Raw genomic sequence first — 184629 nt, 5'->3', positions numbered from 1 at the left:
CGAAATCCTACTAGCGTTGATATACAGACGTTGATCCATCGAATGAACCAAACCGCCCACATATCTCTTCAGATACTAATCATGTCAAATAGCCAAGAGGCAAAAACTGACCAAGTGCGCCGTAACTCTCTGGCGCCCGCAGCCTGTATTGTCTCTAATTTTTTATGCGTCGCGTTGCCTTGCTGTTTCCAGTGTGGCCCGTTTGGCGCCCCGGTGAGCATCACTGCGTCGCCGGTGAGGGGGGTTTTAGGGCTAGCGGTCGGAGTGCGCAAGCGGTTTTTTCAGAAATACGACGTTTTTTTGAAATTTTCACGAAACACTAATGAAAACAATAGTTTACAGAATATGATTTTTCAGATTTTCGATATTTCTTTGAAATTGAAGCTGCGAATTACCGTTAAATATCGCCAAAGAACGGCTTATCCACAGACTCGCCCCCTCATTGCATACATTATTGGGCTGAATCAGCTCGGAATCGGCTTCGCGAGTCGGGGATTCTGGCGGAATCATGAGCCAACGTGACTCGCGTGACTCGTTTAAACCAGCCGCACACGTTTTAGAGGGGGGATTCTCATAGCAAGCAGCAACACGACAATCGCTAGATAGATGAGCGGTTCAAGTTGCCACCCCTTTACGAGAATAACATAGTGGATCGCCCCTGCGAGAACTGCACCGTATGTGAGTTTGTGAAGTTTACGCCAGTTGGCCGCCCCGAGTTTTCGCAACGACAGGTTATTTGAAGTTAAAGCCAGCGGAATCATCAGAAGCAGTCCGAACATTCCGATCGTTATGTACCACCGTTTCACGAGGTCTTTGAGAATCTGCTGCATAAGGAGCTGCATATCCAAGAACAACCAGACACCAAGGTGCATAACCACATAGGCAAACGCCAATAACCCTATAGCGCGGCGAAACTTGATGAGGTTAAGCCCGAACGCATTTCTAAGCGGTGTGATCGCCAGACCAGCGATTAGAAGCTGCAGCGCGATTTCGCCAAGCTCGTGTTCCAGCGTTTTGACAGGATCGATACCGAGCTGCCCGTTAAAGAGTTGTAGGGTCAACGCGGCCACAGGAACCATGCCCAGCACATATAGAATCCAAGCGGGAATTTTTCGTGTCGCGCTGTTTAGCGATTGTACGAGAGATGTCACGTGTTTGTCCTGTCCGGAATAAGTGGCGGTTTCGCTTTAATAGAACTTCGCCAGATCCATCCCCTTATAGAGTCCGGCCACCTCTTTTTCGTACCCGTTGAACATCAGCGTTGGCTGACGCTTTGCAATCAGTCCACCAATCTTGCGTTCGCTCGCTTGGCTCCACCTCGGATGGTCAACGTTCGGGTTCACATTACTATAGAAGCCGTACTCACTTGGTTGCAGCATATTCCAACTGCTTTCTGGCTGCTTGCTTGTAAGAGAAATGCGAACGATCGACTTGATGGATTTGAAACCATACTTCCACGGAACAACAAGTCGGATCGGTGCGCCGTTCTGATTTGGCAACGTGTCGCCATAGAGGCCTGTCGCCAGAATTGTTAGCGGGTTCATTGCCTCATCCAGCCGCAGACCTTCCCGATACGGCCAAGGAATAGTGCGCCGCTTTTGACCAATCATTTCGGACGGACGCTCCAGCGTTTCAAACGCCACATACTTTGCCCCTGATTTAACGCCCACTCTCTTAAGGAGCGTACTCAGTTCGAAACCGACCCATGGGATGACCATCGCCCATGCCTCGACACACCGGAAACGATAGATACGCTCTTCCATGGTGACACCCTTAGTAATGTCAGCAAGATCATAAGTGCCGGGCCGGTCAACCATCCCGTCAATCTTGATAGACCAAGGATCAGTTGTGAGTGCGCCAGCGTATTTGGCCGGATCGTCTTTGCCCGTCCCGAATTCATAAAAGTTGTTGTACTTTGTGATGTCTTCAAAGCTGTTGGGTTTTTCGCTTGTGGAGTAACGGCTTTTTACAGTCGCGATTTTGCCCAGCGCGGGTGTACTCGCAATAAGCCCCGCCGCACCGACGCCTGCCATAAGTTGACGGCGGTTCAGAAAGTCGGCTTTCGGCGTAACATCAGACCATTTCAGGTCGGTTTTGAATGTCTTGGACATAACAGTCTCCTTTGTCTTGGCCACAATCGTTCAATCCGCCGCATCCGCAAAGCGTAAGTTGCAGATTTCACGCAAATGTTGGACCTGCGTGAATAACGCCGTGAATTCTGTGAAGTCTGAAACATTTTTGGGCGTTAGCTGAATCTCAACGCCTTTCCTTTTTGATGAAGCCCGAGGCCAGACAGGTCTTTTAAGGAGTAAAAATATGAAGAGTATTGCTTGCGCCCTCACAGCGGCGCTTTCGGTTTTCGCGTCTGCGGCCTTCGGAGCAAACGCAGATGACAAAATTCAGGGGCTTCTATCCAACGAGCTTGCGGGCTGGGTAAAGTCACCGGTCGTTATCGCCGCGATCAAGAAACAAAACGCCAATCACGATGGAATCTCTCAATCAAAGATCGACGCACTTGATTCACAATGGCGCGCGGAAATCGGTTCTGCAGATACACCGTTGCAAACCGAGGTTCTGGGAAATCCAGTCTCGGCCCACCTGAAGGACAAGCAGTCAGCCGCAAACGGATTGGTCAGCGAAGTCTTTGTCATGGATAGTTACGGTCTGAATGTCGGGCAATCTGCCGTTACTTCAGATTATTGGCAAGGCGACGAAGCTAAGTTCCAAGAGAGCTTTGGCACCGGCACTGGTGGTGTACACATTGGCGATGTTGAGCTGGATGAAAGCACGGGCGATTATGTTGTTCAGGTTTCAATGACCATTAGCGACCCGGAGTCCGGCTCTCCGATTGGTGCGGTAACCTATGCCATCAACATGGGTGTTCTGGAATAAAGCCACTGCCGCCCGCGCGTCTTTAGGCCTCGCGCGGGCCGCTCGCTTGATTAGGGAAAATCTCGTTCATACGTCTGCTGGATCCATCAGGCATGACAAGCCGAACATGATGCCGTCGAATCTTACGGGGCTCCGATACGCCAACCGAATGCGCAATCGTTTCCACCTCTTTGATGATTCCTTTCGCGTATTGTGCGACTTTCTTATACTTATCTTCCGGTACCAGCCCGCGCTGTAGATGTGGATCGTGTGTGGTTATGCCGGTTGGGCAAGTGTTCTTGTTGCATTTTAACGCTTGAATACACCCGAGGCTAAACATGAACCCCCGCGCGGATGTTACAAAATCCGCACCCGCCGCCAGCGCCCATGCGACATCGCCGGGGTTAACAAGCTTACCACTCGCAATAATGCGAATCCTGTCTTTCAGTCCGAACTCATCTCGAAGCGCAGAAATTTTGGGCAATGCCTCTCTGATCGGCATCCCGACCAAGTCAATAAGAGGCATCGGTGCAGCTCCCGTCCCGCCCTCTCCGCCATCGATGGTTATGAAATCCGGCGCACAATCTGCTCCACGCTCGGCGATCAAGGCAAAAAGATCGCGCAAAGGTTCTGTTGAACCAACAACCGTTTTAAAACCAACCGGCTTGCCGGTAACTTCGCGTATGTGGCAAATCAAATCGAGCAATTGTTGCCAGTCGTCAACGCCTCTGATCCGGTTTGGCGAGATGCTTGCCTTGCCTGCTGGGATTCCCCTGATCTCGGCAATTTCAGCACTTACCTTCTCTGCTGGAAGTATACCGCCTTTTCCGGGCTTGGCCCCTTGCGCGAGTTTAAGTTCAAACATCTTGACCTCTGGGATGGCCGCAACATTTTGCAACCGCTCCTCTGAAAGCCGCCCGTTCTCGTCGCAGACGCCATAGTTCGCCGTGCCGATCTGAAAAACGACATCCGGCTTGCCCTCAAGATGATAAGGAGAAAGACCGCCCTCTCCTGTGTTAATCCAAATTCCGGCCTCCCTAGCGCCAAGCGACAAAGCCCGAACAGCAGGTTTGCTCAGCGCGCCATAACTCATACCCGAAATATTGAATATGGATTTTGCAACATAGGGTGCCCGCGCTCCGGGCCCAATGGTCATCGGATCTGTGCTTGCGAATTGATCATCCAGAGGTGGAAACGCCGCGTTCACAAAGATCGGAGTGCCCGGTACCGCGAGATTTCTTGTACTGCCAAACGCAACGGTATTGCTTGAGCCTTTAGCGGCGCGCGACACCCAATCTCGCTGTGCTCGGTTAAAAGGGAGTTCTTCGCGATCCATAGCAAAGAAATACTGTCGGAAGAATTCGCCCAACGTCGTGAAAAGCTTCCGAAACCGCCCGATCACAGGATAATTTCTGCGAACTGCATCTTCGGTCTGCGTCCTGTCGATGACAAACATAATTGCCGCGGCCAAGACGGCGAGTCCCAAGAGCCAAACAAACATTAGCGCCAAAATCTCGAGCGCTTGCCCTGCCCACCCCATGAATCTCATGCAATTTCCTCCTGAATTCGTGTCAGCTTGGCCAAGGCATGCGGGGCAAGCAAGTCATTTCAAACAAAAAAGGCCGCCTCGATTAATGAGGCGGCCTAATGAGCTTAGTGAACGACAGCGTCTTGCGGCGGTTGTCTGTTGGAGGTCGAGAGCCGATCCCCAACAAGAAGCCCGTCTGCTCCAGCCGTAACCGGAATGGTGTCGCCATCCATCACGTCACCAGCCAAGAGCATTTCGGCAAGCTGATCTTGCAACGCACGCTGGATAACGCGCTTCAGCGGCCGTGCGCCAAAGACAGGGTCATACCCCTCGTCTGCCAGCCACTTGCGGGCACCATCATCAAGATCAAGCGTAATACCACGACGCGCCAAACGTTTGTCGAGCAATCCAAGTTGGATATCGACAATGCCGTCCATGTCATCGCGCGAGAGCCGATCAAAGATGATCGTTTCATCAAGCCGGTTGAGGAATTCGGGGCGGAAGTGTGCCCGCACCGCATCCATCACATCACGCTTGGCTTCGGACGCATCCGCGCCTTCCGGCAACATGCTCAATGCCTGCGCACCAAGGTTGGATGTCAGGATAATCAGCGTTTGCTTGAAGTCCACAGTCCGTCCCTGACCATCAGTCAGCACACCGTCATCCAGAACCTGAAGCAACACGTTGAACACATCGGGATGCGCCTTTTCGACTTCGTCAAACAGCACAACTTGATATGGTCTACGCCGTACAGCTTCGGTCAGAACACCGCCTTCGTCATAACCGACATAGCCGGGAGGGGCACCGATCAAACGCGCAACCGCGTGTTTCTCCATGAATTCCGACATATCAATACGCACCATTGCGCTGTCGTCATCAAAGAGGAAATCGGCAACCGCCTTGGTCAGCTCGGTTTTACCGACACCAGTTGGCCCAAGGAACAAGAAGCTACCGAGCGGACGATTCTCATCGTTCAACCCAGCGCGCGCACGACGAACAGCATTCGAAACCGCCTGAACAGCACCACGCTGCCCGATCACACGTCGGCCAAGCTCTTCTTCCATACGAAGCAGTTTCTCACGCTCGCCTTCAAGCATCTTGCTTGTCGGAATACCGGTCCAGCGCTCAACCACACTTGCGATTTGCTCTGGGCGGACGGCCTCGGCGACCATTGCCTCGCTTTCACTCGCTTCAGCCTCAGCCAAGCGCTTTTCAAGCTCTGGAATCACGCCATAAGAAAGCTCACCGGCCTTCGCCAGATTGCCATCACGTTTGGCGATATCCAATTCGGCACGCGCACGATCAAGATGCTCCTTGAGGTCTCGCGCGTTGGCGAGCTTATCGCGCTCTGCTTGCCATGTAGCCGTCATCGCAGCGGATTTCTCCTGAAGTTCGGAAAGTTCAACTTCCAACTTTTCAAGCCGATCCTTGCTGGCCTTGTCATCCTCAAGACGAAGCGCTTCGGCCTCGATCTGTTTCTGAAGAATTTCGCGGTCAAGCGTATCAAGCTCTTCGGGTTTACTGTCGACTTCCATGCGCAAACGGCTGGCGGCCTCGTCCATCAGGTCAATTGCCTTATCCGGCAAGAACCGATCCGTGATGTAGCGATGGCTCAACGTTGCCGCTGCGACAAGCGCGCTGTCGGTAATGCGAACACCGTGGTGAAGCTCGTACTTCTCTTTAATACCGCGCAGGATCGAGATTGTATCTTGCTCTGTTGGCTCCTCAACCATCACTGGTTGGAACCGACGGGCAAGCGCCGCATCTTTTTCGACATGCTTACGGTACTCATCAAGCGTTGTTGCGCCAACACAGTGCAGCTCACCCCGTGCAAGTGCGGGTTTAAGCAAGTTGCTCGCGTCCATCGCGCCATCGGATTTGCCCGCGCCAACCAGCGTGTGCATTTCGTCAATGAACAAGATGATTTCGCCGCTCGCCGAAGTGACTTCGCTTAGAACAGCTTTGAGCCGCTCTTCGAATTCTCCTCGGTATTTCGCACCGGCAATCAGCGCGCCCATATCCAGAGACAACAGCTTTTTGTTGCGCAGACTTTCAGGCACATCACCATTCACGATCCGCAGCGCAAGGCCCTCGGCAATCGCGGTTTTACCCACACCAGGTTCACCAATCAGAACCGGATTGTTTTTGGTGCGGCGACTCAAGACCTGCATCGTGCGGCGAATTTCTTCGTCGCGGCCAATGATTGGGTCAATCTTACCTTGCTCCGCAGCTTCGGTCAGATCTCGCGCATATTTCTTGAGCGCATCATAGCCCTCTTCCGCACTCGCGGAATCGGCGGTGCGACCCTTGCGAATATCATTGATCGCTTCATTCAGTTTCTGCGCAGTGACGCCACCAGCGTCCAAAGCGTCTTTGGCCTTGGAACGGGTGATCGCAAGCGCGGTCAGAATCCGCTCTACAGGAACAAAGCTATCACCGGCTTTCTTGGCCAGTTTCTCCGCTTCGGCAAGAACCTTAGCGGTTTGCGGGTCCATATAGACCTGTGCCGCGTCGCCAGAAACTTGTGGAATTTTGCCGAGCGCAACCTGCAGGGCCTCGTCGACCTGTCCAAGCTTGCCGCCAGCTCTTGTTATGAGGTTTGCTGCCAATCCTTGCTCATCATCAAGCAGCGCCTTCAACAGGTGTTCTGGCGCAAGTCTCTGGTGATTTTCTCGGATAGCAATAGTTTGGGCCGCTTGGATGAAACCGCGCGACCTCTCAGTGAATTTCTCTAAATTCATTCGATATCTCCTTCTCTAAGCACCCTTTCAAGAAGCTGCCCGATATGTCGGCACAGCCCCATTCGGGCCTTACCCAAGAGATAGGATTGCAGAGCCGCGCATTCAATGGATTGCGACAAAAATGTCTCACCAACTGGGTCGGTCATGGCTTGATGGTTTTTCCGCCGCCGCGTAAGAGAGGCAAACCCAGCTCTTCAAAGGAATGCGCCATGTCAGATGATCGCCTAATCGTTGCCCTCGATGTCCCGAATGTTGTTCAGGCGCTACCGCTTTGCGAGGCACTTAATCCGGTTGTCGACTTCTACAAAATTGGCCTCGGCATGCTGACAGGTGGCGGACTAGCGTTGGCAAATGAACTTAAGCAAGAGCATGGAAAACGCATTTTCCTTGATATGAAGTTCTTTGATATTGGCGCGACGGTTGAATCTGCAGTGCGAGGGATTGCGCAGTATGATCTGGACTTCCTGACTGTGCATGGCGATCCGCATGTGGTGCGCGCAGCTGGTGAAGGCAAGGCCGGAAGTAATCTGAAAATTCTGGCCGTCACGATCCTGACATCGCTTGACCGCGCCGACCTTGACGCAGGCTTGATGAAAGCGGGTGACGTTCAGGAGCTTGTCGTGGAGCGCGCAGCAAAAGCGCTTGAAGCCGGAGCAGATGGTGTAATCGCTAGCCCACAAGAAGCCAAGCTGATCCGCGCGCTTCCCCAAGCCGAAGGACGTTTGATTGTAACGCCTGGTGTCCGCCCTTCGGGTGCAGCGCTTGGCGATCAAAAGCGCGTTGCAACGCCAACTTCAGCGATTGAGGATGGTGCCGATCATATCGTCGTGGGTCGCCCAATCTGGCAAGCCGATGATCCTGCGAAGGCTGCGCAGGATATTATCACCGAGCTTAGCGACGTATAAGAAAAGCCCCGCCAAGAGCAGCGGGGCGTTTCATTAATTGTTGATGTCGCGGTCAATGATCTTGGTCTGGCCTTCACGCACGCCGATAATTCGGCGCAACGCAATCCAAGCTACAAGCGAGACTGCGGCAAAGATCACGAGCATTAGGTAGATGCCGCCGAGCGGCACTCCGATGGCAAGGCATAGCCCGATCACCAGCGCGCCAATCGCAAAGCCGAGGAAAACGAATCCGGGGATCAGTATCTCGACAATGCCAAGCACAAGCCCCGCTGCCATCCAGACCCACCATTCATTCCAAAGCATCAGGGTTTTCCTTTCAACATGTTAAAGGCATCGCTGAAGGCGTCGAGTGCAGCCGCGGGTAGCAAGACAGTCTGTTTACCATCACCTTTACCAACAACGGTAAGTGCCTCGACCTGTTTAAGCGCAACCTGATATTGCGCCGCTTCAATGCCGTTCTCACGGATTGCTTCGGCAACAACTTTGGTCGCGTAAGCCTCGGCCTCAGCGGAAATCCGGCGCGCTTTGGCCGCTTGCTCCGCAGAATAGAGCTCCGCATCGGCATTAAGTTCCACAGCCCGCTTTGAACCTTCCGCTTCGGTAACCTGTGCACGACGCGCGCGTTCGGCGTTGAGCTGTTGGAGCATTGCGTCACGGGTCGCTTGATCGAGGTTCACATCAAGAATTTCGGCGCGCGTCACTTCAATTCCCCAATCGTCCACCGCATCCTCAACCTGCTGCTTAATCTGCGCGATGAGCTGCTGGCGGTTGCTTTGAACCTCGTCGAGTTCCATCTGGCCAATACCAGATCGCACAATACCAGCCACCGTTGTGGCAATCGCCGCGTCAACATCACGAATACGGTAAACCGTCTTTTCCGGCTCTATAATACGATAGAACACAGAAGTCTCGACCTGAACCAAAACGTTGTCTGATGTAATCGCATCTTGCGACGCAGTAGGCAGCTGACGTTCGAGAATCGAGATTTTGTGGCGTACGACATCAAGAAACGGGACAATAAAGTTAATCCCTGGCCCAAGAACAGCGCGAAGACGGCCAAACCGCTCCACCACATATTTTTCCGACTGCGGTACGATCCGCACCCCAAGAAAGATCGACAGGATAATAAAACCTGCGATGAGGAGCAGCACAATATTGCCGCCAATAAGTCCGTTTACATCCATAGCATTCCCCTTAATAAATTGTTTTTGTTTAATCTTGATATGCGCTTCTTCTTGGCGATCTTAAAGGGGAATTTCTGCAAAGTCTCGCCATTGTCGAATTCCCGAGAGAAGCCTAGTCTATTAACATGCCCCAACCTCAACCCGCCATTTGCCGCTCCTGTCTGGCAGAGTTTCACGCCGAACCATCGGCAATGCTGCGTTGTCCGGAATGCGGCAACCCTCGGGTTTTGGTACATGACGAACTATTCGATCTAAGCATAGCGCACATGGATTGTGATGCGTTTTATGCAAGCGTTGAGAAGCGCGACAATCCCGCGCTACAGGACAAGCCCGTCATCATCGGAGGTGGCAAACGCGGTGTGGTATCCACCGCTTGCTATGTGGCGCGGATCAAGGGTGTGCGCTCTGCCATGCCGATGTTTCAGGCGCTCAAGCTCTGCCCCGACGCTGTTGTCGTGAAGCCGCGTATGGGTGCCTATGTCGAGGCGAGCCGAGCAGTGCGCAAAATGATGGACGAGCTCACCCCCAAAGTGGAGCCTTTGTCACTGGACGAAGCCTTTATGGATCTCACTGGAACGCAAAAGCTCCATGGTCATCCACCGGCCGTTATGCTCGCGCGGCTTGTGAAACGTATGAAAGATGAAGTGGGTGTCACTGGCTCGATCGGGCTATCGCACAACAAGTTTCTGGCTAAGGTGGCAAGCGATTTGGATAAGCCGCGTGGCTTTGCAATCATCGGGAAGGCCGAAACACCAGACTTTCTTCGCGGGAAGCCCGTGCGCATGATTTGGGGCGTCGGCCCCGCATTTCAGGCCTCACTTGAAAAGGCTGGGCTGCGCACATTTGACGATATTCTCCGCTGGGATCGTCGCGAGTTGCATGAGCGGTTTGGCGGCATGGGCGATCGGCTTTGGCATCTTGCTCGCGGAGAAGATTACCGCCGCGTGTCCACCAACGCGCCGGTCAAATCGATCTCGAATGAAACCACCTTCTTTGAGGACACCTCCGACCCCGACTTGTTGGACGGGTATATTTGGCGCCTTGCCGAGCAGGTCAGTGACCGCGCAAAAGCACGAGACCTCGCGGGTCGGGTCGTGACCCTCAAACTCAAACGTGCCAACTTTACGGCTCTTTCCCGCCGCCTGAGCCTTCGAGACGCGACACAGATGGCAGACAAGATCTATCACACCGCGCGCGGGCTATTTGATCAGGTCAGCGACCAAGGACCATTTCGACTGATCGGTGTTGGCCTTAGCGACCTCATTCCCGCACAGGCCGCTGACCTCACTGGCGATTTGCTCGATCCACAAGCAGAGCAGCGCAGTCGCGCCGAACGTGCGACAGACTCTATAAGAGAGAAGTTCGGAAAAGACGCGATCGTTAAAGGGCGCTCCCTGCGTTAACTATTCCGCAGCAAGCCTGATTTCCCCTCGGCCTATATCAGCAATCCGCGCCGTGACATCCTTCATCAATGACTGAAACGCGCCGAAATTGTCATTCGGCAGTACCATCTGCTCGTCCATATAGAGCGCGCGATCAATCTCGATTTGAATGCAATGACGGTTCTTGGCGGGTTGCCCATATTGCTTTGCGATATAGGCTCCTGCAAAAGGTGTATTCCGCGCAACTCTAAGGCCCGCATCACTGAAAATCTGTTCGATCTGAGCGACGATATCCTCATCCGCTGATGCGCCGAAACGGTCGCCGATTACGATATCGGGCCTTGGCCGATTTGCGCGGGTCAGCACTTCTAGCGCTTCATGTGGCATCGAATGACAATCCACCAAGATCGACCGACCGAACAGCGTCTGATTCTGGGTTAGAATGGTGTGCAACATGTCATGATACGGGCGCCAGTAGCCCCGAATACGCTCAAAGGCTTCCTCCTGACTGATCTTGCCGCGATAAATCGCACGGCTGCCCGACACCACGCGCGGAATCACTCCAAGGCCAGAGGCCACACGCGGATTGTGCGCCTGTTTTTTCACACCCTCAATCAGCGCAGAATCAAGCTCGCTACAATCTCTGTTCAAATCAACAAAGGCACGTGGCTTTCGCGCCGCCATGAGAATCGCGCCATGTGCAGGTGCCGCTGTCAAAAGGCGATCAACAAACGCGTCTTCAGAGCTACGAATCAAACGCTCATCCAAAACTGTTTGCCGTAGGAAGGAGCGATCATAGTCTCGCCCGCTATGGGGCGATGCAAATACCACGCTTGTTGTGCGGGATTCGGGCATTTTTAGGTTAAAAGCGTCACTCATGATTAAACTCTACAGAGAATTCGGATAGACGCAAATAAATCGCTATCAAAAGCCTTGAACACCGCTACGACTCCGAATATAGACAGCGCCAGTCGACGCGGTTTTTCCGCGTCCTATTCGTTTTTGGCCAACGCCAGACTGTGGTCAATGGATAGGACAGAGAGGATCGCAGCGTTTTGGGCGCGTAGCTCAGTGGTAGAGCACTTCGTTGACATCGAAGGGGTCACTGGTTCGAACCCAGTCGTGCCCACCATCGCAAACTGCGATGACCCCAAATTGCCCCATTGGGGCGTTCACCGCCCGGAAACGGGTAAAGTTTAACCCCGAGGCGCCACTGGCGCGCCGCGATAAAAGGAGAAGGCCATGAAAGTTCGGAACTCGCTCCGTTCGCTCAAGAACCGTCATCGCGACTGCCGCGTAGTACGTCGTAAGGGCCGCGTTTATGTTATCAACAAAACGCAACCTCGGTTCAAAGCCCGCCAAGGCTGAGCTAGAGACAGAATACAGAAAAGCCGCCCGTTTGAGGCGGCTTTTTTGTGCCTAAATGAACAGGCGCTCGATTGACGTAAGGTCGGGCACGGAAATGTTGGCTTTGTACTGGGTTGGCGCTTAGGCTTCGGACAACAAAAATACCAGAACGAGACGAGCATGAATTCCACCGCCCCCAACACACCAAGCAATGGTGCGACTCCTCCTGCAGATTCTACGGTTGTGGCTGCGCGCGATTGGCTTCGCCATCTGGCGAAATACCGCGAACCAATCTTGTGGCGCAGTCTTTTTGAGTTGGCGGTTACCTTGGTTCCGTTCTTTGCTCTTTGGGCATTGGCGTGGTGGATGATCTCGTTCAGCCCGTGGTTGGCTTTGGCAATCGCCATTGTAAACGCCGGCTTTCTGGTGCGCCTCTTTGCTATTCAACACGATTGTGGGCACGCAGCCTTTTTTACGAACCGATCCGTATCTGACTGGGTCGGGCGCGCAATCGGTGTGCTTACGCTTACACCGTACGACGTCTGGAAGCGGTCACACGCGATGCACCACTCCGCATCGGGCAATCTCGATCATCGCGGCATGGGCGATATCATGACGCTGACCGTCGCCGAATATAATGCGCGCTCAACGTGGGGAAAGTTCAAGTATAGGCTCTATCGCAGCCCATTCGTGCTTTTCGCAATTGGTCCTGCTTATACCTTCCTGCTTCAATATCGCCTACCGATCGGCTTTATGAAGTCGCGCAAATACTGGACATCGGCCATGGGGACGAACATCGCGATCCTCGTGGCACTTGGGCTCATCGCATACTTTGGTGGCTGGAAGCCGCTTGTGTTGATCTTCCTGCCGACCAGCCTCCTTGCGGCCACTGCAGGCGTTTGGCTGTTCTATGTGCAGCACCAATTCGAAGATACCCATTGGGACGTTGGCGAAAATTGGGAAATGCATGATGCCGCGCTCCACGGCTCCTCGCATTACGAATTGCCTCGTGTCTTGCAGTGGATGACAGCCAATATCGGCCTACATCACGTGCATCACCTTTATTCGCGCATTCCGTTCTATCGGCTTCCTGATGTCCTGCGCGATCACCCAAGTCTCGACCAGAATCAACGATTGAGTATTCGCGAGAGCCTCGCATGTGTGAAGCTTCGTCTATGGGACGAAAAAGAGCGCAAGCTGCTGACTTACAAGCAGGCCCGCGCCCTCTACGGAACGAAGAACGCGCCAGTTTAGAGCCTGTTTTGCACCTGTTTAGGTGTCGTAACTGCGCTGATCGTCGATTACTTTGCCATCCTTTGGAAGGCTCCCGACAGGAACAAGTTCGATCTTGCCCTTTAGCTTGAGCGTTGAGAAAACGCTGTCCGCCAAGGCCTCCGCGCTCGCACCCTCTGTTTCGAGCATGACAGTCATCATGTCTCGCTCGCCATCACGGCTGGCGACAACACGGGCTTTCTCGACTTCGGGGTTCTTGCTCACCAGATCAGCAACTTGCTCGGGCCGGACAAACATCCCCTTAATCTTCGTTGTCTGATCGGCGCGCCCCATCCAGCCTTTAATCCGCAAGTTCGTGCGGCCACAGGGGCTTTCACCTTCCATGAACGCGCTCAGATCACCTGTCGCGAACCGAATGAGCGGATAGTCGGGATTAAGGGTTGTCACAACAACTTCGCCGACCTCTCCGAGCGCAACAGGCGTTCCAGTGCCGGGCGTCACGATCTCAACCAGCACGCCTTCATCAACAATCAGCCCCTCCATCGCGGCGCTTTCATAGGCGATATTGCCAAGATCAGCAGTCGCGTAGCATTGCAAACACGCAATGCCTCGATCCGCATACTCCTGACGTAGACTAGGGAACAATGCGCCGCCGCCAACCGCAGCCTTGCGAATGCTCAACTTAACCCCTTCCGTCTCGGCGCGATCAAGGATCACCTTGAGGTAATCCGGCGTGCCCGCATAGGCCGTGACACCGATATCGTGAGCGGCTCGAACTTGAAGCTCGGTCTGCCCAGTTCCTGCGGGAACGACAGCCGCACCAACGGCGCGCGCGCCGCTTTCAAAGATCATTCCAGCAGGTGTTAGATGATATCCAAAACAGTTCTGGATTATGTCACCACGGCCGATGCCCGCAGCATGAAGAAACCGCCCTGTGCGCCACCAATCGTTGCCGAGCTTCCCTGGTTCATAGATCGGGCCGGGGCTCTGGAAAACATGTTCAAACTCATGAGCATCAATCGCGGCAAAACCACCAAAAGGCGCGTTTTCAGCCTGATTAGAGACAAGTTCAGACTTTCGGATTACTGGCAATGACGCCAAATCCTCGACTGACCCAATGCTCTCGGCATCCACATCCTTTAGAATTTCCGCTATGGCGGGCGCTCGTTTGGCCTGCGCGATCTGTAACGGAAGCTGCTTGGCAATATCCGCAGCGCGCGCATCGGCAGAGCGTGTTTCAAGCTGATCGTAAAATCCCATGTCGTTACTCCGCATCAGCTCAACCACCGCTTCCGACGGCGATAGCTCCGTACGTCACGGAAGGATTTGCGGCCTTCGTCAGACACGCCAAGATAGAATTCCTTAACATCAGGGTTCTCGCGCAATTCAGCCGCGGGGCCGTCCATGACGACGCGCCCGCTCTCAAGGATGTATCCGTAATGTGCAAAGCGCAGCGCGACATTGGTGTTTTGCTCGGCCAGAAGGAAACTCACGCCTTCGTTCTCGTTTACCGATTTCACGATGCCGAAAATCTGCTCCACAAGCTGCGGCGCGAGGCCCATTGACGGCTCATCCAGAAGGATCGTTTCCGGACGGCTCATGAGCGCGCGGCCGATGGCGCACATCTGTTGTTCGCCGCCCGAGGTATAACCCGCCTGACTCTTACGGCGCTCGCGCAGACGCGGGAAATAGTCATAAACCATTTCCAAATCCGCCGCGATCGCGCCCTTGCCATCTTTGCGGGTATAGGCGCCCGTCATTAGGTTTTCTTCAACAGTCAAATGCTCAAAACAATGCCGGCCTTCCATGACCTGAATAACGCCCTTTTGCACCAAATCCGCAGGGGCGAGATCCTGAACCCGCTCACCACGATAGTTGATGCTGCCCTTGGTTACCTCGCCGCGCTCACTGTGGAGCAGATTGGAGATGGCCTTGAGCGTGGTCGTTTTTCCAGCGCCGTTGCCGCCAAGAAGGGCGGTGATGCCCCCTTTGGGAACGGATAGGCTCACACCCTTTAGCACGAGGATCACGTGGTTATAGATCACCTCGATATTGTTGACCTCAAGCAGGGTCTCGCCTTTGGTTTCAGGTGTGGCGTCCAGCATAGTTTTCACCATTTCGTAGGTTGAAAGGATCCTCCGGCCAAAGCGTCGGCAATGGCCGGAGGAACTGTTCTTAGTTACAGCGCTCTTCGATGTTGTTTTCTTTGGCGAATGCCATCGAATCTTCCATCACAAGGGCGTCGATAATTTCAGTGTCAGAGGGCGCGAAATCGCTGATGAGCGACCATTCTTGCGCTGCCGCGTCCCATTGCTGAATCGCACCAAGGCCCGGACCACCGTGGTTTTCGCAGGTCACAGTGAAGGACGGGCCGAAGTTTGGCATACCAAGCTCGGCCATACGCTCTTCTGTGATTTCAAGCGACTCCATGCCCTTGAGCATGTCAGCGGCGGTAATGTCGGATTTTCCTGCAATTTCCTGAGCATTGCGTGCTGCCTCGGCCGCAAGCATCGCTGCATAGAAACCGCGGTTGTAAACCGCTGTGCCGATCTGATCGCCGTTTCCTGCTGCCTTGCCCGCGTCAACAACATACTTTTGCACGTCATCAAACACAGGGAAGTCGCTGCCAACGTTGTGGAATGTCACAGCTTTATAGCCGTTCGCGCCATCGCCAGCAGGGATCACATCATGCTCGCCACCAGACCACCAAACGCCGATGAAATTCTCCATCGGGAAGCGAATGTTCGCGGCTTCCTGAATGGCAACTTGGTTCATCACGCCCCAACCCCACATCAGAACATAATCGGGCTTTTCGCGGCGGATTTGCAGCCACTGAGACTTCTGCTCCTGACCTGGGTGGTCAACAGCAAGCGTCGTCAGTTCAAAGCCGTGCTTTGCCGAAAGCTCTTCGAGCGTGCGGATCGGTTCTTTGCCGTAGGCGGAGTTATGATAGACCAGCGCAACCTTCTTGCCGTTGATGTCACCATCATTCAGGTCAAGCAGGTGGTTGATCGCAACCGAGGCACCATCCCAATAGTTCGCAGGATAGTTAAAGACGTTGCTGAACACCTTACCGTTCTTGGCGGACGTACGACCATAACCCATTGTGTGAAGTGCGATTCCATCGGCCGTAACCTTCGGGATGAGCTGATAGGTGATGCCCGTGGACAGCGGTTGATAAATCAGTGAACCTTCGCCCTTCGTGCTCTCATAGCACTCAACACCTTTTTCAGTGTTATAGCCGGTTTCGCATTCAATCACCTTGGCCATTTCGCCGCCGATACCGCCGTCACGCTCGTTCAGAAGCGTGAAGTAATCTGCATATCCATCAGCAAACGGAATACCGCCCGCCGCATATGGACCCGTACGATAGGAAAGCGACGGGAACACAAGGTCCGCCATCGCAGGCGCTGCCGCCGAAACCACGGCCGCCGCCGCTAATGCTGTAAACTTCAATTTCATGTCTTAGTCCTCCCTAAATTTGAAATCGTCTCGTGCCGAAGGTTTTTCCCTCGATCTATTCGGGCCGCCCACTAATGCGGGAAGGGCCACAACCTTAATTTTTCTTTTGCGACGCGCCACAGCTGTGCCAAGCCATGCGGTTCCAGAATGAGGAACACCACGATCAAGCCGCCAACAATGACAAGTTCGAAATGCGCCGCGATATCAGTGGGCCAGCCCAAGCCGCCCACGAGAATGTTCTTGAGCAGTACCGGCATCAACACCATGAACGCCGCGCCCGCGAAACTTCCGAAAATAGACCCTAACCCGCCAATAATGATCATAAACAGGACAAGGAAACTCTTGTTAATTCCGAAGACTTCGCCCACTTCAACCGATCCGAGATACACCGCAAAGAAGAGCGCGCCCGCGATCCCGACGAAGAAAGAACTTACCGCAAAAGCCGTTAGTTTTGCCTTGAGTGGGTTCACCCCGATAATCTCCGCAGCGATATCCATATCGCGGATCGCCATCCATGTGCGGCCCGTGGTGCCGCGTGTCAGATTGCGCGCGAGCCATGCACAGGCTGTCACGAAGATCAGGCAGACAAGGTATTTCGCCCAAGCGTCTGTGTTTGCGCCGGTCACTTCGATGCCGAATACGGTGCGCTCTGGTGCGGAGATCTGGCCAGATGCAGAATAGTTGTAGAACCACGGCACCTTGTTAAAGAGCCAAACGAGGAAGAACTGCGCGGCGAGGGTTGCCACAGCAAGGTAGAACCCCTTGATCCGCAAGCTTGGCAAGCCAAACAGCACCCCGACAGCGGCGGTAATGACTCCTGCCAATACGACATGGATCAGGATCGAAACTTCGGGGAATGACGTCATCAACTTGTAGCAAGCATACGCCCCCACAGCCATGAAACCGCCCGTACCAAGGCTTACCTGCCCCGCGTACCCGACAAGGATGTTCAACCCGATTGCCGCAACAGCGTAAATCAGGAAAGGCACCAGAACGGCATTGGCCCAGTAATCGTTGATGATAAACGGCACCACACCAAAGGCGACAGCCAACAGAATGTAGTAGGCAATCCGATCAAATTTGATCGGGAAAGTCTGCCCGTCTTCGACATAGGTGGTTTTGAAATCTCCGGCTTCACGATAAAGCATCAGGTCCACCCCTTCATGTTATTCGATGATGATTTAGGCGATTTGACCAACGTTAGGGTCTGTTTTAGTGCTGACATTGCTCTAGACCCTCTCGATGATTTTTTCGCCAAACAGGCCTTGTGGTCTGAAGACAAGGAACACCAGCGCCAGCACATAGGCGAACCAGTTTTCCGTTGCGCCGCCAACAAGCGGGCCGATGGAGAACTCGAACAGTTTCTCGCCGACACCGATAATCAGCCCGCCGACGATCGCACCAGGGATCGAGGTAAACCCGCCGAGCATCAGAACCGGCAGCGCCTTGAGTGCAATGAGCGATAGCGAGAATTGTACGCCCGATTTTGCGCCCCACATCATACCGGCAACGAGGGCAACGAACCCAGCAATCGACCAGACCAGAACCCAGATAAAGCGCAGAGAAATGCCGACCGAAAGCGCCGCTTGGTGGTCATCCGCAACAGCGCGCAGGGCGCGGCCTTGTTTGGAATATTGCGAGAAGATCGTAAGGCTTGCTACGAGCAGCGCGGCAATAATCGTTGCGACGATATCTAGTCGGTCGATAAAGAAGCCGTACCCAAACCAGTTGTAGGTCGCTTCATCAATAGTTTCCGAAATCCCCTGCGGCAGGCCAACATCAAGTGTCTTGATCTCGCTGCCCCACATCAGATCTCCAACGCCTTCCATGAAGTAAGCAAGCCCGATGGTGGCCATAAACAGGATGATATCAGGCTGGTTCACAAGATGACGTAGCACGAACCGCTCGATAAATATGGCCAGCCCGACCATCACAACGCCCGTTAGGAAGATCGCCAAAATTGCCGGAACGTGCCAGCCAAAGTGGTGAATTTCGGTGCCGAACACCGCGTTGATCAAATGCGCAAATGGTACCTGCCCATCCATGATGCCGACCAGCGTGAGCGCGGCGAACAGCGCCATCACACCTTGGGCATAGTTAAATACACCAGACGCTTTGAAGATCAGCACGAACCCGAGGGCAACAAGCGCATAGAGCACCCCTGCCATCAAACCGTTCATCATAGCCTCAGCGGCCCATAAGAGTTGCTCAGGCATTGTGGGCCTCCAGTATGTCGTGTTTCTGTGGCGTAGCTTTAGTCATGTGCCACCCCCAGATATGCGTCGATTACTTCCTGATTGCTGCGGACCTCGTCGGGCGTTCCGTCGCCGATCTTCTTGCCGTAGTCCATCACGACAACCCGATCCGACAGGTCCATCACAACGCCCATATCATGTTCGATCAGGGCGATTGTGGTGCCGAACTCGTCATTCACATCAAGGATAAAGCGGCTCATGTCCTCTTTTTCCTCGACGTTCATACCGGCCATCGGCTCGTCCAACAGGAGGAGTTTGGGCTCTGCTGCCAATGCGCGGGCGAGTTCGACACGTTTCTTGAGGCCATAAGGCAAGCGCCCAACTGGCGTTTTGCGGATGGCCTGAATCTCAAGGAAATCGATGATCTCCTCAACCTTCTCTCGGTTGTAAACCTCTTCGTCCTGCGCCTTGCCCCACCACATGGCTTGTCCGAACATGCCAGTTTTCATATGGGTCAATCGACCGGTCATCACGTTATCCAAAACGCTCATACCCTCGAACAACGCGATGTTCTGAAAGGTCCGCGCGATGCCTTGCTGCGCGACCTTATATGGCCGCATCTGCGGGCGCTTTTTGCCGCGAAAAATCACATCGCCTTCTTGCGGATTATAAAACCCCGAGATGACGTTGAGCATGCTTGATTTACCCGCGCCGTTCGGACCGATGATCGCGCGGATTTCACCTTCGCGAATATCAAAACTGATGTCTTTGATCGCAACCACACCACCAAATCGCAGGGTGATGTTTTTCATCTCCATCATGACACCGCCGATTTTGCGGCCATCTTCGGTGACGTATTCTTCTGCTTGGGCGCTCATGCTGCCATGCTCCCCTTTGCCACCGGCTGCACTTCGGCATCCAGAAGTTTCAACGTGGCACTAATCGCGCCTTTGCGGCCGTCCTCATAGGTCACTTCGGTCTTGGTAAAGATCTCGTCGGAACCGTCATAGAGCGCGCCGATCAAATCATCGAACTTCTCCTCAACGATCCGGCGGCGTACCTTACGGGTGCGGGTCATTTCGCCATCATCCGCATCAAGCTCTTTGTGCAACACAAGGAAGCGATGGATTTGACAGCCCGAGAGCATCTCATCCTGAGCCACGCTCTTGTTCACTTCGGAAACATGCTGGCGGATGGTTTCGAGAACCTGCGGATGTCCGGCAAGTTCTTGATAGGATGCATACGCGATGTTGTTCCGCTCCGCCCAGTTCCCCACCGCGGTCAGATCAATATTGATGAAGGCCGTACAATATTCCCGCCCAGCGCCAAACACGACCGCTTCAAGAATATTCGGATAGAACTTGAGTTTGTTCTCAACGTATTTCGGGGCAAACATCGCACCGGAAGCCATTTTGCCAACGTCCTTTGCGCGGTCGATAATCCGTAAGTGGCCGGAGCTTTTCTCGATAAAGCCCGCGTCGCCCGTTGCGACCCAACCTTCGCTGTCTTTCGTATCGGCGGTGCTGTCTGGGTTATTCAGGTATTCAACAAAGACGCCGGGCGAGCGATAGAACACCTCGCCATTATCGGCGATCCGGATTTCAACACCGGGGCTTGGAACACCAACAGTATCGTTGCGCACTTCGCCATCAGGTTGCTGGGTGATGAACACAGATGCTTCAGTCTGGCCATAAAGCTGTTTGAGGTTGATCCCAAGCGAGCGATAGAATTCGAAAATCTCCGGCCCGATCGCCTCACCCGCAGTATATCCAACGCGAACGCGGCTAAAGCCGAGTGTGTTTTTGAGGGGACCGTAAATGAGGTATTCGCCGAGCTTGTATTTGAGCCTATCCATGCCCGAAACAGACTTTCCATCCAGAATCGCCGGCCCGACCTTTTTGGCGTGGTCCATAAACTTCGCAAAGAGCCACTGCTTGAATTTGCCCGCGTCTTCCATACGGATCATGACGTTTGTGAGCTGTGTCTCAAAAATGCGGGGCGGGGCGAAATAATAGGTCGGCCCGATCTCGCGCAGATCGGTCATCATGGTGTCTGCACTCTCGGGGCAGTTAACGCAGAAGCCTGTCCACGATGCCTGTCCGATGGAGAAGATAAAATCGCCGACCCAAGCCATAGGGAGATAGGCAAGCACCTCGTCTTCATGCGTCAGCCTGTCAAACTCTGCAGAGGCTTTTGAGCTCATGATGATGTTGCGATTAGAAAGCACTACGCCTTTAGGTTTCCCCGTCGTACCCGACGTATAAAGCATGACGCAGGTGCTATCGAAATTCAGCTTCGCCGTGCGACGCTCAAGTTCAGGGCTAAATTCGTCTGCTGCGGCGCGGCCTTGTGCGAGAACATGGGCGAATTCGTGAAGACGGGAATGATCGTACTTCCGAAGGCCGCGCGGATCGAGATAGATCATATGCTCGAACTGGTGGAGGCCTTCCTGAATTTCGATAACCTTGTCGACCTGCTCCTGATCGCCTGCAATTACAAACCGCGCGCCACAGTGGCCAAGGACATAGGCCATCTCTTCGGCGTTGGCGTCTTGATAAAGCGGAACGGGAATGGCGCCAACGGACTGAACAGCAATCATCGACCAGTAAAGGCTCGGTCTGTTCCGCCCGATGATTGCAACAAAGTCGCCCTCTGCAATCCCCAGATTGATTAGGCCAAGACCAAGATCACGAACCTTTTCGGCGACTTCGGCCCAAGTATCCGTTTGCCAAATGCCGAATTCTTTCTCGCGAAACGCTGGTCTATTGCCATACTTCGCCGCATTTCGGGCAAGTAGCGCAGGAATAGACTGTAGGTCAGTCTCCGCACCCATGTGTCCCGTGTTGGTATTAGCCAATGATCGTTCCTCCCCACCGCCTCTCCCGTGGCGGCCACAATTGCGCAAGCGATTCTGCCTGCGTTCTAGCGTGGTGTTATTTTCCTATTGGTCAATTTTTTCCTGACTATTTCTGGAATCTAACGAATTGTAACAAGCCTCCAAAAGAGCTTTCCCAGAGCCAGTCCGGCTGGTAGCGATAAAGCTATGGAACACTCCAAATCCACCACTGAACGGTTCACGCTTGCGGGTTTGAACCTTATTCAACAGGCGCTTTCGATCTATGATGCGGACCTGCGCCTTGTGGTGAGCAATGCCCGTTTCCATGAAATGTTCGACCTGCCTGATCATCTGGTGAACCCCGGAGCATCATTTTCGGAAACCATCCGTTTTCTAACCGAGCGCGGCGAATACGGAGATGTGGAAGATATTGAGTCCTTCGTGAAGGAGCGCGTTCGAACGGCCATGGCTTTTGAGCCTCACTACGTTGAGCGCCAGCGTTCAAACGGGCAGATCGTATCGATTGAGGGTGCACCCTTGCCTGAAGGTGGCTGGGTCGCTGTTTATACAGACATTACCCAGATCAAGCGCCAAGAGGCTCTATTGCGAGCAAAATCCGAAACTTTGTCGGATCAGGTCCTTGGCCACACTGAGCAACTTTCATTGGCCAACCGAGAATTGGCCGCAACCAATATTGCCTTGGAGCAAGCCAAACGCGAACTCACCGCGATGGAGGCCAGAACACGCCTCACCACAGAGATGATGCCCGCCCATATCGCGCATCTTGATCTTGACGGGCTTTATACTTATTCGAACCGCCGCCTGTCTGCGGTGCTACCAAACCGCCCAAACAATATCCTCGGCCTTCACATGCGAGAGGCATTGGGCGAAGCGGCGTTCGAGAAAACCGGCCCCTATCTTGAACTTGCTTACAAGGGCGAGGCCTCTGTCTTTGAGTTTACGGATTCTACCTCTGGCAGGCGAATTAGGGTCGCATTTACGCCCGATATTCGCGAAGGCAATGTGACCGGTGTCTATATCTTGTCCATGGATGTAACAGAGGAAACACAGGCCCGCGCGGCTCTTGCCCAAACGCGCAAGAAAGAGCTTGCCGCTCAAATGACCTCTGGGCTGGCGCATGATTTCGCGAACCTGCTAACAATCATCCTCGGCATGCAAGCGCGTCTGGAGCGCATGGATCTTCCCGAAGAAGCGCGCGAGTTGGTGAATGCTACCCAAGGCGCGGCACGGCGCGGGGGCGTGTTGCTTGATAAGATCGGAAAAATGTCAGCTCCGCGCTCGATGAACCCCTCGCCATGCAATGTTGCCGATCTGCTCCGCGATCTGGCGGTACTCGCAACGCCGAGCTTACCAGATGGCGTTACGCTGAAAACTGAATCCACTGGGCTTAGCGAACCTCTTTTGCTGGATGCTGGCAGCCTTCAAGATTCGCTATTGAACCTTGTTCTGAACGCGCGTGATGCCATTGGAAAAGCGACCGGCGAAATCCACGTCACAGCCAAGGAAGTCTCGAAAACTTGGCTTGTGATCTCTGTATCCGACACGGGGCCAGGGTTTTCAAATGAGGCGCTTTCTCGTGGATTAGAGCCGTTTTTCACGACAAAAGGCGGCGAAGGATCCGGCTTGGGACTTTCGATGGTTTATGACCTGACAAAGCTTGCTGGCGGTCAGGTCGAGCTTGAAAACCACGCCTCTGGAGGCCGCGTCACACTTCGTCTTCCGCGCCGCCCTGTTCCCGTTCAATCCGAGCCGACAATGGTGTTGCTTGTAGAAGACTCGCCGGAAATACGGCTCAATGTTCGCGATATGCTTATGGAACTCGGCCATGTAGTGATCGAAGCCGAAACGGTTGGCGAAGCGTGTGAATTGGCGAAGCTGCCTGGAATCGGGATGATCTTGAGCGATATCTCGTTGAAAGGAAACGAGACTGGCATCGCGCTTCTCGACCGACTCTCCGATGCGGGCATGACGGTTCCGGCGTTCCTCATGACCTCCAAACCCGAGTCTGACCCGCTCTTCCAAGAAGCCGCCCAGCGATATCGGGTGATTGGCAAACCCTTTGACGGTCGTGAACTCGGAAGTTTCTTAGCAGCGGAGGATACCGCATGACCAAACCCTTGGTGACAATTCTCGATGATGAGCCCGAAATTCGCAACATGCTGTCCGAAGCATTGGAAGAAGCGGGCTATCGTACGGCAAGTTTTGCGCGCGCCACCGAGTTTGAGGCTTCGCTTAAAACAAGCTCCCCAGAAGTATGCCTTGTTGATCTGGGCCTCCCTGACAAAGACGGGTTAGCGCTGGTGCATCGACTGGCGCTTGAGAGTGGAGCCTCTATCATCATCATTTCGGGTCGTGCACAGGTTCAGGACAAGATCACCGGCCTTGAGCTTGGCGCGGATGATTACATCATCAAACCATTTGACCCATCCGAGGTTGTTGCCCGCGTCCGTGCGCGAATGCGCAGCGTGAAACCCGTTGGCCGCACATCAGATACCGCGATTTTCTCCGGCTGGACTGCAAATTTTGAAACCTATCTTCTAATAGATGACGAGGGCGCCGAAGTTCCCTTTTCGCATGCCGAGGGCGAAGTCCTGCGGTTGTTCCTCAACAATCCGAAACGCCTTATTTCACGAGTTCAAATGCAAGAAAGCCTTGGCGGCGCGGCTGGAGAAAGCTTTGACCGCGCCATGGATGTGCGCATCAGCCGCCTGCGCACCAAACTTCGTGAAGACCCAAAGAACCCCCAACTCATCAAAACAATCTATGGCGCGGGGTATATCTTTTTAGGTGATGTGGTCTGGAGCTAAGACGCCTTCTCGACCCGAACCGCCGCGAATTTGAACTCCGGAATTTTGCCATAAGGGTCTATTGCAGGGTTTGTGAGGATGTTTGCCGCCGCTTCGACAAAGGCAAACGGCAGGAACACCATATCTTTTGCAACCGTGCGATCCGCCCGCGCCATCACAGTTATCTCTCCGCGCCGCGTCGTGAGCCGCACCATTCCGCCCGCCTCAACGCCCAGATATTTGAGCGTTTTCGGGTTGATCGAGCAGTTCGCTTCCGGCTCGACCGAATCCAATACTTTGGAGCGGCGGGTCATTGACCCTGTATGCCAATGCTCCAACTGCCGCCCTGTTGTGAGGATCATCGGATATTCGGCATCAGGAGACTCATCCGGTGCAATCACATCAGCGGGTGTAAACTTTGCGCGCTCGTTATCCCGCGGGAAGGCATCCGCAAAGACAATCGCCTGCCCGGGATCATCGTGGGACAAGCTTGGATACGTGACTGCGTTTTGGCTCTCAAGGCGCTCCCATGTGATGTTATCAAGGCTACGCATATTGATAGCCATTTCGGCAAACACCTCTTGCGGGTGCGTGTAAGTCCAATCAAGACCCAATCGTTTGGCAAGCTCGACCTCGATCCACCAATCTTCCTTGGCGTCACCTGGTGGCTGCATAGCCTGCCGCCCCATTTGCACTTGTCTGTTGGTGTTAGTCACTGTTCCCGCCTTTTCCGCAAAGGCACTCGCGGGAAGGATTACATCAGCAAAGTTCGCGGTTTCGGTCAGGAATATGTCCTGCACCACAAGATGCTCCAGTTTGGCCAATGCTTCGCGCGCGTGGCTCACATCTGGGTCTGACATGGCTGGATTCTCGCCAAGGATATACATACCGCGCGTGTTGCCCGCATGAATATCGTCGACAATTTCCGTAACAGTTAGACCCTTGTCCGCTGAAAAATCGCCGCTGTTCCAAACATCCGTAAAAGCCGAGCGCACGCCGTCGTCAGTAACGGACTGGTAATCAGGCAGGAACATCGGGATAAGTCCCGCATCCGAAGCGCCCTGCACATTGTTTTGGCCGCGCAAAGGATGAAGCCCAGCGCCAGGTTTACCGACATTACCGGTCATGAGCGCCAGCGAAATCAGACACCGCGAATTATCGGTGCCGTGGATGTGTTGGCTCACGCCCATGCCCCAGAAAATCATGCCCGCGTTGCCCTGCGCAAACGTGCGGGCAGCGGCACGGATCTCATCAGGCGCGATACCGCAAATATCGGCCATTTTTTCGGGCGTAAACGCCGCGAGATGCGCTTTTTCCGCCTCCCAGTTTTCGGTCATCCGCGCGATATAGGACTCGTCGTATAGCTTCTCTTCGACGATCACCTGCATCATCGCATTCAGCAGCGAAACATCCGCACCTGGCCGGAATTGCACCATTTGCGTGGCAAACCGAGAGAGCGCCTGCCCGCGCGGATCAAGCACAATAAGCTTGCCGCCGCGTTTGGCGAATTGCTTGAAATATGTCGCCGCGACGGGATGGTTTTCGGCAGGGTTACAGCCGATCACAATGGCCACATCGGCGTTTTCAATCTCGTTAAACGTCGCGGTGACAGCGCCGGAGCCGACATTCTCCAAGAGAGCCGCAACAGAGGACGCATGACAGAGCCGCGTACAATGGTCGACGTTGTTGTGCCCGAAACCTTGGCGAATGAGCTTCTGGAAAAGATAGGCCTCTTCGTTGGTGCATTTCGCGCTACCAAATCCCGCAACTGACTTACCGCCACGGGTTTCACGAAGCTTTGCCAAACCATTGGCAGCGGCGTCCAATGCCTCGTCCCAAGTCGCTTCTCGGAAATGGGTCAGCGGATTAGCAGGATCAACATTCAAGCCTTTTTCGGGCGCGTCCTCGCGGCGGATCAAGGGCTTGGTAAGGCGGTGCGGGTGGTGAATATAATCGAACCCAAACCGCCCCTTAACGCACAATCGCCCTTCGTTCGCGGGGCCATCTATGCCTTCGACGAAAACGACCCGCTCATCTTTAACCTTGAGCGATACCTGACAGCCCACACCACAAAATGGGCATACGCTTTTCACTTCCCGATCGATATCAGCACTATCGCCAATCTGCGCACCATCAACGACAGTCGCTGGCATGAGCGCCCCAGTTGGACAGGCCTGCACACATTCACCGCACGCGACACAGGTGCTTTCGCCCATCGGATCAGCGAGGTCAAAGGTCGGATAGGAGTCGTGTCCACGCCCAGACATGCCCAATACATCATTCACCTGAACATCGCGGCAGGCCCGTACACACAGCCCGCATTGAATACAGGCATCAAGGTTTACGTTCATCGCAACATGCGAGTTATCAAGCAAAGGTACACGGGCTTCTTCAAGTTTCGGGAAACGACTCTCGGCAACCCCTTGGGCTTCGGCCTGCGCCCAAAAATCACTGCTTTTGTCATGAGAAGCATCGCGCTCGGGCTGATCAGCAACCAAAAGCTCCATTACCATGCGCCGCGCCTTCTCTGCGCGCGCGGTCTGGGTGTTTACAACCATGCCATCACTTGGTTTGCGTACGCAGCTTGCTGCCAATACGCGCTCGCCCTCAACCTCAACCATACAAGCGCGGCAGTTTCCATCTGGCGCATAACCGGTTGCAGGCTTGTGGCAAAGATGTGGAATGTCGACACCTTCGCGTTTGGCAACTTGCCAAATACTCTCATCCGCGGCGGCAACCACCTCGCGACCATCAAGGGTGAATGAAATCTTGTCTGGCATCGCTCTACTCCCGTTCCCTCTATATTCTATCGCCAATAGCCGAGATACAACCTTCCCTTTCTGCGACAACTTCCGGTCTTTTTCCGTCAATGCCGCACGAAACACGCGCCCAAATGCCAAACCCGATTGCTCCTCCGTTCGCGTTGCCATACTCCTGTCAGACGAAGGAGTTGGACATGACACATCTGTGGGTACGCGCCGAACAGCGCGAAAACGAAGAGCGCGTGGGTATCACGCCCGAAGGCACCAAAGCGCTACTGAACGCTGGTATTCGCGTGACAGTTGAGAAAAGCTCCGTCCGCGCTATTCCGTTGCAAGGTTACATCGATGCAGGCTGTGAAATTGCAGAGGAAAACACGTGGCCGGAGGCCCCTGACGACGCCATTATCTTCGGGCTGAAGGAACTGCCCGAAGACGGGACACCACTCAAACATCGCCACATCATGTTCGGCCACGCATATAAGGGGCAGCCCAGCGGGCGCATTCTTCTTGATCGCTTTAAAGCTGGCGGAGGAACGCTCTATGATTTGGAGTATCTGGTTGACCCATCCGGCCGTCGCGTAGCCGCTTTTGGCTATTGGGCAGGTTTTGCGGGGGCTGCTGTAAGCCTCAAATGCTGGGCCGCACAGCAGAAGGGCGACATCTGCGCACCTGTCGGCGTATTCGCGTCAAAACATGCGCTTTTGGCCGCACTAGAGACTGATCTCGCGGCCTATACCCCGCCATCCGCGATTGTGATTGGCGCGCTTGGGCGTGTCGGGACAGGCGCTTCTGATCTCTGCGAGGCACTTGGCGTTAAAGTTACGAAATGGGATATGGCCGAAACAGCATCTGGTGGCCCGTTCCCCGAAATTCTTGAGCATGACATTTTTCTGAACTGCATTCTTGCACGACCGGGAACGCCCGTTTTCGTCCCCAAGTCTGCGCTCACTGACCCACGCAAACTATCGGTTATCGGCGATATCGCCTGTGACCCAGACAGCGACTTCTCTCCGATCAAGGTCTATGATCGCACGACAACATGGGAAGACCCGGCCCTGCGCGTCGCAACAGATCCCGTGCTAGATGTCACCGCAATTGATAACCTTCCGTCGATGCTTCCTGTCGAAAGCTCGGAAGATTACGCTGAACAATTGCTTCCCTCTCTTCTTGAGCTCAAATCACTGGATCAAGGCGTTTGGGGCCGAGCTAGAGACACATTCGAAGAACATATCTAAGGAGTAGCCATGACAATTCACTGGTGCGGTACAGGGCTTTCGGCCATTCCGGGATTACGGCGTCTGTTGGAAGCGGGCGAGGACGTATGCGTCTGGAACAGAACAGTCGAAAAAGCGCGCGAAACCGTCGGAGACCTAACCGACAACATTAAGGCTTTCACGCTTGATGACCTGACCGAGGCGCTCCGCGCGAATGATATCGTCGTATCGATGCTGCCCGGCGATCTTCACGTGCCTCTGGCGACAATATGCATTGAGAAAGGGGCACATTTCGTGTCCTCCTCCTACATTTCGCCCGAGATGGCTGCGCTTGATGCTGTTGCACAAGAACGCGGTGTTTGCCTTGTGAACGAGGTTGGGCTTGATCCAGGCATCGACCACCTGATGGCGCATCACCTTGTCGCTGACTACCGCGCGTCAGATGCCTATGATCCGACCAACACGATTTCGTTCCTGAGTTACTGCGGCGGTGTCCCAAAACACACCAACGCATTCCGTTACAAATTCAGCTGGTCGCCGCTTGGAGTGCTCAAAGCGCTTCGTTCGCCTAGCCGATCCATTCGTAATTTCTCGACGCTTGATGTCGCGCGGCCATGGGATGCGATCCAATCCTATTCCGCGCCACTGGCCGCGCCAGAAACGTTTGAAGTTTACCCTAACCGTGACTCGCTTCCGTTTATTGAGGATTACCAGTTCGAGCCTGAGTGGCGGCTCAAGAATTTCGTGCGTGGCACCCTTCGGCTCAATGGCTGGTCTGAGGCTTGGGCCCCTGTTTTCGCTGAAATAGAGACACTTTCCGGCGAAGATGGCGACAAGCGCCTCAAAGAAATGTCTGACGAATTCTGGGATCAGCACGCCTATGAAGACGGCGAACCTGATCGCGTTGTTCTTTGTGTTTCGCTTTCTGCGGAGCGGGACGGCACGCCGGTTTACGATAAAACTTACGCGCTTGATGCTTGGGGCGATGAGCGTGGCTCGGCGATGGCGCGGCTGGTATCCGTAACAGTTTCGCTAGCGGTTCAATCGGTCAAGAATCGTGAAATTCATCCGGGTGTTACCGCAGCTCCGCGTGACCCAAAGCTCGTTGAGGGCTGGCTACACGAAGTTGAGTCGCAAGCGCAGTATCTTGCGATTAAGTCGGCGGTGTAGCCTACTCCGCGACAGGTGGCGCCAGAGTGCTGTTCTCTGTGTCTGGCGCCAATTCCTCGAAATCAAAGTTATCCAAGCGGCGTGCTCGACGCCCTGCCTTATCGGCTGAGATTTTGATTTCGGAGATATCTTTGGCGGCTTGCCCGAAATGGCGATCAAGGTTGGATACACGCGTTCCGAGCCGCTCCACATCCTGAAACAACTTGCCCAACTCAGTGCGTATGGCCCCTGCCTGCTCGCGCATTTGTGCGTCTTTCAAAATGGCGCGCATGGTGTTGAGAGTCGCCATGCAGGTTGTGGGGGATACGATCCAAACGCGTTTTTCGAAGCCTTCGCGTACCACTTCAGGGAAACTCGCGTGTAGTTCCGCATAGACCGCTTCGGACGGGAGGAACATCAGCGCCCCATCTGCGGTTTCTCCTTCGATAATGTAGCGTTCACTGATGGCATTGATATGGGTTTTCACCGCCACGCGCATCGCTCGCGCGGCTTGCTCTGCTTCGGCCTTGGTATTTGCATTACGAAGGGCTTCATAGGCCTCTAGCGGAAACTTACTGTCTACGACAATCGGGCCTGGTGGATTTGGCAAGTGAATCAAACAATCGGCCCGTTTCCCGTTGGATAGGGTCGATTGGAAGCTATAAGCGTTGCTTGGGAGGGCCTTTGAAACGATGTCGTTCAATTGAATTTCGCCAAAGGCGCCGCGTGTCTGTTTGTTTGACAGAATATCCTGAAGTCCCAGCACATCGCCCGACAGTTTTTCAATATTTGCCTGCGCCTTATCGATCGTGGCGAGGCGTTCCTGAAGCTCGGTCAGAGACTTAGTTGTTTTGACCGTGCTGCCATGGACGGATTGGTTAAGCTTCTCTTGCATATCAGACAGGCTTCTTGCCGCCTTGACCGAATTCTCGTGAAGCCGTTCTTGCATCTGTTGCTGAACCGACGCGAGGCGCATTTCCATTGTTTGCAAAATCTGCGCTTGTGACGCTGACTGCAGCTCTGCATTTGATTGCAATCCACCCGCCAAACGCTCTTGCCCTTGCCCCAGCGATTGCACCGCATGGTTCAACTGCCCCATCTGCTGTGCAATTGGGCCGACCATTTTAGCAGCGTTAGAGCCTATTCTTACCGACCGAACCAGCAAAACGAGGATGAGCAGAAGCAGCGCAATACCGCCCGCCACAAGAAGGATAAGCGGATCTGTTAGAGCATATTCTGTACCGGCGATTTCAATCATGTGCGTCCGAAAAGCCGCTCAATGTCGGCAAGTTTGAGTTCAACATAGGTCGGGCGGCCGTGGTTACATTGGCCGGAATGTGGGGTAGCTTCCATTTCGCGCAGGAGCGCATTCATCTCCTCCGCCTGCATTCGTCGGCCTGATCGAATGGAGCCATGACACGCAACCCGCGACAAGATCGCTTCAACACGGGATTGTAGGGTCTGGCTGTCTCCAAGATCGGCAAGCTCATCGAGAATATCGAGAATCATCCCACGCGCATCGACATTACCCAGAATCGCAGGTGTTTCGCGCACGGCAATATTGCCGCCACCAAATGGTTCAATCCCAAGGCCAAACCGCGCCAATTCCTCTGAATACCCCAATATTAGAGCCGCATCCTGATCGGAAAGCTCGACAATCTCAGGGATAAGTAACGCTTGAGTTGCCACACCGTTTTCGGCCATTTGCTTCTTAAGGCGTTCATAGACCAAACGTTCGTGCGCGGCGTGCTGATCGACGATCACCATACCAGTCGCAGTTTGGGCAATGATATAGTTTTCATGAACCTGCGCACGGGCCGCACCAAGAGGAAGATCGGCCGCGTTTGTTTCTTCGGTTTCAACGACTGGCTCCATGCGAGCCGAAGGAGCATCAAAGCCCCCTTCGGCGAAACCGGGCGTGGCGTAACTCTCTGTTCGTGGTGGGGCGTAGCTACCAACAGGCTTGCGCTCCATCTGATAGATGCGTGGAGGATTTTCCGTACCGCCCTCTGGTCGCATCGCGCCGAGTGTGGCATTTGCCACGGTCGTACTCGCGCGGTGGCCTGCCTCAGCGAGCGCGTGCCGAATGGCCGAAACGATCAATCCACGCGCGATAGCGGGCTCTCGAAAACGTACTTCAGATTTCGCGGGGTGAACATTCACGTCAACGCGCGTCGGCTCTACCTCTAGGAAAAGTACCGCGGCGGGGTGACGATCACGGCTCAGAAAATCCATATATGCGCCGCGCAGCGCACCGATGAACATTTTGTCCCGAACAGGGCGGCCATTCACAAAAAGATGCTGCGCAACAGAAGACCCACGTGAGTAAGTCGGAAGTGCTGCGTATCCGGTCAAGGTAATGCCCTCGCGCTCGGCATCGATGAGAAGCGCATTCTCTGCGAACTCTGCGCCCAAGATCCTGCGCAAGCGTGCATGGATTGCATCGAACAAATCACCAATTTCGGCATCGGCCCGAAACACCACGCGCCCTTCTCCGCCACCGGAAACATCGCGCAAAATGAAAGTGACATGCGGCTCTGCCATTGCAAGCTTTTTGATGACGTCGTTGATCGCGCCCGCCTCTGCACGGTCTGTGCGCATAAACTTGAGGCGCGCGGGCGTGGCATAGAACAGATCACGCAATTCGACGATAGTTCCGCCAGAAAGCGCCGTTGGCTTAACTGTCGACTGCTCCCCACCGGACGTCGAGATTGTGAATGCCTCTTCCCCCTCCGGTCGGCTCTTGATCGTCAGCCGGCCAACCGCTCCAAGCGAAGGAAGTGCCTCTCCACGAAACCCGAATGTGTGGATATTAAGCAGGTCGGACCCGTCAATTTTTGAAGTGGCGTGGCGCGACATGGCAAGCGGCAAGTCCGCCCCCGAAATGCCACAACCGTCATCCACAACGCGGATTAGGGTCTTGCCGCCGTCCGCATAGGAAACCTCGATACGTCGTGCGCCGGCATCAATTGCGTTCTCAACAAGCTCCTTAACCGCCGAGGCGGGGCGCTCAACAACTTCTCCGGCGGCAATCCGATTGATTGCTGCTTCGTCCAGCTGCTTGATAACAGGGCGTTCAGACCCTGAATTCTCGCTCATATTGGGGTTTCCATCAGGCATACCACAAGGTTTAGCATGAAATGCTCCGATTCGCACATGCGGAAATCGGGAAAATGGTTACTGCTGATCGCCTAGTCCTTCGGGCTGCCCGACCACCACAAAATGAAGATCCTCTGGCTTGAGAACCCGCGCAGCAACACGTTTGATGTCCTCGAGCGTCACAGCATTCACCTTGTCGTTTCGGGTCGCAATATAGTCTATGGGCAACTCTTGAGACTGCATCGCCGCCATGATCCCTGCAATGGTCGCGTTCCCATCAAAACGCAAAGGATAGGCGCCTGTGAGGAAGGTTTTTGCGTCAGTCAATTGCTTCTCTGTAATCCCGTTTGCCGCAATATCTGCCCAGACATCGCGAACCACTGTAATAGCCTCGGCAATACGGTCGTTTGACGAAGCAACCTGCCCCATCATAAGTGCGCCATGCTCTTTTGGAACGAGGTAGGTTGAAATGCCGTAAGTCAGACCGCGCTTCTCTCGCACCTCTTCCATCAAGACAGATGCAAATCCGCCGCCGCCCAAAACATGGTTCAACACATAGAGCGCAAAGAAATCGTCATCGTCTCGCGCAATACCCTCATGCGCAAAGATCGCAACGGATTGTGGCGTTTCGAACTCCACGACCGTTTCGCCCCCTCTTGGCAGTGCATAGGTCGCATCCGCAGGCAACGGCGCGCCTTCCTCTGGCAAATCGCCAAGCAGCGTGTCGAGCAATGCTCCAAGCTCTTCGGGCGTGATATCACCCACGGCTCCAACATGGATTCGGTCGCGGGTCATGGTTGCGTTTTTGGCTTCGATCAGATCATCGCGCGTTAAGCTGTTGACCGATTCAAGCGTACCATTCAGCGAACTGCCGTAAGGATGATCTCCCCACGCGAGTTTATTGAGGGTGCGGCTTGCAATGTCGTTCGGGTCTTTCTCGTTGCCGGAAATGATCGAACGTACCTGCCCACGCACACGCTCAAGGGAGGCTTCATCAAAACGCGGTTCCGTTAAAGCGCTGCGCAGAAGGTCAATTGCATCATCTCGGTTTTCGGTGAGGAACTGCGCTGAAACAATCAATGTGTCATCGAAAACATCAAACTTATAGCTCGCAGCGAGCGCCTCAACTGCGGCTGCGAATTCTTGTGAATCCAGATCACCCGCGCCCTCCTCGAGGAGCCCGACCATAAGGTTCGTTGCACCACGTTTTCCGGGCGCATCAAGGCCCGCGCCGCCTTTGAACCAAACTTCGATAGCCGTAAATGGAATCGAATGATCTTCAACCAGCCAAGCATGGATTCCTTTTGGCGAGGTTACATCCTGAATTGCGATTTCAGCGCGCAAAGGGAGCGCAACGAGCATCGCCAGAACGGTCGAGAAAAACACACGGATCATTTTGCTTCTCCTTCAGCGTTCATCAGATAGCCGGTTACGGCGTTGTTTCTGTTGAAGACTTTCTTTGCGGCTTCGATAATTTGTTCTGAAGTGATGGATTGCAAAACATCGGGCCATGCCTGCACATCCTCGATCGTAAGGCCCGAGGTCAGCGAAGCACCATACTGCCGTGCACGCCCGGCCACATCATCTTCGGCGTAGATCAAACTGGCGCGGAGTTGCATCTTGATGCGATCAAGTTGCTCCTCGTCTACGCCCTCTTCGAGAAATTCGGCAACAGCTTGATCCAACGCCTGCTCTGCTTCCTCAAGCGAGATGTCGGGAACCGGCACAATGATGAGCGAGAATGTCGTGTCATCCAGAGAGACCCCGCTGTAAAACGCGGCAGTGTAAATGGCTTGCTGTGTGTCAAATTGGAGCTTGTTGCCCAATACAGATGTCGCCCCGTTTCCACCAAGTATTTCGGCAAGCAATGTCAGCGCGGCGGCCTCTTCCTGCGCACCAGAGTCGCGCTCCGGCGCGAGGTAGCTGCGGATCACATAGGGCTGTGCAACGCGGGGGTCCGTAAAGGTCAGGCGACGCTCCGAAAGTTGAGGCGGCTCAATTGTCCGCTCCCGTTCGGGAAGGTCTACAGTAGGCTCTAATACGCCGTAATACTTCTCTGCGAGCGCGAGTACGTCTTCGGGTATGACATCACCTGCCACGATGAGAATCGCATTATTCGGCGCATAGTAACGCTGGTAAAACTCCAGAGAATCCTCAAGAGAGAGCTCCTCCATCTCGTGCTTCCAGCCAATAACCGGAATACCATACGGATGGTTCATATACTGGGCAGCATTCCGCTGTTCGGCAAACAAGGCGCCCGGATTGTTCTCTGTTCGTTGGTTGCGCTCTTCGAGGATAACTTCGCGTTCCGTTTCGACATCCGCTTCGGACAAACGAAGGTTACGCATGCGGTCCGCTTCCATACGCATCACAAGTTCCAACCGATCAGAGGCAATGCGCTGGTGATAGGCTGTGTAATCTTGCGAGGTGAAAGCATTGTCAGATCCACCGTTCGCCGCAACGGTTTTTGACAGCTCTCCCGGAGCAAGCGTGTCGGTTCCCTTAAACAACAAATGCTCTAGAAAATGCGCGATGCCGGATTTACCCCGTGGCTCATCAGCGGCGCCAGCCTTGTACCAAACCATTTGCACAACAACGGGTGCCCGATGGTCCTCAAGAACCAGAACGTCCATTCCGTTATCAAGTTGATATGTCGTGAGTTTCTCGGCCTGTGCAACCGCGGGCAGCGTCAATATCAATGCAAGAAATGCGTTACGGAAATAGGATGTCATCAAGCGTCTCCGTTTAGGGTCGCATTAAGGGTAAGCGTTGATTAGGGATCATCAACCCCTCCCAACGCTACTGTGAGTGAAATTGTTACGATGAACTTGCGCCATCACGTCCGTGAGAGTGCGCCGCAATCAATTTGGCTTTGGTGGTGCGGCGGGCGTGTCGATGCCGCGCCGACGCCAGCGCTGCAATTCCTGGTACTGATCAAGCGACATTTTCTCGTAGGCTTCGAAGTATTGCGGAACACCAAATGCACGATAAAGAACGCGTCCTTGGTTTTTCTTGCGCCATTCGAGATCTTCGGCAGCAAGCTGGCCACGAATATTGGACGTTGTCCCGAAACGAGTCGTGTAGTTCACAAGATCGCCCGTTGCCGGACGCGCACGTGCAGCGTTTCCGCCAAGAGCCGCAATCGCATCAGCGCGAGGTGTCGGATCAACGCGGTTGGTTCCGCCCGGAGTTGGAGTTGGAAGCGAGGTATAGCTTGGCGGAGTTTCCAAGGGTTTCGTCGGCAGCACGCCGAATTCCTCCGGACCGTTGCCCGGATTCTGAAGGTTCATCAGCTGGGGATTATCGCTGCTGCATGCCGAAAGACCAATCGCCGCGCAGAAGCACAAAACTCCGAAACTACCTACGTTGCGCATTCACTTCTCCTTGGGTGCTGAGGCAATGTTTAACGCAAGAGAATTCCCGCGTCTACGCGCCCTTTTTCTTGCTCGTAAAGAGAATAAGCCCGATCGCGCCTGCGAAGATCGCAATATCGGCAACATTGAACGCATAGGGATTATAAAAACCACAGCAGCTCATATTCAAGAAGTCCGCGACGGCACCGTAAAGGAAACGATCAAGAACGTTCCCTAGAGCCCCGCCAATGAGCAAACCCGCCGAGATCATCCCCAATGTTTGAGGCTGCTCACGACGAATCCAGAAATACACCCAAGCTGAGATCGCTAAGGCAATCGCAATGAGGATGTATTTCACGATAGGCGAGCCGCTTGCGGCCATGCCAAAATTGACGCCTTCGTTCCAAGCCATCTGGAACATGAGATAAGGGGGGAAGACCTCGATCTCCCCCACGTATTTCAAACCCATAAGATGCACCACGACAACTTTGGTAAGTTGATCAATGCCCAAAGTCAGAAGTGCGGTGATGTAGAAGGCGCGCATTTGTTTTCCTTTAGTGGCGGAAGTGGCGCATGCCGGTCAGCACCATTGCAAGGCCAGCCTCATCGGCAGCAGCGATCACTTCGTCGTCACGCATGGAACCGCCCGGCTGGATGACCGCTGTTGCACCTGCTGCTGCTGCGGTCAGAAGACCGTCTGCAAACGGGAAGAACGCATCAGACGCCACAACAGAGCCTTTTGTCAGTGGCGTTTCAAGGCCCAGCGCTTCGGCCATATCCTCGGCTTTGCGCGCCGCAATCCGGCAGCTATCTACGCGGCTCATCTGCCCAGCACCAACGCCCACTGTTGCGCCGTCCTTACAATAAACGATTGCATTGGACTTCACGTGCTTCGCGACTTTCCATGCAAAGAGAAGGTCGGCCATCTCGGTCTCTGTCGGGGCGCGTTTTGTCACCACCTTGAGATCATCCAGCCCGACGAAACCAACGTCTTTGTCCTGCACAAGCATTCCGCCAGCAACGGGGCGATATGTGAGCCCGCCAGATTTTACATCAGGAAGGCCGCCCGTCGTAAGCAGACGCAGGTTTTTCTTTGCTGCGAAAATTGCTTTGGCTTCGTCGCTGGCCTCTGGAGCAATCACAACTTCCGTGAAAATCTTGCTGATCTCGGTTGCTGTGTCTGCATCAAGCGGCTGGTTCAACGCGATGATCCCGCCAAATGCAGATGTGCTGTCGCAGGCCAGCGCAGATTTATAGGCTTCGACAAGCGATTCACCGCGCGCAACGCCACAAGGGTTTGCATGTTTGATGATCGCAACCGCTGGACCCTGCGCAGGATCAAACTCGGCAACCAGTTCAAACGCTGCGTCTGTGTCGTTGATGTTGTTGTAGGAAAGCTCTTTGCCCTGATGTTGTACAGCAGTGGCAACACCCGCACGGTTCACGCCATCGGTATAGAAAGCCGCTTGTTGGTGCGGGTTCTCGCCATAGCGAAGCCCCTGCGCCAGAGTGCCCGCAAATGCGCGGCGGCGTGGGGTTTCAACACCAATCGCGCCCGCCATCCAATTGGACACCGCTGCATCATATGCGGCCGTCCGCGCATAAGCGACCTGCGCCATCTTTTTGCGGAACTTCGGGCAAGTCGCGCCGTTGTGCTGATCCATATCGCCGATAAGGGCCTCGTAATCCTCAACATCCACAATCGTCGTGACAAAACCGTGGTTCTTCGCGGCTGCTCGGATCATCGCAGGACCGCCGATATCAATGTTTTCGATACAGGTGTCGTAATCGGCGCCTTTGGCAACGGTTTCTTCGAACGGATAGAGATTCACCACCAGAAGATCGATCGGACCAATACCGTGCTCTTCCATTGCGGCCACGTGATCAGCGTTGTCGCGTAGCGCAAGCAGCCCGCCATGCACGCGCGGGTGCAGCGTTTTTACGCGGCCATCCATCATCTCTGGGAATTCTGTGATCTCGGCCACATCGCGTACGGTGAGCCCCGCGTCGCGCAGCGCCTTGGCGGAACCGCCGGTTGAAAGAAGCTCCACGCCTCGCTCGGCAAGAGCGCGGCCCAAGTCGACAAGTCCGGTCTTGTCCGAAACAGAAAGCAGCGCGCGGCGAATAGGCAGTTGGTCGGTCATTGTTTGCATCCCCAAAGTGGCAATCTACAGCTTGGGCATCTCGTTTGGCTCTACATCCCGAATATTGCTCGGGGTGTCCTGAGCTTTGGCCAGATGCCATGTGACACGGGTCGCATAATCCATTGCTCGCCCAGATAGAACTATTTGTTTCGCCGCACGCGGTTTTAATCGCGTTTTTTCGAGATAAACGCTCGGCTCTAGGGTCAATTTCGCGGTTGAGTTGTGCCGGAACACCCAAATCTCGCCGCTCTTGAGCGCCAGCGAGACTGCCGTTCCCCCCATATCAACCTCTGCATCAACGTCCGGATGGAGATGGAATCGGCAAGAATAGGGGATTCCAGAGAGCTTGCCGCTATCCATATGCACATCGAATCTGCGCTTGGCTTTGGAGGTATCCGCCAACAAGACTTCTGTACCGGAAAGTCCGCGCCCATCAAAACTCAGATCAAGATGGCGCTGGTGCACAAGCCCGTGTGTTTGCAGATATCCGTCATGTTCTCCGCTAAGCTGCACGCCTTCCTGACCAGAAGACCTGTTGGCCACGACGTTATTTGGTCCGCTTTCCAAACATTGAAGTTGGTGCCCGCCAATCATGCGCCGCTTCCCAAGCCTCGCAGAGGAAAACCCGTCGAGCGTTACTGTTGAATGTGAAGGAGTCGCGCGGCCCGCACGTCGCCAACTTTCACCAAAAGTCGCACCTGACCCACAATTTACCACCAACGGGCGGCGGCCAGACGTCAACTCAAACGCCAGCGTAGACGCATGCCCCTCTGGCGCGGCAACGCCCATTGGCGGAGACGCGGCATCAATGACGATAGACGTGCGCCCAGCGTGCATCCGCGCAAAACCCATAGAAAGGCCGGTGTTAATTTGCGCCCGTACACCAGACGTTGCCAAAGCATTATCAAGCCGCCCCTCTAACCCACGCCCGCCGCCATGGAATCGCGCAAGCCCGCCATCGCTGTGCCGTAGCGCACGCAACGTGGGAGCGATTCTTTCGATCGCTTGAAGATGCTCGCGCGCGGGCATCCGCCCAGCTTCGGAAAGCGCGGATGCGGCCCATGTCAGGAGCGTAAAGACCTCAAGCAATTCTTCTGGGTTGCGAGTTGGAATGCCGCCCTCTGTATCAATCTGGTCAACACATTCGCGCGCAAGCGCCTTCATCGCGGGCTTCACATGGCGCTCCATGCCCGTGAGAGAAAGCCCCGCATATAGCAAACCAGTTAACGCCTCAAACCGCGCCAACCCTGCCGCTGCGCCGTGCCATCTTCGCGACAGAAACACTGTCTGTTGGGCTAAAACGCCAAAGAACGCTTGTGAAACTTTTGCATCTTGCCCGTTCAGGAAAAACAGAGCGTGGTTGATCCAACGAATGACGCGCCGGCCGGTAATATCCGGCGTCCAACCAGAGCCTGTTCCGCCTGAATATCGCTCGATCCACTCATTCGTCCACGCCTGAACCCGCTTGCGTGCCTCGCCGTCCCCAACGGCGGCAAGGTCATCCATCCACGTAAATCCGTGCAAATCCTGTTCAAACCGGCGGTCTGGCGAGGGCAATTCCCAGATCGAAACATTCGGGGCTTCAACAAGAAATCCCGCAAACATGAAATTTCCGGCAATCAGCTGCCTCCCACGCGCAAAGGAGCCGATTGTGCGCGGCTCCGGCTGTGAGACAAAACCAGTTGCAGGGCGCGAAAACACGCTCAGACGCGCGTGGAAACGGTCTGCAAAGCGCTTGCGGCGCGTGTTTGTCTTTATGGTGTTTGCCACCTGCCCTGCCTCGTCGATTGCTGACGTGCTTATTGTTCTGACAGCAGCATATGAGGTGAGGTCGCGCCTGTCACCGCTATTTTAGGGCGTTATGACTTTTGCCGAAGCACCGCGATATAGAAGCCATCCAAGCCACCGATATCACTCCAAAAATCGGGCCGGATGCGCAGCCCGCCCTCCTTGGAAACCCACTCGGGTTCCACGCCCTCAACAAGAAGTGCGTCTTTATCGACGGTGAGATTCGGGTGACGTTTGAGCGCGTCTTCAACTTGAATTTCGCCTTCGTCAAACAGCAGCGAACACGTACAGAAAACAAGCCGACCGCCCGGTTTCAGCAAGGTTAGAGCATGATCGAGCATCTTTTCCTGAAGCTCGAACAGCGCCGGAAATTCGGAACCATCCTTGGCATAGGGCAGGTCCGGATGACGGCGAATCGTTCCTGTAGCTGTGCAGGGCGCATCCAAAAGGATCGCGTCAAAGCTGCCCTCTTTGAACTCGAGCGCATCAGAGACAGTGGTTTTGGCGGTCAGCTTGGTCCGCGCAAGGTTTTCACGCACCCGACCCATACGGCTTTCAGAAATATCAACCGCCGTAACATCGGCCCCTGCGCTTGCGAGTTGCATCGTCTTGCCACCTGGTGCGGCGCAGAGATCGAGAATTGCCTCGCCTTTTTTCGGCGCGAGAATATTAACCGGAAGTGCCGCAGCTGCGTCCTGCACCCACCATCCGCCGTCCTGATACCCCTCAAGGGCAGTGACCTGACCAGCGTCTTTGATGCGCAGGCTTCCAGTTGGAGTACGCTCCCCTTCTGGCAATTTCGCATCTGCTTTGAAGGAGAGATCAAGCGGCGCGCCATTGGCATGGGAATGCTCGATCGCTTCGACCGTCGCCTTGCCATAATCCGCAATCAACGGTTTCCGCAGCCACTTTGGCAAACGCGGAACAGGCAGTTTATCCCATTTTTCAGTCTCTAATTCGCCCAAACGGCGCACAACTGCATTGACCATTCCCGCGGAATGACTCGTCGCCTTAATCTCGCGCGCAATCGCTACAAGCGCGTTTCCAACACCATGAGCGGGCGCTTTTTCGACGAAGATCTCCGTTGCCGCGAGGCGAAGGATGTTATGAACTTCTTCTGGAGGTCGACGGCGCAAAAACGGACCAAGGATGCGATCAGCGCGATCAAGATTGCGCAGCGTATCAAGCGCAAGTCGCTGCGCGCGCGCTTTATCCGCAGCGTCGAGTTTGCCCAACGGGCCTTTTGGGCCGCTTACTTCGGAAAGCAATCGCTTCTTACCCGTCACAGCATTCAGCAGTTGTACCGCCGCGCGGCGGGCTTCTATGCCTTGCTGGGGTTTTGTATTTGGGGTTTTACGCGCCATGCCGGCTGAGGTATATCATGCACACGCCCAAAACAAGGACTTGTCACATGAGCGAAAAACAAGACCTGCCCGATGCTGCTAAGCGCGCGCTGGCCGAAGCCGAAGAGCGGCGTAAGCAAAAGCAAACAGAACTCCCAACCGAACTCGGTGGCCGCGAAGGGCCAGAACCAGTTCGTTATGGAGATTGGGAGCGCAAAGGCATCGCCGTAGATTTCTGATTTGGCAGCAACAGAGCCTAGTCAGAGGCCCAACACATCCAACATGTCGTAAGCACCAGGTTTTTGCTTGGCCGCCCAAATCGCAGCTTTGATCGCCCCACGGCTAAAGATCGCGCGGTCCGTGGCCATATGGCGAAGCACGATCCGCTCGCCTGCTGCTGCAAACATAACTTCATGCTCGCCCACAATATCGCCTCCGCGCACTACGGCGAACCCGATATCGCCCTTCTTACGCGCACCAGTAATCCCGTCACGCCCGCGATCTGATACCTCGCCAAGGTCAACGCCACGCCCCTCTGCCGCCGCTTCACCAAGCATCAGGGCGGTCCCTGATGGAGCGTCGACTTTATGGTGGTGATGGGCCTCCACGATCTCGATGTCATAGTCCTCATCGAGCGCAGCAGCCACTTTCTTGGTAAGTTGGGTCAAGAGATTCACACCGAGGCTCATGTTGCCAGCGCGCACGATCGCGGTTTCCTGCGCGGGCTCGGCAAGCGCTTCAATCTCTGCGTCACTGAACCCCGTGGTGCCGATGACATGCGCAACGCCCGCTTCGGCGGCCGCCTTAGCGAATTGTATCGTGGCCTGAGGCGCGGTGAAATCAATCACAACGTCCGCACCCTTTAGCGCTTCGGAAATATCATCAGACACAGTCACGCCGAGCGCCTGCCCGCCCATGGCCTCGCCAACATCGCGGCCAACCCAATCATGCCCAGACCGTTCAACAACGCCTGAAAGCTCTGTTTTATCGTTTTCCAGAACCGTCTTAATGAGCATTTGCCCCATACGGCCAGAGCATCCGGTGATCACTATTTTCGTTGCGTTGGTCATTGAGCGTTCCTTTTATCGGCTTGCCTTCGTTTAACCCCAAGCCGCGCTCAAAGCAAAGCCCTGTTGCCCATCGGGTGTTTCATGCTTACATGACGGCTATGGCTAAAAACGCAAACCGCGCCGGCAAGGCACCTTCACAGCGTCAGCTTCGCGTCGGCGAGTTGATCCGCCGGACACTTTCAGAGACGCTCAATCGGGGCGAAATTCACGATCCTGACTTGAACCGCATGTCTATCACCGTGGGCGAGGTTCGGGTAACGCCCGATCTTCGGATCGCCACGGCTTATGTCCTGCCCCTTGGTGGACAAGGGCAAGAAGAGGCATTGGCCAGTTTGCGAGAGAATAGACACGAGATTCGCCGCATTATCACTAAGAAGATGGGCCTGAAGCATTCGCCCGAAGTGCGCTATGCGATCGACGATACGTTTGATCGGATGGATGAAACACGCCGCCTTCTGTCCCAAGACAATGTTCAACGCGATATCGCACCGCTGGACGATACGGATGATACGCAGTCTTAGCTTCCTTCTTGGCTTTTTCGCAGTAATCACGGGGCATTCAGCCGCCGCGCAATGCGCTGTCGAAGAATTTGAGAGTAACGCCTACACCGTGTGTCGTGCAGACGCAGAGGACGATTTACGGCTTTTCCTGCGAAACGATGAAAATCGCATTTTGGGCGGGTTTAGTGCCGTAAATGCGGCCCTCAAGGCCGAGGGCAAAGCGCTTGTATTTGCGATGAACGCTGGCATGTATCACTCCAATCGGATGCCTGTTGGGTTGTTTGTGGAGAACGGAAAAGAGCTCACACCCGTTAGCCACGGAGGTGGGGTCGGGAATTTTGGCCTTACGCCAAACGGAGTTTTTTGCATTAGCGACAGGAGGGTTGATGTAATCGAAACAACCGTATTCGAAGCCGCAAAACCAGACTGCCGTTTCGCCTCACAATCCGGCCCGATGCTTGTGATTGATGGCGAGCTGCACCCGCGCTTCATTCCAAATGGCGATTCGCGGTATTATCGCAATGGTGTCGGAACCACTGCGGACGGGAAAACAGCCATTTTCGCAATCTCGAACCAGCAAGTGAATTTTCACGATTTCGGGCGGTTCTTCCGCGATCACATCAAAGTTCCGAACGCGCTCTTTTTCGACGGCAAAGTTTCGCGCCTCTATGCGCCAGAAGTTGGCCGCCGCGATATCGGCCTGCCGATTGGCCCCATCGTCGGCTTGGTCACAGACCGATAGCCGTATTGACGAACGCCGCGCGGCCCGATAGCACGCGCGGCTTAACACAACGCAGGACAGTTCTATGGGTCGTAAACGCAAGGGTCGCAATATTTCCGGCTGGATGGTCGTGGATAAACCTGGGGGCATCAGTTCCAATGCCGTTGTCAACAAGGTGCGCTGGGCACTTGGCGCACAGAAAGCAGGCCATGCAGGCACATTAGACCCTGAAGCGACGGGAGTTCTTGCGGTTGCGCTCGGTGAAGCGACAAAGACGGTTCCTTACATCACCGATGCGCTCAAAGCCTATCAATTCACAGTGCGCCTTGGCCAAGCCACGAATACCGATGACGCGGAAGGCGAAGTAATCAACGAATCCGATCTGCGCCCGAGCGATGATGAGATCAAAGAAGCGCTACTGGCTTTTGTCGGCGATATAGAGCAAATCCCGCCCAAATTTTCGGCCGTTAAAATCGATGGTCAACGGGCTTATAAACTTGCCCGCGACGATCAGGACTTCGAGATCGCGGCGCGCCCCTTATACGTTGAAGAGCTGGTGCTCGTTGATCGCCCCGACGAGGATCACGTGACGCTTGAGATGACCTGTGGGAAGGGCGGCTACGTGCGCGCCATTGCGCGGGATTTGGGCGAGAAACTGGGCTGTTTCGGCCATGTCCGGGAACTGCGTCGCATCTGGTCTGGCCCATTCGACGCCGAAGATGGCATATCGGTTGAAACAATAGAGAAACTGGCCAAAGACCCAGCGTTAGACACACATTTGCGCCCTCTGGAGATCGGCCTTGAAGACCTGCCAGAGGTGAAATGCACACCCGAAGGCGCAATGCGGTTGCGCAACGGCAATCCCGGCATGGTGATCGGGGCAGATGTGCAGTTTGGCGACGAATGTTGGGGCAGTTTGGACGGCAAGGCGGTTGCTGTCGGGGTCTATAAATCGGGTGAACTCCACCCAAGCCGCGTATTTAATCAAGACACTTGATAACCGCGTAGGGCATTGCAACAAACAAGCATGATTACAAGAAGCCACATCAAGGATGACGCGCCATCAACTGCCGTCTATTCGGATTGCGAGAAATACCGTTACAGCCTGACACGCGTTTGGGATGAGGCGGGGAAACGGGCCTTCTTTATCATGCTCAACCCGTCAACCGCCACAGAAGTGCAAAACGACCCAACCGTTGAACGGTGTGAACGCCGCGCGCGGGCCTTGGGATTTGGCGGGTTTCGGGTCGCGAATATTTTTGCGTGGCGAGATACGGACCCGCGGAAGATGCGGGCTGCTGCTGATCCTGTTGGCCCAGAGAACGATGCTGCGATTTTAGAAGGGTGCGCGTGGGCCGACACGATCATTTGCGCATGGGGTACGCACGGCGCGCATCTCAATCGAGGTGAAGCGGTGGCGAAATTGCTGCAAGGGCAGACCCTCTATCATTTAGGTCTGTCAAAAGCAGGGCATCCGAAGCATCCTCTCTATATAAGTTATTCAGTCCAACCAGAGCCTTGGAATTTGCCATGACAGAAACGAATGACAGTGACAGCCTGCTTCAAGAGGTCCAAGCACTGAAAGCAGAAGTCACGCGCCTGAATAATCAAAAGTTCTTTCGCATCTACAAATCGAAATGGCGGACAATCGGATTTCAGCTAATGCGCGGATTGGCGTTCGGCCTTGGTACGGTACTCGGCGCTTCGATCCTGGCCTCCGTTTTGGTTTTTGCGCTCTCGCAGATAGATTTCATTCCAATATTTGGCGAATGGGCCAAAGAAATCGCTGACGAAATTCAGGGCAGACCAAGCGAATAGAATCTGAATCTGCGCTGAGGAACGAAAACCCCTTTCTTTTTTGGGGAATCTCCCTTATACGCCCGCAATCCGACCAGAGACTCTCTGACGGACCCCTCCACGGGCCTTGCTGGACGACATCCCGGCTCGCGCCATTAACCCTTTAGACAAGGAGACCCCGATGTCGATTACTGCTGAAGAAAAAGCACGCCTGATGAAAGAATTCGCAATCAAAGAAGGCGACACAGGTTCGCCCGAAGTACAGATTGCTATCCTTTCCTCGCGTATCGCGACACTGACAGAGCACTTCAAAACCCACAAGAAAGACAACCACGGTCGCCGTGGCCTTCTTAAGATGGTTGCGCTCCGTCGTAAGCTTTTGGACTATCTCCGCGGCAAAAGCGAAGATCGTTACCAAGACCTGATCAAGCGCCTCGGCCTTCGCCGCTAAGCTTAATCAAGCAAGAATACGGAAGCGCCTGCGATACTCTCGCGGGCGTTTTTGTTTTGAAGCGTGGGTGAGGCGAGCGGGTTTGCTCTCACGCAACGGCCACCAAACAATCGCTGTTCCCAAACGCGTTGTTTTATTGTATGGCCGCTATATCTGAGACGTAGTGTTTGGATCCTGGCACTCGAAATAAAGATAGAGGGATCGGCGGCAATGGGGCCGCCATGCAAACGGGAGACCCGGAGGGCCGGGCTAGCTCCCTATTAGGAAACGATATGTTTAACGAAACTAAAAAATCGATTGAGTGGGGCGACGAAACGCTGACACTCGAAACGGGCAAGGTTGCTCGTCAGGCAGACGGTTCGGTTATCGCCACTTTGGGTGAAACCTCCGTTATGGCCAACGTTACTTTTGCCAAGTCGCAAAAGCCTGGTCAGGATTTCTTTCCGCTGACCGTTCATTACAACGAAAAATACTATGCTGCCGGTAAAGTTCCTGGTGGTTTCTTCAAGCGCGAAGCGCGTCCGACCGAGAAAGAGACGCTGACAAGCCGTCTGATCGACCGTCCGATCCGCCCGCTGTTTGTTCCTGGCTTCAAAAACGAAGTTCTGGTGATCTGTACAGTTCTGAGCCACGACCTTGTGAATGACCCAGACATGGTTGCGATGATCGCTGCTTCTGCTGCGCTCACAATTTCTGGTGCTCCGTTCATGGGCCCAATCGGCGCATGCCGCGTTGGTTTCACTGATGGCGAATACACGCTGAACCCATCTGTCGATGACATGCACGATCTGCGCAATAACCCAGATCAGCGTCTCGATCTTGTGGTTGCCGGTACAAAAGACGCCGTGATGATGGTTGAGTCCGAAGCATACGAACTGTCCGAAGCCGAGATGCTCGGCGCGGTTAAGTTTGCGCATGATTCCATCCAGCCGGTGATCGACCTGATTATCGAATTGGCCGAAGAATGTGCGAAAGAGCCCTTTGACTTCCAGCCAGTCGATTACTCGGAGCTTTACGAAGCTGTCAAAGCCGCAGGCGAAGACAAGATGCGCGCGGCCTATGCGATCACCGATAAGCAAGAACGCACAGGCGCCGTTGCAGAGGCTCGCGAAGCTATCAAGGCTGCGCTGACTGAAGAGCAGCTTGAGGACGAGAACCTCGGTTCCGCGCTCAAAAAGCTTGAGTCCGGCATTCTCCGTGGTGACGTTGTTAAAACCGGCAAGCGTATTGATGGCCGTGACACAACAACTGTTCGCCCGATTGTCTCCGAAACCGGTATCCTGCCACGTACACACGGCTCCGCGCTGTTTACACGTGGCGAGACACAGGGCCTTGTGATCACCACACTCGGCACAGGCGACGACGAGCAAATGATCGACGCACTGACCGGCACATACCGCAGCAACTTCCTTCTGCATTACAACTTCCCTCCCTATTCTGTGGGTGAAGTTGGCCGCTTTGGCCCTCCAGGCCGTCGTGAAATCGGCCACGGTAAGCTTGCTTGGCGTGCGCTTCAGGCAGTTCTGCCTGCAGCAACTGATTTCCCGTACACAGTTCGCGTTGTATCCGAGATCACCGAATCCAACGGTTCCTCTTCGATGGCTTCCGTCTGTGGCGGCTCGCTCTCGATGATGGACGCGGGCGTTCCGCTTAAGGCGCCTGTTGCGGGTGTTGCAATGGGTCTGATCCTCGAAGAAGACGGCTCCTATGCGATCCTCACCGACATCCTCGGCGACGAAGATCACCTCGGCGACATGGACTTCAAAGTTGCAGGTACAGAAGAGGGTATCACCTCGCTGCAAATGGACATCAAGGTTGCCGGCATTACACCGGAAATCATGGAAAAAGCTCTTGCCCAAGCCAAGGATGGCCGCGTGCATATCCTCGGTGAGATGAGCAAAGCCCTGTCCGAAGCTGGTGATTTCTCGGCTCACGCGCCGCGCATTGAAACCATGCAGGTTCCAACAGACAAGATCCGTGAAGTGATCGGTTCTGGCGGTAAGGTTATCCGCGAGATCGTTGAAACTTCGGGTGCCAAGGTCGACATCAACGACGACGGCATCATTAAGATCGCCTCTGCAAACGCCGAAGCCATCCAGAAGGCCTATGACATGATCCACTCGATCGTGGCAGAGCCAGAAGCTGGCGCGATCTACAACGGTAAAGTTGTTAAGATCGTTGATTTCGGTGCCTTCGTGAACTTCTTCGGTAAGCGCGACGGCCTTGTGCACGTTTCGCAAATCGAGAACCGCCGTTTGAACCACCCGTCCGATGTCCTCAAAGAAGGTCAGGACGTGAAGGTTAAACTGCTCGGCTTTGACGATCGCGGCAAGGTTCGCCTGTCGATGAAAGTTGTCGATCAGGAAACTGGTGAAGAAATCAAAGAAGAGAAGAAAGAGGGTTAATCCTCTTTCCCACTTGAAAAACGAAAGGCCTCAGCAAACTGCTGGGGCCTTTTGCGTTTAGCTTGTAATCTGCGCCATGATCGCGTCTCGTTTCTGATCGCGCGCAATGGCGTCGGCGATCGTGTAGCGCCCTGCTTTGGCGTCTTCTTCCAAGGGGTAATACTCCGACGCGAGATATGACATAAACAAATCGCGCTTTTCTGGATCGAACGACAGATTTTCCGGTGCGGAGAGTAACTCTGCGAGCTCGGATTGGCTGCTGGCTTTGGTCGCGATGCCATCGATGCCATAGAACGCATGGCCGAGTACAATCGCCGGTTTGTCAAAGAAGAACCCTTGAAGCCCAACCGAGGAATTTATGTTCAGCACGGCACGAGAGGCAGCGACCTGCTCGAACGTGTTTGTACTGTTATCTACACGAAACTTGTCGGACGTGAGACCGGCCAGTTTTTCACCGAATGAAACTTTTGCGGTCGGATGCTCCTTGATCCGCAGGTGCCACCCATCGGGAAGGGCTTTGGATGCCTCTGCAAGCTCGTCGATCATCTGCTCGACCGAAGAAATCCAGTCGCCATAGATTGTGATCTGGCTGTCACCCGGAACCTGAAGCGGGCAGAAAATGAAACTCTCTTTGCCTAGGTCCTCTGAAGCGTCTTGCTGCAACACGTCTTCTCGGGTCGCGGCAGCACGCGGAATAAGGGATGCGCCGAGTTTCCGCCACGCCTTGAGGTCGATGCTCTCCTGCTCTGCCCATGCGCGATAAAACGCGAAATCGCGAGGCAGGCTCGACCCATAGTTCACACCTTGGAAATCAACCGTAATTCGTTCCGGCAGCGGCGCCTCTTCGAAATAGACAACAGGCACGCCACGTTTGATCGCGGCATCCGCCAGAACGCGTCTATGCCCTTTGATGCCATTCCATACGACAAGCAAACAATCGGTTTTGTCATCAAGGTAACGCCAGCACCATTTATACTGCCAAGACAGAAACACGGCCTTCGACCATATTCCAAACTTCGATTGAAACTGTTTGTTACCGGACGACCCTGCAAGCGCAATCAGGTTCGGATCAGGCTTCGGGCCAAAAGGCCAGATCAATACATCGTTGAAACTGTGGAATTTATCGTAGGTACTGAATATCCCGCGATAGATTTCATTGATCCGCTCCTTGCGGGACCAATGAACCGTCATGCCGTGAATACCAGTGGCATCCGGAGCCACACTTATCCGATCCTTGCGGTCATCCGATTTGGATGATCTTGGCGCGGTTTTCATGCGTGGCTCCGAAGTTGTTTAGAGTTTGGTCATGCGAAGATAAGGGAAATGCGTTTCGAAATCACCGAATTTCGCTTTCGCCGCCTCGTCATCAACAGCAACAGGGATCACTACATCTTGACCAGGTGTCCAGTTCGCAGGAAGCGCAACGCCATGGCCAGCAGCCGTTTGCAACGCATCCAGAGCGCGGAGAATTTCACCGAAGTTCCGTCCAACGTTCATAGGATACGTCATCGAAAGCAGGAGCTTCTTTTCTGGGGAAATAATGAACACCGAACGCACTGTTTGGCTATCAGCAGGAGTACGGCCATCAGGAAGGTAAGCGTCCGCTGGGAGCATGTCGAATGCTTTGGATACAGCCAGCCCTTCATCGGCAATAATCGGGAACCCTGCTTTGGTACCAGCGAACTTTTCGATGTCGTCTTTCCACTTGATGTGGTCCTCAACACCGTCAACCGAAACGCCGATCACCTTGGTGTTGCGCTTGTCCCATTCGTCGGCAAGCTGTGCAACAGCGCCAAACTCTGTGGTGCAAACGGGTGTGAAATCTTTTGGGTGGCTAAAGAGAATCGCGTAGCTGTCTCCGATCCAGTCATGGAACGAGATTTCGCCTTCGCTTGTTTGTGCTTTGAAATCGGGAACTGTGTCGTTAATGCGCAAGCCCATATCGGCCTCCTTTGTTATAATTCCTAAGCCATATATAGGCCCTGAGGATAGGATTGCCACGGGGCAAATGACTTGTTTTTGGCTGGCTTAGAATGGTGCGGGTGCGCGGAAACGCTGGCCTGCGCCCCCTTCTGGATGCCGAAGTCGAAGCTCCTCTGCATGCAGCATAAGCCGTGGCGCATTCAGCGCCGCGCCTGTTGCATAGAACGGATCGCCAAGAATTGGGTGTCCGATCTCTCGCATATGTACACGCAACTGGTGGCTCCGGCCCGTTTTCGGGAAAAGCCGCACCCGCGTTGCATTTTCCTCGTATTTCACAACGCGCCAATCGGTAATCGCTTCTTTGCCAGTCTCGAAATTTACGTGCTGAAGCGGGCGGTTGGGCCAATCCACGATGAGCGGCAAGTCCACGGTGCCGGTTTTTTCCGTTATCCGCCCGAAAACACGCGCGACATAGGTTTTCTTGGTTTGGCGTTTCTCAAACTGAAGGCCGATATGACGTTGGGCATGTGGAGTCAGCGCAAAAACCATTACACCGGACGTGTCTCTATCAAGCCGATGAATCAACAGCGCATCAGGGAAGGCCGCTTGTACCCGTGCAATCAAACAATCAGCGAGATGTTCGCCCTTGCCTGGCACAGACAGCAGGCCCGAAGGCTTGTTCACCACCAGCAAATGATGGTCAAGATGAAGCACATCTAACGGATCTTGGGGCGGAGTGTATGTGTCGTTCATCCGGCGGTCATAACGGCAAAATCAGTATTGATCCAGTTGAGTTACATCGTCATTGATTTCGTAGTATTTTCCTTTATCGGCGCAGAAAATATGTTTGCCGATTTTGACGTCGAAATCGCTATCAACTGTACCCGCCGCAACGGATAGAAAATCCTCATCCTTCATTTCATAGAAAAGGCTGCTCCCGCATGTGCCACAGAAACCGCGGCGCGCCCAGCTTGAGGAGTCATACCACTTCAGGCCGCTATCTTCGGTAAGCACAAAATCAGATTTCGTTGCGTGTACCGCTGCCCAGAAATGACCGGATGTTTTTCGGCACTGGGAACAATGACATGCCACTGGGGCTTCTAGGTCGTGCTTGATTTCATACTGAACATCACCGCAAAGACAGCTGCCTTTATGCATTACAACCTCCTAAACCGAAGCAAATACCGCCGCGGTAATTTCGGCAATTTCTTTTGCATCAGTCTCGGTAAAAGCATTCGGTTGATCGCTATCGATGTCAAGCACACCTATGAGCCTATCTCCTTTGCCAATAACAGGCAAAACAAGCTCTGATTTGGTGCTGCTGGCACACGCGATATGGCCGGGGAAGGCATCAACATCAGGCACGAGCTGAACTTCACGCGTGCGTGCCGCCGCGCCGCAAACGCCCTTGGAAAACGGGATCGTCAGGCACCCATGCCCGCCCTGATAGGGGCCAATTTTGAGCGTGTCATTCCCGACATTGCGATAAAATCCCGTCCAGTCGAACCGATCGTCTGCATGGTGAAGCTCACAAGCAACCGTCGCCATGAGCGAGACTTCGTCAGTCTCGCCCTCTGTTAGGCTCGCAATGGTTTTTGCAAGCATTGTGTAGTCGGCGGTCATGGGCGTTCAATCGCAATTGCTGTGCCTTCGCCGCCGCCGATACAGATAGCCGCAACTCCGCGCTTCAACCCACGTTTCTCCAGCGCATTGAGAAGCGTTACAATAATCCGCGCTCCCGAGGCTCCAATCGGATGACCCAGCGCACAGGCTCCGCCGTTCACGTTCACCTTATCATGCGGTACGCCCATTTCGGCCATAAACGCCATAGGCACCACCGCGAAAGCTTCGTTCACCTCCCAAAGGTCCACGTCGTCCACGCTCCACCCCAACCGATCCAGCAGTTTTTGTGCTGCAGGGACGGGCGCAGTTGTAAACCACGCAGGGTCTTGTCCGTGGCTCGCATGGCCAAGGATGCGCGCGCGAACTGGCATATCCTGCGCCTCTGCATTCTCCGCTGTCGTAAGCACAAGTGCTGCAGCGCCATCTGAAATCGACGAAGAATTTGCCGCCGTCACGGTGCCGTTCTCCCGAAACGCAGGGCGTAAAGTCGGGATTTTCTCGGGGCGCGCCTTGCCAGGCTGTTCGTCAACGCCCACAACGCTTTCGCCGCGCCGCGATTTGACGGTTACTGGTGCGATCTCATCCGAAAACGCGCCGCTTTCCTGAGCAGCGACTGCGCGTGAAAGCGAGGTGAGCGCATAGGCATCCTGCGCCTCGCGTGTGAATTGGTATTTCTCCGCACAATCCTCGGCAAATGTCCCCATCAGGCGGCCCTTGTCATAGGCATCCTCGAGCCCGTCAAGGAACATGGAATCAACAACCTGCCCGTGCCCAATCCGCGCGCCACCACGCATTTTCGGCAAAAGGTAAGGCGCGAGCGTCATGCTCTCCATGCCGCCGGTCACCACAACATCGGCATTGCCGAGCGCGACCTGATCAAAACCAACCATCGTGGTTTTCATACCCGAGCCGCACATCTTGTTCAGCGTGGTTGCCGGTACTGATTTATCAAGCCCAGCCGAGAATCCAGCCTGACGCGCGGGCGCTTGCCCCTGCCCTGCACCGAGCACGTTTCCCATCAGCAGTTCATCAACAGAATCACCCGATACTTTTGCGCCTTCCAAAGCAGCCGTGATCGCCGCTCCACCAAGGTCTGCCGCCGTTACCTGCGCAAAATCGCCTTGCAAACCGGCCATAGGTGTCCGCACGGCACCAACAATGACAACATCTTTCATCAGGTTTCCCCTTTTATCTCCAAGCTCTCGCCCAATGCATACCGAATGGTAACGATTGGCGTCTAGGCTAATCGCATTGAAGTCAGGAGTGATAAAATGGAAATTACGTCCAAACTCGTCAATGACACATTGCTCGCAACGGTGGAGGCGTCGCGGATTGATTCCGCTGTGACGGTTCAATTCAAGGAAACCATGCGCCAGATCGCATCAACCAAAAGCGCGCGAGTGGTGCTTGATCTGTCACGCGTCACATTTCTTGATTCAAGTGGACTGGGCGCGGTTGTTGGCGTCATGAAGTTTCTTGGCCCAGAGCGAAAACTAGAAGTCGCAGGGCTAACAATAAACGTTGCCAAAGTTTTCTCGCTCACGCGCATGGATACTGTTTTTCGCATTCACAATTCCGCTTTGGATGCGCTCGCCGCGTCTGAAGGTACAGCTTAACAGTAGATCGAAAACCCAGATGTCAGATCGCCCCCCCGCCAAAGAGCCGTATAGATTCGGCCTGTCCTTTCAAAGCTCGCCGCTAATGGTGCGCCATGCTCTTTCCGAGGTCATGTCTCGTCTTCAGAAAAAAGGCGTTCGGGAGAAAGATTGTGGCGTATTCGAGCTGGCACTGGCGGAAGTACTGAATAACATTGTTGAGCATGCGTATGAGGGCAGCGACACCGGCTCGATCACCCTAAGCATCACGATCTGGAACAACTCACTCAATTGCGAAATTTCAGATATCGGCAAAGCAATGCCGGACCTTTCGCTGCCGGTTCCGAAACAAAAAGAGCTTAACGTCGGCCTTGAGCGCCTCCCAGAAGGCGGATGGGGTTGGATGATGATCCGCGAGCTCTCTGACTCCATCACCTACCAGCGCACTTCAGGGCGCAACAAACTTGCGTTCCAAATGGGGCTAGATCAAGCCTAGCTCATATAATTTCGTAGCCATGTTATTGGCTTCCCTTAAGCGCTCTTATACGGTTCCGACAAATAATCAGGAGCCTCAAATGCGCGATTTTCATTTTCCCGGTCGATCCCCTGTAATTGCCGAGAACGGCATGTGTGCAACATCGCATCCGCTGGCTTCCAAGATAGCCATTCAAATCCTGGAGTCGGGCGGAAATGCTGTTGATGCTGCGATTGCAGGCGCGGTTGTTTTGGGGATTTGCGAGCCGCAGATGACAGGCATCGGTGGCGATTGCTTTGTACTCCTGAAGCCTGCTGACTCCGATGAGGTAATTGCACTTAATGGTTCTGGAAAAGCCCCTGCGGCGTTGGATGCAAATGAAATCCGTGCTCGGGGTCATGAAACCATCCCGCTTCAAGGCGTTGAATCCATAACCGTTCCGGGCGCAATTGATGCATTCTGCAAGCTGTCCAAAGATTGGGGCCGCGCAGGTATCGCCGCTTCGCTTGCGCCGGCGATTCACTACGCCGAACGGGGTGTGCCGGTTGCGCCCCGCGTACAAAAAGACTGGGCCATTGCAGCGGATTCTCTCAAGGGTGCCGCACGCGAGCATTACCTGTTCAACGGCCAAGCGCCGACAACGGGCCAGATTTTCCGCGCACCGCAACAGGCCGAAGTCCTGCGCCGTATCGCTCTTGATGGTCGTGAAGGGTTTTATGAAGGCGAAGTGGCAGAGGATATGGTCGCCTCACTCAATGCGCTTGGCGGATGTCATACGTTGGATGATTTTGCCACAACTGCTTGCGAATACACAAAGCCGATTTCGGGGGCCTACAAAGGGATCGACCTTGTAGAGCACCCACCGAACGGGCAAGGTGCAACTGCGATTTTGATGAACAATATTCTAAGTCATTTTGACATTGCGTCGATGGAACCCTTCGGTGCTCAGCGGGCACATATCGAAGCGGAGGCGGCAAAGCTGGCATATGACGCGCGCAATCGCTTCCTCGCCGACGCAAACCACATGAAAAAACTTGAGCATATGCTGTCGCAAGATACAGCGAAGGCGCTCGCCGATCTAATTGATCCCGCCAAAGCGATGCCATCAGCGGCACCGATTTCTGAGGCTGTCCACAAGGACACGATCTACATCACCGTCGTCGACAAAGATCGCATGGCAGTTTCGCTGATTTATTCGATCTTCCATAGCTTTGGTTCTGGCCACGCGTCGGACAAGTTCGGCATTCTGTTCCAGAACCGCGGCGCGGGTTTCACGCTTGAGCAAGGGCATGCAAACGAAGCTGGTGGCGGGAAGCGTCCGATGCATACAATCATTCCTGCGATGCTTCGCAAAAACAGTAAGGTCATTATGCCCTTTGGTGTCATGGGTGGCGCTTACCAGCCGAACGGACACGCGCGCTTTATGAGCAATATCATCGATTTCGGCCTCGACCCCCAAAGTGCAAGCGATGCCCCGCGATGCTTTGCCGATGGGACTGCGCTCAATATCGAGCGTGGTTATAGCGAAAAGGTACGACAGGAACTCGCGGACCTTGGTCACAACATCGTCGTCCCGGAAACACCAATTGGCGGAGCGCAGGCAATCGAAATTGATTGGGACAATGGCGTTTTGATTGGCGCATCTGATCACCGCAAAGACGGCTGTGCGCTCGGCTACTAGGCGGCTTTAGTTCAGCTGGAACTGCAACGGATATGAGCCATCCTCGAATGGACCAAACAAATCACCTAGATCAGGGTGGCTCACAGGGCCCCCAGTATAATCAGCAATCAGATTCTGTTCGCTGACATAGGCGACGTAATAGCTTTGGTCATTTTCGGCCAACAGATGATAAAACGGCTGGTCTTTGTCCGGCCGAGCATCTTCGGGAATGGCCTCATACCACTCATCTGTGTTGGAGAAGGTTGGATCCACGTCAAAGACCACCCCACGAAAGGGGTGTTTGCGGTGACGCACCACTTGGCCAAGATAGTATTTCGCACGCGTTTTTAGCATTGGTTCCAAGCTCCTACTTGTTTACTACTCATTCCAAGTGGGAAATGTCCATGTTTGAGACGAATTTTGGTGGAAACAGACTGTGGACATAGTTTTAACAGTACTTGAAATTGTCGCGCCGGTTTTCATTCTCGGCTGTATTGGGTTTGCTTGGGTTAAGCTCGGTTTTGAGTATCGGCTGGCTTTTGTAACCAAACTGTCGATGACTTTGGGCGTCCCGTGTCTGATCTTCATTTCTCTGGTTGAAACAGAGATTGATCCCAATGCGCTTACCCAAATTTTGCTCGCTTCCGCAGTAGCTTACGGCGCTATCACCATTGCATTTTTCGTGATTGTTAAGCTTCTAAAGCTGGAAACGCGAAGCTTCCTGCCCCCTTTGATTTTCGGAAATACGGGAAATGTTGGCCTGCCGCTTGCCTTGTTTGCTTTTGGAAGCGAGGGGCTTGGTTTTGCGATTGTTGTTTTTGCGGCGATGGCAATCTGGAGTTTTACCTACGGGGTTTGGGTTGTGTCTGGCGGAGGTTCCATCATGCGCGTGCTCAAAGAACCTATGGTTGCCGCAACCCTGCTTGGCGCTTTGTTTATGTGGCAAGACTGGGATGTCCCTACGTTTTTGGGCAACTCGCTCAATCTGGTTGGCCAAATGGCAATTCCGCTCATGCTGCTGACACTTGGGGTGGCCGTTGCGCGGCTTCAACCTGGCCGAATGGCACAGGCAGTCTGGCTATCACTTCTAAAGGCCGCAATATGCATCGGTATCGCCGCAGTTGTCGGACGGTGGTTTAACCTACCGCCAGTGGCTTATGCCGTGTTGGTTCTTCAGGTCGGCACACCCGTTGCCGTGACCTCTTACATGTTGGCCGAAAAATATGGCGCTGACTCCGATGCCGTGGCCGGTTTGGTGGTTGCTTCAACGCTGCTTTCGGTTGCAATTTTTCCGCTCGCTCTCTTTTTTCTGATCTAAGGCACACGGGTTTTTCATTTAACCCGCTCAGATTTTCCTGTACCTTAAAGAAAAAATTTTAGAGCGATGGGCAAATGAGCAGAATTTTCCGCGCAACGGCATTATTGATCCTACTGGCAGCTTGCGGTGGCGGGTATAACTCCGCGCCGCGTAACCTTAACGACGCATGTGCAATTCTTGATGAACGGCCGCGTTATCTTCGCGATATGAAAAAAGCGCAGCGCAAGTGGCGCGTTCCGGTGCATGTGCAAATGGCGATCCTGTATCAGGAGAGCAAATTTATCGGGAACGCGCGAACGCCGCTTCGGTATGCATTGGGTGTTATCCCCATGGGCCGCGCAAGTTCGGCCTATGGCTACAGCCAAGCCCTTGATGGAACTTGGGACGAGTACCGCGACTCCCACGGCGGCCGTGGCGCCAAGCGCGATGATTTTCAGGACGCTGTTGATTTCATGGGTTGGTACATGGATGAAACAACGCGCACGCTCGGCATTTCGATCGCAGATGCGCGCAACCAATACCTCGCCTATCACGAAGGTCGCGCAGGTTATGCGCGCCAAAGCTATCTCAGCAAGCCTTGGCTTATCCGAGTGGCCGATGCGGTTGGCGATCGCGCCGATATGTATCGCAACCAGCTTTTGCGGTGTGGCAAAATCTAGCGGTTACGATCGTCTATAGCTTTTGTGATGTTAAACAGGCCGGCCCGCAAGGAAACGCCTGTTTGCAGATCATTCAGCATGACCCGCGTCGAGCCGCCACCGCTATCGTTTATGATCCACTCTTTAAGGCGCACGGGATTGTCTGAGAAAATAAGATCAATACTCCCGTATTCAGGGTGTTCTGGATCCTGAGCGCGCACAACAGTGTCTTGTCCGAAGGCCTGATGCGCGACAAGCATCTTTGCGTTCCTAAGGTTCACATTCCGCGCAAGGATCAAGCTTAGCGGCGTGCGCTTTAGCGGATATTGCTCCGGCCCAGTGTTGGACTTCCCATCAAATATCGCCACCTGACTGCCGCCCGCGACGACAAGCGTGTCATCTGGTTCGGCATACTCAAATCGCGCACGGCCGGGGCGGTGCATGTAGAGCGTGCCCGTGGAAACGGTGCCGTCTCCGTTGATCTGCTTGAAGGTGGTCGTCGCCGTCTTGAGGCTGTTGATATAATTAGACAGCACATCCAACGGAATTTTCTCGGCAGCCGCAGGCAACGCCATGCCAACTGCGAGAATCGGAGCCAATAGGTATCGAAACATTTTCATACCAATAACTTAGTGAATCTCTGGCAGGTTTCCAGCCACCAGAGTTCACAAAGCAATGATCCGCCGATCTTACTGTTCCGGCACCAATATTTCGCGCTTACCCACGTGGTTAGCAGCGGAAACAAGGTTCTCCTCTTCCATCTGCTCAACAAGTCTCGCGGCTTTGTTATAGCCAATAGAGAGCTTGCGCTGGATATAAGAGGTAGAACATTTGCGGTCTTTCAGGACAATCGCAACCGCTTGATCGTAAAGCGCGTCTTCGCCGTTGGTGTTTCCGCCAAGGCCAAGCACAAGATCGATATCGTTGGATTTGTCCTCGTCCGGCCCTTCGACAATCCCGCTCATATACTCAGGTGTACCATAAGCTTTGAGGTGATTGACGATCTCTTCAACTTCCTCGTCTGAACAGAACGGCCCGTGGATACGGGTGATCTTGCTGCCGCCGGCCATATAGAGCATGTCGCCCATGCCCAAGAGCTGTTCCGCGCCCATTTCACCAAGGATGGTGCGGCTGTCGATCTTGCTGGTCACTTGGAACGAGATACGAGTCGGGAAGTTGGCCTTGATCGTACCGGTAATAACATCCACCGAAGGGCGCTGCGTGGCCATAATCAGGTGGATACCCGAGGCCCGCGCCATCTGTGCAAGACGCTGGATGCAAGCCTCGATTTCTTTGCCCGCAACCATCATCAGGTCGGCCATCTCGTCCACAACAACCACGATATACGGCATGGTTTCGGGCGCGAATTCTTCTGTCTCGAACACCGGATCGCCGGTTTCATCGTCAAAGCCAGTCTGAACTGTACGGCTAAACATTTCGTTCTTGGCCAAGGCATCGCGAACGCGGCCGTTGTACCCATCAATGTTCCGCACGCCCATCTTAGACATCTTGCGGTAACGCTCTTCCATTTCACCTACGACCCACTTCAGGGCAACAACCGCCTTTTTCGGGTCGGTCACAACTGGCGAAAGCAGATGTGGAATACCGTCATAAACGCTGAGTTCTAGCATCTTCGGGTCGATCATGATCAGGCGGCATTCCTCTGGTGTCAGCTTGTAAAGCAGGCTGAGGATCATAGTGTTGATCGCCACGGATTTACCGGAACCTGTTGTACCCGCAATAAGCAGGTGAGGCATCTTGGCGAGGTTCGCAACAATCGGCTCACCCCCGATATCCTTACCCAACGCCAAGGGCAGCTTCATGTTGCTATCGCCAAAGTCACGCGCCGAAAGGATTTCGCGCAGAACAACCATTTCGCGATTTTCATTCGGCAGTTCGATACCGATAACCGAGCGGCCCGGAACCGTTGAAACACGCGCGGAAAGCGCCGACATGGAACGCGCAATATCATCAGCAAGGCCAATCACGCGGCTCGCCTTAAGGCCCGGTGCGGGCTCTAGTTCATACATCGTCACAACTGGACCGGGGCGCACGGCGATAATCTCGCCTTTCACACCGTAGTCATCCAGAACGTTTTCAAGCATCCGCGCGTTTTCTTCCAACGCTTCATCAGAAAGCACATGACGTTGGATCGAGCTTGGGCTTGCCAGCAACGAGAGCGGCGGTAGCTCAAACTCTGCTTGGTTCTCGTCAAATTGCAACGCCGGTTGGGCCTCTGCTTTTGCTTGACGCGAAGGTTGAATTGGCTTGCGCGTATTGTGTTGGACAACTGGTTTGGTCAAAGGCGCCGCTGGGATTGTTGGCGCAGGCTGTTGTGGTGCCGCCTCAACAGTTGGCTCCTGAACATAAGTCTCTTGCTGCAGCGGCGCAGCTTCTGGAGCGGGTGGCGCAGGTTGATAGATTTCTTCCTGCGGAACCAATTGTTCTGCCACCGGTTTTTCTGCAACCTGCGGATTTGTGTTCAACACCAAAGGCTCTGGCCCCTTTGGGCGCAACAGTGTTGGTTCATGGCGATGCGCAGGCTGCGGAGCGGCGCGAACGCGCGATTTAATTACATCTGTGATGCGCGCCTTAATGCGCTCATCCTGATCCATTTCAACTTGATGTTCAGTCGCAGCCTCAGGGGCGGGATTTGCTTCGGGCGCCATTTTCTTCAAGAGCGGCACGCGAGCGAATAGCCCTGTTTTTGCCGCGGGTTCGGCAACTGGCTCTGGCTCTGCCACGGGCATTTGCGGTGTCATGGGGGCCGGAGCAACCGGCTCTGCGCGCATGACCTGCGCACGATGCGTTACGGGGGGCTCGCTTGTCTCTAGAACAGCATCCTCACCATAATATGCAGATGCGGTATCATAAGTGGCCTCAGCCGCCATCGCGTCTTTACGCTGCGCACGGTTCTCTTTTGCCTGACGAGCTTTTTCTGCAGCACCGCTTACACCACGCGACATCGCGGAAACGAGCCGCGCGTAGCCCATAATCAACCCGACGAGCATAAAACGACCGAAGCGTTTTACTTCCAAGCGGGTACATCCACAGACAAACAGAAGCGCAATAATGCTTAGCAATCCGGAAATAGCCGAGAGAACCTTGAGAGTCGTTGTTGTTGCGCCGGGTTGCGCAGCAAGTAGACCGCCAGTGATCATCTCACCAAAGGCACCGCCATAGGACGAAATATGGCCCCATGCTTCCGGCGCAGGGTATGTCGCGCCATGCACCGCACAGATCACAACCGCAATCGGTAGGAAAATTGCACGATAAACCGCACGTTCCGCGCCCGTATGAGTCACAAAACGCAGCCCCCACGCGAACAACGCGACAGGAACAGCCCAACTTGCTGCCCCTACGACCGAAATAAAGATACTGGCAACCGTCGCACCAAAGCGGCCAAGCCAGTTTTCAATCGGGCCGCCATTGGCAGAGAACCAACTCGGATCGCTGGGTGAAAACGTATAGAGGAGCATCGAAAACAACACACCACCGAGGATAAGCGCGACCCCAAGGAGTTCCTTGCCACGTTTCTCGATAGCTGCCTGAACATTTGAATCCAGAAGTGGATCACGCTGTCTCGTTTGATACGCCATACTCTACCCGTCCTTAATTATAGAGGCAGTCGCGCAGTTTGATTAAACCTGCTTCTGTCTCTTCTTTTGGGGCAACAAGGGCCACACGAATGTAGCCTTCGCCCGGATTGGTGCCATTTATTGTTCGGCTCAAATACGCGCCCGGAAGTACACGCACTCCCGTTTCACGCCATAGTTTCAATGCAGCGGCCTCACCGTCATCGACGGGAAGCCATAGGAAAAAACCAGCCTCGGGCGATTTATACCCCGCGACATTTTTGAATAAAGCATCCGCAATTTCGAACTTCTCTGCATAGAGCGCACGGTTGTGCTCAACATGCGCTTCGTCTTGCCAAACGCGCGTCGAGGCGCGTTGAATCGGAAGCGGAAGCGGCGCGCCGGAATAGGCTCTAAGCCGGCGAATTCGGGCAATTGATTGCTTTCCCCCCGCAACAAATCCCGAACGTAGGCCAGGCAAATTCGATCGCTTGGAAAGCGAATGAAAGACCACGACACGCTCTGGGTCTGCGTCGGTTGATTGCGCCATCTCCAGCCCGCCTACAGGCGGCGCATCACGATAAATCTCGGAATAACACTCATCCGCGAAAATTTGGAAATCATAGGTTTCGGCCAAGTCCAACAGATCGCGCCAGTAATCCGCCGAAGCAACGGCGCCCTGCGGATTGGTTGGCGAACAGATGTAGGCAATTGCGGCACGGTTCAAAACATCTTCCGGAATGCTGCGATAATCCGGCAAAAATCCAGTTTCAGCCGTCGCAGGAACAAAAACCGGCTCTGCGCCAACGGCCGCGGCGGCAACCGCGTAAACCTGATAGAACGGGTTTGGAATAAGCACCACTGGCTTGCCGTTCTTCGCTTCAGGACAAAGCGCCATTGCAGCGTTGTAAAGCCCCTCTCGGGTACCGTTAAGCGCCATGATCTGCTCAGGCTCAAGCGAAACAGAGAACCTGTTCGCGATCCAGTTTTGAATTGCGGCCAGAAGTTCGGGCGCACCGTCATTCGGTGGGTAGCGGCCAAACTCTTTGGTCGTCTCGGCTATGATCTCGCTTACAAATTCAGGGAACGGGTGCTGAGGCTCGCCGATAGTCATAGCGATACTGTCTCCGCCGGGCGCGTGAACGTCCAACAGGCTCCGCAAGCGCGGAAACGCGTATTCTGGCAGTTGTGAAAACCGCTCCGGAAAAACCATATCTGCCTCAGTGTTCGGGATCATTATCGCCCCGTTATCCGCCAAGACTACGCGCAGGGAGGGTTTTGGTCCAGAAATCGCGGCGATTTTTCTATGCTAATCCCGAACGTTGTGGCTTTTGCGCCAGCCTAACCTTGGATCGCAATCTCCGCGGCGCGCCCAATCCGCAGGAGCCTTTCTTCCTGCATAGGTTGGCCCATAAGCGAAATACCCGTCGAAGGAACGCCTGTTGGTAAGGTTAGCGCGCAAAGCCCAAGCAGGTTGCCAATGCGTGTATTTCGCAGGGCGAGCAAGTTCATCTTGACGTAATAACTATGATCCGTTTTTAGCCGCTTGAGGTTCGGTGGTAGGATCGGCGCGGTTGGCAAAATAATGGCGTCATATCCCGCCACAATCGCACACCACTCCGCACGGATTCGGTCCACGTCCAACCATGCAGCGACGTAGTCCGCCGCGGTAAAATCCGCGCCTCCACGAAACCGCTCTAGGATCTCTGGAAACATCTTTTCCGGCGCCTTTTCGATGACCGACTTCCACGTGCCATAAGCTTCAGACGCGAAGAGAATCGGCGAATAGGTCAGCAACTCAACAAGAGGTTTGAACTCAACATCAGAAACCTCCGCGCCCGCAGCTTTTAGGCGGGATAGAGACTGTTCGAACCCGTTTTGCGGCTCATCCTCGATCATGTCAAAGGCCACAGTTCGCAGCACTCCGATGCGCGCACCTTTAAGGCTGGCTTCCGACAAATCCGCCGCTTTACCACCTTCCAATAAAGCAAGCGCGTGGGCCGCATCCTCGACAGATCGACAGAGCGGGCCGACGGTGTCGAACTTTGCACAAAGCGGAACGACGCCTTTCAGCGAGACCCTCCCCGGCGTAGTTTTGAGCCCAACAAGATCATTCCAAGCGCTGGGAATACGCACCGATCCGCCGGTATCAGACCCGATCGCAAGCGGAGCCAACCCGAACGCAACCGAAGCAGCGGCGCCGGATGAACTTCCGCCCGGAACCGCTTCGGCGTCATTCACACAAGGCGGAGTTTGTTTCACCGGATTGTATCCAAGCCCGGAAAACGCCAATTCCGACATATGGGTTTTGCCGATACAGACTGAACCGCCGAGGCTTGCCGTAGAAAGCACGTCCGCATCGCAATCCGGTACACGATCTTTCAATAGGTCGCTGCCGGCTTCCGTCCGGACCCCAGCAGAATCAAAAAGATCTTTCCAACTAACGGACACACCATCCAGATCCCCTTTTCTAGAGCCTGTTTTGGCACGTTTTTGCGCGGCAAGTGCTTCGCTCCTCGCCCGCGCTTTGGTCACTTCGGTGAAAATCTGCGGTGTATTCGGATGCGCCTCAATCGCTTCGATGTGCGCCTCGCACAGGTCAACAGGATCAAGCTTGCCGCTTTCGATTTCACGCCCGAGTGTCGTTGCGGTTTGCTTCAAAATATCCATTGTGTCCTCACGAAATTTCACACCGACGTTAACCCTATCTAGCCCTTGGATCATGGACAATCCCCACAATTCCAGCAATATGAGCTTATGGATTTTGACACAGATATTTTGCTCGTTGGTGGCGGCCTGAACGGTACCGCACTCGCACTTGCTCTGGCTGATGGCGGCTTTTCGGTAACCATTGTCGATGCGCTGCCCGAGAACACCCGCAAGGCGGGTGATTTTGATGGCCGTGGTTACGCTTTGGCGCTGGCCTCGCAAAAACTCTTGCGTGCCCTTGGGGTTTGGCATGATGTGCAAGACCATTCCCAGCCAATTCTCGATATCAAAGTAACCGATGGCCGCGCGGGCGAAGGCCCATCGCCCTTCGTATTGCACTTTGACCATGCCGAAATCGAAGATGGCCCTATGGGTTACATGATCGAGGACCGTTTCCTGCGCGTAGCGCTGATCGAGGCGCTAAAATCTCGCGATGCCATTAAAACGATCTCGCAAGAAACCGTTGTGGCGCAAGAGGTCGATTCAAGCGGCGCTACGGTAACACTTGCATCAGGAAAACAACTGCGCGCGAGGCTGCTTATCGGCTCTGATGGAAAGACGAGCGGAACCGCCAAACGAGCGGGGTTAAGCCGGAATAGGCACGATTATGGCCAGACCGCACTGGTTGCTGCGGTTGCGCATGAGAAGCCGCATAACGGCTGCGCGCACCAGTTCTTTATGCCTTCTGGGCCACTGGCAATACTCCCGCTTCCGGGAAACGCGTCTTCAATTGTCTGGAGCGAAACTCACGAAAATGCAGAACGCATTTCGGCCCTTGATGACGACGGTTTTCTAGAAGAATTGCGACCACGTTTCGGGAGTTTTCTGGGCGATATTTCGTTGGCAGGGAAGCGTTTTGCCTACCCGCTTGGTCTTTCGCTTGCGAACGCGCTGATCGCGCCACGTGTTGCTTTGATTGGCGATGCGGCGCACGCAATTCACCCGATAGCCGGACAGGGCCTTAACCTTGGCCTGCGGGATGTGGGGGCGCTGGCGGAAGTTCTTGTAATGGCCAAACGGCGCGGCGAAGACATTGGCGCGCCTGATGTTTTGAGCCGCTACCAGCAATGGCGCCGCTTTGACACCAATACACTTGCAGCGGCGACGCATGGATTTAACCAGCTGTTTTCAAATGACAATTCGACGCTTCGCACGATCCGAGACATCGGCCTTGGAGCGGTCAATGCGGTACCCGGTTTGCGGCGTAGGTTTATTCGCGAAGCCGCGGGATTAACTGGCGATGTGCCCAAGCTTTTGCAAGGGCAGCAGATTTAATCGAGCTCGCGGGCTTCGTCGACCAACATCACCGGAATTCCGTTGCGGATCGGAAAGGCTAAATTGGCGGGCCGCGAGATCAGTTCGGCATTCGCAGCGTCATACTCAAGGCGGCTGTGCGTGAGCGGGCAGACCAATGCTTCAAGCATTTTTGGGTCAAATTCACCTTCGTGGCTCATTGGATTCGATCCTCGCTTTGGCCAAACCGTAGCGCAAACTCCATCAGGGTAGTGAGCGTTTCGCGACGACTGGCTAGATCTTCGGCTTCAAGCAAAGCCTGTTTTTCTTTTGAGCTAAACGGACAGAGCATTGAAAGAGAGTTTATTAGCAGTTCGTCCTCTGCATTCTTGAGGCTTTCCCAGTCTGTCTCGAGTTCCTCAGAATTGAAATACTTCTCAAGTAGGGTGAGCAGCCTATCCCGATTCAGGTTGGAATCAGTCTCTATTCCGCCCAAATCACGCTCAAAACCCTTCCAAGAGACATCTGCCGTCAGATAGGGCGCAAAGCTTTCGTTCGCTTCGCGCAACCGGAACCGCGAAATGCCAGCCAACGTAACCATGTAGCGCCCGTCAACGGTCTCCGAAAAGGAGACAACACGCCCAGCGCACCCGATCTTATGCATGATCGGAACGGTTTTTTCGTCTTGTCCGCTGTCGTCTTCTTGATCGGAAATGGGTTGAATCATCCCGATCAGACGATGCGAAGTCTTAAGGCAATCCTCGAGCATCGCGAGGTATCGCGGTTCAAAAATCTGCAACGGTAAGCGCCCTCGCGGCAACAACAACGCGCCAGGAAGGGGGAATAGCGGAACATTTGATGGTAGATCAGCGGCTGAAAGCATCCTCCGAGCTTACCCCTATTCCAAAGTTACAGAAAGATCATCGACGAAAGTTTCCGACGCCCATTGAGCGCAATCGGGTCCTGAGGCTTCAACGCTTCGAAAATTGTGAAGAGTTGGGCCTTGGCGGCACCGTCGTTCCACTCGCGATCGCGTTTGAACAGTTCGAGCAGCATATCGACGGCACCCTCGGTATCCCCAGCGGCATGAAGCGCTGTTGCAAGGTCAAAGCGCGCTTGGTGGTTGTCCGGATCAGCCTCAACTGCAGCCTTCAATTCCGCTTCTGGGCCTGCGTTCTCTGCTTGCTTGGCAAGGTCGATTTGCGCGCGAACGGCTTCGATTTGAGGGTCTGTCGCGATTTCTGCGGGAATGCCGTTTAACGTTGCTTCGGCATCATCGGCTTTGCCCAATGCGACCAGCGATTTGATTACGCCCGCGTGCCCACCGACATTCACGGGGTCTTCTTCTGTTACGGCCTGATAGATTTGCAGCGCGTCGTCCAACTCTCCGGCATCAAACATAGCATCAGCCGCTTCGATGGCATCCGAAAGCCCGCCATCTGGCGCACCGGGCCCCGCAGCAGCGACTTTCTCTACAAACTTCCCGATTTCACTCGGTGGAAGCGCGCCTTGGAAACCATCAATCGGCTGACCTTGCCAAAAAGCATAAACCGTTGGGATCGACTGAATCTGGAGTTGAGCCGCGATCTGCTTGTTTTGGTCAACGTCGACCTTCGCCATCTTAACCGCACCGCCCGCCTTGTTGACCGCTTCTTCGAGCCCAGGTCCGAGCGTTTTACAAGGGCCACACCAAGGCGCCCAGAAATCAACGATCACCGGAACTGTCTGACTGGCTTCGATCACCTCCTGCATGAAGGTAGCTTCGTCAACATCCTTGACGTGCGTTTCGGTGTTGGGTTCTTGCGTCTGGCCGAGTTCTAGCATGTTTTATCTTCCGTTATTCGGATTTGGTTGGCCTCTATATAGGCTGTCATGTTCAAAGATCAAACGTCGCAAAGACAGGGGCATGGTCGCTTGGTTTTTCCCATCCACGCGCATCGCGGTAAACTCGCGAACCGTGAGCGGCTCCTGAGATGTCCGCAGTTGCCCATACGTGGTCGAGCCTACGGCCTTTGTCAGCGGCATCCCAATCACGCGCACGATAGCTCCACCAGCTATATAGCCGCCCATCAGGGATATCGGCGCGGGTCACGTCTTGCCAATTGCCGGCTTCGCGCGTCTCTTCGAATTTCTCGACCTCAATAGGGGTATGGCTCACCACCTTGAGAAGCTTCTTGTGATCCCAGACATCATCCTCGCGCGGCGCAATATTCAGATCGCCAACGAGAATTGATTTCTCTGGAGCATTGGCCCGAAAATCGTCTCGCATATCCGCCAGATAGTCGAGTTTCTGCCCGAATTTTTCGTTCACCTCACGGTCTGGCACATCGCCGCCTGCGGGCACGTAATGGTTATGGATGGTCACGCCATTTTCGAGCTTTGCAGCGACATGGCGCGCGTGTCCGAGTTGCGCAAAGTCATGCATCCCCGCTAGTGCCAGTGGCAGTCGAGAGATGATCGCAACACCATTGTATCCCTTTTGACCATTCGCAACCATGTGCTCATACCCCAGCGCCTTTAAGCCTTCGACAGGGATTTTTTCCACAGGGCTTTTGCATTCCTGAAGGCAAAGCACGTCTGGCGCTTCCTCCTTTAGAAGCTTCAAAACAATCGGCTCACGCAAACGAACGGAATTGATGTTCCATGTACAAAGGGTAAATGCCATTGGGCGCTCCAGTTTAAGTTGGCAAGAGGCTATGCCAGCCAAAGTATGAGCGCCACCCAAAAGCTGCGGTTTCCTCTAATTGCCGCAATGCGGGGCGAATGACTTAACGTTGACAGGTTTCTGCTATCGATTTACCCCGATTTAATTGTAATCTCGTCAGGTAGTAACCAGTTAATGACGCGATTAAGTTAAGAGGACGCGATGCCAACAATTTATACGTTGCCCGAAGGGTCTGTGAGCGTCAGTGGCGGCGGCGAGATTTCTGGTTACACCCAAGGCGATGGCTCACATCTGCAAGACCTTGAAATCACACTCAACAATAACAGTTGGGTACCCGTTGAGATTACCGACAACGATGGAAACTTCGAGGATAACGATAGCAGTCAGACTCTGACCAACGGAATAAGTTACGGTGGGACCAACTATTCAGCAGGTGCCCGCGTTGAAGCGGAATATACGCTGACTGTCGAAGATCCTGATGGTAACGAATATACACTTATCGGCTTTAACATCGTTGAAGGTGGTGGCAATTCCTACGGCACAATTGAAGGTTTGGCATTTGTCGGCGATACCGGCGAATTCCCACCAATTGGAGTACCTCTAACCGTAACAGGAACCAGCGAAGGGCCTGGCGGCAACACAACCCCCTATAATGATTACGCCGATCCGCCCTGTTTCTGCGCAGGAACTCTCATAGAAACCGACATGGGCCCACGCCCTGTTGAGGCTCTCAAAGTCGGGGATTTAATCAAAACAAGAGACAACGGATATCAACCGCTGCGCTGGATTGGTCACGCTGAAATATCGCGTGAAATGCTCGCCGCCCGCCCTGAACTCCGACCCGTTAGAATACACGCAAACGCGTTTGGCGCAGGTCTGCCCGAGAATGACCTACACGTATCGCCACAGCACCGCGTTTTGATCAGTGACTGGCGCGCATTGGTCTATTTCGGCGAAGAAGAGGTCTTGGCTTCTGCCATCCATTTAGAGAACGGCGAAACGATTCAGCAGGATGAAGATTGCGAAAGTACCGCGTATTTCCACCTGCTTTTTGATGCGCATCAGGTCATTTACTCTAACGGCCTGCCAACAGAGAGTTTCCTTCCAGGCCCTCAGACCTGCAACGGATTGGAACAAGCGGTTCAGGAAGAGCTGTTTGCGATATTCCCGCAGCTTGAACAAAATTGGGGTGGCTTTGAAGCTGCGCGCACCTGCCTGAAATCGCACCAGACGCTTGCGGTCGTAAAAAGGGCCCGAGCAATAAGCCCGGGCCAGTCCAACAGGGAGGTTGCGTCTTAACCCAGACGCCGGGATTGTTTAGGACGCGAGGCGATATCCGCCGCTCTCTGTCACCAATAGTCTAGCATTGCCGGGATCGGGTTCGATCTTTTGACGCAACCGGTAGATATGTGTCTCAAGCGTGTGTGTTGTCACACCTGCGTTATATCCCCAGACTTCATGCAAAAGCACATCGCGGGCAACAACGCCGCCCGTCGCGCGATAGAGGAACTTCAGAATGTTCGTCTCTTTCTCTGTAAGGCGAACCTTCTTGTTGTCCTCTGTTTCAAGCAATTTCATCGCGGGTTTGAACGTGTATGGCCCAAGCTGGAACACCGCGTCCTCTGATTGCTCATGTTGGCGAAGCTGCGCACGGATCCGAGCGAGCAGGACCGGAAACTTGAACGGTTTCGTGATGTAGTCGTTCGCGCCGGCATCGAGGCCGAGGATCGTATCTGCATCACTGTCATGTCCGGTGAGCATCAGAATCGGGCATTTCACGCCCTGCTTCCGCAGCAATCGGCACAATTCCCGCCCATCCGTATCGGGGAGACCTACATCCAGAATAACCAGATCGTAGATCGCCTCTTTGGCCTTGGTCATTGCATTCGAGCCGTTGTCAGCTTCGAAAACATCAAATTCCTCTGTCATAACCAACTGTTCCGACAGTGCTTCACGCAAGTCGTCGTCGTCATCAACCAAGAGAATTTTCTTAAGCGCTGGCATTCTTTGCCCTCCGTTGTCTTCCCTTACATTTGTTCCTGATACGTATCCAAAACAAGAGTGGCTCAAAAAAACTCACGCGTACGTGTCGAAAATGCGGGATATGTTTCAATTCCCTGCGGTTATGGTTACATGTCGGGATATATCTGTAACAGAGTTTGCCCATGCAATTTGCCCCGAACCTTTCCGAAAGACTCGCACGAGCACGTGCCGATTTGCGCATGGGGCTTCCGGTTGTCATGTCAAAATCCGGCGAATCCGCGTTGGTTGTAAGCGCTGAAACGCTTTCGGCAGAGATGCTGGCAAAGCTTCGAGCCTCTGATACCGAGCTACTCCTTGCGATCACCACACGCCGTGCAGAAACTCTCAAGGCACGCGCTTATGATTCGAACGTCGCGCGCGTACGCGTTCCCGCTGATACGGATATCAACTGGATTCACTCGATCGCAGACCCGGCCGATGACCTCGCGTCGCCGATGAAAGGGCCGCTAAACACGCTGCGCGAAGGGGCAAGTTGCATTGCTCGATCCGCTGTATCCCTCGCAAAAGCTGCGCGACTCCTTCCTGCCGCTGTCATGTTACCCATTGAAAACGGTGCGGAATTCGCAGCAAGCAACGATCTTACCTACATTGCGCTTGAGAACGCAGAAGCCGAAATCCTCTCGCGCTCGCCTCTTTCCGCTGTCGCCGCCGCACGTGTACCGCTTGAGGTTTCAGAAGCTGGACGGCTTCACGTTTTCCGCCCTGATGATGGAGGAGAAGAGCACTATGCAATTGAAATCGGGCGCCCCGACCGCAGCAAACCCGTGTTGTGTCGACTTCATTCGGCGTGCTTCACTGGCGATCTGATGGGCAGTTTGAAGTGTGATTGCGGTCCACAGCTTCGTGCCGCGCTTGCGCAAATGGGGCACGAGGGCGCAGGGGTCCTTCTGTATCTCAATCAAGAAGGCCGTGGCATCGGGCTCGCTAACAAGATGCGCGCTTATTCCCTTCAAGATCAAGGGTTTGACACCGTTGAAGCAAATCACCGTCTCGGCTTCGAGGACGACGAGCGAGATTTCCGTTTAGGTGCTGAAATTCTCAAGGAGTTGGGCTTCAGTTCCGTGAATCTCATGACAAACAACCCTGCAAAGGTTGCGATGATGGAAGCCACCGGAATTTCAGTCGACACACGTGTTCCGCTCAAAGTTGGCGAGAACGCCCATAATCGCGCCTATTTGGCGACCAAAGCCGCAAAATCAGGTCATATACTGTGAGCACACGTGATCTAGTTGTGACCAAATGGGGTGCACGTTTTGGTGGCCGCTACTTGCCCTGCTCGATTGGCCGTTCAGGGTTTACAGAAAACAAACAAGAGGGCGATGGGGCAACTCCGGTTACGCCCATGCGTATTTTAAGTGGGTTTTATCGGCCAGATCGAATTTCACCGCCACCGCTGCCTTTTGAGATGAAGCCAATAGGCCCACGCGATATTTGGTCAGACGACATTACTGACCCGCTTTATAATCACCTTCGGAAGCTGCCCGAGCCCGAATATAGCCACGAAAAGCTAAGGCGGAGCGATCCGCTTTATGATTTGGTGCTCGTTACCGATTACAACTATCCTAACGCAACCGCAGGGGCTGGTTCGGCGATCTTTGTGCACATCTGGCGCAAACGACGGTACCCGACTGAGGGCTGCATAGCGTTTGAACGGCAGAACCTGTTGTGGATACTCGAGCACTGGACAGAGCGGAGCCGGATTGCCATTCGCCCGTAGCCTTAGCGCGCCTGCCCCGAATAATCACGCGCTCCAAAAATAGCAGACCCAACACGCACGTGTGTTGCGCCTTCTTGGATAGCAATTTCAAAGTCTGCGCTCATCCCCATAGACAGGTTTTCAAGCCCATTTTGCTCGGCAATTGCGCGCAAACTCCGGAAGTGAGGGGCGGGATCTTCTTGCGCGGGAGGAAGGCACATCAGGCCGACAACAGGCAGGCCAAGCTCACGGCAATCCGCGATAAACTGGTCTGCATCAGAAACGGAAACACCCGATTTCTGAGCTTCTTCGCCGGTGTTAACCTGAATAAAGAGATCGGGGCAGTTCCCCAATTCTTGCGCCAGCCGCGCTAGGGTATTTGCAAGCTTCGGGCGGTCGAGCGAGTGGATGGCTTCAAAGAGGCCCATCGCCTGACGTGCTTTGTTGGTTTGAAGCGGGCCGAGAAGGTGTACGTTAACCTGTTCAAACTGCTCACGAAATTTCGGCCACTTGCCGGCAGCTTCCTGTACTTTGTTCTCTCCGAACAATTTGTGTCCTTGCTCAAGAACACTTCGAACATTTTCGTTGGGTTGAACCTTGGAGACCGCGATGAGCTTGGTAGAGCCGGCTTTACGCCCGGCTTGTTGCTCTGCGGATGTTATTCTGGATTGGATATCAGCAAGCGACATTTAGGCCTCTATTTCTAGCTTGCCACAATGAGCCACATCTCTGCACAAAAGAAAAGAGCGGACCGAAGCCCGCTCTTCCCCATTCAAATAATCCGGATGGATTAGAAGCTGAATGTCATACCGAGGTCGGCGATAGTTTTGGAAGCAGAAGTCTTCTCAATACCACCTTTGATCGCAGCACCACCACCGAGGTCGTATGCAGCGCCAAGACCGTATGCCCAAGCTGTGTCAGCAGCCCAGTCAGCGTTAATCCAACGGTAGTAACCTGTTACAGTTGTTGCACCGAAGGCGTAGTCAGCAGAAACAGCCCACTGGTGAGCGTCGCCGAGTGTGTCGCCGAGGTCCAGAAGACCAGCGCGGCCTTTCAGAGTCAGAGCACCGTTTGTCCAGTCTGCACCGAGGTGGAAGCCGGAAATCGAGCCTTGGTCAAGAGTAGTTGTTGTGTTGGCGAAGCTCACGTCTTGAGTAGCTTCGTAACCAGCACTCAGTGTGAAACCGCTTACAACGTACTTAACACCCAAAGAGTAGGACTGACCAAAGTCAGCGGTTACAGCTGTTGTACCGGTTCCCAGTGTGTAAGAAGTACCACCGATTTGGCCGATACCAGCGTAGAGTGTCAGCGCACCAGTCGAGTACTCATAAAGAGCCGATGGAACTGGGTATGCTGTGTCGTCTGTGCCGTCGCCGTCAACGTCTGTACCAGCGTTGATGAAGAGGTTTTTGTTAGTTTCGTTCAGCAGTGTGTAACCAACTGCGGAAACGTTACCAACAGCAGCTTTAGCAGCACCGTCAACGTCACCCATGGAGAGCTTGCCGAATGCGCCGGAAGCAAAGATGTGGCCGGATGTACCGGCAGCAGCTGCTGCAGCGTTGTGGATGTCGAAAGATCCGCCGAAAGTTACGCCGCCGTCTGTTTCACCGGACAGAGTAAGCTTACCGCGAACACGGCTGGACATATCCCAGTCGTCGCCATCAAATACAACACCCATACGGCCGTCACCGGATACGGAAACGTCTGCGTAGGAAGCGCCAGCTGTAGCTACGAGAGCTGTAGTAGCAATCAGAAACTTTTTCATTTCGTTTTCCCTCATTGAGATTAAAGGTTCACCTCAATACAGGGGAATCCGTATTGAGTATGCTGTTCAATCGCTCTTTGGCGCTTCGTTTGCAAGTTTCTGATAGGGGTATTGCTCAAAGCTTCCTGTGTTGGTGCAGGTTTGCCACACCTTATTTCACCCACAGAAACCACCCCGCCGCGTCTTTATATATAGTTCGCATATGTTCCCGCGAAAAACCTTGCCCGCGCCGGAGGTGTTGGTTACTAAAACACAACAAGGAAAATAGGCAAATATATGGCATTTACCCGTGTAACCAGACTGGCGCTCGCGCTCTCGACGGCTTCGTTGCTTTCGGCGTGCTCACTTCCGCCCTCTGCAGAGATTGTGGACGACGACCCGAATCAGATCGGCGGCACAGGTGAATCCATTTGGGACATCTTCGGCAACGCCCGTGACCCCAACGTCACGATCGAGGTGAACAAATACATCTGGAACGCGGCACTCGAGGTGTTAAATTTCCTTCCAATTCAAGAGGTTGACCCATTTAGCGGCGTATTCATCACCGGCTATGGCGTTCCTCCTGGGGGAAGCCAATCCTATCGCGCCGCTGTTTTCGTACAGGACCCCGCGCTGGATGCGCGTTCGCTCGTCGTTGCCTTACAGCGTAGTGGTGGACGCCCTGTTTCAGCCGAAACGCAGCGCGCTGTCGAAGATGCCATTCTATCGCGGGCAAGACAGCTCCGCATCAGCGACTCTAATCTCTAATTCGCCCCACAAGGCAGACCCAAGACCTCGCCGGGCAACTTCATAAAGTTCAGCTCGGCGTTTTCACGTAAAAGGACAACCAAATGTCACGCTATACCGCTTCCGATATTGAGCCCAAATGGCAACAAGCCTGGGACGAAGCCGGGATTTTCACCGCAAAGCGCGACCCAAGCAAAGAGAAGTACTACGTTCTCGAGATGTTCCCCTATCCTTCAGGGCGAATCCATATGGGGCACGTGCGGAACTACACCATGGGCGACGTGGTTGCGCGGTATAAATCAAGCTGCGGGTTCTCTGTACTGCACCCGATGGGCTGGGACGCATTCGGTATGCCTGCAGAAAATGCGGCTATGGCGATTGGTGGGCATCCAGCAGATTGGACCTATCAAAACATCAAAGACATGCGCGCCCAGATGAAGCCGCTCGGTCTTTCGATCGATTGGAGCCGTGAATTCGCGACCTGTGACCCCGAGTATTATGGCCAGCAACAGAGCATGTTCCTCGACTTTCTCGAAAAAGGGCTCGTTTACCGCAAGAATGCCGTGGTGAACTGGGACCCAGTGGACATGACAGTTCTTGCCAACGAACAGGTGATCGACGGCAAAGGTTGGCGTTCCGATGCTCCAGTCGAGCGCAAGGAACTCACGCAGTGGTTCTTTAAGATCTCGGATTATTCCGAAGATTTACTTGATGCGCTTGATGGTCTTGAAAACTGGCCCGAGAAAGTTCGGACCATGCAGGCAAACTGGATCGGGAAATCCCGCGGTTTGCAATTTGCATTCGACCTGACCGAATCTGCCGCGGGGCATGAGTCGATTGAGGTTTACACCACGCGTCCTGATACGTTGATGGGCGCAAGCTTTGTCGGCATTTCGCCCGACCATCCGCTTGCAAAGGCGCTTGAGGCCGACAATGCAGAGCTTGCAGCCTTTAACGCCGAGTGCCGCAGTCTTGGAACATCCGAGGCGGACATGGAAAAGGCAGAGAAAAAGGGTTTTGATACCGGCCTTAAAGCGCGCCACCCGCTGAACCCCGATTGGGAGCTTCCTGTTTGGGTCGCGAACTTCATCCTTATGGATTACGGCACAGGCGCGATCTTTGCGTGCCCTGCCCATGATCAGCGGGACCTCGATTTCAGCCGCAAATATGACTTGCCCGTCATCGACACCTTCCATGCAATCGGCGACGACACCCGCGTCTCCGACACCGCATTTGTTCCGCTCAAATCCGAGAAGGTAAAGTGGATCAACCACTTTACTGGCATCGACGAGGCCACAGGTGACGAGGCCCTCGCCAAATCCATCGACTTTGCCGAAAAGGCCGGCTGGGGCAAAGGCGTAACCAAGTTCCGCCTGCGCGACTGGGGCCTGAGCCGTCAGCGGTATTGGGGATGTCCGATTCCGGTTGTACATTGCGATGATTGTGGTGTGGTTCCCGAGAAGAAAGAAAACCTTCCGGTCGAACTGCCAAAAGATGTGTCGTTCGATCAGCCCGGCAACCCGCTTGACCGCCACCCAACTTGGCGTGACTGCTCTTGCCCGTCTTGCGGCAAGGATGCAAAGCGCGAAACCGACACGATGGACACTTTTGTTGATTCATCTTGGTATTTCGCTCGCTTTACATCACCCAACGCCCCTACGCCGACAAATGCGGAAGATGCAGCCTATTGGATGAACGTCGACCAATATATCGGCGGTGTGGAGCACGCGATTCTGCATCTGCTCTATTCTCGCTTCTTTGCGCGGGCGATGAATATCTGCGGTCATTTGCCTGATTCTGCGCGCGAGCCGTTTAACGCGCTCTTCACCCAAGGCATGGTAACACACGAGATTTACCAAACCCGGGATGAAAACGGGCGCAAGGTCTATCACCTGCCCGAAGAAGTAACCGACGGTAAACTCGCCGATGGCACCGAGGTGGAGATCATCCCGAGCGCCAAGATGTCGAAATCGAAGAAGAACGTTGTAGACCCAGATGACATCATCAAGAATTTCGGCGCCGATACCGCGCGCTGGTTTGTTATGTCTGATAGCCCGCCCGAGCGTGATGTAGAATGGACTGCCTCTGGTGCGGAAGCGGCCGCAAAACACCTCGCCCGTGTTTGGCGCATCGCCAATGATATAGCCTCCGCAGACGAGACACCCGCGAATCCGAAGGAAGACGAAGCCCTGCTCCGCGCCACCCACAAGGCGATTGATGCAGTAACGCAAGGCATTGAAGGTTTTGCCTTTAACACTTCGGTTGCCCAACTCTATGGTTTCACCAACACAATCGCCCGCTCCAAAGCCGGTACAACAGCAAGACGCGACGCGATGAAAACCATGGCGCAACTCATGTCGCCTATGACTCCGCATCTTGCCGAAGATGTTTGGAGCATTCTTGGCGGCGAAGGGCTGGTTGCGCAGGCGGCATGGCCCAAGGCCGATCCGAAGTTGCTCGTCGATGATACGATCACCATTCCTATTCAGGTGAACGGCAAACGCCGCGCTGAAATCTCGGTCGCGAAGGACCTTTCCAAAGAAGAGGTTGAAAAGCTGGCAATGGCGGAACATGCTGTTGTCAAAGCTCTGGATGGGAAGGACCCCAAGAAGGTGATCGTTGTTCCTGGTCGTATTGTGAATGTCGTCATATAGCCGCCGATATTTGCTTGGGTTGCCCGTAGTTGGCCTATTGGCTGCCTGCGGGTTTACGCCCGTCTATGGCCCTGAAGGGAACGCCGAGGCGTTGCGTGGTACGATTGAAGTAAAAGCGCCAACAAACACCAACTCCTATAACTTCGTTAAGCATTTCGAAGAGCGGATGGGCGTTGGCGCTGGAGCAAGGTATTCCCTCAACTACAGCATCTCGACCAAAACAGACGGCGTGGCAATCACGCAAAGTCAAGAAACAACACGGTACAATGTCATCGGTGAGGCGACTTATACGCTGACCGAGATCGGCACCGGTAAGAAGCTCGCGAGCGGCAAAGTTCAGAGCTTCACAAGCTACGGCTCAACCGACTTCGTCATCAGCACGCGCACATCGCGGGATGACGCCTACAGGCGTTTGATGGTTATTCTGGCGGATGACATTATTGATCAGCTTCTCGCCAATCCGGAGATTACAGCGCCGTGAAGCTTTCAACTCGAGACGCGGCAAGCTATTTCGCAAAACCGGACCCTCGACGAACCGGCATCTTGATTTATGGTCCGGACTCGATGCGCGTGGCGCTGAAGCGGCAGCAAGTCATTGCCGCACTTATCGGGCCAAATGGCGACGACGAAATGCGCCTTACGCGTATTCCTGCCGCCGACCTGCGCCAAGACAGCGCGATGCTTTTGGACGCAATTAAGGCGCAAGGTTTCTTCCCGGGCCCACGCGTTGTCTTTGTCGAGGGCGCGACCGATACACTCTCAAAATTCATCAAGCCAGCGCTCGACGAGTGGCAGGATGGCGACGCACAGATTGTCGTGACGGCCGGACAACTCACCGCCCGCTCTGCTCTTCGCAAACTTTTCGAAGCTCACAACAATGCCTATGCCGCAGGGATTTTCACCGATCCACCCAACCGCGCAGAGATCGAAGCCGACCTCGCAAATGCAGGCCTGTCTCAGGTTGATCGCGACGCACTTGATGCGCTGACCTCGCTCGCGCAAGAGTTAGGGCCGGGCGATCTTCGCCAAACAATTGAAAAACTGGCGCTTTACACAATGGGAAATTCAGCTCCTGTATCCGCCGAAGATGTCACAGCCTGCGCGCCAACCTCCACAGAGGCCGCGCTTGATGATGTTCTCAATATTGTTGCAGAAGGTCGCCAAGCTGAAATCGGACCAATCATGCGTAAGCTCGAGGCTCAGGGGACGCAGCCCGTTGGACTTTGCATCGGCGCACTTCGTCATTTTCGCGCGCTTCATGCCGCGTGTTCACACCCGAATGGCGCTTCGGAAGGTATCGGACGCCTTCGTCCTCCGGTGTTTGGCCCGCGCCGCGATCGCATGCTGCGTCAGGCACAGAGATGGGGTCGCCCGAAGCTTGAAGCCGCAATTACGATGCTGATTGATACAGACCTACAACTTCGCTCAACCAGTCGAGCGCCTTCCATGGCGTTGATAGAACGGACCCTTATTCGCGTTGCAATGTACGGAGCCCGCCGATGACCTACACAGTGATTGGAGCATCGCGCAGCAGAACGATCAGGGTTCTTTGGCTGCTCGAAGAATTGGGTGTTCTCTTTGAACACATCCCTGCCGCACCACACTCCAAAGACATCACCGAAGTTTCACCAAGCGGGAAAATTCCCGCGCTTATCGTTGACGGAACGGTTCTAACCGATTCCGTAGCGATCATGAGTTTTCTAGCGGACAGGCACGGCGGTTGCACTTTTCCAGCAGGATCCATTGAGCGCGCCCAGCTTGACGGGCATTTGAATTTTCTGAACGAGTCGATGGATTTCGTTCTTTGGTCAGCGACCAAGCATCACTATGCGCAACCGCCCTCAACTCTTGATCCACAAGTCCTAAAGCAAGCAGAAGAAGCGTTTTCCAACGCTCAGGCTGAATTTGAGGAACGATTAGGGGAAGGGCCGTTTCTCATGGGTGAACGCTTCACGATTGCAGATATTCTGGCCGCCCATTGCGGCGGGTGGGCCATTGGCCGCAAGTTTCCGATTACCAGCCCACGATTCCGTGCATATGTATCGGAAATGCGCGCGCGCCCCGCATTTCAGAGAGTTGCGCCTAAATAGAGCCACTTTTTACAAAGTTTGCCGCCGCCATTCCTACCGTTCGACCCGTCGCAAGACATGCCGTCAAGAGATAGCCCCCAGTGGGCGCTTCCCAATCAAGCATCTCTCCGGCGCAAAAGACATTTGATCTGTTTCGCAGCCCGAATTCAGACGTTAGCGCGGAGAACGAGACGCCGCCTGCGGTTGAGATCGCTTCATCCATCGGGCGCGGGCCACTCAGCTTAACTGGCAACGCCTTGAGGATTGAGGCAAGCGCCTCACCTGTCGGAAGCGGCCTTGCGAACTCATTCAGCAATGCGAGTTTCACAGGTGTAAATTTCAAAGTCTTTCGCAAGTGATTTGCCAAACTTGCCTTGCCGCGCGGCTTCCGAAGGCGCTCGGTAACGGTGTTCAAATCCAAATCCGGCGCAAGATCAATCGTGAGTGCGGCACCTTCGCGCAAGCGAGAAGACAGCGCATAAATACCGCCCCCCTCCAAGCCAGTTTCCGAGACAATCAGCTCGCCACGGCTTTCCACGTCATCAACATGTAATGACACCGATTTTACAGGCGTGCCAAAATGCTTGCGCATGTGATCTGACCAAGAAACAACAAACCCAACGTTGGCCGGTTTGAATGGAGCAACCTCTTCGCCAATCCACTCTACCCACGCCCCATCAGAGCCTAATCTTGCCCAACTTGCCCCTCCACAAGCCAAAATTACGACATCCGCTTTGCGCGTTTCTTTCCCCTGCGGCGTGTCGAACAAGAGTCCGTCATCCGCCCAACCAATCCAACGCATGCGTGTTTCGATTGTTACGCCCTTGTTCTGCAGCCTGCGCAACCAAGCCCGCAGCAAAGGCGATGCCTTCATTGCATTGGGGAAAACACGTTTGGTCGACCCTGTAAAAAGCTCCTGATCCAGCCCCTCGGCCCACGCGATAACCTCTTTTGGGCCAAAAGCTAGAAGACTCGCTTTGAGGCTTTGAGGAATATCTTCGTATGCGGCCAGAAACTGAGCCTCATCTTCGTTTTTTGTTAGGTTTAGACCCGATTTTCCTGCCATGAGCAGCTTGCGGGCCGGGCTTGGTTTCGCTTCGGCAACCGTAACAGACACACCCGCATCAGCGAGCATCTCGGCGGCCATAAGGCCCGCAGGCCCAGCGCCGACAACAAGCGCGGTTTTGGCGTTACTATCCATCAAACTGGTTCAATTTCTGAATCGCACATGCGTTTGATGTCTTCGGCGATCCCTTTTGGCGCTGCGGTAAAGTCCGATGCGAGCGAATGGGCATTCTCCATGAGCGTATCGGGGTCTACTATCCGCTCGATCAACCCAAACTGAAGCGCTTCACTCGCGGTTAGCTTTTGGCCAGCAACGAACACCAGCTTAGTGCGCGCAGGACCGATGAGCGCCCGCATCCTGAGCGGATCAGAAGGCTGCGGCAAAAACCCGTGCTTCATAACGGGATAGAAAAACTTCGCATCCGGAACCGCAATTCGAATGTCACACGCGAGCGCCATACCAAACGCACCACCCGCAAGCGTTCCATTCAATGCGGCGATTGTAACGCAAGGCAATGCAGCTATCGCCGCAGAGAGCTGCTCCCATAGCGGAGACGTCGCTAGTCCTGATCGGGCGGCATCAAGGTCTGCTCCGGCGCTAAAAACCTTACCGCGCCCCGTGATGATAAGAGCGCGCGCCTCATGCGCAGACTGTGAAATCTCCAGCAGCCTCTCTAGCATGGATTCGGTCAATGCATTGGCTTTATCCGGCCGGTTCAGGGTTGCAACCCAAACATCGCCCGATGCCTCAAGCTCGATCACGAAGTGAGGCCCACCTTCGCGCGAATTGTTTCATCCCGAAGCGCGATCTCTTCGCCAAGATAGGTGTCGGCTTCTGCGCTACACATCCAAAGTAGTGCTTTGGCCGGCCAATCTGGCGGAATGTGATCAGACACTTCAAGTTTACTAACGGGGTTGATCCCGCTTGCCTTGATCTTCACCTGCATTTCCGTTGCGACGGTTCCCGGAGACAGCCCCATGACCCTGATACCGGCACTCCCCGCTTCAAGGTGTGTACAACGCGTCAGCATTGCAGCGCCTGCCTTGCCAGAACAATATGCGCTCCACCCTTCCAGCGGGCCGTGTGCCGCACCCGAACTCACGTTTAGGATTGTTCCGGACTTCTGGGCAAGCATGGTCGGCAACGCTGCGCGCACGCCGTTGAACACACCCTTTAGATTGATATCAATCGCGTGTGACCACGATTCAGGATCGGATTCGACAATAGAGGTTATAGGATCAATGACCCCTGCGTTGTTCACCAAGACATCCAAGGACCCAAACTCACGCAGAACCGTTTGAAATGCGTTATCGATTTCCCAGTACCGGCTGACGTCGCAAGGAATCGCTAAGGCCTTCTGTCCGATCTCCCCTGCCAATTCGGCAATGGCATCCGCACTGCGCGCAAGAAGTGCGACATTTGCGCCAGCTTCAGCAAACAGACGCGCCGCGGATGCACCGATCCCCTTGCTCGCACCTGTGATTACAACGGTTTTTCCTGACAAACTCATAGCAGTGACTCCTGTGTTGGCCCAAGCGTAACGCAATAGTTTTTCGAGTAAAAGCCAAGCGCGGCTTGCAGCGGAGAAACAGAGAGGCCAATATATCTTCGAGAATTTTACCGCCTTTAAGGAAATCGACATGTCATTCATTAGAAAATTCACAACCACATCAGCACTTTGTGCCCTTTTGAGCAGCCCTGCACTTGCCGACGTAACCGCAGACGACGTTTGGGAAGGGTTGCAAGCCCAATACACAATGATGGGATATCAAGCCGCCGCCACCAATGTGACTCGCGATGGCAACAAGCTCATAATCGATGACTTCGTGCTTTCCATGGAGATTCCAGAGGAAGACGAAACGCTCAAAGTGTCCGGCATCAACCTTGTTCTCGAAGAATTGGCGAATGGCACTGTCGATATTCAGTTCCCCGATGAACTCACCATCAACGCAGAGGTTGCAGATGTAATTGTTGAACTGCTCCTTACTCTGACAGAAGACAGCATCGTTGCCTCGGGCAACCCGGACGACATGACATTCGCGATGTCTGTTGAAAACTACATCATCGACCTCAAGCAAATCCGAGAAGGTGACGTTGCTTTCCTCCCCAAGGCGATCATCACAATGACTGGTCTTGCCGGCGATATGCGCGTGGCCAAGGGCGGCATGACCGAGCTTGTTTATGACATGACATCCGACAGCCTCAACATCGACGTTGATTTTGAGGACCCCGAAGGCGACGGACAGTTTACCGCTCTTCTCAATCTGACTGGCGTCACAGCAGATAGCACAAGCACAATTCCAAACGATGTGGACATGACAAACATCGCTGACGCTTTGGCACAGGGCATGAAAAGCGACGGTGCCTTTGGGTACAGCGGCGCCACGTTCAACGTAAAGGTCGTTGACGAGCAAGAAGGCGCAGATATTAGCGGCTCGTCGCAGTCCGGCTCTTTTGGCTTCCAGATGAGCGAAGCAGGCATCGGGTATAACACAGCGTCAACGAATACCGATCTGACGGTTATTCCCGCCGTTATGCCGCTTCCACTGAAATTCCAGATCGCGGAAACGGCGAGCCAGTTCCTCTTCCCGATCAGCAAATCGGACGCTCCGCAAGATGCGAAGATCATGATGAAATACGCAGGTCTCACGCTCGACGAAGCAATCTGGGGTATGTTTGACCCTGGTTCGGTTCTGCCACGTACTCCTGCAACGATCCTAATGGACCTTTCTGCCCAAGTGAGCTGGGATCTTGATCTTCTTGACCCTGCAAATGCAGAAGCACTTGAGGGCAGCAACTTCCCCGGAAAGCTCTACTCCGCCAACATCAACGACATTCAGATCGCAGCGGCGGGCGCAGAGTTTACAGGTAATGGCGCGTTCACCTTCAACAACGATGACCTCGAAACATTCGACGGGCTTCCTGCTCCTGACGGCGAGATCAACCTGAAACTCACAGGTGGTAACGGCCTCCTCGACAAGTTGATCCAAATGGGATTCGTTAAAGAAGAAGACGCAATGGGCATCCGCATGATGTCTGGCTTGTTTGCGAATGCAGGCGAAGGCGACGACGAGCTTGTTTCCAAGATCGAAGTCAAACCAAACGGCAACGTTCTAGCCAATGGAACACGCATCAAGTAACGCGTTTCTGTAGAGAATTGAGGGCCGCCGATGAAGATCGAGCGGCCCTTTTCTTTTGCCCGCACTTGCACAGCAGCCAAGCCAAGGCTACCTCCTTAGTGACAACAGATATTGTGAGCCCACATGAGTAAGCCCCAATCGCCCGACACGAACGACCTCGCTTCATTCACCGAAGCACTGATCTCAGCTGCAAAGAAAGCAGGAGCAGAAGGCGCGGATGCAATTGCCGTCGAAGGAACCTCCGTTTCGATTGATGTTCTGGGCGGTGCGCTGGAGCATGCCGAACGAAGCGAAGGCATTGATATTGGTCTGCGCGTCTTGATCGGCCAGAAACAGGCCTGCGTATCTGCAAGCGACACAAAGACAGACACCATCCAAAAGATGGCCGAACGCGCGGTTGCTATGGCAAAAGAAGCACCGGATGATCCACATATCCGACTTGCCTCATCAGATGAATACGCGGGTTCATGGAATACCGCGGAGCTTGATCTGTACGACGCAACAGAGCCTAAACCGGCGGAACTCGAAGAGATCGCCAAACGTGCAGAAGCTGCAGCACTCGCTGTTGGGGGGGTATCTCAAGTTCAGGCAACGTCGATCGGTTTCGGTAACCGGCGACTACACCTAAGTACCAGCAACGGGTTTTCGGGCGGCTATGCGCGCAGTGGGCACTCAATCTCGACCGTCGCTATTTCTGGAAAGGGCTCCGAAATGGAGCGCGATTATTATGGAGATAGTCGCACCTATTTTTCCGAGCTGGAATCCCCCGAAGAGATTGGCCGCATCGCGGGCGAACGCGCCGTTGAAAAAAGCGGTGCGCAGCAACCACAAACAGGGGCGTTTCCCGTTATTTTTGACGAACGCATCTCTGGTACGCTGATCGGGCATCTATTAAGTGCCATCAACGGAAGTTCAATTGTGCGCGGCAGCAGCTTTCTTCGAGACCGCTTGGGCGAGCAAGTTTTACCCAAAGGGCTCTCACTGATCGAGGAACCACACCGCGCTCGAACCTCCGGCTCCCGCCCGTTTGATGGCGAGGGGCTCGCGACACAGAACCGCATGATTGTTGACAACGGTATCCTTACGGGGTGGACGCTCGATCTTGCGACGGCACATGCGCTCGGCATGCAAAGTACTGCAAGCGCATCGCGTGGAACGTCGTCGCCCCCATCACCTTCGAGCGGCAATGTGTCTCTAACACAGGGGAATCTGTCTCAAGCCGACCTCCTTCGTGAGATGGGAACCGGGCTTCTTGTGACGTCAATGATCGGCAGTTCTATCAACCCGACCACCGGAGATTATTCGCGCGGCGCGTCGGGCTTCTGGGTCGAGAACGGGGAGATTCAGTTTCCCGTCAACGAATGCACAATAGCTGGCAACCTTAATGACATGCTTTTGTCTCTCACCCCTGCGAATGACGCACGGAAGCACCTTTCGCGCGTGGTCCCGAGCCTTCTCGTTGAAGGAATGACAATTGCCGGAAAGTGATCTCGATCTTCTTATAGACGCCGCGAAAGCCGCGGGGGAGATTGCAGGAAAATTCTGGAAGCAGTCGCCCGAGGTCTGGGACAAATCAGGCGGCGCTGGCCCAGTGACAGAGGCCGATATTGCCATCGACAAGATGCTCAATAACGAGTTGCTAAGATCGCGCCCGGATTACGGCTGGCTTTCAGAAGAAATCGCCGACTCTCCAGACCGTCTTAGCAAACAGCGCGTTTTCATCGTCGACCCGATCGACGGCACACGCGCTTTCATCAACGGTTCACCAACTTTCTCGCATTCTTTGGCCGTTGCCGATAGCGGCGTTGTCACCGCTGCTGTTGTGTATCTTCCTATGCTGGATAGGCTCTATTCCGCCACAATTGGGGGTTACGCAAAACTAAATGGTGAACCAATTCGGGCAAGTTCGCGCGCCGAAATCGATGGAGCAACGGCGCTCTGTGCAAAATCTAACTTCCTGCCCGAACGGTGGATTGGCGCGGCTCCCAATTTTGAGCAACATATCCGTAGCTCTCTCGCCTATCGGCTGAGTCTTATCGCGCAAGGGCGTTTTGACGTTATGCTCACGCTTAGAGATACGTGGGAATGGGATGTGGCTGCTGGCTCTCTGATCGCGGAGCGCGCTGGGTCGACAGTGACGGATATGAAAGGCAATGCCCCTGTCTTTAACAATCCAACAGCCAAGCTTGATGGCATGATTGCAGCACCGTCCCAGATCCACCGCGAAATTGTCGCGCGTCTTGCGCCTCGGTAACGCTTTTACTGTTTCCCTTGATCGCCTACTGTAGGCACAAAGTAATTTTAGCCGAATGAGGACCAAATGGCTCAACGACTTCATCTTGTTTTTGGCGGCGAACTGATCGATCCGACGAAAACGGCCTTCAAAGACATCAACGACATTAAAATCGTTGGAATGTTCCCCGACTACGCCTCTGCATATGACGCATGGAAAGCCGAAGCCCAGCGCACGGTCGACAACGCCCATATGCGCTTTTTCATCGCGCATCTTCATCGCCTAAGAGACGAAGAGATCGAGGCGTCTTCTACAGAAGAGCTTGGCTAAAGCCGGAACATGACCCCCAAGATTTCACTCAAGATCGGTTCGAAATCCAAACCATTGGTTGGCCTTAAAGAAAAGCTGACCAAAGAGGATACAGCCGCATCACGAGAAGAAATGGGGGTGCCAAGTGTTGAACGACCAGAAGGGCCTTTGGTTTGGTTTCACGCCACAACAGAGAATAAATCCCAACCGCTGGCAAAGGTGGTAAGACAGTTGAGCGAGGATTGGCCGCGGGTCAATTTCCTGCTCACGTCGCCCCGCGCGCGTCGCTCCACCATCTCAAAAAACGGTTTCCCAAGCGCATGCATCCACCAATATGCACCGGCAAATCTCCTTGAGTTTTGCGAGAGCTTTCTTGACGCTTGGGCACCGGATATCGCCGTTTTCAACGGAATAGAGACAGAAAGCCCGCTTCCCCGCCTTCTTGCAGAGCGCAACATCCCCCTGCTCCTAGTGAACGCATCTGTGAGCAAACGCGATCTTAACGGCATCCAAGCTCTATTGAGCGGGCACCGCAAATTGTTACGGACGCATTTACAGTATTTCGACCATATCGATACGATAGATGCCGCAACGGCAAAAGAGCTTACGTCTTTAGGTATTGAGGAAAGCAAAGTGCGAGTCGCCGGTCCGATCAGCGAACTCAGCGCAACATTGCCTTGTGTCGAAACTGACAGGCAGGAATTGTCTTCTGCAATTGGCGGCAGGCCAACGTGGCTCGCGAGCAATGTTGCAAGTGAGGAAGATGCGCTCGTTCTTGCGGCGCACTTACAGGCAAGCCGCACGACCCATCGCCTTCTCTTGATCCATTTGCCCGACACACCCCAACGCGGCGAAGCGCTATCGGAACAGCTCAACGAACAAGGTTTTCGGGTTTGTCTTAGATCGCGGGGCGAAGTACCGGACGAAGAAACTCAGGTGTTCATCGCCGACACTGAAAATGAAATCGGCCTTTGGTATCGCCTCGCAACCGTCGCATTTCTTGGAAATTCGTTCATTGCGACAGGAACGGTCCAAACCCCATACGAAGCCGCAGGGCTCGGGTCCGCCATTCTGCACGGACCCAATCTTGGAAATTTCACGGAAGCCTTTGAAACACTAGATGAACAAGGCGGTGCTCAGCTTGTGGCACGCGGAGCGGAACTTGGCGATGCTCTATTGAACCTCTTGCCCCCTGATCGAGCCGCCGCAATGGCGCATGTTGCTTGGGAGGTCACCACCAGCGGTGCCCAAGCAACCGACCTTGCCGTTGCCAAGATCGAAGACATGCTCGACGAGATCGGAGCCTACTGATGAGATCGCCGCGCTTCTGGTATCACCCAAAACCGAATGCTCTACGCGATATGGCGCTCGCTCCTCTTGGTCGAATTTATGCCAAAGGCACCGCCCGAAGACTTGCCTCCGAACGCGGCTATCGCCCCGATGTTCCGGTGATCTGCGTGGGCAATATCAATGTGGGCGGAACTGGCAAAACACCAACGACGATTGCGATCATTCAACACCTTCAGTCGCGCGGGAAAACGCCCGTCGTTGTGTCGCGCGGGTATGGTGGATCTTTGGAAGGGCCAATTCGAGTCGATCCGATTGCTCATAGCGCCGATCAAGTCGGAGACGAGCCGCTGCTAATCTCTGCATTCTGTGATTGCGTGATTGGCAAAGACCGTGCCGCGGGTGCGCAACTGGCTCAGTCGCTCGGTGCTGATGTCATCGTTTTAGACGACGGCTTCCAAAACCCCGCCGTACAGAAAGACCTTTCGATCGTTGTTGTTGACGCGCGTCTTGGTTTTGGAAATGGAAAAGTGCTGCCCGCCGGCCCATTGCGCGAACCGCTACATGTGGGTCTATTACGAGCGGATTTCGTGCTTTCGATCGGTGACTCAGAAAACCAAGCCGCATTTGATAAGAAATGGGCCCATACGATTGAATGCCCCCATTTGCGCGGTCATCTGGATGTCTTGCAAATGGGAATGAGCTTTGAAGGGCTGCGCGTTCTGGCATTTGCCGGAATTGCACACCCAGAGAAGTTTTTCACGACACTCAAGAACGAAGGTGCCGAACTGCTTCGTTGCGAGTCATTGGCCGATCACCAGCCTTTAAGCGAAACGCTCATGAAAAGACTCGAGCTGGAGGCGGATTCCTTAGGAGCGCAGCTTGTCACCACCGAGAAGGACGCCGCGCGCCTCCCAGAGGATTTCCGCCCTAAGGTTCTGACGTTGCCCGTGCGTTTAAAGATTAAAGATACAAGCGCACTAGACGCCGAACTTGCGAAATTCAGTCTCTAATCCTTACCTAAACGCGGTGAAGCACGGTCAAGATCGAGTTCACTTTCGGAAAAGCGGATCGGGGATTTCACTCCGGGAACACCTTCAGGCTCGATTTTCATTTCGCGATGCAAGACCTGCGGATCGGCAAAAACCTCTGCCATATTGTTAATCGGTCCTGCTGGAACGCCCTCGTTTTCACAGGCCTCCAAGAGTTCGGCTTTAGTCATTTGCAAAGTCTGATGTTCCAGCAACCCGCCAATTTCTTCGCGATTGCTCACACGCATATCATTCGTTGCGAACTTCGGATCCTCTGCCAAATCACCTAGGCCGAGAATTTTGCAAAGACGCTGAAATTGCCGATCATTGCCGACTGCGATGATGATATGGCCATCAGAGCAAGCAAAGGTTTGATATGGCACAAGATTCGGGTGCGCGTTCCCGACGCGCGTTGGCGAAATACCTGTCGCGAGATAGTTCATGCTTTGGTTGGCAAGGATCGCCGTACCGACATCGAGCAGCGACATATCAATATGCTCACCACGACCAGTCGTATCGCGCTTGTGAAGGGCCGCAAGGATCGCCGTACTTGCATAAACACCGGTAAAAATATCCGTGATCGCAACACCGATCTTTTGAGGATGACTCTGCGGATCACCCGTAACCGACATCAAACCTGACATGCCCTGAATAATAAAATCATAGCCCGCACGTTTTGCGTATGGGCCTGTTTGGCCAAATCCGGTGATTGAGCAATAGATCAGGCGCGGGTTGAACTCGGAAAGGCTCTCATAGTCGAGGCCATACTTGGCCAAGCCACCAACTTTGAAATTCTCGATAAGGATGTCAGCGTCTTTCACCAATTCGCGAACGGTTTGCTTACCTTCTTCTGTTCGAAAGTCAGCGCAAACCGAGTGTTTTCCGCGATTGGTGGCGTGGAAGTACGCCGCCGTTCGTTCGCCTTTATGATCAACATAGGGCGGACCCCAACGTCTGGTGTCATCCCCTTCGGGGCTTTCGACCTTGATGACATCCGCACCAAGGTCAGAAAGCAATTGTCCGCACCATGGGCCCGCTAGAACACGGGCCAATTCAACGACCTTAAGGCCGGATAATGGCGGATTAGACACTGTTACAGCAACGAATCGAGGTGCTTGGAGAAGTCTTCGTAGTTCGCATTCCCGAAGGGCTCCCCGTTGATGATGAACGAAGGCGTACCGGTGATGTCATCCGCGGTGGCGTTCTTCTGGTACCATTCAACGAGCTTTTGTGCGGTTTCACCATCAGCCATGCAAGCATCAAGCGCGTCTTGCTCAATTCCGGCTTTCAGGCCGATCTTGCGTAGATTTTCCGCAATCTCAGCTGGTTCGCCTTTGGCCCATTCGCTTTGGGTGTCATAAAGCATATCCGAGATTCCAAAGAACCGCATATCACCACCGCACCGTGCGATCATCGACGCCCAGAGGCCGTAACGGTCAAAATAGACTTCGCGATAGATAAATTTAACCTTGCCCGTATCAATGTAATTTTCCTTGAGCTTGTCAAAAACTGCTTTGTGGAAGTTTGCACAATGTGGGCAGGTATAGGACGCGTATTCAATCACGGTAATCGGAGCATCGTCCGCGCCGAGGGTCATATCTTTAATACCGCTCTCATCCTGTGCAAAAGCAATGCCGCCCGTAAATGCGGGTATCAAAGACAGCGTCAAAGCAGCGGTAAATTCACGACGTTTCATAGGGTACCTTCTTAGTTATTTTTTCGTGACAGAATCTTCGCACCAAGATTCGCGAGTGCAGTACGAAGATCATCATTCTGGATTGATGCAGAGGCTTTAGCCGCCTGATCAAATTGTTCAGGTTTAGGGGCAACGCGCGTTTTCTTGGGCGCGTGCTGAAAAGCAACTTTGCCGTCGGCAAATCCGTGCGGCGAAGTCTGGGTGATACGAACGCGCGATATCGCGGCGTGGCCGTATACCTGGTTCACACGTGTTCTGATTTGCTCTTTTTGCATTTCAAGCATTGGGGCCTGCGCCCCCGTTGTCAGCAGGGTTAGGGTCGCTCCGAAGCTTCCGCGCCCGTACTTCACATCAACAGGTCGCGCAATCTTGGCGATATCCTCGCCAACAACCTCGACCCAGTGCGTGATCAACCGAGACACAGCAAAGCCACGAGATTCCGCCGACTTTCGAATCTGCCTTTGAAGCAAACTCGACGTCCGCTCAAACCCGCGTTTCCGGCGAGCTGGCGCAGTATTTTTCTCTGATTGCGGGCGCGGCTTCATCTGTTATTCCCAGTTTCGTTTGCTATTCTATGCGCGTCGCCAGCATGTGCCAGAGAAATAGCTATAACAAGGGGATAAACATTGCGTGACATGCTGATTTCCGCCGACCTACTTGCTTGGTATGACGTTCACGCGCGCGAATTGCCTTGGCGCGTCGGTCCGAAAGAAGACCGTTTGCCTGACCCTTACCGCGTTTGGCTCTCCGAGATCATGCTTCAACAAACCACCGTCGCCGCTGTTAAGGCATATTTTGCCAAGTTTACCGAAACTTGGCCGACTGTTCAGGATCTTGCCGCCGCTGAAGATGCCGATGTTATGGCCGCATGGGCTGGGCTTGGGTATTACGCGCGGGCGCGAAATTTGTTGAAATGCGCTCGGGTCGTAGCCGGTGAATTGAATGGTGCGTTCCCTGATAATCGCGAAGGCCTGCAAAAACTCCCTGGAATAGGGCCGTATACTTCTGCGGCGATTGCCTCGATCGCATTTGGGCAGCGCGAAACGGTTGTCGATGGCAATGTGGAGCGCGTTATGGCACGGCTCTACGCCGAAGAAACGCCGCTTCCGACATCGAAACCTTTGTTGCGGGACTACGCAGAAGCCCAAACGCCAAAGAATCGCGCAGGAGATTATGCGCAAGCGGTTATGGACCTCGGCGCGACGGTTTGTACGCCTAAATCGCCAGCCTGTGGCATTTGTCCGATCCGTTCGCATTGCAACGCACAGAGCCAAGGCATTGAACGCGAGTTGCCCAAGAAACTGCCAAAGGCGGCGAAACCAGTTCGACGCGGGATTGCCTATGTTGTTCGCCGCGAGGATGGTGCCGTGCTTCTTGAAACGCGCCCGGAAAAGGGGCTTCTCGGGGGTATGCTTGGCTGGCCTGGAACGGATTGGGCCGAAACAGAGCCTGTATCGGAGCCGCCAATTGATGCAGACTGGATCACGCTTAACGAAGAAGTACGCCACGCCTTTACGCATTTTCACCTCAGACTCACCGTTCACGTCGCGGAGGTGCGGCAAGATGCGCGCGCTTTCCGTGGGGGATTTGTTGACCCATCGGACTTTCGCGCCAATGATCTTCCTACCGTGATGCGCAAAGTTCACGCCCTAAGCAGCAGTTCCTGAACACAAAGAGCCTCTGATGACCAACCCGAACGCCTCTTTTTCCCTAACAAGCGCCCTACCCTTCTGGCTCTCTTTGGGGATGATCCCGCTCGCGATAATCGGAGCGGTTTATGGCGGATGGTTTGTAGTGCTCTTGCCATTGTACGGCTGGTTTTTGTTTGGAATTCTTGACGCACTCACGGGGCTGAACCTTGTAAATTTTGACCCTAACACACCTGAAAGCGATCTGTTTTGGTATCGCCTAATCACACTCATGTGGTTCCCGATCCAGTTCTGCGTGATCTTTGGGCTGATCGCTTATGTGCCCACTGCGGAGCATTTGGGCGCATTGGAAAAGTTTGGCCTATTCTTTGGCGTTGGCGTTATTTCCGGTGCGATTGGAATCACTTATGCCCACGAATTGATGCACCAGAAAAACCGCGTTGAACGCTGGTTGGCTGATCTATTGCTCGCAACGGTTCTGTATAGTCATTTCCGATCAGAGCACCTTTTGGTTCACCATATTTATGTAGGAACGCCGCGCGATCCTGTTACCGCACGCTATAACGAGGGCTTCCACCGTTTCTATCCCCGGGTACTTCGTCAATGTTGGCATTCGGCATGGAGCGCAGAAAAGAGAATGCAGCTTCGGCGGAAGAAACACCCGCTCAATTTGCGCAATCCGTTTTGGCGCTATTGGGCATTGCAGTTACTGTTTCTCGCGCTCGCATGCGCGATTGGCGGATTTGAGGGGATGGTCTTGTTCTTGGTGCAAGCCGGCGTTGCGATCTGGCAGTTGGAGTTGACCAATTACATCGAGCACTATGGTCTAACGCGCAAACATCTTGGCGACGGGAAATACGAACACGTCAAGCCCCGCCACAGCTGGAATGCCGCTCACAAGGCCAGCAATTGGTTGTTGATCAATCTTCAACGCCACAGCGACCACCACTACAAACCTGATCGCCGCTTTCCGCTTTTGCAGAACTACGATGAAGACGAAGCACCACAGCTTCCTTTCGGTTATCCGGTCATGACTTTCGCTGCGATGATCCCGCCGCTTTGGCGCCGCACGATGAACCCGCGTGTTCGCGCTTGGCGCAAAAAATATTATCCCGAGATCACAGATTGGGAACCGTACAAGACAGCCACCACTCCGATGCCACGATGAAAAAGGCCCTGCCGCACATTAGGCGGCAGGGCAAGGTCGTGCCGTGGAAGTCAGGCCACAGGCACCGGCGGTAAACTTTGTTGTTTCTGGTGTTTCTAGTTCGGGCGATCCGTCATTTCGGCACGGATTTGCTGGCGCAAAAGATCAATCGGAACTTGTTTTCCGTCTTGCTTATAGCACCAATATGTCCAGCCATTACAGCTTGGCGCGCCTTCAAGTGCAGCACCAACCTGATGGATCGAACCCTTCACGTCATCTCCAATCAGAGTGCCATCTGCGCGCACTTTGGCCTTGTGACGTTTGTTCATTGAATAAAGCTCATCACCTGGCTGAAGCATACCGCGCTCAACCAACTGACCAAATGGAACGCGCGGCTCTGCGCGCTTGGACTGCGAAACCTGCAGGCTCTCTTTGTCGAATTTACGAACGTTCTTAAGGCGCTTCGCTGCAACTTTCCGATAGGCCTCTTCGCGCTCGATACCGATGTATTCACGGCCGAGCTTCTTAGCTACAGCGCCAGTAGTTCCCGTTCCAAAGAACGGATCAAGCACAACATCACCAGGATTAGTTGTTGAAACGAGGATGCGATGCAGAAGGCTCTCTGGCTTCTGGGTCGGATGCGCCTTTTCGCCCGCATCGTTCTTGAGCCGCTCGTGACCATTACAGATCGGCAGAACCCAATCGGAACGCATCTGAATGCCTTCGTTCAACGACTTAAGCGCTTCATAGTTAAAGGTGTATTTGCTGGCTTCTTCCTTGCTCGCCCAGATCATTGTCTCGTGCGCATTGGTAAGGCGCTTACCGCGGAAGTTCGGCATCGGGTTGCTCTTGCGCCAAACAACATCGTTCAGAATCCAGAATCCTTCGTTCTGCATTGCCGCGCCAACGCGGAAGATGTTGTGATAGCTGCCGATGACCCAGATTGCGCCATTCGGCTTCAGGATACGGCGGGCCGCTTTGAGCCACGCTTGTGTAAAGCGGTCATATGCAGCGAATGATGAAAACTGATCCCATGCATCATCAACGGCATCAACTTTGGAATTATCAGGGCGATGAAGATCGCCTTTGAGCTGAAGATTATAGGGGGGATCTGCAAAGATAAGATCAACCGAGTTCTCTGGTAGACTGTTCATCACCTCGATGCAGTCACCGTCAATAATCTGGTTAAGAGGCAATTTTACAGCCTCTTTTGCTTTGGTTTTCGTTTTCATTACTGCCTCATATGTTGCGCATTTTTGCGCTTACTTATTGAGGACTAGGATGATTCATCGCGGATTCGTCGTCAATTTCTTTTTTGAATCAATCACTTATCTTTTTGTCTTGATACAAGATATTGTGGACGGGTTTGAACGAACGTCTATGGTGTGGGGTCACCCCAAGATTTTGGAGCGCCAACATGTGGCTTTTTGATCCATATCCCGCGTTGGTTTCCCAGCCATAACCAGGATGCTGTTGCGCCAAATCCACCATGATCCGATCGCGGCATGTTTTCGCAACGATTGAGGCCGCTGAAATGGAAACTGATTTGCTATCGCCTTTCACAACAGCCTCAGATGCAATCGTGAGTCCGCGGGGAATCATATTACCGTCGATCAAGACATAATCTGGCACAACAGGTAGCCCGGCGATTGCACGCTCCATCGCGATATGGCTGGCGCGGAGGATATTGTGCTCGTCAATTTCCTCAACGGTGGCATGAGCAATCGAGACCTTTGCTTTCGCGTGGATCTCCTCTTCAAGCACAGCGCGGCGCTTCGCGGTGAGAGCCTTGCTGTCATTGAGCCCTTCGGGAATCTCAGACGGATCAAGAATAACCGCCGCTGCAGTTACCGGCCCTGCAAGCGGCCCGCGACCAACTTCGTCCACCCCCGCAATCACTCTGGCGCCACGTTCAATGGCGGCTTGTTCCAGTTTGAAATCGGGGGCGGGTTTTGGTGGCTTTGTGCTCATAGGGTTGGATTACGCATCATGCTGGTCATTGCAAGCCCTAGTAATAGTTCCTCGCTTCGTAACCGTATCGGCGCAGGCAGCGGGGCTGATACACCCGACGTGTCCCCTTATCCGTCCAAAGTGTTTCGCGGCACTGATTTGGCATCTGCTTCTCGAATTTAAAGTTGCGCTCAAGACAGGTTTCATTGAATGCGGTTTCTTTTCCACCCTGAACGCGGAATGTTTGGAGGCAGCTTAAAGGCAGGCTCCTGCGTTGATTGCGATTACTGGCCTGTCTCCGGCGTTCTTGCTCGCGCTTCTTCTTCGCCTGTTCTTGTTTCTTCTTCAGTTGTTCTTGTTTCTTCTTGTTTGATTCATGTGCGGCCAATCCAAGCAATGTCACAAGAGCAGCCGCCGCAATGAAATTTTCTGTTTTCTTACTATCGGCAATCGCGGGCGTCGTTGCGAGCGAGAGGCTAAGTGCAGCGGCGGAGAGTGCGGTGGTAAGTTTCGTGAACATTGCGTTGATCCTTTTTTTCGTATCGAAGGTACAACGTCAGAATTTGTGTCCACGCCATGTCACACAATAACGGGCGCTTGTTATCGGATAACAATGCCACCGTTATTGAATATCCCAGACTATTCGCGCATGGTTCCTGCATGATGAAACATATTGTATTCACACTCGCCCTTCTTTGCGCCGCGCCTGCTTCTGCCGCGTGTTATGCCGATTACAAAGCGAAACGGGATGACCCGCTTCGTTTGCACTATGGTGTGGTCGAGCTTGCCGAAAAGAACTGCAAAAAAGCAAAGGCAGGCGACGCTATCTCGAACCGCATCAGCAAAGACGGCTGGACGCTCCTGACAGTCATCAGCGTTTTTGACCAATCTGGCCTTAATGCGAAGAAGGAGAGCGCGGGTGACTATTTCCTCCGCTACTAAGGCAAAACTTTCCGGCAACAGAGTCGTCGTTACCGGCCTCGCGGCGATTGTAGCAATCTTATTGGTTGCCGCAGCACTCCTTCTGCTGAACCTACCCGACGCAAATGTATTTAACGCGCGTGTCGAACAGCTTTTCATTGAGAACGATGACCTTTCATCCGGCGCAGAAATCAAGCTGCTCGAAATTCTTGCTGAATCCGGAACAGCGTTCTCGGATACGCTAAACTCATACAGGCTCATCATTCTCGTTTTGTTGATCTTTGCTACGGCATTGATGATCGCCGCCGTTGTGTTTCTCGCCACAATAATCCTTCTGACGCGGCGCATGGGCGAGATCGAAAAGTCCGGAATTCAGGTAAGCTCGCTCCTCATCAGTCGTGAAGAGAACACGGTGTACCTGAACAACATGGAATTCACGCTCACCGCAGCGGCCATCGAAACGCTTTCCGTTCTGGCAGAAGCGCGAATGGACGATGAAGTTATGTCAGGCGCACAGATCGAAGCGGTTGTTTCTGGCAAACACGAATCTGATTGCGAAGAGGCCGCCGGAGCGACGCGGATCAAACGCCTAAGAGACTCGCTTGGAAACCAACTCGTCAGCGAACTCCTCGTCAAAAACATCGCGCGTCGTGGCTATATGCTTTCGATCGACAAAGACGTCATCAGAATGGTTTAGGCAAATTTCCCGCACGAAAGCTAAATGACAGACGTGGCGACCCCGGCAGAACTGCCAAGGGTCGCACTTTTCCAAAGGAAATCAAGTTGGCGGTTGGGACACACTCATTGTTTTCGGCCTCAATCGGAGCAATAGCTTAGATAACAGCTCGGGACACATCTCCCGCGATCGAACAAACGAAAACCCCGGCGCGACGGCAATCGCAACCGGGGTTGAAGACGTTGTGGAAAGCGTCTGTTTGAGCGGCAATCATAGCGCAGTCCTCTTCTGTCTGGCAATGCCTTGGAGAAGCGGATGTAAGATCAATGTACTGATGATGGAGAGCGTTGGGTCGAAAGTTGCCATTGTAGAAGCTTGTGTCCCCTTCGAACCGTTGCCATTTGTGGGGGTGGCGGGATGAAGGACACCATCAATAGCCCATCCGCACTGGATTACGCACTGGAACTCGCCGACACCTATGGCTGGCATGTATTTCCGGTTATGTTGAAGCCGAAGTCGGACAGCAAGACCGAGAAAATTGCGCTGGTAAATTGGGCAACTGAGGCCAGCAATGACCCCGAAACTATTGAGGCGATGGTCACGAGCCAGAAGGGCGTCCCGGCATGGCATCATGCTTCGCACGTAGGGGTATCCTGCGCTCCTTCCGGGGTCTGGGTGGTTGACGAGGACAAAGCTGACGCAGCGAAGAGCCTAAACCTCCCTGAGACGCTGATCATGAAATCCCGCCGCGGGCGGCATTTTATTTATCAGAGCGCGGTATTCGACCAGCGGAACACCCAGTCCAATCCTGTTCCAGATGTAGACATTCGCGCGAACGGAGGGATGTTTGTCTGTTACGGACAGGTGATCCATAACGCCGAAATTGCGCCTTGGCCGTTCCCCAGTGTCATCTCCAACAAGTCGCCGGAAATCAACCCGAATGGCTCGGACACCCCCTCCTGCGGCCCGTACAAGGGCATAGACGACTACAAGCACCTAACCCTTGCCGCGAGCACGGATGGTCAGAAGCACGCAGCTACGCGCGATCTGGCTGCTTCCTTAGCCGCGCAAGGCGTCAAGTATGAATTCGCCGCTGGTCTGATCATGGCGGTTTGCCCGGTCAACGACGACAACCTGATGAAAACCATCCGGTCGGCTTATGAAAAGTACAGCGTCCCAAACTACCGGCATGCCAACTTCGATTTGGTACGGGATCAAAAGAACCGACCTATCTGGAACGTGGCAAATGCCGAGGTGCTGCTCACGCAGCATCCCGAATGGCAGGGTGTCCTGGGCTTTAACACCTTTACCGGGCGACGGGTGATACTGAAAGCAATGCCCGGTACGACCGGTGAAAACCGGCAACTGGAAGATAATGACTATACGGCAGCGACCGCCTGGTTCAACCGCAACGGCTTCCCGCGTGCGAGTGAGAAAATCGCTGTAGATGCGGTGCGCAGTGCCTGTCGCGCGAACACCATTGATCCGTTGACTGACTATCTTGACGGATTGATTTGGGACGGAACCGAGCGGGCCGGAAGTTGGCTTGTCCACTACGGCGGGGCCGAGGACACAACATTCAACCGGGAGGCAGGAGCGCGTTGGCTCATATCTGCCGTTGCGCGCGCTTTTGAACCGGGTGTGAAGGTCGATCACATGCTTGTCTTGGAAGGTTTGCAAGGCTCGGGCAAGTCGTCGGGCATCCGGGCGTTGGCGGGAGACGGTGATATGTTCGGAGACAACCTTCCGGACATGACCCACAAAGACGCGCAGGAATACGTTCGGGGCAAGTGGATTATCGAGGTCGCGGAGTTGGTCGCAGCGCGGCGCGAAATCAATGCAGTAAAGGCCTTTATATCCCGACAGAGCGATGAGTTCAGATGGTCCTACGGACGCGAAGTTATTCAACAACCGCGTCGCTGCGTATTTATCGGCAGCACCAACGACGATGCCTATCTTCGTGACGAGACAGGTAATCGTCGTTTTTGGCCGGTGAAGATCCAGCACATGGACGTGGACAGATTGGCACAGGACCGCGACCAGTTGTGGGCCGAGGCGGTTGCTATGTACCGAAGTGGTGTCCAGTGGTGGTTGTCGAACGATTTGGAAGCAGCGGCGCAGGAGGCGCAGGCGGGACGGCTAGATGTCGACCCTTGGCTGTCAGACGTTACCGCGTATGTCGCCAACAAGGACATAGTGGCCCCCCGACAGGTCATTGCCGAGGCACTCGGTAAACTGCCCGCGGATGTGTCGCGTGGGGACAGCAACCGCGTATGTGGCATTCTTCGGACGCTTGGTTTCCAGCGCGACGGCAAAATCACATCTGGCCAGTTCAAGGACGCACCCAAATATGCGCGCGTGGGGGCGTGATGCGGCGGATAATAGGCGGACAAGCGGATATACGCGACGGTATTTCCTGTTCAGCGGACAAGCGGACAATTGTTCCACGAAACTCAGAAAACAGTCTCAAGCTATTGATTTATATAAGTGTCATCAGGCCACCGCCCCGACCAAGCGCGCAACCCATAAGGGAGTTCATTGTTGTCCGCTCGTCCGCTCAAAACCGGCGGCAGCGCGAAAATATACAAGGTCGCCTGGCCATCATTGCCCCCCTCAGTGAACGTAAGTGCACTCGCGCTCCAACAACCGCCATGAATGGGGATGGGAATTCACCGGCCTGAGAAAGTACACCAGATGGCGAAACCAAAGCAAGGATACGAAACATGACGAAAGCGAAAGGCCCTCCCATCATGTCGTTGGTCAAAGACCAACAGGCTGACCCTTTTCAGTTCTTGGGAGGGTCAATCGTCGGCGCGTGGAATGATACTCTCTTGAACCAGACCATGATGAGTGTATGGGCCAGGAACTCACCGCCAGAGACGCAGAACAAGCACTTTGATGCAACCCTCGCCGCAATGGCTGGAATGGAGCCAAAAGACGAACTTGAAGCCATGATGAATGCGCAATTGGTTGCTGCGCATAACGCGACAATGGAGTTCTATCGTCGTGCAAGTCAAACAGACCAATCTTTTGAGGGTACGTGTGCGGCACTCAATCAGGCCACCAAGCTGTCCCGCAACTTCGCGCGACTGGTCGAGGTTCGGGACAAACATCGCGGCAAGGGCCAGCAAAAAGTAACCGTCGAGCACGTCCATGTTCACGCAGGCGGTCAGGCCGTCGTAGGCGTCGTCGAACACGCCGGAGGCGGGGGGCAAAACAAACTGGAGGAACAACCCCATGCACAACACGTTACCTATGCATTCGAGCCCGCGGTGTGGTGCGAAGACGCGGGCCGAAACGCCTTGCCAATCCCCAGCGATGGCGAATGGTCGATGCCGAATGCATGGCGGGAAATCACCGGGGGCACCGAAGAGGAATTCTAACGCCTTAAAACACGGCCGTTACACCTCTCACGCTATTGCGGAACGAAGGGCTGTCGCTTCACTAATTCAGGACATGCAGGACCTGGCCGAGAAGATGAGCGCGAAATCGTCTTGATTGCTGTGCACTCAAGTTCATTTCGGAACCTCATCGCGCCCATTCAATATGCTCTTAGCCAGCCTAAGCGCCCTTCGAAGTGCAGAGCGTGCTGTGTCTGACCGACCACTCACCAGAACCTACCGCAAAACCCTTCACTGATCATTACCCCGGCAAGGTCGCGGCCGTCGTTCATCTGGCAGCTTCCGATCTTCCTATCGTAGCTGGTCCGTCCATTTAGGTGGCAGGTTAGCCGTTGGCCGACAACAAGCGTCCGCATCCGTGCCGTGGCTCGCTGCCCCTCGCTGGTATTCGCCTCGGCGCAATCCAAAGAGCCAAAGCGAATAGGAACGCCAGACACCTCGATTGTGTCACCATCTCTAACACGCGTTACCCGCCCGCTGATCGTCTTCGTCGCCGTGAGGGATACAACATGCCCGAGGTATTCCGGAAACCGTTCGGCCGCCTTGAACGCGACAAAACCAAGACAGGCGGCAACGACAAGAGCGCCTCCAGTCGTCGGGCGCCAATCGCGGGTACTATACTTTGGCCGCATGCGTCGGCCTGGTTGTGAGCGGGACAGGGCGATGTTGCCACCGCCATCGACCAATTGAATCAATCGGCGATACTGCTTGCCGCTGAGCCGAGTACTCCGCCCAAAGCGGTCTAACTTGGCTTGCATGTCTCGCAGGAAATTGCGTTCCCACTCGTTGAGCGTGGTCGAAGCCAACGCCAATCGTATGCCTTTTTGAACCTCTTCCAGTTTCTGTTGCGAGAAAGGCATGCGTCTCCTTGCACCGGTGAGAAGTTGGCAGGGTTTGCCAACAAGTTAGCCGTCGCTTGTGGCGTCTCCAACGGCCTTTAAGCGACAGTTGGAAGGCCGCATTCTTGTAAGAACGCGAAAGTCTCATCATAGAAACTCGGAGGTCGAGTTGCATCGGCCGGGCCGCCTCTTGGCACGAAGATCACCATGCCCTGTCGCGCGCGGGTCAAAAGAACGCGATAGGCATTTAGCAGGTATAGTTGCTTAGTTTCATCCCGGACTTGTTGCCATCGCGTGCCCTTGAAAGCGTTGTAGCTCCAGGCGCTATCCACCCTGCGGAGGTCTGCATCCCAGCAAACGCCCGCCCAGTCCAACTCAAGCCCTTGTATGTCGAACTGTGTGGCAACTTCTTCGAGGTGGTAGCTGGAACGAACGTCAAAGCGGTCGTTTAGAAACCAATTGGCGGGGTCGATCTTTGCCTTAACGTGAATGCCCTCTGGACGCAGGCGACACCCGCCAGATGAGGCGACCAGCCCAATCCGTTCTGCACCCCGCGCCTTACCTCGAAGCCAGGTACGCGCTTCGGTCAGATCGCGCGTTAGAAGGATTGGATAGCGGTCTTCCAGCTCTTCGAGTTGGTCTCGCGCGCCAACGGCATCACCATCCAGCACGATACTTACGAACGAAGAAAGTCGCTCCGCTCTAAAGGAACGCATCGAGACCGATAGATGAAAGTCAGGGTGTTTCTGGATGGCAGGCGCCTGAAGCATTTCGGCCGCCTTCTGGTCGACGGTGTAATGCTTATCCTCCAGTAGCGACGAGGCATGTACATCCCAATCGGGAAATTTCGATTGCAGTGCGGTAAGCCATTCCACAAGCCCGGCTTCGCCTGTGTTTATTTCTTGGCCGCCACCGATCAGGCAAACGATCGTGCACCAGTCGGTGTGGCGATCCATTACCCCAATGAGAAACTCTGGCTCCGAAATGTCAAAGCCATCGTGGCCTCGGCCTTGCATGAAGCGTGCAGCTTGGTTGCTAGTCCAAGCGCGCTGTGCCTCATCAAAGACAACGACCTTCTCGAACGGAACCTCTGTGTTGGCCAGATAATGGTCGCGGAAATGGTGGATATTCTGAACAAAGCGGCGGACGGCACGCAGGGCATCGCCCTTTCGAATTCCATCCCGCACGACTTGATCCCTGGCCAACGCCTCGCGCAATACCTCCACCAATGGGCCATTGCCTGAGAGAAACACGGCATGCTCATCCTCGTGCCGTTCGGCACGCTTGGCGGCAATGTTCAGGCCCGCAAGTGTCTTGCCGGCGCCGGGAACGCCGGTAATGAAACAGATCGACTTACGCCCACCGTGCTTGGACGCCTCAATCACCTCGGCGATTCGATCCGATGTCGCCTGCAAGTTTTTCGCGTCGGCGTCAGAGCGAGATATCTCTTCGACCGCATGGCTGCGATAGAGCGCCTCGGCCGCTTCGACAATCGTCGGCGTAGGTCGATAGCCCGAAGACTGCCAGGCGATAGGATCAATGGCCTCCGCGGACGCCTCAGTCGGCGCCAGAGCGGCCAAGGCAGGCGCCAAGCCCTCTGGCCCTATCAATACCGGCTCTGCCACCATGTCGGCCGCCCAGAGCGGCTCTGAGGGGCTGCGCTTCGCGCGCGTTGCGACCAGAACCGGCAAGATGGGGACATCATGGCTGCCGAGGTGAAAATTCTTTAGGTCGAGCGCATAGTCCTCAACCTGGTCTATGGCGTGCCGATCGAAGGACTCAGAACCCACCTTAAATTCGATCACGAAGATGATGCCGTTCCGAATGACGACTGCGTCGGCGCGCTTGCCCATTCGCGGGATCGAGAATTCAAGGAATAGGTGTCCGGCCGAATTTACGTCTAGCTGAGCCTTCAGAATGGCGATTTGGGATAGCCAGGCGCCGCGCTGCTCGTGCTCCAAGGCATGGTGGTGACGCCGCGTGAGTTCACCAAGAATGGCGTCATCGACACTTCCAAGAAATTGAGGTATCGGGGCTGAGTAGTATGAACTTTGCATTGCCGGCAGTATTTAGGTTTTTCAGAGAAATGCAATGCGTTGAGAGCACTTGGACCCAAGCAGCATTTGCGCCATTGCACGCAACACTGTCGGTGAACTTGCGTTCACTTGCACGCCGAAATGCCCGCTTTGGAAACCTGACAAAGTCGTTCATTTCGCCCGCTTCGTTTTCTTGACGCTACGCTGCCTGAGCTGCCGTTCTTAGTTTTCCTTGGCGGCGCGTTCGGTGGCTTTCCTTGCTGATCATTTAGCCTTCGACGTAACTTAACAGCAACCCCCGCGTGTATGCGTCGAAATCCAGGCAGTGAACTTGAGTTCACTTGGCCGCCCAGACAGATCGTCTGTCAGGCTGCGGATTCTATGTGATCCGCAAATATCCGCAACGCCGTTGCCGCCGCATCTCGTTCATCCCGCGCTTGCAGCGCATGGTCATTGACCTGCATCAGGGCTCTAATTTGACGCGCATCACCAGCCTCACATGCGGCAACAGCTTGTTGGATGATTTCGATGAAATTTGTTGGGTGGGTCATGGATTGATCCCGTGGGTTCTATGCCGGGTTTTTTCCGCCATTCCTGCCAAATCTTAAATGATTTCCTGCCGAATTGTAAGAAAAATCCTATTAATCTATTGTTATTAAATGTTTAAATAGAGTTCAGGATATCCCATTTTGATCTTTGAGATAACCGTCATCCTTACCCAAGTAGACGGTCTCCGACAAACTCGGGGCGATGCACAGCGACCAAATCGCGGTGCAATTAAGTTCACTGATCCCGTTTGGCCCCAACACCGGACGTTCGTGCAAGGCGCAGCGAATTCACACTCAGAGCCCAACCCGGCCATTATGATTTTGTGCTGCACGCGCACGCAGCATGAAAATCGCCGCAGTTGCTCGGTCTTCGACGCTGCGCGGCGGCAGGGAAAGTCGCCATTCGTTTATCGCGCAGCAAAGTTTTGGACCGCAATTTACAGGTCGCGGGACACAGCGCGCTTTCGCTGCGCTCTGTCTCAACGGCTGGTATCGTCATCGGGGTTCTTTGGGACCAATTGCTGTGAAAAACACTTCAGCTAAGGAATTGCTTTACTACCGCTACTTGTTGTTTTTCGCCTGTCGGATCAAGTTTGGTCTTAAAGCGGGTGAAATCTTCGCCCCATTTTGAAGTACGGGTTCGGATCGGCGGGTTTTCAGCGTCCATGCACTTCATCACCACTGCTGCAACTTCATCTGTTGTCTGGTAGATGTCTTCCCCGCTCTGACGGTTCTCAGCGCCGCCGATGTATTTTTGCAGGATCGGCAAATACTCGTCTTCCAACATACCGCCGGTGCCCTGTACGTGTTTCAGAACGTTGTTGGCAAATTCAGATTGGATGCCGCCGGGTTCAACCGTGGTAAAGTTGATCCCGAAATTTGGAGTAACGTAGCAAGCCAACGCCTCGGAATATCCCTCAACGGCGAATTTGGCAGCGCAATAGATTTCGTTAAACGGCTGTCCGACCAAACCGCCGACGGAGGATATCGTGATAATATGGCCAGAACGAGCTTTACGCATATGAGGCATAACTGCCTTGGTGCAACGCACAACGCCCATAAAGTTCACGTCCATCACCCAGTCGATATCCTCTTCGCTAGCTTGCTCTGTCGTGCGAACAAAACCTGCGCCCGCATTGTTGATCAGCGTGTCGATGCGGCCCTCAGCGTCGATGATTGTGTCAACGGCGGCATTGATGGACGCTGTATCTTGCACGTCGAGTTGTAGAATATTCACCGAAACATCGGCGTCTGAGGCGGCGGCTTCAAGCCCGCCCTTTTTGCCCAGATTGCGCATAGTCGCATAGACTCTGTGACCTGCTCGAGCAGACTGGATCGCAAGGCTGATGCCAAGCCCGGTTGAGGTTCCGGTAATGAGGACGACTTTCGAAATAGGGAGGTTTCCTTGGTTTGGACAATAAGTGAGCAATTGCTCACGCTCATATAATGAGCATATGCTCATTGTCAATCCAAATGGAGTATGGCTAAACTTGCCCGGAACTCATCAGCTGGGGAGAACCACTTGGTTCGCACGAAATCCGGCGACAAACCAAAGGCCATACGCGCGGCCACAATTGGAGAGGTCGCTGAAGTTGGCTCAACCGCCGTCTCGGTCAATAAGATCGCAAAGCGGGCGGATCTCTCTGTCGGAACGCTGTATCGTTACCATGCAACAAAGGATGATTTGCTGTTTTGGGTCTTCAAACAGGTAAAATCAGATATACACGATGCTATGATGACAGCGGCGCGCGGAAAGGATGGCGCTGCCCAGCGTTTGCGCGCCATGTGGTTTGCTCTTGTGGAGTATGGTTTCGCAGCCCCCAGAGATTTCCTCTTTGCCGAAATGATGTCGGCTGAAATCCGTGACGGCTTTCAGGAGGATTTGGTGCTGAAACAGATGCAAAGTGAAGTTCTTGCTGAGATCCAAGCGGGCATAGACAGCGAGGTCCTCGTCCATGCGCCCGTAAGAACCCTTGAGATCATTCTCGCCTCTCCTGCCATCACACTGGCCCGTCGGGCCTCGATAGCCGGTGTAGAAATGGAAAAGCGCGAATTGGACCGCGTGTTCGATCTAGTATGGCGCGGCATCGCGCAGGTAGAGCCAACCAAGGTGTAACGAAGTTCTTGAAGCAGACATTCATGCAGACCGTAGCATTCGGTAGGTCTGGGCTCCTTGCAGACCAATGCGCGCGCAGAAGATGCCCATTTAGCTGGCTTCCCAAAACGGGCCTTCAGCACTGCTTGTACACTCGCCTAGTCAGCGCGGTGCTGATGATTGGGCTTGGAGGGAGGATCGGAGGGCAAATCATGTCAAGAGTCCAACTTCCCGCAGTCACCCCAAAACGCAAGGCTTGGAACAAGGGGCGGATCATCGGGCAGAAACGTCCATTGCTGCCAAAACAAGTGTGGGCGATCCGTGCACGGCTCGAACTTTCGGGCAATTTGCGCGACCTGGCTTTGTTCAACGTCGCCATCGACAGCAAACTTCGAGGCTGCGATCTGGTCAAGCTAACGGTGACCGATCTTGTCAAAGACGATCGCGTCCGGGAACGTGTTTCAGTGATCCAGAGCAAAACCAAGCGGCCTGTTCAATTCGAACTGTCGGAAAACACGCGAGAAACCGTTCTGACCTGGGTCAGAAATCCGGAGATGCTTGCTTGCCTGTTCATGTTCCCAAGCCGGTTTCACGACCGGCCACACATCTCAACGCGTCAGTACGGTCGACTTGTCCGCGACTGGGTGACGGCAATTGGTTTAGAGCCGAGTGGATATGGCACACACTCGCTTCGCCGAACAAAGGCTGCAGAGATCTATCGTAAAACTGGCAACCTTCGCGCCGTGCAACTGCTCCTTGGACACACCAAAGTCGACAGCACCGTGCGTTACCTTGGTGTTGAACTGGAAGATGCTTTGAGCATAGCCGAGCGCATCGACATCTAACGAACCTTGGCGAACGGTCCTGCCGTTCGCCATTTTGAAGCGGTTATCCGTCCGTCATGCGGCGTAAGATCATTCTGAGCTCTTTTTGACGAATGCTGCAAGGCGCACGAATGTTAGCTGTGCGCCTTGCGGTGACTTTGTTGCTCTATTTGGCCTAGGTGATTTCTCCGGCGAAGGCCTTGGTCACGGCCGGAACGTCCAGAACGCGCTGCTTCAATTGTGCAAGCCTTGGGTAAGTTCGTGTGATCCTTCCGTCGATCTTGGCTTCCCAATGCAGTGTCGAGGCAACGTATAGATCGGCCAGGCTCATTCTATCGCCCGCGAGAAAATCGTGATCCTGAAGCGCCTCGTCCAATATGCCGTAGTTCTTCATCAAATCAGCCTCGGCCAGCGCGGACACCTCTGCGAGATCTCCTTCGCCCGCCATTCGCTGCGGAAAGAACAGCCTAATCCAAATTGGGTGAATTGTTGCGTAGCAGAAGAACAACCATTTCAGAGCTTCACGGCCTTCAAGGGAAGAGAACTCCGGCATCAGACCCGCCTCTGGGTTCTTGGCGGCAAGCCACAGGTTGATGGCGCCCCCCTCAAACGCTGCGCCGCTATCGTCCAGTAGCGCTGGTACTTTTCCAAGCGGGTTGGCCTTCTCGAATGCCTCGGACTTGTTGCCAAGATCGACAATTTCGAGCTCAAATGGAGTTTGTGTGATTGTCAGTGCTGCGAGAACTGCTGAAGAGCAGCTGGCAGGCAAGTGGAAGAACTTGGTCATTTTGGCCTCATATGTGGATTGGGGTTAGGCAGTTGGAGAGCGATGCAAGTGCCCGCTCTCCGACGGTCTCAGTTGCGGCGCAGCCAGTCCGCGATGGCGCGGCCGATTGCGACCGGCTGGTCCTCCTGAATGAAGTGCAGGCCTTGGCCGATGAACGCAGTTTCAAGATCACCGATCAGGTTGCTGTAGAAAGGCACGGCCTGTGGCGGCACCAGAACCCCCGGTTCTGCGTAGGTCAGCAAAACGGGCATCTCGGTCTCGCCCATAAAGGACTGAATGTCGGCCATCAGCTCGACGTTCGCTGCGGGATTTCCTCCGATCGGAACCTCGCGCGGCCACATCCAGGTGGGCAGGCGGCTTTCGACAGTGTTATAGGGCGCCCCATAGGCCTGCATTGCCTGCTCGCCCAGGGTGCGGTTGACCATCATGGGCAGGATGCCTTCCACAAAGAAATTTCCCTCCATAACCATCGTGTATCCCTGTTCTTCATCCTGAAGGGCGCGGAACATGCCACCCATCTCTTCGCCCATAGCGTCGTAGCTAGGTTGGGGCATGGCGGGCGGAAGAACGCCCTCCATAAACGCAATACGGGTCACAAGATCTGGGTTGCGCCGGGCAAAATCCCACGCCAGCGCCGCGCCCCAGTCATGCCCGACAAGAGTGATGTTGGCCAGATCCATTTCGGCGACAAAAGCATCGAGGAAGCGGGCGTGATCAGCGAACGTATAGTCGATGTCTGGTTTGCCCGACGCGCCCATACCGATCAGATCGACTGCGATGGCGCGATGCGTGTCGGCCACGTGGGGCATGACATTGCGCCAGAGATAGCTGGAGGTCGGGTTGCCATGCACAAAGAGCACCGGATCCCCGGAACCAGTTTCGATATACGACATAGAGGAAGACAAAACGTCGACGCTTTGCACGGCAAACGTCAGGTCTTCCGATACAATGGGGATTGGGAGCCTTGCGGGCTCAGAAATTGCGGCTACCGGCATCGCGGCGAATGTCATCGTTCCGGCCAGGGCCAGAATGCTTGAGGTGAGTTTCATGGTGTTTCCTTGAGATTTCTTTTGGGTGGGGCGCAGCTGCGAACGAAAACAGCTACGCGCCCAGGTGCAGGACCCGAATTGGTCAGGCCTGCTTTGTTGTTAGGATGATGGATGCGTTTTCCAGATCGAAGATCGAGTCGCGCAGCGCAATGTGCGACTGATACTCGGCGTCGCCAGCCATGCCCTGCATCGAGGTTTCGGGATCGTCGGTCTCGAACAAGTTGACGAGGTCAGCCTGTTGCGCCCCTCGTAGCGACTTGAGCGCCCGAAGTGGGGCATCAACGCGCCGCAGTCCATTGCGTTCCATCGCCGGGCGGACTTTCTCAAAATACGCCAGCGCGTCTTCGATGGTTTTGCCTTCCTTAAACGGAAGAATATCGACAAGAATATATGCCATTTTACGTCTCCTAGGTCTTTCACTTTTCCGCCTCCCAGAGCCGCGCCATTGAAGGTGTCCGAGGGAGTGATCTCGGGCTGTGTTGCCCGGACGAGGAAAATCTAGTAGTCACGTTATTGAGACACAATCTGCTGAACCGTTACATGCTGGTGCACACATGAGACAAATGGATTGGAGCGATCTTAGGCTGTTTCTGCTGTTCGTGCGAAGCGGGTCCACCCGCGCCGCCAGCGCCGCCCTCGGGATCAGCCACTCGACTGTTGCACGCAGGTTGGAGGCAATGAGCGTTATTGCCGGGGCGCCGCTCTATCAGCGCAAAGGAGCCAACCTCGAACTTTCTCAGACGGGCCAGGAGATGCTGGCGACCGCCACAACCATCGAGAACGAAATCGCCACGCTGGATCGGCGAACGTTCGGGATCAGCCGCGAGATTTCCGGGCCGGTCACGCTTTCAATGGGAGATGTTCTGGCGGTCGGTCCGGTACTGGAGATTCTTGACGAGTTCCGTCAAGCTCATCCCGATGTCGACCTGCGTGTGATCACCAGCGCCTCGCTCTCTGATCTTGACAGACGGGATGCCGATTTGGCGATGCGGTTCGGACACAGCCCTGATGATCACCTTATCGGTCGAAAACTGACCCAAACCGCCCGCGCGGTTTACCTGTCGAAGGTCGTTTTGGAGGAATTGCTTGACGGCCACCCGTTCGACGATATCGGGTGGATCAGTTTCAGTCCCAAGGGGGCATCCGAAGCCTGGAAGAGAAGTACGCCTTTCGCAAAGCACCCGACTACCATGCGTATCAGTGACATGCGAACGCAACAGATCGCCTGTCGGGCAGGCATCGGAATGGTTCTGTTGCCCTGTGTTCTGTGCGATCCCGACCCGGAATTGGCTCGCATCACCGAGCCAGAGTTCGTTCCTCGTCAGGATCTATGGCTGCTGCGCCACGCGGAGCTGCGCGACAATGCCCGCGTCCGCGCGCTAAGTGACCATCTGGTGCACTCTCTTCCGCGACTGATAGGGCTCTTCAAGGGCGACAGTGGCAAGACGATTGGATTACCCACACAAGTGAGCTGACATCGCGATCCAAAGTGACGGGAATCGCGCCGCGTTCGCGAGTCGTCTTTGGTCCACCCTTCTACAATGGAATTGGTCATTTATGTTTTCATCGTGAACGACCGATTGGTCCGGATAGTGTTGAAAAAGTCGGTTGATTGGTTGGTCTGGCGCTGATTCACTCGCTTTGAGAGTGGAGGTTGGGCGATGATGGGACCAAGACAGGTAGCGCAGGGCGCGCTGTTCTACGAGTTTTCAATCGAGGAATTTGTGCCCGATGATCATCTGCTACGCGGCATTGACCGTTTCCTTGATCTTTCTAACGTTCGACCGCTTCTGGCTCCGTCGTATAGCTCGCATGGCCGCCCTTCGATTGACCCTGAGTTGATGATCCGGATGCTGTTGTTGGGCTATTGCCAAGGCATTCGATCCGAGCGACGCCTCTGTGAAGAGGTGCATGTCAATCTGGCGTATCGGTGGTTTTGCAGGCTCGACTTGACCGACCCGGTGCCTGACCATTCGACCTTCTCGAAGAACCGTCATGGGCGTTTCCGGGAGAGCGGTTTGTTCAGGCAGCTCTTCGAGACAGTTTTGCAGCGCTGTATTGATGAGGGTTTGGTTGGCGGCGAGAGTTTTGGTGTCGATGCCAGCCTGATCCCGGCGAATGCCAATCAGACACGCGGGATTGAAAGCAAGGAAGGTCTGCCCCCCGAACTGACCACCCGCGTGGTTGAGGAATATCTCGAAACGCTGGATGACGCCGCATTCGGCGCGTCCACCAAAGTCGTCCCCAAATACATCTCGCCGGTGGACCCTGCGGCGCGCTGGACAGGCGCCGATGGAGGGGCCGCATTCTTTGCATATTCCTCCAACTACATGGTGGATTTGGACAATGCAGTCATCGTGGATGTGGAACCATCCGTACCGATCCGAACCGCGGAGGCCTTTGCCGCGCGACGGATGATCGACCGCATCACGGATCGCTTTGACATGACGCCAGACAAGTTGGTTGGCGATACAGGCTACGGATCGGCAGAGATGCTGGGCTGGCTGGTCGAAGAACGCGGCATCGCCCCGCACATCCCGGTCTGGGATAAATCCAAACGGACGGACGGCACATTCTCACGCGAAGACTTCATCTACGACCCCGCGACCGACAGCTACTCATGCCCTGGCAACAAGGAGCTGCGAACATATCGCCGGAACTTCTCCAAACCGCGAAAGCCGAACGGCGGCAAAGACGGGTTCATCAAATATCGAGCGTCAAAGCACGACTGCGACGCATGCCAATTGAAGGCAAATTGCTGTCCAAAACAGCCAGCTCGAAACGTGCTTCGCTCCGTCCATGAAGCAGCACGCGACGTCGCCCGCGATATCCGAAAAACAGACGCCTACATGACCTCGTTCATTCAAAGACGGAAAGTCGAGATGCTGTTTGCCCACCTGAAGCGATACATCGGCCTACCGATGATGCGACTTCGAGGACCCAAAGGTGCATATGAGCAGTTCCAACTCGCAGCCACAGCTCAAAACCTAAGGAAACTCGCAAAACTAGCCCCGCAACCAGAACCAACAGGCTGAGAGGAACATCCCAAGCGGCTTTTGCCACCGCTCATCGGCAGTTCCAACGTCGACTTTTTCAACACTATCCGGACCTTGCGGCCTTTCAGTGTTAGTTGACGGATGGCCGCTTGGATTCACCTGGACGGTCTCTGAAGTGGGCGTCATTTAGATTGTAATTTAGTTCTGAATATTTTATTTTGAACGCACATCCTGAATTCGTGTTGATCTAAGGCTTCGTATGTCCCCAACAATCACTGTGTTCGGCTCCTATTTTCCGGCCTGGGCTGTTTGTTTGATGGTCGGAATAGCCTGTGCCGTTATTGCGCACGGAGTGTTCAAGGCTTTCAATTTTCTTCCTGCCCTGCCGTTTCCGGCGCTTGTTTATTCGTTCACCGTTCTCCTTGGGGCCAACGTCTTCTGGCTCGTGATGTTTCTCTGATGACGTTCCCGACTGAACACCTGGATCCTCGAAAACGGTACATTGGCTGGGCGGTTCTGGCAGGGATCGTTGTTGCAGCGCTTGCTTCCACTTGGGCTGTGCTGGCTAACTTGTCAGACAAACCACGTTCGACAGACGCGTTCATTGCTGCCGAAGTCGCGAATATTTCGGCTGGCGTGCCAGGCCAAATCAGCGCGGTTCATGTTGGGGAAAACGATCTGGTCGCCGAGGGTGATTTGCTGTTTGAAATTGACCCTTCGAACTACGAGCTTGAAAAGGCTCAGGCCGAAGCAAACGTGGCTGCAATTCAAGCCGCAATTCGCGAAGCGGAACGAGCAATAAGGGCAGAGAGCGCAAACGCGATTTCAGCCGCAGCTGAAATTGAACGTGCCACGCAAAATCTGAACCTCGCTCAGGCAACGGTCGAGCGTCTCCGCCCATTGGTTGAACAGGGCATTGCTTCGCAGCAATCGCTGGACGAAGCGGAAACTGCTGCGGCGGATGCAGCGGTCTCTTTGCAGGTTGCAATGCAAACCGCAAAGGCCGCCGACGAACTGGTGAAGACAACCGACGTTCTCAACGCCAACCTTGCCGCTGCCCAGGCGGCGCTGGCAATTTCCGAACACATGCTGTCCCGTACGCAGATATTTGCGCCTTTCGACGGTAAGGCGGTCGGCGTTTCGATTGTCGCCGGTGAGTGGGTTTTGCCAGATGCCCCCGTGCTAAGCCTGATCAATGACGCCAGCTGGTATGCCGAAGCGTTTTTCAAAGAAACTGAGTTGACTGAGATTCGACACGGAATACCGGCCACAATCTGGATTCTGTCGAACCCGGATCAGCCGATTGCTGGCACGGTCCGTTCCGTGGGTTGGGGCGTTCAAACCCAGGATGCTTTGGAACTGGGCAGCCTTTTGCCGTTCGTGCCGCCGACAACAGATTGGGTGCGTCTGGCCAAAAGGTATCCGGTTCACATTGAGCTGGAGGCTCCATTTCCGGACTTCCTGAGGGTAGGAGCCAGCGCGACCATTTCGCTGGGTACCCCTTGAAACAGCTGCATTCGTTTTTGGTATTTTCCGATCTGTGGCCCTTCGACTTAAAGGACAGAGCCTTCAAAGCTCTGGTTCTGGCTTCTGTCGTCGGGCTGACCATCGTGTTTTCCAAGCATCTGAGCCTGCCGGAAACCGCCTTATCCGCCTATTTGGTACTGTTTGCGGTGAGACCAGGCGCTTTTGAAACGATCGGGATCGCAATCGCGCTCATCTTCGCTGCATTATTTGCAGTAGGATTGCTGACTCTGGCAATTATGGCGACGTCAGGCCAGCCTGCGTTGAGAGTTCCTCTCATGTTTGTGGCGGCATTTGGCTGCTTTTATCTGGCGAGCGGAAGCAGCGAAGGGGCAGTCGTCACCACCGCCGGCATGATCATTTTCGAAGTACTGAGCGCGCTGGACGTGATCCCTTTTCCCGATCTGGTTTTACGAGGCATGTTCTGGCTGATAGCCGTTGTGATGTTGCCAATGGGGTTGCTCATTGTTTCGCAGCTTTTACTAGGAAGACTGCCCTTGAGCTTCGTTCGAAATGAACTTGGCCTGCGTCAGAAAGTTCTCGATGTCCGGGTCGCATGTGATCAGTCGAACAAAAGAAGTGTGCGGTCATTTTTTCTTGCCAGCCCCAGAAGTCTTACCAAGCCTTTGCGACAAATTCGCAATAGCGGGTTCCTGCCGTCTTCCTTTCCGCAGTGGCAAGCCCTTGCGGATGGAACGGCACGAAATCTGGCTCTTTCGTTACAGAACTTGGTACCGCATCCGATCGCGGCGCCCATCGGCGGCAAAACCCCGCAACTGGACGTCCGGAGTGCGAATAATGATAAAACACCTTTCAGTCCGGACATCCGGTTTGCATTGGTTGCAACACTGGCGGTTGGGATCAGCTATATTGTGTTCCTGCTTCTGACGTGGCCAGAAATACACACGATCACGATTACAGCTTTCCTGATCTCCATTTCGACAAAACACGAAACCTTTTATAAAGCCGGCTTGAGGATGGTCGGGTTCCTTGCTGGCGCATTGATCACAATTGCAACGCTGTTTTGGATCATTCCCGGAATCGAAAACGCCTCGCAACTTGGGCTTGTTTGCTCAGTGGTTCTTTTTCCCGCTGCGTGGATCGCTCTTTCCAACGAAGTCGTGTCGTACATGGGTTTGCAGATCGCTCTCGTGTTCCTCTTAACAGTTGTGAACTCTCCCGGTCCAGAGATTGATTTGGCAATTGCTTGGGGACGGTTTTGCGGCATACTCTTGGGGACACTGATCGTCACAGTTGCTTTCCAAACCTTTCTTACTGATAGGCCAGAGGTTCGTATAGGAAAACAACTCTCGACCCTGAGAAGGCGAAATGCAGCGCGAACGTTCGACCATAGGAGCGATGGGGAAGAAATGCTGGAATTGACAGATCAGGTGGCCGCGTTACGCCGACAGATATTTATTGCGAGAAAAGATCCCACGCAATCACCCAGCTCGAAACTTGAGCTGGATGCACTCTGGATCAATACGAACCGGCTTTTTGTGGAGATCGTAAACAGAACGCGTCCGCTCAATTACAAAGTGGGAAATGCGCCACCGAACTCCACAGGCAGAGCTTCATGAAGAAAGCCGCTGTATGCGTACTCTTCCTGCTTTTGTTGGGATGCGAAGAGGCACCCCAAGGGCGTAGCTTGGTTACGTCCTCAACCCCGATTGTGGATTCACCAGAAACCAGACAGGCTGATGCGGACTTGTCGGCAGAAATCGCACTGGATCCAAGCACACTGCCAAGCGTGTCTGCCGGCAAAGTATACACGTTGCCGCAGCTGATAGACATCGCCCAAAGCAGAAATCCGGTCACTCGCAAAACCTGGCTTGCCGCACGCCAAGCAGGCCAACACGTTTCGGCTGTTCGTGCAGCTACGCTGCCATTGGTGACTGCATCTGTTATTGCCGGAAGTCAGCGTTTCAACACTGATATCAATCCGGCTCTCCTGCCCCCTTCAACGGTTTCGACAGACGTGAGCGGCGCGGCCGCCGTGGTCGGCGTATCCTGGCTGCTTTTTGATTTCGGTGAGAACATCTCACGGCAGCAGGCCGCCGATCAGCTGGCAAGAGTGGCGGAACTCCAGTTTAACAGAGCGCATCTGCAACTTATTTTCGATGTATCTTCCCATTACCACCGTCTCGATGCTGCTCAAAAAAAGAGCGTGGCGGCCACAGCCGCGACCCGACGTGCAGAACAGCTTCTCGAAGCAGCCAACAAACGGAAGGGCTCAGGTCTCGGAAATGATGTTGAAGTGGCTCAGGCAGAACAGCTCTTGGCCCAAACCAGAGTGGTTCAATCACAGGTCGCAGGCGAAGTTGGCGCCGCACGGGTGTTGCTCGCCTCGGCTTTGAATTTATCACCCAATTCTGTTGTGCGGATCAGGCCGACAACCGGGCAACTTCCATCCCCCAGTAGTAAGACTTTGGAGAACTATGTCCAAGGCGCCATGAAATCACACCCAGAGGTGCTGGCTGCTCTGGCTGAAGTGCGGGCGGCGCAATTCGATTTGGACGCGACCGCTGCTTCCTACCTTCCAAAAATTTATGGAGGCGCGAATGTGTTGGCAGGGAACAGTGGTCTGAGCATTAATGGATTTGAACCTGGAGGTATTGGCACAAGCTCAAGTTCGGGAGTGTTCTTAGGAGTAACTATTCCAGTTTTCGATGGAGGGCTGAGGGAGACGCGTCTAAACAACGCGAATAGTCGGGTAAGCTCCGCGAAAGTTGGGGTCGAGATCGCACGCTCTGTAACCAGTAGAGAAGTTGGCTTGGCATATCAGGCACTAAAGACCTCGCTGGCCGTGCACCTTGCAGCGCAGGATCTTGTGACCTCAGCAAAACGCACTGCAGACGCAGCAGAAAGTGCCTACGCCGCAGGCATTGGCACTATTTCAGACGCTTCTGTGGCCGCATTGAATGAGTTTATCGCCATTGAAGCGCTGGCGGATGCACGAGCCGCAGTTTACAGTTCATCGGCAGCCTTGGCTTTAGCGACCGGAACGTATGGGAACTAGGCGTCCATTCCATAGATTTTTGAACCGCAGTGACGCGACAATAAAGTAGAGCGAGAGAACAAGCGCGCCCGATCTATGGTCGGCGAGGATTTCTGTGCAAAATCGGAGGAGAGAAGTATAGACTGGCAGGTGTGGACTGAAACCGAATTGAAGCCGCCATTGAAACTTGTTGCAGCATTGGTTTGAATGGGCTCTTTCGAGCTCTTCGCTGCATTCTACATGAAGTTCCGGTTTATCCGCATACGCACCCAGCAAAGAAATCGCAGACGTGTGGTGAATTGCTGCAGAACGAATCTAAGATTCCCACTGCAAACCCTCGAACCACGCCAACATTTGCAGTTAGATCAAAGCGAATGTCCGGCGCTGCGGTGGCTATCTCTCGCGTCTAGCTCTCGGTCAACCGCTTCTCGGCGTCTTTCGCTAGTTTCCAGCTGGTCTCTAACCCCGCCTGCAGCGTCGCGTAATTCTGCTCCTCGCGCAGCAAGTCGGCCAATGTGGTGACGGACGTGAGATGTGATTTCATCAATAGCGCCACGCAATGCGCCAAGCCATTCACCTTGCTTTCGATCCTGCTGGTCGAGCGCTTCTCCAAGGCGTGCAATTCCTTGGCTGAACTCTCGCAGGCCGTCACCAACCGCTCGACGGATGCGAGCAATTCGCGTTCCAATGCTGTCAGGGTCTGTGTCATCTAGGGTTCCTTGATCTCGATACAGATGACCGGCGTCCCGGCCATGGTGCAGGTCTTCAATTCGGTCCGGTCGGGGTCCAGCGTCACCCATGTCTGCCCAGCCTGTTCGATCCGTGTCAGGCCAAGCCTCGTCATCTCCGAGCGCGTGATCAAACCCGTCCAAAACCAACTCGCGATCAGCACTGTCGCGATCCAGGATGAGACCATCACCACGATCACCCAGGGTGAGATCGTCAACCAGCGCCTGATCGTCTCGCTCCGCCTCTCCAACTCGCTCCTGCTGTCGCTCAGAAAGAACCTGATATCGGTCTCGATTGTATGCAGCGCGCTGGTCGCAATGCTGCTGAAATCGCTCCTGAAGCTCTCCAGTTGAGATGCCATCAAGGCGGCGTGGTCGCTGCGTACTGTCTCCAGGTCCGCGTTCAATTTCTCGGCGAGGCGGTTCGGCTTGCCAGTCGTCATGGAAAATCTCTCCTTTCAAACGCCAGCGCTCGCCGGTGTCAGGGTCTTTGGCGGTGATGTAATTCTTGCTGGCACGGGGGATATCAAAGCCTGCATCGGCCAAAGCATCGATCATGCTGGCGCGGTCGGTGATGGTGCCGACGCTGATCTGATCGAGGATCCAATCGTGCAGCGCTTCGCGACCTTGCGCGCGCGTCGGCGCTTCAATCGTCGCCCTCACTTCGCGAGTGCGATCTGGCTCCAAAGGGTCTGCCCAACCGTGCGTCTTGTTCATCAAATCACGCAGGCTGGAAAAGGCGTTTTCATGGCCTGGCGGTGCGATGTTCAACGCCTTGCCCGTGCTCAGCTCAAGGCGTGGCGTGCAGAAGTGCAGCTCGACATTGCCTTCATGCGAGTGGCGCACCCAGAGACAATCGTATTGATCCCTGTCCAGCCCAGCAAAGGCCAGAGCCTCAAATAGCTCAATGGCCTCTTGCTGGGCGGCGGGACTGGGATCGTCGCTGTCGGCAAAGCTGATCACACCTGCCGTGTAGCTCCATTTGTTGGAGCTCGCATCGATAAGGTCGCGGGTTTGGTCGGGGTTACCGTGCAGCACCTCAGGCAACGGGTCGCGGATCTTGGTTTGCGGTTTACTGGTGTCGTCGCGGATGAGGTGGCGGTTCTCGTCATAGGCAAGAACTTCATGCGCTGTCAGGTAGTCGACGGGTGCGGCTCCGCCGCCTGTGCCGGTGGAAAAGAACGAGATGATCATTCGCCACCGCCCGTGTGTGCCGCCACGATCTGCGCCATCTGCCGTTCGATGGCCACTAGCTGCACCGCGACCTTGAGCGCGTCGATCTGGCTCGCGCGGCCGGATTTGACCGCGCCGTTGATCCAGCGGGAGAGCTGATTGAGGTTGCCGCCGACGCGGGCAATCGCAAAAGTCAGCTTCGGGTCAACTCGCGGGACGGGCTTGCGCCGACGTGCCTCGGTTAGCCCCAAGGCCTCACGCATCAGCGTGGCATTGGGCAGGCCAGCCGCGCGCGCCTTGGCCACAAGCGCTGCCTTTTCCGACGGTGTGCATCGAAAGATCACGCTCTCGGAAAGGCCCTCTTTGACGCCGCTTGCGTGCGTCTGGTTGGGGTTTGAAGGGGAGGCTTGCCGCCCCTCACAAGACCCGCCGATGTAATCGGTGGGTAACCTTGCTCTCTGCTCTTTGTGGGGGTCTGTCGCACTCATGCTCTGAGCCCCGCCGCTTCGATTTCAGCTGAGCTGACTAGGTTCGCGGCTAGCAAAGCGGTCACTTGGCCGGGTGTTATGTGGCGGCAAAGGGGATGCTTGTCCGTGACCCAGTCGGCCAAACCTTTCAGCAATTCCAACTCTTTGGCTTTGCCCGCTTCTCGCGCCTCCTCAACTTCCTGAAGGTATTTCAACCAACGGCCAGAGGAGAACCAATTGTCGGAGAAGCACACCTTGGAGCGGGTGAAGCCTTCGCTCTCGGTCGCATAGGTCCGCACGGCGTCCTCGAGGTCTTTGGCGTCCACTCCGTCGGCCAGCGCTTGGCGGATCTGCGAGTTACAAACCGCTTTGCCGCGAACGCGATCCTCGGGATAGGCGGACAAAATCTTTTCTGAAACCTCATCCTCCACCGCTACCTTCGCGTGCGAAGGATTTGGTTTTTGATATGGTTTATATCTGTTCTTATAGGATTTGCCCTTTGGGGCAGATGGCTTGCCCTCAGGGGCAAATGCATCATTTTCCCTTTCGGTCGGATCGATTTGCCCATTTGGGCAAATGGAGTTGCCCAGGGCATACCAACAGGTCCGGTCATAGCGATCATCGCTGAAATTGCCCTTGATGATCAGCTCTGCACTGACCAGCTTTTCGAGCGCTGTTCGGATCTGCTTTTCGCTCAGATAGGGGAACAACTCACTAAAGGCCGAGATCGAATTGTAAGTCCAATACCGCCCGTCTCGATGGTTGCGGCGATTGGCTTGGTTCTTCTCAATCCAGAAGGTGATGTTCTGGAAAATCACCGCCGCGTTCAGGCCAACACGTCCCGCGATTTCGGGATCAAAGCTATGGCGGCTCATGATTGGCCCCCGAAATACGCACAAACGTGCGAATTTTGTACAGGTTTTGTACGAGAAATCGGTCGTTTCAGTCGGTTACGGCCCGAAAGCTGACGGGACTTTTTGCAGTCTTCCGCACAACGTCCTGTAAATAAGCCATATTTTTCAGGTGGTTTTGGCGACCCCGGCAGGATTCGAACCTGCAACCTGCCCCTTAGGAGGGGGCTGCTCTATCCAGTTGAGCCACGGGGCCATGCGAGTTTGTGCATTTCTTTTTTGCACGAGATTTTCGCAATCTCAACTCGATATGGCCGCGTGTAGTTCGTTTTTGTCGCTTGCTGTGCGCTAGCCCGCTTTGTTCAGCGCGTCAAAGGCGCGTAGGTTGGCAATAAGATCTGCCATTTGATCAACAGGGATCATGTTCGGGCCGTCGCTCGGGGCGTTGTCTGGGTCTTCGTGGGTTTCGATAAACAGGCCACCAACCCCAACAGCACAAGCAGCCCGCGCGAGGACGGGAGCGAATTCGCGTTGGCCACCAGAACTGTTGCCTTTACCTCCAGGTTGCTGAACGGAATGCGTGGCATCGAACACCACCGGATACCCCGTTTCCGCCATTGTCGGGAGGCCACGGAAATCTGTGACAAGAGTGTTGTACCCAAAGCTCGTTCCGCGCTCACAGAGCATGATATTCTCATTGCCTGTGCTGGCGATCTTGGCCGCGACGTTGCCCATATCCCAAGGTGCAAGGAACTGGCCCTTTTTCACATTGATGACTTTGCCAGTTTCACCCGCCGCAACAAGCAAGTCTGTCTGGCGGCAAAGAAATGCGGGAATTTGTAGAACGTCGACAACCTCGGCCGCAATCGCGCAATGGCTCGGTTCGTGAACATCGGTAATCACGGGTACATCAAACTCGCGCGCGATATCGCCAAGGATTTGAAGGCCTTTCTCAACACCCAAACCACGTTGTGTTCCGATCGAAGAGCGGTTGGCCTTGTCATAACTCGCTTTAAAGACAAAGCGCGTATTCGTTGGCTCGCAGGCTTCGGCGATTTTTTCCGCCATCATGCGCGCGTGCTCAAGGGATTCAAGCTGGCACGGGCCGGTGATGAGGAAGATCGGATTGTCTCCGCCGACCTCAATATCTCTGATCTTAACGATTTTCTGGCTCATGCTTGTTTCCTTAATACCGATTCAATTCGGGCAACATCTTCTGGATTATTCAGCTCCCAAAACACGCGCCCCCGGCCATCAACTTCGACGCATCGGATCGGGTGGCCATTTTCAAGGAAGCGGAGCTGTTCCAGCCCTTCGAGCGTTTCTAGCGGGCCAGCTTCCCATGAACCATAGGCAGCTAGAGCAGCGGGGCGATAGGCGTAGACCCCAACGTGGTGAAAAACGGGGATCGGGTCTGGTAGTTTTCCGGGATCAACGAATGGGACGACCTCTTTGGAAAAATAGAGAGCATCGTTGTTGTGGTTAAACACGGCTGTTGTTCCACCAACGCGGCCATTTCGGCGGTCTTCTGTGAAATGTGCATAAGTTTCTGCGTCGCAACGCAAAACGGGCGTTGCCATGCCAACAGTGGAATCGCGCTTAACTTCCTCAATCAAAGCCTCGACAAACCAAGGTGGCGTAAGCGGGGCATCACCTTGTAAGTTAACGATTATATCTGCGGACAATCCTGCGCGTTCAAGTGCATTCGCGCAGCGCTCTGTACCATTCGCGCAACTTTCAGACGTCATGATCACATCCGCGCCGAAGGCCTCTGCTGCGGCTTTGATCCTCGCATCATCCGTTGCGACATAGACAGCATCGACACCACTCACTTGCTTCGCCGCTTCATAGCTCATCTGGATCAAAGATTTTCGCGATCCGTCAGCCAGCGTAAGCTCGGCGAGTGGTTTGCCGGGATAACGGGTTGAGGCATATCGTGCCGGAATAAGAATGACTGTTTTCATGCAACCCCCGCCCGTAGGCAATCGTGAATATTCAATACACCAATAGGCGCGCCGGAGTCAGAAACAACGAGCAATGCGCCAATCTCTTTTGTGTTCATTGTTAACAACGCTTCTTCGGCGAGGCTATCCGCAGAAATCGTAACGGGAGAGCGCGTCGCAACTTCGCCGGCAGTTCTGCCCATTAGGTCTTCCATATTGCGGCGCAAGTCACCGTCGGAAACAACGCCAAGAAGTTTGCCCTCGTCGACAACGCCAGCGATGCCGAAACCTTTTGATGTCATGACGAGGATTGTGTCTTGCATCGTTGCATGGCTCGGCACAATCGGAACGGCATCTCCTTCATGCATAAGCTGAGATACTTTTGTGAGCTGCGCACCGAGTTTGCCGCCCGGGTGATAGGTGCGGAAATTCTCGGGTTGGAAATCACGCAGCTCCATGAGCGCCACGGCAAGCGCATCACCGAGCGCGAGCGACAACGTCGTCGAAGTCGTCGGCGCCATCCCGATCAAACAAGCCTCTGGCACGTCAGGCAAAAGAAGCACCACGTCCGCGGACTTGGCGAGTGTGCTGTCTGGTTTTTTGGTGATGGCAATCATCGGAATTGCAAATCGGCGGGTATGCGCAATCACATCACCAAGTTCGGATGTTTCACCCGAATTGGAAATGAGTATGCAAACATCCTCTGGGCGCACCATCCCCAAGTCGCCGTGACTGGCTTCGGATGGATGAACAAAGAACGAAGGCGTCCCTGTGCTCGCGAGCGTCGAGCTTATCTTGCGCCCGATGTGGCCAGACTTCCCAATGCCAGCAAGAATAATCCTACCCTTGGCATTCATCATCAATTCCACCGCCCGATCAAAATTCTCCGGCAGTGATTGCGCAAAATCCCGGAGCGCGTCAGCTTCGCTTTGAAGCACTCTTTGGCCAATGCTGTGAATTTGCTTCGTTTTATCTTGGTCCAGAGTCACATGCGCTCCTTGGGTCAAAAAGGTAAATCCCGTGCCCCTAGTATCAAGCCAGCACGACGAAGCCAATGTAATAACCCGACTAGACCCTGCCAAGTGCGGCAGCAATCCAAAGCGCCAAGGTTTCGGCCGAGTTTTGCCGATAAATACCGATCTTCCAATAGCCAAGTAGCCTTGGGATCAACCATGCTTTTCGTGCTGTCTTAAACAGGTGAAGCTTGTGTCGATTCTGAGGAGTTAGGAAATCTTCAGTTTCCGACAATGCCGCAATATTCGCATCAATCCAGCCTGCATAGACTCCTCCAAATACGTGTCTAATACGGCCAAAAGCGGCTCTAATTCCTCTGTTCGCCCCCAAAACATTTCCTCTATGTTGGCGGTATTTCAGGCTCGGCTCTGGATCAAAAAGAAGCATCCCACCACAACCGCTGATCAGTTGATAGACCCACCAGTCATGTGCCGGAACACGATCAATACGCCGACTCGCATCTTGCAATACTTCGAGCGCCGCGCGGTTCAAAACCATTGTATTTCCCGCCATGACATTCTGAACCAAGGCATGAGAAAAACCGAGCGGCCGTTTCGGTAGCCTCGATACACCTAGCGGGCGCAGACCCTCGTCGCATTCAATCGTTCGGCTGCAGTATACAGCGGGCTTACCCGTTGGTACTTCCTCAAGCGCTCGAACAGCACGCACCAGTTTATCGTTGTCCCAAACGTCATCCTGATCGCAAAACGCTGCATATTCCGCATTCCTTTCGACCTGCTCCAAAAGGAACCTGAAATTTTGTGCAAAACCTCGTTTTGGCCCCCTGAAAACCTTTGGAGATAACACCTTGCATTTCGCATTGAGTTGCCGGAAATTTTCAGAGTCATCACTTAGATATAGATCAATTTCGACATCCATTTGATGCCCAAGACTCTCGAGCTGCTCATCCAGATACTCTTTGGGATCACACACGGCCAAGAGAACCGCACAGAGTGGGTATTCCCGATCTGTACCACCGTAAGGCTTTGTAATTAAGTCAATTTTTTCTATTTTCATTGGAACACTAACACAGATCTCATCCCATCACCCGCGAACGAGGAACACCCAAAACAAGCACGAAAACATTAAAAATTGTTCACGAACGCCATGATTTGACCATTTTCCGTTGTCCCGCCGTTAATCGAACATTGTCAGACCTGTTAACGCGCAGGGGTGCGTATCTGACAATGGGGGCTTGGGTGGCTCAGTTTTCGTATCAAACAACTTTAATTAATGGGAATACGGGTTTCTTCACCGGTATTTCCGATCTGGACGTCGTGTGGATTGGCGGCAAACCGATATTGTTCTCCGCCACTGTTGAAGGTGGCGGCATCTCGTCATTCTTGCTGAGCGACGACACCAACGCACTGCTTCGAAGCCAGCGCTCCTACCTTTTCGACGGCGTTCTTGGCGCGCAACCAATAATCGAGAGCATCGCAACAGGCGGCGAAACCCTTGTATTTACAGCAGGAATTAACCGCGGTGATCTGACTGCACAGACTTACAACTCCACTGGCGGCTATTCCAATACAACCACGCTCGATGCCAACACCCAGTTTGAAAGCGACCCTCTGAACTATGTTGCTTTGGAAACTGGCGGGCACACTTTCTTTTATTCCGCCCATGCCGGCGAAATGGGGCTGCAAGCGTACGAAATAACATCAAACACTTCGATGACTGTCGTGGGAAGGCAAATCAGCTCGATTGCCTCCTCAGATATCGCCGCTCTTGACGGAATTTCGACAACGCAATCGGACTTCATTTTACTTGGCTCACATAGCGAAAATTCAATCTCAACATACAAAGTTGATACCGATGGATCACTCATATTTCAAAGCGCTTTGGGCGCGGAGCATGGTCTTGGTATCAGTGAGATTACTGAAATCTCCACCGCAGAAGCCAATGGAAATTCTTATGCTATTATTGCCGCCCGAGAAAGCTCTTCGCTATCTGTTGTGCGGGTAAATGACAACGGCGCACTGACGGCAACCGATCACATCATTGACGATCTGAACACGAGATTCAAACATGTGACATCACTTGAAACGACGGTCTACAACGGGACAACATATGTATTGGCGGGCGGCGCAGATGATGGATTAAGTTTGTTCAGCCTGCTTCCAAATGGGCGATTATTTCATCTCGCCTCAGTTGAAGACACAAGCCAACTCCAGCTCGAAAACGTCAGCGCAGTGGCAATGACCGAGATCGGTGAGGCGTTACAGATCTTCGCCGCAAGCTCAACAGAAACAGGGATTTCGCAATTTTCTTTTGATGTTTCCGCGACTGGCGCGCCAATCGCTGGTACGTCTCAGAACGATACACTCACTGGCACCGCACTCGGCGAAGCCCTTTTTGGAGATGCCGGAAACGATACGATTTCCGGAGGCGGCGGCAACGACATTTTGATCGATGGGTCTGGCTCCGACACTTTGAGCGGCGGATCCGGCCAAGATATTTTTGTATTTACAGAAGACGGCTCGACCGACACGGTTCTCGATTTTAACCCGTCTCAAGATCGCCTGGATTTATCGGGATTTACGTTGTTTCACGGGATCGATCAACTCGACATAATCAGCACATCTTATGGCGCGATCTTACAGTACAATGATGAAGTTATCATTTTGAATTCTGTGAATGGGTCAACAATTTTCCAAAGCGATTTGGCAACCTTCTCACTCACCAATGCTAGCCACACGCCGTTGTTTAGCATCGCGGCACCCGGAAGTGTTTTGGGGACAGAGTTTGCCGATGACCTACGTGGCACTATTGCGAACAACTATATGTCCGGCCTCTCTGGAGATGACGCGTTTCGCGGGTTCGAAGGGGACGACATTCTTGAGGGCGCAGACGGAAACGACCTCTTCTTCGGCCATTCTGGTGAAGATTCGATACGTGGAGGAAGCGGACGCGATACGGTTCACTACGGCGAAGACGTGCTTTATGGCGGCTCATTTGGCGTTGACGTTAATTTGGAGGCTGGAACAGCAATTGACGGTTTCGGATCCGAAGACAGGCTAGACAGCATAGAAATCGTCTATGGCACTGGTTTCAATGATAATTTGTATGGTTCGAACGCAGCAGACTGGCTCTATGGAGGGGCAGGAAACGATACATTGATCGGTTCTCTTGGGAACGACACGTTAGATGGCGGTTTAGGAAACGACGCAATTTACGGCGGTGATGGCAATGACGTCCTAATTGGCAGAGATGGGAATGACTATTTCGAGGCGGGACTCTCCGAAATGGACGGCGACGACATCCTGTATCTCGGCGAGGGCGACGACATCGCTTACGGAGGGTATGGGAACGATGAATTCCATGGCGGCGGCGGATCCGACAAGATGTATGGGTGGCACGGAAACGACCTGCTGATCGGTCACGGCGGAAATGACGTCATGACCGGTGAAGGCGGAATGGACCATATGGACGGCGGAGACGGAGACGATTTTTTCAACGGTGGCTGGGCGCACGATACCATGCGCGGCGGAGATGGTGCCGACGTCTTCTACCACGCCGGTGTCGAAGGGCATGCAAGCGATTGGATAGCTGATTATGACGCGGACGAAGGCGATATTCTCTATTTCGGGTCTGGCATAACCGAAAACGATTTTCAGATAAACTACACAAACACTCCGGAGGGCGACGGCTATTCCGGCGATGATAACATTATGGAATCATTCATAATCTATCGCCCAACAGGCCAGATTATATTTGCCTTGGTTGATGGCGCAGGTGCGGATTCTGTCTTTGGTGTGATTAATGGCACAACTTATGATTTGCTTGCCTAGCGTCGAAGCCACGGCGGCAGTTGGTTCTTGGTCGTGTAGCTATAGTGCTCAATCGCTTTTCCGATTTCAGCGTAGAAATAGAAATATCCGTCCTGAAGTACGGCCCCTGCCTCGCACAGTTCTTTAATCATCGGCATCGAATGAGACACAACAATCGCGCCACTCTTTTGCATGCGCTCTTTGAAAACCGCTTTGCTTTTGGATTGAAAGGCCGCATCGCCGACGGAAGTGACCTCATCGACCAGATAGGTATCGAATGGTATCGCCATTGAAACGCCAAACGCGAGACGAGACCTCATGCCAGAAGAATAGGTCCGGAAGGGCAGCCGAAAATGATCTCCAAGTTCTGCGAAATCTTCGACAAATGCTTCGAGTTCATGGGTGTCCACACCATAAACCCGCGCAACAAATCTGGCGTTCTGAGCACCGGTTAGGTCTGGATGAAAGCTGCCGGCAAACCCAACAGGATAGGAAATACTACCTGTAGATATGATCCGCCCATACGTTGGGGTTTCAGTTCCCGCGATCATCTTGAGCAACGTTGATTTTCCTGCACCGTTGTTTCCCAAGAGACCAATCGAAACGCCGCTCGGCAGGGTTTGGTTGATTGATTTTGCAACCGTGACCGACCGCCCATTTAAGCGAAACGTTTTGTGAAGGTTATGTAGACGAAGCATCTAACGTCGATCTCGCACTGCATAGTAAACCAATACGCCCATTGCCCAAACCAGAACGGCAAACGTAGCTGTGAGCCCTATGATCTGCCACCGTCGTGGATACTCGGAAGATTCCGCGCGTGTCGGATTAATGTGCGAAGCCAAATATCTACTTTTGCGGCGCGCCTCCGCCCTTGCAATCTCATATGCCTTTAACGCGCTTAAATAGTCCTGTTCCGCAAATTCGCGATCTACCATCAGATTTTCAAACTCACCTACAAGGCTAGAAAAGCCGGGTGCGCTCGCCTCACTGGGCTTGATAGAAAACTTCTCTCGTTCTTCGTTAATCCTACCTTCGATCACTGCAATTTTGCGCTGAGCTTGCGCAACGCGCGTATCGCGGTTTGACGTGATTTCGGAGAGCAAATCGAGCTCAATGAGCGCATCGGTGTGTCGCTGCATTAACATTGCAAGCACTCCGCTCTGCACACCAAGTTCCGCCGCAGGATCCACCGTTTGTGCGCGCGCTCGAAACTCGGTCATTGCGGCGCGCGCGCGCTTTAACCTTTCCTCTGCGCGTTGCAGTTCCAGCCGCGCAAACGCCGTGGCATCGTTGCGCGCAGCCTCGCTCAGTTTGTTTATCATCTCAGTGCTTTCGGAATGGATCAAACTGGCGATGGCCTGCGCCATTTCAGGATCAAATGCCCTGACTTCAATATCAAGAATCCCAGCCGCAGAATCGTGCCTAACACGTACAATCCTACGCCAGTATTTGACGAGTTCTTCGATACTACCGTCCTTATGAAATCCAAATATAAAATCGGACGGAACTGAATATGCAAATCTCAGATCAACATGCTGGTCGATACGAGAAACGAGGTCTTGGCTTTGGATATACCCAAAGAGGATATCCGTATCTTTGGAGCTAGACCCCGAAACTGCGCCAAGGCTACCTAGGAAATCCATCGGCGCTGACATCTCTTCGGAACGAACGGAAAATGCAAACCGCGAAACAAACTGATCCGCAGCGCGCGTGAACATATAGATCGCGACGATTGATACAGGGAGGCAAACAACACACAAAAAGCTCGCTACGATCGCATAATGCCGCCATTGCAGCGACGCTTTGCCTGCGACGGGGCTGACGTTAATTTGCGTGCCGGTGTTGGCAATGGCTCTAAGGTTTGGGTTCGAAGAAGCAGAAGTCACACGGCACTCCTCAAGTCTTCGCACCAAGAATAACAATTCTTAAACGAGTTCGCCGTCATAACGTCAGGGCCCATCAAGGAGCCAATTATGACGTTAGCAAACCAGATTTCATCAGAGCGGCGCTTCAAGTTTTGCCGAACCGTTTTTGCACTCATACTTCGAGAAATGGCAACAACGTATGGGCGCTCCCCGGGCGGATATGTCTGGGCATTTCTGGAACCATTGGCAGGAATAACCTTACTTTCGCTGGTATTTTCCATTGCTTTTAACGCCCCTCCGCTAGGTTCAAGTTTCCCGCTATTCTATGCCAGCGGCTTTCTCCCTTTTCTCTACTACACAGAAGTTAGCCAAAAATTAGCGGCCGCTTTGAGGTTCTCTCGTCCGCTTCTTTTTTACCCTACGGTTACGTTTTGGGACGCAATTTGCGCGAGATTAATACTTACAGTTTTAACGAATGCGGTCGTGATGATTGTAATCTTCTATGCGCTCATTTCACTTGAAACTGGCAGCCCAAATCTTAGGCCAATTCACCTCCTAAATGCGTTTCTAATGACGACAGCCTTAGGCTTTGGAGTTGGCGTTATGAATTGTTTCCTCATCATGGCCTCTCCTCTTTGGGAGCGCCTGTGGGGCATTGCGAACAAGCCGCTGTTCATCATTTCTGGTGTTCTTTTTCTCATCGACGACGTGCCGGACAAATACGCTGATCTCCTCGCCTTCAATCCTATTGTCCATATAGTCGGTGAGGCCAGAAAAGGAATTTATTCAAATTATACAGGTAATTATGTAAATTCTATTTTTGTATACGGGCTTTCGATGACGCTTTTGGCGCTCGGTATCATGCTACTGCGGAGGTTCCATAAACATTTATTAAACAATGGCTGAGCAAATAGGAGCATACCGAGTCACCAGTAAAGGTCTGTCATCCAGATGTCGTTCCAATCCCGCTTTGCCCGCCGCTTGCGAATTGCTCTCCAGTTCTTCTTCGCCGCAAAAGAAGATCGAAAATATATCGCGAAGATTAAACGAAGCAGAAGGTTCGATCGCACCTATTACAGAGACGCGCATCCGCACCTTCACCCGCTTTTCAAGGCATTTCCAGAACGGCATTTTGCTCTTAGAGGCGAACTATCGGGCTACCGACCAAATCCTGATTTCTCGCCGGCGGATTACATCTTCTTAAACAGTGATCTTGCGCAATCTGGGGTTCGTGCATTCGAGCATTTCATTGATATCGGGCACACGGAAGGTCGCCCAATTCAAAAGTCTGATTACTTGGCCACCGATACAAGCGTTTCACCGCCCGTACTGCGGCTTCCTCCACAACTTCGGAAGAAGCGTTTCGCCATTTGCCTGCACATTTATTATCCAGACTTGTGGGCAGAATTCTCCGAAGTGCTTACAGGTCTGAATATTGAATTTGACCTTTATGTAAGCGCAACCCATCGCGGGGATGAGACAAACCGTTTGTTTGAAAATATCCGCGGCGATTTTCCCAATGCGATTTGCTTCGCCATGCCAAATCAGGGGCGAGACATTCTACCGTTCGTGCACTTGGTGAATAGCGGCGCCCTCGCCGATTATGACGCCATTTGTAAGATACATACAAAGAAATCCCCACATCGAGTTGATGGCGATAAGTGGCGTCGTCATCTTGTTAAAGGCTTATTGGATGGCGAGAAAACTCCTCTGCTACTTAATAATTTCTTGCTCGATAAAACTGCTGCAATTTGGGTTGCCGATGGTCAGCACTATAAGGGGGCAAAATGGTGGGGCAGCAATCTTAATCCTGCTCAAGAACTGCTTCGTCGAGTCGAGATTCTTCCGAAGCCCGAAGCTCTCTCATTTCCTGCTGGTTCGATGTATTGGCTCAAACCAGAAATGATCGCGATGATCAAAGGTCTTGATCTCACACAGGAAGATTTTGAGATTGAGCAAGGGCAAGTTGACGGTACGATCGCCCATGCGTTTGAGCGCTCAATCGGTTATTTCGCAGCGGCGGGCGGGCAAGAAATCCGCCAAACATCCCAGCTCCTAAACCCGCCAAAGAATGAGAACCTCTCAAAACCGTCGTATACATCCGCTTTCTATTTGCCTCAGTTTCACCCAACCCCAGAGAACGACGCGTGGTGGGGCAAAGGCTTCACCGAATGGGCCTCTGTGGTTCGTGCAAAACCTCAGTTTGCAGGCCACAATCAACCGGTTTTACCCTCAGATCTCGGATTTTATGATTTACGGCTTCCTCAAACTATGGCGGAACAAACCAGTCTAGCGCGAGCCGCAGGTATTGATGCCTTTTGTGTCTATCATTACTGGTTTGACGGTCGGCGCGTTCTAGAGACGCCTCTAGATAACTTAATCGCGTCAGATGAACACGATTTTCCGTTTTATCTGTGCTGGGCCAACGAAAGCTGGCGTCGCAATTGGGATGGGCTGTCAGGAGAGGTCCTACTCGAGCAAACCTACAGTGACGGATTCGAAGACGCGCTTGTCCGTAGCACTCTGACATATATGCGCGACTATCGATACGAACGTCCCAACGGCAACGACCCACGGTTCGTTATCTATCGCCCCGATGATATGCCCGAACCAGAGAAAAACATCGAGCGCATGCGCAATGCCTGGCGGATACACGGTATTGGCGAAGTGGAAATCGGAGCTGTACGCTTTCACATTAATGGCACAAATCCTATCGCCGAAGACGCGGTCGATTTCTGGATCGAGATGCCGCCACATAACATGATAACCGGTGATGACGTTCTCTATTCGAAGGGAGGTCCAAACACATTGGGACACCCCGCAGAAAGCAAATTCGAAGGCCTAATTTACAACTACGATAACCTCGCCCTGAAGGCTGCGTCGCCAATCGCGAAGAACACCATTGCCGGTGTAATGCCGAGTTGGGACAATACCGCGCGCAGAGGTGTCTCCGCGCATATAGCCTACGGCAGTAACCCACAAAGCTTTCGTAGGTGGCTAACCCAAGTTCGCAAACATCGCCTTCCAAAATCTTATCGTAATGAACTGTTCGTTAACGCTTGGAACGAATGGGCAGAAAACGCCGCATTGGAGCCAAATCAAAAATACGGGACTGCGTTCCTCGAGACTTTGAAAGACCAGATCGCTTCAAAAGAAGTGCGTTTCACAGTTTCCAATCAAATCGCCGCAGAATAATTCCAGTTCACGAGGACCAAAATGATCATTCACGAAGACTGGATTTGGCTGCACTTTCCGAAATGCGCGGGTACCTACATTGAAAATTCGCTGCGCTCTAACTTTGGTGAAGGCAACGCAAAGTTTGACAAAATAGACCCGGAGGGAGAGGTCATTTGGCATCATACTCTTGCACAAAGAAAGGCTTTTGACCCAACATTTGAACCAAACGGAAAGCGCGTTATCTCTGCGTTTCGGCGTCTGCCAACTTGGTTACTAAGCCGCATTCATTTTGAACTAAGTCGCCCTCCAAATCATGTCACCTCTCGATCCATGTTCGAGCAAGGCAAGTTCTATGAGAATACCGGATACATAAACCAAGCTGACGCACTTCTTTCATCTTTTGAGCCCGCCAATATTACCGATTGGCTTCGGCAAGAAAACTTGGAGGCCGACCTGAAGAACGTGTTCGGCGATACGTTCAAGATTAGCAAAAAGCGGCGAAACATCACAAAATCCGACTACGTGAAGCAATTGGATTTCTGGTTTACTCCTGATCAACTCAACGCTCTATACGCGGCAAATCCATTGTGGGCCGAGCTTGAAGCTCGGCTGTATGGAGACATTATTCGGCTTTAGCCTGTTCTGCCTCTTGTTCACTTTCTACACCCTTATCCAAGTGTTCGTCAGCTTCTGCACCAACAATGATCGGAAGCATTTCGGATTGGTATGAACCTTGAACTGGGCGGTCTTCGGGGACTTTCCAACTTAACGTATCAAAGCTCTTGCAGGACTGACAAACTGGTCGCCACTCTTGATGAGGAGTTCCGCATTTTTCACAAACCCATTGTTCACCCCGTGGCGCGACCAATGCTTTGGAAAGCCAGCCTCTAACTGCGGCATCATCTCCGCCCTGCCCGCGCTCTATTGCTGCCATCAACGAGAGGCTTCGTGCAGTTGGGTGGGTTTCGGCAAGATCCCCCATTGCTCTTCGCGCTTCGGGGAAATCGTCCGCTGCGATGTTAAGTTCTGCAAGCAGCATTCTTGTTTCCGGGTGGTCCGGATTCAACTTTGTCAGGACTTCAAAACGACGCAGGCGGTCTGCGGCAGATTCATTCGGTTCAATTCGAGCAAATGCGGCGGCCAAATCCGGGTGAGGTGCGAGCGGCCACGTTTTCTTCAAAATACGGGTGGCGAGCTTCGGCCGCCCTTCTTCTATATATGCGTCCGCAGCCAATACCGTTCCTGGCACCAATTCCGGTGATTGTTTGTGCATGGCAATTGCAGCTTCGCGCGCCTCGATTGTTGCGCCTTTTTCGATTAACTCAGAAACCTCTGAAAGCGCCAAAACTGCGTCCCGGCGCTTATAAACATCGCGCGGAATGCCGCCATATTTCACTTTGGTTTGAAGCGTTTTTCGAGCACCAGACCAATCGCCATGATCAGCCTGCAATTGCAACAGTGTATCCTGCATTTCCTGATTTCGCGGCTTCAATACAAAGGCTTTTTCCGCCAGCTTTAGCGCCGTATCTGTATCGCCCTCAGCAAGGCGTTGCTTAAGAATTCCTCGGATTCCAACAAAGCGGGTCCGATCATCAGTAAGCAATCTCTTGTAAACTTCTTCGGCCTTCTTGGAGTCGCCGGAAAGCTCTGCTGCTTGCGCAGTCAGAAGGTTTGTAAGCTCGGGACGGTGAAGGTATTTCTCTGCCTTAGCAGCCTTCGCAAGCGCAACCCGCCCGTCACCCGAGGAAATCGCGACAAGCCCTTCAGCCATCGCCTCATAGCCTTTACGCTCACGGTTCCGATTGAAATAGCGCGAAATCGCAGTTTCGTCGCCATTCAGGAACCGAAGAACAGCAATACATAGTCCGACGAGACGAATTATCACCCAAACCACCAGTAACAGCAGTCCGGCGGCGATGGCGGCCTGCAACGGTTGGAGCGTGAACTCCATATTCGCCACAACAATGCGGACGCCTTCGCTTGATTCAGCCAGTAATCCGGCCCCATACGCCAACAGCGCGATTAAAACGACAAAACCTAAGATTTTAACCAATGACCAAAGCATAAAAACCTCTAGTTCTGAGCCGCAGACTCAACAAGCGTTCGAACCGCCTGAAGGATGTCGTTTCGATAAGTTGCCGCATCAATCCACTCGGCCATTGCCTGTTGGCCTGTTTCTGGAAGCGTCGATATTTCACTAAGCGCACCGGTAAGATCGCCCGCCCGCAAACTGGCTTCCGCCCGCGAAAGAATTGCGTCAGGGCTAGTTCCTTCGCTTGGCGTCAATGAACGAGCACCGGTTTGGGATTTTAAGAATGCGCCCATTTTATCAATTACACCCTCGCCGGATGTCTCTGCAGCAGTTACGTTGAGCGCGTCGCGCGCTGCCGCTGGAAACTCTGCTTGGAGTGTGGTGAGCGGCGCAATTCCACTGGTTGAGGCGGCGAGCAACTCTGCTGATGGTTCGATGTTCGTGGCTTTCGCGAGGTCTTGAAGGGCAACATCGAACGCCGCACCGCTTTCAAACGCAGCTTCAATCCGCATCAATGCTGCCCGCATTAATGTTGCATTGGCAGCCGCCTCTGCGCCTTGCTTCAAAGATTCTGCTTGCGCCTGTGCCTCTGCAATTCTTGTTTCCGCATCTTTGGCAACCGCTTCAATCTGTGTGCGCTGCGCTTCAAGCATTTCTCGCATTGCGGTTAGCTCCCGCTCATAGGCCGAAACAGCCGCAGAAGACGCTGCATTATCCGAAATTGGTCGCTTCTCAATCTCTGTAATTCGCGCCTCAAGCGCAGAAATCGCATCGTTTATAGGCACTTGAAAGGCATCAAGTTCACTCCGAAGCTCAGCGAGGTTGGAATTCACAGAATCTGATACCGCGGTTAGCTCACTCGCAGCGGCCTTGTTTGCAAGTTGCTCCGCGAGTGTGCTTTGGCTCTGCTCAAGTTGAGCGACATGTTTATCAAAGGCACTTTCATTTGTTGAAATTCGCGCCACGACTTCATCAAGCTGGCTGTCTTCCTTTGGTAGGAAGTAAGCTGCCCCAAATCCAATCGCGCCGGCTGCTAAACCACCAATCAGCAACGGGAAAAAGCCCGTTCCGCTTGTGGGTTTTTCCGAAGAGCCCGGCTTCTCTTCTGCCGTTTCCGGCTCTTCTTTGGCCGTGTCTTCGGTTTCTACGACCTCCGCGTCCTCGATTTTTTCATCGGACTGTTCTTGGTTTTCCGCATCTGGAATAGGCTCCCCAAGCTTCAGAGTTTCTTTGTTTTCTTGGTCTTCGTTCGCCACGGTGAACCTCTTTCGTGAACGGCAATGCTTTATCTACCAATCGCCGCAGCGCGGCATACTTATAATCTGTGTCCGAACCGCGCCTTAAGCAAGGGCGTTATCGCAGAAGTCTTGCTACAATTTGTTGCATCGCATGCCCGTTCGGCGCATCTGCGACAGTCACGTTTTGCGCCAAAACGCCACTTAAGTTCTTAGCAACGGCATCACTCAATGCGACGGTATGAAATCGGCAATTTAATCTTTCAGTCGGAATATCATTTATTTGTCTGTTCGCAAGTATAGCTGATCTTGGAGAGAAAAGGGGAAGGATAATCTTTCGATCCGATCGAAATAAATCAAGCGCCTCTGATGAAAGCGACTCCGCCAACTGCCTATAGGTTACAACCTCTTCGCATTTCAATCCGGCCGCAGCCAGCTTCTTGGCTATCTCGCCTCTTGCATGCTCCCCGCGCAAATGAACGAGCGGGATCTTTGGTGGGGATTTCAACAGCGCCTCAACGAGGTCATGCGCACAGTTTGCAATCAAATTTACTACAAAACCCGCATTTTGCGCGGCCTCTGCTGTTCGCTCCCCAACGCAATATGCTCCTCGCCCCCGACCCTCTACTTTGGTTGGAATGCCGTTTTCAGATGTCAAAATGACCGCATCAAATTCAGGATCTTCGTCGAGTTTCTCGATACTGATCAACGGAGAGATCACCGTATCAACAGGCGCGTGGTTACCAATCGCGCGCGCAAATCTTTGCGCGGCTTCGAGCGGGCGGGTAAGCAGAACGGCTGGAGCGGTATTTGGCATTTACACACTGTTGGATTGAACGATGCGGCGCGGGGTGTTACCTGCCAATAGAAAGGATAGCGGATGGCAAAGCAACTAACTGTGCTTGGAATCGAAAGCAGTTGTGATGACACAGCTGCCGCCGTCGTGCGCCATACGCCTGGGTCCACGCCAGAAATTCTATCTCAAGTTGTCGTAAGTCAGGACGAATTACACAAGAACTTTGGTGGAGTTGTCCCTGAAATCGCCGCGCGCGCGCATACTGAAAAGCTCGACTTCTGCGTTGAGGATGCTTTGACCGAGGCTGCGATCAATCTTCCAGACCTCGACGCAATTGCTGTCACTTCCGGACCGGGGCTTATCGGTGGTGTGCTGTCTGGGGTGATGTGCGCAAAGGGTCTTTCGGCAGCAGCAAATAAACCATTGATCGGCGTTAATCACCTCGCAGGACATGCATTAACGCCAAGGCTCACCAATCAGATCGAATTTCCATATTTGATGTTGCTGGTCTCTGGGGGCCATTGCCAGTTTTTGATTGTGCATGACGTAGACCGTTTCCAGCGGCTTGGCGGAACGATAGACGACGCGCCCGGAGAGGCTTTTGACAAAACAGCGCGCCTTCTCGGGCTTGGTCAACCGGGCGGTCCACATGTTGAGGCGGCGGCGTTGAAAGGTGACCCAGCACGATTCCGCTTCCCTCGGCCACTGCTTGATCGACCAGATTGTGACATGTCGTTCTCTGGCCTCAAAACAGCACTGCTCCGTGCACGAGAGGCAATTCTTGCAAAGAAGGGTGGGTTAACCCGAAAAGATCAGGCCGATCTTGCCGCCGGATTTCAACAAGCTGTAACCGCAGTTTTGTTAGAAAAATCAAGGCGTGCACTAAAGATCTACTTAGAGCTAAACCCCGTCAAACCCGTATTTGCAGTAGCTGGTGGCGTGTCCGCAAATCAGGACATTCGCGCCGCGTTAGAGACTGTTTGCGCGGAATCGGGCGTTGGTTTTATCGCACCGCCTCTATCGCTTTGTACCGATAACGGCGCGATGATTGCATGGGCCGGACTTGAGCGATTTCAGCGCGGTCTCATTGACGATTTATCATTATCTGCGCGTCCAAGATGGCCGCTTGATCAAACCAGTCCGGCAATGCTTGGCTCTGGCAAAAAGGGAGCGAAAGCATGAGTATTGCTGTTCTTGGGTCCGGCGCATTTGGCACGGCACTCGCCATAACGCTCGCGAGCGCGCATGATAACGTAACCCTCTGGGCACGAGACGAAAACGCCGCGAATGAAATGGCGCGAATTAGAGAAAACAAGCGCCGGCTCTCTGGTGCAAAATTTCCACCGTCTTTGAATGTTAGCTCGAGTTTGGCTGAGAGTTGCGAAGCTGAAACACTCTTGATTGCCATTCCAACGCAGCTGATGGACGCATTTCTACGTCAAAATGCGGCTCTATTTCAGCACAAAACGCTCGTTGCTTGCTGTAAAGGTGTGAACATCGAAAGCGGGCTTGGGCCAACTGGGACGATTAATAAACTTGTGCCAACTGCAACTGCCGCCATCCTAACCGGACCAAGTTTTGCAGTTGATATCGCTGGCGGCCTCCCAACAGCCCTTACGCTTGCCGGACCTGAAGATAGGCTTGCTGATCTGCAAGAGCAACTTTCAACGCCGACGCTTCGGCTGTATCGCACGACAGACGTCATTGGTGCGGAACTCGGTGGTGCGCTTAAAAATGTTATTGCGATCGCCAGTGGTGCGGCGATCGGCGCAGGGTTTGGAGAAAGCGCGCGCGCCGCTGTTATGACGCGCGGATATGCAGAGATGCTGCGACTGGCAAATGCACTTGGAGCCAAACCCGCAACGCTTTCGGGCCTATCCGGTTTTGGCGACTTAACGTTGACATGTACTTCAGAGAAGAGCCGAAACTATCGTTACGGCCTTGCGCTTGGTGCCGGAGCCGGTTTTGACGAAACCACCACCGTTGAAGGTGCCAAAACTGCAAAAGCAGTCTCTATTTTGGCACAAAAGCACCAAATCGATATGCCAATCACAAATGCCATAACGGAAGTTCTCAATGAGAACCTGACTGTTTCGGAGGCCGTAAAGGCTCTTCTGTCACGACCTTTAAAGGAGGAATAAATGTACGTAGCTCTTATCGCCAAAGACAAACCTGGCGCACTTGAAGTACGCAAAGCCAACCGCGACGCTCATGTTGCTTATCTCAAGGAAACAGGCGTTGTTCAGGCTGGTCCTTTTCTTGATTCAAATGGCGATATGTGTGGCTCGCTTGTAATTCTCGATATGGAGTCGATTGAGGATGCTCAGAAATGGGCCGAAAATGACCCATACGCAAAGGCTGGCTTGTTTGAATCCGTCGATCTACAGCTTTGGAACCGGGTGATCGGCTAATGGCATATTGGTTGTTTAAATCAGAGCCGAACACTTGGAGTTGGGACGATCAGGTTGCCAAAGGTGACGCTGGCGAAGAATGGGACGGCGTGCGCAATTACCAAGCACGCAACAACATGCGCCTGATGAAGGTTGGGGATCGGGGATTTTTCTATCATTCGCTCAAGGAAAAATCTGTTGTTGGGATCGTCGAGGTCTGCGCCGAATGCCATCCGGATTCCACAACTGACGATGAGCGATGGGAATGCGTTGATATCCGCGCCATCGCACCCGTCAAAACGCCAGTGACTCTTGCAATGTGTAAAGAGAACGAGGCGCTTCGCGACATGGTTCTTGTCAACAATACACGCTTATCGGTGCAGCCGGTCACTGAGGAAGAATGGGCAATCGTTTGTGAGATGGCTGGCGTTCCAGCAGATCTTTGATTGACGATACGTGAAAAAATTGGAGGGCTCCGACCCCCCGGAACCCTCCATCACCCCACGTGCCTCACTTCGCACCACACGTGTTTTGTTTCGGGTCCGGCCATCCTGACTAGACAATACAACGCTATGCCAGGCTGCCGATAAACGCAAATTATATGCGCCGAAAATTTATTTCAAATCAAACCTTTATATAGGGCGGTATGACCTTTCACACCGCCCGAATAGCACAGAGTTTAGCCGTAAATTGACTCTTTGCCGAAGTGCTTAACAAGCATGTAGTACACAACCGCGCGGTACTTGTTGCGCTCGGATCGGCCGTAAGTTTCCATCGCTTTGTTGATTGCGTCCATTAGCTCTGGGCTGTCGCGCAGCGCGAGCTTTTTGATCAGGAAGTTTTCTTTCACGGTCTCCAACTCGGAGTCCTGGGTCGCGGCAACCGTCGATGCGTCATCGTCGTAAATGGCTGGTCCGCATCCGATTGTTACTTTGGTTAACAGATCCATATCCGGTGTGATGCCGCATTTGTTCTTCAAATCATCGGCATATTTGGCGATCAAGTCGTCACGTTTTCCCATAGAGTTCTCCAATATTCTTTGTGGCCAAAGGCCAAAATTTAACGGTCGAAATGAACCGTTAATTAGAGGTTAACGCGGAAACAGGTGTTTTCAAAAAGAAAAAGCCCGACTCTTAAGCCGGGCTTCATCTTTGTAAGTTGGCTCTTCGCCTAGTAACGATAATGCTCTGGTTTGAAAGGGCCATCGACCTTTACGCCGATATAGTCGGCCTGTTCTTTGGCGAGTTTGGTGAGCTTGACGCCAATGCGATCAAGATGCAGTCGCGCGACTTTTTCATCGAGATGCTTGGGCAAGATATAGACTTCGTTCTTATAGCTAGAACCGTTTGTCCAAAGCTCGACCTGGGCCAACACTTGGTTGGTGAAGCTCGCAGACATCACAAAGCTTGGGTGGCCCGTTGCGTTTCCAAGGTTCAGCAAGCGACCTTCGGACAGCAGGATCAAGCGGTTACCCGAAGGCATCTCGATCATGTCGACCTGTTCTTTGATGTTTGTCCACTTGTGGTTCTTGAGCGCGGCAACCTGAATTTCGTTGTCGAAGTGGCCAATGTTGCCAACGATCGCCATGTCTTTCATTTCGCGCATATGCTCAATGCGGATGATGTCTTTGTTGCCAGTCGTGGTGATGAAGATATCGGCGGAATCAACCACATCTTCCAGCACAACAACTTCAAATCCGTCCATAGCAGCTTGAAGCGCACAGATCGGATCGACCTCGGTAACCTTAACGCGCGCGCCCGCACCGCGGAGCGACGCAGCAGAGCCTTTGCCCACGTCACCGTAGCCACAAACAACAGCAACTTTGCCAGCCATCATCGTATCGGTTGCGCGGCGAATACCGTCAACAAGGCTCTCTTTACAGCCATATTTGTTGTCGAATTTCGACTTGGTCACAGAGTCATTCACGTTGATCGCTGGGAACGGGAGGTGACCCGTTTTCACCAACTCATAAAGGCGGTGAACGCCTGTGGTTGTTTCTTCGGAAACGCCTTGAATGGCTTCTTTTTGTTTGGTGAACCAACCAGGGCTTTCGGCGAGGCGCTTCTTAATTTGCGCAAAGAACGCGACCTCTTCCTCGCTTGTCGGCACTTCGATGAGGTCGGTTTCGCCCGCCTCAACCCGCGCACCAAGCAGGATGTACATCGTTGCGTCGCCCCCATCATCGAGGATCAGGTTACATGTCCCTTCCTCGAACTGGAAAATACGGTCCGCGTAGTCCCAATATTCTTCGAGTGTCTCGCCTTTGATCGCAAACACGGGTGTACCCGTTTCGGCAATCGCGGCAGCGGCGTGGTCTTGTGTGGAGAAGATGTTGCAGCTCGCCCAACGCACGTCCGCGCCCAGCGCGACCAGCGTTTCAATCAACACAGCGGTTTGTACCGTCATGTGAAGAGAGCCCGCAATTCGAGCGCCTTTGAGCGGCTTGCTATCGCCATATTCCGCCCGCAGAGCCATCAAGCCCGGCATCTCGGTTTCGGCAATATCAAGCTCTTTGCGGCCATAGGCGGCAAGGCTGATGTCTTTTACGATGTAATCACTCGCCATCTTTTTCGTTCCTTTGAAACTGAAGTTGCAGCCAGTTATCACCTCAGAGGTTAAGGAGCAATGACCGAGCCTTTACATGCCGCATTTCGGCGGCTAGCCAATAAACACCACAATCAAGGAACCGATAAAATGGCAAAACAACCGCGCGCATGGCAACGGATGCTTTCGGGGCGCCGCCTTGACCTTCTCGATCCAACACCCGTGGATATCGAGATCGAGGATATCGCCCATGGCCTGGCTTTTGTTGCGCGCTGGAATGGCCAGACGCGGGGCGATTTTGCCTATTCGGTCGCGGAGCATTCGCTTTTGGTTGAGGAACTCTTTGGTCGCATCGTACCCAAAGCACCGACGAAGTGGCGGCTTGCTGCGCTTTTGCACGATGCGCCAGAATACGTGATCGGCGACATGATCAGCCCCGTAAAATCGGCGGTGGGCAAAGGCTATGACGAGCTTGATAATCGGCTATCCGCGGCTATCCACGTTCGCTTCGGGCTTCCTGCGGCGATCCCTGTTGCGACTAAAAAACAGATTAAGCGCGCTGATCGCATTTCTGCATGGATGGAAGCCGTACAGATCGCGGGATTTTCAGAAGCCGAAGCTGACAAGTTTTTTGGAAAGCCTGATGCCGCACTTATCGAAGGGTTGCGTATCGATTTGCGAACGCCAAAAGACGTTCGCACCGATTTCACAGCACGCGTAAAAACACTTCTTGAAGAGTTGTAATTAACGCGGGCTACGTTTTGCCAAAATACGCTGGAGCGTACGGCGATGCATGTTCAGGCGGCGCGCAGTTTCGCTCACGTTACGGTCACACAGCTCATAAACGCGCTGGATATGTTCCCAACGCACACGGTCCGCACTCATTGGATTATCCGGAGGCGGAGGAAGCTCATCTTTCTTGGCAAGAAGCGCGCCGGTTACATCATTCGCATCCGCAGGCTTGGATAGGTAATCCGTCGCGCCGATTTTTACGGCCGCAACAGCCGTTGCAATCGCGCCATAGCCCGTAAGAACAACGATCCGTGCGTCAGGACGCTTCTCTCTTAGAACTTCAACAACGTCGAGCCCGTTTCCATCCTCAAGACGCAAATCAATCACGGCATAAGCGGGCGGACGTGCCGTTGCGATTGCTTTACCTGCGGCGACCGAACCAGCGGTTTCGGGCTCAAACCCCCGCTTTTCCATCGCCCGCGCCAAACGACGCAAAAAGGGTTCGTCATCATCCAGCAGCAACAGGGATTTATCTTCTCCGATGTCCTGCAATTCCCGCTCTGTCATAGTCGCGCTTTCTTTTTTCCTGTCTCACCGTTCTATGCAAACTCTTGAGACAGGTCAATTTTTAGAAACGCTCTAAGAGTTCTCCACAAAACAGGCAATCGTCTCGGCAATAACTTCTGGTGAGTCATCGCGCTTGAAATAGGTCACAGTGCCGTATTCAGGGAGGGTCAGGTAGGTCGAAGTTGAGTGATCAACAAGGTAATACTCATCGTCACTTTCATTCTTTTTGTAATAGGTTTTATAGGCCCGTGATGCCGCCTTCACGTCTTCGGCTGTTCCAGTTAGCCCAATCATACGCTCGTGGAACACATCCGCGAATTCGCCAACAACCTCTGGCGTATCACGCTCTGGGTCAATCGTAATAAACACGGGTGTTGTCTCGATTCCCATTTCATCCAAGATGTCCACCGCATCCGCATTCCGCGCAGAATCCAGCGGGCAAACATCAGGGCAGAATGTATAACCAAAATAAACAAGCGACGGTTTGGTAATCACGTCTTTATCAGTCACGCGTTCGCCATTCTTGTCGATCAAAGAGAACGGTCCACCAATTGTGCTTGCACCGCCCGCGATCCGGTTGGCGGTACATTGTGCGAATTTATTTTCTGGTTCACCGAAGGTCAGATATGCGGTGGTCCCAAGGAGAATGGCCGCAGCACCGACCGCCGCAAATGCATAGTATTTCATGCCGAAGAGTTCCTTTTCATTTCGCAGCCTTGATCAAGGGTTTTGCCGACACTAACAAGGGTACAGTATGACGCATTCACAAAATAGCGAGCGCATGACCGACACGACCTCAACTCTAATCAGTCAGCGCGCCAGAAGCGATTGGATTCGTCTGCGAACGCTCATCATGCTGCGGTGGGTTGCGATCGTCGGGCAAATCGTTGCGATCACAGTTGCGGTTTACCAGCTTGATGTCGACCTCAATCTTGGCCTGTGCTTCCTCGTAATCTGTGCCTCTGTGATCGTCAATCTCGTCGCGACCTTCGTATATCCAGAGAATAAAAGGCTGTCCGAAGCGCAGGCGGTCTGGATGCTGTTGTTTGATATTTCGCAGCTTATTTTGCTGCTTTATCTGACCGGTGGGCTGCATAACCCCTTCGCATTGCTGATCCTCGTTCCTGTAACAATATCGGCTACTGTTCTAACGCTTCAGTCCACGATGTTGATTGGTTCAGTCGCGCTTTGCCTTACGACATTTGTTGCATTCTATGCGAAGCCGTTAAGCAATACCGCCGGCGAGATCTTCCGCCTTGATGTTCTGTATATATTCGGCTTCTGGCTGGCGATTGTAATTGGAACAGTTTTCCTTGCTGCCTATGCCCGCCGCGTTTCAAACGAAATCCACTCCATGAGCGAAGCGCTTCTTGCCACACAAATGGCCTTGGCGCGCGAACAGAAGCTAACTGACTTGGGAGGCGTAGTTGCCGCCGCCGCCCACGAACTGGGAACACCACTTGCAACAATTAAGCTTGTGTCCTCTGAAATGCTGGATGAACTCGAGGACGGAACCGATCTTCGAGAAGATGCCAAGCTCATCGGCGAACAGGCAGAGCGATGCAGAGAGATTTTGCGCTCGATGGGCCGAGCAGGGAAAGACGACCTTCACATGCACAGCGGCCCGTTTGAGGCCGTCGTGCGCGAAGCTGCGGAGCCCCACCTTGATCGCGGCAAAGAGATTCATTTCGCATTCGCCCCTGCCCCCAGCGGGACCTTTCATCAACCGGAAATCCGGCGGCAATCCGAGATCATTCACGGTGTTCGGAACCTCGTGCAAAATGCCGTAGATTTCTCGGCCAAAAATGTATGGGTCGAAGGCGGCTGGACTGACACCCGGCTTCATCTACGAATTATTGATGATGGACCAGGCTTTCCGACACAGGTGATTGGGCGGATCGGCGAGCCCTTTGTTCGCAAGAGAAGACCAAACGAAAAACCCCGCCGACCAGGATATGAAGGCATGGGCCTTGGGCTTTTCATTGCAAAAACACTCCTAGAGCGAACAGGCGCGGAGGTCAGTTTTGCAAATGGAGCAGACCCGTTTCTATCTGAAGCCGAGCGGCCACCAAAATGCGGCGCAGTTGTAGAGGTTGCTTGGCAACTCAAGACACTTGAAGTCCCGCGTGGCGGAAGTGACGGACTTGGCGAGAACGAAAGATTTGACGCGCCCTCCTAGTTGAGTTCGCGCTCTCTAGCTGTGCGAAGTCTTGTTCGTATACACCGCATTTCAGCATCACAACAGCAGAAATATTCAAGTTAACGGCGCATTAACCATTTTTGAGCAATTATTTACCAACGCAGTTTCAACGTTGGTAAGTTAATGGTCTCATTGTCCGCAACAGTCATTGTTTTCGTCGTCTTTATCGCCTTCGCTGCGGCTATCTCGGGCGTCATCATGCTTGGCCTATTCATACAAGTGCGCGGGAAAACGACGCGTGAGCTTCTTCGTGACTCTGAGAACTGTGTTGTTTTTCTATTCGAGAATGAAGAGCTGGTTGATGCCACAGATAAGGCAAAGCAGCTTTTGGCCAATCAGAACACTGAACAAACAGCTTGGCGCAAGCTATGCAGTGCGTTGAGCGCCAGCTACCCGGACTTTGCAAATGCCGCTGGCCGATTGCAGGAATCTAACGAAATTAGGCTTAAACCTGTGACTCCAGATGACGAGTCCATTCTGATTGCCGAGGTTTGGGACGGTATAACACGGATCGAGATCATTGATGATGCGGCCGTTGGTTCGTCTATGGGTATGGATTCCCACAGTATGCTCGCACTCAATAACGAGCTGGACACCCTGAGAAAAACTGCCGAAATGGCGCCCTATCTGGTTTGGCAGCAGACTGCCGACGGCTCAATAACATGGGCAAACGGGGCATACCTCGCGGTAGCAAAGCGCCTGAAAAATAAGCCAGAGAGTGTTGTCGAAACTTGGCCGCCGCGACGTGTCTTTCCAACGGTTTCCCTCTCGCAAGGAACACCAGAAGAGCGTGCACATCGGGTTTCGGTTACCTTTCCGGATAGTTCAAACGAGAAGTGGTATGAAGTCTTCAGCACGACAGTCGGTGAAGAATCCCTGCATTTCGCAAACAGTGTTGACGGTGTTATTCGAGCGGAAACTTCGCTTCGCGAGTTCGTACAGACATTAACCAAAACATTCGCGCACCTGCCTACCGGTCTTGCGATCTTCGACAAAAAGCGGCAATTGGCGCTATTCAATCCGGCGCTCACCGATCTGACCGGTCTCTCACCGATGTTCCTGTCTTTGCGCCCTACCCTCTTTAGCTTTCTAGACAAACTGCGCGAGGCCCGCGTCATTCCCGAACCCAAAGATTACAAAAACTGGCGCCAGCAAATGACGGATCTTGAAGCGGCGGCTGTGGATGGAACTTACACAGAAAACTGGGCGCTTCCTTCTGGGCAAACCTATCGGGTAACCGGCCGCCCTCATCCTGATGGTGCGGTTGCCTTTTTGTTTGAGGATATTTCAACCGAAGTCTCACTGACACGGCGCTTTCGCAGCGAACTCGAAATCGGCCAAGCGGTACTTGATAGCTTTGATGAAGCGATCGCCGTGTTTGCCTCTAACGGTCAACTCACCATGTCAAATTCTGCCTATGCGGATTTTTGGGGCATGGATCCTGGCTCTATCCTAGGCGAGTTTTGTTTGAGTGATGCTATCTCTTTCTGGCAAGCCAAAAGCGAGCCTAGCGATGTCTGGTCAAAGCTTCAGTCTTTCACAAAAGCGGCCAGCCCGCGTGCGCAGTGGAAAGACTCCATACTCTTAAACACAGGCGAAAAAGTACCACTGCGCGTGACCCCTCTCAGTGGTGGCGGAACACTCGTCGCCTATTCGCCAAAAGACAAAATCAAAGAGAGCGCTACACCACAGTTCGAACACCGCCCGATTAAAGGCGAACCACTTTTTACGCTGAACGTGTAAACTCTATTGCAGGGACGAGTCAGGGCGCTACATTCGTGCCATGACATCATACTCTCGTACTCTGACACTCACCTCTCCGCAGGAAACAACCGCGCTTGCCGAACAAATGGCCGAGCGACTGGATGTAGGTGATGTGATATTGCTTGAGGGGCCTATTGGCTCGGGGAAAAGCCATCTTAGCAGAGGGATAATCCAACATCTTTTGGAACATACCGAGGATGTTCCCAGCCCGACTTTCACAATTGTTCAAACCTACGACGCTGCTGAATTTACGATCTGGCACTGTGATTTTTATCGGCTTAGTCACCCTGACGAAGCATTAGAGCTTGGCTTGGACGAAGCCTTTGAAGACGCAGTTTGCCTAATCGAGTGGCCAGATAGGCTAGGTTCCGATCAGCCAGAAAATGCGCTCCACATCAACTTTGAACAGCTTTCTGAAGATGAGCGTCGGCTTACATTTTCGTATTCCGATTCCAAGTGGCAGAAGCTAGACGGATTACTTAATGGATAACCCCTATTCCGACCTGCTCAGGAATCCGAAGGACGTTGAAATTCAGCCGCTCGCTGGTGATGCATCCGGCCGTCGGTATGCGCGATGGCAACACCCGAATTTCGGGCCAATGGTGTATATGGATGCCAGTAATGATCGCGACGGGAGTTGCGATGATTTCCTTCAGGTTGCTTCTCATCTTGCCGATCTCGGCCTTTCTGCGCCGAAAATTCTGGCACGGAGCTCCGATTTCCTTCTCTTGGAGGATTTGGGAGATTCCGTGTTTGCCAAGATTCTAGAAAATAACGCCAATCTCGAAAAAGACCTCTATCTTTCGGCCGTGGATGTGTTGCTCTGCCTCCAGAAAAACAAACCCGTGAAGGGCTTAAACACGTTCGGAACGGAAGAAATGGCTCGAGCCGTGACACCCGTCATCGAATGGTACCAAGCAGGCATAACGGGCCAAGAAAACAACGCCGCCTCTGAAAAATTGGTATCGCTTGTCAGGTCGGCGCTCAAAGAATGTGAACCGTCGGAGAATGTGATGATCCTGCGGGACTACCACGCTGAAAATCTGATTTGGCTTCCGGAAAGGTCAGGCGTTGCGAGATGTGGACTCCTTGATTTTCAGGACGCGCTGCTCGGACATCCGGCCTATGATCTGGCGTCACTGCTCGAAGATGCGCGAAGAGATGTTTCCGTTCAAACGCGCGATGCTGCAATCAAGCATTTTGTGAAGGAATCCGGCGTAGAAGAAGAAGCATTTTTGCATGGATTTTCAGTGCAAGCGGCGCAAAGGAACCTTCGAATACTAGGTGTTTTGAGTAGGTTGGCAGTTAGAGACGGCAAGACGCACTACCTCGATTTTCTTCCGCGTGTCTGGGCGCATTTGACGGGCGATCTTGAACACCCTGCCCTTACAGAACTCAAAACATTTGTGCTGGAAAACATTCCACCAACGACCCAATCAAACCTCAAGGTACTCGGAGAGCAACATGCCTGACGCATTAATGCTATTCACGGCTGGTAAAGGCACGCGCATGGGAAGCCTGACGCGGGATTTGCCAAAACCTCTTATCAAAGTTGCTGGCCGCCCTCTTGTTGATCACGCCCTCGACCTTGTCTCACCGATGCCAGAGCTACGCGTCGTCGCCAACCTTCACACCCATGCAGACAAGCTAGAGGCGCATCTTTCTCAAAGCAGTTTGGTACTTTCCGACGAGCGCGACGCACTTCTTGAAACAGGCGGTGGCCTTCGTAAGGCAATACCGCTTTTAAATTCGTCGCCCGTATTCACTCTAAATTCTGATGCTGTTTGGAAAGGCCCAAATCCTCTTGAATGCTTAAAGTCGGCTTGGGACCCCAATAAAATGGACGCTCTGCTGCTTCTTATCCCAAGCGAGAACGCGATCGGCCACATGGGCAGCGGAGATTTCGCACTAGAAAACGACAGCAGAATTTCCCGCGGCGGCCCATACGTTTACACAGGTGCGCAGATTATTAAGACCGAGCGTTTGGACGAAATCGAGGAAGACGCTTTTTCCCTCAATGCGCTTTGGGACATTCTGATCCAAAGTGACCGTGTTTTTGGGACAGTTTATTCCGGTTCCTGGTGCGATGTCGGGCGACCTGAAAACATTGCACTCGCGGAAAATATGCTCAGAGGAAACGCCGATGTTTCATGAAGACGGCAAAGCAAATGTGTATGGCGTCGGGCTGGGATGCGATTTTCCGGCAGAGCTGGTTCGGGGCTTGTTGCATACATACCGAGATAAACCGCCAGAAGCGTTGGCGCGGGTTCAACTCTTTGTAAACACACGAAGAATGGCGCGTAGAGTTCAAGAGCTGTTCGCGCAGGAAGGCGCCCTTCTTCTCCCGCAGATTTCGCTCATTTCTGACTTAAGCCAAGCGCCGCAGATTGCCATTCCCAAGGCAGTTTCACCGCTTCGGCGTCGGCTCGAACTGTCGCAGCTTATCAAGCAACTTCTGGACGCTCAGCCAGATCTCGCTTCACGTAGCTCGCTGTTTGACTTGGCCGACAGTTTGGCCGAACTCCTTGATGAAATGCAGGGCGAGAGCGTAACGCCAGAACAGATTGTGTCGCTCGATGTTACCGATCAATCCGGTCACTGGGAGCGGGCGCTGGAGTTCATCAAAATCGTTGAGCGTTTCTTTGGCGATTCAGGCGAGCCGCCGGACGCCGAAGCCCGTCAGAGATTAGCGGTTGATTTGATAACTCAAGGCTGGAAGCAGTCGCCGCCTGAAAACCCGATCATTTTGGCAGGCTCAACCGGCTCTCGCGGAACGACATTCAAACTTATGCAGGCCGTCGCGGCGCTTCCGCGTGGTGCTGTTATTCTGCCTGGCTTTGATTTTACGATGCCAGAGAGCGTCTGGAGCGGACTTGATGATGCGCTTTCCGCGGAAGATCATCCGCAGTATAGATTCTATAAGTTTCTGAACTCATTGAATTTATCTCCGACTGATGTTTCTCATTGGGGCGAGCCAACACCGGCATCAATTGCGAGAAATGCGTTGGTTTCTCTGGCGCTCCGCCCAGCGCCCGTTACCGACCAATGGATGGATGAGGGCCCGAACCTAACCGACATCGCAGGCGCATGCGCTGGCCTAACTTTGGTCGAGGCGCCGTCATCGCGCGCCGAAGTTGGGGCAATCGCTTTGCGTTTAAGGGAGGCCGCGGAAACTGGCCAGAAAGTCGCTCTCATCTCGCCAGATCGCGTTTTGACGCGGCAAGTTACGGCAACATTGGCGCAATGGGACATCGAGCCGGACGACTCTGCCGGTTCTCCTCTTGGATTGGCGCCTCCGGGCCGTTTCTTGCGACAGGTGGCGGCTCTGTTTGGATCTACATTAACGTCCGAAGCGCTGCTGTCGCTTCTGAAACACCCGATTACAAACACAGGCGGGGATGATCGCGGGCCGCACCTTCTCTTTACTCGCGAACTTGAGCTTGATCTGCGCCGCAACGGGCCACCATACCCCACACCAGAATCTCTGCGGAAATGGGCGATCGGACAAGATTCAGAAGACGCAAAGCAATGGGTCGAATGGATTTGTTCCACTATTTGCCCACACAGCGAGGCTGGTATTTCGACTGTTTCACAGCATCTTGACCGCCACGTACAAACCGCGATTGCCATCGCACAAGGCCCGAACGGGCAGGGCGCTGGTGCTCTTTGGGACAAAGCTGCGGGCGAAAAAGCCCTCAAGGCCGTTAATGAGCTTGAAGAGGAGAGCGGTTTCGGTGGAGATCTTTCGCCAAGGGACTATGGCGATTTGTTTAAAGCAGTGCTGAACCGACACGATGTACGCGATCCGATCCGCCCGCATCCAAACATCATGATCTGGGGCACAATGGAAGCGCGTGTTCAGGGCGCAGACCTTGTTATTCTTGCCGGATTGAACGAAGGCGTTTGGCCTGAAGCCCCGAAACCAGACCCATGGTTAAACCGTCAAATGCGGCAAAAAGCGGGTCTATTGCTGCCCGAAAGGCGTATCGGACTGGCGGCCCACGATTTTCAACAAGCCGTTTGCGGACCGGAAGTTTGGATAACGCGATCAATCCGAAATTCTGAATCTCAGACAGTTCCATCTCGTTGGCTCAATAGAGTGACAAACCTGCTAGAAGGGCTGCCAAACACCGGTGGCACCGAGGCACTGGATGGCATGCGGGCGAGGGGTGAGGCGTATCTAAGCCAATTCGAGCGATTTGAACGCCCCGAGAAGCGAATTGAACCAGCGAAACGACCCTCACCAAGGCCGCCGGTTCCTGCGCGCCCTAGAGGGCTTTCTGTAACGAGGATCAAGACACTGATCCGCGATCCTTATGCGATTTATGCGCAGTATGTGCTTAAGCTGAAGCCGCTCGACCCCCTCAAGCACGAAGCAGATGCGCCATTACGCGGTACGATCCTGCACGAAATATTCGAGAAGGCAGTAGAGACAATTCCGATCGACCAGATGACCGAAGCCGCTCTCATGGAAATTGCAGGGAAAACGCTCGAGGAGTCTGTACCGTGGCCCGCTGCGCAACGGCTCTGGTACGCGAAGTTTTCGCGAAATGCCGAATGGTTTGTGACCTCTGAGAAGCAAAGACAGGCTCGTGGCACACCGACGTGGTTCGAGAAAATGGGTAAATTGGGCCTGAATGGTCTCGATTTCATGCTTTCCGGTCGCGCGGATCGCATTGATCTTACCGAGACAGGGAACGCTATTATTTACGACTATAAAACGACACCCCCGTCGCCAGCTGTTGAGCGCCTGTTTGACAAACAACTTCTGCTCGAAGCGGCAATGGTTGAAAATGGTGGCTTTGAAGGCATCGGGGCGGCCAAGGTTCAAGAGGCGACATATATTGGCGTAGGTGCCAAGCCTGGTGAAAGATCTGCGGAACTTACAGACACAACGACCAAAGAAGTTTGGGACGAATTTCATGAGTTGATCGGCGCCTATTTTAGCCCGCAACAGGGCTATACATCCCGCCGCGCAACAAGCGTGATTACCCACTACGGAGATTACGATCACCTTGCCAGATATGGAGAGTGGGAAGAAAGCGACGAGCCCGTAGGGGAGGATCTCACATGATCAAACGAGACCTTGCAACCGAACGGCAGGTACAAGCCGCCAACCCTTTTGCGTCCACGTGGCTTTCAGCCAATGCGGGGTCGGGCAAAACGCGCGTTCTGACAGATCGTGTTGCGCGTCTTTTGCTTGCAAATGTCAAACCTCAGAACATTTTGTGCCTTACCTACACCAAAGCTGCAGCGAGCGAGATGCAGAACAGGCTCTTTGCCAGATTAGGTAAATGGGCAATGTTAGAGACTGATTTGCTGCGAACTGACCTTATTGCGCTCGGCGTTGAGGGCAGTATTTCAGACGAAGATATCCGAAACGCACGCCGCCTTTTCGCGCGTGCCATCGAAGCCCCTGGTGGGTTGAAAATTCAGACAATCCACTCATTTTGTGCTTCGATCCTACGGCGCTTTCCGCTTGAGGCCGGTGTTTCGCCACAGTTTAGCGAAATGGACGAGCGTTCGGCGCGATTGCTGCATGAGGAAGTGATCGACGAAATGATCCTTGGTGGACAGCGCGCGCTCATTGATGATGTAGCGGCGGTATATACAGCCGAAGAATTCGGGAAGTTCACTGCGGAAATTGCCAAGTTTCGCAATGAGTTATCTACGCCCGTAGATGCAGCTGAGATTTGGCAAAGCCTTGGCCTGTCGGCGGGATACTCTCAAGCCGACCTTGAGAACGATACCTTTTTGCCAACTGACGGCGCGCTGTTGAAAGAGATACTGCCATTCTTTCTTCAGGGTAGTTCAACCGACGCGAAAAACGGTGAGAAGCTTCGGCTTGTAGATTTTGACACCTTGTCGGCGAAGGATCTCCTCATTCTTGAGGATGTATTCCTGTTCAAAGACGGAGCAAAAGCCGCGCAGGCGAAGATCGGTTCTGTACCAACCAAAGCTACGCAAAAGCTGATCTCCGACAAGATGGATGCCCTCGAGAAGCTCATGGCGAGGGTCGAAAACGCGCGTTCATCTCGTCTTCGGCTTCATACAGCGGAGCGCACGCTTGTTTTGCGCAGGTTTGCGGCTGAGTTCTTGCCGCGGTTCGAGCAAAAGAAGCAAGTCCGAGGCTGGCTCGACTTTGACGATCAAATCTATAAGGCACGAGACTTGCTAACCAATCCGCTGGTTGCGCAATGGGTGCTCTATCGGCTTGATGGCGGGATTGACCACATTCTTGTTGATGAATCACAGGATACCAGCCCAGCGCAGTGGCAGGTTATTGAGAACCTTGCCCAAGAGCTTACGAGCGGCGAGGGCGCCAAGGAAGATACGCATAGGTCGATCTTTGTTGTGGGTGACAAAAAGCAATCCATTTACTCCTTTCAGGGGGCCGATCCGGCAGAGTTTGATCGGATGAACGCCCATTTTGCAGAGCGCCTGAAAGAGGCGGGGGCAGGGCTCGTGAATCTGCAGCTTGAGCATTCGTTCCGTTCCGCAGAGCCGGTTTTGTCGCTTGTTGACTTCACATTCAAAGCAATCGGCGGAAATGGCGTGGGCGGCGAAACGACCCATCTTGCGTTCAAATCCGCGATGCCGGGGCGCGTGGATCATTGGCCACTTGAAGAGCCCGAACAAGACAACGACGAGCGCAATTGGTATGACCCCGTTGATAAGGTTTCGCAAAGCCATCACAACGTTCGGCTCGCGCGTAAGATCGCTGGTGAAATCAAGCGGATGATCGAAGAAAAGGTCACTATTCCAGCCGAAATCGGACATTCCGGCAAATTTGAACAGCGGCCCGTTACACCAGGAGACTTTCTAATCCTCGTTCAGGGGCGGCGCGGCCTTTTCCCTGAAATCATCCGCGAATGTAAAGCGCAGAAGCTGGATATTGCCGGCGCGGATCGGCTCAAGATTGGCGGTGAGCTTGCGGTTAAAGATATCGTCGCGCTTTTGTCGTTTCTTGCGACGCCTGAAGATAGCCTGTCGCTTGCAAGTGTTTTGAAATCGCCGCTCTTTGGTTGGAACGAACAGCAGCTCTTTGACCTCGCGCACAGACGACAGGAAAAGTATCTTTGGGCCGCGATGCGTAATCGCGCCGAAGAATTCCCCGAGGAAATGAGGATGCTTGAAGATCTCAGGCGGGCGTCTGACTTCTTGCGACCCTACGAAATCATTGAACGCGCGCTGACTGTTTTTGGTGGCCGCAAAAAGTTGATTGCCCGGCTTGGGGAAGAAGCAGAGGACGGGATAGACGCGCTTTTGGATCAGGCGCTGAATTTTGAACAGATGGAAATTCCAAGCCTCACAGGTTTTCTGTCATGGCTTCAAACAGATGAAGTCGAGATCAAACGTCAGGTCGATAGCGCAAGCGACCAGATAAGGGTGATGACGGTTCATGGCGCGAAGGGGCTGGAGGCGCCGATCGTTATTCTTCCTGACACGGCAGCAAAGAAAAACAGCGTTGATGCCCAGTTGGTCAAGATGGCGGATAACAGCGTCATCTGGAAACCCGGAGCAAAACAAATGCCGCCCGAAGTTTCCAATCAGGTCGACACGATGAAAGACCTGCAGCAGCAAGAAAAGATGCGGCTGCTTTACGTTGCGATGACGCGCGCGGAAAAGTGGCTCATCGTTTGCGGCGCAGGAAAGCTCGATAAAGACGGCAACGCGTGGCACGGAATTGTAGAAAAAGGCATGAGGGCAGCGGGTGCCGTTGAGTTTGACACTCCTTCAGGGAAGGGGCTTCGGCTTCAGAATGAGGATTGGAGTGCGCTACCTATTGCGAAACTCAACAAGGTGAACACAGCAAAGGATACGGCATTGCCCGCATGGGCAACCCAGACCGCGCCGGTACCTGTGAAGCCAGCCAAGCCGCTTTCACCCTCTGATCTTGGAGGAGAAAAAGCGCTTTCTGGTGTTGGAGGTCTTTCCGAGGAGGAAGCATTGCAGCGCGGAACGGATATCCACCTTCTGCTTGAGCATCTTCCAACCGTTCCCGAAGAAGATCGTCCAGAGCGCGCAAGGCAATTGCTCGGGCGAGATGATCCGGAGTTGCTGAAGGAGGCGTCCAACTGCCTTGCAAATCCGAAGTTGGCGGACGTCTTTAGCCCATCCGCGCTCGCCGAGGTAAACGTTGTGGCCAAACTGGATGAGCTCAGCGGGCGGGCAGTTGAAGGCCAGATTGACCGGTTGATCGTAACAGACTCAGAAGTCTTGATCGTGGACTTCAAAACCAACGCCATCGTGCCAAAAAACATGGAACAGGTTCCGGAAGGATTGTTACGACAGATGGGCGCATATGTTGCAGCGATTTCGCAAATCTATCCGAACAAACCGATAAGTTGCGCAATTCTTTGGACGAAATCCGCAGAGTTGATGGCGCTTCCTAACGCAACCGTGACCGCGGCGCTATCTCGCGTGAACATGCCTTGACGATACCCTTGGCCGACCCTAGGTTCTAAAGCCGAAACGAATTTCTCTAGGAGAGAGCAGATGGCTACAGTTGCCGTAACAGACGAAACATTCGACGCCGAAGTGCGCCAAGCCGATGTCCCAGTTGTTGTGGATTTTTGGGCTGAGTGGTGCGGCCCCTGTAAGCAAATCGGACCCGCTCTTGAAGAGCTTTCCGACGAATACGGGGACAAGGTCAAAATCGTTAAGGTAAACGTTGACGAGAACCCACAATCACCTGGTCAACTTGGTGTTCGTGGCATTCCCGCTCTGTTCCTTTTCAAGAATGGTGAAGTTTTCTCTTCCAAGGTCGGAGCCGCTCCAAAAGCCGCGCTTCAAACCTGGATTGACGAAGCTGTTTAACCCAGACTTCAGTATGCATCAGAGGCGCCCCGAAACGGGCGCCTTTTTCTTTGGGTTTGTAGGGTTTGCGCTGTTTTTGCTCAATTAATCTTGCGAGACCAACAAACGACCGCCATATAACGTCAAACAAACAAGGAGCCACAGAAGCCAATGGCAGAAGATCAGTTTCCCGGATGGCACGGCACAACGATTATCGGCGTGCGCAAGAACGGCAAGGTTGTTGTTGCAGGTGACGGACAAGTCTCGCTTGGCCAAACTGTAATCAAAGGCACGGCGCGCAAGGTACGCCGCCTCTCCCCCGGTGGGTTTGACGTTGTTGCCGGATTTGCCGGTTCCACGGCGGATGCTTTCACTTTGCTTGAGCGTCTTGAGGCGAAGCTTGAAGCCACGCCAGGACAGCTGGCGCGCGCAAGTGTTGAGCTTGCCAAGGATTGGCGCACGGATAAATACCTCCAGAAGCTTGAGGCCATGTTGATCGTTACGGACGGAACCGATCTGTTTGTCATCACTGGCGCAGGCGACGTGCTTGAGCCGGAGCATGATATTGCTGCGATCGGCTCTGGCGGAAACTTCGCTCTGGCTGCGGCGCGCGGATTGATTGAAAATCTTGACGATGCCGAAGAAGTGGCCCGCAAAGCGATGGCGATTGCTTCTGATATTTGCGTTTACACCAACGGCAACCTTACTGTCGAAACGATCGACGCCAAATCATGAGCAGCTTCACCCTTGATGACATCCGCGCCGCTGTAAATGCAGGCGCCATGACCGAGGCGCAGGCGACCAAACTCATAACAATCGCACAGTCCCGCCAAAGCGTTCGAGATTTCCTTCCGGAAGAGGACGAACCCTTTGAGTTCTTCAAAGGCTTTTCCGAGATTTTTGTAACGGTTGGGCTTGGCCTATTGTTTGCTGGCGTTCTGGCAATCACGGTTGTGCTTGGAAGCGGTGCGATCGTTCCATTCGCGGGAATGGCGCTTTGCTGGGTCTTCGCGATGTATTTCACCGCTCGTCGCCGTATGAGCCTACCAAGTATTGCTCTAGCCGCTGGGTTTGGGATTTTCCTAGCTTTCGGCGTTGCCCTCACAATTGGCCCAGAAACCGAAGCCGCCGGGATTGCCGTCGGCCTCATCGGCATGGCTGCGATGGCCTTGTACTATCGTGTGTTCAAGCTCCCGTTTTCAATGTTCGTACTTGGGGTTTTCGGCCTAATTTTTGTATTTTCGGTGATAAACCATTTTACCCATACAGTGCCGAGCATCTTCTTCCTTACGAGCGATCTGTTTGATTTGGGGAATGGCACCTATCTTGCATATGGGTCGCTTGTGTTCGGGATCGCGGCATTCCTTGCCGGCCTCTACTTTGACCTGCGCGACCCGCATCGGATCAGCCGTTTTTCGGCGAGTGGCTTCTGGCTCCATATCCTCGCCGCTCCGGCGCTTGTGAACACAATTGCTATGTCGCTTTTCAATGTCGGCGGTACTGTTGGCTATTCGTTGACCGCACTTGCGTTATTGCTTGTCACAATCGTTGCCTTGGTAATTGATCGCCGCTCTTTCCTAACCGCCGGCATCGGATACGTCGGTGTTCTCATACTCTACGCCTTACAAAACTCGACAAACGAAGAAACTTCCTTTGTCGCGACGCTTCTTATTCTTGGCGTTTTCATAACAGCACTTGGCACTTGGTGGGTGCAGATACGGGCGAGCCTTATGCGAGCGCTCCCTGATTTTCCCCTTAAAGACCGATTGCCGCCCTATACCTCTGCAAATCCGGAGTAATCATGACAGACCTTACCCCCCGCGAAATCGTTTCCGAACTTGATCGGTTCATCATCGGCCAGAACGATGCCAAACGTGCGGTTGCGGTTGCGCTTCGCAATCGGTGGCGGCGCAAGCAGCTCGCGGACGACATTCGAGAAGAGGTTTATCCGAAAAATATCCTGATGATCGGGCCAACTGGAGTTGGTAAAACCGAAATCTCTCGCCGTCTGGCCAAACTCGCGCGTGCGCCGTTTATCAAGGTTGAGGCAACAAAATTTACCGAGGTCGGTTACGTCGGCCGCGATGTTGAGCAGATCGTGCGTGATCTGGTGGATAGCGCAATTGCCCAAACCCGCGAATTCATGCGCGAGGATGTGAAGGCCAAAGCCCACGAAGCCGCAGAAGAGCGCGTCATTGAGGCCATCGCCGGAACTGATGCCCGCGAACAAACCCGCGAGATGTTCCGCAGAAAACTCAAGTCCGGAGAGTTGGACTCTACGATCATCGAGCTTGATGTCGCCGACACAACCAACCCGATGCAGGGGTTTGATATCCCCGGACAGCCAGGGGGAGCGAGCATCATGAATCTTGGTGATCTGTTTGGCAAAGCCATGGGCGGCCGAACTGTTCGCAAGAAAATGACCGTCGCTGAAAGCTATGACATTCTGATCGGCGAAGAGGCCGACAAGTTGCTGGACGATGAAACCGTTCAGCGAAAGGCGCTTGAAAGTGTAGAAGAAAACGGCATCGTTTTCCTTGACGAGATCGACAAGGTTTGCGCACGAAGCGATGCCCGTGGCGGCGATGTTTCGCGCGAAGGTGTGCAGCGTGATTTGCTTCCGCTGATCGAAGGCACAGTGGTTTCAACCAAGCACGGCCCTGTCAAAACCGACCATATCCTCTTTATCGCGTCCGGCGCTTTTCACATTGCGAAGCCAAGTGATCTTTTGCCGGAGCTTCAAGGTCGTCTGCCAATTCGTGTGGAGTTGCGGGATCTGACCGAAGATGACTTTGTGCGTATCCTGACCGAAACCGACAACGCGCTAACGCTTCAGTACACTGCGCTTATGGCGACCGAAGAAGTGACTGTGTCGTTCACAGAAGATGGCATTAAAGCACTCGCGAAAATTGCCGCCGAGGTGAACCAATCTGTCGAAAATATCGGTGCGCGGCGACTCTATACTATTCTTGAACGCGTGTTTGAGGAGTTGAGTTTCGAAGCGCCGGATAAGTCAGGCGAAAGCATATCGGTTGATGCCGAATTTGTTGAGAAGCATCTGGGCGCTCTTGCCAAATCCACCGATATCAGTCGATATGTGCTATAGGTGATTTTTCCTCTCTGACGAGGACCATATATTGTGACTCTGCGAATTGTATTTATTGCTGCTTTAGCAATTCTCGCTGCCTGTGCGCAGCGCGGTGAAATACGATTTGCCGAGCGCGCCGATACAGCCAGCCTTCAGACCATTCACGTTGCCACAAACCGCATGCCAGACCGAACCGTCGGGTTCGGTGACGAGCGTTCGCGCGAGACACGATTTGTCGAGTTTGATATCTCCATTCCGCCAAACAGGACTGCGGGTGAAATCAACTGGTCAAATGGCAAAGTCGACACGTCCAAAGATTTCGCCACGGTTCGGGCCAACCTTTTTAATGGGCAGAATAGCTTTGAGCGCAGCCTGCGGGCGCGGCTGCTTAAACGCGCGCCCAGCGAGCGGCATGTTGTTGTCTATGTCCACGGTTTCAACAACAATTTCTCCGAAGGGCTCTATCGCGCTGCGCAAATCGCAGAGGATTTCACATTCACTGGTGAGATGGCGCATTTCTCATGGCCCAGCGCAGGGAGTGCTTTCGGGTATGCCTATGATCGCGACAGTGTGCTTGCGGCGCGGAATAACTTCGAAAACTTCATAGACGCAATCGAACGCGCGGGTGCGAGCGAAATTCTGATCATCGGGCATTCTGTTGGAAGCTCGCTTGTCATGGAAACGCTGCGCTCCATTGCGCTTGGTAATCAGAGCAAACTGGGTGAGTTGGTATCCGGGGTTCTTCTTATTTCTCCAGATATCGACATTGATGTGTTCTTTGAACAAGCAAGCCGCATTGAGAAACTGCCGCAACCCTTCGGCATCGTTGTATCAGACCGCGACCGTGCCCTCCGCGTTTCCGCGCTCATAACCGGCCAGCCAAACCGGCTTGGAAATATCGAAGGCGTGCATGAGATTGCAGAATTCGAAGTCACGGTATTCAACCTGTCCAATATCCCGGATTCAGACAGGCTTGGGCATTTCACGGCGGCAACAAGCCCAATGGCCATTGAGATGCTTAACAACATGAGCGTTCTGAATGAGGCCCTGCAGTCAGAACCTTCAACATCAACCGGTATCGTTCCAGGCGTTGCTTTTACACTTCAACGTACAACCGAAATTATTCTGGACCCGGTTCAAGATGTTTTGAAATAGGGGTTTTCATTTCTTGTCGCTCGGGCCAAACTCCGCGGCAACAAAGGACCCCTATGACATTTCTAAATTTCCTCGCGGCAAACGCCCGCTGGCTCGCCGCTGGCTTTCTGCTGGCCCTGACATCCAGTTTCGGACAAACTTATTTTATTTCGATTTTCGCTGGCTCGATCCGCAGCGACTTTGATTTGTCGCACGGGGCGTGGGGCGGGATCTATCTTCTCGGAACCTCCGCATCAGCAGTTGTTATGGTCTGGGCAGGGGGACTCGTTGACCATTTGCGCATACGTGTTTTGGGCGCGACTGTCCTTGGGTTGCTGGCGCTGTCTTGCGTCGCGATGGCCTTTGTTCCGAACGCGACGGCGCTTGTTTTCGTCATCTTTGCGCTTCGGTTTACAGGGCAGGGCATGACCGCCCACGCCACCACAGTTTCAATGGCACGGTGGTTTGTTGCCACCCGCGGGCGCGCGCTTGCCATTGCATCGCTCGGGTTCAAATCTGGCGAGGCGTTGCTACCGTTTATCTTTGTATCGTTGATGGCGTATTTTGCTTGGCAAAAACTCTGGCTGTTGGCTGCGTTCCTCGTTCTGCTCGCCATTCCCCTGCTTGTTACGCTCCTGCGCTATGAGCGAACACCCCAATCATTGGCCAAAGAAAATCAAGCCGTCGGGATGGGCGGGCATCATTGGCGGCGTAAACAGGTCCTCGGGAATCCACTGTTCTGGTTCATGCTGCCAGCACTACTAGGGCCGCCATGCTTCATGACATCCTTCTTCTTTCAACAGGTTCATATCGTGGAGATCAAAGGCTTTACCCACCTCGGGTTTGTGGCTCTGTTTCCAATCTTTACGCTCATAAGTGCTTTTTCCATGGTACTTACCGGAGTCTTGATCGACCGTTTCTCGACTCCGCGCATCCTACCATTTTGCCTTGCCCCGATGGCGCTTGGATTTGCGCTTGCTGCATCTGGTTCAACGCTTACTGGAATGGCAGTCGCGCTCGGTTTCCTTGGGCTTTCGCAAGGCGCGAGCACCGTCGCATTCCCTGCTTTCTGGGCCGAGTTCTATGGCACCAAGCATCTCGGTTCGATCAAAGCAATGGCCGCTGCGATCATGGTTGCAGCATCCGCAATCGGACCGGGTCTTACTGGCGCGTTAATTGATATGAACATCGACTTTGGCCAACAGATGTACGGCATTGCGCTTTACTTCGCTTTGGCTTGTATCCTTGTGGCTGCTGGTATGCGCTGGGTAAAACCCTTCTTAGCGGTGCCTGCGTAGGTAAACGTAATAGGCGCCGCTTCCGCCATGTTTTAGATGTGCTTCGCTGACCTGCAAAACAGCGGAGCGAAGCGGTGCCATCATCAGCCATTGCGGTACCTGATGTTTCAGAACACCGAAAGGAACGGGGATCGGCCCCGGTTCATCACGGTGTTTGCCTTTGCCCGTCACAACAAGCACAAGGCGTTTTCCATCCGCATAGGCATCAAGGATAAAGCGATTAAGCGCGGGGTGGGCTTGCGCCATTGTCTTTCCGTGAAGATCAAGCTTGCCTTCCGGAATGATACGGCCACGTTTCATCTTGCCGAAGGTCTTGTGATCCATATGAACTGGTGCTTGCCCGATCCGATCAGACAATGCAGGCTTAAGATCATGGCTTTGATTGCGGTGCGGGGCCTTCTCTCCGATGTTGAAGGCGCGCAGTCCGGATTTGTTAATCCTGACCGGTTTGCGCTTTGGATCAGGAATTGAAGCGCCAGAGTTTGTCAGCGGTTGCTTCGGATGCAGCGGCTCTGCCTGTTCGGCAACAACACGCCAAAGCGCTTCTTCATCTGGGTGTAGTCCGCGGGGCTTTTTCATTTACTCAGCCCAATCTGGCGCAATCGCAAATGCTGTTTGGATCGGCATAAGAACAACCATGCGCCCGGCGTCATTGGTTTGCGCGGCAATCTCTCCGGCTGCGGCACCCGTTCCAAAGAAAACATCTGCTCGCTGTGCACCTTTGATTGCGGCCCCCGTATCCTGCGCCACCATCAATCGTTTCAGCGCAAGCCGCCCTGATTTTTCCATCCAAACTGGCGCACCGAGCGGGATGTACCGCGGATCAACGGCGAGCGAACGAAGCGCCGTTATGGAACGGTTCATCGCCCCGCGCGGCCCTTTGTTTCCCGGAACCGAAACCTTCCGGAAGAACACATACGAAGGGTTCGTCCAAAGAATTTCCTGCCCGAGGCTTGGGTTGCGGTTAAACCAAGACCGAATGCGCGCGTTTGAGGCTTCGCTTCGTTTCATGATCCCGCGATTGATAAGTTCCTGCGCGATTGAACGATTTGGGTGACCGTTTTCGCCGCCATAGCCAACACGAATTGCGCTTCCATCGGTAAGACGAACGCGACCTGAGCCTTGAATTTGCAGGTAATAGACATCGACCGGATTATCGACCCACGCAATCGCAAGGCCGCTCAACAAGCTGCTTTGATCAATCTCTTTTCTTGTGAGGTTGACGTATTCAGCAGGGGGCTTTCGATAGAGCGGGTAGCGGTATTGCCCGTTTCGGCTTCGTGACCCAAACAGCTCCGGCTCAAAATATCCGGTAAACAAGGCAGGCGACCCGTCTTCGATGAGGACAGGTCGAAAGAACAACTCGAAGAAATTCTTGGCATCGGGGCCAGTCGCCGCGAAGGCGCAAAGGTTCCGCCACTCGGCATCATCCATCAAACGGCATGTTTCCTGAAACACATCAAGCGCGGCGGCATGGTCATCATCCTGCCAGCCGGACAGCGTATCAAATTCAAGAACGCGCGCGGTCGTTTCTGCGTTGGCCGCAAGCGGAGCGAGGACAATTCCCAGCCCGGTTATCAGCCAACGCAGCACGTGAATTACTCGCCGGTTTGAACCAGCTGCCAGTTCGGATCGTTCGCACCCATTTCGCGCGCAAAGGTCCAGACATCTTTCTGGCGCTTCACGGTTTGGGCGTCACCCTCGATGATCTTGCCGTCTTTGTCTTTCACAACGGATGTAAGCTCACCAACGAATTTGATTTTCATTTCGGCTTGCTTGGTTGTGGTGTCAAACTCCGCATCGACAAGTGCAAGCTCGCGAACACCCACAAACTCGGCCTCAATGGTAAGGCCTTGGTCTTCGCGTGCGGCGATAACTTCGGTGAAGCTATCGGCAACGTCTTCAGAGAGGAACGGTTCGATCTCCTTGATGTCTCCACGCTCAAAGCTCATCAGGATCATTTCATACGCACCACGCGCGCCACCAAGGAATTCGGTTACGCTGAAGTTCGGTTCAACCTTTTTCATCTCGGTGAGGGCTTCAACCGCTTTCGGGTTGCCATCAATGTTATCTAGGATATCCCGATCAACACCACCATCGATTACCTCAAATCCGCTGACCGCCTTGCGCGCCGCTTGTTGGGCTTGAGCGTTTTGTGTGGGCTCATAGCCGTCACGTGTCCCAAGCACACTGCGGAGCTTGAGTATCAGAAATAGGGCTATTCCGGCCAATACCAGAAGTTGTAGTCCGCCACCGCTCATCGAAACCTCGTATCGAAGGAAAAAATTGGAAACTCACGTCTTGTGGTCTTATGTAGTGTAGGACCGCACCAGAAACAATGCGGGCAACACGAAGGATAACATCAAAATGTGGCTATTAATCGCTTTTGTTGCGGTGCCGATCCTAGAAATCTGGCTTTTCCTGCAAGTTGGCGAAGTTATTGGAACCTGGCCGACTATCGGCATTGTGATCCTGACGGCTGTTCTCGGGTCATATCTGATGCGGGTTCAGGGCGCGTTGGCGATGAACTCGCTCCGCCAATCGTTCGGTGAAATGCGCGACCCAACAGAGCCGTTGGCCCATGGCGCGATGATCCTTGTCGCTGGTGTTTTGCTTCTGACGCCCGGCTTCTTTACCGATAGCGTCGGGATTTCGCTTCTGATGCCGCCGGTCCGCGCTGCGGTGATCCGCTATGTATCCTCGCGGATGAAGGTTCAGAGCTATTCGGTTCATACCCAATCTGCATACGACCCGCGCCCTAACCCGTCCGAGGATGTGATTGACGGGGATTATCAAGAGGTGAGCCCCTCACAAAAGAAGCCCGATCAGCCCTCTGGATGGACCAAGGATTGAGGCTCATGGCGCAACCTGATACAGACGCCTCAAGAATGACTGCCTTTTAGGAGAATAAGAGAATGACAGAAGAAACAAACGGTGCAGCCGAGCCAAAAGCCGCCGCAGCGCCGTCGCAGCCCGTGATGCAAGTTCTGGCCCAGTTCGTACGCGATCTTTCGTTTGAAAACATCGTTGCGCAAAAGGGTATCACAAACGCTGCGCAACCAGACGTACAGGTTCAGGTTAACCTCGACGCCAAAAAGCGCTCGGTTGAAAACCAGTACGAAGTCATCATGAAGCTCAAAGTTGTGAGCAACATCAAAGACACCCAAGATCCGATGTTCCTCATGGAGCTGGAGTATGGTGGTATCTTCCACATCCAAAACGTTCCTGACGAGCAAATGCACCCGTTCTTGCTGATCGAGTGCCCACGGATGCTATTCCCATATGTGCGCCGGATCGTTGGCGATGTTACGCGTGATGGTGGCTTCCCGCCGCTCAACCTCGAAACAATCGACTTCCTCGCGCTGTACCGCTCCGAGCTTCAGCGCCGCGCACAGGCCGAAGCAGCCGCGCAAACAACACCTGCTTCCTAAGTCAGGCTTTGTTCCAGATAGCGCCGTCGCCCAGTTCCGCAATAAACTTTGCGTGGGCGGCGGCCTCTTCCTCGGTGAGCCGCGAAGGAAGAGGGTTTTGACGACGCTGCGGCCGCCACTCTTCTCCAGATGACACGTCAACCTTTTGGTTTTGATCCGCTTTTAGCGCAAAATCCGGCTGACGTCCCCCGATAAGCTCAAGGTACACCTCGGCCAAGATTTCGGAGTCAAGCAAAGCGCCGTGCAATACGCGGTTGGAGTTATCGATACCGAACCGTCGGCAAAGCGCATCAAGCGACGCAGGAGAGCCGGGAAACTTTTTGCGGGCAATTGCGAGCGTATCCAACGCCTGTGACATCGGAAGCGGCGGGCGGTTGAGCCACCCAAGCTCCGCGTTCAGGAATTTCATATCAAAAGCAGCGTTGTGGATCACAAGGCGATCATTTCCTATGAAATCAAGGAAATCCTGCGCCACATCTTTAAAGACGGGCTTATCCGAAAGAAACTCCTCCGAGAGCCCATGAACCTTAAAGGCATCTTCGGGCATATCCCGCATCGGGTTGATGTACTGATGATATGTCTTGCCGGTCGGCACGTGGTTCCAAAGCTCCACAGCGCCAATCTCAACCAACCGGTCACCTTCTTCGGGTTTAAAGCCGGTGGTTTCCGTATCCATCACCAATTCACGCATGAATCTCTCCTGCTCTGATTTTCATGACGATTGTTTCAACAGCCTTCTTTGCGTCTCGGAGGTTATACGTGGGAATAACGAAATCTGCACGCGCCTCTTTCTCGGCGTTCGGCATTTGCTTGGCGCGAATTTTCTCAAACATCTCTTCGCTCATTTGACCCCGCGCGATAACGCGCTTTCTTTGGGTGTCTGGATCAACCGAAACAACAGCGACAGCATCAAACTCTGACTCTGTCCCGTTCTCAAACAACAGCGGGATATCGAGCACAACAATTTCGGCATTGGATTGCCCGATGAACCGCGCGCGATCTTCGGCGACAAGCGGATGAACGATATCCTCGATTTTCGAGAGGACCTCGGGATTTTCTTTAATGTGCGATTTGAGGGCGTCGCGCTGCACCTCGCCATCCGACACCGCGTCTGGAAGCAGACTTGCGACCGCCTCCACCGCCGCGCCATCTCTCGCATAAAGACGGTGCACCGCCGCATCAGCGTCCCAGACATCACATCCGAGTTCCGCAAACATTTTTGCTGTGGTTGATTTTCCCATCCCAATCGAACCCGTAAGGCCAAGTAGGAACGGGGTCGTCATGCTGAAAGCGCCACGTTGCGCAATTCTTCGTCAACTTCAGGACGCACGCCAAACCAGCGCTCAAATGCTGGCGCCGCTTGATGAAGAAGCATGCCAAGACCATCCACGGTTTGGCATCCGCGCTCTTCAGCTTCCAAAAGCAGTTGCGTGTTAAGCGGCGTATAGACAAGGTCTGTGACCAGCGTACCTTTGCGAAGGCCGTCAAGCGGTACCCTGAACTCCGCTGCACCATCCATCCCGAGCGAGGTGGTATTCACCACTGTTTTGGCATCTTCAAGAATGTTACCAGCTTGCACCCAATCAACCACGGTGACCTTCTTACCGAAATCCCCTTTGAGCGCCTCCGCTCGGTTTTTTGTTCGGTTGGTCAGGAGAATTTCAGGAACACCAACTTCAAGCAGGCTCGCGATTACGGCCCGCGCCGCGCCGCCCGCACCAAATACAACCGCTGGCCCGATGTCCGGCTCCCAATCTGGCGCTCCTTGGCGAATGTTTTCGATGAAACCATACCCATCTGTATTATCTGCGTGAATTTTCCCGTCCCCACGGAAAATCAAAGTATTGGCCGCGCCGATCAACGCCGCACGATCCGTAACCAGGTCGGCCATCTCCAAAACTTCTTCCTTATGAGGAATCGTCACGTTTACGCCAATGAACCCGAGCTTTGGCAAATTCCGAATAGCTTCGCGCAGATCAGGGCGTTCGATGTGCATCGGTACATAATAGCCCTGAATTCCGTACTTCTTTAGCCAATGTCCATGAACGGCGGGAGATCGGCTATGTGCAATCGGAGATCCAATTACGCCGGCCAGTGGGATACGTTCTTCGCTCATGTTGACAGTTTTCCTTGCGATGCCAGATAGGACAGAAGCTCTAACAAAGGGAGCCCCAGAACCGTAAAATAGTCTCCTTCGATGCGGCTAAACAAGCGCACACCCTCTTTTTCGAGTTGATAGCCTCCGACACAGTGGCGAATTTGTTGCCAATTCCTTTCGACATAGTCGCGCAAATAGGAGTGAGAACAGGTTCGCATCTCTAGACGTACCGAACTCACGTGATGCCAAACGGGCTTACCATCTTCACAGACAACAACAGCCGAGTGCAGAAAATGCGGCTTGCCCTGAAGACGTACGAGTTGCGCAAGCTGCTGCTCTTTCGATGTCGCTTTACTTAATAACGCGCCTTCAAATTCGAGCGTCTGGTCACAGCCGATCACGCATGCCGATGTTTGCTTCCGACTTATCGCTAGGGCCTTCTCCGTAGCTAAAGCGAGCGCAATAGCCTCTGCACCTTCCTTTCGTGCTGACAAGGCCTCTTTTATCGTGCTCTCATCAATATTCGGTGCATCAACGGAGAACGGTACTTCCGCGTTTTGAAGCATGTCGCAGCGAATTGAAGAGCCGGAAGCAAGAATGATGTCAGAGGGCATGTGTATGAACCTGTGGATTATTACACGGAAACTCCGCGGATGAAATTGTGGGTAACAGGTCCCTGATCGAGCGGCTGGGGAAACCCTGCCATTTATGCGTCTGTTCAGGGATTATATGCACTGTGGGTTAGGATAATTATTTTCCGTGGATAACCTTAAACCACGCTGGTTACCAGATTTCTCTACAGAGTCAGTCCACAAGTCATTTTGATCTAAATTATTATTATTCATAGATTAAATCAGATACTCCACAGAATCATTTTGATCTCTCTTTGAAAATTCCCTTCATGTATAAAACGCGGGAAGATTCAATAATCCACAGAATTTCATCCCACTACATAATCATCATCCTTTTATCTTCTTTCTATTTATTATTATAGATTGGCCAAACTATGAGGAGCAGTGATGTTTGAATTTCTCTTGCCATTCTATCTTTGGATTAAATGCCTACATGTGATTTCTGTTTTCGCGTGGATGGCGGGGATGTTCTATTTGCCCCGCTTATTTGTTTATCACGTCGAAAGCGTTGAGAAGGGCAGTGAGACTGACAAACTCTTTCAACTCATGGAACGGCGATTGATTAAGGTGATCATCAATCCTGCAATGAATGCGGCGTGGCTGTTTGGTATTCTCCTTGTGCTCACGCCTGGAGTTATCGATTGGAGCGCTGTGTGGCCTTATACGAAGTTTGCAAGCGTTCTGGCCCTGTCCGGAGTGCATGGGATGTTGTCTCGGTATCGGAAGGCCTTTGAACGGGGTGAGAACGAGAAGTCGGGTCGCTATTATCGGATGCTGAACGAAGTCCCGACCGTGCTTTTGGTGATTATCGTTGTTTCTATAATTGCGCGCCCATTCTAAGTTGGATTGACTCAAACTCATTTGCCTCCTATGTAGCGAGTAGGCAGCCGTCCGGTTGCTTGCTTTCTATTTGTATTCAAAAATCATCCGCGCGCCTGTTCAGGCCGGATCAGGACGTATCTCCATGACAAATCAATCCCTCACTCTTGCCGAGCTGAAACAGCTAAAGCCAAAAGACCTTTTGTCGATGGCCGAAGATCTCGAGATTGAAAACGCCTCAACAATGCGCAAGGGCGAGATCATGTTCCACATTCTGCGGGAACGTGCAGACGAAGGTTGGGAAGTATCTGGAGACGGTGTTCTTGAAGTGCTTCAGGATGGTTTTGGCTTCCTTCGGAGCCCGGAAGCGAACTATCTTCCCGGTCCGGATGATATTTATGTCTCTCCTGAAATGATCCGGTCTTTCTCTATGCGCACCGGCGATACCGTTGACGGGTTGATTAAGGCACCTGGCGATAACGAACGTTATTTCGCGATGACAAAGGTCACAGCGATCAACTTCGAAGAGCCTGAGCGTGCTAAGCATAAGATTAACTTCGATAACTTGACACCGCTGTATCCAGACGAGCGGCTCAAGATGGAAACTGATGATCCAACAACCAAGGATCGTTCTGCGCGCATCATCGACCTTGTAGCGCCAATCGGGAAAGGGCAGCGTTCGTTGATCGTCGCGCCGCCACGGACAGGTAAAACCGTTCTGCTGCAGAATATCGCCTCCAGCATCGAAAAGAACCACCCTGAGTGCTATCTGATTGTTCTGTTGATCGACGAGCGCCCAGAAGAAGTTACAGACATGCAGCGCAGCGTGAAGGGCGAAGTTGTATCTTCAACCTTCGATGAGCCAGCGACCCGCCACGTAGCCGTTTCTGAAATGGTGATCGAAAAGGCCAAGCGCCTTGTTGAGCACAAGCGCGATGTTGTGATCCTGCTTGACTCGATCACGCGCCTTGGTCGTGCCTTCAACACTGTTGTACCATCCTCTGGTAAGGTTCTGACTGGTGGTGTGGATGCCAACGCGCTGCAACGTCCGAAGCGGTTCTTTGGTGCTGCGCGGAATATCGAAGAAGGTGGCTCGCTCACCATTATTGCGACAGCGTTGATTGATACCGGTTCGCGGATGGACGAAGTGATCTTTGAAGAATTCAAAGGTACAGGTAACAGCGAGATCGTTCTTGATCGTAAGGTTGCCGATAAGCGCGTATTCCCTGCGATGGATATTCTAAAATCCGGTACACGGAAAGAAGACCTGCTGGTTGATAAAGTTGATCTTCAGAAAACTTTCGTCCTGCGCCGTATCCTCAATCCGATGGGTACAACAGATGCGATCGAGTTCTTGATTTCCAAGCTGAAGCAAACCAAGACCAACTCTGACTTCTTCGATTCAATGAATACCTGATTTGGTAATTGTTGTTTAATAACAACGGTTTAACATGGATACGATTTACGCTCTCGCTTCTGCGACCGGCAAGGCCGGCGTCGCTGTGGTTCGGATTTCCGGACCGCTTGCGCATGCGTGTCTTTCCCATTTTGGCGTAGAACGACCCGCGCTACGGAAGGCAGCGTTAAGGCGGCTTGTTGTTGATGATGTTCTGGTGGATGAGGCTTTGGTGCTTTGTTTTCCAGAGGGCGCGAGCTTTACAGGTGAGGCAGTCACAGAACTGCATCTGCATGGTTCTGTGGCAACAATACGTGCAACCTTGGCCGCGCTTTCAAAGATAGCTGGCTTGCGCCTTGCCGAACCCGGAGAATTCACAAGGCGTGCTCTTGAAAATGGATGCCTTGATCTTGCGCAGGTCGAAGGCCTCGCAGATCTCATTGACGCCGAGACAGAGGCGCAGCGTAGGCAGGCATTGAAAGTCTTGTCTGGTGCGCTGGGCGAGAAGGCCGAACGTTGGCGCACAGACCTGATCCGAGCGGCGGCTCTTCTTGAAGCTACAATTGATTTCGCTGACGAAGAGGTTCCGGTCGATGTTTCGCCTGAGGTTCTGGAACTTATCGATCGCGTAAGCGATGAACTAAAGGCGGAATCCAAGGGGAGCTACATTTCCGAACGGATTCGCGAAGGGTTTGAGGTCGCTATTGTTGGGCCGCCTAATGCGGGGAAGTCGACCTTGCTAAACGCTCTTGCGGGGCGAGAGGCTGCGATTACATCTGAATTTGCCGGAACCACGCGCGATGTCATCGAAGTCAGAATGGATTTGAACGGGCTTGCAGTCACGTTTCTTGATACTGCTGGATTGCGCGAAACTGAGGATCATGTCGAAGGTATCGGAATCGAACGCGCTATTGAGCGGGCAAAACATGCCGACCTTCGTGTTTTCTTATCTGCTGACGAAGGCGGTTTTCGCGGATTGAAGCCGGAAGAGGATGATATCCAAGTGTCCGGCAAGTCTGACATAAGCGGAAAACCGGGCGTGTCTGGAAAAACCGGCGACGGTGTTTCTATGCTCGTCCACAATATATCAAGCATCCTGTCTGAAAGGGCACAAGGTGCTGTAACAGCGACGCATGAGCGTCATCGTGTGGCTATTGATCAAGGAATCGAGGCTTTAGAATCAGCCCGACTTGAGGTATTGCGTGGTGAAGAGCGCGCTGAACTGGCTGCCGAAGAACTTCGGAGCGTTGTTCGAGCTCTGGATTCAATTGTCGGCCGTGTGGATGTTGAGCATCTGTTGGATGAAATATTCGCAAGTTTTTGCTTGGGTAAGTAAGGAGTGTTTCACGTGAAACATTCGGATTTTGACGTAATCGTTGTTGGTGGTGGCCATGCGGGTGCAGATGCAGCACATGCAGCCGCCCGCTTTGGCGCGAAAACTGCTCTTGTAACGTTAAAGCGTTCTGGAATCGGTGTAATGTCTTGCAACCCTGCAATAGGTGGTTTGGGAAAAGGCCACTTGGTTCGGGAGATTGATGCGCTCGATGGCGTTATGGGTCGCGTTGCGGATAAAGCTGGAATCCAGTTTCGTTTGCTGAATCGGCGCAAGGGGCCAGCCGTTCAAGGACCGCGCGCACAAGCTGATAGAAAGATTTACCGCGAGTCGATGCTCCAAGAGATAGAAGCTTGCGAAGGACTTACCGTTATCGAGGGCGAAGCCGCTGATTTTCTGATGGAGCAAGGAAGTGTCTGTGGGATTGTGCTCGCGGATGGCTCTGAAATTTCTTCAAAAGCTGTTGTTTTAACAACAGGAACATTCTTGCGCGGCGTAATTCACATTGGTGACGAGCGGAGACCTGGCGGAAGGATGGGTGATAAACCCTCCACCAAGCTTGCGGAACGAATTGATTCCTTCGATCTTCCGCTTAGCCGTTTGAAAACAGGGACACCGCCGCGACTCGATGGGCGTACAATTCGTTGGGATGACCTCGAGATGCAACCCGGAGACGAGGATCCGGTCTTGTTCTCCTTTATGTCAAACTCGGTTTCCGTGCCGCAAATCTCCTGCGGGATTACTCATACGAATGAAAAGACACATGAGATTATCCGCGCGAACTTAGAAAAATCTGCAATGTACGGCGGCCATATCGAAGGCGTAGGGCCACGGTACTGCCCTTCAATCGAAGACAAAGTCGTTCGGTTTGCAGAGAAGAGTTCGCACCAGATATTTCTAGAGCCGGAAGGGCTTGATGACCACACGGTTTACCCGAACGGGATCTCAACCTCTTTGCCTGCGGATGTTCAGGAAGATTACGTTCATTCAATTTATGGTCTTGAAAACACAAAGATAATTCAGCCGGGTTATGCGATTGAGTATGACTATATTGACCCGGTTGCGTTGTCTCCGACGCTCGAACTGAAGAACGTTCCAGGCCTGTTTTTGGCTGGCCAGATCAACGGAACCACCGGCTATGAAGAAGCGGCCGCGCAAGGATTGGTTGCTGGGTTGAATGCTGCGCGCAAGGCGAAAGAGGTTGAGCCGGTTATTTTCAGCAGGGCGGAGTCATACATTGGCGTGATGATTGACGACCTTGTCACGCGCGGCGTTTCGGAACCTTATCGTATGTTTACGTCGCGTGCTGAATTCCGGCTTTCGTTGCGCGCCGACAATGCTGATCAAAGGCTGACGCCGCTTGGTATTTCGCTCGGATGCGTTGGCGAAGAAAGAAAAGCGGCGTTCGCAAAGAAATCAGAGCAGCTTGAGAGCGCCACAAATCAGCTAAAGTCGATTTCCGTTACTTCGCGGCAACTCGCCGACGCGGGCGTCAAAATCAATAAGGACGGCCCTCGGAAAACAGCATTCGAAGCACTTTCAATTCCAGAAGTTACCTTTGATGTCGTAGCGGGGCTTGATGAATCGCTTCAACAGATTGATCCGACAATACAGGAGCAGGTCTCGCGAGATGCCGCGTATTCGATTTATATTGAGCGGCAGCGTAAGGATGTTGATGCGATTAAACGGGATGAAGCGCAATCTTTGCCAAAGGACTTTGATTATGCCTCGCTTGATGGCCTCTCAAATGAATTGCGTCTGAAGCTTGCGAACGCCCGACCAAGTTCGATTGCACAGGCTGGCCGTATTCAAGGGATGACACCTGCAGCGCTAACTCTTTTGTTGGCCACCGCGCGTAAACTCGAGAAGAGCAGCAAAAGTGTCGGCTAATCCTGTTTCAGTAGAAGCATACCTCGACGATGTTTCACGTGAAACAGTGGAGCGACTTGAGGACTATGCCGAGCTTGTAAAAAAATGGAATCCACGGATCAACCTTGTAGCGAAATCAACGCTCTCTGATCTTTGGAGCCGCCATATTGTTGATTCTATTCAGGTTTTTCAACTCGCGCCGCGCGTTACGCATTGGCTAGATCTTGGAAGTGGTGGAGGTTTTCCTGGTGCAGTCGCGGCGATTCTAGGTGCTGAGAAAACACCGGAAGCGAAATTCACTTTGGTTGAAAGCGACCAACGAAAATGCGCATTTCTTCGGACTGTTTCACGTGAAACAGGAGCGAAGTTTACTGTTCTGACCGAACGTATAGAAACGCTTGAACCGCAAAGAGCAGATGTAATTTCTGCAAGAGCGCTTGCTTCCTTGAATCTGTTATTCGAGTTTACTACGCGCCACGGTATTGAAGGAACTGTGAGCATTTTCCCAAAAGGGGCGAAGGTGCAACAGGAGATCAAGGAAGCGCAACAAAATTGGAAATTTGAACTAGAAGAATTCCCAAGCGCAACCGATACTGACGCCAGAATTCTAAGAATCGGAAATATCATTCATGTCTGATCCCACACGCCCTGCGGCTCCCAGAATTATAGCAGTTGCAAACCAGAAGGGCGGGGTCGGTAAGACAACAACGGCGATTAACCTCGGCGCGGCACTAGCGAAATCCGGGTATCGTGTGTTGTTGGTTGATCTTGACCCGCAGGGTAACGCATCGACTGGATTGGGCGTGAGCCGAGATCAGAGAGCTTACACCACATATGATTTGTTGGTGAATGATGCGGCGCTATCTGATGTTATCCAGCCCACAAAAGTGAATAATCTCAAGATTATTGCCGCGACAACAGACTTGAGTTCGGCAGATATCGAATTGATTTCAAACGAAAAACGCAGCTTTTTGCTCTATGACGCACTTCGGCAGCGTGAAATGGATGATTACCAGCTTGATTACGTGCTCATCGACTGCCCGCCATCGCTGAATCTTCTGACTGTAAATGCGATGGTTGCTGCGGATTCCGTTCTTGTTCCGCTTCAAAGTGAGTTCTTTGCTCTTGAAGGGCTTTCTCAGCTTATGCTCACAATTCGTGAGGTGCGCGAGACAGCGAACAAAAACCTGCGGATCGAGGGCATTATCCTGACCATGTACGACCAGCGGAATAACCTATCGCAGCTTGTTGAGGCAGATGCGCGTGACAACCTCGGCGATCTTGTGTTCAAAACCGTTATTCCCCGAAATGTACGTGTGAGCGAGGCGCCGTCCTATGCTATGCCAGTCGTAGACTATGAGCCTTCGTCAAAAGGCAGCTTAGCATATATTGCAGTCGCACGAGAGCTCACAAACCGACATAAACAAGCGAAAACAAAGGCTTAGATCATGGCGCAGAAAAAGAACGAACGGAGAGGCTTAGGGCGCGGACTTTCTGCATTGATGGCTGATGTTAATATTGAGCCAACTGCAGATGAACAAAAATCGACGCCAAAACCCGAGCGTACTTTGCCAGTTGAGCGGTTGGAGCCAAATCCGGACCAGCCGCGGCGTTTGTTTGATGAGGACGCACTCCAAAGTCTTGCGGATTCTATTCGGGAAAAGGGCGTTATTCAGCCATTGATCGTTCGCCCGAGCCCGCGGAGCGAAAATGCATTTGAAATTGTAGCGGGGGAGCGTCGTTGGCGTGCCTCTCAGATCGCGCAAGTGCATGAAGTACCGGTAATTATCCGTGAGCTCGACGACACAGAAGTTCTTGAAGTTGCAATTATCGAGAATATTCAGCGTGCAGACTTGAACCCGATCGAAGAAGCACTTGGCTATCGGCAGTTGATGGATCGGTTTGGACATACGCAGGAGAAAGTTTCGAGCGCGCTTTCCAAAAGCCGGAGCTACATCGCGAACCTTTTGCGCCTTCTTCAATTGCCTGATGATGTTCAGGAAATGTTGCGCGATGGCGCACTTTCGATTGGTCATGCGCGAGCATTGATTACCGCACCCAACGCATCAGAACTTGCTAAGCACGTTGTTGCAAAGGGGCTTTCTGTTCGTGAGACAGAGAAGCTCGTTAAAACTGGAACACCGAAAGCTGCGAAAAAGCGACTTAAACCTGAGAAAGACGCCGATACGCGCGCACTTGAGGGCGATCTTTACGCCAATCTGGGCATGAAAGTCGTGATTGATCACGTCCCGGATAAAGAAAACGGCAAGGTCGTAATTCAGTATAAGTCTTTGGAAGATTTAGATGAATTGTGCAGACTGCTAACATCTACACGTTAGGGCGTGTCCAGATAAAAAGAAGCACACACGCGAGAGTTAATCCCTGAACGACAATTACGAAGGGCTTAACGCCGAGAAATACAGATATCGAAAATGCCGCAGCAATCGAAACCGTTGCGGCGATCTTTGCTTTCTTGCTGATGGCGCCGCGTGCGTTCCAATCTTCAATTGGCGGTCCAAGTTTTGGATGTGCGATAAGCCATCCGTGCAGTCGTTCAGATGATCGCGCAAAACAGAATGCAGCGAGCAACAGAAAAGGGACTGTTGGAAGTAGAGGTAATAAAACACCTGTAATCCCCAGCGCCAATGAAACGAATCCGCCAATAAACCAAAACAACCGCATTAAATATCCACCAACAATTCGCGCAGCAAGGCGTTCAAAATGACGCGTCCTTGTGGAGTTGCGCGCAATCGATCACCATCTAGCAAAAGCATTCCCATCTCGGACAAATTCTCAAGTGTCTGAGAGGATATTTTAGAACCGGACAGAGCGGAAAACCGTTCTAAAGAAACACCCTCTGACAGGCGTAGACCCATCATTAGCATCTCTGAAGCCTGATCTGCCTTTGAAACGATGTCTCGCTCGGTTTCTCCATTGGAACTTTTCTCGACGGCCTGAAGCCAAGCTTCGGGCTGCCTCAATGTTTCGGTGGCAATCTTCTGGCCATTCACAGTAATGCGTCCATGCGCGCCAGGGCCAATCCCAGCGTAGTCACCGTATCGCCAATAAACGAGGTTATGACGACTTTCGGACCCGAGTTTGGCATGGTTAGAGACTTCATAAGCGCTCATGCCGGCTTTGTCACAGAGCTCTTGAGTTACGAAGAACATATCCGTTGCGAGGTCTTCGGACGGTAAGCCCCGAAGCTTGCCGCGTTCGTATCGATCCCCAAAAGCCGTGCCTTGTTCGATAGTTAGCTGGTAAAGTGACAGGTGATCGATGGATAATTCGAGCGCACGAGTGAGTTCATCTCGCCACGCATCGAGAGTTTGGTCCTGACGGGCATAGATTAGGTCAAAGCTCACGCGATCAAAGGCATTCTTTGCGATTTCAAAGGCTTCCATGCCTTCTTTCGCGGTATGCATCCGGCCAAGGCGCCTGAGGTCTTCGTCGTTAAGGGCTTGATATCCCATTGAAATGCGGCTCACCCCACCATCGCGATAGCCTTGAAACCGGCCGGCCTCGATCGAAGTCGGATTGGCCTCAAGGGTCACCTCAAAATCGTTTGCAGTTGGCCAATGAGTACGAATGCGCTCGATAATTGCAGCAACGAGGTCTGGATCCATCAAACTTGGAGTTCCGCCGCCGAAATAGATAGTATTCAGCGTTCGTGGACCAATCTCTTCGGCAACTCGGTCAATCTCGGAGAGATAGGCCGAACGCCATTGTTTTTGATCGATTTCCTTGGAAACATGACTGTTGAAATCACAATAGGGGCACTTGGCCATGCAAAACGGCCAATGGACATAGAACCCAAACCCGCCGTTTTGCCAGTCTTCCATTATGATTTCATCGCAGTAACTTCGATCTCGACCTTCATCTCAGGACGGATCAATCCGGCAACAACCATCGTTGCTGCTGGCCGGATCTCAGAAAACACTTCGCCGAGAACCGGAGCGAGTTCCTCATAGAGGGCGCTATCAACTATTGTGTATTGTACACGCACGACGTCAGACATTTGAAAACCGCCTTCGTCAAGCGTGGCCTCGATCGTGTTAAGGCAGTTTCGAGCCTGATCGGCGACGCTCTCTGGCATTTTCATGGTTTCATAATCGTATCCAGTTGTTCCGGAAACAAAGCAGAAGCTGCCCTTAACAACTGCGCGGGAATACCCAACAGATTTCTCGAACTCGGAACCAGAAGAAATGAGCTTTGTCATCCTACGTCTCCAAAACCGCGCGGAACTTGGCGAACGCATCGGCGCGATGGCTCATTGCATTCTTTTCCGAAGGATCCATTTCTCCGAAGGTTTCTTCCTTGCCGTTCGGAACAAAAATCGGATCAAAGCCAAACCCGCGATCCCCGCGCATTGGCCAAGTAAGCGAGCCATCGACTCTACCTTCGAAAACTTCATCGTGACCGTCGGGCCAAGCAAGGCACAGTGTACAACAAAAAGCAGCTGTCCGAGGAAGAGGGGCAGACTTTGCCTCTAGCTTGTCCCAGACCTTCTTCATCGCCATTGGAAAATCACGGCCATTCGGTGTTTCGGCCCAGTCTGCGGTGTAAACTCCTGGTTCGCCGTCTAGCGCATCCACCGAAATACCACTGTCATCGGAAAGAGCAGGCAGGTTCGCGGATTTGGCGGCAAAATGCGCCTTGATCCGCGCGTTCCCAACAAATGTGCTCTCGGTTTCTTCTGGCTCCTCAAGGCCAAGCTCGCCAGCAGAAACAACTTCGATGCCGAACGGCGCGAGAAGCTCAGAAATCTCGCGGAGCTTCCCGGCGTTGTGACTTGCCAGAACGATTTTCTTTTCCGTCAGTTTACGCATTAGCTTGTTACGGCTTTCTGAGCAGCGACGAGTTCCGCAACGCCTTTCTCCGCTAGATCGAGAAGGCCGTTCATTTGGGCGCGGCTATAGGTGGAGCCTTCGGCGCTCATCTGTACCTCGATAAGCTGGCCGGAGCCCGTCATGACGAAATTACCGTCAACGCCAGCTTCGGAATCTTCGGGATAATCCAGATCGAGCACTTCCTGACCTGCGTAAATTCCGCAAGATACAGCCGCAACCGGATCAAGAAGAGGATCAGATATCACATCTCCGATCTTCATAAGTTTGTTCACTGCAAGCTTAAGAGCCACCCAACCACCAGTGATTGAAGCGCAACGCGTTCCGCCATCGGCCTGAATAACGTCGCAATCAACGGTGATCTGACGCTCACCAAGCGCAACACGATCAACACCTGCGCGCAGGCTTCGGCCAATAAGACGCTGAATTTCCTGAGTTCGGCCTGACTGGCCATTCTTTGCTTCGCGACGCATCCGTGTGTTTGTCGCGCGCGGCAGCATCCCGTATTCGGCCGTGACCCAACCAAGGCCCGAGTTCTTCATAAATGGGGGAACACGCTCCTCAACAGTGGCTGTACAGAGCACATGGGTGTCACCACATTTGATAAGGCAGGAACCCTCTGCGTGTTTTGTGACATCCGTTTCGATTGAAATCGGTCGCATTTGATCTACATTTCTACCAGAGGGGCGCATCATGAAATCCTTTGTATAAGCTGCCCTTCAATAGTCATGGAGAGCCTATCTTAGCAAGGCCGATTGACGTTTTTTCAAGAACCCCATTAAATGGGTTTCGGTCAATTCAAATGAACAGATGTCGGGCAAAATGAGCGATAATTCCCAACTTTTGAGTGAAATGAACGCCCGTAGTCGCGAAGTATTTCGCCGCGTCGTCGAGGGGTACATCGAAACGGGCGAGCCAGTAGGCAGCCGTACCTTGACGCGCACCATGAATGAAAAAGTATCTGCGGCGACCATTCGCAACGTAATGCAAGACCTTGAATATATGGGCCTTCTTGATAGCCCGCATGTTTCCGCTGGACGCGTTCCAACACAAAGCGGCTTACGGATGTTCGTTGATGGTTTGCTTGAGGTTGGCAATCTGGACCAGCAAGACCAACGCAAGATTGATGAAACACTTGGCGGTAACGATCGTGGCGTTGGTGACGCGCTTGATCGTCTTGGTTCCGCTCTTTCGGGGCTAACACACGGCGCGAGCCTTGTTTTAACGCCAAAACACGAGGCGCCGATTAAACATATCGAATTTGTTAGCCTCGGCCCGGACCGCGCGCTTGTTGTTCTGGTCTTTGCGGATGGTCATGTTGAAAACCGCGTGTTCACCCCGCCAATGGGCCAAACGCCAAGCTCTATGCGCGAAGCTGCGAATTTTCTGAATGCATTTGCGGAAGGTCGAACGCTGGGCGAGCTTGCCACCGTAATCGAGCGGGAAATCAAATCACGTAAACAAGAACTCAATACGCTCGCACAGGCGATGGTCGAACAGGGCCTTGCGGAATGGGTTGGCGAGGGCGATCAACACGAAAGACTCATCGTTCGTGGGCGGGCGAATCTTTTGGGCGGAGGCTCGGATGAAGAGGATCTAGAGCGCATCCGAACCCTCTTTGATGACCTCGAACGCAAGCGGGATATCGCCGAATTTCTGGAATTGGCCGAAGAAGGCGAGGGTGTTCGCATTTTTATTGGCTCAGAGAACAAATTATTTTCTCTTTCGGGTTCCTCTTTGGTGGTTTCTCCATATATGAACGCTGATCGTAAAATTATGGGCGCTGTCGGAGTCATCGGCCCGACGCGTCTGAACTATGGACGTATCGTGCCGATTGTTGACTACACGGCGCAACTCGTTGGACGCCTGATTTCGGATCAGGGCTAGGGAAAAGAAGATGGCAGAGCCTAAGAACGACGAATTTTTAGATGATCCAGAAGCCGTAGAAGCGGAAATGTTCGCCGAAGATGCGATGGAGGCCGAAGAAGAGGCCGACGAGCTGGCGATTGTTACCAAAGAGCGGGATGATTTCCGTGATCGCTTCATGCGCGCCCTCGCAGATGCAGAGAACGCACGAAAGCGGAGTGACCGTGATCGCCGCGAGGCCGAGAATTATGGCGGCTCCAAGCTCGCCCGCGACATGCTTCCTGTTTACGACAACATGAAGCGTGCGCTTGACGCGATCGACGAAACCAAACGCGAAGAAAACGCTTCCCTGATTGAAGGGATTGAGCTGACTATGCGCGAATTGCTAAATGTATTCGCAAAGCATGGTATTGAGCGTATTCTCCCTGAAGTCGGAGACAAGTTTGATCCGCAGCGGCACGAAGCAATGTTTGAGGCGCCTGTGCCTGATACGGTTGCCGGCGATATCATTCAGGTGATGGCCGAAGGGTTCATGCTTCATGATAGACTGCTGCGGCCAGCCCATGTTGGCGTGAGCTCAACACCGAAGTAACAAATTTTAAGGCGCGGGTTTCTAAGAAGTCCGCGCCTTTTCTTTCAGATCATATAGAACCTGAAGCGCCTCGCGCGGCGTCAACTCATCAGGAATGATCTCGCTCAATGCTTCCTCGACAATAGAATCTTGTGCTGGCGCAGGTTGCGGTGGTGGTGTTGCGGAGAAAAGCGGCAGATCGTCAATCAGCGCCTTCTGTTTTCCGCCCTCACGCTCTCCTTTCTCAAGTGCATCAAGCACAACGCGCGCACGGTTCACCACGGCATCGGGGAGACCGGCGAGTTTTGCCACCTGCACGCCATAAGATCGGTCGGCCGCGCCTTTTTTGACCTCATGCAAAAAGATCACGTCGCCCTCCCATTCTTTGACGGTGACGGTGGCGTTCTCGACGCCCCCAAGCTTGTCGGCCAAAGCCGTCATCTCATGGTAGTGGGTGGCGAAAAGTGCGCGGCATTTGTTGGCATCGTGAAGATGCTCAAGCGTTGCCCAAGCAATAGAAAGGCCGTCATAAGTTGCGGTACCACGCCCGATCTCATCGAGGATCACAAGAGCGCGGTCATCTGCTTGATTGAGAATGGCTGCGGTTTCAACCATTTCGACCATAAATGTCGAACGCCCACGGGCCAGATCATCAGATGCGCCAACACGGCTAAATATCTGGCTGACTATTCCGATATGCGCAGATTTGGCGGGAACGAAACTTCCAGCCTGTGCCAATAGCGCAATCAATGCGTTTTGGCGCAAGAACGTCGATTTACCCGCCATGTTCGGACCGGTCAGAAGCCAGATATCAGCCCCGTCTGATCCATCAGAAAGCTGGCAGTCATTGGCAACGAACGGTGTATCGCCCTGTTTGCGCAAAGACTGTTCAACAACGGGATGTCGGCCACCGATGATGTCAAAGGTCCGGCTGTTGTCGACATTGGGCTTGCACCAATTTTCCCCTTTGGCGAGGTCTGCAAATGCAGAGGCGAGATCGAACTCTGCGAGCGCGTTTCCTGCAAGGTTAATTTCGGCAGCGTGGTTTAAAACGGCCTCTGTTAAGGTGGAATAGAGACGTTTCTCAATCTCAAGCGCGCGGCCGCCAGCGTTGAGAATTTTGGTCTCCATCTCTGAAAGCTCAACGGTCGTGAAGCGCACTTGGTTGGCGGTTGTTTGACGGTGAATGAAGGTTTCAGAGAGCGGTGCCGCCAGCATTTTTTCGGAATGGGTGGCTGTCGTCTCGATGAAATACCCGAGCACGTTATTATGCTTGATCTTGAGCGAGGAAATATCCGCAAGCTCAGCATACTTGGCCTGAAGGGAAGCAATCACGCTGCGTCCTTCGTCTCGTAGCTTGCGGGCTTCGTCTAGTTCCTCGTCAAATCCGGGCGCAATGAAACCACCATCGCGCGCCAAAAGCGGCGGGTCGGCTACGAGTGCTTGATCTAATAGATCAACAAGTTCGTCGTATCCGCTTAGGTCCTTGGCCGCACTTGCAAGCAGTTCTGGCAGCCCTTCAGGAAAAGTATCCTTGATCGTCTCGGCCTGTGTAAGGCCGTTTCGAATTGCAGCGATATCGCGGGGTCCGCCGCGCTCAAGCCCAAGACGAGACAAGGCGCGGTCAAGGTCTGGTGTTCTGCGGAGCGCTTCGCTCAGGTTTTCAGCGAGCGCAGAGTTTTCAACAAGGAATTCAACCGCATCTTGGCGCATCTGAATGGTCTTTAGGTCGGTTGAAGGCGAGGCAAGACGCCGTGCAAGCAACCGCCCACCGCCCGCTGTGAGTGTGCGATCAATTGCGGAAATGAGCGTGCCGTCGCGACCACCAGACAGGCTGTGAGTGATTTCAAGATTTCGGCGCGTCGCGGCGTCGATTTGAACTGTGCCGCCAACGCTTTCGCGGACGGGTGGGCGCAGGAGCGGGAGCTTCCCTTTTTGGGTGATCTCAAGATAGTCGATAATCGCGCCAAGTGCAGCGATCTCGGGGCGGTTAAAGCTGCCAAATGCGTCTAGAGAGCCAACTTTGAACAGCGACTTGATTTTGCTTTCAGCGGATGTGCTGTCAAATGAGGCTGGAGCAAGCGGGGTAAGGGAAAGGCCAAATTCCGTCTCTAACTCTGCGTAATCTTCGAATTTTGACTCCGAGAGAATAAGCTCAGAGGGCATCAGTCGCGCCAGTTCCGGTCCTAAGCGAACAGGAGATGTTTGCATCACATGAAGCGCACCTGTCGAAATATCGACCCATGCCAATGCGGCCTCTCCGCGGATTTCTGCGAATGCCGCTAAATAGTTATGCCGCCGCGCTTCGAGTAGGCTTTCCTCGGTCAATGTTCCTGGCGTCACGAGCCGAACAACATCCCGTTTCACGATTGCCTTATATCCGCGCTTCTTGGCTTCGGCAGGGTTTTCCATCTGCTCGCAAACAGCCACGCGAAAGCCTTTGCGGATCAGGGTGAGCAAATACCCTTCGGCGGAATGAACCGGAACGCCGCACATGGCGATATCTTCGCCGTTGTGTTTGCCGCGTTTGGTGAGCGCAATATCCAGCGCCTCCGCTGCCGCTTTCGCGTCGTCAAAGAACATCTCATAGAAATCGCCCATCCGGTAAAACAGGAGCGCATTCTCGTACTGGGCTTTCAGTTCGAGGTATTGCGCCATCATCGGAGTGACGGTTGATTTAGCTTTATTCACGTGATTTCCCCAAGTGTTCCGAGCGGAGTTTACAAAGGCAAAGCTGGGGGTGAAAGGTCTATGTTGAGGCGTTGGCGGTAAGCGGCTATTCATAATGGCGTTACAACAAGGGATTGGCCCACATGCCCACAAAAGTTAAGTTCACCGCCGAAGAGGCGCTCACCTATCACATGGAACCCAGACCGGGAAAATTCGATGTGACCCCCTCAACACCAATGACAACGCAGCGCGATCTTTCGCTTGCTTACTCACCAGGTGTTGCCGTGCCCTGCGAGGCGATTTTCGATAAGCCTGAAACCGCATATGATTATACAAACAAGGGGAATATGGTTGCCGTTATCTCGAACGGGACGGCTGTTTTGGGGCTTGGCAATCTTGGCGCGCTGGCATCCAAGCCGGTGATGGAAGGGAAATCCGTTCTGTTCAAACGCTTTGCCGATGTAAATTCCATCGACATTGAACTTGATACAGAAGACCCCGATGCTTTCGTAAACGCTGTTCGGCTCATGGGGCCGACATTCGGCGGCATTAACCTTGAGGATATCAAGGCGCCGGAATGTTTCATCATTGAGCAGCGCCTGAAAGAAGAAATGGACATTCCGGTGTTCCATGACGATCAGCACGGAACCGCGGTTATCTGCGCGGCTGGTTTGATCAATGCGCTTCGGATTTCGGGAAAGAAAATTGAAGATGTGCGTATCGTTTTGAACGGTGCGGGTGCGGCGGGAATTGCCTGTCTTGAGCTGGTCAAATCCATGGGTGCAAAGCATGACAATTGCATCATGTGCGATACAAAAGGCGTTATTTATCAAGGCCGTACCGAAGGCATGAATCAGTGGAAATCGGCGCACGCGGCCTCCACTGAGTTGCGCACACTGGAAGAAGCCATGAAGGGCGCCGATGTTTTTCTTGGCGTTTCGGCCAAGGGCGCTGTGACGCAAGACATGGTGAAAAGCATGGCCAAAGACCCTGTGATCTTTGCTATGGCAAACCCTGATCCGGAAATCACTCCCGAAGAGGCGCATGAGGTGCGCGAGGATGCAATCGTTGCCACGGGTCGTTCAGATTATCCAAACCAAGTGAACAATGTTCTGGGCTTTCCGTACTTGTTCCGCGGTGCGCTTGATATCCATGCCCGCGCCATCAACGACGAAATGAAGATCGCCTGTGCCCGCGCCCTTGCTGATCTCGCGCGCGAGGATGTTCCGGATGAGGTTGCGCTTGCTTATGGCCGCAAGCTGACATTCGGGCGGGACTACATCATTCCAACCCCCTTTGATCCGCGCTTGATCCATGTTGTACCGCCAGCAGTTGCCAGAGCAGGTATGGACACCGGTGTGGCGCGCCGCCCAATCGTCGACATGGATGGTTACGAAGCCTCGCTCCGCGCGCGGATGGACCCAACGGCAAACATATTGCGGTCTATCAATACCCGCGCCAAGGCCCGCCAAGCGCGGATGATCTTTGCAGAGGGCGATGATATTCGCGTGTTGCGTGCAGCCGTAAACTATCAACGCGGCGGATTTGGCAAGGCGCTTGTTGTTGGTCGTGAAAATGACGTCAAAGGCCTGATGGATGCAGCAGGAATTGGCGATGCCTATCCCGAGATCGAAGTGGTTAACGCGAAGAACACGGCCTATTTGGATACCTACAAAGACTTCCTCTATCAACGGCTTCAACGGAGCGGCCACGATCATCAGGATGTTCACCGTCTTGCCGCGCGTGACCGGCACGTGTTCTCTGCGCTGATGTTGGCGCACGGCCATGGCGATGGGTTGGTTACCGGCGCGACACGAAAATCCGCGCATGTTCTTGGGTTGATTAACAATGTGTTCAACGCTCAAGCAACCGACGGCGCCGTCGGCGTTACTGCGCTGTTGCTTAAGGGCCGAATTGTTCTGGTCACGGATACGCTGGTGCATGAATGGCCTGATTCCGAAGACCTCGCAACGATTGCCGAGCGGGGCGCGGATGTTGCGAAAATGCTTGGAATAGAGCCGCGTGTGGCCTTTGTTAGCTTCTCAACATTCGGCTATCCCGTTTCCGAGCGCGCCGAAAAAATGCACCAAGCGCCGAAGGTGTTGGAGCAGCGCGGCGTTGATTTCGAGTTTGAAGGCGAGATGACCGTTGATGTTGCGCTTAACCCGCAAGCGATGGCGCAGTATCCGTTTAGTCGCTTGAGCGGCCCTGCGAATGTTCTTGTTGTTCCTGCGCGTCATTCCGCGAGCATTTCTGTGAAGTTGATGCAGGAAATGGCTGGTGCGACCGTGATCGGTCCGATCCTTACGGGGATTGATCAGTCGATTCAGATTTGCTCGACCGTTTCTACATCCAATGACATCTTGAATATGGCCATGCTTGCGGCCTGTAAGGCGAAGTAATGGCGATTTTTAATCTTGGATCAATCAACGCGGACCACGTTTATCGTGTTCCGCATTTGCCCGAACCGGGCGAGACATTGGCGGCAAGCTCGTTTCAAATCGGGCTTGGCGGCAAAGGCACAAACCAATCCGTTGCCGCCGCACAGGCTGGATCAAAGGTGCTGCATATCGGGGCAGTTGGAGCGGACGGGCGCTGGGCGAAAGAAAAGCTTCAGTCCCTTTCGGTTGATTGCCAGTTTGTTGCAGAGATTGAAACGCCGACAGGGCATGCGATTATTAATGTTGATGACGACGCCGAGAATGCAATTGTTCTCTTCAAAGGTGCGAACTTTGCATTGGATACGGCACAGGTCGATGCGGCCTTAGAGGCGGCGAGCGCTGGTGACACGCTTCTTCTTCAAAACGAAACCGCGCATCAAGCCTATGCCGCTGAATTGGCCAAGTCCAGGGGGATGCGCGTTATCTATTCTGCGGCGCCGTTCTCTGTTGAGGCGGTGCGTGAAGTGCTACCGTTTGTTTCTATGATCGCCGTAAATGAGATCGAAGCGGAGCAGCTTTGCGCAGCGTTAGAGACTGATTTGAACAACTTGCCCGTAGATGAGATTTTGGTGACGCGCGGCGCAAAAGGTGCTGAATGGCGCGGAAATGGTAAGACTGAAACCGTTGAAAGCTTCAAGGTTACTCCAGTAGACACAACCGCGGCTGGCGATACTTTCGCTGGATACTTCGCCGCTGGTATGGATCAGGGAGCGGGGGTTGCGGAAGCGCTTCAGCTTGCGTCAGCCGCGGCCGCGCTCAAAGTAACGAAAGCTGGTGCTGCCGATGCCATTCCAAATCGGGGCGCGGTCGAGGGGTTTCTAGCCGATCAAGCTTAGTGACCTTTGGCAAATGGTGCAGCATCGCCCCAGAGCGCTAAGATCTTTTCGTCTCGCTTACAGCCTTTGCGGTATTTCGCGTAGGCCGTTGATTTCTTAACCGGACCAAAACGCGTGATGATGCGTTTTGTGCCCTTATAGAAATCCTGATGATAGGCTTCGGCCTTGTAGAATGGCTTTTCGGCTAGGATAGGCGTTACGATCTTCTTACCCAATGCCTTTTGCGCATCTGCGCGTGCGGCCTTTGCAATGTCTTGTTCGGCCCGATTAGAGACGAATATTGCCGTTCTGTAGCTTTCTCCACGGTCGCAAAATTGGCCGCCTGCATCTGTTGGATCGACCGAGCGAAAATAGAGGTCTAGGATTTGGCGCAGCGAGATTTGACCCGTGTCATAGGTGATTTCGACAGCTTCGTAGTGTCCGGTGCCGCCTTTTGATACATCTTTGTAAGTCGGGTTTTCTGTGGTTCCGCCCGTATAGCCGGAAACAGCTTTGGTCACTCCCTTAACGGATTCGAAATCGCTTTCCACACACCAGAAACACCCGCCCGCGACAATAATTGTCTCCTTGGGCCCAGCCATCGCCGAGGTGCTGTGAAGCAGCCAAGCGGCGAGAATTGTTGCCGCGAGGGTAAGGGCTTTCAAATCAAGATTGGTTAGGCGCCGGAAGAAAGACATCAAAGGTTCTCCTGTGTTGGGAAAACCTTTGCGATAGATTGCAGCGAAAGCAACGACGCAAGGCCGCTGCTCACGCAAGCTTGAGCAAAGTTCATTCAGATTTGCGGCGGAGCCTACTTACCGAGGCGCTTGTTCCGCATCGCGATCAGCTTCAAACGCAGCGCCTGAAGTTGAATGAAACCAGCGGCATCAGTTTGGTCATATGCGCCGGCATCTTCTTCGAAAGTTACATGGCTTTCGGAATAGAGGCTGTGATCGGACCAACGACCAACGCAGCGCGCCAGACCTTTGTAAAGTTTCAGGCGAACCGTACCGGATACATGCTCTTGAGACTGGTCAATCGCAGCTTGGAGCATCTCGCGCTCTGGGCTGTACCAGAAACCGTTATAGATCAGCTCTGCATATTTCGGCATCAGCTCATCTTTGAGGTGCATGGCGCCGCGATCCATTGTGATGGATTCGATACCGCGATGCGCTTCGAGAAGCAGTGTGCCGCCAGGTGTTTCGTAGATCCCGCGGGATTTCATACCAACAAAACGACCTTCAACAAGATCGAGGCGACCACAACCATGTTTGCCGCCAAGCTCGTTCAGTTTGGTGAGGATCGTTGCAGGCGACATTGCTTCGCCATTGATCGCAACCGCATCGCCTTTTTCAAATGTGATCTCGACAAATTCTGGCGTGTTTGGCGCGTCTTCGGGATGCACCGTGCGTTGGTAA

At 53.6% G+C, this 184629-nt stretch carries 179 protein-coding genes, 2 tRNA genes and 1 pseudogene (1 of these 182 running past the window's edge); 89 read left to right on the top strand and 93 right to left on the bottom strand.

Annotation, left to right across the window (positions count from 1 at the left end):
- A partial coding sequence (locus N9C89_RS14515; protein ID WP_263954709.1) for a hypothetical protein occupies nt 1-522 on the top strand: 522 nt, incomplete at its 5' end.
- A 14-nt stretch (nt 523-536) separates the two neighbouring features.
- On the opposite strand, the gene msrQ is transcribed toward N9C89_RS14515, so the two are convergent.
- Nucleotides 537-1151 (bottom strand): protein-methionine-sulfoxide reductase heme-binding subunit MsrQ, encoded by a 615-nt coding sequence (gene msrQ, locus N9C89_RS14510; RefSeq protein ID WP_263954708.1) that lies wholly within the window; start codon nt 1149-1151, stop codon nt 537-539.
- A gap of 36 nt (nt 1152-1187) precedes the next feature.
- A complete protein-coding gene (gene msrP, locus N9C89_RS14505; RefSeq protein ID WP_263954707.1) occupies nt 1188-2111 on the bottom strand; it encodes a protein-methionine-sulfoxide reductase catalytic subunit MsrP in 924 nt (307 codons plus the stop codon).
- Between the two features lie 205 nt (nt 2112-2316).
- Between msrP and N9C89_RS14500 the strand changes: the two genes are divergently transcribed.
- On the top strand, nt 2317-2892 hold the full coding sequence (locus tag N9C89_RS14500; protein ID WP_263954706.1) for a PDC sensor domain-containing protein: 576 nt from the start codon (nt 2317-2319) through the stop codon (nt 2890-2892).
- A gap of 22 nt (nt 2893-2914) precedes the next feature.
- Here the strand turns inward: N9C89_RS14500 and N9C89_RS14495 are convergent, their stop codons facing one another.
- The 3 genes from N9C89_RS14495 to N9C89_RS14485 all read right to left on the bottom strand — a co-directional run bounded on the left by N9C89_RS14495 (nt 2915) and on the right by N9C89_RS14485 (nt 7286).
- Nucleotides 2915-4411 (bottom strand): FMN-binding glutamate synthase family protein, encoded by a 1497-nt coding sequence (locus tag N9C89_RS14495; protein ID WP_263954721.1) that lies wholly within the window; start codon nt 4409-4411, stop codon nt 2915-2917.
- A gap of 113 nt (nt 4412-4524) precedes the next feature.
- Nucleotides 4525-7140 carry an ATP-dependent chaperone ClpB gene (clpB, locus tag N9C89_RS14490; protein WP_263954705.1) on the bottom strand — a complete coding sequence of 872 codons (2616 nt, stop codon included), beginning with the start codon at nt 7138-7140 and terminating at the stop codon, nt 4525-4527.
- Nucleotides 7137-7286: a hypothetical protein gene (locus N9C89_RS14485; protein ID WP_263954704.1), complete on the bottom strand. Its 150-nt coding sequence runs from the start codon at nt 7284-7286 to the stop codon at nt 7137-7139. The genes clpB and N9C89_RS14485 overlap by 4 nt, the downstream gene beginning before the upstream one ends.
- 63 nt (nt 7287-7349) lie before the next feature.
- Here N9C89_RS14485 and pyrF point away from each other — a divergent pair, with 63 nt between their 5' ends.
- Nucleotides 7350-8045, top strand: a complete 696-nt coding sequence (gene pyrF, locus N9C89_RS14480; RefSeq protein WP_263954703.1) for an orotidine-5'-phosphate decarboxylase — start codon at nt 7350-7352, stop codon at nt 8043-8045.
- 33 nt (nt 8046-8078) lie between these two features.
- On the opposite strand, the gene N9C89_RS14475 is transcribed toward pyrF, so the two are convergent.
- Together N9C89_RS14475 and N9C89_RS14470 are read right to left on the bottom strand one after the other, a co-directional pair.
- Nucleotides 8079-8348: an NfeD family protein gene (locus N9C89_RS14475; protein ID WP_263954702.1), complete on the bottom strand. Its 270-nt coding sequence runs from the start codon at nt 8346-8348 to the stop codon at nt 8079-8081.
- Nucleotides 8348-9229, bottom strand: coding sequence for an SPFH domain-containing protein (locus N9C89_RS14470; protein ID WP_263954701.1), 882 nt, complete (start codon nt 9227-9229; stop codon nt 8348-8350). The genes N9C89_RS14475 and N9C89_RS14470 overlap by 1 nt, the downstream gene beginning before the upstream one ends.
- 125 nt (nt 9230-9354) lie before the next feature.
- Between N9C89_RS14470 and N9C89_RS14465 the strand changes: the two genes are divergently transcribed.
- Complete coding sequence (locus tag N9C89_RS14465; RefSeq protein WP_263954700.1) at nt 9355-10632, top strand: DNA polymerase IV; 1278 nt, start codon at nt 9355-9357, stop codon at nt 10630-10632.
- Here N9C89_RS14465 and N9C89_RS14460 read toward each other — a convergent pair whose 3' ends face one another.
- Nucleotides 10633-11490, bottom strand: coding sequence for an N-formylglutamate amidohydrolase (locus N9C89_RS14460; protein WP_394358515.1), 858 nt, complete (start codon nt 11488-11490; stop codon nt 10633-10635).
- 178 nt (nt 11491-11668) lie between these two features.
- Between N9C89_RS14460 and N9C89_RS14455 the strand changes: the two genes are divergently transcribed.
- From N9C89_RS14455 to N9C89_RS14445, 3 genes are all read left to right on the top strand, one after another.
- Nucleotides 11669-11743 (top strand) — tRNA-Val (locus N9C89_RS14455).
- Nucleotides 11744-11853: 110 nt separating this feature from the next.
- Nucleotides 11854-11979: a type B 50S ribosomal protein L36 gene (gene ykgO / locus N9C89_RS14450; protein WP_008282420.1), complete on the top strand. Its 126-nt coding sequence runs from the start codon at nt 11854-11856 to the stop codon at nt 11977-11979.
- Between the two features lie 159 nt (nt 11980-12138).
- A complete protein-coding gene (locus N9C89_RS14445) occupies nt 12139-13212 on the top strand; it encodes a fatty acid desaturase (protein ID WP_263954698.1) in 1074 nt (357 codons plus the stop codon).
- A gap of 18 nt (nt 13213-13230) precedes the next feature.
- Here the strand turns inward: N9C89_RS14445 and N9C89_RS14440 are convergent, their stop codons facing one another.
- From N9C89_RS14440 to N9C89_RS14410, 7 genes are all read right to left on the bottom strand, one after another.
- Nucleotides 13231-14451, bottom strand: a complete 1221-nt coding sequence (locus tag N9C89_RS14440) for a phenylacetate--CoA ligase family protein (RefSeq protein ID WP_263954697.1) — start codon at nt 14449-14451, stop codon at nt 13231-13233.
- A 14-nt stretch (nt 14452-14465) separates the two neighbouring features.
- On the bottom strand, nt 14466-15296 hold the full coding sequence (locus tag N9C89_RS14435; RefSeq protein WP_263954696.1) for an ABC transporter ATP-binding protein: 831 nt from the start codon (nt 15294-15296) through the stop codon (nt 14466-14468).
- Between the two features lie 70 nt (nt 15297-15366).
- On the bottom strand, nt 15367-16653 hold the full coding sequence (locus tag N9C89_RS14430) for an ABC transporter substrate-binding protein (protein ID WP_263954695.1): 1287 nt from the start codon (nt 16651-16653) through the stop codon (nt 15367-15369).
- A 71-nt stretch (nt 16654-16724) separates the two neighbouring features.
- On the bottom strand, nt 16725-17801 hold the full coding sequence (locus N9C89_RS14425; protein ID WP_263954694.1) for a branched-chain amino acid ABC transporter permease: 1077 nt from the start codon (nt 17799-17801) through the stop codon (nt 16725-16727).
- A gap of 81 nt (nt 17802-17882) precedes the next feature.
- The gene (locus tag N9C89_RS14420; protein WP_263954693.1) at nt 17883-18869 is read right to left on the bottom strand and encodes a branched-chain amino acid ABC transporter permease; all 987 of its coding nucleotides are present in this window, start codon (nt 18867-18869) and stop codon (nt 17883-17885) included.
- A gap of 38 nt (nt 18870-18907) precedes the next feature.
- Nucleotides 18908-19726 (bottom strand): ABC transporter ATP-binding protein, encoded by an 819-nt coding sequence (locus tag N9C89_RS14415; RefSeq protein ID WP_263954692.1) that lies wholly within the window; start codon nt 19724-19726, stop codon nt 18908-18910.
- Complete coding sequence (locus tag N9C89_RS14410) at nt 19723-21681, bottom strand: AMP-binding protein (protein ID WP_263954719.1); 1959 nt, start codon at nt 21679-21681, stop codon at nt 19723-19725. Before N9C89_RS14410 ends, N9C89_RS14415 begins: the two co-directional genes overlap by 4 nt.
- Nucleotides 21682-21891: 210 nt before the next feature.
- Here N9C89_RS14410 and N9C89_RS14405 point away from each other — a divergent pair, with 210 nt between their 5' ends.
- Both N9C89_RS14405 and N9C89_RS14400 read left to right on the top strand, forming a co-directional pair.
- Nucleotides 21892-23814 carry a PAS-domain containing protein gene (locus tag N9C89_RS14405; protein ID WP_263954691.1) on the top strand — a complete coding sequence of 641 codons (1923 nt, stop codon included), beginning with the start codon at nt 21892-21894 and terminating at the stop codon, nt 23812-23814.
- Nucleotides 23811-24512, top strand: coding sequence for a response regulator transcription factor (locus N9C89_RS14400; protein ID WP_263954690.1), 702 nt, complete (start codon nt 23811-23813; stop codon nt 24510-24512). Before N9C89_RS14405 ends, N9C89_RS14400 begins: the two co-directional genes overlap by 4 nt.
- Here the strand turns inward: N9C89_RS14400 and fdhF are convergent.
- Complete coding sequence (gene fdhF, locus N9C89_RS14395; RefSeq protein WP_263954689.1) at nt 24509-27271, bottom strand: formate dehydrogenase subunit alpha; 2763 nt, start codon at nt 27269-27271, stop codon at nt 24509-24511. The two genes, N9C89_RS14400 and fdhF, sit on opposite strands and share 4 nt — an antisense overlap.
- A gap of 176 nt (nt 27272-27447) precedes the next feature.
- Here fdhF and N9C89_RS14390 point away from each other — a divergent pair, with 176 nt between their 5' ends.
- Complete coding sequence (locus tag N9C89_RS14390) at nt 27448-28488, top strand: saccharopine dehydrogenase (RefSeq protein ID WP_263954688.1); 1041 nt, start codon at nt 27448-27450, stop codon at nt 28486-28488.
- A gap of 9 nt (nt 28489-28497) precedes the next feature.
- On the top strand, nt 28498-29637 hold the full coding sequence (locus N9C89_RS14385) for a saccharopine dehydrogenase family protein (protein WP_263954687.1): 1140 nt from the start codon (nt 28498-28500) through the stop codon (nt 29635-29637).
- Between the two features lies 1 nt (nt 29638).
- Here the strand turns inward: N9C89_RS14385 and N9C89_RS14380 are convergent, their stop codons facing one another.
- The 8 genes from N9C89_RS14380 to N9C89_RS14345 form a co-directional block, all read right to left on the bottom strand.
- The gene (locus tag N9C89_RS14380) at nt 29639-30874 is read right to left on the bottom strand and encodes a DNA recombination protein RmuC (protein ID WP_263954686.1); all 1236 of its coding nucleotides are present in this window, start codon (nt 30872-30874) and stop codon (nt 29639-29641) included.
- Nucleotides 30871-32736, bottom strand: a complete 1866-nt coding sequence (mutL, locus tag N9C89_RS14375; protein ID WP_263954685.1) for a DNA mismatch repair endonuclease MutL — start codon at nt 32734-32736, stop codon at nt 30871-30873. Before mutL ends, N9C89_RS14380 begins: the two co-directional genes overlap by 4 nt.
- Before the next feature lie 57 nt (nt 32737-32793).
- Complete coding sequence (locus N9C89_RS14370; protein WP_263954684.1) at nt 32794-34110, bottom strand: M16 family metallopeptidase; 1317 nt, start codon at nt 34108-34110, stop codon at nt 32794-32796.
- Nucleotides 34107-35447: a M16 family metallopeptidase gene (locus N9C89_RS14365; protein WP_263954683.1), complete on the bottom strand. Its 1341-nt coding sequence runs from the start codon at nt 35445-35447 to the stop codon at nt 34107-34109. The genes N9C89_RS14370 and N9C89_RS14365 overlap by 4 nt, the downstream gene beginning before the upstream one ends.
- A 129-nt stretch (nt 35448-35576) precedes the next feature.
- On the bottom strand, nt 35577-36089 hold the full coding sequence (locus N9C89_RS14360; RefSeq protein ID WP_263954682.1) for a DUF3035 domain-containing protein: 513 nt from the start codon (nt 36087-36089) through the stop codon (nt 35577-35579).
- Between the two features lie 52 nt (nt 36090-36141).
- Nucleotides 36142-36612, bottom strand: coding sequence for a signal peptidase II (gene lspA, locus N9C89_RS14355; RefSeq protein WP_263954681.1), 471 nt, complete (start codon nt 36610-36612; stop codon nt 36142-36144).
- A gap of 10 nt (nt 36613-36622) precedes the next feature.
- Complete coding sequence (purH, locus tag N9C89_RS14350; protein WP_263954680.1) at nt 36623-38212, bottom strand: bifunctional phosphoribosylaminoimidazolecarboxamide formyltransferase/IMP cyclohydrolase; 1590 nt, start codon at nt 38210-38212, stop codon at nt 36623-36625.
- Nucleotides 38213-38236: 24 nt separating this feature from the next.
- Entirely contained in the window at nt 38237-39817 is a 1581-nt protein-coding gene (locus N9C89_RS14345) for a heparinase II/III family protein (protein ID WP_263954679.1), read from the bottom strand.
- Between N9C89_RS14345 and N9C89_RS14340 the strand changes: the two genes are divergently transcribed.
- Nucleotides 39816-40067 (top strand): hypothetical protein, encoded by a 252-nt coding sequence (locus N9C89_RS14340; RefSeq protein ID WP_263954678.1) that lies wholly within the window; start codon nt 39816-39818, stop codon nt 40065-40067. The two genes, N9C89_RS14345 and N9C89_RS14340, sit on opposite strands and share 2 nt — an antisense overlap.
- A gap of 4 nt (nt 40068-40071) precedes the next feature.
- Here the strand turns inward: N9C89_RS14340 and N9C89_RS14335 are convergent, their stop codons facing one another.
- Complete coding sequence (locus tag N9C89_RS14335; protein WP_263954677.1) at nt 40072-41364, bottom strand: RsmB/NOP family class I SAM-dependent RNA methyltransferase; 1293 nt, start codon at nt 41362-41364, stop codon at nt 40072-40074.
- Between the two features lie 47 nt (nt 41365-41411).
- Between N9C89_RS14335 and N9C89_RS14330 the strand changes: the two genes are divergently transcribed.
- Nucleotides 41412-41582 (top strand): DUF1674 domain-containing protein, encoded by a 171-nt coding sequence (locus N9C89_RS14330; RefSeq protein ID WP_263954676.1) that lies wholly within the window; start codon nt 41412-41414, stop codon nt 41580-41582.
- Nucleotides 41583-41603: 21 nt separating this feature from the next.
- On the opposite strand, the gene dapB is transcribed toward N9C89_RS14330, so the two are convergent.
- Nucleotides 41604-42413: a 4-hydroxy-tetrahydrodipicolinate reductase gene (gene dapB, locus N9C89_RS14325; RefSeq protein ID WP_263954675.1), complete on the bottom strand. Its 810-nt coding sequence runs from the start codon at nt 42411-42413 to the stop codon at nt 41604-41606.
- Nucleotides 42414-42511: 98 nt separating this feature from the next.
- On the opposite strand from dapB, the gene rbfA reads away from it, so the two are divergent.
- The 7 genes from rbfA (at nt 42512) to pnp (ending at nt 48287) form a co-directional block, all read left to right on the top strand.
- Complete coding sequence (gene rbfA, locus N9C89_RS14320; protein ID WP_263954674.1) at nt 42512-42934, top strand: 30S ribosome-binding factor RbfA; 423 nt, start codon at nt 42512-42514, stop codon at nt 42932-42934.
- Nucleotides 42918-43655 (top strand): phosphodiester glycosidase family protein, encoded by a 738-nt coding sequence (locus tag N9C89_RS14315; protein WP_263954673.1) that lies wholly within the window; start codon nt 42918-42920, stop codon nt 43653-43655. The genes rbfA and N9C89_RS14315 overlap by 17 nt, the downstream gene beginning before the upstream one ends.
- Before the next feature lie 64 nt (nt 43656-43719).
- Nucleotides 43720-44631, top strand: coding sequence for a tRNA pseudouridine(55) synthase TruB (gene truB, locus N9C89_RS14310; RefSeq protein WP_263954672.1), 912 nt, complete (start codon nt 43720-43722; stop codon nt 44629-44631).
- Between the two features lie 30 nt (nt 44632-44661).
- Complete coding sequence (locus N9C89_RS14305) at nt 44662-45168, top strand: DUF1643 domain-containing protein (protein WP_263954670.1); 507 nt, start codon at nt 44662-44664, stop codon at nt 45166-45168.
- On the top strand, nt 45165-45452 hold the full coding sequence (locus tag N9C89_RS14300) for a DUF5665 domain-containing protein (RefSeq protein WP_263954669.1): 288 nt from the start codon (nt 45165-45167) through the stop codon (nt 45450-45452). Before N9C89_RS14305 ends, N9C89_RS14300 begins: the two co-directional genes overlap by 4 nt.
- A 160-nt stretch (nt 45453-45612) precedes the next feature.
- Complete coding sequence (rpsO, locus tag N9C89_RS14295; protein ID WP_263954668.1) at nt 45613-45882, top strand: 30S ribosomal protein S15; 270 nt, start codon at nt 45613-45615, stop codon at nt 45880-45882.
- 272 nt (nt 45883-46154) lie between these two features.
- Complete coding sequence (gene pnp, locus N9C89_RS14290) at nt 46155-48287, top strand: polyribonucleotide nucleotidyltransferase (RefSeq protein ID WP_263954667.1); 2133 nt, start codon at nt 46155-46157, stop codon at nt 48285-48287.
- A gap of 57 nt (nt 48288-48344) precedes the next feature.
- Here the strand turns inward: pnp and N9C89_RS14285 are convergent, their stop codons facing one another.
- From N9C89_RS14285 to N9C89_RS14260, 6 genes are all read right to left on the bottom strand, one after another.
- A complete protein-coding gene (locus N9C89_RS14285) occupies nt 48345-49562 on the bottom strand; it encodes a capsular biosynthesis protein (protein WP_263954665.1) in 1218 nt (405 codons plus the stop codon).
- Between the two features lie 18 nt (nt 49563-49580).
- Entirely contained in the window at nt 49581-50228 is a 648-nt protein-coding gene (locus N9C89_RS14280) for a peroxiredoxin (protein WP_263954663.1), read from the bottom strand.
- A gap of 87 nt (nt 50229-50315) precedes the next feature.
- Nucleotides 50316-50963 carry an RluA family pseudouridine synthase gene (locus tag N9C89_RS14275; RefSeq protein WP_263954662.1) on the bottom strand — a complete coding sequence of 216 codons (648 nt, stop codon included), beginning with the start codon at nt 50961-50963 and terminating at the stop codon, nt 50316-50318.
- A gap of 21 nt (nt 50964-50984) precedes the next feature.
- Nucleotides 50985-51368 (bottom strand): GFA family protein, encoded by a 384-nt coding sequence (locus N9C89_RS14270; protein WP_263954661.1) that lies wholly within the window; start codon nt 51366-51368, stop codon nt 50985-50987.
- Nucleotides 51369-51377: 9 nt separating this feature from the next.
- Nucleotides 51378-51833, bottom strand: coding sequence for a GAF domain-containing protein (locus tag N9C89_RS14265; RefSeq protein ID WP_263954660.1), 456 nt, complete (start codon nt 51831-51833; stop codon nt 51378-51380).
- Nucleotides 51830-53008 carry a thiolase family protein gene (locus tag N9C89_RS14260; RefSeq protein WP_263954659.1) on the bottom strand — a complete coding sequence of 393 codons (1179 nt, stop codon included), beginning with the start codon at nt 53006-53008 and terminating at the stop codon, nt 51830-51832. Before N9C89_RS14260 ends, N9C89_RS14265 begins: the two co-directional genes overlap by 4 nt.
- A gap of 96 nt (nt 53009-53104) precedes the next feature.
- Here N9C89_RS14260 and N9C89_RS14255 point away from each other — a divergent pair, with 96 nt between their 5' ends.
- The 3 genes from N9C89_RS14255 (at nt 53105) to N9C89_RS14245 (ending at nt 55584) form a co-directional block, all read left to right on the top strand.
- Entirely contained in the window at nt 53105-53449 is a 345-nt protein-coding gene (locus N9C89_RS14255; RefSeq protein WP_263954657.1) for an STAS domain-containing protein, read from the top strand.
- Between the two features lie 19 nt (nt 53450-53468).
- Nucleotides 53469-53924: an ATP-binding protein gene (locus N9C89_RS14250; protein ID WP_263954656.1), complete on the top strand. Its 456-nt coding sequence runs from the start codon at nt 53469-53471 to the stop codon at nt 53922-53924.
- A gap of 79 nt (nt 53925-54003) precedes the next feature.
- Nucleotides 54004-55584, top strand: a complete 1581-nt coding sequence (locus N9C89_RS14245) for a gamma-glutamyltransferase family protein (protein WP_263954655.1) — start codon at nt 54004-54006, stop codon at nt 55582-55584.
- 6 nt (nt 55585-55590) lie between these two features.
- Here N9C89_RS14245 and hspQ read toward each other — a convergent pair whose 3' ends face one another.
- Nucleotides 55591-55917, bottom strand: a complete 327-nt coding sequence (gene hspQ / locus N9C89_RS14240; protein WP_263954654.1) for a heat shock protein HspQ — start codon at nt 55915-55917, stop codon at nt 55591-55593.
- 82 nt (nt 55918-55999) lie between these two features.
- Between hspQ and N9C89_RS14235 the strand changes: the two genes are divergently transcribed.
- Entirely contained in the window at nt 56000-56881 is an 882-nt protein-coding gene (locus N9C89_RS14235) for an AEC family transporter (protein WP_263954653.1), read from the top strand.
- Nucleotides 56882-56955: 74 nt separating this feature from the next.
- Nucleotides 56956-57540: a lytic transglycosylase gene (locus tag N9C89_RS14230; RefSeq protein ID WP_263954652.1), complete on the top strand. Its 585-nt coding sequence runs from the start codon at nt 56956-56958 to the stop codon at nt 57538-57540.
- On the opposite strand, the gene N9C89_RS14225 is transcribed toward N9C89_RS14230, so the two are convergent.
- The 4 genes from N9C89_RS14225 to N9C89_RS14210 all read right to left on the bottom strand — a co-directional run bounded on the left by N9C89_RS14225 (nt 57537) and on the right by N9C89_RS14210 (nt 63764).
- Nucleotides 57537-58139, bottom strand: coding sequence for a LolA family protein (locus tag N9C89_RS14225; RefSeq protein WP_263954651.1), 603 nt, complete (start codon nt 58137-58139; stop codon nt 57537-57539). The two genes, N9C89_RS14230 and N9C89_RS14225, sit on opposite strands and share 4 nt — an antisense overlap.
- A gap of 69 nt (nt 58140-58208) precedes the next feature.
- Entirely contained in the window at nt 58209-61118 is a 2910-nt protein-coding gene (locus tag N9C89_RS14220; RefSeq protein WP_263954649.1) for a DNA translocase FtsK, read from the bottom strand.
- A 13-nt stretch (nt 61119-61131) separates the two neighbouring features.
- Nucleotides 61132-62307: an aminotransferase class I/II-fold pyridoxal phosphate-dependent enzyme gene (locus N9C89_RS14215; protein ID WP_263954718.1), complete on the bottom strand. Its 1176-nt coding sequence runs from the start codon at nt 62305-62307 to the stop codon at nt 61132-61134.
- Between the two features lie 128 nt (nt 62308-62435).
- Entirely contained in the window at nt 62436-63764 is a 1329-nt protein-coding gene (locus N9C89_RS14210; protein WP_263954717.1) for an amidase, read from the bottom strand.
- Between the two features lie 87 nt (nt 63765-63851).
- Here N9C89_RS14210 and N9C89_RS14205 point away from each other — a divergent pair, with 87 nt between their 5' ends.
- A complete protein-coding gene (locus N9C89_RS14205) occupies nt 63852-65078 on the top strand; it encodes an FAD-dependent monooxygenase (protein ID WP_263954647.1) in 1227 nt (408 codons plus the stop codon).
- Here the strand turns inward: N9C89_RS14205 and N9C89_RS14200 are convergent.
- The 4 genes from N9C89_RS14200 to N9C89_RS14185 are packed head-to-tail and all read right to left on the bottom strand — an operon-like array spanning nt 65075 to nt 67701.
- On the bottom strand, nt 65075-65257 hold the full coding sequence (locus tag N9C89_RS14200) for a Trm112 family protein (protein WP_263954646.1): 183 nt from the start codon (nt 65255-65257) through the stop codon (nt 65075-65077). The genes N9C89_RS14205 and N9C89_RS14200 overlap by 4 nt on opposite strands.
- On the bottom strand, nt 65254-65919 hold the full coding sequence (locus N9C89_RS14195; RefSeq protein ID WP_263954644.1) for an LON peptidase substrate-binding domain-containing protein: 666 nt from the start codon (nt 65917-65919) through the stop codon (nt 65254-65256). Before N9C89_RS14195 ends, N9C89_RS14200 begins: the two co-directional genes overlap by 4 nt.
- Before the next feature lie 26 nt (nt 65920-65945).
- Entirely contained in the window at nt 65946-66860 is a 915-nt protein-coding gene (gene trxA, locus N9C89_RS14190; RefSeq protein ID WP_263954643.1) for a thioredoxin, read from the bottom strand.
- Between the two features lie 52 nt (nt 66861-66912).
- Complete coding sequence (locus tag N9C89_RS14185) at nt 66913-67701, bottom strand: exodeoxyribonuclease III (protein WP_263954642.1); 789 nt, start codon at nt 67699-67701, stop codon at nt 66913-66915.
- A 201-nt stretch (nt 67702-67902) separates the two neighbouring features.
- On the opposite strand from N9C89_RS14185, the gene N9C89_RS14180 reads away from it, so the two are divergent.
- Nucleotides 67903-69000 (top strand): Hint domain-containing protein, encoded by a 1098-nt coding sequence (locus N9C89_RS14180; protein ID WP_263954641.1) that lies wholly within the window; start codon nt 67903-67905, stop codon nt 68998-69000.
- 18 nt (nt 69001-69018) lie between these two features.
- Here the strand turns inward: N9C89_RS14180 and N9C89_RS14175 are convergent, their stop codons facing one another.
- Nucleotides 69019-69705 (bottom strand): response regulator transcription factor, encoded by a 687-nt coding sequence (locus N9C89_RS14175; protein ID WP_263954640.1) that lies wholly within the window; start codon nt 69703-69705, stop codon nt 69019-69021.
- Between the two features lie 161 nt (nt 69706-69866).
- Between N9C89_RS14175 and ribA the strand changes: the two genes are divergently transcribed.
- Both ribA and N9C89_RS14165 read left to right on the top strand, forming a co-directional pair.
- Nucleotides 69867-70958, top strand: coding sequence for a GTP cyclohydrolase II (gene ribA, locus N9C89_RS14170; protein WP_263954639.1), 1092 nt, complete (start codon nt 69867-69869; stop codon nt 70956-70958).
- Entirely contained in the window at nt 70955-71461 is a 507-nt protein-coding gene (locus N9C89_RS14165; protein WP_263954638.1) for a L,D-transpeptidase family protein, read from the top strand. Before ribA ends, N9C89_RS14165 begins: the two co-directional genes overlap by 4 nt.
- A gap of 2 nt (nt 71462-71463) precedes the next feature.
- Here N9C89_RS14165 and N9C89_RS14160 read toward each other — a convergent pair whose 3' ends face one another.
- Complete coding sequence (locus N9C89_RS14160) at nt 71464-72129, bottom strand: YggS family pyridoxal phosphate-dependent enzyme (RefSeq protein ID WP_263954637.1); 666 nt, start codon at nt 72127-72129, stop codon at nt 71464-71466.
- A gap of 101 nt (nt 72130-72230) precedes the next feature.
- Nucleotides 72231-73205 (bottom strand): porin, encoded by a 975-nt coding sequence (locus tag N9C89_RS14155; RefSeq protein WP_263954636.1) that lies wholly within the window; start codon nt 73203-73205, stop codon nt 72231-72233.
- Between the two features lie 276 nt (nt 73206-73481).
- Here N9C89_RS14155 and N9C89_RS14150 point away from each other — a divergent pair, with 276 nt between their 5' ends.
- The 5 genes from N9C89_RS14150 to N9C89_RS14130 all read left to right on the top strand — a co-directional run bounded on the left by N9C89_RS14150 (nt 73482) and on the right by N9C89_RS14130 (nt 78675).
- Entirely contained in the window at nt 73482-73952 is a 471-nt protein-coding gene (locus N9C89_RS14150) for a DUF3576 domain-containing protein (protein ID WP_263954635.1), read from the top strand.
- A gap of 83 nt (nt 73953-74035) precedes the next feature.
- Nucleotides 74036-76585 carry a leucine--tRNA ligase gene (gene leuS / locus N9C89_RS14145; protein WP_263954634.1) on the top strand — a complete coding sequence of 850 codons (2550 nt, stop codon included), beginning with the start codon at nt 74036-74038 and terminating at the stop codon, nt 76583-76585.
- Nucleotides 76572-77066: an LPS assembly lipoprotein LptE gene (lptE, locus tag N9C89_RS14140; protein WP_263954633.1), complete on the top strand. Its 495-nt coding sequence runs from the start codon at nt 76572-76574 to the stop codon at nt 77064-77066. Before leuS ends, lptE begins: the two co-directional genes overlap by 14 nt.
- Nucleotides 77063-78088, top strand: a complete 1026-nt coding sequence (gene holA / locus N9C89_RS14135; RefSeq protein ID WP_263954632.1) for a DNA polymerase III subunit delta — start codon at nt 77063-77065, stop codon at nt 78086-78088. Before lptE ends, holA begins: the two co-directional genes overlap by 4 nt.
- Complete coding sequence (locus tag N9C89_RS14130; protein WP_263954631.1) at nt 78085-78675, top strand: glutathione S-transferase family protein; 591 nt, start codon at nt 78085-78087, stop codon at nt 78673-78675. Before holA ends, N9C89_RS14130 begins: the two co-directional genes overlap by 4 nt.
- Here N9C89_RS14130 and N9C89_RS14125 read toward each other — a convergent pair.
- From N9C89_RS14125 to N9C89_RS14115, 3 genes are read right to left on the bottom strand one after another with little or no spacing between them, the layout of a single operon-like run.
- Nucleotides 78668-79855: a TIGR03862 family flavoprotein gene (locus N9C89_RS14125; RefSeq protein ID WP_263954630.1), complete on the bottom strand. Its 1188-nt coding sequence runs from the start codon at nt 79853-79855 to the stop codon at nt 78668-78670. The genes N9C89_RS14130 and N9C89_RS14125 overlap by 8 nt on opposite strands.
- Nucleotides 79855-80481 carry an enoyl-CoA hydratase/isomerase family protein gene (locus N9C89_RS14120; protein WP_263954629.1) on the bottom strand — a complete coding sequence of 209 codons (627 nt, stop codon included), beginning with the start codon at nt 80479-80481 and terminating at the stop codon, nt 79855-79857. Before N9C89_RS14120 ends, N9C89_RS14125 begins: the two co-directional genes overlap by 1 nt.
- On the bottom strand, nt 80478-81230 hold the full coding sequence (locus N9C89_RS14115; protein ID WP_263954628.1) for an SDR family oxidoreductase: 753 nt from the start codon (nt 81228-81230) through the stop codon (nt 80478-80480). Before N9C89_RS14115 ends, N9C89_RS14120 begins: the two co-directional genes overlap by 4 nt.
- A gap of 130 nt (nt 81231-81360) precedes the next feature.
- On the opposite strand from N9C89_RS14115, the gene N9C89_RS14110 reads away from it, so the two are divergent.
- The 6 genes from N9C89_RS14110 (at nt 81361) to lpxK (ending at nt 87702) form a co-directional block, all read left to right on the top strand.
- Nucleotides 81361-82860, top strand: a complete 1500-nt coding sequence (locus N9C89_RS14110) for a hypothetical protein (RefSeq protein ID WP_263954626.1) — start codon at nt 81361-81363, stop codon at nt 82858-82860.
- A gap of 123 nt (nt 82861-82983) precedes the next feature.
- The gene (locus N9C89_RS14105; RefSeq protein ID WP_263954625.1) at nt 82984-84348 is read left to right on the top strand and encodes a TldD/PmbA family protein; all 1365 of its coding nucleotides are present in this window, start codon (nt 82984-82986) and stop codon (nt 84346-84348) included.
- The gene (locus tag N9C89_RS14100; RefSeq protein WP_263954624.1) at nt 84335-85114 is read left to right on the top strand and encodes a 3'(2'),5'-bisphosphate nucleotidase CysQ; all 780 of its coding nucleotides are present in this window, start codon (nt 84335-84337) and stop codon (nt 85112-85114) included. The genes N9C89_RS14105 and N9C89_RS14100 overlap by 14 nt, the downstream gene beginning before the upstream one ends.
- 66 nt (nt 85115-85180) lie before the next feature.
- Nucleotides 85181-85423, top strand: coding sequence for a DUF4170 domain-containing protein (locus N9C89_RS14095; protein WP_263954623.1), 243 nt, complete (start codon nt 85181-85183; stop codon nt 85421-85423).
- Between the two features lie 9 nt (nt 85424-85432).
- Nucleotides 85433-86713 (top strand): 3-deoxy-D-manno-octulosonic acid transferase, encoded by a 1281-nt coding sequence (locus N9C89_RS14090; protein WP_263954622.1) that lies wholly within the window; start codon nt 85433-85435, stop codon nt 86711-86713.
- Complete coding sequence (gene lpxK, locus N9C89_RS14085; RefSeq protein WP_263954621.1) at nt 86713-87702, top strand: tetraacyldisaccharide 4'-kinase; 990 nt, start codon at nt 86713-86715, stop codon at nt 87700-87702. The genes N9C89_RS14090 and lpxK overlap by 1 nt, the downstream gene beginning before the upstream one ends.
- Here lpxK and N9C89_RS14080 read toward each other — a convergent pair.
- The 3 genes from N9C89_RS14080 to N9C89_RS14070 are packed head-to-tail and all read right to left on the bottom strand — an operon-like array spanning nt 87699 to nt 89961.
- Nucleotides 87699-88811 (bottom strand): CaiB/BaiF CoA transferase family protein, encoded by a 1113-nt coding sequence (locus tag N9C89_RS14080; RefSeq protein WP_263954620.1) that lies wholly within the window; start codon nt 88809-88811, stop codon nt 87699-87701. The two genes, lpxK and N9C89_RS14080, sit on opposite strands and share 4 nt — an antisense overlap.
- A 2-nt stretch (nt 88812-88813) precedes the next feature.
- Nucleotides 88814-89416 carry a DsbA family protein gene (locus N9C89_RS14075; protein ID WP_263954619.1) on the bottom strand — a complete coding sequence of 201 codons (603 nt, stop codon included), beginning with the start codon at nt 89414-89416 and terminating at the stop codon, nt 88814-88816.
- Between the two features lie 11 nt (nt 89417-89427).
- Nucleotides 89428-89961: a DUF721 domain-containing protein gene (locus N9C89_RS14070; RefSeq protein ID WP_263954618.1), complete on the bottom strand. Its 534-nt coding sequence runs from the start codon at nt 89959-89961 to the stop codon at nt 89428-89430.
- A gap of 81 nt (nt 89962-90042) precedes the next feature.
- Between N9C89_RS14070 and mutY the strand changes: the two genes are divergently transcribed.
- Both mutY and N9C89_RS14060 read left to right on the top strand, forming a co-directional pair.
- On the top strand, nt 90043-91083 hold the full coding sequence (gene mutY, locus N9C89_RS14065; RefSeq protein ID WP_263954617.1) for an A/G-specific adenine glycosylase: 1041 nt from the start codon (nt 90043-90045) through the stop codon (nt 91081-91083).
- 16 nt (nt 91084-91099) lie between these two features.
- Nucleotides 91100-92233: an alkane 1-monooxygenase gene (locus tag N9C89_RS14060; protein ID WP_263954616.1), complete on the top strand. Its 1134-nt coding sequence runs from the start codon at nt 91100-91102 to the stop codon at nt 92231-92233.
- Between the two features lie 95 nt (nt 92234-92328).
- On the opposite strand, the gene N9C89_RS14055 is transcribed toward N9C89_RS14060, so the two are convergent.
- The 3 genes from N9C89_RS14055 to N9C89_RS14045 all read right to left on the bottom strand — a co-directional run bounded on the left by N9C89_RS14055 (nt 92329) and on the right by N9C89_RS14045 (nt 94682).
- Nucleotides 92329-93444, bottom strand: coding sequence for a site-specific DNA-methyltransferase (locus N9C89_RS14055; protein ID WP_263954615.1), 1116 nt, complete (start codon nt 93442-93444; stop codon nt 92329-92331).
- A gap of 88 nt (nt 93445-93532) precedes the next feature.
- Entirely contained in the window at nt 93533-94183 is a 651-nt protein-coding gene (locus N9C89_RS14050; RefSeq protein ID WP_263954614.1) for a ribonuclease HII, read from the bottom strand.
- A gap of 37 nt (nt 94184-94220) precedes the next feature.
- Entirely contained in the window at nt 94221-94682 is a 462-nt protein-coding gene (locus N9C89_RS14045; protein WP_263954613.1) for a hypothetical protein, read from the bottom strand.
- 140 nt (nt 94683-94822) lie between these two features.
- Between N9C89_RS14045 and N9C89_RS14040 the strand changes: the two genes are divergently transcribed.
- From N9C89_RS14040 to N9C89_RS14030, 3 genes are all read left to right on the top strand, one after another.
- The gene (locus N9C89_RS14040; protein WP_263954612.1) at nt 94823-95104 is read left to right on the top strand and encodes a hypothetical protein; all 282 of its coding nucleotides are present in this window, start codon (nt 94823-94825) and stop codon (nt 95102-95104) included.
- The gene (locus N9C89_RS14035) at nt 95061-95780 is read left to right on the top strand and encodes a winged helix-turn-helix domain-containing protein (RefSeq protein ID WP_394358514.1); all 720 of its coding nucleotides are present in this window, start codon (nt 95061-95063) and stop codon (nt 95778-95780) included. The genes N9C89_RS14040 and N9C89_RS14035 overlap by 44 nt, the downstream gene beginning before the upstream one ends.
- 396 nt (nt 95781-96176) lie before the next feature.
- Nucleotides 96177-98129: a VapE domain-containing protein gene (locus tag N9C89_RS14030; protein WP_263954609.1), complete on the top strand. Its 1953-nt coding sequence runs from the start codon at nt 96177-96179 to the stop codon at nt 98127-98129.
- 497 nt (nt 98130-98626) lie between these two features.
- Here the strand turns inward: N9C89_RS14030 and N9C89_RS16155 are convergent, their stop codons facing one another.
- Nucleotides 98627-98998 carry a hypothetical protein gene (locus tag N9C89_RS16155; protein ID WP_317134936.1) on the bottom strand — a complete coding sequence of 124 codons (372 nt, stop codon included), beginning with the start codon at nt 98996-98998 and terminating at the stop codon, nt 98627-98629.
- Between N9C89_RS16155 and N9C89_RS16150 the strand changes: the two genes are divergently transcribed.
- On the top strand, nt 98997-99257 hold the full coding sequence (locus tag N9C89_RS16150; RefSeq protein WP_317134935.1) for an HGGxSTG domain-containing protein: 261 nt from the start codon (nt 98997-98999) through the stop codon (nt 99255-99257). The genes N9C89_RS16155 and N9C89_RS16150 overlap by 2 nt on opposite strands.
- Before the next feature lie 109 nt (nt 99258-99366).
- Here the strand turns inward: N9C89_RS16150 and N9C89_RS14020 are convergent, their stop codons facing one another.
- The 4 genes from N9C89_RS14020 to N9C89_RS14005 form a co-directional block, all read right to left on the bottom strand.
- The gene (locus tag N9C89_RS14020; protein WP_263954607.1) at nt 99367-100020 is read right to left on the bottom strand and encodes a thermonuclease family protein; all 654 of its coding nucleotides are present in this window, start codon (nt 100018-100020) and stop codon (nt 99367-99369) included.
- Nucleotides 100021-100097: 77 nt separating this feature from the next.
- Complete coding sequence (locus N9C89_RS14015) at nt 100098-102056, bottom strand: DUF2075 domain-containing protein (RefSeq protein ID WP_263954606.1); 1959 nt, start codon at nt 102054-102056, stop codon at nt 100098-100100.
- Between the two features lie 344 nt (nt 102057-102400).
- On the bottom strand, nt 102401-102586 hold the full coding sequence (locus N9C89_RS14010; protein ID WP_263954605.1) for a hypothetical protein: 186 nt from the start codon (nt 102584-102586) through the stop codon (nt 102401-102403).
- A gap of 532 nt (nt 102587-103118) precedes the next feature.
- Nucleotides 103119-104045, bottom strand: coding sequence for an SDR family oxidoreductase (locus N9C89_RS14005; protein WP_263954604.1), 927 nt, complete (start codon nt 104043-104045; stop codon nt 103119-103121).
- A gap of 60 nt (nt 104046-104105) precedes the next feature.
- Here N9C89_RS14005 and N9C89_RS14000 point away from each other — a divergent pair, with 60 nt between their 5' ends.
- Entirely contained in the window at nt 104106-104699 is a 594-nt protein-coding gene (locus N9C89_RS14000; protein WP_263954603.1) for a TetR/AcrR family transcriptional regulator, read from the top strand.
- A gap of 191 nt (nt 104700-104890) precedes the next feature.
- On the top strand, nt 104891-105523 hold the full coding sequence (locus tag N9C89_RS13995) for a tyrosine-type recombinase/integrase (protein ID WP_263954602.1): 633 nt from the start codon (nt 104891-104893) through the stop codon (nt 105521-105523).
- A 154-nt stretch (nt 105524-105677) separates the two neighbouring features.
- Here the strand turns inward: N9C89_RS13995 and N9C89_RS13990 are convergent, their stop codons facing one another.
- The 3 genes from N9C89_RS13990 to N9C89_RS13980 form a co-directional block, all read right to left on the bottom strand.
- Nucleotides 105678-106289: a glutathione S-transferase family protein gene (locus N9C89_RS13990; protein WP_263954601.1), complete on the bottom strand. Its 612-nt coding sequence runs from the start codon at nt 106287-106289 to the stop codon at nt 105678-105680.
- A 68-nt stretch (nt 106290-106357) separates the two neighbouring features.
- Nucleotides 106358-107338 (bottom strand): haloalkane dehalogenase, encoded by a 981-nt coding sequence (locus N9C89_RS13985; RefSeq protein WP_263954600.1) that lies wholly within the window; start codon nt 107336-107338, stop codon nt 106358-106360.
- Between the two features lie 82 nt (nt 107339-107420).
- Nucleotides 107421-107735 carry a hypothetical protein gene (locus N9C89_RS13980; RefSeq protein WP_263954599.1) on the bottom strand — a complete coding sequence of 105 codons (315 nt, stop codon included), beginning with the start codon at nt 107733-107735 and terminating at the stop codon, nt 107421-107423.
- Between the two features lie 166 nt (nt 107736-107901).
- Here N9C89_RS13980 and N9C89_RS13975 point away from each other — a divergent pair, with 166 nt between their 5' ends.
- The 6 genes from N9C89_RS13975 (at nt 107902) to N9C89_RS13955 (ending at nt 114877) form a co-directional block, all read left to right on the top strand.
- Entirely contained in the window at nt 107902-108813 is a 912-nt protein-coding gene (locus N9C89_RS13975; protein WP_263954598.1) for a LysR family transcriptional regulator, read from the top strand.
- 186 nt (nt 108814-108999) lie between these two features.
- Entirely contained in the window at nt 109000-110373 is a 1374-nt protein-coding gene (locus N9C89_RS13970) for a transposase (RefSeq protein ID WP_263954597.1), read from the top strand.
- Between the two features lie 220 nt (nt 110374-110593).
- Nucleotides 110594-110794, top strand: coding sequence for a YtcA family lipoprotein (locus tag N9C89_RS16200; RefSeq protein WP_394358513.1), 201 nt, complete (start codon nt 110594-110596; stop codon nt 110792-110794).
- The gene (locus N9C89_RS13965; protein WP_263954595.1) at nt 110794-111840 is read left to right on the top strand and encodes an HlyD family efflux transporter periplasmic adaptor subunit; all 1047 of its coding nucleotides are present in this window, start codon (nt 110794-110796) and stop codon (nt 111838-111840) included. Before N9C89_RS16200 ends, N9C89_RS13965 begins: the two co-directional genes overlap by 1 nt.
- A complete protein-coding gene (locus N9C89_RS13960) occupies nt 111837-113438 on the top strand; it encodes an FUSC family protein (protein ID WP_263954594.1) in 1602 nt (533 codons plus the stop codon). The genes N9C89_RS13965 and N9C89_RS13960 overlap by 4 nt, the downstream gene beginning before the upstream one ends.
- Complete coding sequence (locus N9C89_RS13955) at nt 113435-114877, top strand: TolC family protein (protein WP_263954593.1); 1443 nt, start codon at nt 113435-113437, stop codon at nt 114875-114877. Before N9C89_RS13960 ends, N9C89_RS13955 begins: the two co-directional genes overlap by 4 nt.
- Before the next feature lie 344 nt (nt 114878-115221).
- Here the strand turns inward: N9C89_RS13955 and N9C89_RS13950 are convergent, their stop codons facing one another.
- The 8 genes from N9C89_RS13950 to N9C89_RS13915 form a co-directional block, all read right to left on the bottom strand.
- Nucleotides 115222-116778: a relaxase/mobilization nuclease domain-containing protein gene (locus tag N9C89_RS13950; RefSeq protein WP_263954592.1), complete on the bottom strand. Its 1557-nt coding sequence runs from the start codon at nt 116776-116778 to the stop codon at nt 115222-115224.
- Nucleotides 116775-117245, bottom strand: a complete 471-nt coding sequence (locus N9C89_RS13945; protein WP_226689051.1) for a plasmid mobilization protein — start codon at nt 117243-117245, stop codon at nt 116775-116777. The genes N9C89_RS13950 and N9C89_RS13945 overlap by 4 nt, the downstream gene beginning before the upstream one ends.
- Nucleotides 117242-118099: a hypothetical protein gene (locus N9C89_RS13940; protein WP_263954591.1), complete on the bottom strand. Its 858-nt coding sequence runs from the start codon at nt 118097-118099 to the stop codon at nt 117242-117244. Before N9C89_RS13940 ends, N9C89_RS13945 begins: the two co-directional genes overlap by 4 nt.
- Before the next feature lie 155 nt (nt 118100-118254).
- Nucleotides 118255-118331 (bottom strand) — tRNA-Arg (locus tag N9C89_RS13935).
- Between the two features lie 92 nt (nt 118332-118423).
- Complete coding sequence (gene kdsA / locus N9C89_RS13930; RefSeq protein ID WP_263954590.1) at nt 118424-119251, bottom strand: 3-deoxy-8-phosphooctulonate synthase; 828 nt, start codon at nt 119249-119251, stop codon at nt 118424-118426.
- Complete coding sequence (locus N9C89_RS13925) at nt 119248-120039, bottom strand: 3-deoxy-manno-octulosonate cytidylyltransferase (RefSeq protein WP_263954589.1); 792 nt, start codon at nt 120037-120039, stop codon at nt 119248-119250. The genes kdsA and N9C89_RS13925 overlap by 4 nt, the downstream gene beginning before the upstream one ends.
- A complete protein-coding gene (locus N9C89_RS13920) occupies nt 120036-121007 on the bottom strand; it encodes a KpsF/GutQ family sugar-phosphate isomerase (protein ID WP_263954588.1) in 972 nt (323 codons plus the stop codon). Before N9C89_RS13920 ends, N9C89_RS13925 begins: the two co-directional genes overlap by 4 nt.
- Nucleotides 121008-121086: 79 nt before the next feature.
- Entirely contained in the window at nt 121087-122049 is a 963-nt protein-coding gene (locus N9C89_RS13915) for a glycosyltransferase (RefSeq protein ID WP_263954587.1), read from the bottom strand.
- A gap of 182 nt (nt 122050-122231) precedes the next feature.
- Between N9C89_RS13915 and N9C89_RS13910 the strand changes: the two genes are divergently transcribed.
- Complete coding sequence (locus N9C89_RS13910; RefSeq protein ID WP_263954586.1) at nt 122232-124823, top strand: calcium-binding protein; 2592 nt, start codon at nt 122232-122234, stop codon at nt 124821-124823.
- On the opposite strand, the gene N9C89_RS13905 is transcribed toward N9C89_RS13910, so the two are convergent.
- Complete coding sequence (locus tag N9C89_RS13905) at nt 124820-125500, bottom strand: ABC transporter ATP-binding protein (protein WP_263954585.1); 681 nt, start codon at nt 125498-125500, stop codon at nt 124820-124822. The two genes, N9C89_RS13910 and N9C89_RS13905, sit on opposite strands and share 4 nt — an antisense overlap.
- Nucleotides 125501-126688 (bottom strand): hypothetical protein, encoded by a 1188-nt coding sequence (locus N9C89_RS13900; RefSeq protein ID WP_263954584.1) that lies wholly within the window; start codon nt 126686-126688, stop codon nt 125501-125503.
- A gap of 87 nt (nt 126689-126775) precedes the next feature.
- Between N9C89_RS13900 and N9C89_RS13895 the strand changes: the two genes are divergently transcribed.
- The 3 genes from N9C89_RS13895 to N9C89_RS13885 are packed head-to-tail and all read left to right on the top strand — an operon-like array spanning nt 126776 to nt 130480.
- Entirely contained in the window at nt 126776-127573 is a 798-nt protein-coding gene (locus N9C89_RS13895) for an ABC transporter permease (RefSeq protein WP_263954582.1), read from the top strand.
- Between the two features lie 45 nt (nt 127574-127618).
- Nucleotides 127619-129862 (top strand): glycoside hydrolase family 99-like domain-containing protein, encoded by a 2244-nt coding sequence (locus N9C89_RS13890; protein WP_263954581.1) that lies wholly within the window; start codon nt 127619-127621, stop codon nt 129860-129862.
- Between the two features lie 21 nt (nt 129863-129883).
- On the top strand, nt 129884-130480 hold the full coding sequence (locus tag N9C89_RS13885) for a hypothetical protein (protein WP_263954580.1): 597 nt from the start codon (nt 129884-129886) through the stop codon (nt 130478-130480).
- Here the strand turns inward: N9C89_RS13885 and N9C89_RS13880 are convergent.
- The 3 genes from N9C89_RS13880 to N9C89_RS13870 form a co-directional block, all read right to left on the bottom strand.
- Nucleotides 130467-131909, bottom strand: coding sequence for a heme biosynthesis protein HemY (locus N9C89_RS13880; RefSeq protein ID WP_263954579.1), 1443 nt, complete (start codon nt 131907-131909; stop codon nt 130467-130469). The two genes, N9C89_RS13885 and N9C89_RS13880, sit on opposite strands and share 14 nt — an antisense overlap.
- Nucleotides 131910-131917: 8 nt before the next feature.
- The gene (locus N9C89_RS13875; RefSeq protein ID WP_263954578.1) at nt 131918-133132 is read right to left on the bottom strand and encodes a COG4223 family protein; all 1215 of its coding nucleotides are present in this window, start codon (nt 133130-133132) and stop codon (nt 131918-131920) included.
- A gap of 97 nt (nt 133133-133229) precedes the next feature.
- A complete protein-coding gene (locus N9C89_RS13870) occupies nt 133230-133928 on the bottom strand; it encodes a uroporphyrinogen-III synthase (protein WP_263954576.1) in 699 nt (232 codons plus the stop codon).
- A 63-nt stretch (nt 133929-133991) separates the two neighbouring features.
- Here N9C89_RS13870 and tsaD point away from each other — a divergent pair, with 63 nt between their 5' ends.
- The 4 genes from tsaD to N9C89_RS13850 are packed head-to-tail and all read left to right on the top strand — an operon-like array spanning nt 133992 to nt 136743.
- Nucleotides 133992-135089 (top strand): tRNA (adenosine(37)-N6)-threonylcarbamoyltransferase complex transferase subunit TsaD, encoded by a 1098-nt coding sequence (gene tsaD / locus N9C89_RS13865; protein WP_263954575.1) that lies wholly within the window; start codon nt 133992-133994, stop codon nt 135087-135089.
- A complete protein-coding gene (locus N9C89_RS13860; protein ID WP_263954574.1) occupies nt 135086-136048 on the top strand; it encodes an NAD(P)H-dependent glycerol-3-phosphate dehydrogenase in 963 nt (320 codons plus the stop codon). The genes tsaD and N9C89_RS13860 overlap by 4 nt, the downstream gene beginning before the upstream one ends.
- On the top strand, nt 136049-136318 hold the full coding sequence (locus tag N9C89_RS13855; RefSeq protein ID WP_263954573.1) for a YciI family protein: 270 nt from the start codon (nt 136049-136051) through the stop codon (nt 136316-136318). It begins immediately after the preceding gene.
- Nucleotides 136318-136743, top strand: a complete 426-nt coding sequence (locus N9C89_RS13850) for an EVE domain-containing protein (RefSeq protein WP_263954572.1) — start codon at nt 136318-136320, stop codon at nt 136741-136743. Before N9C89_RS13855 ends, N9C89_RS13850 begins: the two co-directional genes overlap by 1 nt.
- Nucleotides 136744-136976: 233 nt before the next feature.
- On the opposite strand, the gene N9C89_RS13845 is transcribed toward N9C89_RS13850, so the two are convergent.
- Both N9C89_RS13845 and ahcY read right to left on the bottom strand, forming a co-directional pair.
- Nucleotides 136977-137318 (bottom strand): DUF2853 family protein, encoded by a 342-nt coding sequence (locus N9C89_RS13845; RefSeq protein WP_263954570.1) that lies wholly within the window; start codon nt 137316-137318, stop codon nt 136977-136979.
- 149 nt (nt 137319-137467) lie between these two features.
- The gene (gene ahcY / locus N9C89_RS13840; RefSeq protein WP_263954569.1) at nt 137468-138862 is read right to left on the bottom strand and encodes an adenosylhomocysteinase; all 1395 of its coding nucleotides are present in this window, start codon (nt 138860-138862) and stop codon (nt 137468-137470) included.
- Between the two features lie 129 nt (nt 138863-138991).
- On the opposite strand from ahcY, the gene N9C89_RS13835 reads away from it, so the two are divergent.
- Nucleotides 138992-139585 (top strand): HD family hydrolase, encoded by a 594-nt coding sequence (locus N9C89_RS13835; protein ID WP_263954568.1) that lies wholly within the window; start codon nt 138992-138994, stop codon nt 139583-139585.
- Here the strand turns inward: N9C89_RS13835 and N9C89_RS13830 are convergent, their stop codons facing one another.
- Nucleotides 139586-140140, bottom strand: coding sequence for an ActR/PrrA/RegA family redox response regulator transcription factor (locus N9C89_RS13830; RefSeq protein ID WP_263954567.1), 555 nt, complete (start codon nt 140138-140140; stop codon nt 139586-139588). It lies immediately after the preceding gene.
- A 72-nt stretch (nt 140141-140212) separates the two neighbouring features.
- Nucleotides 140213-140827 (bottom strand): SCO family protein, encoded by a 615-nt coding sequence (locus N9C89_RS13825; RefSeq protein WP_263954566.1) that lies wholly within the window; start codon nt 140825-140827, stop codon nt 140213-140215.
- 94 nt (nt 140828-140921) lie between these two features.
- On the opposite strand from N9C89_RS13825, the gene regB reads away from it, so the two are divergent.
- The 13 genes and pseudogenes from regB (at nt 140922) to N9C89_RS13760 (ending at nt 158423) form a co-directional block, all read left to right on the top strand.
- The gene (gene regB / locus N9C89_RS13820; RefSeq protein WP_263954716.1) at nt 140922-142319 is read left to right on the top strand and encodes a sensor histidine kinase RegB; all 1398 of its coding nucleotides are present in this window, start codon (nt 140922-140924) and stop codon (nt 142317-142319) included.
- A gap of 144 nt (nt 142320-142463) precedes the next feature.
- Entirely contained in the window at nt 142464-144083 is a 1620-nt protein-coding gene (locus N9C89_RS13815) for a PAS-domain containing protein (RefSeq protein WP_263954565.1), read from the top strand.
- Nucleotides 144084-144123: 40 nt separating this feature from the next.
- Nucleotides 144124-144594 (top strand): tRNA (adenosine(37)-N6)-threonylcarbamoyltransferase complex ATPase subunit type 1 TsaE, encoded by a 471-nt coding sequence (gene tsaE / locus N9C89_RS13810; RefSeq protein ID WP_263954564.1) that lies wholly within the window; start codon nt 144124-144126, stop codon nt 144592-144594.
- Entirely contained in the window at nt 144587-145576 is a 990-nt protein-coding gene (locus tag N9C89_RS13805) for an aminoglycoside phosphotransferase family protein (protein ID WP_263954563.1), read from the top strand. The genes tsaE and N9C89_RS13805 overlap by 8 nt, the downstream gene beginning before the upstream one ends.
- Nucleotides 145569-146258 (top strand): nucleotidyltransferase family protein, encoded by a 690-nt coding sequence (locus tag N9C89_RS13800; protein ID WP_263954562.1) that lies wholly within the window; start codon nt 145569-145571, stop codon nt 146256-146258. The genes N9C89_RS13805 and N9C89_RS13800 overlap by 8 nt, the downstream gene beginning before the upstream one ends.
- On the top strand, nt 146248-149178 hold the full coding sequence (addB, locus tag N9C89_RS13795) for a double-strand break repair protein AddB (RefSeq protein ID WP_263954561.1): 2931 nt from the start codon (nt 146248-146250) through the stop codon (nt 149176-149178). Before N9C89_RS13800 ends, addB begins: the two co-directional genes overlap by 11 nt.
- Nucleotides 149175-152543, top strand: coding sequence for a double-strand break repair helicase AddA (gene addA / locus N9C89_RS13790; RefSeq protein WP_263954559.1), 3369 nt, complete (start codon nt 149175-149177; stop codon nt 152541-152543). The genes addB and addA overlap by 4 nt, the downstream gene beginning before the upstream one ends.
- 48 nt (nt 152544-152591) lie before the next feature.
- Nucleotides 152592-152924, top strand: a pseudogene (gene trxA, locus N9C89_RS13785) (thioredoxin); the annotation flags it as partial.
- Between the two features lie 150 nt (nt 152925-153074).
- On the top strand, nt 153075-153638 hold the full coding sequence (gene hslV / locus N9C89_RS13780) for an ATP-dependent protease subunit HslV (RefSeq protein ID WP_263954557.1): 564 nt from the start codon (nt 153075-153077) through the stop codon (nt 153636-153638).
- Nucleotides 153635-154702 (top strand): hypothetical protein, encoded by a 1068-nt coding sequence (locus tag N9C89_RS13775; RefSeq protein WP_263954556.1) that lies wholly within the window; start codon nt 153635-153637, stop codon nt 154700-154702. Before hslV ends, N9C89_RS13775 begins: the two co-directional genes overlap by 4 nt.
- A gap of 2 nt (nt 154703-154704) precedes the next feature.
- Nucleotides 154705-156009 (top strand): ATP-dependent protease ATPase subunit HslU, encoded by a 1305-nt coding sequence (gene hslU / locus N9C89_RS13770; RefSeq protein WP_263954554.1) that lies wholly within the window; start codon nt 154705-154707, stop codon nt 156007-156009.
- A gap of 33 nt (nt 156010-156042) precedes the next feature.
- Nucleotides 156043-157146 (top strand): alpha/beta hydrolase, encoded by a 1104-nt coding sequence (locus N9C89_RS13765; protein ID WP_263954552.1) that lies wholly within the window; start codon nt 156043-156045, stop codon nt 157144-157146.
- 53 nt (nt 157147-157199) lie between these two features.
- Complete coding sequence (locus tag N9C89_RS13760; protein WP_263954551.1) at nt 157200-158423, top strand: MFS transporter; 1224 nt, start codon at nt 157200-157202, stop codon at nt 158421-158423.
- Here the strand turns inward: N9C89_RS13760 and N9C89_RS13755 are convergent.
- From N9C89_RS13755 to N9C89_RS13745, 3 genes are read right to left on the bottom strand one after another with little or no spacing between them, the layout of a single operon-like run.
- Nucleotides 158406-159002: a Smr/MutS family protein gene (locus tag N9C89_RS13755; protein WP_263954550.1), complete on the bottom strand. Its 597-nt coding sequence runs from the start codon at nt 159000-159002 to the stop codon at nt 158406-158408. The two genes, N9C89_RS13760 and N9C89_RS13755, sit on opposite strands and share 18 nt — an antisense overlap.
- Nucleotides 159003-160016: a murein transglycosylase A gene (locus tag N9C89_RS13750; protein WP_263954548.1), complete on the bottom strand. Its 1014-nt coding sequence runs from the start codon at nt 160014-160016 to the stop codon at nt 159003-159005.
- 5 nt (nt 160017-160021) lie between these two features.
- Nucleotides 160022-160684, bottom strand: a complete 663-nt coding sequence (locus tag N9C89_RS13745) for a Tim44/TimA family putative adaptor protein (RefSeq protein ID WP_263954547.1) — start codon at nt 160682-160684, stop codon at nt 160022-160024.
- A 106-nt stretch (nt 160685-160790) separates the two neighbouring features.
- Between N9C89_RS13745 and N9C89_RS13740 the strand changes: the two genes are divergently transcribed.
- A complete protein-coding gene (locus tag N9C89_RS13740) occupies nt 160791-161276 on the top strand; it encodes an FxsA family protein (RefSeq protein WP_263954546.1) in 486 nt (161 codons plus the stop codon).
- A gap of 62 nt (nt 161277-161338) precedes the next feature.
- Nucleotides 161339-161854 carry a protein-export chaperone SecB gene (gene secB / locus N9C89_RS13735; RefSeq protein ID WP_263954545.1) on the top strand — a complete coding sequence of 172 codons (516 nt, stop codon included), beginning with the start codon at nt 161339-161341 and terminating at the stop codon, nt 161852-161854.
- 1 nt (nt 161855) lies between these two features.
- Here secB and dnaQ read toward each other — a convergent pair whose 3' ends face one another.
- From dnaQ to N9C89_RS13715, 4 genes are read right to left on the bottom strand one after another with little or no spacing between them, the layout of a single operon-like run.
- Nucleotides 161856-162545, bottom strand: a complete 690-nt coding sequence (gene dnaQ, locus N9C89_RS13730) for a DNA polymerase III subunit epsilon (RefSeq protein WP_263954543.1) — start codon at nt 162543-162545, stop codon at nt 161856-161858.
- Nucleotides 162538-163137: a dephospho-CoA kinase gene (gene coaE / locus N9C89_RS13725; RefSeq protein WP_263954542.1), complete on the bottom strand. Its 600-nt coding sequence runs from the start codon at nt 163135-163137 to the stop codon at nt 162538-162540. The genes dnaQ and coaE overlap by 8 nt, the downstream gene beginning before the upstream one ends.
- Nucleotides 163134-163970, bottom strand: coding sequence for a shikimate dehydrogenase (locus N9C89_RS13720; protein ID WP_263954541.1), 837 nt, complete (start codon nt 163968-163970; stop codon nt 163134-163136). Before N9C89_RS13720 ends, coaE begins: the two co-directional genes overlap by 4 nt.
- Entirely contained in the window at nt 163967-164566 is a 600-nt protein-coding gene (locus tag N9C89_RS13715; RefSeq protein WP_263954540.1) for a Maf family protein, read from the bottom strand. The genes N9C89_RS13720 and N9C89_RS13715 overlap by 4 nt, the downstream gene beginning before the upstream one ends.
- Before the next feature lie 405 nt (nt 164567-164971).
- On the opposite strand from N9C89_RS13715, the gene hemJ reads away from it, so the two are divergent.
- The 7 genes from hemJ (at nt 164972) to N9C89_RS13680 (ending at nt 172340) form a co-directional block, all read left to right on the top strand.
- Entirely contained in the window at nt 164972-165424 is a 453-nt protein-coding gene (gene hemJ, locus N9C89_RS13710; RefSeq protein WP_263954539.1) for a protoporphyrinogen oxidase HemJ, read from the top strand.
- Between the two features lie 124 nt (nt 165425-165548).
- Nucleotides 165549-166820: a transcription termination factor Rho gene (gene rho, locus N9C89_RS13705; protein WP_263954538.1), complete on the top strand. Its 1272-nt coding sequence runs from the start codon at nt 165549-165551 to the stop codon at nt 166818-166820.
- 34 nt (nt 166821-166854) lie between these two features.
- Nucleotides 166855-168135 (top strand): tRNA uridine-5-carboxymethylaminomethyl(34) synthesis GTPase MnmE, encoded by a 1281-nt coding sequence (mnmE, locus tag N9C89_RS13700; protein WP_263954537.1) that lies wholly within the window; start codon nt 166855-166857, stop codon nt 168133-168135.
- Between the two features lie 3 nt (nt 168136-168138).
- Nucleotides 168139-170022, top strand: coding sequence for a tRNA uridine-5-carboxymethylaminomethyl(34) synthesis enzyme MnmG (mnmG, locus tag N9C89_RS13695; protein ID WP_263954536.1), 1884 nt, complete (start codon nt 168139-168141; stop codon nt 170020-170022).
- Nucleotides 170012-170638 (top strand): 16S rRNA (guanine(527)-N(7))-methyltransferase RsmG, encoded by a 627-nt coding sequence (gene rsmG / locus N9C89_RS13690; RefSeq protein WP_263954535.1) that lies wholly within the window; start codon nt 170012-170014, stop codon nt 170636-170638. The genes mnmG and rsmG overlap by 11 nt, the downstream gene beginning before the upstream one ends.
- Nucleotides 170631-171446, top strand: coding sequence for a ParA family protein (locus tag N9C89_RS13685; RefSeq protein WP_263954534.1), 816 nt, complete (start codon nt 170631-170633; stop codon nt 171444-171446). The genes rsmG and N9C89_RS13685 overlap by 8 nt, the downstream gene beginning before the upstream one ends.
- Nucleotides 171447-171449: 3 nt before the next feature.
- On the top strand, nt 171450-172340 hold the full coding sequence (locus tag N9C89_RS13680; RefSeq protein WP_263954533.1) for a ParB/RepB/Spo0J family partition protein: 891 nt from the start codon (nt 171450-171452) through the stop codon (nt 172338-172340).
- Here the strand turns inward: N9C89_RS13680 and N9C89_RS13675 are convergent.
- Genes N9C89_RS13675 through rph form a run of 5 tightly spaced genes read right to left on the bottom strand, consistent with a single transcriptional unit; the run spans nt 172330 to nt 175540 of the window.
- On the bottom strand, nt 172330-172683 hold the full coding sequence (locus tag N9C89_RS13675) for a YbaN family protein (RefSeq protein WP_263954532.1): 354 nt from the start codon (nt 172681-172683) through the stop codon (nt 172330-172332). The two genes, N9C89_RS13680 and N9C89_RS13675, sit on opposite strands and share 11 nt — an antisense overlap.
- Nucleotides 172683-173843, bottom strand: coding sequence for a radical SAM family heme chaperone HemW (gene hemW, locus N9C89_RS13670; RefSeq protein ID WP_263954531.1), 1161 nt, complete (start codon nt 173841-173843; stop codon nt 172683-172685). Before hemW ends, N9C89_RS13675 begins: the two co-directional genes overlap by 1 nt.
- Complete coding sequence (locus N9C89_RS13665; RefSeq protein WP_263954529.1) at nt 173843-174220, bottom strand: RidA family protein; 378 nt, start codon at nt 174218-174220, stop codon at nt 173843-173845. The genes hemW and N9C89_RS13665 overlap by 1 nt, the downstream gene beginning before the upstream one ends.
- Nucleotide 174221: 1 nt before the next feature.
- Nucleotides 174222-174830, bottom strand: coding sequence for an RdgB/HAM1 family non-canonical purine NTP pyrophosphatase (gene rdgB, locus N9C89_RS13660; RefSeq protein WP_263954528.1), 609 nt, complete (start codon nt 174828-174830; stop codon nt 174222-174224).
- The gene (rph, locus tag N9C89_RS13655; protein ID WP_263954715.1) at nt 174830-175540 is read right to left on the bottom strand and encodes a ribonuclease PH; all 711 of its coding nucleotides are present in this window, start codon (nt 175538-175540) and stop codon (nt 174830-174832) included. The genes rdgB and rph overlap by 1 nt, the downstream gene beginning before the upstream one ends.
- A 130-nt stretch (nt 175541-175670) precedes the next feature.
- Between rph and hrcA the strand changes: the two genes are divergently transcribed.
- Both hrcA and N9C89_RS13645 read left to right on the top strand, forming a co-directional pair.
- Nucleotides 175671-176735: a heat-inducible transcriptional repressor HrcA gene (gene hrcA, locus N9C89_RS13650; protein ID WP_263954527.1), complete on the top strand. Its 1065-nt coding sequence runs from the start codon at nt 175671-175673 to the stop codon at nt 176733-176735.
- Between the two features lie 10 nt (nt 176736-176745).
- Nucleotides 176746-177306 carry a nucleotide exchange factor GrpE gene (locus N9C89_RS13645; protein WP_263954526.1) on the top strand — a complete coding sequence of 187 codons (561 nt, stop codon included), beginning with the start codon at nt 176746-176748 and terminating at the stop codon, nt 177304-177306.
- A 21-nt stretch (nt 177307-177327) separates the two neighbouring features.
- Here the strand turns inward: N9C89_RS13645 and mutS are convergent, their stop codons facing one another.
- Nucleotides 177328-179946 (bottom strand): DNA mismatch repair protein MutS, encoded by a 2619-nt coding sequence (gene mutS, locus N9C89_RS13640; protein ID WP_263954714.1) that lies wholly within the window; start codon nt 179944-179946, stop codon nt 177328-177330.
- Between the two features lie 152 nt (nt 179947-180098).
- Between mutS and N9C89_RS13635 the strand changes: the two genes are divergently transcribed.
- Both N9C89_RS13635 and N9C89_RS13630 read left to right on the top strand, forming a co-directional pair.
- Nucleotides 180099-182357, top strand: coding sequence for an NADP-dependent malic enzyme (locus tag N9C89_RS13635; RefSeq protein WP_263954525.1), 2259 nt, complete (start codon nt 180099-180101; stop codon nt 182355-182357).
- Nucleotides 182357-183232: a ribokinase gene (locus tag N9C89_RS13630; RefSeq protein ID WP_263954524.1), complete on the top strand. Its 876-nt coding sequence runs from the start codon at nt 182357-182359 to the stop codon at nt 183230-183232. The genes N9C89_RS13635 and N9C89_RS13630 overlap by 1 nt, the downstream gene beginning before the upstream one ends.
- Here the strand turns inward: N9C89_RS13630 and msrA are convergent.
- Together msrA and N9C89_RS13620 are read right to left on the bottom strand one after the other, a co-directional pair.
- Entirely contained in the window at nt 183229-183909 is a 681-nt protein-coding gene (gene msrA / locus N9C89_RS13625) for a peptide-methionine (S)-S-oxide reductase MsrA (protein ID WP_394358512.1), read from the bottom strand. The two genes, N9C89_RS13630 and msrA, sit on opposite strands and share 4 nt — an antisense overlap.
- 113 nt (nt 183910-184022) lie before the next feature.
- On the bottom strand, nt 184023-184629 hold the 3' portion of the coding sequence (locus tag N9C89_RS13620; protein WP_263954523.1) for an argininosuccinate synthase. 632 nt of this gene lie beyond the right edge of the window; 607 of the gene's 1239 nt are visible here — the last part of the coding sequence; its start codon lies off the right edge, out of view — the gene reads right to left on this strand; it ends in the stop codon at nt 184023-184025.

It is taken from the genome of Halocynthiibacter sp. SDUM655004 (assembly GCF_026015885.1).
Taxonomy (GTDB): domain Bacteria; phylum Pseudomonadota; class Alphaproteobacteria; order Rhodobacterales; family Rhodobacteraceae; genus Falsihalocynthiibacter; species Falsihalocynthiibacter halioticoli.
Note: the sequence above shows the minus strand (reverse complement) of the source record. Positions and strands in the feature narration are given on the sequence as shown.

Coding starts and splice junctions, on each gene's coding strand:
- N9C89_RS14425 (WP_263954694.1), bottom strand. CDS start 17,801: ATGCTTTATCGTGAAGCCGGAGATTTCAAAACCACCTATGTCGAAGAC.
- lptE (WP_263954633.1), top strand. CDS start 76,572: ATGTCGTCATATAGCCGCCGATATTTGCTTGGGTTGCCCGTAGTTGGC.
- N9C89_RS14265 (WP_263954660.1), bottom strand. CDS start 51,833: ATGACCGCCGACTACACAATGCTTGCAAAAACCATTGCGAGCCTAACA.
- tsaE (WP_263954564.1), top strand. CDS start 144,124: ATGACATCATACTCTCGTACTCTGACACTCACCTCTCCGCAGGAAACA.
- N9C89_RS14130 (WP_263954631.1), top strand. CDS start 78,085: ATGACCTACACAGTGATTGGAGCATCGCGCAGCAGAACGATCAGGGTT.
- N9C89_RS14405 (WP_263954691.1), top strand. CDS start 21,892: ATGGAACACTCCAAATCCACCACTGAACGGTTCACGCTTGCGGGTTTG.
- N9C89_RS13895 (WP_263954582.1), top strand. CDS start 126,776: ATGACGTTAGCAAACCAGATTTCATCAGAGCGGCGCTTCAAGTTTTGC.
- N9C89_RS14360 (WP_263954682.1), bottom strand. CDS start 36,089: ATGCGCAACGTAGGTAGTTTCGGAGTTTTGTGCTTCTGCGCGGCGATT.
- N9C89_RS14230 (WP_263954652.1), top strand. CDS start 56,956: ATGAGCAGAATTTTCCGCGCAACGGCATTATTGATCCTACTGGCAGCT.
- N9C89_RS14015 (WP_263954606.1), bottom strand. CDS start 102,056: ATGCAAAGTTCATACTACTCAGCCCCGATACCTCAATTTCTTGGAAGT.
- N9C89_RS16200 (WP_394358513.1), top strand. CDS start 110,594: ATGTCCCCAACAATCACTGTGTTCGGCTCCTATTTTCCGGCCTGGGCT.
- N9C89_RS13990 (WP_263954601.1), bottom strand. CDS start 106,289: ATGACCAAGTTCTTCCACTTGCCTGCCAGCTGCTCTTCAGCAGTTCTC.
- N9C89_RS13965 (WP_263954595.1), top strand. CDS start 110,794: ATGACGTTCCCGACTGAACACCTGGATCCTCGAAAACGGTACATTGGC.
- N9C89_RS13630 (WP_263954524.1), top strand. CDS start 182,357: ATGGCGATTTTTAATCTTGGATCAATCAACGCGGACCACGTTTATCGT.
- N9C89_RS14215 (WP_263954718.1), bottom strand. CDS start 62,307: ATGGTTTTTCCGGAGCGGTTTTCACAACTGCCAGAATACGCGTTTCCG.
- N9C89_RS14095 (WP_263954623.1), top strand. CDS start 85,181: ATGGCTCAACGACTTCATCTTGTTTTTGGCGGCGAACTGATCGATCCG.
- N9C89_RS13860 (WP_263954574.1), top strand. CDS start 135,086: ATGAGTATTGCTGTTCTTGGGTCCGGCGCATTTGGCACGGCACTCGCC.
- fdhF (WP_263954689.1), bottom strand. CDS start 27,271: ATGCCAGACAAGATTTCATTCACCCTTGATGGTCGCGAGGTGGTTGCC.
- N9C89_RS14220 (WP_263954649.1), bottom strand. CDS start 61,118: ATGGCGTATCAAACGAGACAGCGTGATCCACTTCTGGATTCAAATGTT.
- hemW (WP_263954531.1), bottom strand. CDS start 173,843: ATGGAAGACTGGCAAAACGGCGGGTTTGGGTTCTATGTCCATTGGCCG.
- N9C89_RS13815 (WP_263954565.1), top strand. CDS start 142,464: ATGGTCTCATTGTCCGCAACAGTCATTGTTTTCGTCGTCTTTATCGCC.
- addB (WP_263954561.1), top strand. CDS start 146,248: ATGTTTCATGAAGACGGCAAAGCAAATGTGTATGGCGTCGGGCTGGGA.
- N9C89_RS14185 (WP_263954642.1), bottom strand. CDS start 67,701: ATGGCATTTACCCTTTGTACATGGAACATCAATTCCGTTCGTTTGCGT.
- ykgO (WP_008282420.1), top strand. CDS start 11,854: ATGAAAGTTCGGAACTCGCTCCGTTCGCTCAAGAACCGTCATCGCGAC.
- N9C89_RS14050 (WP_263954614.1), bottom strand. CDS start 94,183: ATGAGCACAAAGCCACCAAAACCCGCCCCCGATTTCAAACTGGAACAA.
- N9C89_RS14285 (WP_263954665.1), bottom strand. CDS start 49,562: ATGAAAACCGCGCCAAGATCATCCAAATCGGATGACCGCAAGGATCGG.
- dnaQ (WP_263954543.1), bottom strand. CDS start 162,545: ATGCGTGAATTGGTGATGGATACGGAAACCACCGGCTTTAAACCCGAA.
- N9C89_RS13850 (WP_263954572.1), top strand. CDS start 136,318: ATGGCATATTGGTTGTTTAAATCAGAGCCGAACACTTGGAGTTGGGAC.
- N9C89_RS14270 (WP_263954661.1), bottom strand. CDS start 51,368: ATGCATAAAGGCAGCTGTCTTTGCGGTGATGTTCAGTATGAAATCAAG.
- N9C89_RS13755 (WP_263954550.1), bottom strand. CDS start 159,002: ATGAAAAAGCCCCGCGGACTACACCCAGATGAAGAAGCGCTTTGGCGT.
- ribA (WP_263954639.1), top strand. CDS start 69,867: ATGCAATTTGCCCCGAACCTTTCCGAAAGACTCGCACGAGCACGTGCC.
- ahcY (WP_263954569.1), bottom strand. CDS start 138,862: ATGGCGAGTGATTACATCGTAAAAGACATCAGCCTTGCCGCCTATGGC.
- N9C89_RS14315 (WP_263954673.1), top strand. CDS start 42,918: ATGATACGCAGTCTTAGCTTCCTTCTTGGCTTTTTCGCAGTAATCACG.
- N9C89_RS14380 (WP_263954686.1), bottom strand. CDS start 30,874: ATGATTGAAATCGCCGGTACAGAATATGCTCTAACAGATCCGCTTATC.
- N9C89_RS13835 (WP_263954568.1), top strand. CDS start 138,992: ATGGCAAAACAACCGCGCGCATGGCAACGGATGCTTTCGGGGCGCCGC.
- N9C89_RS13890 (WP_263954581.1), top strand. CDS start 127,619: ATGTCGTTCCAATCCCGCTTTGCCCGCCGCTTGCGAATTGCTCTCCAG.
- N9C89_RS14110 (WP_263954626.1), top strand. CDS start 81,361: ATGTCATTCATTAGAAAATTCACAACCACATCAGCACTTTGTGCCCTT.
- N9C89_RS14010 (WP_263954605.1), bottom strand. CDS start 102,586: ATGACCCACCCAACAAATTTCATCGAAATCATCCAACAAGCTGTTGCC.
- N9C89_RS13940 (WP_263954591.1), bottom strand. CDS start 118,099: ATGAGCCGCCATAGCTTTGATCCCGAAATCGCGGGACGTGTTGGCCTG.
- N9C89_RS13880 (WP_263954579.1), bottom strand. CDS start 131,909: ATGCTTTGGTCATTGGTTAAAATCTTAGGTTTTGTCGTTTTAATCGCG.
- leuS (WP_263954634.1), top strand. CDS start 74,036: ATGTCACGCTATACCGCTTCCGATATTGAGCCCAAATGGCAACAAGCC.
- rpsO (WP_263954668.1), top strand. CDS start 45,613: ATGTCGATTACTGCTGAAGAAAAAGCACGCCTGATGAAAGAATTCGCA.
- N9C89_RS13945 (WP_226689051.1), bottom strand. CDS start 117,245: ATGAGTGCGACAGACCCCCACAAAGAGCAGAGAGCAAGGTTACCCACC.
- N9C89_RS14225 (WP_263954651.1), bottom strand. CDS start 58,139: ATGAAAATGTTTCGATACCTATTGGCTCCGATTCTCGCAGTTGGCATG.
- N9C89_RS13980 (WP_263954599.1), bottom strand. CDS start 107,735: ATGGCATATATTCTTGTCGATATTCTTCCGTTTAAGGAAGGCAAAACC.
- N9C89_RS14370 (WP_263954684.1), bottom strand. CDS start 34,110: ATGATCCGTGTGTTTTTCTCGACCGTTCTGGCGATGCTCGTTGCGCTC.
- N9C89_RS13855 (WP_263954573.1), top strand. CDS start 136,049: ATGTACGTAGCTCTTATCGCCAAAGACAAACCTGGCGCACTTGAAGTA.
- hslV (WP_263954557.1), top strand. CDS start 153,075: ATGGCAGAAGATCAGTTTCCCGGATGGCACGGCACAACGATTATCGGC.
- N9C89_RS14210 (WP_263954717.1), bottom strand. CDS start 63,764: ATGGATATTTTGAAGCAAACCGCAACGACACTCGGGCGTGAAATCGAA.
- N9C89_RS14175 (WP_263954640.1), bottom strand. CDS start 69,705: ATGCCAGCGCTTAAGAAAATTCTCTTGGTTGATGACGACGACGACTTG.
- truB (WP_263954672.1), top strand. CDS start 43,720: ATGGGTCGTAAACGCAAGGGTCGCAATATTTCCGGCTGGATGGTCGTG.
- N9C89_RS13760 (WP_263954551.1), top strand. CDS start 157,200: ATGACATTTCTAAATTTCCTCGCGGCAAACGCCCGCTGGCTCGCCGCT.
- N9C89_RS16150 (WP_317134935.1), top strand. CDS start 98,997: ATGCACAACACGTTACCTATGCATTCGAGCCCGCGGTGTGGTGCGAAG.
- N9C89_RS14330 (WP_263954676.1), top strand. CDS start 41,412: ATGAGCGAAAAACAAGACCTGCCCGATGCTGCTAAGCGCGCGCTGGCC.
- N9C89_RS13740 (WP_263954546.1), top strand. CDS start 160,791: ATGTGGCTATTAATCGCTTTTGTTGCGGTGCCGATCCTAGAAATCTGG.
- hrcA (WP_263954527.1), top strand. CDS start 175,671: ATGAGCGATAATTCCCAACTTTTGAGTGAAATGAACGCCCGTAGTCGC.
- N9C89_RS13635 (WP_263954525.1), top strand. CDS start 180,099: ATGCCCACAAAAGTTAAGTTCACCGCCGAAGAGGCGCTCACCTATCAC.
- N9C89_RS13680 (WP_263954533.1), top strand. CDS start 171,450: ATGGCGCAGAAAAAGAACGAACGGAGAGGCTTAGGGCGCGGACTTTCT.
- addA (WP_263954559.1), top strand. CDS start 149,175: ATGATCAAACGAGACCTTGCAACCGAACGGCAGGTACAAGCCGCCAAC.
- N9C89_RS14420 (WP_263954693.1), bottom strand. CDS start 18,869: ATGCCTGAGCAACTCTTATGGGCCGCTGAGGCTATGATGAACGGTTTG.
- N9C89_RS14020 (WP_263954607.1), bottom strand. CDS start 100,020: ATGCCTTTCTCGCAACAGAAACTGGAAGAGGTTCAAAAAGGCATACGA.
- pyrF (WP_263954703.1), top strand. CDS start 7,350: ATGTCAGATGATCGCCTAATCGTTGCCCTCGATGTCCCGAATGTTGTT.
- msrA (WP_394358512.1), bottom strand. CDS start 183,909: ATGTCTTTCTTCCGGCGCCTAACCAATCTTGATTTGAAAGCCCTTACC.
- N9C89_RS14250 (WP_263954656.1), top strand. CDS start 53,469: ATGTCAGATCGCCCCCCCGCCAAAGAGCCGTATAGATTCGGCCTGTCC.
- N9C89_RS14045 (WP_263954613.1), bottom strand. CDS start 94,682: ATGTTCACGAAACTTACCACCGCACTCTCCGCCGCTGCACTTAGCCTC.
- N9C89_RS13955 (WP_263954593.1), top strand. CDS start 113,435: ATGAAGAAAGCCGCTGTATGCGTACTCTTCCTGCTTTTGTTGGGATGC.
- trxA (WP_263954643.1), bottom strand. CDS start 66,860: ATGCTAGAACTCGGCCAGACGCAAGAACCCAACACCGAAACGCACGTC.
- N9C89_RS14485 (WP_263954704.1), bottom strand. CDS start 7,286: ATGACCGACCCAGTTGGTGAGACATTTTTGTCGCAATCCATTGAATGC.
- hspQ (WP_263954654.1), bottom strand. CDS start 55,917: ATGCTAAAAACGCGTGCGAAATACTATCTTGGCCAAGTGGTGCGTCAC.
- N9C89_RS14040 (WP_263954612.1), top strand. CDS start 94,823: ATGATGAAACATATTGTATTCACACTCGCCCTTCTTTGCGCCGCGCCT.
- mutS (WP_263954714.1), bottom strand. CDS start 179,946: ATGATGGCGCAATACCTCGAACTGAAAGCCCAGTACGAGAATGCGCTC.
- pnp (WP_263954667.1), top strand. CDS start 46,155: ATGTTTAACGAAACTAAAAAATCGATTGAGTGGGGCGACGAAACGCTG.
- N9C89_RS14245 (WP_263954655.1), top strand. CDS start 54,004: ATGCGCGATTTTCATTTTCCCGGTCGATCCCCTGTAATTGCCGAGAAC.
- N9C89_RS14465 (WP_263954700.1), top strand. CDS start 9,355: ATGCCCCAACCTCAACCCGCCATTTGCCGCTCCTGTCTGGCAGAGTTT.
- N9C89_RS13745 (WP_263954547.1), bottom strand. CDS start 160,684: ATGAGCGGTGGCGGACTACAACTTCTGGTATTGGCCGGAATAGCCCTA.
- kdsA (WP_263954590.1), bottom strand. CDS start 119,251: ATGAGCCAGAAAATCGTTAAGATCAGAGATATTGAGGTCGGCGGAGAC.
- regB (WP_263954716.1), top strand. CDS start 140,922: ATGACCGACACGACCTCAACTCTAATCAGTCAGCGCGCCAGAAGCGAT.
- purH (WP_263954680.1), bottom strand. CDS start 38,212: ATGACCGACCAACTGCCTATTCGCCGCGCGCTGCTTTCTGTTTCGGAC.
- N9C89_RS14400 (WP_263954690.1), top strand. CDS start 23,811: ATGACCAAACCCTTGGTGACAATTCTCGATGATGAGCCCGAAATTCGC.
- N9C89_RS13675 (WP_263954532.1), bottom strand. CDS start 172,683: ATGCGGTTGTTTTGGTTTATTGGCGGATTCGTTTCATTGGCGCTGGGG.
- N9C89_RS13915 (WP_263954587.1), bottom strand. CDS start 122,049: ATGAAAATAGAAAAAATTGACTTAATTACAAAGCCTTACGGTGGTACA.
- N9C89_RS14305 (WP_263954670.1), top strand. CDS start 44,662: ATGATTACAAGAAGCCACATCAAGGATGACGCGCCATCAACTGCCGTC.
- N9C89_RS14345 (WP_263954679.1), bottom strand. CDS start 39,817: ATGTTTGCGGGATTTCTTGTTGAAGCCCCGAATGTTTCGATCTGGGAA.
- N9C89_RS14155 (WP_263954636.1), bottom strand. CDS start 73,205: ATGAAAAAGTTTCTGATTGCTACTACAGCTCTCGTAGCTACAGCTGGC.
- N9C89_RS13645 (WP_263954526.1), top strand. CDS start 176,746: ATGGCAGAGCCTAAGAACGACGAATTTTTAGATGATCCAGAAGCCGTA.
- mnmE (WP_263954537.1), top strand. CDS start 166,855: ATGGATACGATTTACGCTCTCGCTTCTGCGACCGGCAAGGCCGGCGTC.
- N9C89_RS14075 (WP_263954619.1), bottom strand. CDS start 89,416: ATGAAACGTCGTGAATTTACCGCTGCTTTGACGCTGTCTTTGATACCC.
- N9C89_RS13870 (WP_263954576.1), bottom strand. CDS start 133,928: ATGCCAAATACCGCTCCAGCCGTTCTGCTTACCCGCCCGCTCGAAGCC.
- coaE (WP_263954542.1), bottom strand. CDS start 163,137: ATGACGACCCCGTTCCTACTTGGCCTTACGGGTTCGATTGGGATGGGA.
- N9C89_RS13665 (WP_263954529.1), bottom strand. CDS start 174,220: ATGACAAAGCTCATTTCTTCTGGTTCCGAGTTCGAGAAATCTGTTGGG.
- dapB (WP_263954675.1), bottom strand. CDS start 42,413: ATGACCAACGCAACGAAAATAGTGATCACCGGATGCTCTGGCCGTATG.
- N9C89_RS13995 (WP_263954602.1), top strand. CDS start 104,891: ATGTCAAGAGTCCAACTTCCCGCAGTCACCCCAAAACGCAAGGCTTGG.
- mutL (WP_263954685.1), bottom strand. CDS start 32,736: ATGCCTGATGGAAACCCCAATATGAGCGAGAATTCAGGGTCTGAACGC.
- N9C89_RS13985 (WP_263954600.1), bottom strand. CDS start 107,338: ATGAAACTCACCTCAAGCATTCTGGCCCTGGCCGGAACGATGACATTC.
- N9C89_RS14460 (WP_394358515.1), bottom strand. CDS start 11,490: ATGAGTGACGCTTTTAACCTAAAAATGCCCGAATCCCGCACAACAAGC.
- N9C89_RS14105 (WP_263954625.1), top strand. CDS start 82,984: ATGAGTAAGCCCCAATCGCCCGACACGAACGACCTCGCTTCATTCACC.
- N9C89_RS13775 (WP_263954556.1), top strand. CDS start 153,635: ATGAGCAGCTTCACCCTTGATGACATCCGCGCCGCTGTAAATGCAGGC.
- rdgB (WP_263954528.1), bottom strand. CDS start 174,830: ATGCGTAAACTGACGGAAAAGAAAATCGTTCTGGCAAGTCACAACGCC.
- N9C89_RS14390 (WP_263954688.1), top strand. CDS start 27,448: ATGACACATCTGTGGGTACGCGCCGAACAGCGCGAAAACGAAGAGCGC.
- N9C89_RS14365 (WP_263954683.1), bottom strand. CDS start 35,447: ATGACATCCTATTTCCGTAACGCATTTCTTGCATTGATATTGACGCTG.
- N9C89_RS14060 (WP_263954616.1), top strand. CDS start 91,100: ATGACCAACCCGAACGCCTCTTTTTCCCTAACAAGCGCCCTACCCTTC.
- N9C89_RS14475 (WP_263954702.1), bottom strand. CDS start 8,348: ATGCTTTGGAATGAATGGTGGGTCTGGATGGCAGCGGGGCTTGTGCTT.
- hslU (WP_263954554.1), top strand. CDS start 154,705: ATGACAGACCTTACCCCCCGCGAAATCGTTTCCGAACTTGATCGGTTC.
- N9C89_RS13720 (WP_263954541.1), bottom strand. CDS start 163,970: ATGAGCGAAGAACGTATCCCACTGGCCGGCGTAATTGGATCTCCGATT.
- N9C89_RS14255 (WP_263954657.1), top strand. CDS start 53,105: ATGGAAATTACGTCCAAACTCGTCAATGACACATTGCTCGCAACGGTG.
- N9C89_RS14435 (WP_263954696.1), bottom strand. CDS start 15,296: ATGCTGGACGCCACACCTGAAACCAAAGGCGAGACCCTGCTTGAGGTC.
- N9C89_RS13975 (WP_263954598.1), top strand. CDS start 107,902: ATGGATTGGAGCGATCTTAGGCTGTTTCTGCTGTTCGTGCGAAGCGGG.
- N9C89_RS13925 (WP_263954589.1), bottom strand. CDS start 120,039: ATGAAAACAGTCATTCTTATTCCGGCACGATATGCCTCAACCCGTTAT.
- lspA (WP_263954681.1), bottom strand. CDS start 36,612: ATGCGCGCCTTCTACATCACCGCACTTCTGACTTTGGGCATTGATCAA.
- N9C89_RS13805 (WP_263954563.1), top strand. CDS start 144,587: ATGGATAACCCCTATTCCGACCTGCTCAGGAATCCGAAGGACGTTGAA.
- N9C89_RS14125 (WP_263954630.1), bottom strand. CDS start 79,855: ATGGATAGTAACGCCAAAACCGCGCTTGTTGTCGGCGCTGGGCCTGCG.
- N9C89_RS14440 (WP_263954697.1), bottom strand. CDS start 14,451: ATGGGATTTTACGATCAGCTTGAAACACGCTCTGCCGATGCGCGCGCT.
- N9C89_RS13885 (WP_263954580.1), top strand. CDS start 129,884: ATGATCATTCACGAAGACTGGATTTGGCTGCACTTTCCGAAATGCGCG.
- N9C89_RS14055 (WP_263954615.1), bottom strand. CDS start 93,444: ATGAAAACGAAAACCAAAGCAAAAGAGGCTGTAAAATTGCCTCTTAAC.
- N9C89_RS13970 (WP_263954597.1), top strand. CDS start 109,000: ATGATGGGACCAAGACAGGTAGCGCAGGGCGCGCTGTTCTACGAGTTT.
- N9C89_RS14160 (WP_263954637.1), bottom strand. CDS start 72,129: ATGTCGCTTGCTGATATCCAATCCAGAATAACATCCGCAGAGCAACAA.
- N9C89_RS14180 (WP_263954641.1), top strand. CDS start 67,903: ATGCCAACAATTTATACGTTGCCCGAAGGGTCTGTGAGCGTCAGTGGC.
- N9C89_RS14150 (WP_263954635.1), top strand. CDS start 73,482: ATGGCATTTACCCGTGTAACCAGACTGGCGCTCGCGCTCTCGACGGCT.
- clpB (WP_263954705.1), bottom strand. CDS start 7,140: ATGAATTTAGAGAAATTCACTGAGAGGTCGCGCGGTTTCATCCAAGCG.
- rbfA (WP_263954674.1), top strand. CDS start 42,512: ATGGCTAAAAACGCAAACCGCGCCGGCAAGGCACCTTCACAGCGTCAG.
- N9C89_RS14070 (WP_263954618.1), bottom strand. CDS start 89,961: ATGAAGCCGCGCCCGCAATCAGAGAAAAATACTGCGCCAGCTCGCCGG.
- N9C89_RS14090 (WP_263954622.1), top strand. CDS start 85,433: ATGACCCCCAAGATTTCACTCAAGATCGGTTCGAAATCCAAACCATTG.
- N9C89_RS14410 (WP_263954719.1), bottom strand. CDS start 21,681: ATGGGTGCGGAGACTGACCTACAGTCTATTCCTGCGCTACTTGCCCGA.
- N9C89_RS14275 (WP_263954662.1), bottom strand. CDS start 50,963: ATGAACGACACATACACTCCGCCCCAAGATCCGTTAGATGTGCTTCAT.
- N9C89_RS13715 (WP_263954540.1), bottom strand. CDS start 164,566: ATGCCCTCTGACATCATTCTTGCTTCCGGCTCTTCAATTCGCTGCGAC.
- N9C89_RS16155 (WP_317134936.1), bottom strand. CDS start 98,998: ATGGGGTTGTTCCTCCAGTTTGTTTTGCCCCCCGCCTCCGGCGTGTTC.
- N9C89_RS14300 (WP_263954669.1), top strand. CDS start 45,165: ATGACAGAAACGAATGACAGTGACAGCCTGCTTCAAGAGGTCCAAGCA.
- N9C89_RS14115 (WP_263954628.1), bottom strand. CDS start 81,230: ATGAGTTTGTCAGGAAAAACCGTTGTAATCACAGGTGCGAGCAAGGGG.
- rho (WP_263954538.1), top strand. CDS start 165,549: ATGACAAATCAATCCCTCACTCTTGCCGAGCTGAAACAGCTAAAGCCA.
- N9C89_RS14445 (WP_263954698.1), top strand. CDS start 12,139: ATGAATTCCACCGCCCCCAACACACCAAGCAATGGTGCGACTCCTCCT.
- N9C89_RS13685 (WP_263954534.1), top strand. CDS start 170,631: ATGTCTGATCCCACACGCCCTGCGGCTCCCAGAATTATAGCAGTTGCA.
- N9C89_RS13905 (WP_263954585.1), bottom strand. CDS start 125,500: ATGCTTCGTCTACATAACCTTCACAAAACGTTTCGCTTAAATGGGCGG.
- msrP (WP_263954707.1), bottom strand. CDS start 2,111: ATGTCCAAGACATTCAAAACCGACCTGAAATGGTCTGATGTTACGCCG.
- N9C89_RS14500 (WP_263954706.1), top strand. CDS start 2,317: ATGAAGAGTATTGCTTGCGCCCTCACAGCGGCGCTTTCGGTTTTCGCG.
- lpxK (WP_263954621.1), top strand. CDS start 86,713: ATGAGATCGCCGCGCTTCTGGTATCACCCAAAACCGAATGCTCTACGC.
- N9C89_RS13825 (WP_263954566.1), bottom strand. CDS start 140,827: ATGAAATACTATGCATTTGCGGCGGTCGGTGCTGCGGCCATTCTCCTT.
- rph (WP_263954715.1), bottom strand. CDS start 175,540: ATGCGCCCCTCTGGTAGAAATGTAGATCAAATGCGACCGATTTCAATC.
- N9C89_RS14385 (WP_263954687.1), top strand. CDS start 28,498: ATGACAATTCACTGGTGCGGTACAGGGCTTTCGGCCATTCCGGGATTA.
- N9C89_RS14030 (WP_263954609.1), top strand. CDS start 96,177: ATGAAGGACACCATCAATAGCCCATCCGCACTGGATTACGCACTGGAA.
- secB (WP_263954545.1), top strand. CDS start 161,339: ATGACAGAAGAAACAAACGGTGCAGCCGAGCCAAAAGCCGCCGCAGCG.
- N9C89_RS14340 (WP_263954678.1), top strand. CDS start 39,816: ATGAAATTTCCGGCAATCAGCTGCCTCCCACGCGCAAAGGAGCCGATT.
- N9C89_RS14495 (WP_263954721.1), bottom strand. CDS start 4,411: ATGGGGTGGGCAGGGCAAGCGCTCGAGATTTTGGCGCTAATGTTTGTT.
- N9C89_RS13800 (WP_263954562.1), top strand. CDS start 145,569: ATGCCTGACGCATTAATGCTATTCACGGCTGGTAAAGGCACGCGCATG.
- N9C89_RS13845 (WP_263954570.1), bottom strand. CDS start 137,318: ATGGGAAAACGTGACGACTTGATCGCCAAATATGCCGATGATTTGAAG.
- N9C89_RS14200 (WP_263954646.1), bottom strand. CDS start 65,257: ATGAGCCACGAAGGTGAATTTGACCCAAAAATGCTTGAAGCATTGGTC.
- N9C89_RS14195 (WP_263954644.1), bottom strand. CDS start 65,919: ATGCTTTCAGCCGCTGATCTACCATCAAATGTTCCGCTATTCCCCCTT.
- N9C89_RS14035 (WP_394358514.1), top strand. CDS start 95,061: ATGCGAAGAAGGAGAGCGCGGGTGACTATTTCCTCCGCTACTAAGGCA.
- N9C89_RS14205 (WP_263954647.1), top strand. CDS start 63,852: ATGGATTTTGACACAGATATTTTGCTCGTTGGTGGCGGCCTGAACGGT.
- N9C89_RS14005 (WP_263954604.1), bottom strand. CDS start 104,045: ATGAGCATATGCTCATTATATGAGCGTGAGCAATTGCTCACTTATTGT.
- N9C89_RS13830 (WP_263954567.1), bottom strand. CDS start 140,140: ATGACAGAGCGGGAATTGCAGGACATCGGAGAAGATAAATCCCTGTTG.
- N9C89_RS14415 (WP_263954692.1), bottom strand. CDS start 19,726: ATGAGCGCCCAAGCAGAAGAATACGTCACCGAAGATGGCCGCAAAATC.
- tsaD (WP_263954575.1), top strand. CDS start 133,992: ATGGCAAAGCAACTAACTGTGCTTGGAATCGAAAGCAGTTGTGATGAC.
- hemJ (WP_263954539.1), top strand. CDS start 164,972: ATGTTTGAATTTCTCTTGCCATTCTATCTTTGGATTAAATGCCTACAT.
- N9C89_RS14335 (WP_263954677.1), bottom strand. CDS start 41,364: ATGGCGCGTAAAACCCCAAATACAAAACCCCAGCAAGGCATAGAAGCC.
- N9C89_RS14470 (WP_263954701.1), bottom strand. CDS start 9,229: ATGGATGTAAACGGACTTATTGGCGGCAATATTGTGCTGCTCCTCATC.
- N9C89_RS14260 (WP_263954659.1), bottom strand. CDS start 53,008: ATGAAAGATGTTGTCATTGTTGGTGCCGTGCGGACACCTATGGCCGGT.
- N9C89_RS14430 (WP_263954695.1), bottom strand. CDS start 16,653: ATGAAATTGAAGTTTACAGCATTAGCGGCGGCGGCCGTGGTTTCGGCG.
- N9C89_RS14280 (WP_263954663.1), bottom strand. CDS start 50,228: ATGGGCTTGCGCATTAACGACACAGTTCCCGATTTCAAAGCACAAACA.
- N9C89_RS13950 (WP_263954592.1), bottom strand. CDS start 116,778: ATGATCATCTCGTTCTTTTCCACCGGCACAGGCGGCGGAGCCGCACCC.